242 protein-coding genes, 9 tRNA genes and 3 rRNA genes (2 of these 254 only partly in view) are annotated in these 227,660 nt (G+C 36.0%); 121 read left to right on the forward strand and 133 right to left on the reverse strand.

Annotated features, from left to right (window positions below; translation table 11 throughout):
* Positions 1-250, reverse strand: partial view of a dTMP kinase gene (gene tmk, locus PMN2A_RS00880; RefSeq protein WP_011294129.1) — the 5' end (the start) only. Its footprint begins 386 nt before the window's first position; 250 of the gene's 636 nt are visible here — the first part of the coding sequence; its start codon is at positions 248-250; the stop codon falls past the left edge of the window.
* Complete coding sequence (locus tag PMN2A_RS00885) at positions 247-2,577, reverse strand: heavy metal translocating P-type ATPase (protein ID WP_011294130.1); 2,331 nt, start codon at positions 2,575-2,577, stop codon at positions 247-249. Before PMN2A_RS00885 ends, tmk begins: the two co-directional genes overlap by 4 nt.
* Positions 2,578-2,738: 161 nt before the next feature.
* Between PMN2A_RS00885 and PMN2A_RS00890 the strand changes: the two genes are divergently transcribed.
* Positions 2,739-3,260: a photosystem I assembly protein Ycf3 gene (locus tag PMN2A_RS00890; protein ID WP_011294131.1), complete on the forward strand. Its 522-nt coding sequence runs from the start codon at positions 2,739-2,741 to the stop codon at positions 3,258-3,260.
* A gap of 16 nt (positions 3,261-3,276) precedes the next feature.
* Here the strand turns inward: PMN2A_RS00890 and radA are convergent, their stop codons facing one another.
* Positions 3,277-4,656 carry a DNA repair protein RadA gene (radA, locus tag PMN2A_RS00895; RefSeq protein ID WP_011294132.1) on the reverse strand — a complete coding sequence of 460 codons (1,380 nt, stop codon included), beginning with the start codon at positions 4,654-4,656 and terminating at the stop codon, positions 3,277-3,279.
* A gap of 107 nt (positions 4,657-4,763) precedes the next feature.
* Here radA and rpaB point away from each other — a divergent pair, with 107 nt between their 5' ends.
* Genes rpaB through PMN2A_RS00920 form a run of 5 tightly spaced genes read left to right on the forward strand, consistent with a single transcriptional unit; the run spans position 4,764 to position 9,518 of the window.
* Complete coding sequence (gene rpaB, locus PMN2A_RS00900; protein WP_011294133.1) at positions 4,764-5,510, forward strand: response regulator transcription factor RpaB; 747 nt, start codon at positions 4,764-4,766, stop codon at positions 5,508-5,510.
* A gap of 4 nt (positions 5,511-5,514) precedes the next feature.
* Positions 5,515-6,837: a phosphate acyltransferase PlsX gene (gene plsX / locus PMN2A_RS00905; protein ID WP_011294134.1), complete on the forward strand. Its 1,323-nt coding sequence runs from the start codon at positions 5,515-5,517 to the stop codon at positions 6,835-6,837.
* A 57-nt stretch (positions 6,838-6,894) separates the two neighbouring features.
* On the forward strand, positions 6,895-7,911 hold the full coding sequence (locus PMN2A_RS00910; RefSeq protein ID WP_011294135.1) for a beta-ketoacyl-ACP synthase III: 1,017 nt from the start codon (positions 6,895-6,897) through the stop codon (positions 7,909-7,911).
* Positions 7,912-7,938: 27 nt separating this feature from the next.
* A complete protein-coding gene (gene fabD, locus PMN2A_RS00915; protein ID WP_011294136.1) occupies positions 7,939-8,835 on the forward strand; it encodes an ACP S-malonyltransferase in 897 nt (298 codons plus the stop codon).
* Positions 8,836-8,885: 50 nt separating this feature from the next.
* Entirely contained in the window at positions 8,886-9,518 is a 633-nt protein-coding gene (locus PMN2A_RS00920; protein ID WP_011294137.1) for a lysophospholipid acyltransferase family protein, read from the forward strand.
* 51 nt (positions 9,519-9,569) lie between these two features.
* Here PMN2A_RS00920 and tsaB read toward each other — a convergent pair whose 3' ends face one another.
* Together tsaB and PMN2A_RS00930 are read right to left on the reverse strand one after the other, a co-directional pair.
* On the reverse strand, positions 9,570-10,286 hold the full coding sequence (gene tsaB, locus PMN2A_RS00925; protein WP_049752677.1) for a tRNA (adenosine(37)-N6)-threonylcarbamoyltransferase complex dimerization subunit type 1 TsaB: 717 nt from the start codon (positions 10,284-10,286) through the stop codon (positions 9,570-9,572).
* Entirely contained in the window at positions 10,247-10,498 is a 252-nt protein-coding gene (locus PMN2A_RS00930) for a Ycf34 family protein (RefSeq protein WP_011294139.1), read from the reverse strand. Before PMN2A_RS00930 ends, tsaB begins: the two co-directional genes overlap by 40 nt.
* A 29-nt stretch (positions 10,499-10,527) precedes the next feature.
* Between PMN2A_RS00930 and PMN2A_RS00935 the strand changes: the two genes are divergently transcribed.
* Positions 10,528-11,715 (forward strand): CCA tRNA nucleotidyltransferase, encoded by a 1,188-nt coding sequence (locus PMN2A_RS00935; protein ID WP_011294140.1) that lies wholly within the window; start codon positions 10,528-10,530, stop codon positions 11,713-11,715.
* Between the two features lie 66 nt (positions 11,716-11,781).
* Positions 11,782-12,213 (forward strand): RNA recognition motif domain-containing protein, encoded by a 432-nt coding sequence (locus PMN2A_RS00940; protein WP_011294141.1) that lies wholly within the window; start codon positions 11,782-11,784, stop codon positions 12,211-12,213.
* A gap of 4 nt (positions 12,214-12,217) precedes the next feature.
* Here the strand turns inward: PMN2A_RS00940 and PMN2A_RS00945 are convergent, their stop codons facing one another.
* Positions 12,218-13,156 carry a phytoene synthase gene (locus tag PMN2A_RS00945; protein WP_011294142.1) on the reverse strand — a complete coding sequence of 313 codons (939 nt, stop codon included), beginning with the start codon at positions 13,154-13,156 and terminating at the stop codon, positions 12,218-12,220.
* Between the two features lie 75 nt (positions 13,157-13,231).
* Positions 13,232-14,626: a 15-cis-phytoene desaturase gene (gene pds, locus PMN2A_RS00950; RefSeq protein ID WP_011294143.1), complete on the reverse strand. Its 1,395-nt coding sequence runs from the start codon at positions 14,624-14,626 to the stop codon at positions 13,232-13,234.
* Positions 14,627-14,730: 104 nt separating this feature from the next.
* Here pds and PMN2A_RS00955 point away from each other — a divergent pair, with 104 nt between their 5' ends.
* Positions 14,731-15,078, forward strand: a complete 348-nt coding sequence (locus PMN2A_RS00955) for an NAD(P)H-quinone oxidoreductase subunit M (RefSeq protein WP_011294144.1) — start codon at positions 14,731-14,733, stop codon at positions 15,076-15,078.
* Positions 15,075-15,734: a DUF3172 domain-containing protein gene (locus tag PMN2A_RS00960; RefSeq protein WP_011294145.1), complete on the forward strand. Its 660-nt coding sequence runs from the start codon at positions 15,075-15,077 to the stop codon at positions 15,732-15,734. The genes PMN2A_RS00955 and PMN2A_RS00960 overlap by 4 nt, the downstream gene beginning before the upstream one ends.
* Here PMN2A_RS00960 and PMN2A_RS00965 read toward each other — a convergent pair.
* Complete coding sequence (locus PMN2A_RS00965) at positions 15,731-16,681, reverse strand: LysR family transcriptional regulator (protein WP_011294146.1); 951 nt, start codon at positions 16,679-16,681, stop codon at positions 15,731-15,733. The genes PMN2A_RS00960 and PMN2A_RS00965 overlap by 4 nt on opposite strands.
* 108 nt (positions 16,682-16,789) lie before the next feature.
* Between PMN2A_RS00965 and PMN2A_RS00970 the strand changes: the two genes are divergently transcribed.
* The 5 genes from PMN2A_RS00970 (at position 16,790) to PMN2A_RS00990 (ending at position 23,516) form a co-directional block, all read left to right on the forward strand.
* Positions 16,790-17,536 carry an NnrU family protein gene (locus PMN2A_RS00970; RefSeq protein ID WP_011294147.1) on the forward strand — a complete coding sequence of 249 codons (747 nt, stop codon included), beginning with the start codon at positions 16,790-16,792 and terminating at the stop codon, positions 17,534-17,536.
* A 25-nt stretch (positions 17,537-17,561) separates the two neighbouring features.
* Positions 17,562-19,568, forward strand: a complete 2,007-nt coding sequence (locus tag PMN2A_RS00975) for an NAD(P)H-quinone oxidoreductase subunit 5 (RefSeq protein WP_011294148.1) — start codon at positions 17,562-17,564, stop codon at positions 19,566-19,568.
* 138 nt (positions 19,569-19,706) lie between these two features.
* Positions 19,707-21,323, forward strand: coding sequence for an NAD(P)H-quinone oxidoreductase subunit 4 (locus PMN2A_RS00980; RefSeq protein WP_011294149.1), 1,617 nt, complete (start codon positions 19,707-19,709; stop codon positions 21,321-21,323).
* Positions 21,324-21,387: 64 nt separating this feature from the next.
* Positions 21,388-22,281 (forward strand): segregation/condensation protein A, encoded by an 894-nt coding sequence (locus PMN2A_RS00985; protein WP_011294150.1) that lies wholly within the window; start codon positions 21,388-21,390, stop codon positions 22,279-22,281.
* 56 nt (positions 22,282-22,337) lie between these two features.
* Complete coding sequence (locus PMN2A_RS00990; protein WP_011294151.1) at positions 22,338-23,516, forward strand: nucleotidyltransferase family protein; 1,179 nt, start codon at positions 22,338-22,340, stop codon at positions 23,514-23,516.
* On the opposite strand, the gene PMN2A_RS00995 is transcribed toward PMN2A_RS00990, so the two are convergent.
* Positions 23,509-24,390 (reverse strand): methylenetetrahydrofolate reductase, encoded by an 882-nt coding sequence (locus PMN2A_RS00995; RefSeq protein WP_011294152.1) that lies wholly within the window; start codon positions 24,388-24,390, stop codon positions 23,509-23,511. The two genes, PMN2A_RS00990 and PMN2A_RS00995, sit on opposite strands and share 8 nt — an antisense overlap.
* A gap of 84 nt (positions 24,391-24,474) precedes the next feature.
* Between PMN2A_RS00995 and PMN2A_RS01000 the strand changes: the two genes are divergently transcribed.
* A complete protein-coding gene (locus tag PMN2A_RS01000) occupies positions 24,475-24,750 on the forward strand; it encodes a helix-turn-helix domain-containing protein (RefSeq protein WP_011294153.1) in 276 nt (91 codons plus the stop codon).
* 241 nt (positions 24,751-24,991) lie between these two features.
* Here PMN2A_RS01000 and PMN2A_RS01005 read toward each other — a convergent pair whose 3' ends face one another.
* From PMN2A_RS01005 to PMN2A_RS01040, 8 genes are all read right to left on the reverse strand, one after another.
* Positions 24,992-25,492 carry a CYTH domain-containing protein gene (locus tag PMN2A_RS01005; protein WP_011294155.1) on the reverse strand — a complete coding sequence of 167 codons (501 nt, stop codon included), beginning with the start codon at positions 25,490-25,492 and terminating at the stop codon, positions 24,992-24,994.
* 6 nt (positions 25,493-25,498) lie between these two features.
* Positions 25,499-26,407 carry an NAD(+) kinase gene (locus PMN2A_RS01010; RefSeq protein WP_011294156.1) on the reverse strand — a complete coding sequence of 303 codons (909 nt, stop codon included), beginning with the start codon at positions 26,405-26,407 and terminating at the stop codon, positions 25,499-25,501.
* 9 nt (positions 26,408-26,416) lie between these two features.
* A complete protein-coding gene (nuoK, locus tag PMN2A_RS01015) occupies positions 26,417-26,746 on the reverse strand; it encodes an NADH-quinone oxidoreductase subunit NuoK (RefSeq protein ID WP_011294157.1) in 330 nt (109 codons plus the stop codon).
* Positions 26,747-26,780: 34 nt separating this feature from the next.
* Entirely contained in the window at positions 26,781-27,383 is a 603-nt protein-coding gene (locus PMN2A_RS01020) for an NADH-quinone oxidoreductase subunit J (RefSeq protein ID WP_011294158.1), read from the reverse strand.
* Entirely contained in the window at positions 27,380-28,036 is a 657-nt protein-coding gene (gene ndhI / locus PMN2A_RS01025) for an NAD(P)H-quinone oxidoreductase subunit I (RefSeq protein WP_011294159.1), read from the reverse strand. Before ndhI ends, PMN2A_RS01020 begins: the two co-directional genes overlap by 4 nt.
* A gap of 109 nt (positions 28,037-28,145) precedes the next feature.
* Positions 28,146-29,264 carry an NADH-quinone oxidoreductase subunit NuoH gene (gene nuoH / locus PMN2A_RS01030; protein WP_011294160.1) on the reverse strand — a complete coding sequence of 373 codons (1,119 nt, stop codon included), beginning with the start codon at positions 29,262-29,264 and terminating at the stop codon, positions 28,146-28,148.
* A 73-nt stretch (positions 29,265-29,337) separates the two neighbouring features.
* Positions 29,338-30,465 (reverse strand): citrate synthase, encoded by a 1,128-nt coding sequence (locus tag PMN2A_RS01035; protein ID WP_011294161.1) that lies wholly within the window; start codon positions 30,463-30,465, stop codon positions 29,338-29,340.
* Between the two features lie 135 nt (positions 30,466-30,600).
* Complete coding sequence (locus PMN2A_RS01040) at positions 30,601-32,187, reverse strand: DUF3352 domain-containing protein (protein ID WP_011294162.1); 1,587 nt, start codon at positions 32,185-32,187, stop codon at positions 30,601-30,603.
* Between the two features lie 76 nt (positions 32,188-32,263).
* On the opposite strand from PMN2A_RS01040, the gene PMN2A_RS01045 reads away from it, so the two are divergent.
* Entirely contained in the window at positions 32,264-32,620 is a 357-nt protein-coding gene (locus tag PMN2A_RS01045; RefSeq protein ID WP_011294163.1) for a rhodanese-like domain-containing protein, read from the forward strand.
* A 12-nt stretch (positions 32,621-32,632) separates the two neighbouring features.
* Here PMN2A_RS01045 and trpB read toward each other — a convergent pair whose 3' ends face one another.
* Positions 32,633-33,886 carry a tryptophan synthase subunit beta gene (trpB, locus tag PMN2A_RS01050; protein ID WP_011294164.1) on the reverse strand — a complete coding sequence of 418 codons (1,254 nt, stop codon included), beginning with the start codon at positions 33,884-33,886 and terminating at the stop codon, positions 32,633-32,635.
* Positions 33,887-33,925: 39 nt separating this feature from the next.
* Here trpB and PMN2A_RS01055 point away from each other — a divergent pair, with 39 nt between their 5' ends.
* Positions 33,926-34,249: a translation initiation factor gene (locus PMN2A_RS01055; RefSeq protein WP_011294165.1), complete on the forward strand. Its 324-nt coding sequence runs from the start codon at positions 33,926-33,928 to the stop codon at positions 34,247-34,249.
* Positions 34,250-34,301: 52 nt separating this feature from the next.
* On the forward strand, positions 34,302-34,940 hold the full coding sequence (cysC, locus tag PMN2A_RS01060) for an adenylyl-sulfate kinase (protein WP_011294166.1): 639 nt from the start codon (positions 34,302-34,304) through the stop codon (positions 34,938-34,940).
* A 24-nt stretch (positions 34,941-34,964) separates the two neighbouring features.
* Here the strand turns inward: cysC and purE are convergent, their stop codons facing one another.
* On the reverse strand, positions 34,965-35,501 hold the full coding sequence (gene purE / locus PMN2A_RS01065; RefSeq protein WP_011294167.1) for a 5-(carboxyamino)imidazole ribonucleotide mutase: 537 nt from the start codon (positions 35,499-35,501) through the stop codon (positions 34,965-34,967).
* Between the two features lie 78 nt (positions 35,502-35,579).
* Here purE and PMN2A_RS01070 point away from each other — a divergent pair, with 78 nt between their 5' ends.
* The gene (locus tag PMN2A_RS01070; RefSeq protein WP_011294168.1) at positions 35,580-36,740 is read left to right on the forward strand and encodes an N-acetylglucosamine-6-phosphate deacetylase; all 1,161 of its coding nucleotides are present in this window, start codon (positions 35,580-35,582) and stop codon (positions 36,738-36,740) included.
* Positions 36,741-36,768: 28 nt separating this feature from the next.
* Positions 36,769-37,470 carry a magnesium protoporphyrin IX methyltransferase gene (gene bchM / locus PMN2A_RS01075; RefSeq protein ID WP_011294169.1) on the forward strand — a complete coding sequence of 234 codons (702 nt, stop codon included), beginning with the start codon at positions 36,769-36,771 and terminating at the stop codon, positions 37,468-37,470.
* 31 nt (positions 37,471-37,501) lie between these two features.
* Here the strand turns inward: bchM and PMN2A_RS01080 are convergent, their stop codons facing one another.
* Positions 37,502-38,230 carry a response regulator transcription factor gene (locus PMN2A_RS01080; RefSeq protein WP_011294170.1) on the reverse strand — a complete coding sequence of 243 codons (729 nt, stop codon included), beginning with the start codon at positions 38,228-38,230 and terminating at the stop codon, positions 37,502-37,504.
* Between the two features lie 76 nt (positions 38,231-38,306).
* On the opposite strand from PMN2A_RS01080, the gene PMN2A_RS01085 reads away from it, so the two are divergent.
* Positions 38,307-39,455: a cysteine desulfurase family protein gene (locus PMN2A_RS01085; protein WP_011294171.1), complete on the forward strand. Its 1,149-nt coding sequence runs from the start codon at positions 38,307-38,309 to the stop codon at positions 39,453-39,455.
* A 7-nt stretch (positions 39,456-39,462) separates the two neighbouring features.
* Here the strand turns inward: PMN2A_RS01085 and rsmH are convergent, their stop codons facing one another.
* On the reverse strand, positions 39,463-40,377 hold the full coding sequence (gene rsmH / locus PMN2A_RS01090) for a 16S rRNA (cytosine(1402)-N(4))-methyltransferase RsmH (RefSeq protein ID WP_011294172.1): 915 nt from the start codon (positions 40,375-40,377) through the stop codon (positions 39,463-39,465).
* 41 nt (positions 40,378-40,418) lie between these two features.
* Here rsmH and PMN2A_RS01095 point away from each other — a divergent pair, with 41 nt between their 5' ends.
* Both PMN2A_RS01095 and PMN2A_RS01100 read left to right on the forward strand, forming a co-directional pair.
* Positions 40,419-41,603 carry an NAD(P)H-quinone oxidoreductase subunit H gene (locus PMN2A_RS01095; protein WP_011294173.1) on the forward strand — a complete coding sequence of 395 codons (1,185 nt, stop codon included), beginning with the start codon at positions 40,419-40,421 and terminating at the stop codon, positions 41,601-41,603.
* Between the two features lie 4 nt (positions 41,604-41,607).
* Positions 41,608-42,060: an acyl-CoA thioesterase gene (locus tag PMN2A_RS01100; protein ID WP_041711118.1), complete on the forward strand. Its 453-nt coding sequence runs from the start codon at positions 41,608-41,610 to the stop codon at positions 42,058-42,060.
* On the opposite strand, the gene PMN2A_RS01105 is transcribed toward PMN2A_RS01100, so the two are convergent.
* The 3 genes from PMN2A_RS01105 to menA are packed head-to-tail and all read right to left on the reverse strand — an operon-like array spanning position 42,057 to position 45,204.
* The gene (locus PMN2A_RS01105) at positions 42,057-43,292 is read right to left on the reverse strand and encodes an AMP-binding protein (RefSeq protein ID WP_011294175.1); all 1,236 of its coding nucleotides are present in this window, start codon (positions 43,290-43,292) and stop codon (positions 42,057-42,059) included. The genes PMN2A_RS01100 and PMN2A_RS01105 overlap by 4 nt on opposite strands.
* On the reverse strand, positions 43,289-44,260 hold the full coding sequence (gene menC / locus PMN2A_RS01110) for an o-succinylbenzoate synthase (protein ID WP_011294176.1): 972 nt from the start codon (positions 44,258-44,260) through the stop codon (positions 43,289-43,291). Before menC ends, PMN2A_RS01105 begins: the two co-directional genes overlap by 4 nt.
* Positions 44,261-44,283: 23 nt before the next feature.
* Positions 44,284-45,204, reverse strand: a complete 921-nt coding sequence (gene menA, locus PMN2A_RS01115; protein ID WP_011294177.1) for a 2-carboxy-1,4-naphthoquinone phytyltransferase — start codon at positions 45,202-45,204, stop codon at positions 44,284-44,286.
* 99 nt (positions 45,205-45,303) lie between these two features.
* Here menA and PMN2A_RS01120 point away from each other — a divergent pair, with 99 nt between their 5' ends.
* A complete protein-coding gene (locus PMN2A_RS01120; RefSeq protein WP_011294178.1) occupies positions 45,304-46,704 on the forward strand; it encodes an isochorismate synthase in 1,401 nt (466 codons plus the stop codon).
* On the opposite strand, the gene gshB is transcribed toward PMN2A_RS01120, so the two are convergent.
* Positions 46,682-47,611 (reverse strand): glutathione synthase, encoded by a 930-nt coding sequence (gshB, locus tag PMN2A_RS01125; RefSeq protein ID WP_011294179.1) that lies wholly within the window; start codon positions 47,609-47,611, stop codon positions 46,682-46,684. The genes PMN2A_RS01120 and gshB overlap by 23 nt on opposite strands.
* Positions 47,612-47,614: 3 nt before the next feature.
* Positions 47,615-47,905: a glutaredoxin 3 gene (gene grxC / locus PMN2A_RS01130; RefSeq protein ID WP_011294180.1), complete on the reverse strand. Its 291-nt coding sequence runs from the start codon at positions 47,903-47,905 to the stop codon at positions 47,615-47,617.
* A 58-nt stretch (positions 47,906-47,963) separates the two neighbouring features.
* On the opposite strand from grxC, the gene prfB reads away from it, so the two are divergent.
* The 5 genes from prfB (at position 47,964) to PMN2A_RS01155 (ending at position 50,930) form a co-directional block, all read left to right on the forward strand.
* Positions 47,964-49,074 (forward strand): peptide chain release factor 2 gene (gene prfB, locus PMN2A_RS01135; RefSeq protein WP_194289494.1). Its coding sequence is split into 2 segments (ribosomal slippage): positions 47,964-48,038 and positions 48,040-49,074, totalling 1,110 coding nucleotides; the frame shifts between segments, so codons are not numbered across the junction.
* Between the two features lie 11 nt (positions 49,075-49,085).
* Positions 49,086-49,277, forward strand: coding sequence for a DUF3285 domain-containing protein (locus PMN2A_RS01140; RefSeq protein ID WP_011294182.1), 192 nt, complete (start codon positions 49,086-49,088; stop codon positions 49,275-49,277).
* Between the two features lie 4 nt (positions 49,278-49,281).
* Entirely contained in the window at positions 49,282-49,836 is a 555-nt protein-coding gene (gene ybeY / locus PMN2A_RS01145; RefSeq protein ID WP_011294183.1) for an rRNA maturation RNase YbeY, read from the forward strand.
* 25 nt (positions 49,837-49,861) lie between these two features.
* The gene (locus tag PMN2A_RS01150; protein ID WP_011294184.1) at positions 49,862-50,320 is read left to right on the forward strand and encodes a diacylglycerol kinase family protein; all 459 of its coding nucleotides are present in this window, start codon (positions 49,862-49,864) and stop codon (positions 50,318-50,320) included.
* A 13-nt stretch (positions 50,321-50,333) separates the two neighbouring features.
* On the forward strand, positions 50,334-50,930 hold the full coding sequence (locus tag PMN2A_RS01155; RefSeq protein ID WP_011294185.1) for an anthranilate synthase component II: 597 nt from the start codon (positions 50,334-50,336) through the stop codon (positions 50,928-50,930).
* 39 nt (positions 50,931-50,969) lie between these two features.
* Here PMN2A_RS01155 and PMN2A_RS01160 read toward each other — a convergent pair whose 3' ends face one another.
* The 4 genes from PMN2A_RS01160 to mnmE all read right to left on the reverse strand — a co-directional run bounded on the left by PMN2A_RS01160 (position 50,970) and on the right by mnmE (position 56,533).
* Positions 50,970-52,085, reverse strand: coding sequence for a pyridoxal phosphate-dependent aminotransferase (locus PMN2A_RS01160; RefSeq protein WP_011294186.1), 1,116 nt, complete (start codon positions 52,083-52,085; stop codon positions 50,970-50,972).
* Positions 52,085-53,908 (reverse strand): arginine--tRNA ligase, encoded by a 1,824-nt coding sequence (gene argS, locus PMN2A_RS01165; protein ID WP_011294187.1) that lies wholly within the window; start codon positions 53,906-53,908, stop codon positions 52,085-52,087. The genes PMN2A_RS01160 and argS overlap by 1 nt, the downstream gene beginning before the upstream one ends.
* Positions 53,909-53,975: 67 nt before the next feature.
* Positions 53,976-54,839 (reverse strand): carboxylating nicotinate-nucleotide diphosphorylase, encoded by an 864-nt coding sequence (gene nadC / locus PMN2A_RS01170; protein WP_011294188.1) that lies wholly within the window; start codon positions 54,837-54,839, stop codon positions 53,976-53,978.
* Positions 54,840-55,138: 299 nt separating this feature from the next.
* Complete coding sequence (gene mnmE, locus PMN2A_RS01175; protein WP_011294189.1) at positions 55,139-56,533, reverse strand: tRNA uridine-5-carboxymethylaminomethyl(34) synthesis GTPase MnmE; 1,395 nt, start codon at positions 56,531-56,533, stop codon at positions 55,139-55,141.
* A gap of 70 nt (positions 56,534-56,603) precedes the next feature.
* Between mnmE and PMN2A_RS01180 the strand changes: the two genes are divergently transcribed.
* A complete protein-coding gene (locus PMN2A_RS01180; protein ID WP_011294190.1) occupies positions 56,604-57,059 on the forward strand; it encodes a DUF2062 domain-containing protein in 456 nt (151 codons plus the stop codon).
* Positions 57,060-57,119: 60 nt separating this feature from the next.
* Here the strand turns inward: PMN2A_RS01180 and PMN2A_RS01185 are convergent, their stop codons facing one another.
* Positions 57,120-59,447, reverse strand: coding sequence for a RelA/SpoT family protein (locus PMN2A_RS01185; protein WP_011294191.1), 2,328 nt, complete (start codon positions 59,445-59,447; stop codon positions 57,120-57,122).
* Positions 59,448-59,502: 55 nt separating this feature from the next.
* Between PMN2A_RS01185 and PMN2A_RS01190 the strand changes: the two genes are divergently transcribed.
* Positions 59,503-61,107 carry an ABC transporter ATP-binding protein gene (locus tag PMN2A_RS01190; RefSeq protein ID WP_011294192.1) on the forward strand — a complete coding sequence of 535 codons (1,605 nt, stop codon included), beginning with the start codon at positions 59,503-59,505 and terminating at the stop codon, positions 61,105-61,107.
* Here PMN2A_RS01190 and PMN2A_RS01195 read toward each other — a convergent pair.
* Positions 61,091-62,071 carry an RluA family pseudouridine synthase gene (locus tag PMN2A_RS01195; protein WP_011294193.1) on the reverse strand — a complete coding sequence of 327 codons (981 nt, stop codon included), beginning with the start codon at positions 62,069-62,071 and terminating at the stop codon, positions 61,091-61,093. The genes PMN2A_RS01190 and PMN2A_RS01195 overlap by 17 nt on opposite strands.
* Positions 62,071-62,934: a ribosome biogenesis GTPase YlqF gene (ylqF, locus tag PMN2A_RS01200; protein WP_011294194.1), complete on the reverse strand. Its 864-nt coding sequence runs from the start codon at positions 62,932-62,934 to the stop codon at positions 62,071-62,073. The genes PMN2A_RS01195 and ylqF overlap by 1 nt, the downstream gene beginning before the upstream one ends.
* 482 nt (positions 62,935-63,416) lie before the next feature.
* On the opposite strand from ylqF, the gene PMN2A_RS01205 reads away from it, so the two are divergent.
* Positions 63,417-64,622 (forward strand): phosphoglycerate kinase, encoded by a 1,206-nt coding sequence (locus PMN2A_RS01205; RefSeq protein WP_011294195.1) that lies wholly within the window; start codon positions 63,417-63,419, stop codon positions 64,620-64,622.
* Positions 64,623-64,660: 38 nt separating this feature from the next.
* On the opposite strand, the gene PMN2A_RS01210 is transcribed toward PMN2A_RS01205, so the two are convergent.
* A complete protein-coding gene (locus PMN2A_RS01210; RefSeq protein WP_225866314.1) occupies positions 64,661-65,326 on the reverse strand; it encodes a hypothetical protein in 666 nt (221 codons plus the stop codon).
* Positions 65,327-65,435: 109 nt separating this feature from the next.
* Between PMN2A_RS01210 and murG the strand changes: the two genes are divergently transcribed.
* The gene (gene murG, locus PMN2A_RS01215) at positions 65,436-66,494 is read left to right on the forward strand and encodes an undecaprenyldiphospho-muramoylpentapeptide beta-N-acetylglucosaminyltransferase (RefSeq protein ID WP_011294197.1); all 1,059 of its coding nucleotides are present in this window, start codon (positions 65,436-65,438) and stop codon (positions 66,492-66,494) included.
* On the opposite strand, the gene PMN2A_RS01220 is transcribed toward murG, so the two are convergent.
* From PMN2A_RS01220 to PMN2A_RS01265, 10 genes are all read right to left on the reverse strand, one after another.
* On the reverse strand, positions 66,487-67,569 hold the full coding sequence (locus PMN2A_RS01220; RefSeq protein ID WP_011294198.1) for a pyridoxal phosphate-dependent aminotransferase: 1,083 nt from the start codon (positions 67,567-67,569) through the stop codon (positions 66,487-66,489). The genes murG and PMN2A_RS01220 overlap by 8 nt on opposite strands.
* An 81-nt stretch (positions 67,570-67,650) precedes the next feature.
* Positions 67,651-68,808 carry a quinone-dependent dihydroorotate dehydrogenase gene (locus PMN2A_RS01225; RefSeq protein WP_011294199.1) on the reverse strand — a complete coding sequence of 386 codons (1,158 nt, stop codon included), beginning with the start codon at positions 68,806-68,808 and terminating at the stop codon, positions 67,651-67,653.
* On the reverse strand, positions 68,795-69,280 hold the full coding sequence (locus PMN2A_RS01230) for a ribonuclease H family protein (protein ID WP_011294200.1): 486 nt from the start codon (positions 69,278-69,280) through the stop codon (positions 68,795-68,797). Before PMN2A_RS01230 ends, PMN2A_RS01225 begins: the two co-directional genes overlap by 14 nt.
* A 67-nt stretch (positions 69,281-69,347) precedes the next feature.
* Positions 69,348-69,743: a 50S ribosomal protein L7/L12 gene (gene rplL / locus PMN2A_RS01235; RefSeq protein ID WP_011294201.1), complete on the reverse strand. Its 396-nt coding sequence runs from the start codon at positions 69,741-69,743 to the stop codon at positions 69,348-69,350.
* Between the two features lie 52 nt (positions 69,744-69,795).
* The gene (gene rplJ, locus PMN2A_RS01240; RefSeq protein WP_011294202.1) at positions 69,796-70,323 is read right to left on the reverse strand and encodes a 50S ribosomal protein L10; all 528 of its coding nucleotides are present in this window, start codon (positions 70,321-70,323) and stop codon (positions 69,796-69,798) included.
* Positions 70,324-70,546: 223 nt separating this feature from the next.
* On the reverse strand, positions 70,547-71,254 hold the full coding sequence (gene rplA / locus PMN2A_RS01245; protein WP_011294203.1) for a 50S ribosomal protein L1: 708 nt from the start codon (positions 71,252-71,254) through the stop codon (positions 70,547-70,549).
* Positions 71,255-71,324: 70 nt separating this feature from the next.
* Positions 71,325-71,750: a 50S ribosomal protein L11 gene (rplK, locus tag PMN2A_RS01250; protein WP_011294204.1), complete on the reverse strand. Its 426-nt coding sequence runs from the start codon at positions 71,748-71,750 to the stop codon at positions 71,325-71,327.
* A gap of 103 nt (positions 71,751-71,853) precedes the next feature.
* On the reverse strand, positions 71,854-72,480 hold the full coding sequence (gene nusG / locus PMN2A_RS01255) for a transcription termination/antitermination protein NusG (protein ID WP_430515582.1): 627 nt from the start codon (positions 72,478-72,480) through the stop codon (positions 71,854-71,856).
* An 84-nt stretch (positions 72,481-72,564) separates the two neighbouring features.
* Positions 72,565-72,807, reverse strand: a complete 243-nt coding sequence (gene secE / locus PMN2A_RS01260; RefSeq protein ID WP_011294206.1) for a preprotein translocase subunit SecE — start codon at positions 72,805-72,807, stop codon at positions 72,565-72,567.
* Positions 72,808-72,879: 72 nt separating this feature from the next.
* Entirely contained in the window at positions 72,880-75,675 is a 2,796-nt protein-coding gene (locus tag PMN2A_RS01265; RefSeq protein WP_011294207.1) for an ATP-dependent Clp protease ATP-binding subunit, read from the reverse strand.
* 157 nt (positions 75,676-75,832) lie between these two features.
* On the opposite strand from PMN2A_RS01265, the gene eno reads away from it, so the two are divergent.
* A complete protein-coding gene (gene eno / locus PMN2A_RS01270) occupies positions 75,833-77,134 on the forward strand; it encodes a phosphopyruvate hydratase (protein ID WP_011294208.1) in 1,302 nt (433 codons plus the stop codon).
* Positions 77,135-77,144: 10 nt separating this feature from the next.
* On the opposite strand, the gene PMN2A_RS01275 is transcribed toward eno, so the two are convergent.
* Positions 77,145-78,770 (reverse strand): ABC1 kinase family protein, encoded by a 1,626-nt coding sequence (locus PMN2A_RS01275; protein ID WP_049752686.1) that lies wholly within the window; start codon positions 78,768-78,770, stop codon positions 77,145-77,147.
* Between the two features lie 50 nt (positions 78,771-78,820).
* Positions 78,821-79,132, reverse strand: coding sequence for a hypothetical protein (locus PMN2A_RS01280; RefSeq protein ID WP_011294210.1), 312 nt, complete (start codon positions 79,130-79,132; stop codon positions 78,821-78,823).
* A gap of 267 nt (positions 79,133-79,399) precedes the next feature.
* Between PMN2A_RS01280 and PMN2A_RS01285 the strand changes: the two genes are divergently transcribed.
* Positions 79,400-80,356, forward strand: coding sequence for an NAD(P)/FAD-dependent oxidoreductase (locus PMN2A_RS01285; RefSeq protein WP_011294211.1), 957 nt, complete (start codon positions 79,400-79,402; stop codon positions 80,354-80,356).
* Positions 80,357-80,379: 23 nt separating this feature from the next.
* Here the strand turns inward: PMN2A_RS01285 and PMN2A_RS01290 are convergent, their stop codons facing one another.
* Genes PMN2A_RS01290 through PMN2A_RS01300 form a run of 3 tightly spaced genes read right to left on the reverse strand, consistent with a single transcriptional unit; the run spans position 80,380 to position 83,379 of the window.
* On the reverse strand, positions 80,380-80,661 hold the full coding sequence (locus PMN2A_RS01290; protein WP_011294212.1) for a P-II family nitrogen regulator: 282 nt from the start codon (positions 80,659-80,661) through the stop codon (positions 80,380-80,382).
* Positions 80,662-80,672: 11 nt separating this feature from the next.
* On the reverse strand, positions 80,673-81,665 hold the full coding sequence (locus PMN2A_RS01295) for a sodium-dependent bicarbonate transport family permease (RefSeq protein WP_011294213.1): 993 nt from the start codon (positions 81,663-81,665) through the stop codon (positions 80,673-80,675).
* 46 nt (positions 81,666-81,711) lie between these two features.
* Positions 81,712-83,379, reverse strand: a complete 1,668-nt coding sequence (locus PMN2A_RS01300) for a SulP family inorganic anion transporter (RefSeq protein ID WP_011294214.1) — start codon at positions 83,377-83,379, stop codon at positions 81,712-81,714.
* A 142-nt stretch (positions 83,380-83,521) separates the two neighbouring features.
* Here PMN2A_RS01300 and PMN2A_RS01305 point away from each other — a divergent pair, with 142 nt between their 5' ends.
* The 6 genes from PMN2A_RS01305 to PMN2A_RS01330 all read left to right on the forward strand — a co-directional run bounded on the left by PMN2A_RS01305 (position 83,522) and on the right by PMN2A_RS01330 (position 89,722).
* Positions 83,522-84,457, forward strand: coding sequence for a DnaJ C-terminal domain-containing protein (locus PMN2A_RS01305; protein ID WP_011294215.1), 936 nt, complete (start codon positions 83,522-83,524; stop codon positions 84,455-84,457).
* A gap of 34 nt (positions 84,458-84,491) precedes the next feature.
* Complete coding sequence (gene hemB / locus PMN2A_RS01310; protein WP_011294216.1) at positions 84,492-85,490, forward strand: porphobilinogen synthase; 999 nt, start codon at positions 84,492-84,494, stop codon at positions 85,488-85,490.
* A 48-nt stretch (positions 85,491-85,538) separates the two neighbouring features.
* Positions 85,539-85,943 (forward strand): VOC family protein, encoded by a 405-nt coding sequence (locus PMN2A_RS01315; RefSeq protein ID WP_011294217.1) that lies wholly within the window; start codon positions 85,539-85,541, stop codon positions 85,941-85,943.
* Positions 85,944-85,958: 15 nt separating this feature from the next.
* Positions 85,959-88,373, forward strand: coding sequence for an endonuclease MutS2 (locus PMN2A_RS01320; protein WP_011294218.1), 2,415 nt, complete (start codon positions 85,959-85,961; stop codon positions 88,371-88,373).
* A 99-nt stretch (positions 88,374-88,472) separates the two neighbouring features.
* The gene (gene cgtA, locus PMN2A_RS01325; RefSeq protein WP_011294219.1) at positions 88,473-89,462 is read left to right on the forward strand and encodes an Obg family GTPase CgtA; all 990 of its coding nucleotides are present in this window, start codon (positions 88,473-88,475) and stop codon (positions 89,460-89,462) included.
* Between the two features lie 77 nt (positions 89,463-89,539).
* The gene (locus PMN2A_RS01330) at positions 89,540-89,722 is read left to right on the forward strand and encodes a hypothetical protein (RefSeq protein ID WP_011294220.1); all 183 of its coding nucleotides are present in this window, start codon (positions 89,540-89,542) and stop codon (positions 89,720-89,722) included.
* Positions 89,723-89,791: 69 nt separating this feature from the next.
* Here PMN2A_RS01330 and PMN2A_RS01335 read toward each other — a convergent pair whose 3' ends face one another.
* The 3 genes from PMN2A_RS01335 to PMN2A_RS01345 form a co-directional block, all read right to left on the reverse strand.
* A complete protein-coding gene (locus PMN2A_RS01335; RefSeq protein ID WP_011294221.1) occupies positions 89,792-90,010 on the reverse strand; it encodes a CP12 domain-containing protein in 219 nt (72 codons plus the stop codon).
* A 168-nt stretch (positions 90,011-90,178) separates the two neighbouring features.
* Positions 90,179-90,841, reverse strand: coding sequence for a DUF2301 domain-containing membrane protein (locus PMN2A_RS01340; protein ID WP_011294222.1), 663 nt, complete (start codon positions 90,839-90,841; stop codon positions 90,179-90,181).
* Between the two features lie 9 nt (positions 90,842-90,850).
* On the reverse strand, positions 90,851-91,825 hold the full coding sequence (locus tag PMN2A_RS01345; RefSeq protein WP_011294223.1) for a glutathione S-transferase family protein: 975 nt from the start codon (positions 91,823-91,825) through the stop codon (positions 90,851-90,853).
* Positions 91,826-91,868: 43 nt separating this feature from the next.
* On the opposite strand from PMN2A_RS01345, the gene PMN2A_RS01350 reads away from it, so the two are divergent.
* A complete protein-coding gene (locus PMN2A_RS01350; RefSeq protein WP_011294224.1) occupies positions 91,869-92,786 on the forward strand; it encodes an aspartoacylase in 918 nt (305 codons plus the stop codon).
* Here PMN2A_RS01350 and PMN2A_RS10965 read toward each other — a convergent pair.
* The gene (locus tag PMN2A_RS10965; RefSeq protein ID WP_011295098.1) at positions 92,777-92,911 is read right to left on the reverse strand and encodes a hypothetical protein; all 135 of its coding nucleotides are present in this window, start codon (positions 92,909-92,911) and stop codon (positions 92,777-92,779) included. The genes PMN2A_RS01350 and PMN2A_RS10965 overlap by 10 nt on opposite strands.
* Before the next feature lie 197 nt (positions 92,912-93,108).
* Between PMN2A_RS10965 and psbA the strand changes: the two genes are divergently transcribed.
* Positions 93,109-94,191 carry a photosystem II q(b) protein gene (psbA, locus tag PMN2A_RS01355; protein ID WP_011294225.1) on the forward strand — a complete coding sequence of 361 codons (1,083 nt, stop codon included), beginning with the start codon at positions 93,109-93,111 and terminating at the stop codon, positions 94,189-94,191.
* Between the two features lie 130 nt (positions 94,192-94,321).
* Positions 94,322-95,407 carry a chorismate synthase gene (gene aroC / locus PMN2A_RS01360; protein WP_011294226.1) on the forward strand — a complete coding sequence of 362 codons (1,086 nt, stop codon included), beginning with the start codon at positions 94,322-94,324 and terminating at the stop codon, positions 95,405-95,407.
* A gap of 71 nt (positions 95,408-95,478) precedes the next feature.
* On the opposite strand, the gene PMN2A_RS01365 is transcribed toward aroC, so the two are convergent.
* From PMN2A_RS01365 to coaBC, 5 genes are all read right to left on the reverse strand, one after another.
* Entirely contained in the window at positions 95,479-96,114 is a 636-nt protein-coding gene (locus PMN2A_RS01365) for a bifunctional 4-hydroxy-2-oxoglutarate aldolase/2-dehydro-3-deoxy-phosphogluconate aldolase (RefSeq protein WP_011294227.1), read from the reverse strand.
* Between the two features lie 16 nt (positions 96,115-96,130).
* Positions 96,131-97,978 (reverse strand): ATP-dependent zinc metalloprotease FtsH, encoded by a 1,848-nt coding sequence (gene ftsH / locus PMN2A_RS01370; protein ID WP_011294228.1) that lies wholly within the window; start codon positions 97,976-97,978, stop codon positions 96,131-96,133.
* A 43-nt stretch (positions 97,979-98,021) separates the two neighbouring features.
* Complete coding sequence (gene sat / locus PMN2A_RS01375) at positions 98,022-99,194, reverse strand: sulfate adenylyltransferase (protein ID WP_041711119.1); 1,173 nt, start codon at positions 99,192-99,194, stop codon at positions 98,022-98,024.
* Positions 99,195-99,323: 129 nt separating this feature from the next.
* Positions 99,324-100,127 (reverse strand): photosystem II manganese-stabilizing polypeptide, encoded by an 804-nt coding sequence (locus tag PMN2A_RS01380; RefSeq protein WP_011294230.1) that lies wholly within the window; start codon positions 100,125-100,127, stop codon positions 99,324-99,326.
* A gap of 228 nt (positions 100,128-100,355) precedes the next feature.
* Positions 100,356-101,612: a bifunctional phosphopantothenoylcysteine decarboxylase/phosphopantothenate--cysteine ligase CoaBC gene (coaBC, locus tag PMN2A_RS01385; protein WP_011294231.1), complete on the reverse strand. Its 1,257-nt coding sequence runs from the start codon at positions 101,610-101,612 to the stop codon at positions 100,356-100,358.
* 219 nt (positions 101,613-101,831) lie between these two features.
* Here coaBC and PMN2A_RS01390 point away from each other — a divergent pair, with 219 nt between their 5' ends.
* Positions 101,832-102,161 (forward strand): DUF565 domain-containing protein, encoded by a 330-nt coding sequence (locus PMN2A_RS01390; protein WP_225866315.1) that lies wholly within the window; start codon positions 101,832-101,834, stop codon positions 102,159-102,161.
* Between the two features lie 17 nt (positions 102,162-102,178).
* Here the strand turns inward: PMN2A_RS01390 and PMN2A_RS01395 are convergent, their stop codons facing one another.
* Together PMN2A_RS01395 and PMN2A_RS01400 are read right to left on the reverse strand one after the other, a co-directional pair.
* On the reverse strand, positions 102,179-103,198 hold the full coding sequence (locus PMN2A_RS01395; protein ID WP_011294233.1) for an aspartate carbamoyltransferase catalytic subunit: 1,020 nt from the start codon (positions 103,196-103,198) through the stop codon (positions 102,179-102,181).
* Positions 103,195-103,764 (reverse strand): DNA-3-methyladenine glycosylase, encoded by a 570-nt coding sequence (locus tag PMN2A_RS01400; RefSeq protein ID WP_011294234.1) that lies wholly within the window; start codon positions 103,762-103,764, stop codon positions 103,195-103,197. The genes PMN2A_RS01395 and PMN2A_RS01400 overlap by 4 nt, the downstream gene beginning before the upstream one ends.
* A 255-nt stretch (positions 103,765-104,019) precedes the next feature.
* On the opposite strand from PMN2A_RS01400, the gene gatC reads away from it, so the two are divergent.
* A complete protein-coding gene (gene gatC, locus PMN2A_RS01405) occupies positions 104,020-104,307 on the forward strand; it encodes an Asp-tRNA(Asn)/Glu-tRNA(Gln) amidotransferase subunit GatC (RefSeq protein WP_011294235.1) in 288 nt (95 codons plus the stop codon).
* A 12-nt stretch (positions 104,308-104,319) separates the two neighbouring features.
* On the opposite strand, the gene crtR is transcribed toward gatC, so the two are convergent.
* Positions 104,320-105,351 carry a beta-carotene hydroxylase gene (crtR, locus tag PMN2A_RS01410; RefSeq protein WP_011294236.1) on the reverse strand — a complete coding sequence of 344 codons (1,032 nt, stop codon included), beginning with the start codon at positions 105,349-105,351 and terminating at the stop codon, positions 104,320-104,322.
* Between the two features lie 49 nt (positions 105,352-105,400).
* Positions 105,401-105,483, reverse strand: a tRNA-Leu gene (locus PMN2A_RS01415).
* Positions 105,484-105,686: 203 nt separating this feature from the next.
* On the opposite strand from PMN2A_RS01415, the gene PMN2A_RS01420 reads away from it, so the two are divergent.
* Both PMN2A_RS01420 and ileS read left to right on the forward strand, forming a co-directional pair.
* Positions 105,687-106,205: a hypothetical protein gene (locus PMN2A_RS01420; protein ID WP_011294237.1), complete on the forward strand. Its 519-nt coding sequence runs from the start codon at positions 105,687-105,689 to the stop codon at positions 106,203-106,205.
* Between the two features lie 51 nt (positions 106,206-106,256).
* A complete protein-coding gene (ileS, locus tag PMN2A_RS01425; RefSeq protein WP_011294238.1) occupies positions 106,257-109,160 on the forward strand; it encodes an isoleucine--tRNA ligase in 2,904 nt (967 codons plus the stop codon).
* Between the two features lie 35 nt (positions 109,161-109,195).
* On the opposite strand, the gene PMN2A_RS01430 is transcribed toward ileS, so the two are convergent.
* Complete coding sequence (locus tag PMN2A_RS01430) at positions 109,196-109,807, reverse strand: DUF3177 family protein (RefSeq protein WP_041711121.1); 612 nt, start codon at positions 109,805-109,807, stop codon at positions 109,196-109,198.
* A gap of 269 nt (positions 109,808-110,076) precedes the next feature.
* On the opposite strand from PMN2A_RS01430, the gene trmB reads away from it, so the two are divergent.
* Together trmB and PMN2A_RS01440 are read left to right on the forward strand one after the other, a co-directional pair.
* Complete coding sequence (gene trmB / locus PMN2A_RS01435; RefSeq protein WP_011294240.1) at positions 110,077-110,721, forward strand: tRNA (guanosine(46)-N7)-methyltransferase TrmB; 645 nt, start codon at positions 110,077-110,079, stop codon at positions 110,719-110,721.
* Between the two features lie 203 nt (positions 110,722-110,924).
* Positions 110,925-111,371, forward strand: coding sequence for a thioredoxin domain-containing protein (locus tag PMN2A_RS01440; protein ID WP_225866316.1), 447 nt, complete (start codon positions 110,925-110,927; stop codon positions 111,369-111,371).
* Here PMN2A_RS01440 and thyX read toward each other — a convergent pair.
* From thyX to PMN2A_RS01455, 3 genes are read right to left on the reverse strand one after another with little or no spacing between them, the layout of a single operon-like run.
* A complete protein-coding gene (thyX, locus tag PMN2A_RS01445; RefSeq protein ID WP_011294242.1) occupies positions 111,368-112,006 on the reverse strand; it encodes an FAD-dependent thymidylate synthase in 639 nt (212 codons plus the stop codon). The two genes, PMN2A_RS01440 and thyX, sit on opposite strands and share 4 nt — an antisense overlap.
* Positions 112,007-112,008: 2 nt before the next feature.
* Positions 112,009-112,602: a dCTP deaminase gene (gene dcd, locus PMN2A_RS01450; RefSeq protein ID WP_011294243.1), complete on the reverse strand. Its 594-nt coding sequence runs from the start codon at positions 112,600-112,602 to the stop codon at positions 112,009-112,011.
* On the reverse strand, positions 112,603-113,199 hold the full coding sequence (locus tag PMN2A_RS01455) for a cob(I)yrinic acid a,c-diamide adenosyltransferase (protein ID WP_011294244.1): 597 nt from the start codon (positions 113,197-113,199) through the stop codon (positions 112,603-112,605).
* Positions 113,200-113,513: 314 nt separating this feature from the next.
* Here PMN2A_RS01455 and ntcA point away from each other — a divergent pair, with 314 nt between their 5' ends.
* Genes ntcA through PMN2A_RS01470 form a run of 3 tightly spaced genes read left to right on the forward strand, consistent with a single transcriptional unit; the run spans position 113,514 to position 115,665 of the window.
* Positions 113,514-114,245: a global nitrogen regulator NtcA gene (gene ntcA / locus PMN2A_RS01460; RefSeq protein WP_011294245.1), complete on the forward strand. Its 732-nt coding sequence runs from the start codon at positions 113,514-113,516 to the stop codon at positions 114,243-114,245.
* A 55-nt stretch (positions 114,246-114,300) separates the two neighbouring features.
* On the forward strand, positions 114,301-115,227 hold the full coding sequence (locus tag PMN2A_RS01465) for a DUF3084 domain-containing protein (protein WP_011294246.1): 927 nt from the start codon (positions 114,301-114,303) through the stop codon (positions 115,225-115,227).
* Positions 115,228-115,665, forward strand: coding sequence for a hypothetical protein (locus PMN2A_RS01470; RefSeq protein ID WP_011294247.1), 438 nt, complete (start codon positions 115,228-115,230; stop codon positions 115,663-115,665). It abuts the gene before it with no gap.
* Here the strand turns inward: PMN2A_RS01470 and PMN2A_RS01475 are convergent.
* From PMN2A_RS01475 to psbH, 4 genes are all read right to left on the reverse strand, one after another.
* A complete protein-coding gene (locus PMN2A_RS01475; RefSeq protein ID WP_011294248.1) occupies positions 115,649-115,906 on the reverse strand; it encodes a DUF3146 family protein in 258 nt (85 codons plus the stop codon). The two genes, PMN2A_RS01470 and PMN2A_RS01475, sit on opposite strands and share 17 nt — an antisense overlap.
* A 13-nt stretch (positions 115,907-115,919) precedes the next feature.
* Positions 115,920-116,528, reverse strand: coding sequence for an aminoacyl-tRNA hydrolase (gene pth, locus PMN2A_RS01480; protein WP_011294249.1), 609 nt, complete (start codon positions 116,526-116,528; stop codon positions 115,920-115,922).
* 61 nt (positions 116,529-116,589) lie between these two features.
* Positions 116,590-116,805, reverse strand: a complete 216-nt coding sequence (locus PMN2A_RS01485) for a TatA/E family twin arginine-targeting protein translocase (RefSeq protein ID WP_011294250.1) — start codon at positions 116,803-116,805, stop codon at positions 116,590-116,592.
* Between the two features lie 33 nt (positions 116,806-116,838).
* Positions 116,839-117,036, reverse strand: coding sequence for a photosystem II reaction center phosphoprotein PsbH (gene psbH / locus PMN2A_RS01490; RefSeq protein WP_011294251.1), 198 nt, complete (start codon positions 117,034-117,036; stop codon positions 116,839-116,841).
* Positions 117,037-117,393: 357 nt separating this feature from the next.
* Here psbH and PMN2A_RS10030 point away from each other — a divergent pair, with 357 nt between their 5' ends.
* Positions 117,394-117,522 (forward strand): photosystem II reaction center protein I, encoded by a 129-nt coding sequence (locus PMN2A_RS10030; RefSeq protein WP_011294252.1) that lies wholly within the window; start codon positions 117,394-117,396, stop codon positions 117,520-117,522.
* A 104-nt stretch (positions 117,523-117,626) separates the two neighbouring features.
* Complete coding sequence (locus tag PMN2A_RS01495; RefSeq protein ID WP_225866317.1) at positions 117,627-119,600, forward strand: DUF3769 domain-containing protein; 1,974 nt, start codon at positions 117,627-117,629, stop codon at positions 119,598-119,600.
* On the opposite strand, the gene PMN2A_RS01500 is transcribed toward PMN2A_RS01495, so the two are convergent.
* The 5 genes from PMN2A_RS01500 to PMN2A_RS01520 form a co-directional block, all read right to left on the reverse strand.
* Positions 119,597-120,217, reverse strand: coding sequence for a 3-isopropylmalate dehydratase small subunit (locus PMN2A_RS01500; protein ID WP_011294254.1), 621 nt, complete (start codon positions 120,215-120,217; stop codon positions 119,597-119,599). The two genes, PMN2A_RS01495 and PMN2A_RS01500, sit on opposite strands and share 4 nt — an antisense overlap.
* A 24-nt stretch (positions 120,218-120,241) precedes the next feature.
* Entirely contained in the window at positions 120,242-121,651 is a 1,410-nt protein-coding gene (leuC, locus tag PMN2A_RS01505) for a 3-isopropylmalate dehydratase large subunit (protein WP_011294255.1), read from the reverse strand.
* A 23-nt stretch (positions 121,652-121,674) separates the two neighbouring features.
* Complete coding sequence (locus PMN2A_RS01510) at positions 121,675-122,967, reverse strand: competence/damage-inducible protein A (protein ID WP_011294256.1); 1,293 nt, start codon at positions 122,965-122,967, stop codon at positions 121,675-121,677.
* Positions 122,954-124,189 carry a serine hydroxymethyltransferase gene (gene glyA, locus PMN2A_RS01515; protein WP_011294257.1) on the reverse strand — a complete coding sequence of 412 codons (1,236 nt, stop codon included), beginning with the start codon at positions 124,187-124,189 and terminating at the stop codon, positions 122,954-122,956. Before glyA ends, PMN2A_RS01510 begins: the two co-directional genes overlap by 14 nt.
* Positions 124,190-124,313: 124 nt before the next feature.
* A tRNA-Arg gene (locus tag PMN2A_RS01520) sits at positions 124,314-124,387 on the reverse strand.
* Between the two features lie 181 nt (positions 124,388-124,568).
* Here PMN2A_RS01520 and PMN2A_RS01525 point away from each other — a divergent pair.
* A complete protein-coding gene (locus PMN2A_RS01525; protein WP_011294258.1) occupies positions 124,569-124,865 on the forward strand; it encodes a DUF3181 family protein in 297 nt (98 codons plus the stop codon).
* Positions 124,866-124,905: 40 nt separating this feature from the next.
* A complete protein-coding gene (locus tag PMN2A_RS01530) occupies positions 124,906-125,154 on the forward strand; it encodes a hypothetical protein (RefSeq protein ID WP_011294259.1) in 249 nt (82 codons plus the stop codon).
* Here PMN2A_RS01530 and murJ read toward each other — a convergent pair.
* The gene (gene murJ, locus PMN2A_RS01535; RefSeq protein ID WP_011294260.1) at positions 125,141-126,748 is read right to left on the reverse strand and encodes a murein biosynthesis integral membrane protein MurJ; all 1,608 of its coding nucleotides are present in this window, start codon (positions 126,746-126,748) and stop codon (positions 125,141-125,143) included. The two genes, PMN2A_RS01530 and murJ, sit on opposite strands and share 14 nt — an antisense overlap.
* A 74-nt stretch (positions 126,749-126,822) precedes the next feature.
* Between murJ and sfsA the strand changes: the two genes are divergently transcribed.
* The 4 genes from sfsA (at position 126,823) to PMN2A_RS01555 (ending at position 131,264) form a co-directional block, all read left to right on the forward strand.
* Positions 126,823-127,599: a DNA/RNA nuclease SfsA gene (gene sfsA, locus PMN2A_RS01540; protein WP_011294261.1), complete on the forward strand. Its 777-nt coding sequence runs from the start codon at positions 126,823-126,825 to the stop codon at positions 127,597-127,599.
* Between the two features lie 253 nt (positions 127,600-127,852).
* Positions 127,853-129,343, forward strand: a complete 1,491-nt coding sequence (locus PMN2A_RS01545; RefSeq protein WP_011294262.1) for an ammonium transporter — start codon at positions 127,853-127,855, stop codon at positions 129,341-129,343.
* Positions 129,344-129,462: 119 nt separating this feature from the next.
* Positions 129,463-130,668, forward strand: coding sequence for a 4-hydroxy-3-methylbut-2-enyl diphosphate reductase (locus tag PMN2A_RS01550; RefSeq protein ID WP_011294263.1), 1,206 nt, complete (start codon positions 129,463-129,465; stop codon positions 130,666-130,668).
* 62 nt (positions 130,669-130,730) lie between these two features.
* Positions 130,731-131,264, forward strand: a complete 534-nt coding sequence (locus tag PMN2A_RS01555) for a DoxX family protein (protein WP_011294264.1) — start codon at positions 130,731-130,733, stop codon at positions 131,262-131,264.
* Positions 131,265-131,325: 61 nt separating this feature from the next.
* On the opposite strand, the gene purH is transcribed toward PMN2A_RS01555, so the two are convergent.
* Positions 131,326-132,882 (reverse strand): bifunctional phosphoribosylaminoimidazolecarboxamide formyltransferase/IMP cyclohydrolase, encoded by a 1,557-nt coding sequence (gene purH, locus PMN2A_RS01560; RefSeq protein ID WP_011294265.1) that lies wholly within the window; start codon positions 132,880-132,882, stop codon positions 131,326-131,328.
* 64 nt (positions 132,883-132,946) lie between these two features.
* Between purH and PMN2A_RS01565 the strand changes: the two genes are divergently transcribed.
* The gene (locus tag PMN2A_RS01565) at positions 132,947-133,552 is read left to right on the forward strand and encodes an alpha/beta hydrolase (protein WP_011294266.1); all 606 of its coding nucleotides are present in this window, start codon (positions 132,947-132,949) and stop codon (positions 133,550-133,552) included.
* Here the strand turns inward: PMN2A_RS01565 and PMN2A_RS01570 are convergent.
* Complete coding sequence (locus PMN2A_RS01570) at positions 133,549-133,917, reverse strand: DUF3155 domain-containing protein (RefSeq protein ID WP_011294267.1); 369 nt, start codon at positions 133,915-133,917, stop codon at positions 133,549-133,551. The genes PMN2A_RS01565 and PMN2A_RS01570 overlap by 4 nt on opposite strands.
* 315 nt (positions 133,918-134,232) lie before the next feature.
* Here PMN2A_RS01570 and PMN2A_RS01575 point away from each other — a divergent pair, with 315 nt between their 5' ends.
* Entirely contained in the window at positions 134,233-135,354 is a 1,122-nt protein-coding gene (locus tag PMN2A_RS01575) for a sensor histidine kinase (RefSeq protein ID WP_011294268.1), read from the forward strand.
* Here PMN2A_RS01575 and PMN2A_RS01580 read toward each other — a convergent pair.
* Positions 135,335-136,117, reverse strand: a complete 783-nt coding sequence (locus PMN2A_RS01580) for an adenosylcobinamide-GDP ribazoletransferase (RefSeq protein WP_071813613.1) — start codon at positions 136,115-136,117, stop codon at positions 135,335-135,337. The genes PMN2A_RS01575 and PMN2A_RS01580 overlap by 20 nt on opposite strands.
* A gap of 73 nt (positions 136,118-136,190) precedes the next feature.
* On the opposite strand from PMN2A_RS01580, the gene tgt reads away from it, so the two are divergent.
* Together tgt and PMN2A_RS10035 are read left to right on the forward strand one after the other, a co-directional pair.
* Complete coding sequence (tgt, locus tag PMN2A_RS01585; RefSeq protein WP_011294270.1) at positions 136,191-137,321, forward strand: tRNA guanosine(34) transglycosylase Tgt; 1,131 nt, start codon at positions 136,191-136,193, stop codon at positions 137,319-137,321.
* Positions 137,322-137,355: 34 nt separating this feature from the next.
* Positions 137,356-137,499: a photosystem II reaction center protein K gene (locus PMN2A_RS10035; protein ID WP_011294271.1), complete on the forward strand. Its 144-nt coding sequence runs from the start codon at positions 137,356-137,358 to the stop codon at positions 137,497-137,499.
* Positions 137,500-137,631: 132 nt separating this feature from the next.
* On the opposite strand, the gene PMN2A_RS01595 is transcribed toward PMN2A_RS10035, so the two are convergent.
* From PMN2A_RS01595 to PMN2A_RS01605, 3 genes are all read right to left on the reverse strand, one after another.
* A complete protein-coding gene (locus PMN2A_RS01595) occupies positions 137,632-138,654 on the reverse strand; it encodes a Gfo/Idh/MocA family protein (protein ID WP_011294272.1) in 1,023 nt (340 codons plus the stop codon).
* Between the two features lie 37 nt (positions 138,655-138,691).
* Positions 138,692-139,960: a hemolysin family protein gene (locus PMN2A_RS01600; protein WP_011294273.1), complete on the reverse strand. Its 1,269-nt coding sequence runs from the start codon at positions 139,958-139,960 to the stop codon at positions 138,692-138,694.
* 14 nt (positions 139,961-139,974) lie between these two features.
* Positions 139,975-140,047, reverse strand: a tRNA-Ile gene (locus PMN2A_RS01605).
* Between the two features lie 109 nt (positions 140,048-140,156).
* On the opposite strand from PMN2A_RS01605, the gene pyrE reads away from it, so the two are divergent.
* Positions 140,157-140,738, forward strand: coding sequence for an orotate phosphoribosyltransferase (gene pyrE, locus PMN2A_RS01610; RefSeq protein WP_041711130.1), 582 nt, complete (start codon positions 140,157-140,159; stop codon positions 140,736-140,738).
* Positions 140,735-141,583: a folate-binding protein YgfZ gene (locus PMN2A_RS01615; RefSeq protein ID WP_011294275.1), complete on the forward strand. Its 849-nt coding sequence runs from the start codon at positions 140,735-140,737 to the stop codon at positions 141,581-141,583. The genes pyrE and PMN2A_RS01615 overlap by 4 nt, the downstream gene beginning before the upstream one ends.
* An 18-nt stretch (positions 141,584-141,601) precedes the next feature.
* Here the strand turns inward: PMN2A_RS01615 and PMN2A_RS01620 are convergent, their stop codons facing one another.
* Positions 141,602-143,053: a TM0106 family RecB-like putative nuclease gene (locus PMN2A_RS01620; RefSeq protein WP_011294276.1), complete on the reverse strand. Its 1,452-nt coding sequence runs from the start codon at positions 143,051-143,053 to the stop codon at positions 141,602-141,604.
* A gap of 52 nt (positions 143,054-143,105) precedes the next feature.
* Between PMN2A_RS01620 and PMN2A_RS01625 the strand changes: the two genes are divergently transcribed.
* Both PMN2A_RS01625 and rdgB read left to right on the forward strand, forming a co-directional pair.
* Complete coding sequence (locus tag PMN2A_RS01625; protein ID WP_011294277.1) at positions 143,106-144,566, forward strand: phosphomannomutase; 1,461 nt, start codon at positions 143,106-143,108, stop codon at positions 144,564-144,566.
* Entirely contained in the window at positions 144,559-145,149 is a 591-nt protein-coding gene (gene rdgB / locus PMN2A_RS01630) for an RdgB/HAM1 family non-canonical purine NTP pyrophosphatase (protein WP_011294278.1), read from the forward strand. The genes PMN2A_RS01625 and rdgB overlap by 8 nt, the downstream gene beginning before the upstream one ends.
* A gap of 26 nt (positions 145,150-145,175) precedes the next feature.
* Here rdgB and PMN2A_RS01635 read toward each other — a convergent pair whose 3' ends face one another.
* From PMN2A_RS01635 to fabI, 3 genes are all read right to left on the reverse strand, one after another.
* Positions 145,176-146,669 carry a carotenoid oxygenase family protein gene (locus PMN2A_RS01635; protein ID WP_011294279.1) on the reverse strand — a complete coding sequence of 498 codons (1,494 nt, stop codon included), beginning with the start codon at positions 146,667-146,669 and terminating at the stop codon, positions 145,176-145,178.
* Between the two features lie 88 nt (positions 146,670-146,757).
* Positions 146,758-147,369, reverse strand: a complete 612-nt coding sequence (hisB, locus tag PMN2A_RS01640) for an imidazoleglycerol-phosphate dehydratase HisB (protein WP_011294280.1) — start codon at positions 147,367-147,369, stop codon at positions 146,758-146,760.
* A 31-nt stretch (positions 147,370-147,400) separates the two neighbouring features.
* The gene (fabI, locus tag PMN2A_RS01645; RefSeq protein WP_011294281.1) at positions 147,401-148,183 is read right to left on the reverse strand and encodes an enoyl-ACP reductase FabI; all 783 of its coding nucleotides are present in this window, start codon (positions 148,181-148,183) and stop codon (positions 147,401-147,403) included.
* A gap of 120 nt (positions 148,184-148,303) precedes the next feature.
* Here fabI and PMN2A_RS01650 point away from each other — a divergent pair, with 120 nt between their 5' ends.
* Together PMN2A_RS01650 and PMN2A_RS01655 are read left to right on the forward strand one after the other, a co-directional pair.
* Positions 148,304-148,924, forward strand: a complete 621-nt coding sequence (locus tag PMN2A_RS01650; RefSeq protein ID WP_011294282.1) for a thioredoxin family protein — start codon at positions 148,304-148,306, stop codon at positions 148,922-148,924.
* Positions 148,925-148,975: 51 nt separating this feature from the next.
* A complete protein-coding gene (locus PMN2A_RS01655; RefSeq protein ID WP_011294283.1) occupies positions 148,976-150,145 on the forward strand; it encodes a DegT/DnrJ/EryC1/StrS family aminotransferase in 1,170 nt (389 codons plus the stop codon).
* 1 nt (position 150,146) lies between these two features.
* Here PMN2A_RS01655 and PMN2A_RS01660 read toward each other — a convergent pair whose 3' ends face one another.
* The 3 genes from PMN2A_RS01660 to folK form a co-directional block, all read right to left on the reverse strand.
* Positions 150,147-151,628: a cryptochrome/photolyase family protein gene (locus PMN2A_RS01660; protein WP_011294284.1), complete on the reverse strand. Its 1,482-nt coding sequence runs from the start codon at positions 151,626-151,628 to the stop codon at positions 150,147-150,149.
* Entirely contained in the window at positions 151,625-152,185 is a 561-nt protein-coding gene (locus PMN2A_RS01665; RefSeq protein ID WP_011294285.1) for an NUDIX hydrolase, read from the reverse strand. Before PMN2A_RS01665 ends, PMN2A_RS01660 begins: the two co-directional genes overlap by 4 nt.
* 68 nt (positions 152,186-152,253) lie before the next feature.
* Positions 152,254-152,835 carry a 2-amino-4-hydroxy-6-hydroxymethyldihydropteridine diphosphokinase gene (folK, locus tag PMN2A_RS01670; RefSeq protein WP_011294286.1) on the reverse strand — a complete coding sequence of 194 codons (582 nt, stop codon included), beginning with the start codon at positions 152,833-152,835 and terminating at the stop codon, positions 152,254-152,256.
* A gap of 46 nt (positions 152,836-152,881) precedes the next feature.
* On the opposite strand from folK, the gene bchD reads away from it, so the two are divergent.
* Entirely contained in the window at positions 152,882-155,035 is a 2,154-nt protein-coding gene (gene bchD, locus PMN2A_RS01675) for a magnesium chelatase ATPase subunit D (RefSeq protein WP_011294287.1), read from the forward strand.
* A 9-nt stretch (positions 155,036-155,044) separates the two neighbouring features.
* Here the strand turns inward: bchD and PMN2A_RS01680 are convergent, their stop codons facing one another.
* Both PMN2A_RS01680 and PMN2A_RS01685 read right to left on the reverse strand, forming a co-directional pair.
* Entirely contained in the window at positions 155,045-155,890 is an 846-nt protein-coding gene (locus tag PMN2A_RS01680; protein ID WP_011294288.1) for an MlaD family protein, read from the reverse strand.
* A 4-nt stretch (positions 155,891-155,894) separates the two neighbouring features.
* Positions 155,895-156,680, reverse strand: a complete 786-nt coding sequence (locus tag PMN2A_RS01685) for an ABC transporter ATP-binding protein (protein ID WP_011294289.1) — start codon at positions 156,678-156,680, stop codon at positions 155,895-155,897.
* Between the two features lie 127 nt (positions 156,681-156,807).
* Here PMN2A_RS01685 and yvcK point away from each other — a divergent pair, with 127 nt between their 5' ends.
* Positions 156,808-158,205 (forward strand): uridine diphosphate-N-acetylglucosamine-binding protein YvcK, encoded by a 1,398-nt coding sequence (yvcK, locus tag PMN2A_RS01690; RefSeq protein ID WP_011294290.1) that lies wholly within the window; start codon positions 156,808-156,810, stop codon positions 158,203-158,205.
* Between the two features lies 1 nt (position 158,206).
* Here yvcK and PMN2A_RS01695 read toward each other — a convergent pair whose 3' ends face one another.
* Genes PMN2A_RS01695 through PMN2A_RS01705 form a run of 3 tightly spaced genes read right to left on the reverse strand, consistent with a single transcriptional unit; the run spans position 158,207 to position 159,848 of the window.
* Positions 158,207-158,728 carry an NAD(P)H-quinone oxidoreductase subunit J gene (locus tag PMN2A_RS01695; protein ID WP_011294291.1) on the reverse strand — a complete coding sequence of 174 codons (522 nt, stop codon included), beginning with the start codon at positions 158,726-158,728 and terminating at the stop codon, positions 158,207-158,209.
* Positions 158,729-158,745: 17 nt separating this feature from the next.
* Positions 158,746-159,495 (reverse strand): NADH-quinone oxidoreductase subunit NuoB, encoded by a 750-nt coding sequence (nuoB, locus tag PMN2A_RS01700; protein ID WP_011294292.1) that lies wholly within the window; start codon positions 159,493-159,495, stop codon positions 158,746-158,748.
* Positions 159,486-159,848: an NAD(P)H-quinone oxidoreductase subunit 3 gene (locus tag PMN2A_RS01705; RefSeq protein ID WP_011294293.1), complete on the reverse strand. Its 363-nt coding sequence runs from the start codon at positions 159,846-159,848 to the stop codon at positions 159,486-159,488. Before PMN2A_RS01705 ends, nuoB begins: the two co-directional genes overlap by 10 nt.
* Positions 159,849-160,004: 156 nt before the next feature.
* Between PMN2A_RS01705 and PMN2A_RS01710 the strand changes: the two genes are divergently transcribed.
* The 5 genes from PMN2A_RS01710 (at position 160,005) to PMN2A_RS01725 (ending at position 162,085) form a co-directional block, all read left to right on the forward strand.
* Positions 160,005-160,358 (forward strand): rubredoxin, encoded by a 354-nt coding sequence (locus tag PMN2A_RS01710; protein ID WP_225866334.1) that lies wholly within the window; start codon positions 160,005-160,007, stop codon positions 160,356-160,358.
* On the forward strand, positions 160,355-161,371 hold the full coding sequence (locus tag PMN2A_RS01715; protein ID WP_011294295.1) for a photosynthesis system II assembly factor Ycf48: 1,017 nt from the start codon (positions 160,355-160,357) through the stop codon (positions 161,369-161,371). The genes PMN2A_RS01710 and PMN2A_RS01715 overlap by 4 nt, the downstream gene beginning before the upstream one ends.
* 107 nt (positions 161,372-161,478) lie before the next feature.
* Positions 161,479-161,727: a cytochrome b559 subunit alpha gene (gene psbE, locus PMN2A_RS01720; RefSeq protein ID WP_011294296.1), complete on the forward strand. Its 249-nt coding sequence runs from the start codon at positions 161,479-161,481 to the stop codon at positions 161,725-161,727.
* Positions 161,728-161,756: 29 nt separating this feature from the next.
* Positions 161,757-161,876 (forward strand): photosystem II reaction center protein L, encoded by a 120-nt coding sequence (locus tag PMN2A_RS10040; RefSeq protein WP_011294297.1) that lies wholly within the window; start codon positions 161,757-161,759, stop codon positions 161,874-161,876.
* A gap of 11 nt (positions 161,877-161,887) precedes the next feature.
* Positions 161,888-162,085, forward strand: a complete 198-nt coding sequence (locus PMN2A_RS01725) for a photosystem II reaction center protein J (protein ID WP_011294298.1) — start codon at positions 161,888-161,890, stop codon at positions 162,083-162,085.
* Positions 162,086-162,156: 71 nt separating this feature from the next.
* Here the strand turns inward: PMN2A_RS01725 and mtnP are convergent, their stop codons facing one another.
* Positions 162,157-163,089, reverse strand: a complete 933-nt coding sequence (gene mtnP, locus PMN2A_RS01730) for an S-methyl-5'-thioadenosine phosphorylase (protein WP_049752679.1) — start codon at positions 163,087-163,089, stop codon at positions 162,157-162,159.
* Here mtnP and selD point away from each other — a divergent pair.
* Positions 163,075-165,255 (forward strand): selenide, water dikinase SelD, encoded by a 2,181-nt coding sequence (gene selD / locus PMN2A_RS01735; protein WP_011294300.1) that lies wholly within the window; start codon positions 163,075-163,077, stop codon positions 165,253-165,255. The genes mtnP and selD overlap by 15 nt on opposite strands.
* A gap of 15 nt (positions 165,256-165,270) precedes the next feature.
* On the opposite strand, the gene PMN2A_RS01740 is transcribed toward selD, so the two are convergent.
* From PMN2A_RS01740 to PMN2A_RS01750, 3 genes are all read right to left on the reverse strand, one after another.
* Complete coding sequence (locus PMN2A_RS01740; RefSeq protein WP_011294301.1) at positions 165,271-166,527, reverse strand: CCA tRNA nucleotidyltransferase; 1,257 nt, start codon at positions 166,525-166,527, stop codon at positions 165,271-165,273.
* A gap of 43 nt (positions 166,528-166,570) precedes the next feature.
* The gene (locus tag PMN2A_RS01745) at positions 166,571-168,988 is read right to left on the reverse strand and encodes a UvrD-helicase domain-containing protein (protein WP_011294302.1); all 2,418 of its coding nucleotides are present in this window, start codon (positions 168,986-168,988) and stop codon (positions 166,571-166,573) included.
* An 88-nt stretch (positions 168,989-169,076) separates the two neighbouring features.
* A complete protein-coding gene (locus PMN2A_RS01750; RefSeq protein ID WP_011294303.1) occupies positions 169,077-169,301 on the reverse strand; it encodes a hypothetical protein in 225 nt (74 codons plus the stop codon).
* A gap of 243 nt (positions 169,302-169,544) precedes the next feature.
* On the opposite strand from PMN2A_RS01750, the gene PMN2A_RS01755 reads away from it, so the two are divergent.
* The 3 genes from PMN2A_RS01755 (at position 169,545) to PMN2A_RS01765 (ending at position 171,284) form a co-directional block, all read left to right on the forward strand.
* Complete coding sequence (locus PMN2A_RS01755; protein ID WP_011294304.1) at positions 169,545-170,093, forward strand: bleomycin hydrolase; 549 nt, start codon at positions 169,545-169,547, stop codon at positions 170,091-170,093.
* A 56-nt stretch (positions 170,094-170,149) separates the two neighbouring features.
* Positions 170,150-170,617: a bleomycin hydrolase gene (locus tag PMN2A_RS01760; RefSeq protein WP_011294305.1), complete on the forward strand. Its 468-nt coding sequence runs from the start codon at positions 170,150-170,152 to the stop codon at positions 170,615-170,617.
* A gap of 70 nt (positions 170,618-170,687) precedes the next feature.
* Positions 170,688-171,284, forward strand: coding sequence for a glycosyl transferase (locus tag PMN2A_RS01765; RefSeq protein ID WP_011294306.1), 597 nt, complete (start codon positions 170,688-170,690; stop codon positions 171,282-171,284).
* Between the two features lie 25 nt (positions 171,285-171,309).
* Here the strand turns inward: PMN2A_RS01765 and PMN2A_RS01770 are convergent, their stop codons facing one another.
* Positions 171,310-172,173 carry a HEAT repeat domain-containing protein gene (locus PMN2A_RS01770; protein ID WP_011294307.1) on the reverse strand — a complete coding sequence of 288 codons (864 nt, stop codon included), beginning with the start codon at positions 172,171-172,173 and terminating at the stop codon, positions 171,310-171,312.
* 166 nt (positions 172,174-172,339) lie between these two features.
* Here PMN2A_RS01770 and PMN2A_RS01775 point away from each other — a divergent pair, with 166 nt between their 5' ends.
* Positions 172,340-173,644: a HEAT repeat domain-containing protein gene (locus PMN2A_RS01775; protein WP_011294308.1), complete on the forward strand. Its 1,305-nt coding sequence runs from the start codon at positions 172,340-172,342 to the stop codon at positions 173,642-173,644.
* Between the two features lie 33 nt (positions 173,645-173,677).
* Here PMN2A_RS01775 and PMN2A_RS01780 read toward each other — a convergent pair whose 3' ends face one another.
* The 4 genes from PMN2A_RS01780 to PMN2A_RS01795 all read right to left on the reverse strand — a co-directional run bounded on the left by PMN2A_RS01780 (position 173,678) and on the right by PMN2A_RS01795 (position 176,420).
* Positions 173,678-174,277, reverse strand: coding sequence for a chromophore lyase CpcT/CpeT (locus PMN2A_RS01780; RefSeq protein ID WP_011294309.1), 600 nt, complete (start codon positions 174,275-174,277; stop codon positions 173,678-173,680).
* Positions 174,278-174,291: 14 nt separating this feature from the next.
* On the reverse strand, positions 174,292-174,825 hold the full coding sequence (locus tag PMN2A_RS01785; protein WP_011294310.1) for a phycobiliprotein lyase: 534 nt from the start codon (positions 174,823-174,825) through the stop codon (positions 174,292-174,294).
* Between the two features lie 39 nt (positions 174,826-174,864).
* Positions 174,865-175,656 carry a phycobilisome rod-core linker polypeptide gene (locus PMN2A_RS01790; protein WP_011294311.1) on the reverse strand — a complete coding sequence of 264 codons (792 nt, stop codon included), beginning with the start codon at positions 175,654-175,656 and terminating at the stop codon, positions 174,865-174,867.
* 104 nt (positions 175,657-175,760) lie between these two features.
* A complete protein-coding gene (locus PMN2A_RS01795) occupies positions 175,761-176,420 on the reverse strand; it encodes a TVP38/TMEM64 family protein (protein WP_011294312.1) in 660 nt (219 codons plus the stop codon).
* Between the two features lie 169 nt (positions 176,421-176,589).
* Here PMN2A_RS01795 and PMN2A_RS01800 point away from each other — a divergent pair, with 169 nt between their 5' ends.
* Positions 176,590-177,546 (forward strand): UDP-glucuronic acid decarboxylase family protein, encoded by a 957-nt coding sequence (locus PMN2A_RS01800; RefSeq protein WP_011294313.1) that lies wholly within the window; start codon positions 176,590-176,592, stop codon positions 177,544-177,546.
* Positions 177,547-177,635: 89 nt separating this feature from the next.
* On the forward strand, positions 177,636-178,682 hold the full coding sequence (locus PMN2A_RS01805) for an NAD-dependent epimerase/dehydratase family protein (protein ID WP_011294314.1): 1,047 nt from the start codon (positions 177,636-177,638) through the stop codon (positions 178,680-178,682).
* A gap of 33 nt (positions 178,683-178,715) precedes the next feature.
* On the opposite strand, the gene PMN2A_RS01810 is transcribed toward PMN2A_RS01805, so the two are convergent.
* A complete protein-coding gene (locus PMN2A_RS01810) occupies positions 178,716-178,946 on the reverse strand; it encodes a hypothetical protein (RefSeq protein WP_011294315.1) in 231 nt (76 codons plus the stop codon).
* A 416-nt stretch (positions 178,947-179,362) separates the two neighbouring features.
* Entirely contained in the window at positions 179,363-179,530 is a 168-nt protein-coding gene (locus tag PMN2A_RS01815; RefSeq protein ID WP_011823158.1) for a hypothetical protein, read from the reverse strand.
* 425 nt (positions 179,531-179,955) lie between these two features.
* Between PMN2A_RS01815 and PMN2A_RS10400 the strand changes: the two genes are divergently transcribed.
* Positions 179,956-180,126: a hypothetical protein gene (locus PMN2A_RS10400; RefSeq protein ID WP_187146454.1), complete on the forward strand. Its 171-nt coding sequence runs from the start codon at positions 179,956-179,958 to the stop codon at positions 180,124-180,126.
* 217 nt (positions 180,127-180,343) lie between these two features.
* Complete coding sequence (locus tag PMN2A_RS01820; RefSeq protein WP_011294317.1) at positions 180,344-181,432, forward strand: tetratricopeptide repeat protein; 1,089 nt, start codon at positions 180,344-180,346, stop codon at positions 181,430-181,432.
* On the opposite strand, the gene PMN2A_RS01825 is transcribed toward PMN2A_RS01820, so the two are convergent.
* The 10 genes from PMN2A_RS01825 to psbB form a co-directional block, all read right to left on the reverse strand.
* A complete protein-coding gene (locus PMN2A_RS01825) occupies positions 181,413-182,408 on the reverse strand; it encodes a hypothetical protein (RefSeq protein WP_011294318.1) in 996 nt (331 codons plus the stop codon). The two genes, PMN2A_RS01820 and PMN2A_RS01825, sit on opposite strands and share 20 nt — an antisense overlap.
* A 321-nt stretch (positions 182,409-182,729) precedes the next feature.
* Positions 182,730-182,805: transfer RNA gene (locus tag PMN2A_RS01830), tRNA-Phe, on the reverse strand.
* Positions 182,806-182,949: 144 nt separating this feature from the next.
* A complete protein-coding gene (locus PMN2A_RS01835; protein ID WP_011294319.1) occupies positions 182,950-183,219 on the reverse strand; it encodes a DUF2470 domain-containing protein in 270 nt (89 codons plus the stop codon).
* Positions 183,220-183,316: 97 nt separating this feature from the next.
* A complete protein-coding gene (locus tag PMN2A_RS01840; protein ID WP_011294320.1) occupies positions 183,317-184,552 on the reverse strand; it encodes an FGGY-family carbohydrate kinase in 1,236 nt (411 codons plus the stop codon).
* Between the two features lie 19 nt (positions 184,553-184,571).
* Positions 184,572-185,801: a methionine adenosyltransferase gene (gene metK, locus PMN2A_RS01845; RefSeq protein ID WP_011294321.1), complete on the reverse strand. Its 1,230-nt coding sequence runs from the start codon at positions 185,799-185,801 to the stop codon at positions 184,572-184,574.
* A gap of 23 nt (positions 185,802-185,824) precedes the next feature.
* The gene (locus PMN2A_RS01850) at positions 185,825-186,613 is read right to left on the reverse strand and encodes an HAD family hydrolase (protein ID WP_011294322.1); all 789 of its coding nucleotides are present in this window, start codon (positions 186,611-186,613) and stop codon (positions 185,825-185,827) included.
* 18 nt (positions 186,614-186,631) lie between these two features.
* Positions 186,632-187,741: a 30S ribosomal protein S1 gene (locus tag PMN2A_RS01855; RefSeq protein WP_011294323.1), complete on the reverse strand. Its 1,110-nt coding sequence runs from the start codon at positions 187,739-187,741 to the stop codon at positions 186,632-186,634.
* Positions 187,742-187,844: 103 nt separating this feature from the next.
* A complete protein-coding gene (nrdR, locus tag PMN2A_RS01860) occupies positions 187,845-188,324 on the reverse strand; it encodes a transcriptional regulator NrdR (protein ID WP_011294324.1) in 480 nt (159 codons plus the stop codon).
* A gap of 159 nt (positions 188,325-188,483) precedes the next feature.
* On the reverse strand, positions 188,484-188,579 hold the full coding sequence (locus PMN2A_RS10045; RefSeq protein ID WP_011294325.1) for a photosystem II reaction center protein T: 96 nt from the start codon (positions 188,577-188,579) through the stop codon (positions 188,484-188,486).
* 38 nt (positions 188,580-188,617) lie between these two features.
* The gene (psbB, locus tag PMN2A_RS01865) at positions 188,618-190,141 is read right to left on the reverse strand and encodes a photosystem II chlorophyll-binding protein CP47 (protein ID WP_011294326.1); all 1,524 of its coding nucleotides are present in this window, start codon (positions 190,139-190,141) and stop codon (positions 188,618-188,620) included.
* 480 nt (positions 190,142-190,621) lie between these two features.
* Between psbB and psbM the strand changes: the two genes are divergently transcribed.
* The 4 genes from psbM to PMN2A_RS01885 all read left to right on the forward strand — a co-directional run bounded on the left by psbM (position 190,622) and on the right by PMN2A_RS01885 (position 192,820).
* Complete coding sequence (gene psbM, locus PMN2A_RS01870) at positions 190,622-190,780, forward strand: photosystem II reaction center protein PsbM (RefSeq protein WP_011294327.1); 159 nt, start codon at positions 190,622-190,624, stop codon at positions 190,778-190,780.
* 134 nt (positions 190,781-190,914) lie between these two features.
* On the forward strand, positions 190,915-191,355 hold the full coding sequence (locus PMN2A_RS01875) for an acyl-CoA thioesterase (protein ID WP_011294328.1): 441 nt from the start codon (positions 190,915-190,917) through the stop codon (positions 191,353-191,355).
* A 66-nt stretch (positions 191,356-191,421) separates the two neighbouring features.
* Positions 191,422-192,243: a peptide chain release factor N(5)-glutamine methyltransferase gene (gene prmC, locus PMN2A_RS01880; RefSeq protein ID WP_011294329.1), complete on the forward strand. Its 822-nt coding sequence runs from the start codon at positions 191,422-191,424 to the stop codon at positions 192,241-192,243.
* Entirely contained in the window at positions 192,206-192,820 is a 615-nt protein-coding gene (locus tag PMN2A_RS01885; protein ID WP_225866318.1) for an L-threonylcarbamoyladenylate synthase, read from the forward strand. Before prmC ends, PMN2A_RS01885 begins: the two co-directional genes overlap by 38 nt.
* Positions 192,821-193,010: 190 nt before the next feature.
* Here the strand turns inward: PMN2A_RS01885 and PMN2A_RS01890 are convergent.
* From PMN2A_RS01890 to ctpZ, 6 genes are all read right to left on the reverse strand, one after another.
* A tRNA-Thr gene (locus PMN2A_RS01890) sits at positions 193,011-193,082 on the reverse strand.
* Positions 193,083-193,190: 108 nt separating this feature from the next.
* Complete coding sequence (minE, locus tag PMN2A_RS01895; protein ID WP_011294331.1) at positions 193,191-193,538, reverse strand: cell division topological specificity factor MinE; 348 nt, start codon at positions 193,536-193,538, stop codon at positions 193,191-193,193.
* A 4-nt stretch (positions 193,539-193,542) separates the two neighbouring features.
* Entirely contained in the window at positions 193,543-194,358 is an 816-nt protein-coding gene (gene minD / locus PMN2A_RS01900) for a septum site-determining protein MinD (protein ID WP_011294332.1), read from the reverse strand.
* 163 nt (positions 194,359-194,521) lie between these two features.
* Positions 194,522-195,166, reverse strand: a complete 645-nt coding sequence (minC, locus tag PMN2A_RS01905) for a septum site-determining protein MinC (protein ID WP_011294333.1) — start codon at positions 195,164-195,166, stop codon at positions 194,522-194,524.
* 2 nt (positions 195,167-195,168) lie between these two features.
* Positions 195,169-196,428, reverse strand: coding sequence for an HD domain-containing protein (locus PMN2A_RS01910; RefSeq protein WP_011294334.1), 1,260 nt, complete (start codon positions 196,426-196,428; stop codon positions 195,169-195,171).
* A 3-nt stretch (positions 196,429-196,431) separates the two neighbouring features.
* Complete coding sequence (ctpZ, locus tag PMN2A_RS01915; RefSeq protein ID WP_011294335.1) at positions 196,432-197,742, reverse strand: carboxyl-terminal processing protease CtpZ; 1,311 nt, start codon at positions 197,740-197,742, stop codon at positions 196,432-196,434.
* Positions 197,743-197,811: 69 nt separating this feature from the next.
* On the opposite strand from ctpZ, the gene petB reads away from it, so the two are divergent.
* Complete coding sequence (petB, locus tag PMN2A_RS01920; protein WP_011294336.1) at positions 197,812-198,468, forward strand: cytochrome b6; 657 nt, start codon at positions 197,812-197,814, stop codon at positions 198,466-198,468.
* Between the two features lie 59 nt (positions 198,469-198,527).
* Positions 198,528-199,010, forward strand: a complete 483-nt coding sequence (gene petD / locus PMN2A_RS01925) for a cytochrome b6-f complex subunit IV (protein WP_011294337.1) — start codon at positions 198,528-198,530, stop codon at positions 199,008-199,010.
* Here the strand turns inward: petD and PMN2A_RS01930 are convergent.
* Positions 199,007-200,458: a glycoside hydrolase 100 family protein gene (locus PMN2A_RS01930; protein ID WP_011294338.1), complete on the reverse strand. Its 1,452-nt coding sequence runs from the start codon at positions 200,456-200,458 to the stop codon at positions 199,007-199,009. The two genes, petD and PMN2A_RS01930, sit on opposite strands and share 4 nt — an antisense overlap.
* Before the next feature lie 646 nt (positions 200,459-201,104).
* Between PMN2A_RS01930 and PMN2A_RS01935 the strand changes: the two genes are divergently transcribed.
* From PMN2A_RS01935 to rrf, 5 genes are all read left to right on the forward strand, one after another.
* Positions 201,105-202,589, forward strand: a 16S ribosomal RNA gene (locus PMN2A_RS01935).
* A 167-nt stretch (positions 202,590-202,756) separates the two neighbouring features.
* A tRNA-Ile gene (locus tag PMN2A_RS01940) sits at positions 202,757-202,830 on the forward strand.
* A 9-nt stretch (positions 202,831-202,839) separates the two neighbouring features.
* Positions 202,840-202,912: transfer RNA gene (locus PMN2A_RS01945), tRNA-Ala, on the forward strand.
* Positions 202,913-203,221: 309 nt separating this feature from the next.
* Positions 203,222-206,097: ribosomal RNA gene (locus tag PMN2A_RS01950) — 23S ribosomal RNA — on the forward strand.
* 90 nt (positions 206,098-206,187) lie between these two features.
* Positions 206,188-206,304 (forward strand): 5S ribosomal RNA (gene rrf, locus PMN2A_RS01955).
* The 16S, 23S and 5S rRNA genes sit together here with 2 tRNA genes alongside, the layout of an rRNA operon.
* A 47-nt stretch (positions 206,305-206,351) precedes the next feature.
* On the opposite strand, the gene PMN2A_RS01960 is transcribed toward rrf, so the two are convergent.
* Positions 206,352-207,200 (reverse strand): DNA-formamidopyrimidine glycosylase, encoded by an 849-nt coding sequence (locus PMN2A_RS01960; RefSeq protein WP_011294339.1) that lies wholly within the window; start codon positions 207,198-207,200, stop codon positions 206,352-206,354.
* Positions 207,201-207,214: 14 nt separating this feature from the next.
* Positions 207,215-207,433: a photosystem I reaction center subunit IV gene (locus PMN2A_RS01965; RefSeq protein ID WP_011294340.1), complete on the reverse strand. Its 219-nt coding sequence runs from the start codon at positions 207,431-207,433 to the stop codon at positions 207,215-207,217.
* Positions 207,434-207,635: 202 nt separating this feature from the next.
* On the opposite strand from PMN2A_RS01965, the gene PMN2A_RS01970 reads away from it, so the two are divergent.
* Positions 207,636-208,685: a hypothetical protein gene (locus PMN2A_RS01970; protein WP_011294341.1), complete on the forward strand. Its 1,050-nt coding sequence runs from the start codon at positions 207,636-207,638 to the stop codon at positions 208,683-208,685.
* A gap of 1 nt (position 208,686) precedes the next feature.
* Here the strand turns inward: PMN2A_RS01970 and PMN2A_RS01975 are convergent, their stop codons facing one another.
* Together PMN2A_RS01975 and PMN2A_RS01980 are read right to left on the reverse strand one after the other, a co-directional pair.
* Positions 208,687-209,547, reverse strand: a complete 861-nt coding sequence (locus PMN2A_RS01975) for a lytic transglycosylase (RefSeq protein WP_011294342.1) — start codon at positions 209,545-209,547, stop codon at positions 208,687-208,689.
* A gap of 44 nt (positions 209,548-209,591) precedes the next feature.
* Positions 209,592-210,971 carry an aldehyde dehydrogenase family protein gene (locus tag PMN2A_RS01980; protein WP_011294343.1) on the reverse strand — a complete coding sequence of 460 codons (1,380 nt, stop codon included), beginning with the start codon at positions 210,969-210,971 and terminating at the stop codon, positions 209,592-209,594.
* Positions 210,972-211,205: 234 nt separating this feature from the next.
* On the opposite strand from PMN2A_RS01980, the gene PMN2A_RS01985 reads away from it, so the two are divergent.
* Both PMN2A_RS01985 and PMN2A_RS01990 read left to right on the forward strand, forming a co-directional pair.
* Entirely contained in the window at positions 211,206-211,502 is a 297-nt protein-coding gene (locus PMN2A_RS01985; RefSeq protein WP_225866319.1) for a hypothetical protein, read from the forward strand.
* Positions 211,503-211,580: 78 nt separating this feature from the next.
* A complete protein-coding gene (locus PMN2A_RS01990) occupies positions 211,581-212,330 on the forward strand; it encodes a TVP38/TMEM64 family protein (RefSeq protein ID WP_011294345.1) in 750 nt (249 codons plus the stop codon).
* Between the two features lie 54 nt (positions 212,331-212,384).
* Here the strand turns inward: PMN2A_RS01990 and PMN2A_RS10050 are convergent, their stop codons facing one another.
* Together PMN2A_RS10050 and PMN2A_RS01995 are read right to left on the reverse strand one after the other, a co-directional pair.
* Complete coding sequence (locus PMN2A_RS10050) at positions 212,385-212,486, reverse strand: DUF4278 domain-containing protein (RefSeq protein ID WP_071813615.1); 102 nt, start codon at positions 212,484-212,486, stop codon at positions 212,385-212,387.
* Between the two features lie 360 nt (positions 212,487-212,846).
* Entirely contained in the window at positions 212,847-213,080 is a 234-nt protein-coding gene (locus PMN2A_RS01995; protein ID WP_011295020.1) for a hypothetical protein, read from the reverse strand.
* Positions 213,081-213,856: 776 nt separating this feature from the next.
* Between PMN2A_RS01995 and PMN2A_RS02000 the strand changes: the two genes are divergently transcribed.
* The 3 genes from PMN2A_RS02000 (at position 213,857) to PMN2A_RS02010 (ending at position 215,524) form a co-directional block, all read left to right on the forward strand.
* Entirely contained in the window at positions 213,857-214,042 is a 186-nt protein-coding gene (locus tag PMN2A_RS02000) for a hypothetical protein (RefSeq protein WP_041700523.1), read from the forward strand.
* Between the two features lie 525 nt (positions 214,043-214,567).
* Positions 214,568-214,843: a DUF1651 domain-containing protein gene (locus PMN2A_RS02005; RefSeq protein WP_011294346.1), complete on the forward strand. Its 276-nt coding sequence runs from the start codon at positions 214,568-214,570 to the stop codon at positions 214,841-214,843.
* Positions 214,844-215,074: 231 nt separating this feature from the next.
* The gene (locus PMN2A_RS02010; RefSeq protein ID WP_011294347.1) at positions 215,075-215,524 is read left to right on the forward strand and encodes a DUF3804 family protein; all 450 of its coding nucleotides are present in this window, start codon (positions 215,075-215,077) and stop codon (positions 215,522-215,524) included.
* A gap of 33 nt (positions 215,525-215,557) precedes the next feature.
* Here the strand turns inward: PMN2A_RS02010 and PMN2A_RS02015 are convergent, their stop codons facing one another.
* A complete protein-coding gene (locus PMN2A_RS02015) occupies positions 215,558-215,839 on the reverse strand; it encodes a hypothetical protein (RefSeq protein ID WP_144043254.1) in 282 nt (93 codons plus the stop codon).
* A 271-nt stretch (positions 215,840-216,110) separates the two neighbouring features.
* Between PMN2A_RS02015 and PMN2A_RS02020 the strand changes: the two genes are divergently transcribed.
* From PMN2A_RS02020 to PMN2A_RS02040, 5 genes are read left to right on the forward strand one after another with little or no spacing between them, the layout of a single operon-like run.
* The gene (locus PMN2A_RS02020; protein ID WP_011294349.1) at positions 216,111-216,326 is read left to right on the forward strand and encodes a high light inducible protein; all 216 of its coding nucleotides are present in this window, start codon (positions 216,111-216,113) and stop codon (positions 216,324-216,326) included.
* A gap of 34 nt (positions 216,327-216,360) precedes the next feature.
* Positions 216,361-216,480 carry a high light inducible protein gene (locus PMN2A_RS02025; RefSeq protein ID WP_011294968.1) on the forward strand — a complete coding sequence of 40 codons (120 nt, stop codon included), beginning with the start codon at positions 216,361-216,363 and terminating at the stop codon, positions 216,478-216,480.
* On the forward strand, positions 216,480-216,626 hold the full coding sequence (locus tag PMN2A_RS02030) for a high light inducible protein (RefSeq protein WP_011294350.1): 147 nt from the start codon (positions 216,480-216,482) through the stop codon (positions 216,624-216,626). The genes PMN2A_RS02025 and PMN2A_RS02030 overlap by 1 nt, the downstream gene beginning before the upstream one ends.
* Positions 216,626-216,775: a high light inducible protein gene (locus PMN2A_RS02035; protein ID WP_011293952.1), complete on the forward strand. Its 150-nt coding sequence runs from the start codon at positions 216,626-216,628 to the stop codon at positions 216,773-216,775. Before PMN2A_RS02030 ends, PMN2A_RS02035 begins: the two co-directional genes overlap by 1 nt.
* Positions 216,775-216,900 (forward strand): chlorophyll a/b-binding protein, encoded by a 126-nt coding sequence (locus PMN2A_RS02040; RefSeq protein WP_011294351.1) that lies wholly within the window; start codon positions 216,775-216,777, stop codon positions 216,898-216,900. Before PMN2A_RS02035 ends, PMN2A_RS02040 begins: the two co-directional genes overlap by 1 nt.
* A 594-nt stretch (positions 216,901-217,494) precedes the next feature.
* Here the strand turns inward: PMN2A_RS02040 and PMN2A_RS10405 are convergent.
* Positions 217,495-217,635: a hypothetical protein gene (locus PMN2A_RS10405; protein ID WP_187146455.1), complete on the reverse strand. Its 141-nt coding sequence runs from the start codon at positions 217,633-217,635 to the stop codon at positions 217,495-217,497.
* A 288-nt stretch (positions 217,636-217,923) separates the two neighbouring features.
* Between PMN2A_RS10405 and PMN2A_RS02045 the strand changes: the two genes are divergently transcribed.
* On the forward strand, positions 217,924-219,675 hold the full coding sequence (locus PMN2A_RS02045; RefSeq protein ID WP_011294352.1) for a tetratricopeptide repeat protein: 1,752 nt from the start codon (positions 217,924-217,926) through the stop codon (positions 219,673-219,675).
* The gene (locus tag PMN2A_RS02050; protein WP_011294353.1) at positions 219,668-220,042 is read left to right on the forward strand and encodes a DUF6165 family protein; all 375 of its coding nucleotides are present in this window, start codon (positions 219,668-219,670) and stop codon (positions 220,040-220,042) included. Before PMN2A_RS02045 ends, PMN2A_RS02050 begins: the two co-directional genes overlap by 8 nt.
* Before the next feature lie 23 nt (positions 220,043-220,065).
* Here the strand turns inward: PMN2A_RS02050 and PMN2A_RS02055 are convergent.
* Positions 220,066-220,137: transfer RNA gene (locus PMN2A_RS02055), tRNA-Thr, on the reverse strand.
* Between the two features lie 11 nt (positions 220,138-220,148).
* Positions 220,149-220,230 (reverse strand) — tRNA-Tyr (locus PMN2A_RS02060).
* Between the two features lie 108 nt (positions 220,231-220,338).
* Here PMN2A_RS02060 and aroQ point away from each other — a divergent pair.
* Genes aroQ through cobI form a run of 3 tightly spaced genes read left to right on the forward strand, consistent with a single transcriptional unit; the run spans position 220,339 to position 222,163 of the window.
* Entirely contained in the window at positions 220,339-220,776 is a 438-nt protein-coding gene (aroQ, locus tag PMN2A_RS02065; RefSeq protein ID WP_011294354.1) for a type II 3-dehydroquinate dehydratase, read from the forward strand.
* A 7-nt stretch (positions 220,777-220,783) separates the two neighbouring features.
* On the forward strand, positions 220,784-221,398 hold the full coding sequence (locus PMN2A_RS02070) for a tRNA-(ms[2]io[6]A)-hydroxylase (protein ID WP_011294355.1): 615 nt from the start codon (positions 220,784-220,786) through the stop codon (positions 221,396-221,398).
* Positions 221,399-221,434: 36 nt separating this feature from the next.
* Positions 221,435-222,163, forward strand: a complete 729-nt coding sequence (cobI, locus tag PMN2A_RS02075; protein WP_011294356.1) for a precorrin-2 C(20)-methyltransferase — start codon at positions 221,435-221,437, stop codon at positions 222,161-222,163.
* Positions 222,164-222,169: 6 nt separating this feature from the next.
* Here cobI and dusB read toward each other — a convergent pair whose 3' ends face one another.
* Complete coding sequence (dusB, locus tag PMN2A_RS02080; protein ID WP_011294357.1) at positions 222,170-223,162, reverse strand: tRNA dihydrouridine synthase DusB; 993 nt, start codon at positions 223,160-223,162, stop codon at positions 222,170-222,172.
* Between the two features lie 327 nt (positions 223,163-223,489).
* Between dusB and der the strand changes: the two genes are divergently transcribed.
* From der to proC, 6 genes are all read left to right on the forward strand, one after another.
* A complete protein-coding gene (der, locus tag PMN2A_RS02090) occupies positions 223,490-224,860 on the forward strand; it encodes a ribosome biogenesis GTPase Der (RefSeq protein WP_011294359.1) in 1,371 nt (456 codons plus the stop codon).
* Between the two features lie 9 nt (positions 224,861-224,869).
* Complete coding sequence (locus tag PMN2A_RS02095) at positions 224,870-225,784, forward strand: energy-coupling factor transporter transmembrane component T family protein (RefSeq protein WP_011294360.1); 915 nt, start codon at positions 224,870-224,872, stop codon at positions 225,782-225,784.
* A 15-nt stretch (positions 225,785-225,799) separates the two neighbouring features.
* Positions 225,800-226,066 (forward strand): PipX family protein, encoded by a 267-nt coding sequence (locus PMN2A_RS02100; protein ID WP_011294361.1) that lies wholly within the window; start codon positions 225,800-225,802, stop codon positions 226,064-226,066.
* 11 nt (positions 226,067-226,077) lie between these two features.
* Positions 226,078-226,719 carry a YggS family pyridoxal phosphate-dependent enzyme gene (locus PMN2A_RS02105; RefSeq protein WP_011294362.1) on the forward strand — a complete coding sequence of 214 codons (642 nt, stop codon included), beginning with the start codon at positions 226,078-226,080 and terminating at the stop codon, positions 226,717-226,719.
* A 161-nt stretch (positions 226,720-226,880) separates the two neighbouring features.
* Positions 226,881-227,456 carry a cell division protein SepF gene (locus PMN2A_RS02110; protein ID WP_011294363.1) on the forward strand — a complete coding sequence of 192 codons (576 nt, stop codon included), beginning with the start codon at positions 226,881-226,883 and terminating at the stop codon, positions 227,454-227,456.
* A gap of 17 nt (positions 227,457-227,473) precedes the next feature.
* On the forward strand, positions 227,474-227,660 hold the start of the coding sequence (gene proC / locus PMN2A_RS02115; RefSeq protein WP_041710931.1) for a pyrroline-5-carboxylate reductase. 650 nt of this gene lie beyond the right edge of the window; only the first 187 of its 837 coding nucleotides appear in the window; the start codon lies at positions 227,474-227,476; the stop codon falls past the right edge of the window.

Below are 227,660 nucleotides of genomic sequence, written 5' to 3' on the forward strand. Positions count from 1 at the left end.
TATGTTGTGATCTATCTGCGGCATAAAGCAAAAGCTCAGTAATAGAATCTGGGCTTTTTTCTATGGAAGTATCTAGTAGAAGCGATCTTATTGATTTTCCTAATTTTGTTCCTCCTGGCTCTCTAGTGATGACTAATTTATTGTTTTCAGGTATGAGGTCGGAACTAATAAGCCATTTGGATAATTGATTGATTTGAGTGGTTTTACCCGAGCCATCAATACCCTCAAAAACAATAAACTTTCCTTTCATTTTGACTTCAAAGACAAGGCATTAAGTACAACACTTATAGAGCTCAAAGCCATAAGTAAAGCCGCCAAGGGAGGAGATAGTAATAAGCCAGAAGATGGTAAAAGTAATCCTGCAGCGATTGGTAAAGCAATTAAGTTATATCCAAATGCCCAAGCAAGGTTTTGTTTTATTTTGAGCATTGCTTGCTTTGATAGATTTAATGCATTTGGAAGGGCTTCCAAATTTTCTCCAAGCAGAACAAGATCAGCAGAATCTTGCGCGATTTGAGTTCCAGTTCCTATCGCTACTCCTAAGTCTGCAGCCGCCAGAGCTGGGGCATCATTAATTCCATCACCTATCATCGCGACTAAACCATTATTTTTTAATAAGTTCAATTTATTAAGCTTGTCTGAGGGTAACATTTGCCATGTAACTTGTTTTGAACTAAATCCCAATTTTTCCCCTATAGATAAAACTGCTGAATCTCTATCGCCACTAAATAAACTTAATGAAAAACCTCTTGAGCGTAATTTATTAATTGAAAGGAAAGCATCTTTTCTTATTTGGTCATCAATCAAGAAAAAACCTAATAATTTGTTATCCAGAGCAACTGCGACTATTGATTGAGCTTTTCTTTTTGAAAGCTTGAAATTATTTTCAATCATTGCATTCCATTCAATTCCTTCACTTTTGATCCATTCGGGAGTTCCGACTCTTATAAGTCCTTCTAAGTTATTAATTTTGCCCGCTAAGCCTTTACCTGGATACGTGGTTGAGCTTGACACTTTTTCTAGTTTGATTTCTTTTTTATGTGCTTCTTGAATAATTGCTTGGGCCAGCGGATGCCGACTTTCTTGTTCAATGCTTGCCGCCAATTGGAGCATGAAATTTCTTTCTAACTCATTGTTTTTCCAGCAGCCAACAACTAAAGGCCTTCCAATCGTGAGTGTACCTGTTTTATCAAAAATAATTTGACTTATTTTTGAGGCCATTTCTATGACATCTCCACCCTTGAAAAGCCATCCTCGTTTAGCCGCTTCCCCAGAAGCAACAGTTATTACCGTTGGCGTGGCAAGTCCTAGTGCACATGGACAGGCCACAACTAAAACAGCTATTGATAATTGAAATGAGAGACCAATAGGTGTTTGAGGGGTATTCATTAAATGATCATGCAAGTTATGGCTATGCATGAAACCTGCATTAGATACTTCTAAAACTTCTGGCCATATCCTCGTACCTATTCTCCACCAAAAAAGAAAAGTTATTAAAGCAAGAGTTGTTACCCCATAGCAGAACATACCTGCCACCTTGTCGGCTAATCCCTGAATTGGTGCTTTTCTAGCTTGAGCTTCTTCAACTAAACTTATTATTTTAGCGATTGCGGTTTCAGATCCAATTTTTTGAACTTCTAAAGTAATTGTTGACTCTAAATTTAGGCTGCCAGAGGGTAGCTCGACTCCAGGTGTTGCTTCTAGCGGTAAAGACTCGCCAGTTAAACTAGAGATATCTATTGCCGAATTTCCTTTTATAACTAAGCCATCTACTGGGATTCTATCCCCTGCTAATAATTGGATTTTTTCTCCTGGTTTTAGAGCACCTATTCTAATTTCACGAATTTCGTTATTGTCTAAAATTAGATTGGCTGTTTCTGGTTGTAATTTTGCTAATTCTTTTAATGCTGTGCCAGTGTTGATTCGTGCTCTTTCCTCTAAAAAACGTCCTAATAAAACAAATCCAAGCAGCATGACCGGTTCATTGAAAAAACATGGCCAGCCAACTGTCGGCCAAATTAAAGCAATTATGCTTGCTATGTAAGCACTCATTACACCAAGACTGACTAAGGTATCCATAGTCGGTGTAAGCATGATTGCGGACTTTAGACCCGCGTTTAGGATCGATTTACCTGGTCCTAGCAAAGCAAATGTTGCGAGTGCAGCATGAAAAGGCAATGAACCAATAAGTGGAAAAGATATTTGTTGACCCTCTACTAAATGTCCCAACCCCGAAAGGATTAATAATGAAGTAGCGATTATTAGTTGTCGCCATTTATTCCATAAATTCTGATTTTCGTTTCTTTCTAACTCGGTATTTTTTGTTATTGTTTGATCAGGTCTTTCCGTTGTTGGAAAGCCCTTTGATGTAAGAGTTTGTATTACATCGGAAAAGGGGTAATTAGGCTCTTTAATTTCTACTAAAGCCGTTTTTGTAACTAAATTAACGCTTGCATTGTTTATGTTTGGGTGGTTTTTAAGTATTTTTTCAACTGCCTGTACACAACTTCCGCACCTCATTCCATCTATATCAAGCAGAATTGACTTTTTGCTTTGGGCAATCTTTTTGTTGCTCAAGGGAATATAAATTTTGGATACTTATTCTAAATTTAATAAATAAAAAGCATGTTGCATTTATTTAATGATTTATTAATACATAAAAATTAGTTTCATTATTTGTATACATTTTTTTATTTTCAGGCAGGATAGAATCATAATGCATTGATATTGGTTCAATCGTGCCTAGAAGTCAAAACAAAGACAATTTTCTTGATAAGGCCTTCACGAAGATGGCTGAGGGAATAGTGAAAGTGATGCCAATCGACTCCAAAGAAAAAGAAGCCTATCTTTATTACAGAAAAGGTTTGGCAGCTCAAAATGATGGAGATTACTCAGAGGCTCTGGAGTATTACGAAGAAAGCTTAAAACTTGAGGACAATCAAGTTGATAGAGGAGAGACATTAAAAAATATGGCAATAATTTATATGAGTAATGGAGACGAAGAGAGAGCAATAAATACATATAAAAAAGCTTTAGGACAAAATCCTAAACAGCCATCTTGCTTGAAAAATATGGGATTAATTTATGAAAAAAGAGGAAGAATGGCTCAAAGAAATGGTAATCAAGATGAGTGTGATATTTGGTTCGATCAGGCAGCGGAAGTTTGGAGTAAAGCTGTTCGTTTATACCCAGGAGGATATTTAGATATAGAAAATTGGCTGAAGACTACAGGCAGAGGTAATGTTGATGTTTATTTATAAGTAACTAAAACGCGGATTAATTATTATCTAAAGCATATATTAAAGCTTGATTAATATTAGAAGCTTTTAATATTTTTAATTTTTGATTAGTTTCAAACTCACTTGTGTCTATTCCATCTGGGATAATCAATGTCTTATATCCAAGTCTTATAACTTCATTAATCCGTTGTTGCATTTGTCTGACTAATCTTAATTGACCAGCTAAACCTATCTCTCCTATAAAAACTACACCTTCTTCAAGCTCAATATCTTTCAAGCTCGAAACTATTGCAGCAGCTATTCCTAAATCAGCCCCAGGTTCTTCTACTTCTAATCCCCCAGCTACAGCCAGATAACAGTCATATCTTGAGAGCGAAAGATTCATATTCTTTTCTAGAACTGCCAAGATTTGATGAAGCCTGTTTATCTCAATGCCAGTTGTAGTTCTTCTTGGACTTGCATAACTCGTGGGATTTAAAAGTGCTTGTATATCGATGGCTAATGGTCTTGTTCCCTCACAAGTAACAATTGTTGAAATCCCAGGTGCAGAGGTTTTGCTTAAAAATAATTCACTTGGATTAGGAACCTCCGATAATCCATCTGCTTGCATTTCAAAGACTCCAAGCTCAGAAGTGGCACCAAAGCGATTTTTCACACCTCTTAGTAGTCTGTGAGAAGCGAATCGATCGCCCTCAAAAGTAAGTACTGCATCCACAAGATGCTCAAGAACTTTCGGTCCGGCTAACATTCCATCCTTTGTAACGTGCCCGATGATCAAAAGGGATATGTTTTGTCGTTTAGCAATTTGCTGTAAAGCTGCTGAACATTCTCTAACTTGAGCTACTGAGCCGGGTGAACTTGATAAACTTTGATCATGCAAAGCTTGAATACTATCAATCACTGCAACCTCAGGTTTCAAATGATCAAGCTCTTTTATAACCATCTCTAGATCTGTTTCTGCGAGTAAATGAAGATTTGACTCAGCATCCTCAATTCGATTCCATCTAAGTTTTACTTGTTGAGCAGATTCTTCAGCAGCCACATAAAGGACTGATTTGTGATGAGCCATTTCAGTCGCACTTTGCAAAATAAGAGTGCTTTTCCCAATACCTGGGTCTCCCCCAATTAATACAAGTGATCCAGGCACTAAGCCACCTCCAAGTACCCTGTCTAATTCCTTATATCCACTTGAAATGCGTTCAATAAGTTGGTTTTTTGTTTGGCTTATTAGTTCTGAACGATAGGGAGATTTTTCCTTAGGAGAATTAATCTTTGTGTAAATAGATTTATCTGATTTTTGATTAATTTTTTCTTCTATTATTGAGTTCCATTCTCCACAATTATTGCAGCGACCAAAGAATTGCCTGGTTTGAGCACCGCAACTTTGACAGACATAAATAGAGACAGAACGAGACACTTAGTTGTAAAAAGGAAGTTGGCTGTAGTTGAATAAAGATAGTGATCTTTAAATGTTGGTGAACCTTCGCTTAAGATCTTGTCGCAGCCGCCAAAGCTAAGGAACAAATGACGGCCACAAGTCCCTCAAAGGAAACCATCCTCGTAGCTGATGATGAGGCAAGTATTAGGAGGATCCTAGAAACTCGCCTATCCATGATTGGCTATCAGGTAGTTACTGCTTGTGATGGAAATGAGGCTTTGGATCTTTTCAGGAATTGTGAGCCTGATTTGGTTGTACTCGATGTCATGATGCCTAAATTAGATGGATATGGAGTTTGCCAGGAACTAAGAAAGGAATCAGATGTTCCGATAGTTATGCTGACAGCCTTGGGAGATGTTGCAGATAGAATTACTGGACTTGAGCTAGGTGCTGATGATTATGTTGTTAAACCATTTAGCCCAAAAGAATTAGAAGCTAGAATCAGATGTGTATTAAGAAGGGTAGAGAAAGAACAAATAGCAGGACTTCCTAATTCAGGTGTCATTGCGGTTATGAATTTAAAGATTGATACAAATAAGCGTCAGGTTTATAGAAACGATGAACGAATTCGATTAACAGGTATGGAATTTAGTCTTTTAGAACTGTTGGTTAGTCGTTCAGGAGAACCTTTTAGTCGAGGTGAGATTCTTAAAGAAGTTTGGGGATATACCCCTGAAAGACATGTTGATACGAGAGTAGTGGATGTTCATATTTCTAGACTTAGATCAAAACTTGAGGATGATCCTGCAAATCCAGAACTAATACTTACTGCAAGAGGAACAGGTTATCTTTTTCAAAGAATTGTTGACTCTATGATTCCTGAAGGATCATAAATAAGTGGAAAAAAATCACCTAAATAATAAAACTAATCGCTCTAAAGCAATTAGACGATTGGTGATTTGGTATCGCCGAAACTCAGCTGTAACAAGTCTTGTTGACACTGCAACAAGCTCAGCTACAGCAGCTAGTAATGTCGCAGGAACAGTTGTTTCTAACGCTGGTTCCGTTGTTACTAGTGCTGGATCAATTGCTAGAAGTACTTTAGAGCCATTTGTGTTTGATCCCCTTAGAAGACTCCAAGGTGGAGAAAGTACGGATGAAAAAAATACAATTCAAGATTCTGACAGAATTTGGGTCGCTGTCGATGGAATGGGAGGAGATTATGCACCTGGAGCAATTCTTGATGGGTGTTTAAAATCTTTGTCTCTACTTCCATTGAAAATTAAATTTGTAGGTGAAATTGACAAAATAAAAAAAGCAGCGCTTGAATTTGGCTTAGAAGAATCTTTAGATAAAGCAATAGATGATGGGAATTTCGAATTAATTGCTAGTGGCCTTTCAGTTGGTATGGATGAAGAAGCCACTGCCGTTCGCAAAAAAAAGGATGCGAGCATCAATATCGCAATGAAATTAGTAAAAGATGGAAAAGCTATGGGTGTCTATTCAGCGGGAAATTCTGGTGCAATGATGGCCTCAGGAATTTTTAAGTTGGGACGTCTGAAAGGAATTGATCGTCCAGCAATTGGAGCATTATTCCCAACTAAAGATCCTGGCCAACCAGTATTGGTTTTAGATGTTGGAGCAAATATGGATTGTAAACCAACCTATTTGCATCAATTTGCTCTTCTAGGAAATATTTATTCTCGAGATGTTTTGCAGGTTGATAAGCCAAGAATAGGATTATTAAATATTGGCGAAGAATCCTGTAAGGGTAATGAGCTTTCCCAAGCAACTTACAAACTTTTAAATGAGGAAGAACGTTTTTGTTTTTCTGGAAATTGTGAAGGAAGAGATGTTTTATCGGGTGATTTTGATGTTGTTGTTTGTGATGGATTTACAGGAAACGTGTTGTTGAAATTTTTAGAGTCAGTAGGAAGTGTTCTTTTGGGAGTTTTAAGAGCTGAGTTGCCAAGAGGAAGAAGAGGTAAAGTTGGTTCTGCTTTTTTGAGAAATAATTTAAAACGAATAAAGAAACGTCTAGATCATGCAGAACATGGTGGAGCTTTACTTCTTGGAATTAATGGAATTTGTGTCGTTGGTCACGGAGGAAGTAAAGCTTTATCAGTTTTAAGTGCTTTAAGAGTTGTTCATTCAGCTGCAAGCCATGGAGTAATGGATGATTTAGCAGATTTGAACCAACCAGTTGTCTTAAAGGTCTGATTGGAACTGTCTGTCCTACCATGTGATTGACTTATGAAATGAGGGCTTTTTTTAGATTTGATTAGTAATTCTCAATTGGACTTAGGAATATCCTTTGTTGGGAGCGGAAGTGCTACTCCACAAAAGATAATCAAGAATGATCAACTTGGTCAGAGAGTGGATACTAATGATGAATGGATTCAAACCAGAACAGGTATTGGTCAAAGAAGGGTTATTGGAGAAAATGAGTCTCTGATTGATTTGGCTACTGATGCAGCAGTGAATGCTGTCAAAATGGCTGATTGGGATGTGCAAACTATCGATTTGATAATTCTTGCAACATCTACTCCAGAAGATTTATTTGGCTCGGCGCCTAAAATTCAATCAAATTTGGGAGCTTCAAATGCAGTCGCTTTTGATTTAACTGCAGCTTGTAGTGGCTTTTTATTTGCTTTGGTAACTGCCTCACAATATTTAGCTTCTGGATCTATGAAAAGAGCTTTAGTGATTGGAGCAGACCAATTATCCAAATGGGTGGATTGGGATGATAGAAAGACCTGCGTTTTGTTTGGAGATGGAGCAGGAGCAGTAGCTCTTGAGAGTTCTGGTGATGAAAGTGGATTGATTGGATATGATTTGAAGTCTGATGGAAGCAAAGGAGGTTGCTTAAATCTCTCTCAATCAAATGTTTTTTTAGATTTAGTGCAAGGAGCTAACCATCAAAAAGGGGAATATTTACCAATCAAAATGGAGGGAAAGGAAGTTTATAAATTTGCAGTTAAAGAAGTTCCAATAATTCTTGGGGAAATCTTAGAAAAATGTCAAATCAAGTCAGAGAGTATCGATTGGCTTCTGTTGCACCAAGCTAATCAAAGAATTCTTGATGCTGTGGCTTCGAGATTTTCAATACCATCAGAAAAAGTGCTTTCAAATTTGAAATATTATGGAAATACATCTGCAGCAACGATCCCACTCATGCTTGATGAGGCAGTTAGAGATAAGAGAATCAAATCAGGCGATTTAATAGCTTGTAGTGGTTTTGGTGCTGGCTTGAGTTGGGGAGCAGCTTTGTTTTATTGGCATGGTCCCTATTAAGCTGTTTTACAATTAATCTAGAAAATTATGACTATTGCCTGGGTCTTTCCTGGACAAGGCTCTCAAAAATTAGGTATGGCAAATTCTTTGCAAGACTTGCCTGGTTCTAGAGAAAGATTTGAATTAGCCTCTCAAATTCTTGGAAGAGATCTTTGGAAAATCTGTTCTGGTGAAGTGGCTCCAAATGAAGAAATATATGACTTAAACGATACTAGAAACACTCAACCTGCACTTTTTGTTGTTGAGTCACTATTGGTTGATGATTTAAAAAGACAAGGAAGAGAAACCCACATGATTGCAGGCCATAGTCTCGGAGAAATAGTTGGTCTTTACTCAGCAGATGTTTTAGATGCGAAGACAGCGTTAATACTTTTAAAAAAAAGATCTGAATTGATGGCAGCGGCAGGAGGAGGAGCAATGATTGCAGTAATGGGATTTGATCGAGATGAATTAGATGATTTGATCAGAGAAACTGAGGGTGCATCCATAGCTAATGACAATAGTGAATCTCAAGTTGTTTTATCTGGTTCACCTGAAGCAGTGAGGAAAGTGGCTGATAATTTAAAATGTAAAAGAGCTATTCCTTTAAAAGTTTCTGGTGCTTTTCACTCAATATTTATGACTGAAGCTTCTAAAAGCTTTAACGAAGAACTTGATCAAGTAACTTTTCAAGATTCGCAAGTTCCTGTGCTTAGCAATGTTGATCCAACTCCAACTGTAAATGGTGACATATTGAAAGATCGCCTAAAAAAACAAATGACCACAGGTGTTAGATGGAGAGAGACTATGCAGGTGATGCAAAATAAAGGGATAACAACAATGGTTGAGATTGGACCTGGGAACGTGCTTAGCGGTCTTGCTAAACGATCAATGAAAGGGACAATGACTAGTCAAATATCAAATGCCAGTGATTTGGGTTATTGATTTTGGAACAATTTAGAATTGTTGAAGGAGTTGAACAAATCAATAAAAATATGCCTCGACAAAGTTTTGTTTATGCTTGCGTAAGTTATCTCTTTGTTTTTCCGATTTTTCGTTTTTTGTTTAGAGGTCAAACGAAAGGGATTTCGAATTTACCTAATACAGGTGGGGTTGTCATTGTATCTAATCACGGTTCTCACCTGGACCCTCCGATTTTGGGCCATGCTTTGGGCAGACCAGTAGCTTTTATGGCAAAATCTGAACTTTTCAATGTGCCTCTTTTGTCATTCATAATTTCTGCTTGTGGTGCCTATCCAGTTAAGAGGGGTGCTGGAGATAGAGAAGCACTAAGAAATGCTTCTAATCGATTAGTTGAAGGTTGGGCTACAGGTGTATTTTTGGATGGAACCAGACAAGAAAATGGAAGAGTTAATGATCCTAAAGCAGGCGCTGCTCTATTGGCTGCGAGGACAGGTTCTCCTATTCTTCCTGTGGCAATAGTTAATAGTCACAGAGCTTTTCCAAAAGGATCCCTTCTTCCCCGATTTGTATCTATTCATTTAAGAGTTGGTGAATTAATCCAACCTCCTAAAACACGTAAAAGAGAAGATTTAACATCAACAACTAAAGAAATTCAAATATCTATAAATTCAATGTTGGATCAAGGCCTTATAAAGAATATTTGACCTTAAACTATCTCTGTAGAATATAAAAATATTCGAACTTATTTATATTGATTATTTATTGTCAATTGGTGAAGTTGGGTAGATGGGCAATGTTTTTCTCCAATCAGATGACAAATTTGAATCATGACAATATTGAGAAAAATTGATAAGTGAGATGATATCTTTTTCGATATTATTAGAAGCCTCGATAGAGGGATTCAAAATTTTTTCATTACTTGTTAACTGTGGAGAAATTATTTCATTAAACTCATGGAAATTTGACCCTTTGTGAATTTTAACTAGTTGATACTTGCCAGCGACAATTCCTCTTCGTGGCAAAAGATCTTTTATCCAAAATGAATTCAAGATTTGATTTTTATTAAGATCTTTGTAAAGTCTTGGAGCCATTAAATGAAATGAACTCATGGAATCTAATGAACAATCAATTTGCTGAGCAATTGTTCTAGCCATTGAGATTGTTAGTCTTGTACTGGTAAAACTTCCAGGGCCTTTTGCTACTGAAATGCGGATTATTTGCTTCCAAAACTTTCTAGGCAGCATTGTTTCAATACAACTAAATAATTTGTTCGATAATGATCGCCCAATATTAAATACTTCGCTTCTTATTATTTTTTCTGAATTTTCAGTATCCTTAATGGCAATTCCGAAGGATTGTGAGGAGCTATGTAGTGCTAATAAAAATTTTGATTTTGAGTTATGGAAATTTGTCAACTGATTTATTATTATTGTTATTTTGGAATTTCTTCCCCAGGACGAAGCCTGCTCCATTTCCCTAGATCTTGGTGAAAACTATCGCACCCTCTTACATCCCATTCAATGCCTGTTTCGCTATCTGGCATGTCAATAATATTGATGTGTATTTTGGGGTTTGTGCCTTGAAAATCTGGATTTTTGGAAAGGTGTTTGACTTGGTGATGTTCTTCAACTGTGTAGTAGGTCTTACATCTATCTACCCAAGCACAATCAACACAGATGCACATAACTATTAAAGTAAAATCTAGGTGTCATTTTGATAAGTAAGGACACATTACTATCAAATGATCTTTTTGGAGATTTAAATCCAAGAGATTGGCCCATATCAATATCTGACTTACCTCCTGGCAGTGCCTTGGTCGGCGGTTCAGTCAGAGATGCATTATTGAACAAATTGAGTCAAAAACCTGATTTGGATTTTGTAATACCAACAAATGCCATTAATTTCAGCGAAAACTTATCTAAAAAGATTAATGGCACATTTATAAAGCTTGATGAAAAAAGAGATATTGCTCGACTAGTGATTAATGGTTGGACCCTGGATTTTGCTCGACAAGTTGGAGAAAATCTCCAAGATGATTTACTAAGACGTGATTTTCGAATTAATGCAATTGCTTTAAGGCTTACAGGAAAACCAGAGATTTTTGATCCAACTGGAGGAATTAATGATTTAAAAAGTAAGAAAATAGTTGCAATTAGTGAAAAGAACTTACTTGACGACCCTTTGAGGATTCTTAGGGGGTTTCGATTTATGTGTGAATTAGATTTTGAGTTAGAGAAAAAAACTAAAACGTTTCTCAAAAATAATGTGGATAAATTAAGTAATATTGCACCTGAGAGGATGAAAATGGAGATCTTAAAAATAGTTAATTCAAAATGGAATTCTTCAGTTTGGAAAACATATTTAGAACTTCAATTATTGAACGAATGGAATGATAATAATTTCCCTTATATTGAATTGGAAAGAAAAGATATTTCTACGAAAAATCTAATATTTGGAAGCTTTTTATCGAAACTAATTTTTTTACTTAGTGATGAGGGCTTGTCTCGTTTGACCTTTAGTAAAAATCAAATAAAAAGATGTAAGAACCTTAGATTCTGGGTTCATAAAATTAATAAATTAGATGATCTTTCCGAAGATGAAAGATTTCAACTTCACATTGATTTGGAAGAGGATTTGCCCTCTTTCATCCTTTTTTTGAAAGAAAGGGATTCAAGTCCTTGGTTAAAACGCTGGAAAGACCCCCACGATCCCCTCTTTCACCCCTCTGCGCCTTTTGATGGCCATTTGCTTCAAAAAGCTTTTGGAATCCCTCCTGGTCCGTTCTTAGGCGAACTTATTAGGTATCTTTCCAGGGAAAAAGCTTATGGGAGAATCTCCACAAACAATGAGGCTATGGAGGTCGCTCGTAAATGGACCCTAGAGAATTCCCCCTTTTTGTGATTAACTACACACAAATCAAATTAATCTCGGCCGTATGCCGTCGTCTCCTTATCCCCTTTTTTCTAAATGAGTGTTCGTCTTTACATCGGTAATTTGCCGCAGAATGTCAATGTTAAAGAACTTGAAGCCCTCCTAACATCTATTGGAGAAGGCATCAAATTTAAAGCTGTTTTCGATAGAGATACCAAAGCTTGCAGGGGATTTGGGTTCGCGAATATTAAAGATGAGAATGTTGCAAATGAGCTTATTGAAAAATTAAATGGTCAAGAATTTAATGGTAATAAATTGAGGGTTGAGCGTTCTGAGCGTAAAGATTCAAATTCCGGAAATTCAAGACGAGGAGGGAACGCCAATAATGGAAATAAAGGTTCTAGTCGTAAAGATGTTAAGAAAGTTGTACATAGCGATGCGCCAATGAAAGAAGCTCCAGATCCAAGATGGGCTGGAGAACTATCAAAATTAAAAGATCTTTTAGCTAATCAAAAAACTCCCGCTTAAATATTCAATTAATTAGTGTTCTAAGTTTATATTTTTCATCGTTGATGGTTATTAGATAGGAGATGGGTAGGTTTACAGCTTTTACCCATCCCTTTACATAAGCTCGATTGCTGAAGACGTCATAATCAATTTTTTCAATTGAATTTAATATTCCGCTATATAACCTTAATGATGTCCATATAGGCCACCTTGCATCTATTGATAGCCATTTGATGCCTTCTTCAGATTTCTGGAACCAATCTCTAGCTCTGGCTAATTGAAAAGCCATTAAAGCTTTCCAGTTTTCATTAATTGTTCCTTTGAATAGATCTTCTTCGGAGTAATTAAATTTTTTCAAATCCTCTAATGGCAAATAAATTCGTCCTCTCCCTCTATCTTCTCCAACATCTCTAAGAATATTGGTTAATTGATTCGCGATTCCTAGAGCTATTGCTGCTCGTGAAGTATCAGGAGGTGGCAAATTTGGATTACGGGTATAGGCAGCATCAATACCTATTACGCCTTGCGTCATTAACCCAACAGTTCCAGCGACTCGATAACAGTAAAGTTCAAGTTCTTCAAAGGTTTTATATCTGGTTGTATCTAAATCCATTCTTTGGCCTTCAATCATATCTATGTAAGGCTGAATAGACTGAGGAAATTTTTGAAGAGTATCGGCTAAGACAGCATCAAGATCATCTTGAGTATTACCAGCAAAAATATTTTTTGTTTTGTCTTCCCATTGGTTGAGTCTATCTGATAACTCATTTCGAGATTTTTTTTGAGCTTCAGTGCTGTCCATTAGCTCATCTGTTCTTCGGCACCAAACATAAATAGCCCAGATTGCTCTGCGTTTAGCAGGGGGCAGCAACATAGTACCCAGGTAGAAGGTCTTAGCCCATTGTGCAGTTTCTTTTCTGCAAGCCTCGTAGGCATCCTCTAGATTCAAAGAAGGCTGCGCCAAAATTAGAAGTTTGTAAGTTTTTTAGTTTGCATTAAGCTCTTGAGTTGAAATTTTAAATAAATTCCTGTTGTTACATTAAGACGTAGAAGAACCTATGTCAGTCGAGATTTGGATTTTTTCTGCACATATTTTTCCACTTAGGACTGCACCTTCCATGGAAGCGAGGTATTTTTGCATTGTATAATCACCAGTTAAGAAAAAGTTTCTTATTGGAGTCTTTTGGTCAGGTCTTAAATCTTGGCATCCAGGAACAGCTTTGTAGACTGATTTTGGTGTTTTTATTACTTTATATTTTCTCAATTTAGCTTGATTGTCCCCAGAGAAATGCATGGGAAAAAGTTTCTTCAATTCTTGCATTGTTGCATCAATTATTTCCTCGTCTTTACGACCGATCCAGTCTTTTGCAGGAGCAAAAACTAATTCAAGCATTGAACGATTGGGATCTTCATATTCTTTACAAGTTATGCTCATGTCGGCATAAACACTTAAAAGAGGAGATCTACTGAATAACAGGTGATCAATATTTGTAAGTTTTCGATCGAACCAAAGATGAATATTAATAACTGGGACTCCTTTCAGTCCCTCAAGTTTTCTGAAAATATCTTGAGAGGCCCATTCATTGGGCAAAATTGTTTTGAAAATATCAACGGGCATTGCGCTGACATATGCGTCTGCTTGGATTTCTTTCCCCTGAGGTTCTTTGGCACTACCTATTAAGAAATTTTCAACAGATCCATCTTCTTTTAAATTGATTTTTTTTAGTGGGCTATTTAAAAATACGTCGCCTCCTAAAGTTCTGATGTGATCCACAATTGGTTGACAAAGTCGTTCTGGTGGCGCTCCATCAAGAAATGCCATTTTTGATCCGTTTTTTTCTTGTAAGAAGCGGTTTAATGCAGTTAGCAATACTGTTGAGGAAATTTCATCAGGACCTATAAAATTAAGTGCCTTACTCATGGCTATAAAAACTTCATCATTGACTCTTTCGGGGATATTTTGTTTTTTCAGCCATTCCGTCCAAGAGTACTTATCACAATCCTCTACATAATTTTGGCCACGCAACATAGCTGGTACTAGTCCCAGTCCAAACGAAATTTTTTCTGGCCAGCTAAGCATGTCATTGTTGCTTAAAATCGCTGCCACTCCATTTATTGGAGCAGGAAGATCAGGGAAGTCGAAACGGCTATATGTGCCAGGTTCTTCTGGTTGGTTGAAAATCATGGAATGACTTTTCCATTGAAGACGATCTTCAATATCTAGTTCTTTAAAAAGCTGGAGCATATTTGGATAAGCTCCAAAAAATATATGTAATCCAGTCTCATACCAGTCACCATCATCATCTTTCCAGGCAGCAACTTTTCCGCCAAGTACGTTTCGTGCTTCATAAACAAATGGCGTATGACCAGCATCGGCTAAGTATTTTGCACATGAGAGTCCTGCCAATCCGGCTCCAGCGATTGCTACGCGCATACCTAAATAAAAGAGTATTTAACAACTTTAGTGATTAAGACCACCCAACAAGGGTTTAGGTCGTTAAATTTGCAGTATATATTTCGGTTTGTTGTTTTAAATTCATGAGCAATACTATTCTCAAATGCACAACAAGACATGTAAGAATATTTACTGCAGTTGTAGAAAATAATGATTTAATTTTTGATAATGGGCATCTGACTTTAGATATTGACCCAGATAATGAATTTTCTTGGAGCGATCAATCTATAAAAAAGGTGCAAGATTATTTTCGTGAACTAGTGGATTTTCAAGCCGATAATGAATTAAGTGATTACAGCTTGAGAAAAATAGGATCCCTGCTTGAGGATTTTATTAGAAAGTTGCTTAAAGATGGAGAGCTCAGTTATAACCCAAATAGTAGGGTGATGAACTATTCCATGGGATTACCTCGAACTCAAGAATTATTATGAATCAAGGTCCTTATAATCGAAGGCCATCATCTCGTAGAAGATCAGATTTGGCGAGAAGACAAGAAGGGAACAGATTTAATTCTAGAAAAGATTCAAATGTTAGAGACCAATATGAATCAAGAGGAAGTCGATTTCAATCGTCAGGGCCCTCAGGTGGAGGCGGAGGTGGTATAAAAATAAACTCTAATTCTATTGCCATTTTGGCTGGAGTATTGGTAATTGGCGTTGGTATAGGAAGCCTCATCACAAGCACAACTTCAGGTGGCCAGGGGAATATTGCAAGTCAGCAACAATTGGATATGGCAGTTCCGGATCCCGACTTTTGCAGGCAATACGGTGCAAGCGCCTTTGTGATCGATGTTGAAATGTATACGACCTTAAACCCTTCTACAAGCTTTGTGACACAACCTGCTCTTCAGCCAGGTTGTGTCATTAGAAGAGAAAATTGGACTGTTTTGCAAAAGCAAGGAGCCATAAATAATGAAGATGTTAGAGAATGTAAGCAAAGAATGAATACATTTGCCTATATAGGTTCAATTAGGGACCAGCCAATTGTGCGTTGCGTTTATCAAGCAGATGTTAACGAAAATAAATTTATAATTAGAGGTGCTGAAGAAGATGCTGTTGGTATAAATAAAGAGGCTATACAATTTTAATTTTGAGGATTAAATAGTGGTGAAAATGAACTAGCAAATAGAGGTAATATGTCTCGTGTGAATGCTTCTGCAGCTCTAGATGAATATCTGCCAGGATTGGTGATTACTTTCAGTTCTCTTTTGACTTCTAAATCTGCCACGATTGGTCTGTGAATACTGCCTCCGGATAATTCTCTTTCAATTGATACTACGGGGAGAAAAGCTGCTCCTAGATTTGATTGAACAGCATTTTTTATAGCTTCAAGAGAGTTTAATTCCATTTCTATATGTAACCTCTGTACGTCTAATCCTGAAGAGGACAATAGTTGATCTAGGACTTTTCTTGTGGTTGATTGATTGTCTAAGGTGATAAACCTAAGACTATATAGATCTTCTTTTGTAAGTTCTTTTGACTTTGCTAATGGATGATTAGTAGGTAAAACAAGGGCTAACTCATCTGTTGCAAAAGGAATAACTTCTAATAATTCATTTAATTCTAATGGCAGTTGGCCTCCGATAATAGCTATGTCTATCTGGCCATTAGCAACACTCCATCCTGTTCTTCTAGTGCTATGAATTTGAAGTTGAACAGAAACTTCTGGATACTTTTGTCTGAAAACTCCTATCATCCTTGGCATCAAGTAAGTACCAGTAGTTTGGCTAGCACCAATAATGATGGATCCCCCTTTGAGATTATTTAAATCTTCAACTGCTTTGCAAGTCTCTAGGCATTCTCCTAAAATTTTCTCACAATAATTTAGAAGAAGCTTTCCAGCTTCAGTTAGTTGGGCTTTTCTTCCACCTCTATCAAATATTGCAATATCTAGTTGTTTTTCAAGATTTTGCACTTGCAAACTTACAGCCGGTTGAGTCACAAAGAGACTATCTGCAGCTTTTTTGAAGCTCCCCTCATCAACGATTGCTTTGAGGATTCTTAGTTGATCAAGAGTGAATGGAATCTCGGCCATGGTGGCAGGCCTTCATGGCAGTTATTAAAATAAAATGTAGGGAAAAACAACTCGAACTGTTGATCCGGTATGGATCTAATAATTTATTAAGAGGTTTTTATACGACTAATGACACTTTCAGATACACATGGTTCGAGTTTTGTAATGATATTACTTTTATTTTGTTTTGCAGTTATTCATAGTGGTGGAGCGGCTTTAAGGGTGAAAGCAGAAAGTGTAATTGGAGCAAGAGCATGGAGATTGATTTTTGCTTTTGCAAGTATTCCTTCAGCAGTTATTTTGGTGGGCTATTTTATTGCCCATCGTTACGACGGATTTAGATTTTGGAATTTGCAAGGGGTTAGTGAGCTAATTCCATTGATTTGGATTTTGAGTGCAATTAGTTTTCTTTTCCTATACCCAGCTACATATAACCTTTTAGAAATACCAGCTGTTCTGAAACCTAAAGTTAGAATTTATGCTACTGGGATTATTAGAGTCACTCGCCATCCACAGGCAATAGGTCAAATTATTTGGTGTTTTGCGCATTTACTTTGGATAGGCACAAGTTTTACTCTTGTGACTTGCTTGGGATTGATTGCTCATCATTTATTTGCCATCTGGCATGGTGATAGAAGACTTAGCCTCAAATTCGGACAAGAATTTGAGGATGTGAAGAAAAGAACATCGGTCGTTCCATTTTTAGCTGTGTTGGATGGACGACAAAAATTACAAATAAAAGAATTTCTCAGGCCCTCTCAAATGGGCATTCTCATTGCAGTGTTTTTTTTCTGGTGGTCTCACAAATTTATTTCTGTTGGAGCGCAGAGATTTCTCTCTTTTGATTTAACTGAATTACTAGCAAGAATTGCCTAAACTTATTTCAATATGATTTAGCTGGATGCATTCGGCTGCAGATTTCGCTTGGTTAATTCCACTACTTCCTCTTTGTGGGGCAGTTTTGATTGGTTTAGGATTAATTAGTTTTAATGATCTTTTTAATCGTTCAAGAAAACCCGTTGCAATAACCCTTTTAACTTCCGTAGGTGCCTCTGCATTTATTAGCTATGCAGTTTTGGCTGAGCAACTTTCAGGTAAGCCTCCAGTTGAACACTTGTTTATATGGGCAAGTGCAGGTTCTTTTGAATTACCAATGGGATATGTAATTGATCCTTTAGCGGCAGTAATGCTTGCTCTTGTGACGACAATTGCTTTTTTGGTAATGATTTATTCCCATGGTTATATGGCACACGACCCTGGGTATGTTCGTTTTTTTACATATTTAGCCCTATTTAGCAGTTCTATGCTTGGGCTCATAGTTAGTCCAAATCTGCTTGAGATATACGTTTTTTGGGAATTGGTTGGCATGTGTTCATATTTACTAGTTGGTTTTTGGTACGACAGAGATGGTGCTGCGCATGCAGCTCAAAAGGCTTTTATTGTCAATAGAGTAGGAGACTTTGGCTTATTGCTTGGCATCTTGGGTCTTTTTTGGGCAACTGGAAGTTTTGATTTTCATGGAATTGCTGACGGTCTATCAGAGTCAGTTAGTTCTGGGACGGTGCCAATATGGGCGGCTTTGACTCTTTGTATTCTGGTTTTTATGGGACCAATGGCAAAGTCTGCTCAATTCCCTCTGCATGTTTGGTTGCCTGACGCAATGGAAGGTCCAACTCCCATATCTGCCTTAATTCATGCAGCAACAATGGTTGCAGCAGGAGTTTTTTTAGTAGCAAGGCTTGATCCTTTGTTTAGCCAATTCCCTTTCGTTGGTTTATTCATTGCAATTATTGGAACAGTAACTTGTTTCCTGGGGGCATCGATTGCTTTGACACAAATGGATTTGAAAAAAGGATTGGCTTACAGCACGGTTTCTCAACTTGGATACATGATGCTTGCGATGGGATGTGGCGCACCAGTCGCAGGAATGTTCCACCTTGTTACACACGCTTGTTTTAAGGCAATGTTATTCCTTGGCTCAGGTTCAGTTATTCATGCCATGGAGGAGGTGGTTGGTCATGAACCAATTCTTGCTCAAGATATGCGTTTAATGGGAGGCCTACGTAAAAAAATGCCTATCACAGCAATAACTTTTTTCATTGGTTGTATTGCTATTAGTGGGATCCCTCCTCTAGCAGGTTTTTGGAGTAAAGATGAAATCCTTGGTCAAGCTTTTAATAGTTTTCCAATACTTTGGTTTATTGGTTTTTTAACGGCAGGAATGACAGCTTTCTACATGTTTAGACTTTATTTTCTAACTTTTGAGGGCGAATTTCGAGGCGAAAATCAAGAGATGCAGCTTTCTTTGCTTGCTTTAGCAGGTAAAGAAAAAGATGAAGAACATGAAGAACATGAAGTTGGCAATATTCATGAATCTGCATGGCCTATGACACTTCCTTTGGCAATTCTGGCAATACCTTCTGTCTTGATTGGATTTATAGGAGTTCCTTGGAATAGCATTTTTGCAAACTTGTTAGACCCTCTTGAGGCTCTTGAAGTTGCCGAAAATTTTAGTTGGGGAGAATTTCTTCCACTTGCGACTGCCTCTGTGGCAATCTCATCGACTGGAATAGTATTGGCGGTTTTAACTTATTATTTGAAACGTCTTGATCTTGGCGTTTATTTATCCAAGAAGTACCCTCAAATTAATTCATTTCTTCAGAATAAATGGTACTTAGATGATATAAATGAGAAAATTTTCGTAAAAGGAAGTAGAAAGCTCGCCAGAGAAGTACTAGAAGTAGATGCAAAAGTAGTTGATGGAGTTGTTAATCTGACAGGATTATTAACTCTTGGTAGTGGAGAAGGACTCAAATATTTTGAAACAGGAAGAGCTCAGTTTTATGCATTGATTGTTTTTGGAGGAGTGATTGCTCTGGTCGCACTTTTTGGAGTTGTGGGAGCATAATTTACATAATTTTTTTATGTGTGTGTTTCATCCCCTATCTAGAGGGTGCGAATAATCTCATAATTTCTAAACTCAAAAAGTGGTGATTAATTTCGAGCCTTGGAATTCGCTCTCAATATCAGTTTTAACCTAGGAACAATGCTAATTCCTGAGCCAATTCTAGCCCATTTCCCTTGGTTAAGTTTATCCATATTCTTTCCCATTGTTGGGGCATTAATTGTTCCTTTTATTCCAGATAAAGGAGAAGGGAAAGAAGTTCGATGGTATGCACTAATAATTGCTTTAATTACTTTTCTAATTACTGTTGCTGCTTACTTCAAAGGCTTTGATCCAAGTCAAGAAGGCTTGCAATTGTATGAAAAAGTTAGTTGGCTCCCCGATCTTGGATTGACTTGGTCTGTTGGAGCAGATGGCTTGTCAATGCCATTGATATTGCTTACAAGTTTCATAACTTCTCTTGCAGTTTTGGCAGCATGGCCAGTTAGCTATAAACCAAAATTATTTTTCTTTTTAATTCTTGCTATGGATGGCGGCCAGATAGCTGTCTTTGCAGTTCAAGATATGTTGCTTTTCTTTCTAGCTTGGGAATTGGAGTTATTCCCGGTGTATTTATTCCTGGCAATCTGGGGCGGAAAGAAAAGGCAATATGCGGCGACAAAATTTATTATCTACACAGCAGGCAGCTCGTTATTTATTCTTCTTGCTGGTCTTGCAATGGGTTTCTTTCAAGGTGGAGGAATGCCAGATTTTGGATATACCCATTTAGCTCAGCAAAATTTTGGTAAGGGGTTTCAACTACTTTGTTATTCAGGATTACTAATAGCTTTTGGCGTCAAACTACCTATTGTTCCTCTTCATACTTGGTTGCCAGACGCCCATGGAGAGGCCACTGCTCCCGTGCATATGCTCCTGGCAGGAATACTTTTAAAGATGGGTGGATATGCTCTCCTTAGATTTAATGCACAATTACTGCCTGATGCTCATGCCCAATTTGCACCATTGTTAATTGTTCTGGGCGTAGTCAATATTATTTATGCAGCTTTAACTTCTTTTGCTCAAAGAAATTTAAAAAGGAAAATTGCATACAGCTCAATAAGTCATATGGGTTTTGTTTTGATAGGTATTGGAAGCTTTAGTTCTCTAGGAACTAGTGGTGCGATGTTGCAAATGGTTAGCCACGGTTTAATAGGAGCAAGCTTGTTTTTCCTTGTTGGTGCAACTTACGACAGAACTCACACTCTTCAATTAGATGAGATGGGTGGTATCGGCCAAAACATGAGGATTATGTTTGCTTTATGGACTGCATGCGCTTTTGCTTCTCTTGCTTTACCTGGAATGAGTGGATTTATCTCAGAATTAATGGTCTTTGTTGGGTTTGTAACTGATGAAGTTTATACACTTCCATTTAGAATTGTTGTTGCTTCATTGGCTGCAATAGGAGTCATTTTGACACCTATATATTTATTATCGATGCTTAGAGAAATTTTCTTTGGGAAAGAGAATGCGAAGTTAATATCCAAAGCAAAGTTGGTAGATGCAGAACCTAGAGAGATTTATATTATTGCTTGTTTATTAGTTCCAATTATTGGTATTGGTTTGTATCCCAAAATCATGACTGATACTTACATATCATCAATTGATGGATTGGTTAAAAGAGATTTGTTAGCTGTTGAGAGGATTAGAAGTGATCAAACAACAATTATTAGTAATTCAAATTTATCAATTGGGACTATTGAAGCCCCTCTACTTGATTGAAAATTTTTTCATCTGGCATTACATCCAGAATAGAGATAACTTGCTTTTAGACTCATATTTTTAATTGCCAGTTGATCTTTTAACTCAATCTGCAGATTCTGGCGCTAGACTTGCTATACGCTTATTGCAAGATGCTGCTCAAAGAGGAGATATTGATCCTTGGGATGTAGATGTTATTCCAGTTGTAGATGGTTTTTTGGATCAACTTAAACAGCGTATTGAAATCCCAAAAAAAATTTCACAACATTTCAGCCAAAATGGTGGAAGTTATGAGGTTGATTTAGCTCAGAGTAGTGAGGCATTTTTAGCGGCTTCTGTCTTGGTTGGTCTAAAGGCGGAGGTACTTGAGGCTGAAATGTTCTCTGTTGATATGGAAGTTGAAGAAGATTCAGAATTGGATTTTGGTGAACAGGGTTGGCTAGATGAAAGTTTTCAATTACCTGTTCGACCAGAGAGACATCTTTTCAGAAGGCCCGTTGCACCTCCTCCATTTAGAAGGCCAGTTACTCTTGGAGAATTAATAAATCAGCTTGAGACAATTGCAGAATCTTTGAAAAATGATGATTTGAATAATCGTAGAAATTTACGACAAAAAAAATTAAGCAATAGGGAGGTTATTGCTCAGGTTTCATCTCTTGCTCATAGAGAAAAATTACCCGAAACCACTGCTGCGTTAGCGATTTTTATAAATAAGTGGGAGAAAGCTTTGCACTGGGTTGATTTTGAACTATTAGTTAAGAGTTGGAAAGAAAATTCTGCCTCAAATGATTTGGATACCGATAGGGTAGGAGTTTTTTGGGCTTTATTGTTTTTATGCTCTCAGGGCAAGGTGGAGATTGATCAAAAAGGTTCTTTGTTCTCTCCCATAAGCCTAAAGAGGCTTTTGCAACCAGGAATGGTTGCGCAACTTCCCCTCGCTTCTTTAGACGTGACAGATGTCTCGCCGGCTGCTGCTTAGCTCTTTGTGGAGGCAGCATTCTATGTTGGCCTTGTTGAGATTAGGTTAAACCGCCTATGAAGGCGATGATCCTAGCTGCTGGGAAAGGAACCCGAGTTCAGCCGATCACGCATGTGATTCCAAAGCCAATGATTCCTATCCTTCAGAAACCTGTAATGGAGTTTTTGTTGGAACTCCTTAAGGAGCACGGTTTTACTGAGGTTATGGTCAATGTTTCCCATTTAGCAGAAGAAATAGAAAATTATTTTCGAGATGGACAAAGATTTGGAGTCGAAATTGCATACAGCTTTGAAGGTCGTATTGAAGACGGAGAATTAATTGGTGATGCACTTGGATCAGCGGGTGGTCTGAAAAAAATTCAAGATTTTCAAAAGTTTTTTGATGATACTTTTGTCGTCCTATGTGGAGATGCATTAATTGATTTGGATTTATCTGAAGCAGTAAAACGACATAAAGAAAAAGGTGCTTTGGCTAGTTTGATTACTAAACGTGTCTCAAAAGATCAAGTAAGCAGTTATGGCGTTGTTGTAACTGATGAAGAGGATCGAGTTAAAGCTTTTCAAGAAAAACCTTCTATAGATAATGCGCTAGGCGATACGATTAATACTGGAATTTATTTATTTGAGCCAGAAATTTTTAATTATATTCCATCTGGAAAACCCTTTGATATTGGCTCAGATTTGTTTCCAAAATTAGTAGAGGAAGGAGCACCTTTCTATGCTTTACCAATGGATTTTGAGTGGGTTGATATTGGTAAAGTACCAGATTATTGGAGAGCAATCAGGAATGTACTTAAAGGTGATGTTAGACAGGTTGAAATCCCAGGAAAGCAAGTAAGACCTGGAATCTATACTGGTTTAAATGTTGCAGCTAATTGGGATAAAATAAATGTGAAAGGACCTATATATGTTGGTGGAATGACAAGGATTGAAGATGGTGTAACTATCGTTGGTCCCTCTATGATTGGTCCAAGTTGTTGTATTTGTGAAGGCGCAACAATTGATAATTCAATAATCTTTGATTATTCATTAATTGGGCCAGGAGTTCAACTTGTGGAGAAGTTAGTCTTTGGTAGATATTGTGTTGGTAAAGAAGGAGATCACTTTGATTTACAAGAAGCTGCTTTAGATTGGTTGATAACTGATGCTAGAAGACAGGACTTAGGCGAACCATCACCTCAACAAAAAGCAATGGCTGAATTATTAGGTACTGATCTGATTGGTTCTTCTAATTAATATTTGCTCTATCTAAAATTATCGGTATTTGTTGTTCTGCTTTAACGGCCATAAGGTGAACTCCTTGAGCAATCCCTAGAAAACTTTTTACTTGGTCAGCAGCAATTGATATGCCTTCATCAATAGGGTTGGATGAACTTTCAAGTCTGGAAATAATTGATTCGGGTATGCATGCACCTGGTACTACACGATTGATGAATTGTGCATTTTTAGCAGATTTGAGCAGAAAAACTCCAGCCAAAACAGGAATTTTCATAGGCTCTGTTATTTCCCTGCAAAATCGTTCAAGTACTTTAGGGTCCATAACCATTTGAGTTTGAAGGAAATTTGCACCCGCGGTTTTTTTGAGTTCTATTCTCCTTCTTAAGCTATCAAACCCTCTGCAATTTGGATCAGCCGCAGCTCCAGCAAATAAATTAGTTGGGCCATCAGGTAATAAATCAGACACGGGATCTATTCCTTTGTTAAGTGATGTGACTTGCTTAATAAGCTCTATTGAGTTGAAGTCTTGAACTGATTTGGCTTGAGATTGGTCTCCTACTCGTACGGGATCGCCAGTTAAACAGAGGATATTTGTTATCCCTAAAGCATGTGCTCCTAGTAATTCAGCTTGTAATGCTATTCGATTTCTATCCCTACATGATAATTGTAAGACTGGTTCAAGATTTGCCTCTAAAAGCAGCTTGCATAAGGCTAGGCTACTCATTCTCATTATTGCCCTGCTGCCATCTGTAACATTAAAACCATGTACAAGGTCTTTTAATTTTATGGCTTTTGAAATAGCTGAAGCTGTATTACCTCCTCTAGGAGGCATGATTTCAGCAGTAATAGCTGACAAGCCAGATTCAAGTCGTTTTTGAAGTTTAGATTTCACATGTATTTTTTACTAGATAATTACTATCGGTGATTAAAGGCCCTAATCTAAGTAGTATTAATTAATGAGTTGTGAGTGAGGGGAATGTTTACAGGAGAGATCGCTAATTCGTCCCACATGGGACTCTCAGCTAGGGAAATGGAGATCATTGGATTAGTTGCAGATGGCCTGACTAATCAAGAGATTGCTGAAAAACTGACAATTAGCAAAAGGACTGTAGACAACCATGTCAGCAATATGTTTACTAAAACAGGTTCGAAAAACAGAGTGGCTTTGTTGAACTGGGCAATGGATCATGGAAAAATCTGCCGAGATGGGTTCAATTGTTGTTCATTGCCCGATGATGAAACAGATTCTTAATAGAACTAATTGTTGTCGCCCTCAGTAAGATCTGATAAGGGCATTAGAGAAAATTCAATTGATGAAAACTCAAATAACTTTGCATATGCGATGCAAGCTTCCTTGTCAGAACAAGTGAATCGAAGAATACCTTCTGTGTCGTAAAGACCATACAAGTTATACCTCTTGCAAAGAATGCATAAATCGCTAGAAATTATCTAACGATTATTAAGATAATCTAAAGGACAGGCTGCCTTTTTGTTTAGAGGCTTTTGATTTTTATCCTATCTTTTACTGACAATTCAGAAATTGGTGCTTTTGCAAGAGAAGCATTGCTCAATGATTTGATCCCAGTTATCTCTTTCCCACACCATGATGGGACTTGAATTTCTTCTGATTCAGAATTCAACTCAATTTCAGCAATTTTTAAATACGAATTTGACTCTTCAAAAACATCAACTACCCAATTTTTTTTATTTATTTTTAGCTGATATCGAATTTTAGTAATTTTATATTTTGACAATTGTATTAATTCAATAGCATCTTTTCTAGGAATTGAATATTCAAACTCGTAGTTTGCTAGTCCATTTAAAGAGGACTTTAATGTTATGTATCCTTTATTATTATCGATGATCCTTACTCGAGTAGCCCATTCATCTACACTTGAATTTAAGTAGGCTTGACTAACACTCTCACTTCGTATTACCTGATCTTTCCAATCTTCATTTGCAACTAAGAATCTTCTTTCAATTTCTATACCCATAACTTCTTATTGTTTATTTGGATTGTTAAGGCTACTTGCCCAATGAAGCTTTTGAGTAATTGTCTTATAATAAGAATGATTTTCATCTAAAATTATTATTGAGGTTGAGTGATTAGATTTCTTTATTAAGCATGTGTCTTCAGCTTCAATAAGACATCCACTAGATCCATCTAACCATAACTTTATTTTTTGTTTCATACCTCTTATTGGTTTAATTACTAATTGAGATTCAGGAGGTACAACTATTGGCCTACTGGCCAAGCTCATTGGGCAAATAGCACTTACTATAATTGCATCCAAGGAAGGATGAATAATGGGTCCTCCAGCGGCCATAGAGTAAGCAGTTGACCCTGTTGGAGTAGAAAAGATAAGTCCATCTCCCTTGTATCTATCTACAGCTTCACCATCTATTTCAAGGGCTAGGCTGCAAGTAGGTGCAATCTCATCTGTACAAGATCTTAAATAAAAATCATTTAAGGCAAAAAATGATTTTTTAATTGTGTTTTCATTATTGTTCTTTTCTCTAAAAACAGTTGCTTCAAGCATCATTCTTTTTTGGATATTAAATCTATTATTTGAAACTCTTTCCCAAAAAGTTTCTTGCTTTAAGATCTGACGATCGTGGGTCAAAAAGCCTAAATTCCCTCCAACATTAAAACTTAAGATAGGTATGTTTTTCGGGGATAAATATCTTGCGGCTCTTAAAACTGTTCCATCACCTCCTAGAACAATAGTGATTTCTGGTAAAACCTCAGATTTTAAAAATAATTGATTAATGTTATTAGTTTCATTACTTATTTCGGAAAATAAAACTTTTTTCCCATAACCTTCAATTATTTTTTTACAATTTAAGGTTTCTTTGTATGCAGTATCACTATCTGATCTATATAAGATCCAGATCAGATTTGTTGTCATTAAAAATATCTACCATTTAAGTAGATTAAAACTTTCCATATCAATAGTAACTCTATTTCTATACAAGGAAAGTAGTATTGCTAGTCCAACTGCCGCCTCGGCTGCGGCTACGGTAATAACAAAAATTGAAAATACTTGCCCTCTAATTACTGATCCATCTACATAGGATGAAAAACTCATAAGATTTATATTTACTGCGTTTAACATTAATTCTATGCTCATTAAAACACGAACCGCATTTCGACTATTTATTAATCCCCAAACACCAGTGCAAAAAAGGAATGCAGCAACTATGAGATAAGCCTGAAGAGGGACTGGTCCAATTGAATTTTCTAACATATTTAGTATATAAATGTTATGTATACAATTGATTTCATTTTATACTATTTTCGGAAAGAAGAGGAACTTTCCTATCACTTAAGGACTTTTGATTCTTTATATCATTCATATCAGCTCTTGGAATTGATACATCTCTTCTTGCTAATACGATTGCTCCAATCATAGCCATTAATAATAAAATCGAAGCAAGTTCAAAAGGTAATAAATAATCTGTGAATAGATGTTCACCTATTCTCTCAGTTGCTTCTTCACCAATAGAGGTTGGTCCTGGTAAGTTCCATTTGGTGGTAATGCTAACCCGCAATAATAGGATTAATAATCCACCACAAACCCCACCAGATATCAATTTTCTAGTTCTAAGACCTTTAATTGGTTTTAACTTTTCTTTATTATTAACTAACATAATTGCAAATAATATCAAAACATTTACAGCTCCTACATATACAAGAATTTGAGCTGCAGCGACAAAACTAGCATTTAGCAAAAGATATAAACCTGCTACAGCCATAAATACTCCGCCTAATAAAAATGCTGAGTAAACAATATTTTCTAATAAAACAACTGCCAAACTTCCAGAAACTATGACAGCACTAAGAATTAAAAAGCAAATTAATTCTGTTGAATAAGCGATATTCATTTGTTAGTAGAATTTAATTTATTTGGAACCATATCCGACGAATTATTCTTACCTTCTTCTTCTGATTTATCTGCTTGCAGTTCTTTTATAATCTGACTTGGTAGCTTACCTGCTCTTAGTTGGTTCGCGGGTAATTCATGAGGGTCCATTATGCCCTTTGGCAAATAAGGTAATTCTCTGAGAGGACGAACTGATGGATCTGAAGTTACGCTTGTTGGTAGTCTTCCAAGAGCAACATTATCGTAGTTAAGGCTATGTCTATCAAATGCAGACAGTTCATATTCTTCTGTCATTGATAAGCAATTTGTAGGGCAATATTCAACGCAATTTCCACAAAAAATACATGCACCAAAGTCAATTGAATAATTTCTTAATTCTTTTTTCTTGGTTTCTTTATTCATTACCCAATCAACGACTGGCAGATTGATTGGGCATACCCTTACGCAAACTTCGCATGCAATGCACTTATCAAATTCATAATGAATCCTCCCTCTATAGCGCTCAGAGGGGATTAGTTTTTCGTAAGGGTATTGAACCGTTACAGGCCTTCGACGCATGTGGTCGAATGTAACTCCTAGTCCATCAACTAAATATTTTGCTGCACTAACGGCTTCTTTAGTGTAGTCGGCAACTTTTTCAAGGAAACCAAGCATATTAAATTTGATGCCGGCGGTCTATATCTACAGTAATCATTATACAGTTTTTTTCAATTAAATGTAGGTACTTTTACTTAAAAAAACTAGCTAGTGTGTTGCTTTTCTATTATCCTCCAAATGTCATCGGAAATGCCAATTTAAGTGAAGCAGTTACAAGTAAATTGACCAAAGAAATAGGTAAAAGAAACTTCCAGCCTAAATCAAGTAGTTGATCAATCCGAACTCTTGGAGTAGTCCATCTCAATAAGATTGCTAGAAAAACCAGTAAATAAGCCTTAAGGATTGTCATTACAATTCCAAGAGACGCAGCAATAATTTGAACTAATGGATTATCAATTGAGAGACCTATAAATGATGAAAACCAATCAATTGAGATTGGAAAACCCCATCCTCCCAAGTACAGAACAGAAACAAGTAAAGCAGATAAAACAAGATTGATGTATCCAGCTAAGTAAAACAGAGCAAATTTCATGCCTGAATACTCAGTTTGATAGCCAGCTACAAGCTCTTCTTCTGCCTCTGGCAAATCAAAAGGTAGTCTCTCGCATTCAGCTAATGCACAGATCCAAAAAATAATAAAACCTACAGGTTGTCGCCATATATTCCAACTAAGGAAGCCGGCAGTATTTTGTTGCTCAACTATGTCAACAGTGCTCAATGAATTGCTCATCATAACTATGGCCAAAACTGCTAGCGCTAATGGAATTTCATAACTAATTGATTGAGCGGCAGCTCTCAGCCCACCTAGTAAAGAATATTTATTATTGGAAGAGTAGCCACTCATCAGTAAACCAATTGGTTGAATGCTACTTAGGGCAATCCACAAAAATATTCCTATACCTACATTACTAATTAACAGATTTTGACCAAAGGGAACAATTAGCCAAGATAGAATAACTGGCACTAAAACTAATATTGGACCAACTGTAAAAAGAACACTGTCAGCCCTTGCTGGAATAATGTCTTCTTTTACTAAGAGTTTCAAACCGTCTGCCATTGGCTGAAGAATACCAAGTGCACCTGCATATTCAGGCCCAATTCTTTGTTGAGCTGCTGCAGAAATTTTTCGTTCAAGCCAAACTGTTACTAATACACCAATGACAGCTGATACCAATACTAAAAGCATCGGAAGAGGGATCCATAAAAGGTGTGCTAATTCATGAGATAAACCAAGGTTTTGAACGCCTTGGGTAAAACTCATTTCAAGGTCTATGCCTGAATTCACTTCTTACATATGTTCTATTAACAAGGTTAGTGTAATTTTGAATTAATTTTAAATTCGAAAAATAAATTTCAAATTATCTGCTTTCAAGAGGCTTCCAATTTCTCATTTTTGCTCCTTCATAAATTTGTGATGGTCTGAAAATTCTATTTGCTCCAAGTTGTTCTCTCCAGTGAGCCAACCAACCAGCAACTCTGGAAATAGCAAAAACTGGTGTAAATAAATCTCGAGGAATACCAAGCTTTCGATAAACCAGTCCAGAATAAAAGTCAACATTTGGGAATATACCTTTTGGCCCCAGCTTGGAAATAGCCTCTTCTTCAAGTGCTTTGGCTACTTCATACATTTCATCTTTACCAAATTCCGAGAAAAGTTCCTCTGCGAAGGCTTGTAAAATTGTTGCTCTAGGGTCTTTGACACGATACTCCCTGTGTCCAAAGCCCATGATTTTCCTTTTTTTTGCAATTGCATCATTGAGAAATGAAGAGACTTCATCAGGTCTTCCAATTTCTTCTAGCATTGCTATCACATCTTCATTGGCCCCTCCATGAAGAGGACCGGCTAATGTCCCAACGGCAGAAGCGACGACGGCATAAGGATCAGTCAATGTGCTTGCAGTTACTCTTGCGCTAAACGTACTTGCATTGAGACTGTGCTCGGCATGAAGAATTAAACATCTGTCGAAAACTCTTGCTGCAAGAGGATTTGGCTCCCTCTCGGTGAGCATATAAAGGAAATTGGAAGAGTAAGGCAAATCATCTTGAGGTTGAATTGGATCGTCTCCTTTTCTTATTTGCTCGAAAGCAGCAACCATAGTTGGAATTTTTGCAATCAACCTCACTACTGCGTCGTAGATATATTTTGGATCATCAATTGCTCTTCGAGAATAAAAGAGGCCCAAAGATGCAGCACTTGCTTGAAGAGCATCCATAGGATGCCCAGACTCTGGAAAACACTTGAGCATATCTCTAATTCTAAAGCTCACTCGTCTATGCATTTGAACGTCCTTTTCAAATTTCTCAAGCTCATTTTCAGTGGGAAGTTCTCCCCAGATCAAGAGAAATGCAGTTTCTAAAAAACTACTTTTTTGGGCTAGCTCAGATATTGGATAACCTCTGTAGCTAAGCCTTCCTTCTGTTCCATTTATTTCGCATATCCCTGAGTTGGTTACTGGAACCCCTTCCAAGCCTGGCTTTAGAACCAAATTAGTTGTCTTTTTTTCGTTATCTATGGCTTTAGCTCCTGCAAAACAATTTTCTGTTCAATTGAAAAATTTTCAACTTGAACTTTATTTTATAGAATTAAACTATATTTTTAATATAGCACTTTAAACTTTTTATCAACTTGTTTTTAAGTTGATTTTAACTTTAATGAAGTCTGGATAATTAATTGTAGGTACTGCAATGGCTATATCAATATCCTGAGGAGGATTTAGTGTGTTTCCTAACATAGTTTTCAATAAGATATATGGATAGAAACTATTTAAAATTGCTTTAGTTTTTTCTTTCCCTAAATGAATTTTTAGGACATCATCAAAATCATTAAATTCATTTGTATTCTGTTCATTATCTGAATAATTTTTTAGGTAGTTTGTATTATCAAAATTTGATATAGAAGATAAGTTTTGACTCCAAATGTAAGTCTTGTCATCTTCTTCGACAATTGCCTCAATGTTATCTTTTAGCTCATATGTATTATTTTCATTTGTACTTATTTTTGACCAAATTTCTAGCTTTCTGCTTTTAAAATCTATATTTGAATTCAAAAAATTCTCTTTTTTTAGAATATCATCTATCTCTGTCTTTTTCGTATCAGATTTCCTAGTTAAAATCAACCAGTCTTTATCATTTATCCAAATCAAATTTCCTTGAGAGTTTTCAAGAATTATTTTTAAGAGCTCAGAATAATCTGAGGTTGTTGATTCTTTGATAATAGAGGCTATTAGCTTTTGATATGGATGGAATGAATCTTTCTGAAAATACTGCTTGGGATTGTCAACTAATATATAATTCTCAGGCAATTCAGATTCCTTTTTTATATCAATTAAATTAGAATTAATATCTTTAACTGGCATTTTAGTTTTAACATTGTAAGCTAATATTCCTTCTAAGTTTAATTTATTTTTATCTACATTTACAGAAGATAGTAAATTATCTACCTTATTTATATTCAATAAATCTTCTTCTTGACCAATAAGATTTAAAATCTTTTTTGGAGACATTTCTAATAATAATAATCCGTCTTTAAGATTATCCTTTAATTGAATATTCTTATACATTTTTTTTGTATTTATTATATTGCTATCTAATTTTTCTATTGAAGATTGTATGATATTAGGATTGGATGATATTAAAAGATTATCTTCATCATTTGCAAAGTAGATTGAGTTGTTTGAATTAATTTGTTTTGAAATTATTTCTGTTTTTGAGGTGCTGATTTTATTGCTTTGATTAGTACTCTCATCAACAACTTTTGATCCTAAAATAGATTCTAATTCGTGTTTAATATTTACATCTTCTTTTATTGCTAAAACCATCAACCAATCATTTATAGTTTTTTTGTTTGAATCAAATACTGCAAAGCTCCCATAATCTCCTACCCATTTTGAGATGTCTTTTGCAAAATTAAAGCCAATTAATTGAAAAGAGGAATCTCTAATAAAACTTACTTTTTTGTTTATGGCGTGTTTACTAACTTTATCTTGATAATTTTCGATGTACTTTGGAAGTAAGCCTGGATTCAGTTTCCAGTGGAATACGAGATCAGTATTCTTTGGTATATATTTTGAGGAAACCGGAGCATTGAATGATTCTTCATTGAACTTAGGGATTTGCGTAAGATGCTTATTGCGCCAAATAAATATCCCAGTCAAAATTGATAAAATTACTATTGCAGATATTAAAAAATAAGATTGAAGTGATTTCATTTGTCATTATTTGAGCGTTTGTATCCTTTTTGAGCTTTGATAATAGAAAGTTTAATCTTTACTTAGAATCACAAATATGAACCAGAATATTCCTTTAAATATATCTCCAAAAGAGTTAAATAAAATCTTAGAAGATGATTCTTCTGAAAAACCATTTATTGTAGATGTGAGGGAGGATAATGAAATTGCTATTGCCTCATTTTCATTCTCAGTATTACATCTACCTTTGAGCAAGGCTGCAAACTGGTCAGACAAAATAGTTGAACTGTTGCCGAAGGATCAGCCTGTTGTCGTTATTTGCCATGCGGGTGTGAGAAGTCTGAATTTTGGTATTTGGCTTCTAGAACAAGGAATAGCTAAAAGTGTTTGGAATCTTGTCGGAGGAATAGATGCTTGGAGCACAGATGTCGATCAATCTGTTCCAAGGTATTAATAAGCTGTTATTTTATATTTCTGATCCTAGTTTTTCAGCAACAGTATTCACGTCTTTATCCCCTCTGCCAGAGCAGTTAATGACAATTTCAGAATTATGATTGAGAGTTGGGCAAAGTTTTTCTAGATAGGCAAATGCATGAGCAGTCTCTAGAGCAGGAATAATACCTTCCAATTTACTAACTAATTGCAGCGCTTCTATGGCTTCAGTGTCAGTAACAGCAGCATATTCAGCACGTCCAATTTCTTTTAAGTAACTATGCTCCGGCCCAACCCCTGGATAATCAAGACCTGCGCTAATGGAATGCGCCTCCTCAACTTGCCCATCTTTGTCTTGTAGTAAGAGACTCATCGCGCCGTGGAGAACTCCTATTCTTCCTTCAGTAATTGTCGCTGCATGGCGACCTGTTTCGACTCCATCTCCCGCAGCTTCAACTCCAATCATTCTTACACTTTTGTCTTCAACAAAAGAATGGAAAAGACCCATCGCATTCGATCCCCCACCAACACAAGCAAGAAGAACATCTGGAGACCGCCCAAAAGCTTGTTTACATTGTTGCTTTGTTTCTTCTCCAATAACTGCGTGAAAATCTCTGACCAACATTGGATATGGATGTGGGCCTGCAACTGAACCGAGAATATAATGAGTCGTTTCAACATTAGTAACCCAATCCCGAATAGCTTCGCTGGTTGCATCTTTGAGTGTTGCTGTTCCACTTGTTACTGGCCTCACTGAGGCTCCAAGCAATTGCATTCGGAATACGTTTAAGGCTTGTCTTCTCATATCTTCTTTGCCCATATAGATAATGCACTCCAATCCAAAACGAGCGCAGACTGTCGCAGTTGCAACTCCATGCTGACCAGCTCCAGTTTCAGCAATAATTCTTTTTTTTCCCATCCGAATCGCAAGAAGAGCTTGCCCAAGTGCATTATTTATTTTGTGTGCGCCTGTGTGATTTAAATCTTCTCTTTTAAGCCAAATCCTTGGACCTTTTAATGTATTTTTTCTGTAATGTTCAGTTAGTCTTGTGGCTTCATAAAGAGGAGTTGATCTTCCTACGTATGTTTTTAGTAAATGATTTAGTTCTGAATTGAATGAAGAATCTTTCCATGCTTCTTTAGCAGCTTGCTCTAATTCAATAAGAGCAGGTATTAAAGTTTCAGGAACATATTGCCCCCCATACTTACCAAATCGACCAAGAGTATTTGGCCTTGTTAAAGGAGATAAATCCGAATCTTTAAATTGTGTTGGGAGTGTACCTGTCACCTTAGATTAAGAAAATAATTACCAGCCAAAAAGCAAAAAATGTCCAAAGGCGGCTGGAGTGAGTTTAATGACCCTCTTAAGACAATAGGGAGTAACACTCAAAATAGTGTTACTCCTAAAGGAAAGCGACAAGTTCGTTTAGAAAGAACTCGATCTGGAAAAAAAGGAAAACTTGTTACTGTCATCAAAGGACTTGAATTAGAGCAAGTAGAGGCAAAAAAAATTCTTAAGAATTTAAAAATAGCTTGCGGAACAGGTGGGGCTGTTAAAGGTGATTTTTTAGAGTTACAAGGAGATCAAATATCAAAAGCTCAGAATTTTCTTTTAAAGGAGGGTTTTAGGCCAAAACAAAGTGGAGGTTAACAATAAACTGTGTCGATCAACATGGAGAATAGTAAACAATTAGTCTGCATTCATGGAACAAAACTCTAAAAGTCCTCTATCAAAAGCCACCAATATAGTTTGGCACCAATCTTCAATTGATAGAGAAGCTAGATTTCAGCAAAGAGGACATCGCAGCGCAATACTTTGGTTTACAGGTCTATCTGGTTCTGGAAAAAGCACATTAGCCAATGCAGTAAATGTAGCTCTACACAAAGATGGTTATTCAACTTATGTTTTAGATGGTGACAATATCAGACATGGTTTATGCAAAGACTTGGGATTTTCTGATCTTGATAGGGAAGAAAATATCAGAAGAATTGGCGAAGTCTCTAAACTATTTCTTGACGCTGGAATCATTGTTTTAACTGCATTCGTATCTCCATTTAGAGTCGATCGCGATAATGCAAGATCTTTAGTTGGAGAGAATGATTTTATAGAAATATATTGTTCAGCTGATCTAGGGGTTTGTGAAACAAGAGATACAAAAGGGCTTTATGCCAAGGCAAGAAACGGAGACATCAAAGATTTTACTGGAATCTCAAGTCCTTATGAAGAACCTGAGTCTCCAGAATTGAAAATTGATACTGGAAATCTTGAGATTGATCAATGTGTAGATATAGTTACTAATTTGCTTGTTGAAAGAAAGATTATTTCAAAAATTTCTAAGTAAATTAGTATGTTAATGGAAAAATAATTACATTTTTTCTAGATAAGTTATGGCTCCAATCTCTTTAAGTGTGTGATCTTTTTTAACCACAAGGTCGTGCAGCTCACATCTGTAGGCGTTTAATTTATTTTTTAATTCAGTATTGTTGATGGCTAAAATTTGAGTTGCCAAAAGGCCAGCATTTAGGCCCCCTTCTATGGCAACTGTTGCTACGGGGATGCCTGAGGGCATTTGCAAGATTGAATACATAGAATCTATCCCTGAAAGTGCCTTGCTCTTGACGGGAACGCCTATGACAGGAAGGGTTGTAAGAGATGCGATCATTCCTGGTAGATGAGCAGCCCCGCCAGCCCCAGCAATTATCACTCCAAAACCATTTGATTCTGCCATTTGAGCAAAATCCATCATTTCTTTTGGAGTCCTATGAGCAGACAGAATCCTTACTTCATTAGATATTCCAAATTGATCTAGAATTGCCACCGCAGGCTTAAGAGTTTTAAGATCTGAATCACTACCCATTACTACAGCTACTTGCTTAAATGTATTAGCTTCAGTTAAAGACAATTGTCAATTCTATAAATCTCATTTTTATAATGCCAATTATTTAAGAATTCTGCATTAATTATTTTTAGTTTTTAAGAAATGAGAAAAATTACAAACATTAAAGTACCTCAACCAGAGAAAAGCGAAGATGAAAAGAATTTATTTTCACTAGTTTTAGATGAACATGGAATTATTCTTTCTATTGATAAAACTTGCAAGAGGGAATCAAGTTATGATGAAGATTGGCATGGAGATTGGCTAAGTCCTAGGGCGATTGATCTTCAAATGAATGGAGGTTTAGGGATCTCATTTACAGATTTAAATTTTAATAAAATACCTAAATTATTAACATTGCTTGATCAACTTTGGCTAGATGGAGTTGAAGGAATTTGTCCAACTTTTGTTAGTTGTTCTCTAGATCAATTTCAATTAGGAATGGAGGTCTTAAAGGAAACGAAAAAATATACTTCAACAAATCGATGTCGACTACTTGGCGCCCATATGGAAGGACCTTTTTTATGTGAGACATATTCTGGAGCACATGACACAGGAAGTATTTGTAGACCTAGTATTTCTGCCTTAAATGAGAGAATAAAGGGATTTGAGGACGACATAGCACTAATGACATTGGCTCCAGAATTAAAAGGTTCTTTGGATGTAATTTCTCGTCTAAGAGAATTAAATATCGTTGTCTCACTGGGACATTCTTCAGCTGATTTTGATTCAGCCATAAAAGCTTTTAATAATGGTGTGAGCATGATTACGCATACTTTTAATGCAATGAAAGGTTTACATCATCGAGCTATTGGACCTATAGGAGCGGCTGCAAGAAGAGACGATATTTTCCTAGGATTGATAGGTGATGGTGTTCATGTTCATTCAGATATGATTAGGCTTTTAAAGATACTTGCACCAAAGCAAATTGTTTTAGTTAGCGATGCAATATCAGCTTATGGTTTAGGAGATGGATCGTTTAATTGGGATAAACGCTTGATAACAGTAGAAAATGGTTTATGCAGACTTCCAAATGAAACAATTGCAGGATCCACTTTGCCTTTACTTGACGCATGCAAAAAAATAGCAAATTGGATTAATGATCCCTCTGCTGCTATTTGGATGGCAACACTTGCTCCACGTATGGTATTAAGTCAGAACAAAATGACTGCAAAATCTTTTTTTATTGGAAAAAATATTAAGTCTTTACTTAGATGGAAAATGAATTCTTGTAATCATCAGTTGTCTTGGCAGTTGGCTGCGTAAGATCGTTAAGAGGTAATTATCTGATTAAATGACAACGCAAATTGAGAAAAATGAAAAGGCGGAAGTCACTGAATATTTTAATGGGACTGGGTTTGATAGATGGAATCGAATATATAGCGAAAGTGATGATGTAAATAAAGTGCAAAAAAATATAAGGATAGGTCACCAAAAGACAGTTGATGATGTCATTAGTTGGTTGAAAGAGTATGACAATATCAAGGATAAAAGTTTTTGTGATGCTGGCTGTGGTGTTGGTAGTTTAAGTATTCCATTGGCAAAATTGGGTGCTAAATCAATTCATTTAAGTGATATTTCTGAAGCCATGATAAACGAGACAAAAAGTAGGGCAAAGGAAGAAGGTTTGGACTTCAATAAGCTGAATTTTCGAACATCTGATTTAGAAAATTTAAAAGGTTCATTTAATACAGTTATTTGCTTAGATGTTTTCATTCACTACCCTCAACAGGAGGCTGAGGCAATGGTGAAACATCTATGTGAATTATCTGATGAGAGATTAATTGTTAGCTTTGCACCATATACTCCTTTACTAGCCCTTTTAAAAGGTATTGGTCAGCTATTCCCTGGACCAAGTAAAACTACTAGGGCATATACATTAAGGGAGTCCGGAATTATCGAAGCTGCAAAGCAATCTGGCTTTAAAGTTGTCAAAAGCAAGTTGAATCAAGCTCCTTTTTATTTTTCGAAATTAATAGAATTTGTGAAATCCTAGAGAACTAAAATTTTAATTTTTCAAAAAATATTTAGGTAACTAAATGATTTTCAAGTGCATATCTAACTAGTTCTGTTCTACTGGAAGTACCGGTTTTAATAAATAATCGACTCACATATTTCTCTACATTGCGGATAGAAGTCTCAAGTTGTCTTGCAATTTCTTTGTTCATTAAACCTTCCGCTACTAGTTGCAAAACGCTTGCCTCTCTTGGGGTGAAATTAGGAATCGAATCATCTTTGCGTGAGTGGTTTTTATCCCCATGGCTAAGCATTGATTTTATTTCTGTAATCTGTTTTGCCATTTGGCCAACATCAGCATTAGCAAATCTGGCTGCTTCAGTTAATAGTCGCTCTTGCCGCTGAACTACATTCTTAACTCTTGCAACTAGCTCATCTGGATCAAATGGTTTTGGCATGTAATCGTCTACACCCGCTTGATAACCCTGAGTCCTATCAGCAGTCATACCTTTAGCAGTAAGGAAAATGACAGGTGTACCTCCAAGTCTTTCATCTTCTCTAATTTTTTTTAAAAGCCCATAACCATCACATCTAGGCATCATGACGTCACTGATAATTACATCAGGGATCATTTTTTGAGCTTTTTCCCATCCCTCTTCTCCATCGACAGCGGTTGTAACTTGAAATCCTTCATCTTCAAGATAGGCCTGAACAGCAGTTCTTAAACCGGGTTCGTCATCGACAAGTAATATCCTTGGAGTTTGAGAAACTTCTTGTGTTGATGGATTGGGGTCACTCATAAAATTGGACTTCTAGAGCTTTCAGGGGATATTAACCTTTATTCCTCTCTTATTATTTAGATTAACGAATGAATCAATGGATAATAATCACCTAATTTTTGATTTTCAGTCTTCAACACCATGTTGTACGAAGGTTGTTGAGGAGATGGCTCCTTATTGGAATGAGTTGTGGGGTAATCCCTCTAATACTAATAATCGATCCGGTGTTTTTGCTTCAGCTGCAGTTGAAGTATCTCGTGAAAAAATAGCTTCATATTTGAATATAAATCCGAAAAGATTAATTTTCACGAGTGGGGCAACAGAAGCGAATAATTTGGGTTTAGTTGGACATGCAAGAGCTAAAGCACAACTGATTGGAAAACCCGGACACATAATTACTGTTTCAACTGAACATCATGCAGTCCTTGATCCGCTTAGGCAGCTTCAAAAAGAAGGGTTTCGCTTGACAGAATTGCATCCGAATAAAGAGGGTTTAATCAATATTGAACAACTTTCTGAAGCTTTTGAAAAAGATACTTTTCTGGTTAGCGTCATGGCTGCAAATAATGAGATAGGGGTTTTGCAACCTATTGGTGACATTGGGTCTTTTTGTAAGAGAAAGGGAATCGCTTTTCATTCTGATGCCGCTCAAGCCTTTGGATACTTAGATTTAGACCCCGATAAATTTCGCATTGATTTGATGAGTTTGAGTGCTCACAAAATCTATGGACCTAAAGGTATTGGGGCTTTGGTGATTAGGGAAGGATTCCCTCTTGAACCCTCTCAATATGGAGGAGGTCAGGAGCTTGGATTAAGATCTGGCACGCTTCCTGTCCCGTTAATTGTTGGCTTTGCAAAGGCAGTCGAAATAACAAAAAATGATCAGGATGAGAGGAACAAGAGACTTTTGTTTTTTAGAAACTTATTGTTGAGTGGATTAAAAAAGAATATTTCTGGATTGATAGTTAATGGATCTATTGATCAAAGATTGCCTCATAATCTCAATATCACTTTCCCTGGCGTGAAGGGAAGTCAATTGCATGGTCAATTAAGAAGGTTTATTTTTTGTACTAGTGGTTCAGCTTGTAGTAATGGTGAAGCTTCTCATGTTCTGCAGGAGATAGGGCTCAGCAAAAAAGATGCTGAGGCGTCAATAAGGATGAGTATTGGGAGAAATACTACGGAGAAAGATATCAATAAGGCTATTAATATTATTACGAATATAGTGATTAATCTTAGACAATAATTTAAGCCTAAGTTAAGAATTTCTTTGCAGAAATTCTTAACTTTGCACTTTTACTTCTTGGATTTAATTCTATCTCTTCTGGGCTTGCTCTGATAGGCTTTTTAGATAGTACTTTCAATCTATTGTCTGTCTTAAAGCTCGATTTTACTCTTCTATCTTCTAGTGAATGAAAACTCATTACCATAAATAATCCATTCTCTAGCAACCAGTTTGGAGCTTTTAAAAGTAAACTTTCGAGAGAGCCTAATTCATTATTCACAGCTATTCTTAAAGCCTGAAAAGTTCTTGTTGAGGGATGAATTCGACCATATCTTTGCTTGGGGGGGAAGCAGCCTGCAATTGCATAAGAAAGGTCTTGAGTTCCAGAGTATGGTCCATTTTCAGCTAGATCATTTTTTATTTTTCTTGCAATACGCCTAGATCGTTTTTCTTCGCCTAATTCATATATTAAATCAGCTAGATTTTGCTCAGAGAGAGTTTCAATAAGTTCGGCTGCACTTGAACCCTCTTTGGGATTCATACGCATATCTATTGGACCATTTAAACGAAAGCTAAAACCTCGTGAAGGCTCATCAAGTTGATGACTACTAACTCCAAGATCCGCTAGGACACAAATGGCTTGTTCGTGATGTGAAAAGTCTGCGAAGTTTGTAGAGATTATTTCTATTCTTGTTCCGAATTTAATTAATTTTTTTGATGCTGCTTTTATAGCCATTGGGTCTTGATCCAGCCCAATAATTTTGATTCCAGGGAAATTTTCGAGTATTTGAGCGGAATGTCCCCCGCCTCCAATGGTTGCATCAATAATTAATCCTTTTTTTGTTAATTCACTTGGTAATTCCTTTAATGATCGAATTATTTCTTTCCCCATTACAGGGATATGATTAAAGTTAGAACTTGAACTAATTGGCCCTTCTTTCATAAGTTTTTACTAGTATCTAGACATTGCTTTGGTTGGGCCCAATGACGCAGCTTGAAACGCGTACTGAGCCAATGGTGGTCAACTTTGGGCCACATCATCCATCAATGCATGGGGTATTGCGATTAGTAGTAACCCTTGATGGAGAGGATGTTGTTGATTGTGAACCAGTTATTGGTTACTTGCATCGAGGGATGGAGAAAATTGCTGAGAATAGAACAAACGTTATGTTTGTTCCTTACGTGAGTCGCATGGATTATGCGGCTGGTATGTTTTATGAAGCCATTGTTGTTAATGCCCCTGAGCGTTTAGCAAATATAAAGGTACCCAAGAGAGCAAGTTATATCAGAGCGATAATGCTTGAGTTGAATAGGATCGCTAACCATTTGCTATGGTTAGGTCCATTTTTGGCTGATGTCGGAGCTCAAACTCCTTTCTTTTATATTTTTAGAGAAAGAGAGATGATTTACGATTTATGGGAGGCTGCAACTGGTCAGAGATTGATTAATAATAATTATTTCCGTATTGGTGGCGTTGCATGTGATTTGCCTTGGGGTTGGTTAGAAAAATGCAAAGATTTTTGTGACTGGTTTGGTCCAAAAATTGATGAGTATGAAAAATTGATTACTAATAATCCTATTTTTCGTAGACGTATAGAAGGTTTAGGAGTTATAGGAAAAGAGCAAGCGATTAACTGGAGTCTTTCTGGCCCAATGCTTAGGGCGGCAGGTGTCCCATGGGATTTGAGAAAGGTAGATCATTATGAATGCTATGACGATTTTGAATGGGATATTGCATGGGAGAAAGAGGGTGATTGTTATGCAAGATATAGAGTTCGTATTGAAGAAATGAGACAGTCATTAAAAATATTACGACAAGCTTGTGAGATGATTCCTGGGGGGCCAACAGAAAATCTTGAGGCACAAAGAACAGTTGAGGGAAAAAAAGGTGATTTATCGGGCTTTGATTATCAATATGTAGCCAAGAAAGTTGCACCGACTTTTAAGATTCCTAATGGTGAATTATATACCCGCCTTGAGTCTGGAAAAGGAGAGATAGGAGTATTTATTCAAGGTAATAATGATGTAACCCCTTGGCGGTTTAAAATTAGAGCAGCTGACTCAAATAATTTGCAGATACTTCCTCACATACTGAAGGGAGCCAAGGTCGCTGATATAATGGCAATCTTAGGTTCGATTGATGTGATTATGGGTTCTGTTGATAGATAGGTTTTTGGACAAGCGTAATCCTAGAGAATGGTTATGTTTGAAACGAACAGTTCGTTTTGGTGAAACAGATGCTGCAGGTGTGGTTCACTTTCTTGAATTATTTAGATGGTGTCATGAAACTTGGGAAGAAAGTTTAGAAAAATATGGAATAGCTTTGAAAGATATTTTTCCTACAAACGAAATCAATACAAGCCAACTAGATATAGCTTTACCAGTTGTTCATTGTGAAGCAAATTATTTTCAACCACTTTATGTTGGAGATACTATAAATATTGAACTGGAAACAGAGAAGATAAATGAGTCTTCATTTGTACTTCGATTTAAATTTAAAAAGAATGGAGAGCAAATCGGTTCGACAAATATAAAACATGTATCGATAAATCCAATTACTAGAAAAAAATGTGCATTATCTAAACAAATAAATTTGTGGCTTCATGAATCTAGTTCGAATTTTTAGTTAATAGGTTTATTAAAGGCTATCCAATCTTGCCATTTTTTTATTTCCCATTTTTTATTGATATTTCTTGAAAGTTTTGGACAATCGTACCAGTTCAGTGGTTTTTTGGATGGTTGCCAGTCTTCAATGAGATCATTCAGAAGTGAAATGATTGGATATCTGTTTAGTTCTTTCCCTTTGAATTTTGTTAAGGCAACTAAACGTTGTCCCCATTTCTTGTCACTAACTCCTAGTACAAAAATATCTTTAATTGGGATTTGATTTTTTGAGATTATTTTCATTAATTCCATTTCGATATCTTCTGGAAAAATCGTTTCACCGCCCGAATTTATAGCTGAATCTCTTCTACCTAGGATTTGTATTGCTTTTCTATTGTCTAGAATGATGTATTGCGCTAGATCGCCTGCTTCCCACCATCCATTTGAGTCTTTAATTGATTCGAATTTATTATTCTTCCATTTTGAAGTTGCAATTCTACTGGTTTTAATCTTAAGTGAATTTCTTTTGTTGATTTCTATCTCAACATCTTCGAGAGGGAACCCAACACTATTACTTCCATTTAAAAAGTCTTTAGGACTAAGGCAAGTCACCATTGCTACTGTTTCAGTGGCCCCATAACAAGGAGCTAGATTAATAGACTTTCTGCGTGCTTTTTCAGCAAGGTCTATAGGGATGGAAGCTCCTCCAACCCATATCACAGCAAGGGATTGAAGCCATTTTAAACCATCAGTATTATCTATCAAAGATAATAATTGAGTTGGAACTAGGGATGTAATTAATGGACGTCTATGTTTATTAGTTAATGCTTCACTAAATTGCTTAAGTTGAAGTGGTTTATGCATTATAGAATTTGAAATCCAGTAATACCCAGATCCCCAAGTCTGATGTCTCCACCAAGGCATGAAACCACTTATATGATGCAAAGGTAGTGAATTGAGAATGATGCATTCATTTGGCTTAAGGCCATGATTCTTTAACCACTTTCCGGTTGATAAAGCCGAATTAGTGAGATTTTTAAGTGATTGGAAACAAAGATTTGGCCCTCCAATGCTGCCCCCGCTTGAAATGATTATTCCTTCTCCTTCAGGTAAGGTTGACGATGTGGGGATTTTCGTTTGATCTTTTGGAGTCGCTAGATATACCCAGTTATGCTTTGCAAAATTCTTCAAAATTTCTTTTGAACAGTCCAGGTTTTTTTCAGGAATACATTCTACAACTGCAATTTTGGTCATACGGCTTCCCAGACTAATTTCGGATTGTTGTTGAAGAGTGGGCCTTTTGGGCACCATCCAGGTGCAAGTCCAGGTGCACGAGGATTTCCCCCTTTGACTTGTCTGGCAGCGAGGTGATTAACCCACCTTCTCCCAATACCAGTTTCAAAAGCTGTGCTTATGACTGTTTGACTATCTTCTTGTTCTATTTCTTTTAACAGTAATCTCGGATCACCATCTAATGCAGGGCGACGTATTTGCCAACTTTTCCATGTTTTTCGTAAATATGGAAATTCAACCAAAGATTCATCTAGTGCGATTGGAATTTGAGTGGCCAATGAAAATAAACCTTCAATATCTTTTGATGGGAGTGGCTGTTCAATCCATTCCAAACGAGGTTCGTTTTTGAGTTCGTTAATCCATTCTTGTGCTTTTTGGCGACTCCAACCTCCATTTGGATCAATTCTAAGTTTAAAATTATTTGGTAAAATGTCTAAGATTTTTTGTAATGTTTTTTCTTCCTTAAAGTTATTTTCTAGGTGAGATACTTTCCATTTTATTGTACAAGAACTTTTCTTCTCATTTGATTCATCTACATATTTACGTATTGACTCTAATGGATCAATATCTGTAGGTAAAAGATAAGCTGATTTTGCGTCGTCAAAACCTTCAAGATTTAACTTCCTATGAGTGAGACTTTCTAAATCGGCTAAGCAGGACCCTAATCCGAAAGCAAGTGCGCCTGGCAATTCAAATAAATAATTTTCTATTGAATCTTTTGTAGTTTGTTTCCCAATAAAATCAAGACTTTCTATACTTTTTTCTAATTCCTTTTTCTCAATAGGTGAAACTTCCCCCCATCCGTAATTTCCATTTGAGTCTTTTATTTGCAACAATAAACCTATCTTTTTATGAATAATTCCTTTAGATGTTATTAACTTTCGTGTTAAATCAAATGAAAATGGCTTGATATTAATTATTAATTTCATGGTTTAATAAAATTAATAATTCATTATAAAAAGAAATAGGAAGTAGCAAAACCTATACTTAAACATAAACCATTAATTGTTTGAAAGCGAAGAGCTGAAAACTTACTGTTTTTAATGAGCTCTGGTTTATTGTGATGTCTTTTAATTAATTTGATTAGATCTAATCCTGAAGGAAGGCTTATTAAACACATAAGAGTCGTTATTGGCCATATGCCATTTAGTACTGGTAATAACTCCAATAGAAATATTAGACCAACTAACCACGGTAAAAAATTTGCCGCTCGATTAGTGCCTAAAACAACTAGGGGTGATTTTTTACCAACAGCAGCATCTTGATTGATTTGATGAAAATGCGAACAGAACAAAACCAAAGTAGTCGCCATCGCGGGACCTGCTCCAACAATCAGTGCTGTTCCCCAGGGGATGGCATCAAAATTAGATTTTGGAGAAATAACAATTAGTGCTGCAGCTGTCGCAAGTGGTCCAAATGCAATCCAGCAAAGGGGTTCTCCCAACCCCTTGTATCCCAGTCTAAATGGTGGCCCTTGATATAAATATCCAAGGAAACAACAAATTATGACTAAAAAAAGTACTGTTATTTTACTTTTTAGAGCGAGGATAAATATTATAAATAAACCTAATAAAAGAGAAAAATATGCAACCCGACTTACAGTGGTTTTATTACCAGTTAAAGCTACTACCGAGTGGAATTTGTATTTGTCAACACCAGTTTCATCGTCAAAAAGATCATTGGTAAGGTTTTCCCAAAGCAAGATCAAGATTGAGGCAATTAGAAAACCGATGAATTGTCCCAGCCGAATATTGCCGCTATTTCCTAGCTCCCATCCTGCAGACACAATTACTGGCATTATTGCGACTGAATACAGTGGCCACTTAATTGCGGCTTGCCAAAGATGTTTTCTTTCAGTTGTAGAAGACTTCACAGATAAATTAACCCGCCCTGTTCGTTTCTTGTTGTTTCCCCTAAGACTAGGCAGCAGTTCATGTATTGGTTTATTTATGTCGAAAGGGTCTAATTGTTTATGAATTTAGAACCCGTCTTTAGTGAGCTTTTAGTTAGTTCTCTTCAGAAATGGAGTGAAAGAAAAGTTGATGAATGTATCTTGAGCATTTCTGTTCCTGTAAGTCAAACAGATCCTTTAGCGACATTACCTTTAATTGCTGAAAAACATCAGTTTAGGTTTCTTTGGGATCTCTCTCCCAGATTGTGCCTTTCTGCCGGAGGTCATTGTCAATCTTTGGATTTATCTGGACCAAAGAGGTTTGAAAATGCACAAAGATTTAGTGATGAGATCTTTACTCGATTGATAGATATTTCTCCAAGTCCAGTATTTTCAGCATCAAGGGTTTTATTTTCATTTTCTTTCTTTGATCAAATTAAAAGTAATGAACAATCAATAGATGATAAATTTTCCCTTCAGGCTGTTTTGCCTAAGTGGCAATTAACCGCAAAAGATGGATTAACATGGCTACGTTTAAATTCAGTTGCCCAAAATCCTTCAGATGTTCGTGAAGCTATAGAAAGATTATGGTCAACTCGAGAAAAGATAAATAAATCACCAGTCCGAATTGTTAATGATGAAAATGAAAATTTCTTAGTCGATAATTTTTCTGATGATTGGCAATCTCAATATCGAGATGCGTTGACTAAAGGGATCGAATTAATAAATTCAGGTGATTTGGATAAACTTGTATTGGCTACGAGACAACGTCTCCTCCTAAGAAAACCATTAGATCCACTGCACTTACTTGCTCGTTTAAGAGTTCAGCAAACTAATAGTTGTCGATTTTTATGGCAAAAAAATCATGATGAGTCATTTTTTGGTGCATCGCCTGAGAGATTAATAAGTCTCAATCAAAATCAGTTGTTAATCGATGCTTTAGCTGGTACTGCAAAAAAAGGTGATGATGGGAGAGAATTGCTTGCTTCCTCTAAAGATTTAAGAGAACACCATTTTGTAGTTAATTCTATTGTCGAACAACTTTTTAGAAGAGGTATTAAAGCAAGTTATTCATCTCAACCAAAATTAATGACTCAAGACCATTTAATTCATTTGCATACTCTTATTCAAGCTTCTGTTGAAGAGAAATCTCCTCTTGATTTAGTTGAAGCACTTCATCCAACCCCTGCTGTTGCGGGATTACCTCTGAGTAAATCTTTGAGTTGGTTGAGAGCTTTGGAACCATTTGACCGTAAAACATATGCTTCTCCAATTGGGTGGATAGATAAAAATCAAAATTCAGAATTTAGAGTTGCCATACGTTATGGACAGGTTAGAGCTAATGAACTTAAATTATTTGCTGGCGCTGGTTTAGTAAAAGGTTCAACTGTTGAGGGAGAAATGCAAGAAGTAGCTTTGAAATTTGAAGTTTTAAGAAATCAATTAAACTTAGATAGAGTTAATTGTTCAAATGATCTATAAGGTAATCAATTACTTGATCTGCTAATGGAACATTCATTAGACTTTCTACTTCTCTAATACCAGTTGGACTCGTCACATTAATCTCACTTAGCATTCCTCCGATCACATCTATTCCGACAAAAAAGAGACCTTCCTCTTGTAAAGCAGGCTTTATTTGATTACATATCTCTATCTCTTTAGGAGTTAATTTAGTTGTCTCAGCTTTTCCACCTAAAGCCAAGTTGCTTCTGAAGTCTCCTTCCTTTGGACGTCTATTAATTGCACCTAATGGCTCTCCATTAACCAAAAGGATTCTTTTATCGCCATTGATTACTTCTGGTAGGAATTGTTGCATCATCACTGGCAAATGTTCTTGTGAAGTAACCAGTTCGAGTAATGCTTCTAAGCCTGGAGCATCCTTTGCAATTCGTATGACTCCTTGCCCACCTTTTCCTCCAAGTGGTTTTAACACAACTTCTCCATACTCTTTTGCAAATGTAATTAATTGTTCCACCCTACTTGCAACAAGAGTGGGAGCCATTAAATTACTAAATCTTAAAGCTCCTAACTTTTCATTCCAAGCTCTAAGTGATGCAGGCTTGTTAATTACATTGACACCATCTCTTTCTGCAACTTCTAATAAATGAGTGGCGTATAAAAAAGCCTCGTCAACAGGTGGATCTTTGCGCATCCAAATGCATGAGAAATCTCTTAAAGGAAGGCTTCGAGATGACTGGACATTGATCCATGGTTCACAATTGACCTTGTTAGAAACGACCCATGCATCGTCTCCTCGGGCTTGCAGGTCCGAGGGAGTACAGATCCAAACATCTATGTCGGCTCTTGATGCGGCTTGCATAAGTGCTGCTGATGAATCCTTCTTAGGATTAATATTTTCAATTGGATCTAAAACAAATAGTTGCTTCATGAATCAATTTCTAATTCCAATCAGTTCATTTAATTCGTTATTTCTCTCAAGTTCGTAGAGTTCGTCGCAACCTCCAATACTTTTTCCATTGATAAAAATTTGTGGAACAGTTCTGCGGCCTCCTGCTCTTTCAGACATTTTTGTTCTTGCACCATCGTCTCCATCAATAGAATATTCTGTGAATTGGACTCCTTTTTCATTTAGTAGTGCTTTGGCACGTAAGCAAAACGGGCAAAATCTCCAAGTGTATATTTCCACTGTAGTAATGCCTGAATCTGGAATTGATCTGTTCATTTATAGTTTTTGGGTGGATATGCTGATAGCTTTTAATGTATTGATTCTATTACCTCGTTTGCAAGACCTGACTGATTTTAAAAGAGACCTTTCTTTATTGACTTCTCGCCTGGGTACAGCCCAGGATTGTCTTTGACGAACCTGCATTACTTGCTAGGAAAAGAGATTTAGAGCAAGTTGCATCGCAACCTGAGTTTTGGAACGATCCTCAAAATGCGCAGAAACAGATGCGTCAACTTGATGAGGTTAAAGCAGAGTTAGAAAAATTAATTACATGGAGGGGGGCTATTGAGGACGCTAATCTTTCGGTAGAGCTTTATGAGTTAGATCCGGATGAAGAAATCCTGTCTGAGGCTCACAATGGGCTCGAGCAATTAAAACAAGAACTTGAACGGTGGGAGACGGAGCGCCTCTTAAGTGGCATCTATGACAAGGAGGGTGCAGTTCTATCCATTAATGCTGGTGCTGGTGGAACTGATGCCCAAGATTGGGCTCAAATGCTTCTAAGGATGTATACACGTTGGGCTGAAAATAATGGTATGAAAGTGAGTATTAATGAACTTTCTGAGGGAGAGGAAGCTGGAATAAAAAGTGTCACTATCGAAATTGAAGGTGTTTACGCATATGGTTTTTTACAAAATGAAAAAGGAACTCATCGTTTAGTCAGGATTTCCCCTTTCAATGCAAATGGAAAGCGACAAACTAGTTTCGCTGGAGTTGAAGTTATGCCTAAACTTGATGAAGAGGTTGAACTTGAGATCCCTGAAAAGGATTTAGAAATTACAACAAGTCGCTCAGGTGGAGCAGGTGGACAAAATGTAAATAAAGTTGAGACTGCGGTTCGAATTCTTCATGTGCCTACGGGTATTGCAGTTAGATGTACACAAGAAAGATCTCAGCTTCAAAATAAAGACAAGGCAATGGCACTATTAAAATCAAAATTGATGGTCATAGCAGTAGAGCAAAGGGCTGCAGAGATTGCTGATATTCGGGGGGATATTGTTGAAGCTGCGTGGGGCAATCAAATTAGAAATTATGTTTTTCACCCGTACCAAATGGTAAAAGATTTACGCACTGAACAAGAAACAACGGATGTAGATTCAGTAATGAATGGAAAAATAGATATTTTTATTCAGTCTCTTTTAAGGCAAAATATTGAAGAATCATAAATCAATTAGATATGAATAATAAAATTATTTCTGATGACGTCACCAAGAAAGCAACCCCACCTCCAAGTTTTGTCAAACTTGCGATGAAAAATATGGTTCGGAAAGGTAGTCAAAGCCTTTCTCATTTTGGGTTAACAGCTTTGGGTTTCCTTGGATTTATTCTTTTAGTTGCTGTGCTTGGTAAACCTCATATCCCTCAATAACTTTATGGTAAATTCCTCGACAAGCTCTGATCAATTAGATGTAGATCTTTCTTTTACACCCTTCCCAGTTCAAGATTTGGATGTCTTTGTGAACAGTGACACTTTAGAGTTGATGAAAAATCCAAGTAAATGGATTGAGGAGATAGGGAGCTGGATTAGATTTATACAAGTAAATTCAGCATTGAAGTGTCCGGAAATAGTCCTAAATTCGTCTCAATTTAGCTTGGGGTTGGAATTAACTAATGATAAGAAAATTCTTGATTTGAATCATGCCTGGCTTGGGCAATCAAAAGCTACAGATGTGCTTTCATTTCCCATAATTGATGAGACATTCTTTGGTGTAAGTAATGAATGTATCGAATTGGGTGACATAGTTATCTCAGTCCCGACAGCAATCAGGCAAGCCAAAGATAATAATGCTGATTTATTTAGAGAACTAAGATGGCTTGCCACTCATGGTCTTTTACACCTTTTGGGTTGGGACCATAGCGACGAAGAGAGCCTTCATAAAATGCTTTTGATTCAAGAGCAACTTCTTGAAATTAGAGGTATTCTTTAAAATAAAGAGTTGAAGAGTCACAAATATGGTTCCTGAGATATCGAATGACTCTAAGAGAGAAGTTAGGGACATGTCTAAAACTCTTCAAATAGCCAATAAAAGGTCATCGTGGAAGATAGCTAAAGATCTACCAACTAGCTTTTTATATGCAGCTAAAGGCTTAAAATATGCTTTCTCGACCCAGAGAAATTTTCGGATTCATGTTGGTTTTGCATTGGGTGCATTTGGCTTAAGCTTTTTTTTAGGCCTTAATAAGAGTGATTTGGCAATAATGACCCTTACAGCCACTAGTGTATTAGTAGTTGAATTGCTTAATACAGCGATTGAATCTGTTGTTGATTTGGCCATTGGGAAACGATTCCATCCTCTCGCGCAAATCGCTAAAGATTGTTCAGCTGGGGCAGTTTTAGTAGCTTCAATCAGTTCGGTGCTGATTGCTGTTTTATTATTATTTCCTCCATTACTTAAACAGTTAGGAGTTTAATGGCTTAAAAATTATGTTTTTGGTGATCGACAATTATGATAGTTTCACTTATAACCTCGTTCAATATTTGGGCGAATTATCTTCTCAGCATCCTATTGCATCAGAAGTAAGAGTCGAACGTAATGATGCTCTTACGATTAAAGAGATTAAAGATTTAAACCCTGATGCGATTTTGTTATCTCCTGGCCCAGGAGATCCCAATCAATCTGGAGTTTGTCTGGATATTTTATCTGAGTTATCAATTGAAATACCCACCCTTGGTGTCTGTCTTGGTCATCAAGCTATTACACAAGCGTTCGGAGGGAAAATAATCAGAGCCAAAGAATTAATGCATGGGAAGACCTCTAATGTTTTGCATAGAGGTACTGGAATATTTAAAGACTTGCCTAATCCCTTAGTAGCAACTAGATACCATAGCTTAATTGCCGAGAGAGAGAGTTTTCCAGAATGCTTAGAGGTTATAGCCTGGTTAGAGGATGAAACAATCATGGGAATATCTCATAAAGATTATCCGCACATATACGGTGTACAGTTTCATCCTGAGAGTGTATTAACTGAAGCTGGTCATAAGCTACTTTCTAATTTCCTAGACATAGCAACAGCTACCTAGATTGTCTTAAGTTTTGTAGATGTTATCAATAAATTTGAACTATACTTCATCGACAATCCTGAAGGCTGACCAGAATCTTTTCATTTGGTCAATGGTTCCTATGCTCACTCTGATAGAACCTTTTAAATTTTTTTTCTTATCCATATTTCTAATTAGAATTCCAGATGATTTTAGCTTTTGCTCAACTAGTTGTGGTTTTGATTTTGGCCAAAGTAGAAAATAGTTTCCTCCGTCAATATGATGCTTGACGTGGTGCTTCTCGAATTGATCCTTGATCCAATTACGAGCCTCAAGCACTTCCTGCACATACGAGTCAATATATGATTGATCATTAAGTGCTGCAAAAGCAGCGATCACGGCAAAGCTGTTGACGTCATAAGGACCAGTAACTCTATTAACTATATTAATTACTTTAGAATGACCAATAGCAAATCCAATTCTTAAACTTGCTAAACCAGCAGTTTTAGAAAGCGATCTTAATACAACAAGATTAGGTGTTGTTTGGAAATTTAAAAATGGTAGAACACTATCACCTGTAAACGCCTCGTAAAGTTCATCCACAACAACGAGTGTTTTAGATGAAAGTTTGCTGATTTCTATAATTCTTTCTGGGCTTAACCTTGTTCCAGTGGGGTTATTGGGGTTGCAGATAAGTAAAATTTTCGGATTATTTTGCGTGAGGAATTCGCAAATACTATCAAATGGATATTGAAATCCCTCTCCCTCATAAGGTATTGCTTTGATTTGCATTCCTCGCATTTGTGCGCAAGGAGTATAATATCCAAAAGTAGGCAATGTTGTTAGCATTAGATCATCAAAGTTGCCATATGCGTGAAAAATAGCATTTATTGCTGCATCTACTCCATTAAAAATACCAACTTCAGATGAGTTGATATTCACATTTGAATTTTTTTTGATGAGACTCTCTACTACTTTTTCTTTTAAACCTGAGTATTCAGGATAAGCAGAGATTTCATCTCTGCTTATTTCTCTGAGAGATTTAATTACTAGTGGGCTTGGCCCAATAGTGTTTTCATTAAAGTCTAGTCTTAGTAAATTTCGTCTTCCTTCCAGTGGTGCTGAATATGGCTGTAAATCCTCGATATCTTTCCTGGGGTTTGGTAGATCAATAAATGAACTCTCTATGTTTTCCATTACATTCTCTCCAGAGTGGGGATGCCTAGCAAACTCATCCCCAGTTTAAGTGTATCTGCAGTGATAGAGCATAAAATAAGTCTACTAGCTCTTGAAGGTTCACTTGCTTTTAAAATAGGAACTTGATCATAGAATCTGTTAAACGTCTGACTTAATTCAAATAAATACCCGCATAGACGATTAGGAAGCAGTTCTTTTTCGACTTCAGCGATAATATAATCAAGTTGCAATAGCTTGCGAATTAACTCCCATTCTTGTGATTCATTAAACTGAATATTATGACTTGATACATTTAAATCCCCACCTTTGCGAGATATTCCAGCAATTCGTACTAATGCATAAAGTAAATATGGTGCTGTATTCCCCTGCAAAGAAAGCATCTTATCAAAACTAAATTGGTAATTAGAAATTCTATTTTGACTTAGATCCGCATACTTGATTGAGGCAATCCCGACAGTAGTAGAAACTTTATCTATAAAATTTTCATTTTCGGATCTCCTTTCAGTATTGAGACGATTTTTAAGATCGTTTTTTGCTCGTTGAATTGCTTCATCAAGAAGATCTACTAATCTAATTGTTTCTCCAGAACGAGTTTTTAACTTCTTACCATCTTCTCCTTGAACGAGACCAAAGGGAACATGCTCGATTTGACAATCTGTAGGAATCCAATTTGCAAGCTTTGCAATCTGAAAAACTCCAGAGAAATGTGATGCTTGCCCAGCATCTGTGACATAAATTAAACGGCATGCTCCATCTCCATGCGGAGGAATAGTTAATCTGTATTTAATCGCTGCCAAATCAGTGGTTGCATAATTAAAACCTCCGTCACTTTTTTGAATAATTATTGGTTGAGGTTTACCATTTTTTCCTACTAAGCCATCAAGGAAAATACATTGAGCTCCTTGATCATTTATTAGTAATTTTTTATTTTTTAAATCATTAATAACATCTACTAAGAATTTGTTATAAAAGGATTCACCTCTTTCAGTTAGCTTGATATCAAGTCGATCATAGATCTTTTGAAATTCTTTTCTGGATTGATTGCAGAGTAATTGCCACGCAATCAGACTTTCTTTATCACCTGCTTGTAAATTAACAACCTCACTTCTAGATTTATTTTGAAAGATTTGATCTTCATCAAATCTTTTCTTTGCTTGACGATAGAAATTCACGAGATCGCTTATTTCTACTACATCTTTTGTATGGAGAACCTCTGGTACAACCTCTTTTAGATGAGTAATAAGCATGCCAAATTGTGTACCCCAATCCCCTACATGATTGAGTCGTAAGACTTCATAACCGCGGAATTCAAGAATCCGTGCGAGAGAGTCTCCAATAATTGTTGATCGTAAGTGCCCAACATGCATTTCTTTAGCAATATTTGGACTGGAAAAATCAAGAATTACGCGGTTATTACTTTTTCCCTCTTCAATTTTGTCAGTACTGAATTTTTTTAGAGGCACTCCCAGTCTTTTATCATTTAAACGAACATGGATTTCAGATATAAGTGTTTTTGAATTTATAGATAGGTTTATGAAACCTGGGCCTGCAATTCGTGGTGGATTACACATTCTAACGAAATCATTATCTTTTTGTAGTTGATTCGCTATTTTTTGTGCAATTTCTCGAGGAGGTTGTTTTATTTCTTTAGCCAGTGATAAAGCACAATTTATTTGAAAATCTCCAAATTCAGGCTTGGATGCGGGGACTAAATTAGAACCTGTAAGTATTGAAGAAGTTTTTGAACTTCGATCCTCTTGTGGGAATACTTTGATGAAAGCTCTATTAAGGGCTTCTTCTAATCTGGCAGATATTTCAAGCATGATGTTTATGGTTAGGTAGTTACTTTTAAGATTTTTAGAGGTTGTTAGAAAACTGTTTATTCATTTTTTAGTCAAAGCGCATACTGAAATCTATCCATTTGCTTTTAGTAATTGGCGCACTAGTTGAGATTAGATCAATACCTGTAAAAATATAGTCTGATACATTATTGGGATTGATTCCCGAAACTTCAATAACAATATTTTGGGAGACGTATTTGGACTTACTATTTTTTGAAAGTTGACGTAATTCTGGAACTAATTTCTCTATAGCTTGAATAGACATCTCGTCAAGTAAAACCCCATCAGCACCTGCTTTTACAGCTTCTTTCGCTTGGGAGGGAGTTTCTGCTTCGACTATTATTTTTTTTGTCCATGGAATAGTATTTTTTAAGATTTTGATACTCTCGCTAATCCCTTGCGACCATTCAATATGATTTTCTTTCAACATAGCAGCATCATCTAATCCAAGTCTATGATTAATGCCGCCACCACAATGAAAGGCATATTTTTCGAATACTCTTATTCCTGGAGTTGTTTTACGGGTGTCTGCTAACTTCACCTTGGATCCTGATAGTTTAGTTACCAATAGAGCTGTCGATGTAGCAATACCAGAAAGATGCATGGCCACATTCAGACTTACTCGCTCTCCTGCTACTAAGGAAGAGGAAGACCCTTTTAATTCTAGTAGTCTTTGATTCTTTTCAAACTTCTGACCATCCTCTATGAGAAGTTGAATATCAACTTTAGGATCAATTTTTCTAAATATAAGTTTGACCAGATCTCCACCACAAAAAGTCCCGTCCTCTTTCGCAACCCAATGCGCTGATGCACTTCTGTCGTTGAGGACAAATCTTGTGAGATCTCCGTCGCCGAGATCTTCCTCAATCCATGTGTCTAATATTTTATGTAGCTTGGGTGAGCGAAGATCCACAATACAACTAATACATTTATTACTATACCAATCTTAAAACCATTATAAAAAATATCTTCTTCTATTTTCTAATTTCATCTACTTATCTTTATCTTAAAAATTAAAATAGAAATTTTTAATATTTTTTTGTTTGTGATATGTGCATTATATGCTTTAATTAAATTACTCTCGTCTGTTTAGATCTAGTGGATGTTGTTCATAGTGTGAATATTATGGTGGCGATGTTAATTGGAGGGGTTTGTTATTACTTATATTATATTTTTACAATCGACAATAACTAGTAGATAAAAATTGCTTGATTACTTACCAATACAGAATTTTGAAAATATATTATCAAGTAAACTTTCTGTTAAATCCTCTCCTGTTAGTTCTCCTAAATAATTAATAGCTTGTCTTAAATCTATTGTCCAGAAATCCCATGGTAGCTTTTCGTCAAAGACTTTATTAATGTTTTCTAGGGATTTCATCGTTGATTTTGCTAGATCAAGTTGTCTTTCATTTAGAGCAATATCCAATCCATGCGTTTGAGAAGAACCACATTTTTTTAGTAGGTAATTAATCAGATCGTCTTCTCCATTTCCGGTTTTTGCACTTATAATAACTAGATTTTCTTTTTTTAATATATATTTTGGAACTTTTTCAAAAGATTGATCATTCGTTAAATCAGATTTGTTACCAACAATCAAGAGTGGAATATTTATAGGTAATTGTTTTAGTATTGATTCATCCTCGTTAGTCCATCCACTTGAATAATCAAAGATTAATATAATGAGATCAGCATGAATTAAAGTTTTTTTAGTTCTAGAAATACCAATTTTTTCGATGATGTCTTTGGTGTCTCTTAGACCTGCTGTATCAATAAAAGTTACTGGTATTCCTTCTAAGATAATCTCACTTTCCAAAATATCTCTGGTAGTGCCAGGTAGGTCAGTCACAATGGCTTTTTCTTGTTTGGAAAGCCTATTCATTAAGGAGCTTTTCCCTACATTAGGCTTCCCAGTTAGTGCAACTTTTAATCCAGAACGAACCCAAGATCCTCTTTTAGCATTATCAATTAGTTCGTTAAGATCTTTTTTGATTGCGACAATTTCATTCTTTACATGTTTTTCATCTAAAAGTGGTAGATCTTCTTCAAAATCTATTCTTGCTTCAATTTCCGTTAGTTGCTCTATTAATCGTTTTCTAATTGATTGAATCGTAGTTTGAATATTTCCTTCAATTCCATTAATTGCGAGTTCTGCTGCTTTTCGACTCCTTGCTGACACCAGCTCACTAATTGATTCTGCTTGAGTCAGGCTAAGACGACCATTAAGCACTGCTCGTTGACTAAACTCACCTGGTTCCGCTCTTCGCACGCTGGGGAAAGCTAGTATTCTTTCAAGGATCTTCTGGACTGGAATGATTCCACCATGGCAATGAATTTCTACTACATCTTCACCTGTAAAGCTTCTCGGCCCTTTCATTACGAGAATTAAAACTTCATCAATATATTTTTTTCGATTTTCTTCAGTTACATGACCGTAAAGCACTTTGTGAGTGCTCCAATCCTGAATTCCCGGAACATCAACAATATTCTTACTGGTCTCAATTGCAGAGGAGCCAGATATCCTAATGGCAGCAATACTTCCTTGGCCGGGAGAAACGGCAGTTGCAATTGCAGCAATAGTATCTTCAGTAGGGGAAAACGAATTCATTAATCAATAATCACGCAATCTTCACTAAGATCAAATTTAGTTTTCTTTTTGGACCAAGATTTTTTAAAATATGAAAAAAATCTTTCTAAATCTAATACAAAGAATTCGTAAATTTATCTCTTGGCTCTGGAATCAGGAAGGTTCTCCCTCTCAGAGAGCATTAGGGTTGGGCGTAGGGATATTTAGTGGTTGTTTCCCATTCTTTGGTTTGCAAACCTTGATGGGTGTGTTTTTAGCAAAAATCTTCAAGGGAAATAGTATTTTGGCCGCTGTTGGGACCTGGATTAGCAACCCATTTACTTATGTTCCTCTTTATTATTTTAATTATAGACTAGGCTCTTTAATACTCAATAAAAATAAAAATATAGTAGATATTGGCCATATAACTACTAATGAGTTGTGGTCTCAAGGTTGGGACTTGAGTTCTCGGCTGATAATGGGCTCGATATGTATGGGTCTTTTTGCTGGAATAGTTGGAGGACTTGGTCTATATTTCTTGCTCAAAAAAACTTATCATAAAATGTAAATTTTTATATATTAGATATCACTTTTTAAAAATCTTGGATTATTTAAAAAGTTAATTAAATCATGTTCTAGCAATATCTAAAACATCAACCATTGAACGAATTTGGTTAATAGTGATTTCTAATTGATTAACACTTTCCAGCTCAACTTTCAGATCTATGCATTCAGGCTTTCCGTGTGAAGTCTGAACTCTGGCGTCGATTACATTAATACCTCTATCAGAAAGTCTCATTAATATGTCTTTAAGTACACCTACTCGGTCAATAACTTCAATCCTTAATTGAATAGGAAACTTTTCTTCTTTGATACGTGCATTTGTATTCCACTGGACTGATAGTCTTCTGCTATTAGGTATTGATTCTATATTGACACAATTAGTACGATGTATGGTGATACCATGATTGCCAAGCGCAACTGTTCCAAGTATTGCTTCTCCTGGTAAAGGACTGCAACACCCCCCTATTCGATAGTCAAGTCCCTCTAGTCCAACTATGGGTGAATATTTTGTTTGAGAAACTTTAGATTTGTTTGAAGCTAAATTTGCTTGTGTTCCAATTTGGGTTGCTAGCTCGAGATCACTTAATTCGGTCTCAGGTACTTGATTTAGTATTTTTATTTCTTCTCTGAATCTATTAATTACTTGATGTAAGGTTAAGGCCCCAAACCCAAGCGCAGCTAATAAATCTTCCGTAGACTTTAGATTACATCTCTCCGCAACTTTTGTTATCGCATGGCCTTTGAGTAAATTGTCAATTCCTTTACGACCAAATTCTTGTTCTAATAATTCCTTCCCTCTTGATATTGTTTCTTGACGATGACTTTTTTTATACCATTGCCTAATGCGATTCCTGGCTGTGGGTGTAGCAACATAATTTAACCAATCTAAGCTTGGATGAGAACTCTTATGAGTGAGAATTTCTACAAAATCTCCATTTTCAAGAGGTGTTGACAGCACACATAGACGATCATTAATTCTAGCCCCATTGCAATGATTTCCTACTTCAGAGTGAATGCGATAAGCGAAATCGATTGCTGTTGAACCGTTCCTTAATCCCAAGACATCTCCTTTTGGAGTGAAAACGAATACTTCCTCGTCAAATAAATCTTCTTTGATTGATGCTAGGTAGTCATTATGATCGTTAACACCATCTTCTTGTTGCCATTCAACTAATTGACGCAACCAATTAAATTTTTCTGAATCAGGATTAGCTGGAGATCCTCCTTCCTTATATTTCCAGTGAGCTGCAATTCCAAACTCTGAAACTCTATGCATTTCTGGAGTTCTAATTTGTACTTCAATAGGTCTGTGCCTGCCAATTACAGCTGTATGCAGGGACTGATAGCCATTTGGTTTAGGAAGGCCTATGTAATCCTTGAAGCGTCCGGGTATTGGTCTGAATGTATCATGTACAACAGCAAGAGCTCGATAACATGTCTCGACATCTGAGACAATAATTCTTAGAGCAGCGACATCAAAAATTTCATGAAACTCTTTTTTTTGTCTTTGCATTTTGCTCCAAATGCCATATAAATGCTTTGGTCTACCACTTACTTCACATTGATGAAGTCCTGCGGAGTTCAAGCGATCTTTCAGTAATTGAACAGTTGTATTCAATCTCTCCTCCCTTTCACTACGCTTACTAGCTATCTGTTGTTGAATCTCGCGGAAGGGATCGGGTTCTAAAAGTTTAAATGCTAAGTCTTCTAATTCCCATTTTAAGCGTCCTATTCCTAGGCGGTTAGCGAGTGGAGCATAAATTTCTCTTGTTTCTCTAGCTATTCGAGTTTGCTTTTCTTCTCCTAAGTAACTAATAGTGCGCATATTGTGAAGTCTGTCTGCAAGCTTAACTAGTACAACTCGAATATCGCTAGACATAGCTAGAAACATTTTACGCAGGTTTTCTGCTTGAGCTTCTGTCCGATTGTTAAAATGGATTCCGCCTAATTTAGTAACACCTTCAACTAAATATCTAACTTCACTACCAAAATAACCCTCGAGTTGTTCCGGTGTGATGTCTGTATCTTCGACGACGTCATGTAAAAAACCTGCTGCTATTACACTAGCACTTGCACCAATTTCTCTTAATAAGTCAGCTACAGCAACTGGATGGGTTATGTAGGGCTCACCACTTTTTCTGAATTGGCCTTTATGTAATTGATATGCAAGATCAAAAGCAGCAACTAAAAGTGCTTCAGAATCTCTTGGGCAACTTGCGCCTATTCCCGGTGGGATATTTTCAATGCAATTTTTTAACCATTCTGGCAAAATAATTTCATAATCATCAATATGTTTAATCTGATGAGTTCTAAGTCGTGGCTGGCCATCAAAAAATTGATCACAGACCGTATTTGTCTGGTTTGAATTTTGTGAAGAGGTGACTTTTGGCATAAGCACCGAACCTTAATTTATTTTATTCAAACTCAACATTTCTTGCTACCTTTTTATGAATAATTGCTCAAAAGAAGTTTTAAAGATAAATAAACTTAATGCTATTTATCCAAATAGTACTACTTACGTAATAAACGGATTAAATCTGAAGATGAATCGTGGGGATAGGCTTGCGTTAGTTGGTAGTTCAGGTTGTGGCAAAAGTACTGTTGCTAAGGCCATAATGCAGCTTCTTCCAGATGGAAGTACTTGTTATGGGGAGATTTTTTTAAATGGAAAAAATGTATTAAAATTAGATGAGGATTCTTTGTCAACTATTCGAGGGAAAGAGGTTGGATTGATATTTCAGGATCCAATGTCACGGTTAAATCCATTAATGACTGTTGGTGGTCATATAGTTGATACTTTTAAAGCTCATGATAATTCTGAACCAATTTATAACTTAGTAAAAAAAGCTAAAAGCTTATTAGAGAAAGTTGGAATAGATCCTTTAAGGTTTAATTCTTTTCCACATGAATTTAGTGGAGGAATGCAACAACGCGTAGCCATTGCTTTAGCAATTTGTTTAAGACCTCCTTTGATAATTGCTGATGAACCTACTACTAGCTTAGATACAATAGTTGCTGATCAAATCATGAGTGAATTGAGTTTACTTTGTGATGAGATTGGGACTGCTTTACTATTAATTAGTCATGATTTATCTATGGCATATAAATGGTGTAATAAAATCGCGATACTTGATTGTGGAAAAATAGTAGAATCTGGAAATATTAAGCAGATAATTGGTGATCCTAAAACTAATATTGCGCAAAGATTAGTGAATTCAGGGAGGTTCTTAGAGGGGTCAGAGAGAGAAGTAATTAATAAAAGTACTGTACTATTGAGCGTAAATAGATTACGTTGCTGGCATGATTTAGGCTTTTGGCCCTTCAATTCTTTTTGGTTGAAAGCTGTTAATGAAGTTACCTTTTCTCTGTATGAAGGTGAAACCCTTGGTATCGTAGGCCCATCAGGATGTGGAAAGAGTACTCTCTGTAGAGCGTTGACTGGTTTATTACCTACAAGAGGTGGAAGTGTTCTTTTTCTTGGAAAGAATATTTCAATTATCAATAGGAAATCTTTAAAACAATTACGTAAATATATTCAAATTATTTTTCAAGATCCTTCTGCTTCTTTGAACCCTAAAATGTCAGTAATGGATGCAATTATAGATCCAATTCTTATCCATAAATTGTTAAGTCGATCTCAAGCCAGAGAAAAAGCTCGTAATCTTTTAGACCTAGTCGGTTTAGCGCCCACAGCAATGTATGAACAACGCTTACCTTCTCAACTTTCAGGAGGACAACAGCAAAGAGTAGCTATTGCAAGAGCACTTGCACTTAGTCCCAAAATACTTATCTGTGATGAAAGTGTCAGTATGTTAGATGCAGAAATTCAAGCAGAAGTCTTAGAGTTGCTACGCTCTTTGCAAGAAAAATTGAAACTTTCTATGTTGTTCATAACTCATGATTTATCTGTTGCAGCAGGCTTTTGTCACAGAGTATTAGTGTTAGATAAAGGAAAAATTATCGAAGAAAATGTTGGTAAAAATTTGTTAAATTATCCTCAAAAATACTTAACAAAAAAGATGGTTAAGGCATGTCCTAGACTTCCGGATTAATATTATTTTTAGGTTGTAAAACTTTTAAAAGTCGTTCAAAGTCTTCAGGCAATGGAGCTGTGAATTTCATTTTTTCTAATGTTATTGGGTGTATTAAACCCAATTCAATTGCATGTAATGCTTGGCCACCAAGTTTAATAGGTAATTTTTTACATCTACTATAAGTTTGGTCTCCAATAATGGGATGACCGATGTGTGCGCTATGGACACGAATTTGATGCGTTCTACCTGTATCAAGCTTGAATTTAAGAAGAGAAAAATTTCCTAGATTTTTAATTAATTTCCAATGTGTACAAGCATATCTACCAGATTCCTCATCAACTACAGCATATTTTTTTCTATCTTTTGGATGTCGGCCAATACTCCCGACAATCATGCCTTCATTGTTTTTAATAGCTCCATGAACAACAGCAATATAATTTCTTGAGGCTACTCTCTTTTGTATTTGAATTTGCAGTTTAACTAAGGCTTCTTGAGTCTTTGCTACCACAATGCATCCAGTTGTGTCTTTATCTAAGCGATGAACGATTCCAGGTCTTAATTTACCTCCAATGCCAGGTAAGTCTGGGCAATGATGGATTAATCCATTAACTAATGTTCCTGATTTATTACCTGGTGCAGGATGAACCGCTATTCCTGCTGTTTTGTTAATGACTATTAAATGATCATCTTCATACAAAATATCTAAATCAATTTCTTCTGGCTTTAAGTAAGGAAGAGGCTCAGGTGGTGGAACCCAAAGTTGAATTATGTCACCTGGCCTAACGGGAGTTTTTGCTTTTCCAGTTTTACCATTTACTCTTGCGAACCCCGCTTCAATGAATTTCTGAATATGAGCTCTACTTTGTTCAGCTCGTTGACTTACCAGCCATCTATCAAGCCGCATTGGCAAAGGTTTCTTATATTCGCCCTCAAATAATTCACCTGGGCCCTGCCCAAATCCATGCTTGATTTCTTTATCCATTAGGGGAGTTCAAGAGAGATATTTCCCAGCAAATTTTTGCGAAAATCATCAAGTAATCTTTGAGACATTCTTTGAGTATCTCCGGAAGTGTGACGTTCTGCTGCTGAAAGTAGCCATGAATATTTGTCTTTAATTGTTTCATTGACAAATATTCCATATCTATTTTGAAGACACATTGACTTGATACCCGCTTCTTGGATGTTTTCTAATGTCTCAAGAAGTTTCATGAAGCTAATGGCTACCTGTTCAGTATCGTATGCGGCTTGACCAATATCATCACAAATAGCCAGTTTTAATGCGGCATTTTGATCTTCGAATCTAGGCGGTAGAACGCCAGGAGCATCTAATAGATCAAGATCTTGTCCCAACCTTACCCATCTCAAACTTCTCGTGACGCCTGGTTTTCTTGAGCTAGATACAACCTTTTTTTTAACTAGTCTGTTAATAAGAGCAGATTTTCCTACATTTGGAAAACCAAGAGTTAGAACTCTAATTGCACGATTTTTCATTCCTCGGTCAAGACGTCTTTGATTTAACTCTTGCCCAGCACGAATAGCGGCATGTTTAATTTGGAGAACGCCTGTTCCAGCTTTTGCATCACACCACCATGGTACTTTCCCCTCAGATCTTAATTTTTTATCCCATGCTTGATAGGCTTCGACATTGATCATGTCTTTTCTATTAAGAACTAATATTTGCTTCTTTCCTTTTAACCATTTTTGGAGATATGGATGAGAAGTGGCAAGGGGTATTCTTGCGTCTCGCACTTCGAAAACTAGATCAACTTTACTCAGATTCTCTTTTAATTGTTTTTCTGCTTTAGCAATATGCCCTGGATACCATTGTATTATTTGCTTGTTCACGGAATTTTAAAAATAATTTGGTTGAAATTGATTAATCTAAAAATTGTAAAAGTTGATTTTTGATTTATTTTGGAAGTGTAGTTTTCAAAGTCCTAAGTTCAATTTATCATCTGAAAAGATTAAATAAGTTGATAATAATAATTGAATTATTCATAATATCCCGACGAGACTTAAATTTTATTGATCAATCAAGATTGATAGAATTACAATCATTAATAACATGCCGATGAAAAAAACTTTCTGATATGGCAAGTTCAAAAAAAAATTAGATCTCTAACTTCATATCGAAAGTTTGTTTTTCGCAGTTAGAGTAGGCAGTTTGAGGGGTTATTAATTATTTAAACTATAGATTTTTAATAGTTAGAAACCAGTTTTTAGGTTCTCAAGGGGTTAGGTAGATTTTTTCTATGTCTTAGTAATTACCCAATAGGTGCCTTTAAAGAGCTATGGTCACGCAGTTTACTTTCTGAATCCCATACATTATGTCTAAGCGTTCCCTGTCAAGTCTCGGCGCTGAAGACTTATGCGGCAAACGTGTTTTAGTGAGAGTTGATTTTAATGTCCCATTAGGAGATGAGGGGCTAATAACTGATGACACAAGAATTCGTGCTGCTTTACCAACTATTAATGACCTCTTGGATAAGAGTGCAAGAGTCATTCTTTCTGCTCATTTTGGGAGGCCAAAGGGACAGGTCAATGAAACAATGCGTTTGACTGCTGTTGCTCAAAGACTTAGTGAGTTGCTTGGAAAAACAGTTGTAAAGACTGAAAGTTGCATAGGAGCAGAAGCCAAGTCAAAAGTTGATGCTATGTCTAATGGCGATGTTGTCCTTTTGGAAAATGTTCGATTTATTTCTGGTGAAGAAAAAAACGATACTGAATTTGCAAAAGAATTAGCTTCTCTGGCAGAAGTTTATGTTAATGATGCTTTTGGAGCCGCCCATCGTGCGCATGCTTCAACTGAAGGAGTTACAAAGTTCTTAAGTCCTTGCGTGGCCGGCTATTTAATGGAAAAAGAACTGAAGTACCTTCAAGGAGCTATCGATCAACCTCAAAGTCCCCTAGCAGCGATAGTTGGAGGTTCAAAAGTTAGCAGTAAGATAGGTGTCTTGGAATCTTTAATTGATAAATGCGACAAGATAATTGTTGGTGGAGGGATGATATTTACTTTTTATAAGGCTAGAGGATTATCGGTTGGTAATAGTCTTGTAGAAGAAGATAAGCTAGAATTAGCTAGTGCTTTGGAGAAGAAAGCCCAAGAGAAAGGAGTTGAGTTTCTTTTGCCAACTGATGTTGTGTTGGCTGATAATTTTTCTCCTGATGCAAATAGTAAACTTTCAAAAGTAGATGCTATTAGCGAAGGTTGGATGGGATTGGATATTGGTTCAGAATCAGTTGAACTTTTTCAGAATGCTCTTAAAGATTGCAAAACGGTCATTTGGAATGGACCGATGGGTGTCTTTGAATTTGAGAAATTTGCAAACGGAACAAATGCTATAGCAAATACTTTGGCTGAATTAAGTGCTCAAGGATGTTGCACAATTATTGGAGGTGGAGATTCAGTGGCAGCAGTTGAGAAAGCAGGTTTAGCGAAAAAAATGTCTCATATCTCGACTGGAGGTGGTGCAAGCCTAGAACTTTTGGAAGGGAAAGTTCTTCCTGGAGTTTCTGCTCTAGATGATGCTTGATAATTTAAATATAATTTGCTAATTATTAAAAGTAGGTTTTATAAACCTACTTTTATTTTTTTTGTAAAGGAATAAATCCCTTCTGGATGAGTAATTATTGCTGAAATAGTTTGAGAGCCAGGTTCTGATGGTGCTTGGATATATTTAAATAGACCACCCGATTGATTAGGCTTAATCCCAAAAAGATCATTCGATAGAATCATTTTCTCATTATTTTTAAGTACAATCATTCCACTAGCTGTTAATAAATTATCTAGTGGTCTTTCAATGATTAAATTTATTTCATATCGTTCACCAGTAAGAACTTTATCAGGAGAAATTATTTTTACAATTAAGGGAGATTGTTGACTATTAAGAATTGACTCTTCATCGATAACTTGATAACTTTTGATTTTATTTTTGTAAGTTTCAATTTCAACAGTTTGTTTCGTGTATAAATTATAAGTTTGATTCCCAATTGTTCTGGTAGATTTAATTTTTACATCTAGTAGTGATTTTTTTGGATCATTTCTAGTTATTTTAATTGACCATTTGGAATCTTTGTATTTGTTTCTAAAAGCTAAAGACTGTTTATTAAATTTATAGAATGATTGTTTTGAAAAGAGGTCTTTCACTAAATCATCCTTGCGCTCGTTGAGGATTTGCTCTAATTGATTGCTTAACAACTGATTATTTATATTTTTGCTTAAAGCAGAATTGATCAATAGTGGATATAGAAATAAAAAACCTATTAATTTGGTTGTCAGTGAATGCCTCACGCCTACCTTTTTTACTCAATATAACTTAGCCTAAAAAGATAGGGTTATTTAATTTATGCCTCGCCTTTTAATTGCTGCAAGCGGAACGGGTGGGCACATTTATCCTGCATTATCTTTCGCCGATTCACTTTCAAATTCTTGGGAAATAGTTTGGCTAGGTGTACCACATAGGCTTGAGGTTGAACTAGTTCCAGAAAAATACAATTTAATTAAGTTAAAAGTTGGAGGATTACAAGGAAATAGTTTTAGAAAACTGTTTAATTTATGTAAATTACTCTTTGCGTCTGTTCAAGTCTCTGTCTTATTACGTCAAAAAAAAATTAATGTTATTTTCACCACTGGTGGCTATATATCTGCTCCTAGTATTCTCGGTGCAAAAATGGCTGGCATCCCAGTTTTACTGCATGAATCTAATGCGATTCCTGGCAAAGTAACTAGGCTGTTGGGTAGGTTTTGTGATCATGTAGCTTTAGGAATTCCATCAGCATCTGAGTATTTGCAAAGATGTAGAACAAGCTTTACAGGAACACCTGTAAGGACAGAATTTTTATTAGAAAAGTCTCTGCCAAGTTGGGTCCCTCTGGGAGAGGGCGTATTGATTGTGGTAATGGGAGGTAGTCAAGGAGCAATAAAAATGAATGAGATGGTAAGGAAGATTTTACCTTGCTTGATTGAGAAGGGTTGTAGAGTTGTTCACTTGACTGGTAAAAACGACTGCTTTTATAGAAATCGAGATCAAGAAAAAAATCACCCTAATTTGGTTGTAAGAGACTTCAGTGATGAAATACCTGCCTTGCTTCGAAACGCTGATCTTGCAATTAGCAGGTCAGGCGCTGGTGCGATTTGTGAATTAATGGTAACCAAGACCCCTTCAATTTTAATACCTTTTCCAAGCTCTACCGATCAACATCAAGAGCTTAATGCTGCTTATATGGCCAGATTTGGAGGGGCTATAATAGTTAATCAACATGACCCAGAAAAAAACATATTGAAGAATATTGTGTCGAATTTATTGGATTCTAATTCTCTTAGGGAAATGAAATTAAATATGAATAATCATGATTATTCATATCCTGAAAAAAAGATATTCGAAATAATACATTCTATTAGTTAATATAATCTTTTAGTGTATTAATAATTTGAATATTTTGTTCTCTTTTTAGAAGACTGATTCTGAACCATTTTTCATCTAAGTTTATAAATGATCTACAGTCTCGTAATAAAATTCCTCTTTTTTTTAAATTCTCAAGAAGATTTAATATAGAGCTCTCACTTTTTATTAATTGAAAGTTCGTAGTTGAGGGTAGAGGCTTAATAGTAGAGAAACTTGACAAACTTTGATATAGCCATTTCCCTTCTTTTTCTACCCATCTATGGATCTTATTTAATCTTTTTTTATGCATTTTAGAATCTTTCATGATCATCTTAGTTGCATTGATAGCTAGCGTATTTACAGGCCATGGATCTCTTATCTCTTTCCATTTTAATAATCTATCTGAGTTTGTCACGGCATATCCAACCCTTAATCCAGCAATACCAAGGAATTTAGTTAAACTTCTTATTACTATTAGGTTCTTATATATATTTGTTAAATCTATAATTGATTGACTTTCACCTCCAGGGACAAGAGAAATAAATGCTTCATCGCAAATTACAAGTTTGTAATTTGCTAGTAAATTTTCTATTGAAGAACGACTCCATAATTGACCAGTTGGATTATGTGGATTGGTAATCCACAAGACATTTGCTTTTGGTTCAATTGGGAATGATTGAGGATTGTTATTTGTCCAAGATAAGGGTAAAGGATTATGAACATAAGTAGCATTCCAGCATTTTAAAGCTCTTTGATAATCTCCAAAACCAGGAGAGGGTAAAGAACTTATTCCATTTAAACTTGCATCTCTTGCTGCCCACGTAAATAATTCAGAGGCTCCATTGCCAGGTAAAATCATTGATGGCTCAATATTATGCCATTTTGAAATAGCATTTCTCACTTCAAAATAACTGCTATCGGGATAAGATCTTATAGACCTATTTTTTATACTATTAATAAGATAATTATTTAATTTTTTAGGTAACTTAAAAGGTACTATTGATGCACTTGCATCGATTATATTTTCTGTAGATAGTCCTAATTGTCTTGCTTCCTTTTCAATATTACCTCCATGATTTTCAAAATTTATGTTCATTATATTTGAGACAATCTTAGTCTTAGTTTAAAATATAATCATAAAAATAATCATAAAAATTTATTTAATTCCTTTTGTATTTTACTTCCAGGGTTCTTCGGAACCGATGGCCTCTTTAATATTTCGGAATCCATGTTTTTCCATTTGCTGGATTAATCCATCTAGTATGTCTGGAACTAAATTTGGTCCCTCAAATATCCACCCAGTATAAATCTGAACCAGTGATGCACCAGCTGTAATTCTTTCCCATGCCGCTCTTGCTGAATGAATTCCACCCACACCAATCAGAGGCAAATCATTATCAGTACTTCTTCTTAGTCTCCGAATAACATCTAGTCCTCTTTTTTGTAAGGGTAGACCACTTAATCCACCATTTTCTTGTCCTAGAGTATTGCCAGTTTTGATTTTCAGATTTTTTAAATCAAATCGATCTAAGCTTGTATTGATTGCAATAATTCCATCGATGCCGTTTTCCATCGCAACTCTTGCAATTTCATCAATTGCTTCATTGGAAAGATCTGGGGCAATTTTTACAAGCAAAGGAGGACAATTGGGTAAATCTTTAAGCGTGCTTATTAATTTTTTTATTTGTTTTGTTCCTTGTAATGAACGAAGGCCTGGGGTATTAGGTGAACTAACATTAATTACTGCATAGTCTGATAAAGGAGCCAATAGTTTTAGAGATAAAGAATAGTCTTTATGGGCTTCATCGAGTGGAGTGATTTTTGACTTTCCTAAATTTATTCCTAGGACACAAGGTCTATTCCCTGGTGCAAGGATTTTCTGTTTTTCTATTGTTTTTAAAAAATTCTCTGCTCCTTGGTTATTGAATCCCATTCGATTCAGCGCAGCTTTCTCTTTTGCAATTCTGAAAAGTCTAGGTTTTGGATTGCCTTCTTGGGCATGCCAAGTAATAGTTCCCAATTCGGCGAAACCAAATCCAAAATAATTCCAAAGGCCTGCTCCTACGCCATTCTTGTCAAATCCAGCAGCAAGTCCCACAGGATTTTTAAAGTGAGAGCCAAAAACAATTTGATTTAAGCTTGAATTGTTTCTTTGAAAATCACTTGATGCTTTTAAAAGGATATTAGAAATTAATGGAAAGTTTCTATTTAATGATGCGAATTTAATTGCATTAAGGGCAGAATTAGTAAGTATTTCTGCATCAATACCCTCGTCTTGAGATAGAAGCTGACCGAGGAGAATGTTGTATAAGTCGTTTTTTTTAGTTGTTGGCAAAATCTTTAAGTTGTATTTTCCTACCTTTAGAAAAAGCTACCGCAATTGCATCGACTCTGTCATTATCCTTTTCTCCGCTATGACCTTTGACATATTGAAGTTTGATTTTTGGTAGTTCAGGATGGTCAAGAGCTTTCCACAAATCTTGATTGAGAACTGGTTTGCCAGAGGCAGTTTTCCAGCCTTTCTTTTTCCAATTTGGCATCCATTTGTCCATTCCATCAATTAAATATTTGCTATCAGTTTTAATAGTTAGTGAAGGGGCAAATTTTATGTTTTTTAATTTTTCTAGAATAAATAATGCAGCCTGTAATTCCATGCGATTATTCGTTGTCTCGGGGGAGTTCCCACCGAATTCAATCTCGCTTCCATCCTGGAATCTGATTAATGCTCCCCAGCCACCCGGACCAGGATTACCACTGCATGCACCATCGGTTGCTGCAGCAATCGCTAATTTTTCTTCTTTAGACATAAAAAAACCGGTCTGAATAGACCGGTTTTATATAAGCAGAAAACAGGTGTTTTTCCAGTAACGATATTTATTTTAAAGTTACTTTTCCGCCAACAGCCTCAATTGCTTTCTTTAAAGCCTCAGCATCTTCTTTTGTTGCTCCTTCTTTTATTGTTTTTGGAGCAGCTTCAACTAAGGCTTTTGCTTCGCCAAGGCCTAAACCTGTGGCATTGCGAACTTCTTTAAGGACTTTGATTTTAGATGAAGCTTCAAAGCTTTCTAAAACAACCTCAAATTCAGTTTTTTCTTCAGCAGCATCAGCACCATCGCCACCAGCAGCAGCTCCTGGAGCGGCCATGACAACGCCGGCAGATGCGGCAGCAGATACACCAAAAGCTTCTTCTATTTGCTTAACAAGCTCTGAGGCTTCAAGTAAAGAGAGACTTTTTAATGAATCTAAGATTTCATCGGTTTTTGCAGACATGGTTTAAATCAGCAACTAAGTAAGTAGAAAACAAATTGTTAAAAAAGGAGGCTCAGCTCTCGCCGTTTTCAGAATGTTGTTTAAGAGACCTTGCAAGTCCAGAAGGAACCTCGTTGATACCAATAGCGATTTTGCTTGTTATGGAATTCAATGCACCAGCAATTTGTCCCATAAGTGCTTCCTTGCTAGGAAGTTTTGCAATCGCTTTGATTTCATCTTGAGATAAAAGTTTGCCTTCGAAAAGACCTCCTTTAGTCTCAGACTTTTGAGTTTCCTTTTGAAATGCTTGTACAGCTTTAACAGCACTGCCAACATCTCCTTTGATTAAAACAAAGGCGTTGGTTCCAGTAAGCAATGAATCCAAACCAGTCCAGGAATTTTTTCCTTTTATGGCTTGACGCATCAAGGTGTTTTTAGTGACCTTGCATACACCATCGCTTTGTTGCAATCTTGAGCGCAAGTCAGACATCTCTTTTGTGGATAAGCCCTTGTAATCAAGAACTAATGCCATTTCGGAATTGTCTAATAGATCCTCTATTTTTTTGACGATCTGCTTTTTGCTTTCCAGCGTGCGGCCCATAATAATTGGATCGAATCGGGGGAAGAACTGGACATGCGGCCATATTCCCTTATAGGAATCGAGGCCGCTAACGATTCAATCCAAAAAGATAAATCCTGCGTATACCTCGGCGGGGTTTAAAGATTCTATTAAATCGAAGATTTAATAGATATCAGACCTGCTGTCTTTGGCTGGGCGCATGCCCTTGTGGCTATGCCACTTAGCTAATTTACAACAATAAGGGTCACTTTTCTTTCTGCAAGTCTTGTAATTCGTTTATATCTACTTCTACTGATGGTCCCATTGTAGATGTGATAAAGAAGCTTCTCCAAAATTTACCTTTTGCACCGCTTGGTTTATTTTTTTCTATTGTTGTTTGCAGCGTCTTCAGATTTTCAAGGAGTGCCTCTTCTGAAAAACTTGCTTTACCAAATCGAACGTGAACAATTCCTGCTTTGTCTGCTCTGAATTCAAGTTTTCCTGCTTTAAATTCTTTAATAGCTCCCTCTAAATCGGTCGTAACTGTTCCTGCTTTTGGATTAGGCATAAGCCCTCTAGGGCCAAGCACTCTACCAAGTTTGGCTACTTTAGGCATCATATCTGGAGTTGAAATTAGAAGGTCAAAGTTCATTTCTCCTTTGTTGATTGAATCAACTAAATCTTCCTCTCCAGCCAGATCAGCGCCTGCTTTAGTTGCTTCATTCACTTTCTCACCGCGTGTTACTACCGCTATTCGTATTTTCTGACCGGTTCCACTTGGCAAGGCAACTGTTGTCCTTAGTTGCTGATCAGTATATTTTGGGTCAATACCGAGTCTTATATGAGCTTCAATAGTCTCATCGAACTTTGCATTGGCATTCTCCTTGACTAGTTTTATAGCTTCAATTGGAGAATATGAACGCTCTTCCACTTTGGAAAGTAACGTTGTCATCCTTTTAGAAAAATTTTTCATAATAAATTGGGGTGCATACGACTTTTAGTCTCCCCCTTGTAATAGAAGGTTTGGTGATTTTACGATTTAATTAGTCCTTTATGGAAACACCCATATTTTTGGCAGTTCCTTCAATAACTTTCATCGCTGATTCGATGCTGCTGCAATTGAGATCAGGAAGTTTTGTTTTAGCAATTTCCTCAAGTTGACTTGTACTAATCGAGCCAGCAGATCCTTTCGCTGACTCTCCTGAACCTTTTGCAATTCCTGCTGCTTTAGTTATCAAAACAGAAGCAGGAGGGGTTTTTGTTATGAAACTAAAACTTCTATCTTCGAAAACTGATATTTCTACAGGAATAACAAAGCCAGCTTTGTCTTGGGTGCGCGAATTGTATTCCTTACAAAATGCCATTATGTTTACCCCGTGTTGACCAAGCGCAGGCCCAACGGGAGGAGCAGGGTTGGCTTTGCCAGCCTGTAAGGCCAACTTGATCAGGGCTACTACTTTCTTTGCCATCGGCTGAAAATTGAACTAATGCGGAAAACCTGAAATTAATCAGATTAAATTATCTATTAAACTTAACTCCTAGACTGACCAGACAGCAAAAGGAAATTAAAAATCAATTTTGCTTAGTTATTTGAGAAAATTCAAGCTCAACTGGAGTTTCTCTACCAAAAATCGATAAGAGAGCCTTAAGTTTGTTTCGTTCTCCTGAAACTTCAATAACTTCTCCTTGGAAGTCTTTAAAAGGACCTGCAGTTACAACAATCTGATCACCTTCCTCTACATCCAATTTGACAACAGTTTTCTTTTCAGCTGCTCGTTTGAAAATCCTATTAACTTCTTGCCTGCTGAGAGGGCGAGGTTTTATGTGTCCGCGTGCTTTACCAGTAGCTCTGCGGTCCTCTGCACCAACAAAATTAATTACATTAGGTGTACTTCTTACAGCCATCATTGTGTCTTCATCTAAAACCATACGAACTAGCACATATCCAGGGAAAACTTTTTCTTCTGTAGTCTGCCTACTACCATCTTTTTTTAACTTAACTGCTGGTGTTTGAGGGATTTCTATCTCTATTATTCTGTCACTGACACCAAGAGTTATGGCTCTTTGCTCAAGTGTCGCTTTTACCTTCTTTTCGCAACTTGAGGCAACCTGAATAGCGTACCAACGTGCAATATTTGTCTTGATTGACTGGTTTGCAAAAGATGATTGATCATCCTCGCTTGCTTCTGATCTATCAATTATTTTTGAATCTTTAGCAGGGGTGGTTTCAATCTCTGACACTGGAAAAAATTGTGAGTGGTTTAAAAATTTAGGTTAGTCAACTCAGCGAAATATCTGAGTAGAGGCCCATCCATAAAAACGGCTTACAGCTGCGATTGATACTGCTGATAAAGTGACCATTAAAATCACGGCAACAGATTCGCTAAAAAGTTGTTGGCGTGAAGGCCATACAACAAGTTTCATTTCATCAATTGTAGAGGATAAAAAACTCTTTTTTAAGGCAGTCTTTTCCTTTTTTGTAGGAATTACCTTTTCTTGATCCTCTTTAGAGGTTGGACTTGTCACTTTGGGAAGACTAAAAGGAGGGTACTTTTAAAAAGAATGGCTATAAACCTAGACTAACTTATGTTTGAGAGATTAGTTATCTATTAAAAAAAGAAGTTTTTCTGAATCATCATCTTTAGTCTCAACCCTTATTGATTTTGCACCTTGAAAAGCCTCTTCTAAAATTTGTGTGGCCAGTGGGTTTTCTAATCTTCTTCTAATCACTCTTCTGAGCGGTCTAGCCCCGTATTCAGGTTCATAGCCTTCTTCAGCAAGAATTTTAATAGTATTTTCGTCAACATAAAGGTCTAAACCTTGGTGCTTTAGAAGCTTCTTCAATTCATCAAGTTGAAGTCGAACTATTTGCTCTAAGCTGTCAGGTTTAAGTGGGTTGAATTTTATTACTTCATCAATGCGGTTCAAAAATTCAGGTCGAAAATGTTTTGTTAGAGCTTCGTTGATTTTTTGATCTAATTCTTGTAAAAGAATATTTTTATTTGAATTTTCGCTTTGAAGTTGAAGTGAATTATTTAAGATTGCTTTGCTAGCAAGATTGCTTGTCATAACAATAACTGTATTTCTAAAATCTACTGTTCGACCTTGAGAATCGGTGAGTCTTCCATCATCTAATACCTGTAACAGGATATTGAAAACTTCTTGATGAGCTTTTTCAATCTCATCAAGAAGCAAAACTGCATAGGGTCTTTTTCTAATTGCCTCTGTTAATTGACCACCTTCTTCGTAACCCACGTATCCAGGCGGTGCACCTAAGAGTCTTGAAACAGCATTCCTCTCCATATATTCACTCATATCAAGTCTCAACAAAGCGTCCTCTTCATCAAACAAAGAACTTGCTAGTGATTTAGCAAGTTCAGTTTTTCCAACACCTGTAGGGCCTAGAAAAAGAAAGGATCCAATGGGCCTTTTTATGTCCTGCATCCCAGCTCTAGCTCTGCGAATTGCGGCTGAGACTGCTTGAACAGCATTTAATTGGCCAATAACTTTTTTTCCTAAGTCTTGTTCTAACTTTAAAAGTTTCTGTCTTTCACCCGATACAACCTTTCTAACAGGAATTCCTGTCCATCTTGAGACAACATCAGCGATGTCTTCTGGGTTGACTTTGTCTTTTAGTAAGGAATTACCATACTCATTATCTTCTCGAATAGAAACTTCTATTTCTTCTATTCTTTCTTGTAATTGGTAGAGTTGGTCGTATTTAAGTCTTTCTACTTCTTCCATATCACCAGAGATTTCCACTTCTCTTATTAAATTTTTTAATTCTTTCAAGCTTATTTTTAGTTCTTGTAATTCAGCTGATTTATCAATCTGATCTTGCCATTTTTGTTTAATCTCAGCCAACTCAAAGAGTAGCAATTCTTTCTTTTCTTGAAGATTATTTATAGTCTCTAAAGTTGTATCTTTATCTGCATTTATTATTGATGACTCTAAATGATTAACCTGAGATTCTTTCTCTTCTATGATTTTTGGTTTTAATGCAGATTCTATTCTTACTTGAGCTGAAGCCTCGTCGATTAAGTCAATAGCTTTATCTGGTAGGCATCTATCACTTATATATCTATAGGCTAAACGATTTGCTGTAATTAGTGCTTCATCGGTAATAATTACGCCATGATGAACCTCGTAATTTTCTTTAAGTCCTTTTAAGATTTCCAAGCTTAAATCTAAGCTGGGTTCTTTAATTGATACTTGCTGAAATCGTCTATTTAGAGCGAGGTCTTTTTCTATCGTACGTCTATAATTGTCTGGAGTAGTTGCACCAATGCATCTTAAGTCTCCGCTTGCTAATAATGGTTTTAATAGACTACCAGCATCAGTATTTGATCTGTCTTTGCTTACAATTGTGTGTAATTCATCTATGAATAGGATTACCCCTTTTTCGCTATTGTTGATTTCACTTAATAATGATCTAAAGCGTTCTTCAAATTGTCCTCGAAATTTAGCTCCAGCAATTAATGCACCGATATCAAGTGAAATTAGCCTTAGACCTTGAAGAGATTCAGGAAGTTCGTTATCTACAATTTTTTGAGCTAATAATTCTGCAATTGCTGTTTTCCCAACACCAGGAGCACCAATTAGTACTGGATTGTTTTTACCTCTTCTAGATAAAACTTTTGTAATAGCTTTTATTTCAGACTCTCTGCCAATCACAGGGTCTAATGTTCCGTTTTCAGCTTCAGTTGTAAGATCTTTGCAGTATAAATCTAAGGCACTTGGTGCCTCATTAAGGTTTAAAGGTTCTTGCTTTGATGTGATTTCTTCTTTAGAGAGAGGAGGAAGTGGCTCGGGTTTTGGATCTTTTGCAGTGGTTTCGGTAGGCATAAAAGACTGTGAATCTTTCTGTGGTCGATTTGTTATTGGTTTGTCTTGATTTCTTTTTGATTGTTTAAATGATTTCGGTGCTGGTAGTCGTCTCAATTCCGCTTCGAGAATTTCACTCGGTAGACCTGCTTGATACAAAAGATCTTCTCCTAAGCGATTATCTCTTCCAATTGCGATGAGGATATGAGATATTTCTATTTGATTAGATCCCCATCGAGAGCGAAAATCATCAGCGACTTCAAGAAGAATTTCTAAGTCTTCTCCAATAAATAAATCTGGTTGGTTGTTTATTGGTAGTTCAGCGATAAAGTTTTCTAAGATTTCATTTAATTCTTTATGGTTTATGGGTAAGGAATTTGTATATTTTTGATATTTTTTATTTCTAAAAAGCACTTCAATAAGATGCTCAACATCTAAGTTCTTATGTCTCCATCTTCTGGCTGATTGTTCAGCTATTAATAAAAGACTCCAAGCTTCATCGCTAAACGAATCTGGTTCTGTAGTGAGACTTCCATTCATTTTTGATGACTTTTGATTCAAAGTGGTCATTTGCCTACTGAATTTTGGTTGAGAACTTTTTATCTATATGTGTATTCTCTTTTAAGACAAATTTGATCGATTAGGTCTTGGAAAGCAAGCTAGATTAGCAATTAAGGAACATATAGGAATAATGTAGTTCATAAGATCTAAAAATCATCTTAAATTCGTGGCTGACTCTCTAGAACTTGTAATTGATACCATTATGGCCCGAGAAGTGTTGGACTCACGTGGTAATCCAACAGTTGAGGCTGAAGTGCTTTTAGAAGGTGGAGCAATAGGACGTTCAATTGTCCCTAGTGGCGCAAGCACTGGAGCTCATGAGGCTCATGAATTAAGAGATGGTGGTAAGCGTTATCTGGGTAAAGGAGTCCTCCAGGCCGTTAATCACATAGAAGAAAATATTGCTCCCGCGCTATGCGGTCTGTCCTCTTTAGATCAAGCCACAGTTGATTCTGTAATGAAACAACTTGATGATACGGACAACAAATCAAATCTTGGAGCCAATTCAATTCTTGCTGTCAGTATGGCTACTGCAAGAGCCGCAGCAAATGGATTGGGATTACCTCTGTATAGGTACTTAGGAGGGCCAATGTCATCATTATTGCCAGTTCCATTGATGAATGTCATTAATGGAGGTGAACATGCAGCAAATAATTTAGATTTTCAAGAATTTATGTTGGTTCCTCATGGAGCTGAAAGCTTCAGAGAAGCATTGAGAATGGGAGCTGAGGTCTTTCATACGCTTAAAGATTTATTGAGTCAGAAAGGTTTATCAACTGCTGTTGGTGATGAAGGTGGATTCGCTCCAAATCTTGAGAGTAATAAAGCAGCAGGCGATCTATTAATGCAAGCAATTGAACAGGCCGGATTTAAACCAGGAGAGCAAGTATCTCTAGCTTTAGATGTTGCGAGCACGGAGTTTTATGCGGAGGGACAATATTGTTATGGTGGAAATTCTTATTCCAGCGAGCAAATGGTTGAGGAATTGGCTGGATTAGTTAATGCATTTCCAATTGTTTCTATTGAAGATGGATTAGCCGAAGATGATTGGGATGGTTGGAGATTGCTTACGAAAAAGCTCGGCAAAAATGTGCAATTAGTTGGAGATGATTTATTTGTTACCAACACACTTCGTTTGCAAAGAGGGATTGATGAAAATATTGCAAATTCAATATTAATTAAGGTGAATCAAATAGGTTCTCTGACTGAAACACTTGAAGCTATAGAGCTTGCATCAAGATCAAGTTATACAACTGTTATTAGTCATAGAAGTGGAGAAACTGAAGATACAACTATTGCTGATTTATCAGTAGCAACTAAATCTGGTCAAATCAAAACAGGTTCATTGAGTCGGAGTGAAAGAGTCGCGAAATATAATCAATTACTTCGTATTGAGGATGAGTTAGGCAGTCAAGCAACTTATGCTGGACTTGTTGGATTGGGACCAAGAGGAAGCTTGAAAGGGTGATTTAAATAAATTAGCGAGAGCCTCGTCTTCCTTGAAAATTATCAAGTCTATTTTCGTTTCTCATTTTGAATTGTAATGTGATCCAATTTAGAGCTATTGGAAACCCTGGAATTAATGGTATGAAAAATAAATATGGTTTGCTATTTGAGGCTAATAAAGCTGACGATATTGCAAGTGAGCCAAGCAGAACGGAATTGCCTAGTGTTTGTTGAGCGTTAATCATTCTTCTGAGTTGTCTGTCTGATTCACCCATTCGTACTTGAAGTTGCAAGTCGCCTTGTTCAAGTCTTTCTAGATTTTCATCTAAGCGTTTTGGCAACCCAACAGCTTTACTGCCAATTTCAGTAACTTGTCTTCCTAATTCATTAAATAGATCATTAGAGTCTGTATTCTTTGAAGTCATGAGAGGGAGAAGGAAGGGTTTTGCTATTGCTATTAAATTAAATTCTGGGTCTAAATATCTTCCAACACCTTCAAAAGTAGATAATGCTCTAAAAACAAAAATCAACTCAATTGGTATTCTAAATGGTTTCCCATAAGCCAGTTCGGATATATCCCCAGAGAGCTTTTCTATGATTTGAGAATCAAAAGGAGGAGTTAGGGCTTCGTTTAACATTATTCTTATTAATCTTCTAACTGGACCTATTTCAATATCGTCTTCTATTAGTCCAGCAATTTGAAGTTCTTTGACCAGTCCACTAACGTCTCTCAGCGCTGCCGCTTTTATCATTGAATTGAGCCTGCCTCTAATACGCTCAGAGACAAAACCCATCATCCCAAAATCATAGTAAATGAGAGAACCACTCTTAGAAACAGCTAAGTTACCAGGATGAGGATCAGCGTGAAAAAAACCGTAATTAACTAATTGCTTTAAATAACTTGTAGCTCCAATCTTTGCGATTGAAGAAGTATCAATATCATTACTTTTTAGAGATTGAATGTCATTGATCTTAATTCCTGGTAAATACTCTAAGCATAAAACTTTACTGGTGCTTAAATCCCAAAATACACTTGGTATTAAAATATCTGAATCATCTATAAATTGTTGTTTAAATCTTGCAGCATATTGAGCTTCAATTCGAAAATCTAGCTCTCTGAGTAATACTCTCCTAGACTCCTTTGCAATACCTATCCAGTCATTACCTCTACTTAAAGACTTTATTCTTTGCACTACTTTTGCAACTTGATTCATCACATCTAAGTCAAGCCTGAAGAACTTTTCTATATCTGGTCTTTGTACTTTAAAAATGATATTTTTGTCATTATTTAATCTAGCCTTATGAACTTGAGCAAGTGATGCTGAGCCAATTGGATTTTTATCAATACTTATGATTTTATTGTATGAGTTTCCAAGTTGTTTCTTTAAAATTTCATCGACTTTTTCAAATGCAAAAGGTGGAACTCTGTCTTGTAGAGAGGTAAGCTCATTTACCCACGAAGATGGAATAACATCAGCTCTAGCAGATAAAAGTTGGCCTAATTTTATAAATGCTGATCCTAAATTAATTAATTCTTTTGTAATCCATTTTGCTCTTGAAGTAGTTCTTTTCTCTCTTTTTTTAGTGGTGTACCCTTTTAAATAAGTCCATTTTTTAGAATCAAACCATAAATAGAAAAGTAAACCTAATAATATCATCCAAATCCTGAAGGCTCTAACAAGTCTTTGAAGTTGACTAGCTAAAAATATCAATTTTTCCCCTCAATATCTTTATTAATATCGATAACCTTTGATCTGAGATTATCTATTTGAATTTGAATTGAATCTTCTTTACTTAATTGTTCCTCAGAAGTTTTTTCTTTTGATTTATTAGTCTTTTTTTCTAGACGTTCAGATTCTTCAATAATCTCTTCTTTAAAGCTATCCCATTCATTTTGGAGCTTTTGAGGCAATTCTTCAGCAATTTCAGTAAATTCTTGAGCAGAATTTATAAGTTTCTCTGTTATTCGAGCTGATATTCGGTTTATAGCTGCTTTAAGCAGTATCTCTGAGTCGCTCAAGAATCTAGATAATCAGCTTATACTGTAGGAGATTTCGGTTTCTTTGTGTCTTCGGATTGAAACTAGGTATAGGCAGATTTGCTCTTAATCAATTAAATCTATTTAGAAGATTAGTTGTTATTGTTCATCTTAAAGAATTTTCATTAGAGTTGGACAAGCTAACATTTGATTTGATTTGGGAAAAAAGTTTAATCTATTAACCCAAGTGATCTCAACACATTACTTTCTCTTCTTGAAAGAGAGCAAAACCTACTAAGAGAATTTCCATTGGAAACCATTGAAACTGATGTTGTCATAGTTGGTGGTGGGCCTGCTGGATGCAGTTGTGCGCTTTACACCTCCCGAGCAGATTTAAGAACAGTAATCCTCGATAAAAACCCTGATGTAGGGGCGTTAGCAATAACCCATCAAATTGCGAATTATCCAGGGGTTTCCAGTGAAATGAGTGGAGAGGCCTTGTTGAAATTGATGAGAGATCAGGCTACCCAATACGGGGCTGATTATCGAAGAGCTCAAGTTTTTGGAATTGATTCTAGTGGTGATTGGAAAACTATCTACACACCAGAAGGAACCTTTAAAGCAAAAGCACTTGTCGTTGCAAGTGGTGCAATGGGAAGGCCAGCATCATTTAAAGGTGAGGCTGAATTTCTTGGTAGAGGAGTTAGCTATTGCGCGACTTGTGATGGGGCTTTTTATAGAGATCGTGAAGTTGCCGTTGTTGGTATTAATAAAGAAGCAATCGAAGAAGCAAATGTTCTTACAAAATTTGCTTCCAAAGTTCATTGGATAACATCTAATGATCCAAAACCAGATGACCATCATGCGCAAGACCTCTTATCAAAACCAAATGTCAACCATTGGAGTAAGACTAGGTTGATGCAGATTGAAGGTAATGATGGTGGTGTAACAGGCATTAAGGTTAAAAATCGTTCAATTGATACCCATCAAAATTTAGCTCTTGAAGGAGTTTTTGTTTATATGAGCGGGTCAAAGCCTATTACAGACTTTCTTGGTGAACAGGTTGCTTTTAAGGAGGATGGCGGGGTTTTGGTCGATGACTTTATGTCGACAACAGTTGAAGGAGTGTGGGCGATTGGCGACATCAGAAATACCCCTTTTAAGCAAGCTGTTGTAGCAGCATCGGATGGATGTATAGCTGCTATGGCTATAGATAGATACTTAAATAGTAGAAAATCTATTCGTGTCGACTGGGTTCATGCTTGATGTGAAAAATTGAGAATTATTTTTTAAAGAGGAGTTGCTTCTGAAACATAAGCAACTCCTCCGTAGTAACTCAAAACAGATTTTATATTTTCTCTTATTTTATCAATTACCTCTTGCTCACAAAAAATAATTACATGTGCATTGGATCCAAATCCAGTAAATTCCATATCTTCTGTGACAATTCTTTCTGGGCCTCTTCCAGTTGCATGTTTCATAACCGTATAGCCAGGCACTTCAGCCTTTTCTAATGCTGATAAAACATCATCTAGTTCTCTTTCGCTAAAAATTAAGTCAAGTCTTTTCATGTTTTTGAATATTAAATTTGAGGAATCATTGTGTTTACTAAGCTCATATAAACAGGTATCCCAAATATTATGTTAAATGGAAAGGTTAACCCAAGAGTAGTTGAAATGTAATAACTGGGCCTGGCTTCAGGCACTGTCATTCTCATTGCTGTTGGTACAGCGAGATACGAAGCACTTGCACATAGAACAACAAATAAGAGTGCATTGCCTGAATCTAAATTTAGGAATTTTGCTACTACTGAACCTAATACTGCATTAATTATTGGCATCAGTATCGAAAACATAATGAGAAAAGCACCGGTTTTATTTAAACGAGCGAGTCGTTGAGCTGCCACAATTCCCATATCTAATAAAAAGAAACACTCAGCCCCATAAAAAAGTTCTCCAGTAAATGGTTCCATCTTTTTAATGTCAGTGGGATCAACAGCTGATGTCAAAAAACCAATTAAAAGGCTTCCTAGTAATAAATAAACTGAACCATTAAGCATTGACTCATGAAGAATTGAGCCCCATTTCATTTTTCTTTTGATGGGCCTATTTTTTGTTGCTCCAAACTTGACTAATAGAAGACCAATTATTATTGCTGGAGACTCCATAAGTGCTAAAGCTGCAACCATAAAACCATCAAAGGGTATATTTTGACTTTCTAAAAAGCTTTCAGCAGTTATAAAAGTAACGGCACTTATTGACCCATATGCTGCAGATATTGCTGCTGCATTAAAAACATCAAATTTTAATCTCAGTATTACAAAGCAAATAAGAGGGATTAAAAGAGACATTAATATTGCAGCCACCACAGTAGGAAGAACTGGATAAGTAAAGCCACTTTTCTGAAGTTCAATCCCTCCTTTGAAGCCTATTGCAAGTAAAAGATATAAAGAAAATAATTTTGGTAGGGGAGCTGGAATCTCAAAATCAGACTTTAATGCGTATGCAATTGCACCCAAAAAGAAAAAAAGTATTGGTGGACTTAAAGCATTTTGGATGAAAAGGTTTTGGCCCATATCTGTTAGTTCTTAAAGTAAGCAAATTGGATGAAAATATTGATTATTAACCATTCAAGCTGTCAATTGCAGCTACAAGCGCTTCCTTTCTAGTACCAATTACATCAACTCCAAATTTAGCAAGTCTGTCCTTTACTCTTCCTGTTGCGCCAGCAACATATGCTTTCCTTGAGTTGCTTAGAGCTTCCTGAACCATATCTTCTATTGCGAGAGTTGCCGTGACTCCAAGTCTAGGAACATCAGTGATATCAAGAATTAGAACTTTATAGTTTCTTACAAGCATCATTCTTTCAGTAATTCCTTTTGCTGCTCCAAAACTAAGTGGGCCTTTTAATCTGAATAGCATTACTTCTCCCGCACAACGATCTAAAAGTGCTTTCTCATCTGAGGGGAGTTGTGCATTTGCAGCATTGTTATTTGATGATGAATCGAATGGGTTGTCAGCTTCCATTCCTTCTAATTGTGTCTCTGTAATTGAATCGATTGTGAGCATATTGGCTATGAATACTCCTACTAGTACAGCCCATATCAAGTCCCAGAAAACTGTCATAAAGAGGACTCCATACATCACACTTGCTGTTTTAAGCGAAAGTTTATGAGCTCTTAAAAGAAATCCCCAATCAATAATGTCTAAGCCAACTTTTATTAAAATTCCTGCTAGAAGAGCTGTAGGAATTTGAGCGGCTAGAGGACCAGCACCAACAAGAACAAATAGCAATACAACTGAATGAACCATCCCTGAGATTGGAGTGGAACCTCCAGATTTGACATTTATGACTGTTCTCATGGTTGCCCCAGCACCTGGTAAACCTGTAAAAATTCCAGCTACTGCATTACCAATACCTTGTCCAATGAGTTCTCTATCAGAATTGTGCCTAGTTTGAGAAATATTGTCTGCGACAAGAGATGTAAGAAGAGAGTCAATAGCCCCAAGAACAGCAAGGACTAGTCCAGCTTTAAGAATAATTGGGAAGAAATTGCCAAGACTTGGATCTGGGAGACTTAAAGAAAGACCACCCTCAGGTATTGCACCTATCCTGTCTAGGGAACTATCGCCAAAAAGAAGTATTGATAAAGGAGTAACTATTAATAATGCTAAAAGAGGAGACGGGACCCATTGACTTATTTTACGGGGGGTCAGAAACACTATGGCAAGTGTCATTGTTGCAACTGCTATTGCAGCTCCATTTGGCTCGAAATTATTAAATAAAGTTGATAGAGACTCTAATACTCCTCCTCGAGTTGATATTCCAAGTAAAGGACCTATTTGAAGAGTAATTATGATTACTCCAATTCCAGACATAAAGCCTGAAACAACTGAGTATGGAACAAGTGTTATGTATTTACCAAGCCTTAGTAGGCCAAATAAAATCTGAAATAATCCTCCAATGACTACCGCAGCCATTACTAGAGGAAGAATTTCGCCAGCAGATAAATCCCTAGGTACTCCTACAGCCGCCAAGCTCGCCACCACTCCAGCAACGGTTACACTCATCGGCCCAGTCGGACCACTTACCTGAGCAGGCGTTCCTCCAAATAAAGCAGCGAGGAAGCCAACTACGACTGCCCCGTAAAGACCATAAATAGCGCCCCCAGGACCAAGAGCAGCATTACCAAACGCTAAAGCTAGTGGTAATGCCACAACTGCAGCTGTTAAGCCGCCTAAAACATCACCTCTAATATTTTTCAGGTGAAAGCCATTAATTAACGCCAATCGACTCTCCTTACTTGATTTGACTTGAGTAAGCCTATCTCTTCAAGGTTCAATTACGTTCAGCATTCTCAATTTTTACATACTAGATTTAGACAAAATTAGAAAAAGATTGACTCTTAGCACTTGAAAAAGCTTTATTTTCATGGAATTAAACGGTTTTAAGGATTATTTCAAAATTCTTGGCATTAGCAGAAATGCTACCGATCAAGAAATTAAAAGTGCATTCAGAAAACTTGCTAGACAATTTCATCCTGATTTACATCCACATGATCAGAAGGCTGAGTCGGAATTCAAAGAAATCAATGAAGCTTACGAGATTCTTTCTGATGAGGCTAAAAAAAAGTCTTATGAACAATATTTAAGTTATTGGTTAAAAAAAAGAGCTGGAAAATATAGAGATTTTTCCACAGAAAATAATGAAAACCAATTTGATGAATATCTAAACTTTGATGATTTTTTGAGTGATTTAATTGGAAGATTTAGTGAGGTTAGTCAAGATATTTACTCAAATATATCTTCAAATAAGAATGCACAATCACTAAATCTTGATGCAGAATTTAATTTGCAGATTAGTTTTTTAGAAGCTTTGAATGGAGCAAAAAAAAATCTTTTGGTGAATGATGAACGTATAGAGGTAACAATCCCACAAGGAATTGAAACAGGATCAAAAATACGTATTAAAAATAAGGGCAACATACAGTCTGGAAAAGGGAAAAGAGGAGATTTATTGATTGAGGTCAGTGTTAAATCTCATCCGATTTGGAAAGTAAAAGGTTTAGATGTTTATGCAGATTTACCTCTTTCTTTAGATGAATTTGCTTTGGGAGCAAATATTATGGTTGTCTCTCCTCAAGGTGACACATATCTATCAATACCTTCTGGAAGTTTACCCGAGCAAAAATTGAGATTACAAGGCCAAGGATTACATAACTTAGATACCCAAGGAGATTTGTTTTTTACTCTAAAACTAAAGTTACCTGAAAATTGGTCAGCTGATGAGCTGAGACTTCTTGAAAAGCTTAGATCTGTTCGAATAGATGAACCTCGATCAAGCTGGTTCGAGAAGGCTAGGACTTAAAGGAAGTAAAATGTAGTTATCTTGATTGGTCCATATGGATCTTACTTATCGGCCCCGTCGTCTTCGCAGAACAAACTCTTTAAGAGAGATGGTTCGAGAGAACACTGTCTCTGCTTCTGACTTTATCTACCCTCTTTTTGTTCATGAAGGGTCAGATACTCAAGAAATAGCCGCGATGCCAGGTACAAGTCGCTGGCCCATAGATGGATTGATTGATGAAGTTAAGCGTGCTTGGAATCTAGGTATTAGATGTGTCGTTATTTTCCCAAAAGTTCCTGACGAGCAAAAAACAGAAGATGGAGCTGAATGCTTTAATGAAAAAGGTTTAATACCAAGGACTATTGAAAGATTGAAAAAAGAGATACCGGAAATGTGTGTTATGACTGATGTTGCTTTAGATCCTTATTCTTGTGATGGTCATGATGGAATAGTTAGTGATGACGGGATAATTTTGAATGATGCAACTGTTAATTATTTGTGTAAACAAGCTGTTGTTCAGGCACGAGCTGGAGCAGATTTAATTGGCCCAAGTGACATGATGGATGGAAGAGTTGGAGCAATAAGAGAAGCCTTAGATGATGAAGGTTTTGAACATGTAGGAATAATTAGTTATACGGCAAAATATTCATCTGCATATTATGGACCGTTTAGAGAAGCTTTAGATTCTGCTCCTAGATCAATATCTAATAAGCCTATTCCGAAAAATAAAAACACCTATCAGATGGATCCAGCTAATGCTAGGGAAGCAATAACTGAAGCTCAGCTTGACGAACAAGAAGGATCAGACATTCTCATGGTTAAACCAGGTTTGGCTTACTTAGATATTATTTACCGTTTAAGAGAAGAATCAGAACTACCTATCGCTGCGTATAACGTAAGTGGGGAGTACTCGATGGTCAAAGCTGCTGCTCAAAGAGGCTGGATAGATGAAAGAGAAATTGTTTTGGAAACCTTATTGAGTTTTAAAAGAGCAGGAGCAAATCTGATCCTTACATATCACGCATGTGATGCCGCAGGATGGTTAAAAGAATAATAAAGTTGATTAAGAAAATTACTAAAATTTGACCTTCAATCAAAAGTAATGCAAAAAAAACAGTCTGAATTAAATATTGAAAGTGTTCATCGACTCGGTCATGTTGCTATAAGAGTTGAGGATGTCAACAGAGCTAAAAGCTTTTATATGGCCTTGGGAATGAAGCTCATATGGGATGATACTGATTGGTGTTACTTAGAGGCGGGGGATAGTAAAGATGGTTTAGCTTTACTTGGCCCTAGCTATAAAGCTGCTGGTCCTCATTTCGCATTTCATTTCACTAATAAAGATGAGATCAAGAGAATTCATGACTCTCTAAAAAAACAAGGGATCAAGGTTGGTGCTTTGCATGATCATCGAGATGGGACTTCTTCTTTTTATTTAAAAGATACAGAAGGTAATTGGTTAGAAATGCTTTATCACCCATCAACAGGAATACCAACAAATCAATAGACTTTAGCTAGACGAATGGGATTAACAAAAAATCATGATGATTCTAAAAAGACACAAATAATATCAGAGTCTTTGGATTTGCTTGAATGGCCAACTGTTTGTAGCCATTTGTCTACATTCGCTCTTACTCAACAAGGTCGTAAAAAATGTGAAAGCTTTGATTTGCCACGAAATCTATCTTTAAGCCAAGAGCTATTGTCCCAAACATTAGAAATTGGGTCATTAGATAGTTCTCTTAATGAAGGAATATCTTTTGATGGTGTTCATGATTTGGAAAATATACTTTTGATATGCTCCAAAGGAGGTATTGCTATTGGTGAGGATTTATTAAAAGTAGCTGATACTTTAAGAGCTGCTAGAAAATTACGAAAACTAATATTTGATCAAGTGATACGTCCACGACTTTCTGAATTACTCAAAGATGTTGCAACTTTACCAGATTTGCAAAAACTCCTCGAATTTGGGCTTGATGAAGGTGGGCGAATTGCAGATCGTGCTAGCCCAAAGCTTTCTGAATTACGACGTTATAGAAATTCCGTACGTCTTCAAAGAAAAGATATTCTTCAAGATATCATCCGGAAATATGGTGGATTACTTCAAGATAATATTATTTCAGAGAGGTATGGACGACCTGTTTTAGCTTTTAAGGCTGGGACTTCTGATCAAATCAAAGGAATGGTTCATGATAGTTCGGCCTCTGGGAACACGATATATGTCGAGCCCCAAGTTGTCATATCAATAGGAAATCGTTTAGCTAAGATAGATTCTGAAATCTCAGATGAAGAGAGGAGACTTTTAGCTGATTGGAGTAAAGAGGTTGGTCTTAATGCAATTGTAATAGCTCATTTAGTAGAGATCCTTTTGCAAATTGAGTTTGCATTGTCTCGAGCACGTTATTCTAAATGGCTTAATGGGGTCCCTGCAATTCTAGATCAAGAAGAACATTCACCCTTTGAGATCAAAGATTTTCGTCATCCTTTATTAGTATGGAATGACTTCTATGAGAAAAAGAATACAGTAGTTCCAACTAGTTTTGATGTCGCCCCTGATTTAAAAGTTGTTGCGATTACAGGCCCTAATACTGGAGGGAAAACAGTTGCTTTGAAAAGTATTGGTTTAGCAGTTTTAATGGCAAAAGCGGGGTTGCTTTTGCCATGTACAGGCTCACCAAGATTACCATGGTGTAAAAATGTTTTCGCTGATATTGGTGATGAGCAATCTTTACAGCAAAATTTGTCTACATTTAGCGGACATATTCTTCGTATAAGTCGAATACTCGACGCTATAGATGTGTTCCCTGGTACGACTCTCGTTCTTTTAGATGAAGTTGGAGCTGGAACTGATCCAACTGAAGGCACAGCATTGGCCATGGCACTCCTACAGGTAATGGCTAATAGAGCAAGATTAACTATCGCGACTACTCATTTTGGACAATTAAAAGCGCTCAAATATAGTGATTCAAGATTTGAAAATGCTTCAGTTTCTTTTGATAGTGAAACTATACAACCAACTTTTCATTTGCAATGGGGAATTCCTGGTCGAAGTAATGCAATTGAAATTTCAAAGAGACTTGGTCTCGATGAGCAAGTAATTATAAGTGCTCAAAAATTTATCAATCCTGAAAGGGTTGATAATGTTAATCAAGTTATTCAAGGCTTAGAAAAACAACGCGAGCGTCAGCAATCAGCAGCTGAAGATGCTGCTGCATTATTGGCTAAAACCGAATTACTACATGAGGAATTACTTAATAGTTGGCAGAAACAACGTCAACAATCGGAAGAGTTTAATGAACAAGGAAGGTTTAAATTGGAGTCATCAATTCGTGAAGGTCAAAAAGAAGTTAGACATTTAATTAAACGCTTGCGCGATCAAAACGCTAGTGGTGAGACAGCAAGAATTGCCGGTCAACGATTACGGCAAATAGAAAAGGGATATCGAAACGACAAGCGAATTAACCACACACAGAGTTGGACACCAAAGATTGGGGAAAAAGTTAGATTGTCTTCTATTGGTAAAGCAGGTGAAATAATTTCTTTTTCAGATGATGGAATGCAATTAACAGTGCTATGCGGCGTATTTCGAAGCAAAGTCAATTTAACCGAAGTTGAAAGTCTTGATGGTCAAAAGGTCGAAATAAACCAAAGTGTGCAAGTAAAAACTTCGCAGGTAAGAAAGAATTTATCTTTAGTAAGAACTAAAAAAAACACCTTAGATGTAAGAGGGTTACGCGTTCATGAAGCCGAGGGGGTAATTGAAGAAAAATTGAGAAATTGTTCCGGAGCTTTATGGGTTATTCATGGAATTGGTTCTGGAAAACTGAAAAAAGGTTTGAGGAAATGGTTTGATTCACTTCCATATATTGAAAAAGTAGCCGATGCTGAACCTCATGATGGCGGCCCTGGATGTAGCGTTGTGTGGATGGTTGATTGAAATTGAGGTGAAATTTATAAACAGTGTTTTCAGTTCTTTAATTTAGCAAGGATGAATGTAAGAATTATTATTTAGTTAATTGATTAAAGATATTTCTAAATGCAATTTATTGATCAGGCTATTATTGATGTCAAAGCAGGTTCGGGTGGTGATGGGATCTCTGCTTTTAGAAGAGAAAAGTATGTTCCCGCAGGTGGCCCTGCGGGTGGAGATGGAGGACAAGGAGGAAATGTTGTTTTAGAGGCTGATGATAATTTGCAAACTCTGTTGGATTTCAAATTTCAGAAATTAATTTCTGCGGAGAATGGCCAACGCGGTGGTCCCAATAAATGCACTGGAGCATCAGGAAAAGACACTGTACTTAAAGTTCCATGCGGAACAGAGGTAAGGCATCTCTCTACAAATATTATTCTTGGTGATTTAACTAATAAAGGCCAACAACTTATTGTCGCGTTTGGTGGGAAAGGAGGTTTCGGGAACGCTCGCTATTTATCAAATAGCAATAGAGCTCCAGAAAAATTTACTGAAGGGAAAGTAGGTGAAGAATGGTCATTGCAATTGGAATTAAAACTTCTAGCAGAAGTAGGAATTATTGGTTTGCCCAATGCAGGTAAAAGTACTTTGATTTCTGTACTCTCCTCTGCAAGACCAAAGATTGCTGATTATCCATTTACAACTTTAATTCCAAATCTCGGAGTAGTAAGAAGACCCTCAGGAGATGGAACAGTTTTTGCGGATATTCCTGGTTTGATTTCTGGAGCCTCAAAAGGTATTGGATTAGGGCATGATTTTCTTCGGCATATTGAACGAACAAAGGTTTTGCTTCATTTAATTGACTCAGCATCAACGGACCCGATAAATGATTTCAAAACCATTAATGAGGAATTAACGTCTTACGGTCATGGTTTGATTTCTAGGCCTAGAATTTTTGTTCTGAATAAAAAAGAACTATTAAATGAGAATGAAATTAAAAAACTTCTAAATAAAATTGAGAAAATGACTATGAAAAAGGTACATATAATCTCTGCAGTAACGAAATTTGGTCTGGATGATTTGTTGAGTTCTATTTGGAACGAACTTGGATATTAATTAATTGTTATGAGTGAATCATACCTACTTGTCTTACAGTTGTTTCTTGGTCATAACTAAAGAGAGTTATTAAAATTATGGATTTTTACAGTTGTTTTGATGGACAAGGAGAAATTATTGCTCGCTGCCAGACAGATCAAGATATTAATGTTCTGAAGAAAATGGGTAGACCAATCGCTGAAGTACGTCACATGAAAAATGAGGAGGCAGTTGTTTGCTCTTTAACTGGAAGTCCTTCAGATTTTAATATGGATTATTAATAGGATCTAATAGACCAAAAAAGGGAGGCTATAGCCTCCCTTTTTTGGTCTATTAATTGTTTTTAAATATTAATCGTCGTATACCAAGCACTCAGGTTCGTCAGGGTTGGCGTCGCAGAAGAGTTCCAGAGCATTTGGGTCATGCTTGTCTTCAGGATGATGCTCTTTATATTCCTTGAGAGAATTAAGTTCATCTTCTAAATGATGGAGCTTGGAATCATTACCCTGAGCTTTTGCTTCTTGGATCTCGGATTCATCCTTTTTAATATGCTCGTCAATAGTTTTCATAGCGTCTTTTAGGAGCAGGATCGTTTGACTAACACATTAATTATGACGGAGGAATATTGCACGTGGATTGTAAATTTGGTTGGATTTCCTCACCATTCCCTGACTTAAGACCTACAAAAATTATCTTTGTGTGGGTTTTCTCTTTGAATTGACAATTGGTTGATTTATTCAAATATCTGATACTTTTAGCTTTCTTTGGCTTTCTAAATAATCAAAAACGCTTTTATCTCCTATATCAGCTTCTGCTGGAAGGTTGAATTTCCTTATTCCCATTGATAGCAATAGCAATGACGACACAACTAGTGTTGCAAAAGTAAAACTTTCATTGGCTAATTCAGTTAAATATCCAATTAAAGCTATTGGAATAAAAATCGTTATCCCTATTGCTTCAATTCTTCTGAAACAAAAAAACTCTTTGAAACCGATCCCAGTTAAAGAAGCAAAAAGTGGACCGACAAGTAATATCGATTTTGGATTTTCTCTGAGACCATATATTAAATTTGTTACTCCAAAATGATATAAAAGTATCAACAATCCAATACAACCAAGTACCCAGAAAATTGTTAGTGTTTGATGTAAAGGTCTTAAATATATATGTATCCACTTAAGACTTAAACCTATACTTATTGCCATGCATAATAGCCAAATCCATATTTGATTAGATCCATTGAAAAACCATTGAGCTATTCCTATTGAAAAGAATAATCCGCAGAAAAGAATTGACAATCGGTAAAATAAAACTTCTTTTTTATCATTAGAAGTAACTATGAAGTCTCCATAGACTCCTTTAATAGGATTTGAGGATGTAAAGTAAGAATTTTCTTCTTTCATAGTTGATAATTAATTGTTGATAGTTGTTGTAATATCATCTCCTTTAGGAATAATACTACTTGGATTTAAAGGAAATAAAGCTCCAAAATAATCTTTTCTCCAAGCATCAACATCACATGTTTTTTTAATATTGTACATATTGAAAATCTTTTTTCTCCATTTAATTATATGTGGGAAAGATTCAATTGGTTTATTACTACATTTAAATAGTGGGTAATAGATTGCTTCCCATCTAATAAGAGTAGGGAAAAGTCTTATATCAGCAATTGAAAGATTCTTTCCACAAAGCCAAGGACCATTTGATTTAAGATGTTCTTCTATAATATTTAGAGCTGAGAACAAGTTGTTAGAAGCTTTTTCATAAGCTTTTTGATTTCTAGCAAATCCACATTTATAAACTCCATTATTAACATTTTCTTGAATTAAATTCTGCCAGTTAATTATTTCTTTTTTATATTTGCTTGGGTTAAGGTCTATTTCTTGATCGTATATAGGCCAGTTATTTAATATTTCGACAAGCTCAGCACTTTCATTGTTTATAAGTCTTAATTTTGATTCCGGTTCCTTACCAGGATCGAAAAGCATTGGTACTGTTGCTCTCCTTGATTGATAATTTCCGCATTTTTGATAAAGCTCTTGAAGGGTTTTGCACCCTTTTATTGGTGGATCTAATCTCCATCTTCCTCCCTCTTCGTCTACTTGAGCAATGTGAAGATTGATCGATTTCTTTAATCCTTTTATCTCGTGAATTATCCATGCTCTATGCGCCCAAGGACAACTTCTTCCAATAATTAAACCTGGCATTTGATTTGACGCTCTATTCTTTAAATCCTCCTTGGTCGGGATTTGAATTTGTTGTTGAATATTTATTGGCCTCTTGTAGTTTCCATTGGAATCTGATGGCGCAAGACCATTCATTAATATTTTCCATTCAAAACTCCATATGTCTCTCGCAGCTTTTACAAATATTGGTGGTATAGCCATGAATTTCTTTTAAGATTATTTTTATCTATGGGTTTATTGCTTAATGAAGCAGCTACAAGTACTGCTAGTGGCTGGTACGCATGGTAATGAAATAAATGGCATTTGGCTTTTTGATGAATGGAAAAAATCATCGTTTTTAATAAATACTCACGGGATTAAAACCTTTAAGGTAATTGGAAACCCTGAGGCTAAAAAGGCTGGGAAAAGATATATTCATCATGATTTGAATCGTAGTTTCAAAGAAGAATCATTCATCAAAATCAACCCTTTAAATTGTGAGAGAACTAGAGCAAGTGAGTTAGTAAATCTTTACGGTGAAGCTGGAGAAAACCCTTGTCAAATAGCATTAGATTTTCATACAACTACTGCCTCCATGGGGAGTTGCATAGTTGTTTATGGGAGAAGAGATGCAGATTTGGCTTTGGCTTCTTTGATTCAAAATCAATTAGGTTTACCGGTATATCTCCACGAATCTGATCAAAAGCAAACAGGTTTTTTAGTTGAATCTTGGCCTTGTGGACTTGTCGTAGAAATTGGCCCCATTGGACAAGGCCTATTGAATTCGAGAATTATTTCGCAAACAAAATTGATTCTCGAGACTTTGATGGAACAAATTCATGAGGTTAAGAACTTAAATCTATTTTTTCCTAATAAGTTAATAATTCACAGACATATTAAAAGTATCGATTTCCCAAGAGATGAAGAGGGCAATATTGATGGATATGTGCATTCTTTAAGGCAATCAAAGGATTGGCAAGAATTAAAGAAAAATGATGAATTGTTTTGTAAGTTGAATGGTGAAATAATTAGGTTTGAGGAAGATGAACCCTATATTCCTGTATTTATAAATGAAGCAGCGTATGTGGAAAAAAATATCGCTATGAGTTTTACCAAAAGAGAATTATGGAATTTCAAAAAAGAATGGAAACAAGCACTTATTGATCTAATACATCAGAAGTGAGTTCTCTCGCTCCAATAAATAATTGCCCCTTGAGCTTCCAATTCATATTTTCTGTGACGAGCATCACTTAGAGGAACTCTTTCTTCAAGCCTATGCCCATTAATTAGCCACTTGATTAGAACCAATTCGCGACCTCAAAGCCAAATATGAAGAGAATCTTAAGACTCTCTTGGCGCGTAAAGAGCTCAAACTACTGATTCTCTTCATAAATTGTCCTACATTTTACTCACAGAAGGGTGCATTCTCCTTTATTATCACGTCTGGCAGTCTAATTAGCTGCTCTTATTTATTCGTCCCTTTAGGGACTTACACATTCGTCCTCATGACCACCATTCAGCAGCAGCGTTCTTCGTTGCTCAAAGGTTGGCCACAATTCTGCGAGTGGGTTACTTCCACCAACAACCGTATCTATGTCGGTTGGTTCGGTGTTTTGATGATCCCTTGCCTTCTTGCGGCAACAACTTGTTTCATCGTTGCATTTATCGCTGCTCCTCCAGTTGATATCGACGGTATCCGTGAGCCAGTAGCTGGTTCATTCATGTATGGAAACAACATCATTTCTGGTGCTGTTGTTCCTTCAAGTAACGCTATCGGCCTTCACTTCTACCCAATCTGGGAAGCAGCAACTCTTGATGAGTGGCTATATAACGGTGGCCCTTACCAGCTTGTAATCTTCCACTTCCTTATCGGTATCTCTGCATACATGGGACGTCAGTGGGAGCTTTCATACCGTTTAGGTATGCGCCCATGGATCTGTGTTGCTTACTCAGCTCCTGTATCAGCAGCTTTCGCTGTATTCCTTGTTTACCCATTCGGTCAGGGTTCATTCTCTGATGGTATGCCTCTAGGAATTTCTGGAACATTCAACTTCATGTTCGTTTTCCAGGCTGAGCACAACATCTTGATGCACCCATTCCATATGGCTGGTGTAGCAGGTATGTTCGGTGGTGCTTTGTTCTCTGCAATGCATGGTTCTTTGGTTACTTCATCACTTATCCGTGAGACCACAGGACTTGATTCACAGAACTACGGTTACAAGTTTGGACAAGAAGAAGAGACATACAACATCGTTGCAGCTCATGGCTACTTCGGTCGTTTGATCTTCCAATATGCAAGCTTCAACAACAGCCGTAGCCTTCACTTCTTCTTGGCTTCATGGCCAGTGATTTGTGTTTGGTTGACATCTATGGGCATCTGCACCATGGCGTTCAACTTGAACGGTTTCAACTTCAACCAGTCTGTAGTTGATACTTCAGGCAAGGTTGTACCAACCTGGGGTGACGTACTTAACCGTGCAAACCTTGGTATGGAAGTAATGCACGAGCGTAATGCTCACAACTTCCCACTTGACCTAGCAGCTGCTGAGTCTACTTCTGTAGCTCTTGTTGCACCTGCAATCGGTTAAGTCTTTAACTTGATTTTCTTAAAGCCCTCTTTTTGAGGGCTTTTTTTTTGACCTTTTTTTGTTCTATGCATTACTTGAGTGGTTTATTTTTTAGCAAGTATTGATTAACATTTTGTAGATAGGTTTATTTATGGGAAGTAGTTTCGGAAAACTTTTTACTATCAGCTCCTTTGGCGAATCTCACGGAGGTGGTGTTGGTGTAATTATTGATGGATGTCCTCCAAGGTTGGAGCTCGACATTAACGAGATACAAAATGATCTCAATCGAAGGAGGCCAGGACAAAGCAAAATAACTACTCCAAGAAACGAAAGTGATGAAGTTGAAATTCTTAGTGGTCTTTTAGGTAATAAAACCTTAGGAACACCAATTGCCATGGTTGTAAGAAATAAAGATCATCGGCCTAAGGATTATTCTGAAATTAAAAAAACTTTTAGGCCATCTCATGCTGATGCTACATATCAGAAAAAATACGGAATTCAGGCTTCAAGTGGCGGAGGGCGTGCATCAGCAAGAGAAACAATAGGTAGAGTTGCCGCGGGTTCTGTTGCAAAGCAACTTCTAAATAAGTCTGCTAAAACGGAAATACTCGCTTGGGTAAAGAGAATTCATGATATTGAGGCTGAGATTCATCCGAGTGAAGTTACTTTTGATGAGATTGAGAAAAATATTGTTCGATGTCCAAATCAGTCAGCTGCAGATTTAATGATTCAGAGAGTGGAGGCTTTTGGTAAAGAAGGAGACTCATGTGGTGGAGTAATAGAATGTGTTGTTCGGAATCCGCCAATAGGGATTGGTATGCCTGTTTTTGATAAGTTAGAAGCTGATTTAGCAAAGGCATTAATGTCTTTGCCTGCCACTAAAGGTTTTGAGGTGGGATCTGGTTTCGGAGGTACTTATTTGAAAGGCAGCGAACATAATGATCCTTTTTTGCCATCCGATTCCAATCAATTGAAAACTGCCACTAACAATTCAGGCGGAATTCAAGGAGGTATCAGTAATGGTGAGGATATAGTCCTGAGAGTAGGTTTTAAACCAACAGCAACTATTAGGAAAAGTCAAAAGACAATTGATGAGGATGGTAATGCAATAACTCTCAAGGCGACAGGAAGACATGATCCTTGTGTTTTGCCGAGGGCAGTTCCAATGGTTGAAGCAATGGTTGCGCTAGTTTTAGCTGATCATTTACTAAGGCAAAGAGGCCAATGTCCTGACTAATTCTCAAATAAATGATTATTTAAGATACAATGCTAGCCAAGGAATATATTGTTGATTTTTAGAATAGATTATCAGTAATCCTTTAGCCATATCTCTAGATCTTTATCAGGTGTTTGATTTCGCAATTCTCTTCCTATCACCAAAGCATCATATCCACTTTGTAGGAATTTTTTTAAATGCTTACTTTTAATTCCACCTGCACCAATAAAAAAAATATCCTTTTTTTTAAAGTCTTTTAATTCATTTATAAAGTTAATTCCTAATTTTGATGCTGGAAATATTTTTACAATTTTATATCCTAGATCGATTGCCTCTTTGAAATTTTCAATATTTGATATCCCTGGAATAACTAATTGATTGTATTCAATGGCTTGTATATGAATTTCTTTATTAAAGAATTGACTCATCGAATAATTAACATCTAATGAGAGAAGTGATTCTAAAGATTGCCTTGAAGAAATTGATGCAACACCAATATTAATTGATTTGAATCTTTTTTTTATTTCTAATATTAAATTTACCCATTCTGGATTGGAATCCCACCCTATTTCAATATTTTTTATACCGAAATTAGACAATTTCTCAATTTTAGAAAGTAAATTTTCCTTTTTTTTTGAGAGATTAAAAAAATTATGTTCAAGTCTAATTACAACTATAAGCGGCTGTATCCTAAGAGTTTTTTTTAAATAGTTTTGCTTAGCTTCCAAGAATTATATTTTTCAACTAAGCATATTCAGCAACTTTAACTTCATGGCGAATTAACAAATCCTGGAACTCTAGAGAATCAACTGTCTCAGTTTCCATAAGCATTGCTGTTAACTCCTCAAGTACTTGACGATTGTCGTTTAAAGCCTTTTTAGCTCTTTCGTATGCAATCTCAACAAGAACTGAAACTTCTGAATCAATTGTTGCTGCTGTATCTTCAGAAAAATCTCTTTCTGCAGAGATGTCTCTACCAAGGAACATCCCACCCTGCGAACGTCCTAAAGCTACTGGTCCCAACTTGTCACTCATACCAAATTTGGTAATCATTTGCCGTGCAACTGAAGCTACTTGCTTTAGATCATTTGATGCTCCTGTGGTTACTTCGTCTTCTCCATAAATGATTTCCTCTGCAACTCTTCCTCCAAGAGCAACAGCCATTTGATTTTGTAGGTAAGACCTTGAATAAAGTCCAGATTCCATTCTTTCTTCACTTGGCGTGAAAAAAGTTAATCCTCCAGCTCCACCTCTTGGAATGATTGAGATCTTTTGCACAGGGTCATAATCAGGCATCACAGCACCAACTACTGCATGGCCAGCTTCATGATAAGCAACTAATTTTTTACGTTTTTCACTAATCACTGAGTCTTTCTTCTCAGGACCTACCATTATTCTCTCGATTGCATCACTGACCTCATCGTTACTGACTTCTGTTAATTCTCTTCTGGCAGCCAATATGGCAGCTTCATTTAATAGATTTGCTAAATCTGCCCCAGTAAATCCAGGGGTCCTTCTCGCTACTTGATCAAGGTCAACTGCCTTTGAAAGTGTTTTACTTTTTGCATGAACATTCAGTATTTGCAATCTCCCTGAGTAATCAGGTCTGTCAACAGTTACTTGCCTGTCAAATCTTCCTGGTCTCATGAGTGCTGAGTCGAGCACATCAGGTCTATTTGTAGCTGCAACAATAATTATTCCTGAGTTTCCCTCAAATCCATCCATTTCAGTTAGCAGTTGATTTAGCGTTTGCTCTCTTTCATCATTACCTCCTCCAAGTCCTGCGCCACGCTGACGACCAACAGCATCTATTTCATCAATAAAAACTATACAAGGAGCATTCTTTTTAGCTTGTTCAAAAAGGTCTCTGACTCTGCTCGCACCAACGCCAACAAACATCTCTACAAACTCAGATCCAGATATGGAAAAGAATGGAACTGAAGCTTCACCTGCAACTGCCTTTGCAAGCAAAGTTTTACCTGTCCCTGGAGGTCCAACCAATAAAACACCTTTAGGAATTTTTGCTCCTACAGCTGTGAAGCGATCAGGATTTTTTAAGAAATCAACTACTTCAGTAAGTTCAAGCTTTGCACCTTCAATTCCAGCAACATCTCCAAAAGTAACTTTTGTTTCAGGCTCCATTTGAAGTCTTGCTTTACTCTTCCCAAAATTCATTGCTGGGTTTCCACCACCACCAGAACCTGCTCTTCTAAATAGAAAAAATAGACCTCCTAATAAAAGAATTGGAAAAATTAAGCTAGTAGCAGCTTGCTGTAAAGGATTCGCTTGAGTAGTTGGTTGTACGGCAATATCGACGTCATTATCAGTAAGTAATTGGAGTAATTGTTGATCAGGAGCCAAATTGACTAAAGCCCTGTTCCCATCACTTTCAACAATTTGAGCAGTTCCTTTATCTGGAGAAATAAGAACCCTGCTTATTTGCTTCTCTTGAACAGCTTCTATGAAGTCACTGTATCTGAGTGTTCTAGATGACTTTGTCGGGCTTGGCTTATCGAAAAAAGCACTTCCAACAAAAATCACAACTACAACAATTAGGACATAAAGACCAATGTTTCTCCAGCGTTTGTTCAATGTTCTTTTATATCTACAAAGAGTTTAATAGGAATAGGTCCAACTATGCGGCTCTTAGTACATCAACGACGCTTTTAAATGCAAACCATTCAGGAATTTCTTCTCCACTTCTGAGCATTTTTCTGAATTGAGTGCCACTCAATTTTTTTATGTGTAATCCTTTTTCTTTAGCATAATCGGCGGTTACATAGCCTTCCTCCTCTGTAAATACAAGATTTAGAGATGGAACTGTTTGCATTTCTAATTCTTGGCAGCACTCGTTTGCAAAATTTTGAGCATCATATGGACCATAAAAATCTTCACCATCTAGAGAGGACTTACAGCCGGCCATATCTCTTCCGATAATAAAATGAGTACATCCATAATTCCTTCTGATAATCATGTGCTGCAAAGCCTCTCTTGGCCCAGCCATATGCATCGAATAAGGAAGGTATGACCACCTAATTTTTGGATTATTGACTTCAGAGGCAAGTTTTTCATAGGTTTGAAATCTTACTGATCCAGGGATGTCATCTTCTTGAGTTGGTCCACAAGTTGGGTGAACAAGAACAACTCCATTTTTACTGACATTATTGGCTTCTAAGGCTCTTGTAAAAAGCTCATAATGGGCTCTATGAATTGGATTTCTGCACTGGAATGCGACTACATCTTCTCCAGAAGGAAGGTTCTCTCTTACTTGAGCAGGAGTTTGGCAAGTAAAAACTCTTTTAGGTAATTCTAAACCTTTTATTGAGCCTCCTAAATAATATTTTTTCCTCTCCATAGATATCATTCTTACTGCAGGATGCTCCAAAGAAGTTGTTCCATAGCAAAATTTGGCTTCAATAACTTTGTCAGGAGTCCATTTTTCTTGTATTTCTAAAATTGCTAGTTCTTGATCTTTGTAATTGAGTAGAACTGAATCTCCTGGATTTATATCTTCTCTATCTGTATCCATCACAATCGGCAAACCAAAAAGCAAACCTGATTCAAGTCGATTTTGTTTAACGACTGAGTTGTAATTTTTCTCATTCATGAACCCATTTAAAGGAGAAAAAGCACCTATCAAAAGAAGTTCAATATCACAAGCATTTCTATCAGAACAATTTAAAGTTTTAAAAGAATTTTTTTTTAACTCTTTTGCTTCTTGATCAGAAGCCATTAGGTTTATAAGTTCTCCACCATAAGGTTTGATTAAACCTGCGAGATTTTTATTAGAACTTTGCTTGCTAGTCATTTTCTCTTTAAGTAACCGGGAAATTCTCCCAGATAGGGGGCCCATATTTAAGAAATTGTTTTCATTAAATTCAACCAAAAAAAAAAGAGGGTTTTAACCCTCTTTTTTATTGATTAAGATGATTATTTTTTAGGCTTTGCGACCATAGAAGATACCTTTGATTTTGATATCAACAGGATCTTTTGATCCAAGGTCATTGTCTGAAGGTTGGATAGCAACAAATTGGCCACCAAATTCATTAGTGTCTGCATCAACACTATCGACAGTAAGTGTTATTTCACCTTTACCGCCAAGATCATCTTTAACATTTTCTCTGGCAAGATCCTCATCATCACCACCACGAGCAATGAGAGCTTGAGCATATTCAACACCGGTTGATTTAGCGCGACTCTTTGGATCAAGAAAGTCTGCAGATCTATAGCTTGGAGTTGTTGTTGGACCTGAAAATTCAGCTCCTGGCTCAATTGATTTTCCTTTTTTGGATTCAGCAACCATCTCTTTAACAGAGAATGCAAAAGGAAATTCCTCTCCATTTGGAGCTAGAACTGTAATTAGAGAGAAGTCAATACCACCTTTTTCAGTGAATTTCCCTCCGGAAAGATCTCCATAAACTTCATCAAGACTTGTATTGAAGCGAGGACTGATGATTTTTGCAATTGCAAAATCAGATTTATTTCGCTTGTTACCTGGAAGTTTTACTGAAACTTCTGTTGGCTGAAGGCATAAGCTTTTAAATTGACCATCAGCATTAATAGAACCCGATGAACCCGCTGGTAAAACAGTGCAAGCATCAGCTTGGCCAGTATTAACAACATTGCCAAAACGAGCATTACCTTGCTCGCGCCCTTTTAAAGCTGCAGATGCGCTTGATGGGAGAGTTGTAAAGGTGAGACAAAAAGCCAGCATCAAAGCCAGCAGAGGACGAAATCGCATGAGAGGGCTAGATGACTGCGGTCGAAACCGCCCAATTAATTCAGTTGGGATATTACAGGTCTCAAATACTTCTTTTCACAAGCATCTGACAGCTCTATACAACCCGTAGCTTTTGCTTTGATGGATTTAACACATCGATTTCATTCAAAACCCTTTTACAGCAGTCTTTTTTGGCGTTTAGACTCTGATTTTAGAAAAAAACAAATTCGAAAAATATCAATAAATTTTCTATTTTAAATTTCTAATTTCATCTAAAAGTTGATGGGATATTGCAAGTTTTGTTGAAAAAGATAAGTTTTTGACCATTTTTTTTGGACCTAACAAAAAACCACTGTTGAAGTTTTCATCAAATCCTTGCCCGGCTCTATCAATGGGATTGGCCATGAGAAGGTCACAACCTTTTGAAACCCTTTTCTTCTCTCCCTTTTCAATGATTTCATTATCACTGCCTGTCTCAGCAGCAAAACCAAGGAAAATTTGATTTTCTAATTTTTTTTTCGTTTGATTTTTGATTAGGTCTGATGTCATTTCTAAGTCATCGAAAACGGACTTTAAAAAAAATTCTTTAGAGATTTTTTTTTCACTGGGACTATTATTTTTGAAATCTGATACTGCTGCAGCCATAACGATGACCTGAGCAGATGGTTGTAAATCATCAATTTTTGCTCCCATTTCATTTGAACTTCTAACTGGATAAGTATTCAGTCCCTCAAGCAGATCTTGTTGAACGCTTACCGGGCCATGAACTAAATCGACCTCTGCACCTCTTAACTTTGCTGCTTGAGCTATCAAAACCCCCATCTTTCCACTGCTTCGATTGGTTAATTGTCTTGCGGCATCAAGAGCTTCGACAGTGGGACCAGCCGATATGAGAAACCTTATGTCCTTTAAATCTTTAGTGAGAAATTTATTTTCTGCATGGAAAATAAATGCACTTTCAGATGCCATTTCAATAATATCTAAATTGACCATTTTCCCATTACCAACTCTGTCGCAAGCTAAAAGTCCTGCACTAGGTTCGAGAGTAATAACTTGGTCAATAGTTTTAACGTAATTCCAATTCTTTTTTACTGATTGATTTTCCCACATCGAAGTATTCATGGCAGCAGCCATAACTATTTGAGATTGACTAGCTAAAAGAATGCTGGCTAAAAGTCCATCAGCACTTCCACTAGTAAATTTGGATAAGGATGTGGCGCTCAATGGTGCAACAATAATTAGTTCTGCCCACTCAGCCAAAGCAATGTGCAATGGCTTGGTTTGAGAGTCAGCCCATTGATCTTTATCTTGGTAACATTTATTTCTGCTTAAAGTAGACAAAGATAAGGGACTAACTAAATTAGTGGCGCTTTGCGTTATGACGCACTTGACCTCTGCACCAGCTTTAATTAGGCGGCTAACTAAAATAGGAGCTTTAACAGCTGCAATACTCCCCGTAACAGCAACTAATATTTTTTTTCCAGATAAAGAAGTCGAATTAATCATGATATTTTGATTTTATATCAAATAGACCTTGAAAGATATTTTTCAAATTTAAAATAAGCTGCATTTTTCGTATTAAAGGAAATTTGATTTTTTATATCTTTGATAAAAATAATTTATTTTTGCTTTATTAGATCTTTCATTTATTATATTTTTGTTAGAGAGTTAACTAATGAAAAAATCCTGAGGCAATTTTTTAACTTTTCTCTTATGACTCTAAGAATGCAGAAAACATTTTTATATAAATCATCTACAAAAATTGTTGATAGGTTAGCAAACTGGGCTGCAAATCCTTGGAGAAGATATTCATTGTTAGCAATAATTTTTTTAATAGGCTTTTTAGCAGGTAGTTCTCTAGGTATGATTAATGGTGTACTAGCGTTGATGGATCCTGTTGGAGCATTTATTGCTTTAATATTTTTGGAGTTACTAATTCAAGCTAGATTTGTATTTCTGAAGTCTAATAAACCAATAATACTAGTTAGGATCTTTGATATGTTCAGAATAGGATTAGCGTATGGACTTTTTTCAGAAGGTTTGAAACTATTATAAATCTATTCTAAATATAATTAATCTTTTTTATTTAACCCTAGTAAATACAACAAAGCCATTCTTGTTGGAATACCATTTTCTACTTGTTTACTTATAAGATTGATTGAATTATCTTCAACTAATCGATTACTTATTTCTACTCCTCTATTTACTGGTCCAGGATGAAGAACAGGAACTTTCTTTTCACACCATTTTAAACTTTCATGGGTTATCCCATATTGTACATAATAACTATCAAGATCAGTAAGCATATTTTGCTTCATTCTCTCTTTCTGTAATCGAAGTGTCATAACTGCATCACTATTTTTTAATGCGTCTTTTAGCGATCTTTTTATGAAAACAGAACCTCTCTTATTAATGGGATCAAAATTTTGCCCTAGCGGAGGATTCTGAACAAAATCAATGAATTCCTCTGGAAGAAGGCTTGGAGGTCCACATAGTGTTACCTCTGCTCCACATGCAGTTAGAGCCCAAAGGTTTGATCTGGCAACTCTAGAATGAAGGATATCTCCAACTATTGTAATTTTTTTATTTAAAAGACTATTAGTTGATGGTTCATTTGGATTAAAAAAAGTAGCAAGTGTAAATAGATCCAAAAGACCTTGACTTGGATGGCTATGAAATCCATCACCTGCATTGAGAATTGATGTATTGATGTTATTTATGTCAACGTAATTAGCTAACTCTGCGGGTACATTTGTTGACTCATGCCTAATTACTAAGATATCAGCCCCCATTGAGATGTATGTGAGAATAGTGTCTAAAGGAGTCTCTCCTTTGTTTAGAGAACTTGAAGATACAGAAAAATTTTGAACATCTGCAGATAGTCTCTTTGCTGCAAGTTCAAAGCTAGTTCTTGTCCTTGTACTGGGCTCGAAAAATAAATTGGCGATTAATCTTCCATGAAGAGCGGGAAGTTTTCTAGAACTTGATTTATGGACATCTTTAAATCTTGTTGTTAATTCTAAAACTGTTTTGTAATCCTCTAAAGAAAACGTAGATAAATCAAGAACGTGATTATGTTTCCAATTATTCATAATTCCTCAAATGTTGATGGTTCCCAACACTTATTTTTTGGAGGAATTCGATCACCTCTAACCCTTTTGCTAACACTTCTACTACTTTTAAGGTACCAACGCCAAGGTATATCTTTGGCTTGCGAAATGCCAATCCTTGTGGTCTGAACAATATTTCCCATTCTTGTTAAATTTTCTCCCTCTGATAACCAGAAATCATTTGCAGGTGACAAGTGTAAATTGTCAAAATTCTTATTTAATCCAAATCTTTTTGCCAATAATCCAGGCCCAGAGGCAATTCTCTCGTGTTCTCCTTTTATTGCTATCGATCTAAGAAGTACACCATTTGCCCAGTTTTTCTTACCAGTAACAATATTTACACAACTATTAATGCCATATGAAAGGTATATGTAAAAGTTACCCGGTTCACCAAAAAGGGTTTTGTTTCTTTGAGTTCTCCCTGAGAAGCCATGGCATGAAGCTTCTTCTTGAGAATAAGCCTCAGTTTCAACAATTACGCCGGCAAGATAGCTGTTTTTTGATAAGCGCTTAATTAAAAAACAGCCAATTAAGCTAGGTGCGACCATATGAGATGGCCTTGAAAAGAATTCTTTTGTAAGAAGTGAGATGTGTTTACTATGTCTTTTTTGTCCATAGTACTTACTAAATAATAGATTTCTCTATCTTGCTGATTAATCTTCCAACACTTAAAATTTCTTAAAAGGCATTCAAATGACAAAATGGTATACGAACTTATTTGCTTAAACGAAAGCACTAAGATCTTTTTGTAATAAGTCGTCCATTTCATTATCTAAAGATCTTGAAAATTTTCTAACATAACCATGACTAAAATTTCTTCATCTGATGTACGTAAGGTTGCACAGTTAGCTCGTTTAGAACTTCCAGAAGATCAAATAGAAACCTATACAGAGCAACTCGAAGAAATACTTTCTTATGTTGATCAACTGCAAGAAATAGATACTAAAAATATTCCTCCAACTACTAGAGCTGTAGAGGTGGTTAATGCAATGAGGGATGATTTAGTTGAAGTTAATTGCTCAAGAGAAGATCTTCTTAATCAAGCACCTCATAGGGAAGGTGATTTTTTTAGAGTTCCTAAAATACTTTAAATTCAGGAATTATCATTTACTTTCTGTTCTGATTCTAGTTTTATGAATTAATTTTATATATTTTCTCCTCCAATTGTTTTTCGGTAATATTCTTGCTATTGGTCTCATTTTACTTCTTCTTTCTTTATGGCTTCTGATTCCAAGTAAAACATCATAAAGAAAATTTAGACTATCTTTCTGAGTTTCAAAAATCCCCATTCTTTGAGGCGAACCTTTTTGATCTAAAAGTGGTTTTGTGGCTTCGTAAGCTGGTTTATATTCAAACCATGGAATAGAGGGCCATAAATGATGAACTAAATGATAATTTTGTCCCATTATTAGTAAGTTCATTAATTTACTTGGATAGACTCTTGCATTTTTCCATCTATTTCTAGACTGAAAAGGTCTATGAGGTAGATAATCAAAAAATATTCCTAAAGTGACTCCAACCATTAATGCTGGTCCGAACCATAAATTATAAATAACATTCATGAAATTGTATTTAATTCCGGCAATGACTATGCAAATAAATATTCCTCTTTCAATTCCCCATTGCATTAGTTCAAACTTTCTCCAAAGTTTTCGCTCAAAGAAAAAATATTCATGATAGAAAAATCTTGGAGCAATTAACCAAATAGGGCCAAAGGTGCTAACTATGTGATCTGGATCGTTTTTTGGGTCGTTAACGTATTTGTGATGCTCTAGATGAACTCTTGTGAAAACTGGGAAACTAAAACCTAGTAATATCGCTGACCCATGTCCCATAAATTGATTGATCCATTTATTTGGGTGGGCAGCATTGTGGCAGGCGTCATGAATAACAGTGCCTTCCATATGTAGAGCTAAAAAAGCTAATGCAACTAAAATTGGTAACGGCCAGTTCCCCTGATACCACTGCCAAACACTAACTATTGCAAGAAAATATCCACCAAAGAAAAGACCTAAAGTTACGTTTAAAGGCTTTGGCGGATCAAGATATTCTTGGATCTCATTTTGCCAGTCGCGTAATGACTTCAGTTTTTTCGTTGCCTTGTTTTTGTCAGACCTCGATAAGCACTGGGTCATTGCTTGATGTGATTGAAATTAATTGAGCTTATATAGCTTAATTAAAAAATGCCCACCGGGAGACTTGAACTCCCACGACATAAAGCCACTGGTACCTAAAACCAGCGCGTCTACCAATTCCGCCAGGTGGGCCAAAGGTTTTCACCGATTGTATATTGATTCTAGCAGCTCGTTGATGGCTATTTAAAGACTATTTTTGATTCGTGATCGTAAAAAGATTAATGTAATTTTTATATTTGTATACGAGACATTTGAAATTCTGGTTTTATGAAGCATGATTTTTAGTTGTTCAATAAGCCTTTATCACTACAAAACAAACTCATATTGAGAAAAATATGGTTATTTCTATTTCTGGCTACTTGTTTCTTTTTGTTGGGCTTTTGATATTGGCTTTACCTTTAATGCTTATGGAATTAAGTAGGCCAAGAGATTGGTTGATGGGCGGACTTTTTTTATTTTTAGGATTATTTCTGTTAGTGGAGAATGATCTTTTGAGAGGCTCAATAAATTTACTTGTTATTTCTATGGCAATTTTGTATGGAAAAATGATTTTAGAAATTATCCAAACTAGGTGGAATCAATTAAGCTCTGAAGAAAAAAAGCGAGTTGGATCTTTTCAGAGGTGGTTTGAATCTTTTAGACAGCTCGGTCAAAGTTTTGCTTTACTTGGAGCTGGCTTTTTTAATTTTTTTAAAGGCTTCACTACTAAATCTGAAAAACCGTTAAAAGAAAAAAAATGGGTTCATCCAGAATTGAAAGAAGAAGTCAAGAAGAAAGTAGTTGAAAGATCTACTTCAACTGATTCCAATAAGATCGGAAATCAAGAATTCGCTGAAAATGAAGAAACTTCTTGATAAGGTTAAAAGACCTCAGGGAACCATTATGACTGATGAATATTTTTCAAAGTGAATAACATCAAAAAAGATTCTCAAAAGGATCGTCCCACTTACAAAGACACTCTCAACCTTTTGCAGACTAATTTTGGAATGAGGGCAAATGCAACTCTAAGAGAACCTGAGTTGCAAGCTTTTTGGAGAGAAAAAAATATAGATTTTGAATTAGGCTTAAATAATTCTGGAGAGACTTTTACTTTGCATGATGGCCCGCCATATGCAAATGGAACGCTTCATATGGGGCATGCTCTCAACAAAGTATTGAAGGACATAATCAATAAATTTCAAACAATGAAAGGGAAAAAAGTTTGTTATGTCCCTGGATGGGATTGCCATGGATTGCCTATTGAATTGAAAGTTCTTCAAGCTATGGATAAAAGTCAACGAGCTGAATTAACACCTATTAAGTTGAGAAAAAAAGCTGCTGCTTATGCAAAAAAGCAAGTTTCCCAACAAATGGATGGTTTTAAAAGATGGGGCGTATGGGGTGACTGGGATCAACCATATTTAAGTTTAGACAAAAAGTTTGAAGCCTCTCAAATCAAGTTGTTTGGTGAAATGGTCTTCAAAGGATATATATATCGAGGCCTAAAACCAGTTCATTGGAGTCCAAGTTCTCAAACAGCTCTGGCCGAGGCGGAACTAGAATATCCAACCGGTCATACTAGCAAAAGTATTTATGTAGGATTTAAAGTTAATCAAATACCAAAAAGATTAACTCAAGAAATTTCTAAGCAAGCTCCAGATCTAATTAATTCTGAAGGGAAATTAAAAGAATTAAAACTTGTCATTTGGACTACTACTCCTTGGACAATTCCTGCAAATGAGGCCATTTCTGTTAACCAAAAATTAGAATATGTAATTGCACAAAGTTCTGATCGTTCATTGATAATTATTGCTAACGATCTTCTGCAAGAAGTATCTAAGAGTGTAGGAATTAATTATGAAAAAAGAGTATTAATCAAAGGATCAATCTTAGATGGAATTATATATAAACATCCTTTATTTGATAAAATAAGTCCTGTTGTTTTAGGAGGAGATTATATTACAACTGAATCAGGAACTGGATTAGTACATACTGCTCCAGGTCATGGTGTTGATGATTTTAATACTGCTAAAAAATATAATTTATCAATTTCTTGCCCAGTTGATGAAAAAGGTTTTCTAACGAAAGAAGCAGGAAAATTTGAAGGTCTAAATGTATTGAAAGATGCTAATAGTGTCATAATAAGTGATCTCATTAATGCTGGATCTTTGCTTAAAGAAATTCCATATGAGCACAGGTATCCTTATGATTGGAGAACTAAAAAACCAACTATTTTTAGAGCTACAGAACAATGGTTTGCTTCCGTTGAAGGATTTAGAGATAAAGCCCTTTCTGCCATAGAAGATGTTATTTGGCTTCCTGAATCGGGAAAAAATAGAATTAATTCCATGGTTAGAGAAAGAGGAGATTGGTGTATCTCCCGACAAAGGACCTGGGGAGTTCCAATACCAGTATTTTATGAAAAGAATGGACAAGAAATCTTGCTCAATAAAGAAACTATTTCTCATATAGCTGATTTATTTTCTGTTCATGGAGCAGATATTTGGTGGGAATATGAAGTATCTGAGCTATTACCTCCTTCTTATTTAAATCAGGCAGATCGATGGCAAAAAGGTACCGATACTATGGATGTTTGGTTTGACTCCGGCTCTAGTTGGTCTTCAGTTATTTCTAAGAAAGAAAATTTAAATTATCCAGCAGATTTATATTTGGAGGGATCTGATCAACATCGGGGTTGGTTCCAGTCCTCTTTATTAACTTCGGTAGCAGTGAATGAACATGCACCTTTTAAAAAGGTCCTTACACATGGTTTTGCATTAGATGAGAATGGTAGGAAAATGAGTAAATCCTTAGGAAACATTATTGATCCTTTAGTTATAATTAATGGTGGTTCAAATAAGAAATTAGATCCTGCGTATGGAGCTGATGTTTTGAGGTTATGGGTTAGTTCTGTTGATTACTCTGCAGATGTTCCTATTGGATCAAACATACTAAAGCAAATTTCTGATGTTTATCGTAAGGTTCGAAATACTTCTAGGTATCTATTAGGTAACCTCTATGATTTTGATTATAAAATTGATTCCATTGATATTGCTAACCTACCATTGTTAGATAAATGGATGTTGAATAGAACAGCTGAAGTAATCGATGAAATATCAGATGCATACAATAATTTTGAATTTTCGAAATTTTTCCAAACAATTCAAAACTTTTGTGTTGTTGATCTATCTAATTTTTACTTAGATATTGCAAAAGATAGGTTGTATGTGAGTTCTAAATCTGACTTTAGACGAAGAAGTTGTCAGACAGTTTTATCCTTGGTAATTGAAAAAATATCTGGATTAATTGCACCTGTTTTATGTCATATGGCAGAAGATATTTGGCAGAATATTCCATATGACTTAGAGGAAGCCTCAGTATTTCAAAGAGGATGGCCTAATGTACCTAAATCATGGAAAAATAGTAGTTTTAATTGTCATGTGACTGAACTACGTAAACTCAGAGCAGTTATTAATCGTATGTTGGAGAGTTGTAGAAATAATCAAGCGTTAGGTTCTTCTTTGGAAGCATCAGTAAGGGTAGATATATCTGATGAAAAAGTTAAAGCTGCTATTGAATGGTTAGCTGAAAGCGAATCTAATAATGTTGATGTATTAAGAGATTGGTTCCTGGTTTCATCTTTGCAAATTGGTGGTGAGCCATGGGCTGAGGTTTTAGTTAGTGAGGACAATGATTATGCTTCAGTCGAGATTGCAAAAGCAAGGGGATTTAAGTGTGAAAGATGTTGGCATTATGAAATAGAAATGAGTAAGAATCCTCAACACACAAATATTTGCAAAAGGTGCGAAAAAGTAGTCTTAGCTATTTAAATAGTAATTAACTTTTAATATTAAAGTTATTGTTTTTAAAATTTACCGGCGAAACGGCCATTCTTTGGTAATTTAATGATCAACCATTGAAGTAACCCTATTAGATATAAAATTAGGGATAAATATGCGAAAAATTTAGCAAATCCTGTACTCCAATTACCGTCTAACACAAATTTTATTAGTGTTTTTGTTGTCATGAATGAATTAAATGGAATTTCTCTCCAATTATCACAATAGTTCTCATTAATTGAATTCAAACATCTCCAACTAAATATATGAAGTCCAGTATTTAGTAAAGACCAAAAAGTTAAAGTCCATCGCCAAATTCTTGTAGTTAAAGCAATTGGTTTGTAATCAGGCATTTCATCAATTTCTTCATTGAGATCAGACCAAAACCAAATAGAACTGACAATAAGTATTGGTGCAATGAATGAAATCGATTGACCTAATTGGCTCTCAACACTAAGAAATATAAGGTTTATCGCATAAATACTAGAAACTTTCCAGTAAATTGATAAAAGTCTATCAATGGAGCTCGAATTTGATCTTTTTGCCCAAATCAATAGAAATAATGGGAGACCGAATGCGAAGGTGGCCGCAATTCGATATGAGAGCCAAACTAGAATTTGGAATTGAGGTTCAGTCAAAAAAAATCTCATTCATATGTATTATCAACCTTAAGGTTATCTTTTTATGATTATTTTTAATTATTAAAGTTTTTTCTCTATATTTTCCAAACTTTTAGATTATTTATCCAATTCCTCCCTTGATTAATGATTATCTCACTATAAAAACAAAATAGTTGAAAGACTCTAATCAAGAATTTATAAATTGGTTTGTCTTCATATCATCTTCTGAAAAATTTAATTGACTTGCTAATATAATAATCTGATTTATTTATTTCAGGTTTCATTTTGTGAGACAGCATGTAAATCCTTTAAGTCAATTTTTTCAGTTACCATTATCTCTTCCTAGTAAGAATATTCTTTTTGAGAAATCTCACTATCCAATTCATTTAGATATTGGATCTGCAAAAGGTGAATTTCTGATTGAATTAGCAACAAAATGCCCTGACTGGAATTTTGTTGGGCTTGAGATAAGAGAACCTCTTGTTAGTTTATGTGAAAAGAAAAGAAGAAAATTAGAATTGACTAATTTAAAGTTTCTATTTTGTAATGTTAATGTCAGTCTAGATGAATGGTTATCTGACTTAGATTTTGGTCAATTAAAAAGAGTTTCAATTCAATTCCCAGATCCTTGGTTTAAAAGAAAACACTTTAAAAGAAGGGTCCTAAAAACTAATATTCTTAATTCAATTGCTAAAGCTATGAGTAAGAATGGCGAAATATTTATTCAAAGCGATATATTTGAACTTATTGAATATATGACTAATACGATTGATGAAAATAGATATTTTACTAGAAAAAATGTAGGAGATCTGAGGTCAATTAATAAAAATCCTTATAATGTAATGACAGATAGAGAAATATTGTCTCTTAAGAAAAATTTGCTAATTTATAGAGTAATGTATATTAGAAATAGTCTATTATTCACTAATTAATCAAATTTATAATTAAAGTATATGATATGTTTTAATCTAAAGTTTATGTATATAATCATTATTATAAAGTGTGAACTCAGATGATTGATAAATCCAATTCAGATACAGTCATTGGATCCCGTCAAAAAATTTTTTTAGTTATACTAAGCTTTTTTTTAGTTGTTTCACTATTCTTTTTTCGAACTGGGTTTAAAGCTAATGAAATGCTTAATCAATTGGCTAAGAACTCCTTGGAACCAGAGATAGCTTTGTCAAATGGAAAACCTACAGTGTTTGAATTTTATGCGGATTGGTGTGAAGCTTGCAAGGAGATGGCTCCTGACATGGTTAATGCTGAAAAACTGAATTCAAATAAGATAGATATAGTTTTGCTTAATGTTGATAATTCAAGGTGGTTTGATTTGATTGATAAATATGATGTAAATGGCATTCCTAAATTAACTTTTTTTGACGATCAAGGTGAATTTAAGGGCTTTTCATTGGGAGTTAGAAAATATAGTGAACTTAATGAAATCTTTCTTGCTTTAATTAATAATTCTGAATTACCCTCTTTCACAAAATTATCAAATTCAAGTAATTTAATTTCTAAAAATAATTTAAAAGTGCTAAATAATAGTATTAAATCAGAAGGCCCAAGGGATCATAGCTAGAATAGCCAATTCAAAGCAGATGAAACTACTGGATATTCTTTTGAAAAAATATTTTTACATTCTTGTGCAATCTCCATATGCTCTTTTTGCGTGCCATGACCAGTTCTAAGATTTATGTAATGAATCCAGGAACGACATGATCCTGTCATGTAAATTCTGGTTGGGGTAGCAAGTGGAAGTACAAATCTTGCACATTCTTTGGCGATTCCAGCTTCTAACATCTCTTCATAAAGCTCTTTATTTTGAACAAACTGATGTTTAATTTTTTTGTTGAAAGTATTAATAATTTCTTTTGGCAAGTCTGATATAGAATTTTGTCTATTTTTATTATCTTGTCTTCTTAATTCTGGTATGGGAATTTCTCCTAATTGCATGCTATCTGCATAGCGCTGTGAGAATTCTTGAAAGGTAAATGATCGATGTCTTAAAATTTGTGCAGCAATTCCTCGAGTAGTTTCTATTTGCAAAGTCATATAAGCTTGCTCAAATACGCTCCAATGTTCGTTCTTAATGCAATACCCAATTAATTTCGTAAAGTCATCATTATCTTGATTCTTTGGATTGCTAACCCTGGCAATATATGCCATGCTTTTTTCAGCGTTTGGCGTAGAGGTTATTAATTGAACACTACTCATATTTAAACCTTTGCTAAAGTTACTTTTTCTTGTTGATATTGATATTTACCTTTCCTATCACTGTAAGTTGTTTCACAAGGATCTCCTTCAAAGAAGAGTAATTGACAAATTCCTTCGTCAGCATAAATCCTGCAATCTGCTCCAGAGCTATTACTGAATTCCAGTGTTAGATGACCTTCCCAGCTTGCTTCAGCAGGAGTTGTATTTACGATTATTCCTAGACGGGCGTAGGTGCTTTTCCCAAGGCAAATAACTGTAATATTTGGCGGTACTTTCATTTTTTCTAATGCAACTCCAAGGCCATAAGAGTGTGCAGGTAAAATAAAATATTTACCGTCCTCGTCTTCTTTTAAATCTGTAGGTTCTAAATTTGCAGGATTAAACTTTTTAGGATTCATTACTGTTCCAGGGACATGCCTAAAAATCAAAAACTCTTTAGAGGAGAGACGCAAATCATATCCATATGATGAGCAACCAAAGCTTAAAACAGGAGATTTTTCGGATTCCGGCTCAAGATGTCTTATTAGCTTTTCTTGAAAAGGTTCAAGCATTCCTAGTGAAGCCTGTTCAGCAATCCAAAGATCGTTTTTTAACATTTAATTGCAGCGTAATTCAGTGATTTGATCAGCCATTTCAATTACTTTAGGAGGTATTGATGGTCCTGTAAGAATAATATCTGTGGATGATGGTCGATTATTTATCATAAAAATTAAATCATTTTCTTCAATAAAACCAAGACTAATAGCTATTCCTATTTCATCGAGAACGATTTTATCTATTTTTTTTTCGATTAAACGTGATTTACAAAATTCCCAGAGTTCTTTGATCGCTTTTTCTTCATATTTTCTTTTTAAAGATAAATGTTCTTCCAATATTTTTTCTTGCAAGCACGTTTCAATAGCTGGTCTTAACCACTCAAGTCGCCCGCAAAGATTGATAGCTCCATTTGGTCCTTGGTTAACTCCACCTCTCAAAAATTGAGCTATTAAAACTTGGCTTCCCAATCCTGCAGATCTAATTGCCTCACTAAGAACAACGGAAAAACTACCTCTAAAAGTAGAAGTGTGGATTTGAACTTGACCTTGTGTTGCAACTAGTTGTAAAGGCTTTCTAATGTGGGTAGGCCTTAGAGAAGCCTCTTTTGACGGCGATGAACCCCTCTGTTGAGCATTAATGCTAACTCGTGCATTCATCTTGATTTTTATCAGAATGTCTTAAAACTAATCTAGCGGCATAAAATTTCTAATCAACCAATTCAACACTATCTGTGGTGTATGGAGTCAAAATAGTTGGTTTTCAAAACTATCAAGGCTCAAAAAGTGATTAAAGAAAAACATGGAAAAGTAGTTTTAAATACTTTTTGAATTACGTCGCAATTTCATGAGCGTAAAAAGATAGAATTTTTAGAAAGAACAGCCTTGATTATTGACTTAGCTTCAAAAAAGTCGCCATGGCTACATATCGTTTTTTCTTGACTTATTAATGTTCTTTGAACAATCAATTAAATATGGTCACTTCGTATCGTGGCTTTACTCGTTTCAACCAACCCAAAAATAGCCAGATGGTTGGTAGCTCCTCAACTCCATTGCCGCCAAATAAAACTCTCTTAGATGTAATTAAATCTTTGGAGGGAGTTTCTACTGAAACTGTAGATAGATCAAAAACTATTTTTTTTCCTGGTGATCCTGCTGAAAGGGTTTATTTGATAAGACGTGGTGCAGTGCGATTGAGCAGAGTCTATGAAACGGGTGAAGAAATTACTGTTGCTTTATTGAGAGAAAATAGTCTGTTTGGAGTTTTATCTTTATTGACAGGTCATAGATCAGATCGTTTTTATCACGCTGTTGCCTTTACACGTGTGGAACTCGTTTCTGCTCCAGCCACATCATTAAGGAATGCAATTGAGCAAGATGCCTCTGTTGGTTTGCTCCTTTTACAAGGTTTATCAAGTCGAGTACTTCAAACTGAAACAATGATTGAAACTTTAACTCATAGAGATATGTCTTCTCGTCTCGCAAGTTTTTTACTTGTTTTATGTAGAGACTTTGGTGTGCCTGGGGAAAAAGGAGTCACAATTGACTTAAGACTCTCTCATCAAGCTATTGCTGAAGCAATAGGTTCAACCAGAGTTACTATTACACGACTACTTGGTGAGTTGAAAAGTTCCTCATTATTGGCAATAGATAGGAAGAAAATAACCATATTCGATCCAATAGCGTTAGCAAAAAGATTTAATTGAAGGCCATTACATACTAAGGTTTAGGAGGTTTGATTAATTCTGCTTCTTTCTCTCTGTGACTGCTTGGCTTAAAATTCTTTTAGTATTAATCCTAGGTGGAATACTTTCTACTCTAGGAGATCGATTAGGTACTAGAGTAGGCAAAGCACGTTTAAGTATTTTTAAATTAAGACCAAAAAGTACAGCTGTATTAATAACTGTTTTTACTGGAAGTATTATTAGTGCTATTTCATTTGCAACAATGGTTGTATTTGATAGAGATTTAAGGGTTGGATTATTTCAGTTAGAGGATATTCGAGAAAAAATTATAGAGAGTGAAAAAGAATTAAAGAAATTAGAAAAAAATTTGTATGCTTTAAGGAGTGGAAATGTTGTAATAAGTAGTGGTCAAACTCTAGTAACTAAGACTATTAAATTAAATAAAACTAATGATATTAAAAAAATTATCGAAAGTATATTACAGCAAGCAAATTTTTATGCTTTTAATTTAGTTAAAACAAATCAATCTGAATATCGAAGAATATTATTAGTTCGTAAAGATGATATTGAGAAACTTGAAAATAAAATAGCTGATAATAGAAGTTGGGTCGTAAGGATTAAATCAGCAGGAAATATACTTAGAGGTGAAAATTATGTTTATGCATTTCCTGAAGTCACATTAAATAAAATGATTACAAAGAAAGGTGAAGTTATTGCCATAGAAAATTTATCTTTATCAAAATCTGATTCTGAATCTATTAGCAAAAAGATTAATCTTTTAATGGCTTCAACTTTGGCTGAGGTTAGGCGACGAGGATCATTAAGTTCTGAGTTAAAAATTAATGCTAATCAGATTAATAATTTAGGAAAATATCTAGTTAGTATAAAAAAGGGAGAGTTCCAAATTATTGCTAGAGCTCTTGAAGATAGTCAAAGTGCAGAAAAAGTCTCAGTATCATTAGAATTAAAATCTTTAGAAAAATCTATATCAAACAAGAGTTAAATGAGTCTTTATATATCTATAGATCCTGGAATGAAAAAATGCGGCTTATTATTGGCTGATATGCAATCCGGAGAAGTTATTGAAGCAGGTGTCGCTTCATTAAATAAATTTTCTGATTTAGTTTCTCAATGGAATGAAGATCACGAGATTACTAAGATAATAATTGGGAATGGCACTAATTGTAAGTATATAGAGAATAAATTAAAACGAAATAATTCTTTCAATATAAATTATGTCAATGAAAGAGGATCAACTTTAAGAGCTCGTTTTAGATATTGGGAAATTTGGCCTCCAAATTACTTTATTCGTTGGCTTCCAAAAGAAATTCTTTTTCCTCCTGCAAACCTTGATGCAATTGTCGCGTTGATTTTATTGGAAGATTTTTTAAAATATAGATTAATTTGGCCAAGTAAAGTAAATATTAAAACTTGGCCCTAACTGTAAAAATGTAATCTCCACCAGACTCAAGTTTATAATCAGCCTTTACTAAATAGCGCTCTAGTGCATCTTTTATAAGCGCTCTACCTAGTGGCGGTTCGATAAGAAGTTGTCCTTGGTTAAAAGCCCAAGTAAAACTCCATTCAAAATTTCCTGCACGGACAATCCCTTCTACTTTTTTTTGATTAAAGCATTGCTTATGAATTTGAAGATATGCAATAGTTGAGGGCTTGTTATACATTTTCCTAAAATTATTAATTGTCAGGTTTGTAAGAATTTAGTCGAGTAGATATCTTTTCCCAATTATTAGATGTGATTGATTCAATACAACTAATTATTTCCTGAATGATGAAATTTAATATTATGAATTCTTCTTTTGAAAATCTACCTAAAACGTGAGAAACAGTTTTAGATTTTCTCTCTTGTTGGTCGTTACTTGGTGCTCCTATCCCAATCTTTAATCGCTTAAACTCAGCAGTACCAAGATGGTTGATAATGCTTTTTAATCCATTATGACCTCCTGAACTCCCTTTAGAGCGGACTCTTATTTTCCCTAGGGGGAGATCCATGTCATCTACTAGGACGATTAATTGATTATTTTGAAAATCAAACCAATCCTTTGCTGATCTTACTGATTTTCCACTTTCATTCATGTATGTGTTGGGCATTAAAAGCCTTGTTTTTTCGATGCCTGACCCGTATTCACAAGTTCTACCAAAAAGTTTTTTGCTTTCACGAAAGCTACAATTATTTTTTCTTGCGATTTCTTCTAGCACCATAAATCCAACATTATGACGAGTTTTTTCGTACTCAGTCCCAGGATTGCCTAAGCCTACTAATAATTTTAATTCATCAGACAACATACCAATCAAACACAATTGTTGTTGATTTTAATAGTTAAATATTTAATTAGTTTTGGGGAAATTAATTTTCTTTGTCAGCAATGTTTTCATTTGCAGACTCTTCTTCGGTCATGGCATTTTTGATTTCACGCTCAAATTCCGTAGAGGCACTTTGAAGACCCTTTAGGGTTTTCCCAATAGTTCGCCCAAGTTCGGGAAGTCGTTTTGGACCAAAAATAACAAGTGCTAAACCAGCAATAACTGCTATTTCTGGCAAACCAACCCCAAAAATATTCATGGGCGAATCTCAACTGCTCAAAATTTAACCAATTTAGCCGTTCCAGTCGACGGAAAAACCCTGTAGAAGAAGTGATTGGTTATAAATTTGGAGCATGATCACTAGAAAAACTAGTAGTAAAACTCCTATAAAGGCCATTACGGGTACTGCTCCCCAACCTGGAACAACTTTTCCTTGTCCAGAATTACCAATGGATTTAAGCAAAGATCCAAGTGCTGTTTTTTGTCCCATGTCGTTTCTCTAAGCTCAGATTTGTATGAGTCAAGATATTGTATGAGAACTTGTCCAAAAGAAGAAGAGACTGTAGAAACTTGTGATGGAATGAACCAAAAAAACTTTTATATTTGATAAAAGTGGGCTCCAACTAAGCTGAAAAACTAGCAAAATCATAAAAAGAAATAAATTAATGACTTTTGGAATTGGTATGTGAAAAAAAATTGACCTTTCTATGCCTTTACTTGCTTTTAATAGCTTTCCCAAGGGATGAAAATTTTATTCATTTCCAAAAGTCTGTAACACCTTTGTTTTTTTCATTGGAGTTATTGACTTCATAGGATAGGTTTAACCTCTATTTAGTGGATCAGATTCATGCTTGCTCTCAAGATTTCCGTCTATACGGTCGTCTTTTTCTTTGTCGGGATCTTTTTGTTTGGTTTCTTGGCAAGTGATCCAACAAGGACACCTAATAGAAAGGATTTGGAAAGTCCTCAGGACTAAAAATGACACGCTAATTACTGGACTAAACAAGCTCCTGTAATTGCTTTATTAGGTATTATCTTTTCGTCGGCTTAAATAATTTGGCGGCGAAGAAAAAATATCTATTGGCTTTAAACCTTGGACTTCTGGGGTTTGGCCTATTGTTGTCTTTATTTGAGACTTCTAAAGGAAAGGAGCATTTTCTCGGAAAATCATTTAATCCTAAACACTACATTTTTTCTGTTGGTAATTTAGAAGAAAATGATAAAAGATTATCCTCAAGAAAATTAGAACAGAATGAAGTTACATCTTTAACTCTTAAAATATTTGCTGATAAGCAATATGATTATGATCAAAATATTTATCTAGCAGAGGGGAATGTCAAGGCTCTAATAAATGGAGGAATCTTAAGATCTGACTTGTTAAGTTATAATAAATCAACCGGTATCTTGTCCGCTGAGGGTAATATTAGATTCAGAAAGGGAGGGCAATATTTTAGAGCTAAAGAATTCAAGTTTAATTTATTAAAGAAAGAAGGTAGTATTAAAGATGCATATGGGATATTAGATTTAAAAAATGTAGTAAATGATTTGAAAATTGATGCTATTTCAAATCAGGCTAAAGCTCTAAAGAGCACTAATGATAAAGAAATAAATACTTACGATGATGGAATAGAATTTTCTTTTGGAAATATTAAATTACCAGATAATAAAATCACAAGATCTAATAAATCTATTGGTTTAATTAATAACTGGAGATTTAAATCTAATTCAATCAGTATTGAGGAAAATGGCTGGAAATCCAACAGGATTGTTTTTACTAATGATCCATTAGATCCTAATCAAATTTCTTTTGAGGGGATAGATGTTATCGCAGAAGAAGAAGAAGATGGTAGATTACTTATTACTAGTTCTAAAACTAATTTAATTCTTGAGAACAGATCAAAAATTTTTATAGGAAAAAGAATATTTGGAGAAAAGAAGAAAAAGAGAAGTAAATTTCAATTGATATTAGATGGTAAAGATCGTGACGGATTAGTCTTAGTAAGAAATAGTAATGCTACGAATATTACTGATAATATAAAACTTGAACTTCAACCTCAGTTTTTAATTAATAGAGCTATTTTAGGTAAAACTAATAGTTATAAAAATAGCAAAGATAAAAATATTAACCTTTCTGATTTATTTGGTTTAAATATAAATCTGAATGCAAATAATTCCAATTGGAGTTTCGATAGTTTAAATGATTTAAGTACATTGAATACCTCCAGATTATTCAATGGATTAAGGCATTCAAGCTCTTTTAGGATACCTGTTTTAGAAGAATCAACTTTCAATATTTTTACTGCTTATAGATCGAGAGCTTGGAATGGAACAATTGGTGAGACTGAGATTAAATCTGCATTTGGAGGCTTTATCGAAAAGTCGCAGTATTTTACGACTGGCAGTTTAAAGAATAACTTAAATATTCGGATAGGAACAGGCAGATATGAAGCAGAAAAATTTGAAAATAGTGAAATGATTAGCCTTTGGCGCTCTAGTATCTTTTCTTCTTTAGATAGTGAATATCAAATATGGAAAAGTAATAAAAAAAATCTTTATAAAAATTATTTAACACCTTTATCCCCTGTTTTAATTGACTCTGAATTAGTCTTAAAAACTAATATTGTTTCAGCTTATTTTAACTATTTGAATGACAGTGATCAAGGCTTTCTTAAACTTACTATTGGTCCTGAAATTAGACTTGGTAATTTAGAGAGAGATTATTTTGATTATACAAAACTTTCGGTTATGCCAGGTGTGAAAATTAAATCTGGAAATAGTCCATTTAAGTTTGATAACGCAATAGATTTGAAAACAATAAATATAAGTTTAATGCAACAAATATATGGACCTTTAATGCTTGATATTATTTCTAATTTAAATATTGATAGTAGTTCCAAAAACTATGGAGAATATTACGATACAAAGTTAGGGCTCTTATGGCATAAAAGAGCATACGAATGTGGAATTTACTATCATCCTAATAATGAAGCAGGAGGCTTATTTTTTCGTATAAATGGATTTAAATTTGCTAATTCTACTAAAGCAGTATTTTAGATCTGTTGTTTAAAATTATTCAGATAAGGTAAGTTATTAAATGTTTTATTTATTTTTTCTTCTTCATCTAGTAATTGAGATGTAGCATCCCATTTCCCTGAATAAAGCATATTGTGTGGTCCTTCATCAAGAATAAGTTTGACAGTTTCTTTTTGATTAGAAATGGATAGGTTTTTAAGATTGCAATCCCAGATTTGGTTGTTATTTTTTTCAACTAGGTTTTGCAAGTTAACTATTTCTTCTTTTGAGGCTGTTAGGCAAGGTATCCCGAGAGCAAGGCAATTCCCAAAGAAGATTTCAGCAAAGCTTTCCCCAATAATTAATCTTATCCCCCATCTCATCAGAGCCTGAGGTGCATGCTCTCGACTTGAACCACAGCCAAAATTGTCATTGACAACAAGAATATTTGCCCCTTTATTTTGATCAAGATCAAATGGGTGATTACCCTTTAGTTCTTTTCTATCATCCGCAAAGACTTGTTCTCCTAAAGCTGAAAAACTTACACATTTGAGAAATCTCGCAGGAATTATTCTGTCTGTATCAATATCATCGCCTTTCATTGTAAAACTGCGGCCTTGTATTGATTTGATTTCACCTTTTGGGAACTTTTGATTCATCTTTCAATAAGTTTATTTTTAGGTTTACTCTTTCAGGAACTTTCTTACATCTGTAACCTTCCCATTTATTGCAGCAGCAGCAACCATAGCGGGGCTCATTAACAAGGTTCTCCCATTTGCAGAGCCTTGTCTTCCTTTGAAATTTCTATTACTTGAACTAGCGCTTATTTGTCTGCCTTCTAGTTTATCTGGGTTCATGGCGAGACACATTGAACAACCTGGTTCTCGCCATTCAAAACCTGCTTTAAGAAATATTTTATCTAATCCTTTTTCTTTTGCCTCCTTGGCGACCTTTTGAGAACCAGGAACGACAAATGCTCTAATCCCATCAGCGACTGTATTACCTTTAACAATTTTAGATGCCTCTTCGAGATCACTTAATCTTCCATTGGTACAGCTCCCAATAAAGCAAACATCAATTGATTGTCCCTCTATGGGTTCGTCTGGTTTTAGATTCATGTATTTACAAGCGTCTTTAGCGATTTGTTGCTCATTTTTGGGAAGAAACTCAGGGTTTGGAATTGTTTCTTTGATTGAAATTCCTTGCCCAGGAGTTATACCCCAAGTAACAGTGGGTTCGATTGATGATCCATCTAATTGAATCTCATCATCGAATGTTGCTTTTGAATCACTAGCTAAACTTTTCCACCAAGAAATAGCCTTATCCCATTCTTGACCTTTGGGCGCGTGTTCTTTCCCTTTTATATATTTGAAAGTGGTTTCATCTGGGTTGATATAACCGCATCTTGCACCACCTTCAATAGCCATATTGCATATGGTCATTCGTCCCTCCATTGAGAGTTTTTCTATTGCAGGCCCAGCAAATTCATATGCAAATCCCACACCTCCTTTAACTCCAAGATGACGAATGATATGAAGAATTAGGTCTTTTGCATAGACTCCCTTTTGCAATTCACCCTCTACCCATATTCTTCTTACTTTTAATTTATTCATTGCCAAGCTTTGACTGGCTAAAACATCTCGCACTTGACTGGTTCCAATACCAAAGGCAATTGCTCCAAATGCTCCATGGGTTGAGGTATGTGAATCTCCGCAAGCTACTGTCATTCCAGGCTGGGTTAATCCTAATTCTGGAGCCATAACATGAACTACTCCTTGCGAATTACTTCCAATTCCGTGAAATTTTATCCCATGAGTTTTGCAGTTTTTTTCTAAAGTAGCCAACATTTCCTCTGCAAGAGGATCACTAAAAGGACGTTGCTGGTTTGAGGTCGGAACTATATGGTCAACTGTTGCGACAGTAAGATTGGGAAACTTTACTCCAAGTTTTTTTTCATTCAGTGCAGAGAAAGCCTGAGGACTTGTGACTTCGTGAATTAAATGAAGACCAATAAAAAGTTGAGTCGATCCTCCAGGTAATTCTTTTACCTGATGGAAGTTCCAAACTTTGTCGTAGAGGGTTCTAGAACTCAACTTTCAAATCCAATGATGAGGACTTAATTTGCCATGATTATAGATAAACGTAATCTATCAAGAGCATTTAAAACGCTTAATTTTTGAATATCTTCTCTTGTCTTATTAGATCCAAAATTTTCTTCCCATGTAATAAGGGTTTTTGGACCCTTAATACAAAAATTGACTAGACCAACTGGCTTTGATTTGCTTCCTCCGGTGGGTCCTGCAATTCCACTGACAGAGATAGCCCAGTTAACTTTGAATTTTATTTGGACGCCTCTCGCCATTGATTCGACAACTTGCTTTGAGACTGCACCATGGGTATTAATTATTTCCTCAGGAACCCCTAGTAATCTCTGTTTAATTGAATTGTTATATGCGATGACGCCTCCATGGAAAATTTGTGAAGATCCAGGGATTTTTGTAAGTTTAGAACCTATTCCGCCTCCAGTACATGATTCTGCAACAGCAATAGTTTCTTTTCTTTTCAGTAATAATTTAAATACAATTTCTTCAAGAGTTTCATTGTCTAGACCAAAGCATTTTAATCCAGTGATTTGAGTTAATTCTTTTTTAATAGGTTCTATCAATCTATTGGTTTTTTCCGAACTCTTTCCCCTGGCTGTGATTCTTACCTTTACTGAGCCAGTGCTTGCATAAGTTGCAACAGTTGGATTTTTTGATATAAGTAAATGTTGGATTTTGTCTGCAAGCAATGATTCAGTTATACCCGCAAAATGTAAAACTTTGCTAGAGATAACTTCTTTTGATAAATTATTACTAATTAATAATTTTGATGCTTCTTTAGCCCACATTTCTTTTAATTCGCTCGGGACTCCAGGGAAAGTAAGTATTGTAAAATTTTCCTTTGGGCTCCAAAAAATACCAGGGGCTGTGCCTGAGTAATTGTTTATGATTTTAGCCCCTTTTGGGACTAATGATTGCTTCTTTTGGCTTTCGGATAATTTACTAACTTTATCTTTTGACTTGTTTCTCAAGTCAATCAATATATCATTTCTTTGTTCTAGAGGTGTTTTAAAAGTATCAGCAATCACCTTCGTTTTTATATCATCTGGAGTTGGTCCAAGCCCACCAGTTGTTATTAGAATTTCAGATCTATTAGATGCTTCAAGTATTGCTTCTTCTAATCTGGCAGGGTTATCTCCAATAACGGTTTGTCTGAAATGTGGTATTCCTAAAATTGCTAATTGCGCTGCAATCCATTGAGAATTTGTATTTACAATATTTCCTAGAAGTATTTCACTTCCAATGCATAAAATCTCTGCTCCAAATTTATTTTTTTTGTTAATAGTAATTTCTTTAGATGTTTTCACTATATAAAGGAAACTTATTGCAAAGTTCAGATACTTTATTGATTGACTTTTCCTTTATATCTTCATCATTAGGGTTAAGTAGTCTATCTGCAATGACATTACCAACATCTCCAAAGGCTTGTTCATTAAAACCTCTAGTCGTAAGGGCTGCTGAACCTAGCCTTAGCCCACTAGTAACAAATGGGGACTCTGGGTCAAAAGGTACAGTGTTTTTGTTCGCGGTTATTTTAATATCACTTACTAATTGATCAGCAACTTTACCTGTCATACCAATGCTTCTAAGGTCAAGAAGAACTATATGATTGTCAGTTCCTTTGCTTACAATTGAAATTCCTCTTTTTTGAAGTTGATTAGAAAGAACTTTTGCATTTGAGATTACTTTTTGGCTATAGATCTTGAATTCGGGTGCAGAAGCTTCTTTGAATGCAACAGCCTTGGCTGCGATTACATGTTCTAAAGGACCTCCTTGGGTGCCAGGAAATACTGCTTTATCAAGCTTTTTTCCTATCTCCTTATCTTTTGAGAGGATTAGTCCACCCCTTGGCCCTCTAAGAGTTTTGTGAGTAGTTGTTGTAACTACATCACAATATGGGATTGGACTTGGGTGAAGTCCACTTGCCACTAAACCAGCAATATGAGCAATATCAGCTAATAAATAAGCATTTACCTCATCAGCTATTGATCTGAAAGCTTTGAAGTCAATTTTTCGTGGATAGGCAGAGAATCCACAGATAATTAATTTAGGTTGATTTTCAATTGCTTTTTTTCTTATTGCATCCATATCGAGCATTTCAGTCTTTTTATCAACTTCGTAATGGCAAGTTTTAAACCATTTGCCGCTTACATTTACAGGTGAACCATGCGTGAGGTGTCCTCCATGAGATAAGTCCATTCCCATGATTGTGTCCCCTGGCTTTAGAAGGCTAAGGAAAACTGCAAAGTTAGCTTGAGCTCCGCTGTGTGGTTGGACGTTTGCCCAGTTGGCACCAAAAAGGTTTTTTGCTCTATCTATTGCTAGTTGCTCAACTCCGTCTACATACTCACATCCTCCGTAATAACGTTTGTTAGGGAGACCTTCAGCATATTTATTTGTTAGGACTGATCCTTGGGCTTCCATTACGGCCTTAGAAGCAAAATTCTCGCTTGCGATAAGCTCTAAATGAGTTTCTTGTCTTGATAATTCATTGTTTATTAATTTCGCAATACTTGGATCACATTTCATCAAAGAAGATTCAATAGTCACTTTATTCTTTTATTTATGATGTGATAGTAAGCATATGTTTAGTCCAATGAGAGAAAACTTTCTCTTATTTTCAGTTTATATATGGATTTACAAATTTTTTAAACGCGCCTGGAGAGATTCGAACTCCCGACCCTCTGATCCGTAGTCAGATGCTCTAATCCGCTGAGCTACAGGCGCATGAAAAAACAATATCAGATTGTCTCCCAAAGAATAGAAAAATATGTTTGTATCTATGCCTTAAAAATTCATTGAAATAACATCGAGAAACTTAAAAAGTTGTTATTCCATTAATTTTTTTTATTTTAAGAAAGGAACCAATCTCTGCCTAAGGTCATTAACAATAGAAAAAACTAGGTTTATGTCCACTTCTATCGATTCATCGCAAATTAATGAGCTTGCGATGTCAATAGCTGACAGATTATTTATTCAAGTTGGAAATTGGAACCTTTATCTAGGTGATGCGGGCCTTGCAAAGGACTTAGCTATTGAATGTCAGGCTAACTTTGATCAAGGTGCAAATGTTGCAGCTAGAAAAGGTCTTGAAGGAATTCAAGTGAAACTTGGCGGAGGTATCACGCGATTGCCGTTATCAAAATTAATTCCACCAAATCAATTCTTTGACCTTGAGGAGATTTTAGAACCCTATTGCAGATAAGATTTGATCAATTGCTTCTTTTTTCTTGCTAATCATTCAAGTGACTAATGCCAGAGAGGTTGTAAGGCAGCGAATTGGTCGATTAGGAGAGAGACTTATAGGGAAAGTTGCTGATGCTGATGCACAGGTTGAAAAGGAACTAATGAAAGAGATGGAAATAGCTTTTCAAGAGTTTGGTATCGAAGCAAGAATTCTCTCAGTAAGTGGAGTAAAAACTGATGAAATGAATTGTTTGGAGATTCCACTTAAAGTTAGATCAGAAAAAGATGTTTTTCTTAAAGACGAATAAACTTCTCCTTTAAAAACTTATTTAAATTATCAATCTCATCAATTTTAAGAATAATTGCTAGACAATAAAAGATAATCAGACTAATTCCAGATGAAATTATTAATTTCAATAATAAATTGATAAAACTATAGGGTAAAAATATTATTTTAAAAATAAAAAATGAGCAAATACCAGAAATTAAACCAATTAGAATAATTCGTAGATTCTGAGCTAATAGATTAGGTAAATCTAGTTTATCTAATTTATGGTTTAATTTAAATAGTAAAAGTGTACAAGCGAAGAAGTTAACAAATGTAGTTGAAAAGACTAATCCATTTACTCCTAAGTTTAGCGGTGATAGCTCCCCCCATGGACTTGAACCTCCTATGAAAAACCAGTCAAAAAATAAATTTAGTAATATTGCTATGATTGATATTCTAAATGGTGTTTTTGCATCCTCTATACCATAAAAAACTCTCACCAATAGATCTCTACATAGATAAAAAGGCATTCCTATTCCATATGCAATTAATAGTTGACTTACTACATCAACCGCATTTTGATTGAATGAACCTCTACCATAGATTAATATAACTATTGGAGTAGAAAGTGAAATAAATATCGACCCTAAAAACACCATAGAAGTCGAAGAAAGAATTAATCCCTGATGAATTTTTTTGATCAATTTTAAATGATTTTCTCGAGCTCTTAAACTTACAAAAACCGGTAATAATGGAATTAAAATAGTATTTGATACTATTCCAAGAGGTGCTTGAACTAAAAAGTTTGCGTAACTTAAGGCAGCTGCAGCACCTACTATTTTTGATGCAAAGAATAAATCAGTAAAAACATTAATTTGTATCATCCCTGAAGAAAGTGATGCAGGGGCAATCATGCTCAAGGCCCTTTTTATTTCTGAATATTTTGTTTGTATTGAAAAACTTATCGCAAATATTCCTTTTTTAATTAGGAACGGTATTTGAATTAAATATTGAGATAGGGCACCTATAAATGTTGCCTTTGCTAAAATAATTCCTCCTCTCATATTCAGTGTATCTAGATCAGTCGTATTTCCTTTATTTATCCAAAAGTTTGATATTGAAATTATGATTATTAGACTTGAAATTAATGGAGATATAGAGGGAATGAAAAATTCTTTTTTAGCATTTAGTGATCCAAATCCAAGACCTATTAATCCAGATAGAAAGATTATTGGAGACATTATTTTTAATTGATAGGATGCTATTTCTTTTATTTCAGGGGTTAAACTCGGTCCAACTAAATTAATCAAAAAATCAGATGAAAAGAAAATAAATAAACTTATAATTAATAGTATTATAGATAAAATATTATTGATTGAACTTATAAATAATCTACTCTCAACTTTATTTTTATCTGCCAATAGTGTAACCATTGAGTTATGTAATGGACCATTAATACCCCCTAACAGGACTAAGAAAAAACCAGGTATAATATAAGCATAATTATATGCATCATATGCAGCATTAATTCCAAAAGCACCAGCAATAACTAATTGCCTAGCCAACCCTCCAAATTTGCTCAATAAAGTTCCTAAACTTACGAAGAAAGCAATTTCTTTGATTGATTTCGACATGTTAAATTTGAAAAAAGAGAGCTTTCATTTCCTAAAACATTTTGTAGTTCTTGTTTTACTTGGATGTTAATTAAGTGATTGAAATTGGTGAAACCATTATTAAGTTTCCTCCTCTTAAAGAGGGAATATTGATTAAGAGATATAAGAGGTTTTTGGCCGATATTGAGTTGGATGATGGAGAGGTTGTTACAGCGCATTGTGCAAATACAGGACCAATGAAAGGGGTTTTGTGGCCTGGGCGGAGAGTCAGACTCAAGTATTCTCCTTCACCTAAACGTAAATTAGATTGGTCTTGGGAGCAAGCTGAGGTTCCTAGTCACAATGAGAACAAGAAATGCTGGGTTGGTATTAATACATCTTTGCCTAATAAGTTGATTAAACATTTAATTGAAGCAAATTGTTTAGAGAGGCAATTTGGTCAAATTTCAAGCATTAAGCCTGAAGTTGTTTATGGTTTAGAAAGAAAAAGTAGAATTGATCTATTGCTTTATCCAAGCATTCAGAATGAAGATAGTAGAAAGATTTTTGTCGAGGTTAAAAATACAACTTGGTGTGAAGATTCTTTAGCATTGTTCCCAGATACAGTAACGACTAGAGGTCAAAAACATTTAAAAGAATTAATGAGTGTTTATCCAGATTCTCGAGCAGTGCTAATTCCTTGTATTAGTAGAAGCGATATAGAACTTTTTGCACCTGGTGAAATAGCAGATCCTGAGTATGGGAGGTTGTTTAGAGAGGCATTAACTAAGGGTGTTGAAGTGATTCCATGCGCATTTGGTTTCTTTATAGATCACATCACTTGGGAAGGTATTAGACCTTTTCAGAAGTCGAGAGAAAATAAACAATTTTAACATAAATCACAGGTGTATATAGTTTAGCTATTTTAACTAGTCCTTGCTTTTGATTGGACTATTTCAACTCTGTGTAGGATTTGTAAATTCAATTAATTGAGTTGATAAATGTGTAAATAAGAACATATTTTCAAGACCAAACTCTTTTTTGTATCAACACTTACATCTTGTAAGTATATGTTGCATACATATTTAATATTGTATAAATTTTGGATTAACTATCCATTTCTTTTTCTCGAAGTAAGCATCATTTATGACCACTGCTTTGCAATCGCCTCCAAGGCGAACTACTTCTCGTCTCCAAGACGCAAGTCTTTTGAACGGGCCAATGCTTCTTCTAAGAAGTATTAAAGGTTTTAGAAGAAGTCAGTCTTGGGCATGGCTAGCCTCTATCCCATTGGCTCTTCTGGGATTAGGTGTTTTCACTTTCTCTGCTAGAGCTGAGGTTGCTCTCTCAGATTTAACAGGACCACAAGCCGCTTCTTTCTTGGCTGACAACCTTTGGTTATTTATAGCCACAATCCTCGTTATTTTTATGAACGCGGGATTCGCAATGGTTGAAGCTGGTATGTGCCGTCAAAAAAATGCGGTCAACATTTTAGCTAAAAATTTATTTGTTTTTGCTCTTGCTGTTACTGCCTACTGGGTAATTGGTTATTCATTAATGTATGGCGGTTCAGTTATTGATGGATGGCTTTATTTCCAAGGCTTATTCGTTGATCCTGACCCTTCAGGTGCACTTGAGTGTGCAGCCGCAGGAGATACAGGTTGTCTTGTCCCAGCAGTTGATTTCCTTTTCCAATCTGCTTTTGCTGGTACTGCTGCAACGATCGTTTCAGGATTGGTTGCTGAGAGAGTCAAATTCGGTGAATTTGTTGTTTTCTCTATAGTTTTGACTGCTTTTATCTATCCAATTGCAGGAAGTTGGCAATGGAACGGTGGTTGGCTTGCTGAACTTGGTTTTATTGATTTCGCAGGTTCATCTATTGTCCACTCTGTTGGAGGTTGGGCAGGTCTTGTTGGAGCAATGCTTCTTGGACCTCGTATTGGCAAATTTGTTGATGGCAAAGCTCAAGCGATGCCTGGACACAATATGGCTATTGCAACTTTAGGAGCACTAATCCTTTGGATTGGTTGGTATGGATTCAACCCTGGCTCAGAATTAGCTATGGATCAATATGTTGCTTACGTTGCAGTTACAACAACTTTGGCAGCAGCTGGTGGCGCAATCGCCGCTACAGTCCTATCTACCATTACTTCTGGTAAGCCTGATCTAACCATGATCATCAATGGCATTCTTGCTGGATTAGTAAGTATCACTGCTGGTTGTGGCAATATGACTTTTGCTGGATCTTGGCTTGCTGGTGCTGTAGGTGGATTAATCGTCGTAGTTGCAGTAGCTGCTCTGGATTCTGCAGGCATTGATGATCCAGTTGGTGCATTCTCAGTTCACGGTGTTTGTGGAGTTTGGGGAACTGTTGTTATCGGCCTTTGGGGCGTTGATGGCATGGATCCTGGAGCTGCAGGAATTGGTCTTCTCAATGGAGGAGGAATTAACCAATTCTTCATTCAAGCATTGGGTGCAGCTGCTTATGGCATATGGACTGTTGTGACATGCTGGATTGCTTGGCAAATTATTGGTGGCTTCTTCGGAGGTATCAGAGTTAGCGAAGCAGAAGAGACACAGGGACTTGATATTGGCGAGCATGGAATGGAGGCTTATCCTGACTTTGCTTCTAGCTAGTTAACTTGTTTAATTGTCTTACATTAAATCTAAAAAAGCCCAGAATATATCTGGGCTTTTTTATTGTGGTTTAATAGTGATGAGATTCCTATCAATTTGTTTTTTACTATTTAATTGAAATGGATACTCAAGCCTTTAAGCAAACTCTTCATAAATCGGATCGTTACAACCGAAGAGGATTTGGTTCAGCAAATAAGCGAGCCCAAGCACTTGCAGAGGCTTATCAAAGTGGTTTAATTGGATCTATTAGAGAAAATGGAAATCTTTTAGAGCACGGGAGATTAAAAGTTAAACTTGCAGAAGCTTTTGGATTTTGTTGGGGAGTAGAAAGATCAGTAGCAATGGCTTACGAGACTAGGAAGCATTATCCAAATGAAAGAATTTGGATCACTAATGAAATCATTCATAACCCCTCTGTGAATGATCATTTGAGGAAAATGAATGTTCTTTTTATTTCTGAGGAAAAAGGGGTTAAAGATTTTTCTGTAGTAAAAGATGGAGATGTAGTAATTCTTCCTGCATTTGGAGCAACGGTTCAAGATATGAAGCTCTTACACGATAGAGGTTGTCATATTATTGATACCACTTGCCCATGGGTTTCAAAAGTTTGGCATACTGTCGAAAAGCATAAAAAACATACATTCACATCAATTATTCATGGCAAATATAAACACGAAGAAACTCTAGCGACTAGTTCTTTTGCAGGGACTTACCTAGTCCTATTTGACCTTGAAGAGGCGAATTATGTTTCTGATTATATTTTAGGCAAAGGAAATAGAGAAGATTTCTTAAAGCGTTTTTCAAAAGCCTCTTCAGCAGGGTTCGATCCCGATAAGGATTTGCAAAAAGTTGGAGTTGCTAATCAGACCACAATGTTAAAAAGCGAAACTGAGGAAATAGGACGATTGTTTGAGAAAACAATGTTGCAAAGATTTGGACCTGCTCAATTGAATGAACATTTTCTAGCTATTAATACCATTTGTGATGCTACTGAAGAAAGACAAGGAGCAATGTTTTCGCTAGTTGATGAACCTCTTGATCTTATGGTTGTAATTGGTGGATTCAATTCTTCTAACACAACTCATCTTCAAGAAATCGCAATCAGCAGGGGGATTCGTTCATTTCATATTGATACTCCAGAGAGAATTGGAGAAGAGACGAATACCATTACTCATATGCCTCTAGAGGGAGGTGAATTGTTAACTGAGGAAAATTTTCTTCAAAACGGAAATATTAGTGTAGGTATTACTTCGGGTGCTTCAACTCCTGACCGTGTAGTCGAAGATGTTATTCACAAGCTAATGAAAATAGGCGAAAATTTTTGATAAGAAAAAAACGCAATTTTGCTCCAATCTCTCGTAGGATAGTTAATAGTTTTTAGTGGAAGATGACTCAAGCAAACAAATCTAATCTTAAAGATCCTGATTCACAAAAAGTTGAAGTGGTTGTTCAAAGCCCTGAAGGTGAAGTGAATATTTTTGGTGAACTGTCAATCTTTGTACTGAGAGTTAGTTTTAGTTTGTTCATGGTTCATCACGGTCTGGAAAAATTGAGTGATCCAGGAGGATTCGCCGAATTTGTGGTAGGCAAATACTTCAGCTTTCTTCCTGGTGATCCTGTGATTTGGACTTATTTGGCGGCAGTAACTCAAATAGTTTGTCCAATTGGACTGGCAACCGGAGTATTGGCAAGATTATCCTCTTTGGGTCTACTCTCAACTATGGTTTTTGCTTTGTATTTCCATTTCATAGATACTGGTTTAGAGGGATTCCCTTTTGCTGTAGTCGAAAATCACAATTATATTTTTGAATTATCCGCTATTTATGCAGCAATATCATTTTATTTCTTGTGTGCAGGTCCTGGTAGATTATCACTTTTAAGGAAATCCAATAAAATAACTTATTATCCAAAAGGATCATAATTAAGTATAAATTTAAAGTAAGAAATAATATATTTAAGAAATCCAACTCTTTGAGTTTGACTCAATGTAAAAAGTGCCTTTTACCAGTAAGAATCATTTTTATTCCTAATTCATTGCAGGCTTTAATAGAATCTTCGTCTCTAATGCTTCCACCAGGCTGAATAATTGAACTAATACCATAATCAGAAGCCATCTTTACAGTATCGTCGAATGGGAAAAAACCATCACTAGCCAAAACAGCACCTTTTGATTTTGTACCAGCAGCTTCTAATGCAAGTTTTGCTGAACCTACCCTATTCATTTGGCCAGCTCCAATCCCTAGACTCTGCTGATTGGATGCAACAGCTATTGCGTTTGATCGTATATGTTTTACAATTTTCCAAGCAAAAGATAAGTCATTCATTTCTTCATCTGTTGGGATTAGTTCAGTAACACTTTTCCATTTTTTTTGATCAATACTTGGTTCGTCTAAATCTTGAATTAATAAACCACCAAGTATGCTTCTTATGTGATTTTTATCTGCTTTTTGGACAGACTCAGCTTTTAATTCTAAGAGCCTAAGATTTTTCTTTTTTGAAAGTATTTCTTTTGCAGTTTCATCAAAATATGGAGCTACAACACATTCAATAAATATATTTTCAATTTCTTTTGCTGCAGCTTCATCAACGGGGCAATTGATAGCAATAATACCCCCAAAAGCACTTACTCTATCGCCATCTAATGCTCTTTTAAGAGCTGAAGATGGAGAATCTCCAATAGCTACTCCACAAGGATTTGTATGCTTAATTACTACCGCTGCTTTTTGATATGAAGGGTTACTAATATTATTTTTATACCCAAATTCACGAAGAGTAGATAAAGCAGCCTCCAGATCTAGAAGATTATTTGTACTTAATTCTTTGCCTTGTAATTGATTAGCTCCACTCCATCCTTTTTCAGGCTCTCCATACCATGAAGCTTTTTGATGAGGATTTTCTCCATACCTAAGTTCTTGCTTTAATGGCAAGCTTTGCAACCAAGAAACCTTTTTTGAGGAGCTTTGGTTGGCAATCCAATTACTTATTGTTAGGTCATACGTCGCGGTATGCTCAAAAGCTTGTTGCGAATATTTTTTTCGTAATTCAGTAGTGATCTTTTTTGATTTATAGGCATCAATTAAGTTTGAGTATTGACTTGGATCAGTAACTACAAGAACATCTTGATGGTTTTTTGCTGCTGCTCGGATCATTGTTGGACCACCAATATCAATATTTTCGATAGCTTCCTCCCATGAAACATTCTCTTTGGAAATTGTTTTTACAAATGGATATAAGTTAACAACCACCAAGTCTATTGGATTGATATTTTGTTTATCTAAATCATCTAAATGAGATTGTTTATCTCGTCTGGCTAATATCCCTCCATGAATTTTTGGGTTTAGAGTTTTTACTCTTCCTCCAAGAATCTCTGGGAATCCTGTGTAATCTGCGACTCTTGTAACAGGAAGATTTTCACTCTCAATTAACTTTGCAGTCCCGCCACTTGAAATGATTTTGAAGCCCAGATCATTAACTAATGCTTTCGCAAGTGGAATTAAGCCAGTTTTGTCTGAGACACTTAGCAGAGCTATCGGTGACATTTTTATTTTTTGAAATCGATTCTTTTCGATAACCTACGCATCAAAGAAGCATATTGCATTCAAGATGACTGAACTCATCTCCTTAAATTCTGAATCCGCAACAAATAGATTGGTTTTACTTCATGGTTGGGGGGCAGATGCCCATGATTTAATGCCTATTGGAAAATTATTAACTGATGGATTAAAAGATCCTTTTGAAATAATTTCTCTCTCTGCTCCTCAGCCTCATCCAAGTGGATCAGGTAGGCAATGGTACCCTTTATACCCTCACGAGTGGGAGCAGGTCCCAAATGCAGTATTAGATCTTGAAAAACGCTTAAATAATCTTTGCACTAAACAAATTCCTTTAGAAAAGACAGTGTTATTGGGCTTTTCTCAAGGAGGTGCAATGGCTTTAGATCTTGCAACAAGAATTAAATTTCAGGGAGTTTTTGCACTTAGCTCTTATCCACATCCAGATTGGGAACCTATGAAAAATATGTCACCTATTTTTCTTTGCCATGGGGAAATGGACGATGTGGTTCCCAAAGCTGCTTCTAATAAAAGCCTTGATATGTTGTTAAAAAATGGAATTAAAGCAGAATTATATTTTTTTGATGGAGGCCATGAAATTAATAATGATCTAATTCATTATTGCCGTGGAAAAATTGAACAACAATTTTTAAGTTAAACAAAAGCGTATTCGTACTCTTCGATTTCTTCCCAGTCATCTGCTGTAAGTTCTAAACCAGCAAAGATTTTGTCTTCACCTAGAAATTCAACAATTACTCTTAAAGAAGGGAACAGAAAATGATTTTCTTCAGCATATTGAGCACTGAACAAACCTTTCTCCCCCCAAAAAAATCGATCAGTTGTGTGTTCATTACGACGTACATTTAATATCGCTGGAGCATAGAGCCCCTCTTCTGCAATAAATCTTCTGGCTGCTGTTACTGGCTTGTGCTGACCTGTACCTAGATGGAAAATAGGTACATGAGACATAACACGCTGTCCTGCAAGTCTTCTTCTGCTAATTCTTTTGCGCTTCTTAGACATGAAAAAACTACCTTTATTTGTTGGGAGAGAGTTAGAGGTTTTTCTTTTTTATTAGCTCTAGACTAAGCAAGAGTTTTTAAGAAAAATAAGTTGAAACTGAGGAGAAAAGTTTGTCTCAAATAATTAAAAAGTTGACTACAGAGGTTACCCATCAATCTCTGCAACAGCCTCAAAGTCACTTAAAGTGCTCACTTTTTGATTAAATTTGAGATAGCCTCCTAGTTAAGTAATCTAAATTCTTTATTAACATCTTAATACTTTTTTCAATTTTTTCAAGTTTTTGAATATTTCGTTTCCCCTGTCTAAAATTGCAGAATGACTTCAACGCAGTATTCAGAACGGTTTTTGAATTTTGTTCAACAACAGTTGATGAGCTTTCAAGCTGATCAGGAGCTCGAGCATGTTGTTGTTTATGTAGCTAGATCTGGAGAAAGTGGATCCCCTACTTTGGAAGTAGTAGGCCAGTGGCCGAAGTCAGAGAAATTTTTACAGCCAGTAGAAACTGATACTGCCCTTCGCACACCATCTTCTAATAGAAGATGGTACCCATTGCAGGAGGGGTCAATATTGTTAGGCGTTATACGCGCGGAGAGATTCGCTACTGAAGAAGAATGGCGTGAGTCTCTTGATCAACGCCTGCAATCAATGTCAATTTTGATGGCTAACTCTCTCGCTTCTGAACTTGATAGAAAAAGGTTATTAGATCAATTAGATGATCAAAAGGAGCAGATATCATTAATGGTTCATCAGCTCAGAAATCCACTAGCTGCTCTTGGTACCTATGCAAAACTTCTTTTGAGGAAAATAGGTCCTGAAAGTGAAAATGAAAACCTTGTAAAAGGTCTGATGAACGAACAAGCACAAGTTAATAAATATCTTTCTGCGCTCGATCAACTTAGTCAGGTAAAACTACCTCAAGCTGATGATGGATCAAACAGATTGCTCTTGCCTCCACTTTTGCCAAGTGAGACTTACATCAGTGTAAAAAGCTTAATCGAGCCATTGATTGAGAGAGCTAAGGCTAGAGCTAATTTGCAAGGCAGGAACTGGTATGGGCCTTCAAAATGGCCATTATGGATGGAAGCAAAATCAATTTCAGAAGGAGTTATTGCTGAAATAGTTGCAAATCTTTTGGAGAACGCATTTCGGTATAGCCCTCCTAAAGCCTCTATTGGTATTGAAGTAATCGAAGAGGGGATATGTATTTGGGATGAGGGCACCCCAATAAAGGAGGAAGAAAGAGAAAAGATTTTTCAGAAGGGTTTTAGGGGAGAAAGTGGTTCAAAAATGTCTGGAAGTGGGATAGGTCTTGCTCTTGCTAGAGATTTGGCTAGACAACTAGGTGGAGATTTGCAGTTATTAGTTGATCCAAGCAAATTTAAAAACTCTTTGCCTGAATCAGGGAATGCTTTCGTTTTTAATTTGGAACCAAAATGATACTTAATAGTAATAAATTAGTAGTTTCCGTTATCACTAAACCTGCTCCATAACTATCACCATTATGTCCTCCTAGCAATTTATTTATAAAGTGTGGGATTAATATTGAAGTTGTTAATCCTGAGAAAATGCAATATACCAATAATAAAGTATTAGATAAATTTAAGTTGGTTGTAGATAAAAAAAATATTATGCCAATACAAATTATTATTAATGAAGGTCTTATTTCTTGGGAGATGCCTCTCCAGTATTTTTGATGAATGGAACCAAACTCTTTATTGAGAATATATTCATAATTTTCAATAGCAAATATTTGGGAGAATCGTCCCCAGAAGGCGGCTATTGGAAAAGCAAAAGGAGCATAAAAACCAAGTTTGATAATTGCGGCTATTTGAAGGACTAAAATAATTACTAAACTTTGCACACCTATAGCTCCAACTCGGCTGTCTTTCATGGCCTCAATTTGCTTTGATGGCCCTGCACCAATCCCATCAGCCGTATCCATTAACCCGTCAATATGAAGTCCACCAGTTATGCAGATGCTAATTGCAATAGATATCAAGGCGATAGAAGTATGAGGCCAATCAAAGTAGTTAAATACAAGCCAAAAAAAAGATTGTGAAAAGCCGATTAAAAGTCCTATTAAAGGAGCAAAGCGAGCAATTCTTTTGAACCTAGGTTTAAGTAATGGCCATTGAGGCAGAATTGTGTAGAAGACCCATGCACCTGCAAGGTCACCTAGCCAGTTTTTAAAAATCAGAATTACAGCCTCAACTGTTCCTTAACTCTCAAATTAGTTATATAACTAATTTAAGTTATGGAATATTTAAGAATAATTGAAAAAGCCCTTATTCGATTTCCAAATAAAAAGTAGATGCAAAACGACATTAGCTCGTGTCTGTTCTTTTAAAACTCCAAATGGAATTGTAAATACTCCAAAATTCATGCCTGTTGGGACTTTAGGAACAGTCAAAGGAGTTACATCTCAGCAACTTGAGAAAACAGGGGCTGAAATGATTCTTGCAAATACTTTTCATCTTCATCTTCAACCAGGAGAAAAAATAGTTCAAGATGCAGGAGGACTACATAAATTTATGAGTTGGAATAAACCAATTCTTACTGACTCAGGAGGCTTTCAAGTATTTAGTTTGGCAAAATTAAATAAAATAGATGATGAAGGAGTCTCGTTTCAAAGTCCAAGAGATGGTAAACATATTTATTTGACTCCTGAAAAAGCTATTGAAATTCAAATGGCTTTAGGGTCAGATGTGGCAATGGCTTTTGATCAATGCCCCCCTTACCCAGCAAGCGAATCAGACGTTGAGGAGGCTTGCAAGAGAACCCATCATTGGTTGGAGAGATGTTTGAATGCTCATAAGAAAAATGATCAAGCAGTTTTTGGAATAGTTCAAGGTGGTTGCTTCCCTCATTTAAGGGAATTAAGTGCAAAAATTGTCTCAGGATTCGGTTTACCAGGAATTGCTATTGGAGGAGTAAGCGTAGGTGAACCCATAAATCAAATGCACAAAATCGTACGAGAAACCTGCCCTTTATTACCTCAAGATCGACCTAGATACTTAATGGGAATTGGAACCTTAAGAGAAATGGCCATTGCAGTAGCAAATGGAGTTGACATGTTCGATTGTGTAATTCCTACGCGGCTGGGAAGGCATGGAAGCGCATTAGTTAATGGAGAAACATGGAATCTAAGGAATTCACGTTTTAAAGACGATTACAGCTCATTAGACCCAACATGTACTTGTGAAGCTTGTACGGGATATTCAAGAGCATATATTCATCATTTAATTCGCAATAAAGAATTACTAGGTCTTACACTTTTGAGTATCCATAACCTTACGCATTTGATCCGTTTTACAGGTGCTATGAGGCAAGCAATTACTGAAGGTTGTTTTTCAGAGGATTTCGCTCCGTGGCAGAGTGACTCTAAAGCGCGTCATACGTGGTAGCGTGCGTGCTTGATACGTCCATTATTTCTTAGGGATGGCACTGATTAATTTCGACTTGCTTGCTGAACTTCCACTTGCATACCAAGCTTTTGCACCAACAGTGGATGTACTTCCGCTAATACCTCTTTTCTTTTTTCTGCTTGTTTTTGTTTGGCAAGCGGCAGTTGGCTTTCGTTAAAAGCGAAGTTTTTCTGCTGGATTTTTAAAAAATTAACTAATCGATTAGATATTCTTAACAAAATAAAATTTTTGTTCGAAGTAAGACATCGGGCAAATATTTTATTTTTTTGAGTTAATTAATCAGGCTTATCTAGATCCCTTTGCTTAGCAAAATGTCTTCACTTGATGTTGATACTGCCTTTTCAATTAAATCAGCCAGATGAAGTGCTCTAGAAGCTTGAAGCCCGTCTACAGCTGGCTTCTCTTCCCCTCTGACGCATTGTAGAAAATGCTCCAGTTCTGCATACAACGGCTCAATTGATGTTGTACTCACTTCTTCAATAAAACCATCGTTTCTATAAAGTAATTCTCCATGATCAGCTGAATACCATTCATGAGCCTTTCTATGAATGTGAATATTGTGATTTAGGAAATCTGTTTCAATAAGACTTTCTTTGCAATGAGCGCTCAAACTTCTGATTTTTTTGTGACTCATTTTGCTTGCAGTCAGACTTGCAACCACTCCGTTTTGAAAACCCAGTGTTGCGTTAACGTAATCCATAGGTCCATCTCCACTGCATCCTCCAACGGCAGCAAGTCTTATTACTTTTGAATTTGCAAGTTCAATAACTAAATCAATATCGTGAATCATTAAGTCTAAAACGACCGACACATCATTAGCTCTCTCTGGATGAGGACTGTGCCTTCTTGCTTCAAGAACTACAACTTCTTCATTAGCAACTACTTTTGTCAATTCTCTAAATGCTGGATTAAATCTTTCTATATGACCAACTTGTAATAATTTTTTTGCATTGTTGGAAGCATTGATCAAAGATGATGCCTCTTCTTTATTTGCTGCTATTGGTTTTTCAATTAAAACATGTTTACCAGCCTTTAGACATTCTAGACCAACTTCATGGTGAAATAACGTAGGTACAGCAATACATACAGCTTCTACTTGATGTAATAAATCCTTGTAGTTTCCAAACCAATTACAATTAAATTGCTCCATAGCCAACTTTCCTCGTTCTTCGTCTAAATCCGCAACTCCAATTAGCTCAGCATCTTTGAGAAGACTAAGTACTCTCGCATGATGCCACCCCATATTCCCAATTCCTATTACCCCAACTTTTACAGGAATAATATTTTCTTTGATCTTGGAAATTGTTTTCATGTTTACTTTCTTATTAATTAATAGTCTGTTTTATAAATTACTTAGGAAGGATTATTTTTACTTTGTTTATTCTTGGACCTTTCATGGAGATAATTTCAAATACAATTTCATTATGAATGAACGTTTCTCCTGAGCTGGGAATTTCTTGGAGTTTTTCTAAAACAAATCCAGCAAGAGTGTAATGATCATCAGCTTCTGGCAATTTTAAGTTAAGCTCTCTATTTAGTTCTATTACTTCTATCTCACCAGAAGTAAGCCATATTTTTTTTAAGTCATCAAGAGATCTTAGCTCAGATTCTTTATTATCGAATTGAATCTCGTCACCAACAATTTCACCTGTTAAGTCTGCTGATGTTATTAATCCTTCAGTTCCTCCATATTCATCAACGACCAAAAGTAGTGGATTCCCATTTTTTATTAGGGGTAGCAATTCGGCCAAAGTAGAAGTTTCTAAAACACGAACAACTGGCTTTATATAAGGCTCCAAAGAGGAGTTAGCTTGCATTTTTCCTTTAGCTATTGGATCAGCAAGTTGCCTTAAATCTAAAACTCCAAGAACATTATCAAGTGAATCATCAATTACTAAGTATCTGGCATGACGAGTTTTATGAACTTCTTCCATCATTTGAGTGAAGGAAACTTCTCTTGGAAGAGTAACCATTCCTGACCTAGGAACCATTACCTCTCTGACTTGTGTATCTCTTAAAGCAAAAACACCTTCAAGTATGTTTCTTTCATCAGGTTTTAATCCAGTTACGCCACCAGTTTCAATTAATTTTTCTAATTCCCCTGCAGAGAATGCAGCTGTAGTAAGACTTTCTGATTGAGTATTAAGTCCAAATAATCTAAGAATTAATAAAGCAAGTCCTTCAAGCAAAGAAAGGAATGGAGACATCCATTTTATCGCTGCTTCAATTAGAGGCGATAATTTCAGGGCAGAAGTCTCTGGTTGATTAAGAACAAGTGCTTTTGGGAGCAGACCAGATATCAGAGTAGCTAAAAGTACAACAGTAATAAAAAGACCTAGATCTAACAAATAGTTAATTGAAGCATTATTTCCCCACCATTGACTTGCGAAATTTTTGCAGATCCAACCAATTGAAATTAATGAAATAGTTATTCCTAACTCAGCTATTAAAAGGGTTCTTCTCAGCCTTTTCTGCAGACGAATTATGGAATTGGAACCAGGTAGTCCATCTTCTACAAGTCTTTGAACCTTAGTTGAACGAAGTCGCAATATGGCAAATTGACCTGCATTGAAAAATGCTGGTATTACAAGCAATATACAAAGAAGTAATAAACTCATTAATAATTTTTCTATGGGGGTGGCGAGGATCGAACTCGCCTAAGGCGAATTATGAGTTCGCTGCATTCACCAGATTGCTACACCCCCAAAAAAGGAGAACTAAAACTTTTTTTGATAATAGTGAATTAGTTTGCCTAAAGTAAATATATATCTAATCCCACCAAGATGTTTAATAATTAAACTTGCATATAAAGATATGAATCCATTGAATCCTTCATCAGATGGAATAAAAGAAAATCTTTTAACTTTATTAGCTCAAAAAGCTTATAGGTTTGGCGATTTTTCTTTGGCTTCCGGAAAAAAAAGTTCTCATTACGTCAATTGCAAGCCAGTCTCTCTCTCAGGTCCAGGTCTCTTGTCAATAAGTTCATTATTCCTAAAACAAATTAATGAAAGTGATAGTGGCGTAGCTGGCTTAACTTTAGGTGCTGACCCACTTGTTAGTGGCGTTGTAATTTTGGCAGCTCAATCAGGTATTGATTTAAACGGTTTAATAGTTAGGAAGGAAGCGAAAGGCCATGGGACTGGAGCGTGGTTAGAAGGACCTTTACCTCCAAAGGGTTCTGTGATTACTGTCTTAGAGGATGTTGTTACGACTGGTGGCTCTTCTTTAAAAGCAGTTGAACAACTTAGAAATCAAGGGTATTTAGTTAAACAAGTACTAGCAATAGTTGACAGAGAAGAAGGAGGCCTAGATGCAATGTCTAAAGCTGATTTAGAGTTAAATAGTCTTTTCTTTTTAAAAGAGATTGTTGAAAGAGCTAATAGTTTGCAATGACAGAATCCCAAGCATTGATTTGGGATGAAACATTCCCTTCATTACTTCTCAAAGGTCAGGGGACTACTTCTTTTTTACATGGTCAAACAACCGCAGACGTTTTTGCTCAGAAAGAACTAGATAGAATATTCATGTGTTGTTGGCTATCAACTAAAGGAGCTTTAAAAGCTGTATTGGAAATTCGACTTTCAGATGATATGGCTGAAATAGTTATAATTTGCGGTGAAATTAACTCTATAAGAGATGGATTTGAATCAGTGATATTTCCAGCCGACAAAGTTAAGTTAGAAGTTATAGATCCAATTAGAAGAAGACAAGAAATAAATAATAATAGTTCATGGAAGGATTCAGATTTTAGTTGGATTGATGATAATACTTTCAGCATAGATGGAATAACTAAATACAAAAAAGCTACTAAAGAAGAATTGGAAGGATGGAAAATAAGACAAGGAATACCTAGCTTTGATAAAGAGATGAATGGAGAAACTAATCCTTACGAGCTAGGATTAGCAGATACTATAAATCTAGACAAAGGCTGTTATCTAGGTCAAGAGGCAATGGCGAAGTTTTTTAGATCTAAATCTCTAAAATATCAACTTCGTTATTGGGAAGCTTATGGGGAAAATGATAATTTTCAAATTGGTAAAAAGTTTTTTAATACTAATAAAAATGAAGGGTATAAAAAAAATGTAGGAGTTGTGACTTCTTCAATTAGGGTTGATGATAATTTTTTTAATGGACTGGCTTTAATTAAGAAAACTTTTCTTGATCATGATTTTTGTTTTTCTGAAAATGGTGACTCCATAACTATTAAAAAACCAATCTCTTTTACTAATCCTTTTTAATTTATTGCGATATACTTACTAGTGATCTATTAACCACTTTGCGATCATTAAGGTGGCTATACAATCATCACGATTATATTCAAAAATTGAATTTAAATTTCTGGAATACATTTTATTTATTTTACGTGATTTTTTCCATTGTCTCCACCATAAGAGAGCTCTAGCTCCATCTGCATTTGATTGTTTCCATTCAAATCCTATCCATTCTGCGATTGATTTAAGACCATAATTTCTTACGGGAAGACACCAGTATTCTCTAATTAATAAATGTATATCAATAAATCTGTTTTTTAATTCTTCAATTTCATGAGGATTAGCTCCTTGTCGTATTCCTAGCTTTAGCAAAGATATTGGTTCTGTTTCCCCATAATGGATAATGGGATAGTCTTGATTAATACTTAATTTTTTAGTTATTCTTTTCCATAGGAAACTTTCAGTGTTTTTTTCAATATTAAGTAATGGTGAGTATTTAGTTTTTTCTAAACTTATTTCATTTTTTATATTTTTTGGTAATCGAATAAATCCATGTAAAAAGTCATGTCTAATATCTGGATCAGATTCAATATCATAAATATATAAACCTTTTGCTTTCTTTAGATTATTTAGTTCTATTTCTGGATTTAGTTTGATTGCCCTATTCGTTGATTGAGATTGAGATTGTAAAATAATTTGTTTGGAAATATCACTATGTTGTGTCCCAAATATTTCAAGCTTTTCCTGTAATTTATAATGCTTGATCTTTGCTAGCTCCTCTATATTATTTATGCCAATTTTGTTTAATAAAACTTCTCTTTTTGCTCCAATCCCGCTAACTTCACTTAAGCTTCCTTCTTTAATTGCTACAGCATCACATTCTTTTCTCCATGAACATATTGTGCATTTTTTTCTATTAGAAGTTATGGGTGGAGGAGTTCTTGATTCAATATCTTTTTCTAGATGTAATAATGAACCTATTAAATCTGTGTTTATATTATCGCTTAATTTTATCTTTTCGACTTTGATAACTTCATTTTCTTTGTGTAATATTAATCCTTTCTTTACTTGAAATTTTTGTAAATTATTTATTAATAAACCAGTCAATGCAAGTGTTAATTTATGCTCTCTTGTTATTTTTTTACCTTGCCTAGCTAATATAGGTTGATATGCAAAATTCCCCCAAATACTCTCTCCAGATGTCTTCCTTAGTATTGGTAAATTTGCTTTGATAAGTCTATTTTTTATTAGAGGATATTTAATTCTGACTCCATAAGCAATATTTTTCCCCTCTTCACATGCTCGAATTCCTATACCATAACTTTTTTGTGAGAGATTATGAAAGCAGTCGATTTGATGATTTAATTGAAGTGTGCTGTGGGCCGTCCACAACTTTTTTTGTTTATCACCATAAATATCAAGCCACGCTTTTCTTCTGCATCTAATCCAACTCCTTAAAAGGTGATCGTTAATTGGTTTGGATTTATTACATTTCATACTTAGAGAATAATCCGCATTTCTTTAAGAACAAAGTTTCTCCAATATAAAGATGAAAAAGAAAAAGTTGAATCTCACTAAGGAGAAAATTTCTTTCGGAACAGATGGATGGAGGGGGATCTTAGGCGTTGAGTTCACCTTGGAAAGATTACTTAAAGTTGCAGCAGCAGCAGCTCAAGAGCTTGCTTATGTCAAAGAGAAAAAAAATAATAAAATAATCATTGGTTATGACCGTCGATTCCTAGCAGAGGAGATGGCTGAGGCGGTCGCATCTGCAGTTAGAGGAGTTGATTTAGTCCCTTTGTTGGCTTCTTCCGCGCTGCCAACTCCCTCTTGTAGCTGGGGGATAGTTGAAGAAAATGCACTTGGTGCACTAGTGATTACAGCAAGTCATAACCCATGCGAATGGTTGGGTTTGAAAATTAAAGGTCCTTTTGGAGGCTCAGTTGATAGCTCTTTTACCGATTCCGTTCAAAAAAGATTAGATGCTGGGGGGATATCAATTCCAATCGAAGGCGTAACCGAGAGAGTTGATTTTCGAAAACAACATCTTTTGGGGATTAGTCAGAAATTTGACATGCATTTGATTTCTGATGGCTTGAGGAAATTAGGTGTGAAAATTTTTGTTGATCCAATGCATGGATCTGCTGCGGGCTGCATGTCTGAATTATTTGGAGTTGATAGTGAAGATCTTATTTATGAAATAAGAACTGAAATAGACCCATGCTTTGGTGGTAATCCTCCAGAACCTCTGAAGGCTTACCTATCGCAATTAATACAAGAAGTTCAGGATGAATCCCAGGCAGGGGAATTGTCTATGGGCCTAGTTTTTGATGGAGATGGAGATCGAATTGCGGCAATAGATGAAAAAGGTAGATATTGCAATACACAGTTATTAATGCCTGTCTTGATAGATCATTTGGCAAGAGTTAGAAATATGCCAGGTTGCGTTGTAAAAACTGTGAGTGGATCGGATTTGATGAGATTGGTTGCTGAGGATCTAGGGAGAGAAGTGCTCGAAAAGCCAGTTGGGTTTAAATATATTGCTGAAGAAATGCTTTCAAGAGAAGTTCTTATTGGAGGAGAGGAGTCAGGGGGAGTTGGGTTTGGACATCACTTGCCAGAACGTGATGCTTTGTTTACCGCTTTGCTTTTGATGGAGTCAATAGTTGCTGATGGTAAATGTTTAGGTGAGAAAATAGATTCTCTTCATGCTCGTTTTGGTAAGAGTCATTTCGAACGTATTGATTTAACTCTCAAAGACATGGAGATGAGAAGGTCTTTGGAAGATTTTTTGAAACAGAAAACCCCATCTTCAATTGGTCATAAATCAGTTTTAGAGGTTATTTCAACTGATGGAATAAAACTCATACTTGATAAAAGTCATTGGCTGATGTTCCGTTTCTCTGGAACAGAGCCTCTTTTAAGAATTTATTGTGAAGCGCCATCCAGTGCAGAAGTTACTTCAACTTTGTATTATGCAAAGCAACTTATAGATAATAGTTTTGGATAATGTCCCTCTTGTAATTGCTAGTGGCAATAAGGGTAAAATTGGAGAATTTAAAAAACTTTTAGACGATTTTCCCATTGATTTATTGACTCAACCTGTTGGTTTTGAGATTGAGGAAACAGGAAGTACATTTATGGAAAATGCAAGAATCAAGGCCATTGCTGTGAGTCAAGCAACAGGTAATTTGTCTCTTGCTGACGACTCTGGATTAAGTGTTGAGGCTCTTGGGGGGGCTCCAGGCATTTATTCTTCTAGGTATGCAAGTTCAGACAAGCAAAGAATTGAAAAACTATTAGCCGAGTTAAAACCTTTTTCAAATAGAAAAGCTAAATTTGAATGTGCATTATGTATTGCTAGTGGAGAAAAAGTGTTGATAGAAGTTTCAGGCTTTTGCGAAGGTCTAATAACTTTTTTCCCGAAAGGGCAAAATGGGTTTGGTTATGATCCGATTTTTGAAGTTTCTGGATTAGGTGAGACTTATGCAGAAATGGACCACGAAAAAAAGAAGCATATTGGTCACAGGGGTAATGCATTCAAATTGCTCATACCAAAATTAAAACAACTATTGGGTTCAATGAAAAAGTAGTTTTTGATTTCTTGAAAACTTTTTTTTTAATTTTCAACCCAGCTTCCGTGTAATCCATGTGGGATTGATATTGGAACTTCAAGAATAGCTTTTTCAGTCAGATCTTTAGAATCAAGAATTATTAAATCAGTTCCCGATCTAATACTATTCCAAACCAATGCAACAACCCATCCATTGTCTTCTTCAGACTTTGATTCTTGAGATGGAATAAATATAGGTTCACTTACAAAACCTCTTGGAGCCGCACTCCAACTTATCTCTTTATTATTAGATAAATCGATTTTTTTTATGGCTTGAAGTGGCCCATTCCCCTCTTTTTCTTCTGCAGTTGCCATCCAACTAAAGCGGGCCTTTAATCCTTCAAAATGAGGATTAACCATTGCAAATTCACAACATTGATTGCTTATTGTTGAGCAGGTAAATGTATTTTCTATGGGATTGATTTCACTTCTTTTCAAAATTCCTTCTGGTAAAAGATCAAAATCAATTTCTCTAAAATTATCTTCGGGTCCAATGCTCGGAAAATCATCATAAAAAATACTTTCAATATTGATTTTTTCATTATCTTCCCATGCATTTAGATGATGAAAAACAAAACCCTTTGGAGCATTAACTGATTTTGGAGGTTGACCAGCAAACTTGCCAGAGTCCCTTGGAATTAATAAAAATTTTGGAGTTCCATCACTTTTAGAGGCTAAACATTGTGCGGCTCCTTTTTGTCCAAGAAGAAAAGGGAGAGGATTAAAACTAATAGCATTTTGCAGAAATATTGCCCAGTTTGGAGTTATGGCAAAATCATGCAAGAAGGCAAATCCATTAAAAGAATCTTTTCTATCACTTAAAAGAGAACCAATATTTTCTCCCTCTGTGGAAAATTCCATCAATCTTATTGTGCTTTTAGGACCTGTAGATACCCCAAAAGTGACCATTCTTTGACTTTGATGATGGCCAGGGTCAAATCGTGGATGAGCACTAAATGCTTCACCTTTTTTTAAAACTCCTTTTAAATTTGATAAACCTTTGGTCTCAAGGGTATTTGGATTAAGTGAATATGGACTAGACGCTTCCCATAAAGCTAGTAGATCATCTCCAAGTTTTATTACGTGTGTATTGGCAATATTTTTTAGCCTTACATCAAAAGCATTAGCTAACACTCCTCCTTCTTTTTGAGTTCCAAATACACCTCTATATAGAAATTTTTGGGATTTTTCTTCTTCTGTCCATTCCTTTGTGCGAACAAAACGATTCGTCAGGTTTATTTTTCCATTGTCAAATTTGAAGGCAGCAATCATGCCATCTCCATCAAATGGATGATGGACCCATCTTCCCCCTCTTTCTAATCTACCTGGGCCGTTTCGATAAAAGGTACCAGAAATTTGTTCAGGAATAGATCCTTTTACAAGCTTGAGTTGAACGTTATCTAATTCTTTTTCAACATTGCAATATGCACTGGACCAATCTTCTTTGTTGAAGATTGTTTGCTTTGGTGATGTTTCTCTTTTTAAATAACTAACTGCCATTATTTTTCTTGAATTGAAACTTGATTTTCGCTTAAAAGTCTGACTTTTGCGAGTTCAAGCTCAAATGATTTATTTAAATATGGAGTTTTTATTGACCAGCCTGTTCAAGAACTCCTTTACTGCTTGGAATTTGACTTGATCTTCTAGGGTCAATTTCAGTAGCCATCCTAAGGGCTCTTGCAAACGATTTGAAAGTAGCCTCAATTATGTGGTGAGTATTATTTCCTGCCAGTTGTCTGATGTGGAGAGTTAAACCACCATTACTCACAACAGCACCAAAAAATTCTTTAACTAACTCCGTATCATAAGTGCCCACTTTTTGAGAAGGAATATCTAAACTAAAACTTAAATGTGGTCGACCGGAGCAATCAACCACAACCTGAATAAGAGCCTCATCAAGCGGAGCTAAAAAATGACCAAAACGTTTGATTCCAACTCGATCACCTAATGCTTTTGACAAAGCTTGTCCAATAGCAATTCCAACATCCTCATTGGTGTGATGATCGTCTATGTGAGTATCTCCATTTGCTCTTACTTCAATATCAAATAATCCATGACTAGATAATTGTTGGATCATATGGTCTAGAAAACCAATCCCCGTATTTGCACTGCATTTTCCAGAACCATCAAGATCAATTTTCACAAAAACGTCAGTTTCCTTAGTTTCCCGTCTAATCTCTCCTTCTCTAGTTTTTTCCATATTTAATTGGCAATTTTAAGTTGGCTTGAAATTACATTCCATTGATGCAATAACCTGCATCAACATAAACAGTTTGTCCTGATATACCACTTGAAAGATCGCTAAGCAAGAAAGCTGCGGTATTGCCTACCTCGATTTGAGTAACGGTTCTCCTAAGGGGAGCTTTTTCTTCGACATTATGAATCATGTCCAGAATTCCTCCAATCGCTGAGCTTGCGAGAGTTCTTATTGGTCCAGCACTGATAGCATTAACTCGAACCTGATTCTCAGGACCAAGTTCTTCCGAAAGATATCTAACCGATGCCTCCAAAGCTGCTTTAGCAACCCCCATTACGTTGTAATTGGGAATTGCTCTTTCTGCTCCTAAATAAGTCAAGGTGACTACGCCAGCACCTTTACTGAAAAGAGGTTTTGCATATTTACATAGTGGGGCTAGTGAGTAAGCGCTGATTTCTAGGGCTCTTGAGAATCCCTCTGAAGAAGTTGCACTGTAATTGCCTACTAATTCTTCTTTACCTGCAAAGGCTAGACAGTGAACTAATCCATCAAGCTGACCCCATTGATTTTTAATGGCTTCAAAAACTTCTTCAATTTGAGAAGAATTTTGAACATTAAGTGGTAAGAACAAGCTTGGATTTAAAGGAGAAGTAAGTTCTTTTACTTTCGTTTCAAATCTACCTTTTTCATCGGGCAAGTATGTAATTCCTAATTCAGCTCCAGCTGCTTTTAACTGTTGTGCAATGCCCCAGGCAATTGATCTATTGTTTGCTATTCCTGTAACAAGGATTTTTTTGCCACTAAGATCGAGAAGCATCTTTCGGACTCATTTGGTTAGTATTTCTAATTGTCCCTTATTTAGGGCTAAGACTCATAGTTAAATGAATATATAGTTAAAAGTTCTGTAATCCATTAACCCCAAAAAACTATAAGAATCATGGTTCGAACAGCCTCAACAATGCTTCCATTAGGAACTCAATTACCTAATTTTGAGTTAGGTGTGGTTTCAGGCGTGAACTCTGCTCCAGATGATCCTTTAAAAGGCCTTAGTCATATTAGAAGTGTTGACCTAACAAAAAGACCATTGTTTTTGATGGTTATATGTGCTCATTGTCCATTTGTTAAACATGTAGAAAGTGGAATCACAAACCTATTCAATTCTTTTGGTAATGATATTCAATTTTTGGCTATTTCTAGCAATAGCTTGATAACCCATCCTCAAGATGCACCAGAATTCTTAGCCTCTCAAGCTAATAAACTGGGATGGAAGTTCCCATACCTATTTGATTCTGATCAAAAATTAGCAAAAGCGCTTAGAGCCGCATGTACTCCCGATTTTTATGTTTTTTGGCCTTCTCCAGATGGAAACTTAACATTGAGATATAGGGGACAAATGGACGGAAGTCGCCCCGGCAATGAAACTCCTGTATCTGGTGATGATATTCGTCTAGTATTCAAATCCTTATTAAAGGGAGAAGTTATTTCAGCTAATCAAAAACCTTCTATTGGTTGCAACATAAAATGGCATCCAGGTATGGAGCCTGAGTGGTTTGGATGAATTAATGAGAGTCTTTTAATTGTTCATCGTTACAACTTAATTTAAATAGTTATGCAAATACCTCCTTTTAGTCTTGAAGCTCAAATTTCTGAAATTGGAGACGAGATTGAAGAAGCTTTAATTAAGGTTTTTAGAAGCGGAAAATATATTGGAGGAGAGGAAGTAGCTTCGTTCGAAAAAGCTTTTGCCTTAGCAACAGAAACTTCTTACTCAGTTAGTTGTAATAGTGGAACAGATGCATTAATTCTTGCTTTAAGAGCACTAAATATTGGACAAGGTGATGAGGTGATCACCTCATCATTTAGTTTTTTTGCTACTGCAGAAGCAATCACCAGTGTTGGAGCTAGGCCGGTTTTTGTAGATATTGATTCTAAAAACTATCTTATGGATCTGGATTTAATAGAAAAAGCAATAACTCCCAGAACAAAAGCTATTTTGCCTGTGCATTTGTTTGGTCATCCACTAGATATGGATAAAATAATGGCAATTGCTGAATCCAATAATCTTAAGGTTGTAGAAGATTGTGCTCAAGCAGCTGGGGCGTATTGGCGAGGTAAACCTGTTGGAAGTTATGGGGATATAGGTTGTTTTAGTTTTTTCCCTACTAAAAACTTAGGTGCAGCAGGAGATGGAGGAGCTATAACTACTAATGATTTTGATCTAGCAAAAACAATTAGGGAACTAGCTATTCATGGGATGCCAAAGAGATATTTTCATACAAATATTGGATATAATAGTCGACTTGATTCATTACAAGCTGCAATATTAAATGTTAAGTTAATCCGATTAAATAAATGGATTGAGCAAAGAAAAGAAATAGCTATTAATTACATGAATCAGTTATCAGCTATAGATTCAATTGAATTACCATCTAATACTTTTGTTAATAATTCTGGTCATTCTTGGAATCAATTTGTAATCAGAATAATGGACAATTCTTTTATTAAAAATATAAAATCTAACTCAGATGATGTTTTTGATAATCTAAATAGAGATCTATTTAAAACTGAACTTCATAGGCTTGGTGTAAATACAATAATTTATTACCCAATACCCATACATCTTCAACCTGCATATAAAAATTTAGAGTATAAAGAAGGATCTCTTCCTGTTACTGAAAAAGTATGTAGTCAGGTTATTAGTTTACCTATTTTCCCAGAGTTAAAATCTATTCAGCAATCATATGTCATTGATAAAATAAAAGAACTATTTAAAAAATAAGCTATTTAATATTCGAATATAATTCTTTGAAGATTGATGTTTGATTTTTGTGGCTTATTATTGGTTTTGGATAGCTATTTCTCTCCGCAGAACTTATTTCACCTGAAAGTAAATTAGGCGTTGAAATATGTGATAGCTCAGGAATCCATTTTCGGATATATTCACCATCTTCGTCAAATTTAGAAGCTTGTCTAAAAGGATTAAATATTCTCATGGGTTTTGGATCCATCCCACTGCTAGCACTCCATTGCCAACCCCCGTTGTTTGCTGCCAAGTCACCATCAACTAAGCTTTTCATGAAGAAAAGTTCTCCCAATCTCCAATCAATTAAAAGGTCTTTTACTAGAAAAGAGGCAACAATCATTCTGCAACGATTATGCATCCATCCAGAACACTTAAGTTGTCTCATTGCAGCATCAATTATTGGGATACCAGTCAATCCATCTCCCCATGCTTCAAACCAATCAGGTCTATTTTGCCATGGAAAATCTAACCATTTCTCCCTGTATGGACCTTTCTCAAGCTCTGGAAAATTAATGAGAGCATTTTGATAAAACTCTCTCCAAGCAAGTTCCTTTATCCATGTATCAATAGAATTTATTTTATATTCATCATCCGTCGCGTTTTTTGATACTTGAGCCCCATTCCATACTACTCTGCAACTTATGGTACCTAAACTTAAAGCAGCACTTAGATGAGAAGTATTCTCTAAAGATGGAATATCTCTTGCTTTATTGTATGAATTTATAACTCCTGAATGTATAAAAGAGTTTAATTGTTTTATTGATTCTGATTCTCCCGGCTTGCAAGGACATAGATTTGTTTTGTTGAATCTATTTAAAGAAAGTAATTCATAAATAGATTTGCTTTTGTTTGTAATACAGTAGTTTAAATCAGAGTTTTTAATTGATGATAATTCTCTTTCATTAAGACCTGTAAGTTGTTTAGCTGTTTCTGAGGTTTGTATTAAATTATTCTCTGATGATTTGGTTATATTGATTAAATCAATCCATTTGCGATAAAAGGGTCCATATACCTTGTATGGTTCATCATTGTTTGTTTTGATATTACTTGGGTTAACAATTAATTGATCTAAAAATGTATAAACTTTCCTTTTTTCTTTTGAAAGTTTTTCTGCAATTTGTTTGTCTCTATTGATTTCATAAGGTTCAATATTTTCGTTCCAGTAAATACATTCAGCATGAACTAACTCAGCTAATTTAGATATTAATTCAATAGGATCTCCATTTAATATTAATAAACGACTTCCTCTAATCTCCCAATTCTTTTGTAGTTCTATAAGACTTTCACCTAAAAACCAGTTTTTTGCTTCAGATGTAGTTCTATTTAGATCTAAGAGTTTGGGATCTAAAACATATACTCCGATAAGGCTTTTTGAATTTTTTGATGCTTCGAATAGGCCGATATTATCTCCAAATCTTAAATCTCTCCTATGCCAAAATATTGATTGAAATTTTGTCATCTTATATTCAAGAGTTGGCATGCTCTGAACCATGCTGTAATAGTTTTCCCATCAAGTGACTCTTCCCCACTTGCAATGATTTCATTTAATTTTCTTGGGGAAATTTTTAATACTTCAATATCTTCATCTGCATCGCCCTCAGGTTTTTTTTCAAGTTTTGTTAGATCCCTTGCAAGAAAAATATGAATTGTTTCGTCAGAATATCCTGGGCAAGGAAGCATTTCTCCCAGTTTGTCCCATCTTTTTGCAGAGTAACCACTTTCTTCTTGAACTTCTCTTTTGATTGATTCAAGGGGGCTTTCGCCTAATTCTAATGTTCCAGCAGGAAACTCAAGAATTCTTCTCGAGCAAGCAAATCTGTATTGACGAAGAATAACGACTTCTCCAGAATCTGTTATTGGTACGGCTAATGCAGCCCCAGGATGACGAATGATCCCAAATTCGCCCTCCATTGAATTAGGTAAAAGAAATTTATTAATTTCAAAACGAATTTTTTTTGCATCAAGACAAGCTTTTGTCTCAATAATTTTTGAGGGTTCAGGTCCTGGAATTGACATGCTTTTTTTTCTATCCTTATAGGATGGCTGATTTTTTTAGAAAAGGTTGGTGATTTTTGTTACGAGTTTTATTCAGGCCAAATATTTTGAGAACTGATTCGTTTCGTTTTACCTTGGGTTTTTGATAAAACTTCTGCAAGGGGAATTAAAACAAAGTTTCTTTCACTAAATCTTGGATGAGGCAAAATCAAAGTGTCAGTATTTATTTGTAGTCCGCCCCAAGAAATGAAGTCAATATCCAAAGATCTTGGCCCCCAAATAATCTCTATATTTTCTCTTTCCCTTCCTGCAATCTTTTCTAATTCTAAAAATTTTTTCATCAAACATTTAGCTGCTTTTTCATTTGGGGTTACTGAGGCAAAACCCTCTCCCTCCACAACAAGTACGGTATTAATGAATTTTGGTTGGTCAATTGGCCCCCCTAAAGGATCAGTCTCAAATAGAGGAGCCCATTGAAAAGATAAAGACTTATCAAAATTTTGAGAGTCTATTTTTGGATGATTTAAAGCAATATTCCACTCGATTATGCTTTTTTCTATATGCGGCCTCATGGCAGCGATTGTCCTTATGGGATCTCCTAGAATGCCAGGGATATTTGCGCCTATTGAGATGACGAGTTTCAATTCCGGTTTTTGTTTTGCATAAGTCATGCGAATATTAAAAGACTTTTAAAAATTTGCTTGTTGATCCAACCCTATGGTTTCCAGTGGATTGAACAATAACAATATGTCTTCGACTTCAAAAGACATTGCTGTAAAGGATAGAGCCAATCTTGCTTTCCCTTTGGCTGCAATTACAGGCCATGGAACTTTAAAGCTTGCTTTAATGCTCGCCGCAGTTGATCCTGGTTTGGGAGGAGTAATAATTGCGGGTGGTCGCGGGACTGGGAAATCTGTTTTAGCTAGAGGCTTACATGCCCTTCTCCCGCCGATTGAAATAATTGATTTAGACGAATTAGCCAATACTGAGGATGGAGATGATTCATTTATTTATCCGGCAGGTAGAAATTTAGATCCTTCTTTTTCAGGCGAATGGGATGATTTAACTAAAAAACTTTTCACAAAAAAGATAGGGAGTTATGAAAATACTGATGACTTAGAAAATATCCCTACAAAAGTTGTTTCTGCGCCCTTTATTCAGGTTCCTTTAGGAGTAACGGAGGATAGGCTTGTTGGTGCAGTTGATGTCGCTGCTTCATTATCAAGCGGAACTCCAGTATTTCAGCCAGGCTTACTAGCTGAGGCTCACAGAGGAGTTTTGTACATAGACGAATTGAATTTATTGGATGACGGCATTGTCAATCTACTTTTGGCTTCAGTAGGTGCAGGTGAAAATAGAGTTGAACGAGAAGGATTGAGCCTAAGTCACCCTTGCCGTCCTCTTTTGATTGCTACTTACAATCCTGAAGAGGGGGGATTAAGGGACCACCTCTTGGACAGATTTGCAATTGTTTTATCTGCAGATCAATTAATTACAAACGAACAAAGAGTTGAAATAACTCAATCTGCCATTTCTCATGGTCAATCAAGTGAAGCTTTTTCTAAGAAATGGTCTGAAGACACAGAATCTCTATCAACACAATTGCTTTTGGCAAGGCAATGGCTTCCAGATGTTCAAATCAGTGAGGATCAAATTGAATACTTAGTTGTGGAAGCTATACGTGGAGGTGTAGAAGGACACAGATCAGAGCTTTATTCAGTAAGGGTTGCAAAGGCTCATGCTGCCTTGTGTGGAAGGGATTCAGTGGACGCAGAAGATTTAAAAGCGGCAGTAAGACTTGTCATCGCTCCCAGGGCCATGCAAATGCCGTCAGAAGAGGAGATGGAGCCTCCGGCCCCTGAAGATCAGCAGCCACCACCACCGCCTCCTGAAGACTCTGATGACAATAATGATCAAGAGGAAGATCAAGAAGAAGATCAGGAAGAGGAGCAAGATGAAGAGTCATCTCCTCCAATCCCAGAGGAATTTATGCTTGATCCAGAAGCATGTGCCGTAGATCCTGATTTGTTGTTGTTTTCATCTACTAAATCAAAGAGTGGAAATAGCGGAAGTCGATCAGCTGTCTTAAGTGATAACAGAGGTCGATACGTGAAACCAATTATTCCTAGAGGACCTGTTAGAAGGATTGCCGTTGATGCAACCTTAAGAGCTGCAGCTCCTTATCAGAAAGCAAGAAGGGAAAGAGAACCTAATAGGAAAGTTATTGTTGAGGAAGGCGATCTACGCGCAAAATTACTGCAGCGTAAAGCTGGGGCATTGGTAATTTTCTTGGTTGATGCAAGTGGATCAATGGCGCTCAATAGAATGCAAAGTGCAAAGGGAGCTGTTATTCGGTTGCTAACCGAAGCTTATGAAAACAGAGATGAAGTTTCTCTTATACCTTTCAGAGGGGATCAAGCAGAAGTTTTACTCCCTCCAACCAGATCAATCACCGCTGCGAAAAGGAGACTTGAGGCAATGCCATGTGGTGGTGGCTCTCCACTAGCTCATGGGTTAACTCAGGCTGCAAGAGTTGGAGCAAATGCCTTAGCCACAGGAGATCTCGGACAGGTTGTAGTAGTGGCAATTACGGATGGGCGTGGAAACGTTCCATTAAGCACTTCACTAGGTCAACCAATTCTTGAGGGAGAGACACCACCCGACTTGAAGCAAGAAGTTCTTGATGTCGCTTCGCGTTATCGTGCTCTTGGTATTAAATTGCTTGTAATTGATACAGAAAGAAAGTTTATTGCTAGTGGAATGGGTAAAGACTTGGCTGACGCATCCGGAGGTAAATATGTTCAATTACCTAAGGCAAGTGATAAGGCTATTGCTTCAATTGCAATGGATGCGATTAACAGCGTTACCTGAAACTTGTTTTTAAGGATATATATCATCAAATAATTTACTTAAACCAATGGTTACCTTTTTTAGAGCATTTATAAGTTCTTTGTCTTCCATAATATTTCCCATATCTGAGCTCATTTGATCAATTTTCTTTGTTAGAGAGCTAGATGTTGAGGCAAGTTCCTGAATATCTTTTAAAGTCTCAGGATTGTCTAGGCTTTCAAGAATATTATTTAAATGAAAAGAAGCTTTTGTTAGTTCAGAAATTATAGGCTTTGCTCTTATAAGTTCTGATTTAGATAACAAGACAAGTTCATCAAGATTAGCTTGAGTTCGATCAAATTGTTGAATAGATTCAGATACTTTATTTACTATTGCTTGTTTATCAGCTTCATCAATAATTCCATTTATACCCTCTGTCAAGCTTGATATGCTAACCATTTCAACACCTTTAATTTTATCTCCACTACATAAGATTCTTTTTTGAGGACAATCTTTATTGACTGTAATTAGTTCATTTTTATTTAATGATTTGCCTAGTGATATTAAAGATAATTGAGCATCTCCTCCAAGCATAGAACTTGTGACGATTTTGGCAATTACAGGTTTTGGTAGAATTAGATTATCGTTATTTATTTTTATTTTAGTTTCAACTGTGTTTGGTGTGAAACTAATATTTTGAACAGATCCAACAATGATTCCCCGATAAGTAACTGGAGACATCTTGGCAAGACCACTTGCATCTTTAAAGCTTGCAGATATTTCCCATGTTTTTGAGCCTAAACGAAAATCTCTTAACCAGAGCATTGCTCCTGAAAAGATAACTAACCCACCTAATAGTGAAAAGCCAACAAAAGCATCTCGTAAACTTCTTCGCATAAATTTATGAGTCCTCAGGTTGCATTGGTCCTTGAAGATTGCCTGTGCGAAATTGTTTTACATAGGCATTTTCACTTTGTTTAAATTGATCTATGGATCCATCCCATTGAAACTTGCCACCGTAAAGCAAAAGAACTCTATTAGCTGTTCTTTCAATTGTACTTGAAACGTGACTAACTACAATTGAACATCCTTCCGCAGCCTCAGTTGTTTTAATAATTAGATCTTCAATACGAGTACAAGCTATTGGATCTAAACCAGCAGTTGGTTCGTCATATAAAAGAAGCGGAATAGAGCCTTTTCCTTTCTTGGAGTCACTGATTAATGCACGAGCAAAACTTACTCTTTTTTGCATCCCTCCACTCAGTTGATTTGGAAATTTGTCCGCAACATCATATAAACCCACTTTCTGTAAGCAATTTATGACTTTTTTATTGATAATTTCCTCGGGTAAAACTTTCTGTTTTTCAAGCAAAAAACCTACATTTTCCTTAACAGTTAATGATGCTAATAATGCTGGATTTTGAAAAACTAATCTCACATCAGGAGGACTATTTTGATCAAGCCTTAAATAATTTTGATCAATACCTGATATTTTAAGGCTTCCTTCAGAAGGTAAGAGCAAACCAGCGAGTAAGCGAAGTATTGTTGACTTGCCCGAGCCTGATGGACCAACAATTGCCAATCTCTCTCCAGCCATCATGGCTAGATTGACTGAATCGAGGACTTTGTTTGACCCCAGTTCAACACTGAGATCTTTCATCAACATTACTTGAGTGTTTTTTGGCACACTCTCTCCTAATGTTTGTTTACCTGTCTCATTTTGTATGAGATCTGTGAAATGGGAAGTTTAATTAGAGTTTATATGAATTAATTATTTAGGTCTATTTGTTGAAATTTTCTCAAACTCGAATCCATTGAACAAAAGAAGAAAAAGAAAATTAAGAAGAGCCACCTTGCGTAAAAGCCTTCTCGCTAGCTTGTCTTTTCATCTTTACTCTCGCTTCAAAAGAGCTATTAGATGGCTGTTGCCTGGATTAGTAGTCAAAAGGTGGATGATGACATCTGGATTGGGCTTGTTAATTGCTTTGATTGGAGCCTCTATTTGGGCTGACTTGCGTCCAATTTATTGGGTAGTTGAAATACTTTTTTGGTTTTTAGGATTTATAACTACTTTTTTACCTAGAACCATTTCTGGACCCATAGTCTTTTTGATAGGAATTTCTCTTTTAATTTGGGGTCAAGGGAGAAGTTTTGAATCTATTAGGCAGGCTTTAGGTCCAAAAAAAGATACTTTTTTGGTTGATGCTTTAAGAGCTAAGCAAAAATTAAATAGAGGTCCAAATATTGTTGCTATTGGAGGAGGAACAGGTTTATCTTCATTATTAAAAGGCTTAAAAAGATATAGCAGCCGAATCACGGCAATAGTGACTGTTGCTGATGATGGAGGAAGTAGTGGAGTTCTTAGGAGAGAACTGGGTGTTCAGCCTCCAGGAGATATAAGGAATTGTTTAGCAGCTTTAGCAACAGAAGAACCCCTTATTAAAGGACTTTTTCAATATCGCTTTCCCTCAGGTAGTGGACTTGAGGGACATAGTTTTGGGAATCTTTTCCTATCTGCCTTGACTGCGATAACTGGAAGCTTAGAGACCGCAATTACTGCTTCAAGTCGTGTTCTTGCAGTTCAGGGTCAAGTTGTACCAGCAACTAATGTAGATGTTCGTTTGTGGGCGGAACTCGAAAATGGTGACCGAATAGATGGAGAGTCAGCCATAGGAAAAGCCCCTTTGCCAATAGTCAGAATCGGCTGTTACCCATCGCGACCCCCAGCTTTGCCAAGAGCTCTAGAAGCTATAAGAAATGCTGAAATTATTTTGATAGGTCCAGGAAGTTTATACACTTCAATTCTTCCAAACCTGCTTGTCCCTGAAATAGTCGAGGCGATTGAGAAGAGCAAAGCTCCTAAACTATATGTATGTAATTTGATGACTCAACCTGGAGAAACTGATGGACTTGACGTAACTGGTCATGTAAGGGCCATAGAAGCGCAATTGGCATCAAGAGGAATTTCTAGGAAAATATTTAGTTCAATACTTGCTCAAGATGAATTAAAACCATCCCCATTGGTTGATTACTACAAATCAAAAGGGGCTGAACCCGTCAAATGCAACAAGATTGATCTTTTATCTAGAGGATATAATGTTTATTTAGCTTCTCTTCAGGGTTCAAAGGTCACTCCAACTTTGAGGCACGACCCAAGAAGTCTCGCTTTAGCAATAATGAGGTTTTACAGAAGATACAAAAAAGGTAAATAAATTAGTATGCATCTTGCATTTCATAAAAATCAGGCTGCACATAGTCTTTTCTGAGAGGCCATCCTTTCCAGTCTTCAGGCATTAAAAGTCTTTTGGGATGAGGATGACCTTGGAAGTTAACACCATACATATCGAATGTTTCTCTTTCTTGCCAATCAGCTCCTCTGAAAAGACTATATAAACTTGGAACAGTTAGGTCCCCATTGCGATCTAGGAATACTTTTAATCTTACTTCGCGAGGAGAAATATCTTCTTTTAATTCATTCATTTCTATTAGATTATAAAAACAAACTATATTTAAACCAGGACCTTCGTCATAGCCACCTTGGCATTGCAGATAATTAAATCCATCATTTTTTAACGCTTCAACTATTGTTAAGAGATTGTTTGGGGAGATTTTTATAACTTCAATTCCTAAGTGGTCTTCTTTGAGAGGAATGTTTTCAAATCCATTGTTAGAGAGCCAATCGCTTATTGGACCTGAGATTTTTTCTTCAACTACAATTTCCGAATCGTTTGTCATTTTTTTATAAGAGAAGCTTAATTACTTGAAAGTTCTTCAGATATTTTTTGAACCTCTTTTAAAGATTGATCAAACTCTTCAGATAGTGAAGGATTTAAAGCAATTAATTGAGTTTTTGCCTTTAGGTATTGTCCATTTACTTTTGACTCGACTCGCTTCATTTTATGAGGGATAGTTAAATAACGATGAGTTTGGGTAATTTTTGATCTTTCTGAGATTGATTCGTTTGCAACTTTTTTTCTTAATTTAATGACAGCATCAAATATTGCTTCAGGTCTTGGAGGACATCCAGGAAGGTAAAGATCAACAGGTATTAACTTATCAACACCTCTGACTGCCGTGGTGGAGTCTGCGCTGAACATTCCACCAGTAATAGTGCAAGCTCCCATAGCTATTACGTATTTGGGATCTGGCATTTGCTCATAAAGCCTTACAAGAGCAGGTGCCATTTTCATTGTGACGGTGCCTGCCACTATTAGTAGATCTGCTTGTCTAGGAGAACTCCTAGGTACTAATCCAAATCTGTCAAAATCAAATCTAGATCCAATTAGAGCTGCAAATTCAATAAAACAACAAGCAGTTCCATAAAGAAGAGGCCAAAGACTACTTAGTCTTGCCCAGTTATGAAGATCTTCAAGGCTAGTGAGGATTATGTTTTCGCTTAAATCATTCGTTACTGTCGGCGTCCCAACTGGACCGCAGGAAGCTTCTCTAAGATTTCTTACAGCTTCAGAAGAGGGAGATTTTTTCAAGGGATTCAACTCCATTCAAGGGCACCTTTTCTCCATGCGTATGCTAATGCCACAACTAGTATTGTGATAAAAACAAGAGCTTCTATAAATGCTAATAACCCAAGTTTGTGAAATGCAACTGCCCATGGGTAAAGGAATACTGTCTCCACATCAAATATAACGAAAACAAGAGCAAACATGTAGTAACGAATATTAAATTGAATCCATGCCCCTCCAATGGGCTCCATACCAGATTCATATGTAAGCTGTCTTTCTCCTGCCTTGCTTTTTGGAGCTATTAACTTATTTGTTGTGAGAGCAAGAATTGGAACTGCTCCAGAAATAAGAAGAAATCCTAAAAAATACTCATAACCCTGAAGGGAAAACATGAATGAATTACTGATTTCATTATCAGTCTGACAGTCATTTTCTAGATTAGTGCCATAGAGTTGTTATGTGTGAAAGTGAAAACTGTGAGTGAAGACAAAAAAACAGAATCAAATCCTTTGGGAGATTTGAATCTTGATGCACAACAAAATCAAGTTATTTCATTTGAACCAAAAAACTCAAACGAGGAATTTGATCCAAAAGGAAATCGCTTCGAATGTATGAGCTGTGGTTTTATTTATGATCCTGATGAGGGTATAAAAAAGCTAAATATTGAACCAGGAACAGCATTCCTAGACATAGATAGAGAGAAGTTTAGATGTCCAGTCTGTCGAGTAGGATTTGGTGGATACAAGGATATTGGCCCTAAATCAAAGCCTAGTGGATTTGAAGAAAACCTTACTTATGGCTTTGGATTTAATAAACTTCCTTCAGGCCAGAAAAACGTTCTTATTTTTGGAAGTCTGGCTTTAGCCGCTGCCTGTTTTCTCTCTCTTTATTCTTTGAAATGAAACGTCTGTTTTCAAATGTCATTAATTTGACCCTTGTCTTAATAGTTGGAGTAGCTCTTAGTGGTTGTACTGTTAGCAATGCTTCCATAGGCTCATCAAGTCCTTGGTCACTAGTTGACCTAGATACTGAAGCAAATCCACTAGATGTTGACTTTGTAGATGACAAAAATGGGTTCTTAGTAGGGACAAACAGATTAATTCTTGAGACAAATGATGGAGGAATAACTTGGAAAGAAAGAAATTTAGACATACCAAGCGAAGGTAATTTTCGTTTAATAAGCGTTGATTTCAAAGGCCAAGAAGGTTGGATTGCAGGTCAACCAGGATTGATTCTTCATACCACTGATGGAGGAAAAAATTGGACTCGTCTTGATTTGGGAAATAAGTTACCTGGAGATCCGTATTTGATAACAACAATTGATACTGATATTGCTGAGTTAGCAACTACTGCCGGGGCAATTTATAAAACTACCGATGCTGGTACCAATTGGGAAGCAATCGTTGTTGATACTTCTGGCTCTGGAGGCATAAGAGAATTAAGACGTACAAATAACGGTGGATATATAAGTGTTAGTAGCCTTGGTAACTTCTTCTCAGTCCTAAGACCTGGAGAAGAGATATGGAGCCCTCATCAAAGAGCAAGTAGTAAGAGAGTTCAAAGTGTTGGTGAACAGCCAAATGGTGATTTATGGATGCTTTCTAGAGGAGCTGAAATCAGATTTAATGCAGATCCTGATGATATCGATTCATGGTCAAAGCCCATTATCCCAATAGTTAATGGGTATAACTATCAAGATCTTGTTTGGGATCCATCTAAGTCGATTTGGGCCGCTGGAGGAAATGGAACTTTATTAGTGAGCAATGATGAGGGAAAAACTTGGGAAAAAGACCCTGTTGGTGAATCTGTTCCAACAAATTTCATAAGAATTCTATTTCTGGACGATTTAAACAGTGAGAGTCCTAAGGGATTTGTATTTGGAGAAAGGGGCAATTTACTGCGGTGGCAGGGTTGAAATCATAAATTTTTGATGATTTCCATGACTCTGTGTAACCACCTTGCAACACAGACCGTTTCTTTTGGTTTCGCTTGATAAGATCACTGAGCTGATTAAGTGAGGCTATGGCTGCCGGCTCTACCGGGGAACGCCCGTTTTTTGAGATCATTACTAGTGTCCGCTATTGGATTATCCATGCGGTAGCACTTCCTGCGATCTTCGTGGCAGGATTCTTATTTGTGTCTTCTGGGCTTGCCTACGACGCTTTTGGAACTCCTAGACCAGATACGTATTTTCAGGCTGGAGAAAGCAAAGCTCCTGTTGTTGTTCAGCGCTTTGATTCCAAGGCGGAACTTGACACGCGTCTGAAATAAACAAATTTCATCTGATTGCTTTATTATCCATGCAAGTCAATCCAAATCCAAATAAAGTTCCGGTTGAATTAAACCGAACTAGTCTTTATCTTGGACTCTTACTTGTTTTTGTAATGGGAATTCTTTTTTCCAGTTACTTCTTTAACTAAATCTCTTTATCATGAGCAAATTAAAAGGACCTGATGGACGAGCAGGAGATCGTCTGCCAAATGGTATGCCTGCAGTCTCCTGGGAAAGAAGGTGGACAGAGGGAGCACTACCTTTGTGGTTAGTCGCTACTGCAGGTGGAACAGCTGTTATTTTTGTTCTTGGTATTTTCTTTTACGGTTCTTACACTGGTATTGGTAACGCTGGTTAGTTTTAACTAGAAAAATACTATTTTTTTGAAATAACTTAAAACCAACTGACTTTTATTGTTAGTTGGTTTTTTTAATGCCAATATTTATCCGTAAATAATTTGATCTTGCTTTTAGTCTTTTCTGGAACATGCTCTTCTGGGGTGACTAAGGCATCTTTTAATGCACTGTGAAAAGAGCTTGGCGGCCTTAATGATGAGACTCTTTTAGCAACAGCAGAAATTATTGATTTTGCAAAATTTGCATTTTCCTGGAGATTTTCAATGACCATTTCTACAGATACATTTTCGCAATTTTGATTCCAGCAATCATAATCAGTAACCATTGAGAGGCTGGAATATGCGATTTCGGCTTCTTTTGCCAATCTAGCTTCAGTATGGTTTGTCATACCTATTATTGAGCATCCCCAATCTCTATATAAGTTTGATTCTGCTCTTGTTGAAAAGGCTGGTCCCTCCATAGCAAGATATGTTCCTCCAATATGCATTTTTTTGTCTTTTGTTAAAAGTTTTTCTATTTCTTTCGAAAGTATTTGAGAAAGAATGTCGCAAAATGGATTTGCCATGCTTATGTGCGCTACAACTCCATTGTTGAAAAAAGTCAATGGCCTTTGATGAGTGCGATCAATAAATTGATCAGGAATAACAATGTCGCAAGGTTTGATATTTTCTTTTAATGATCCCACCGCTGATGCGGATATCAACCATCTAACATTTAGAGAGCGCATAGCCCAGATATTTGCTTTGTATGGAATTTCACTTGGATTTAAAGTATGTTTCTCTCCGTGGCGAGCAAGAAAAACAATCTCAATTCCAAATAGATTGCCTATTAGTAACTTATTAGATGGTTTCCCATAGGGAGTGTCTAAGCTTAACTCGACTATGTCTTTAAGATTTTCTATCCTATATAGTCCGCTTCCGCCAATAATTCCTAATCTTGCTTGTTTGAAATCGTAGGCATCTGATTGTGTTCCCGAAATATTCAAAAAATCATGTTCAGTGATCATCTAGTTTTAGCTGGTGGTGGTCATACTCATGCCCTTGTGTTGCTCCAGTGGGCAATGAATCCAAAATTGAAGCCTGCTGGAATGATTACTTTAGTTAATAAAGCAAGTACAACTGTTTATTCTGGAATGTTTCCAGGTGTCATAGCAGGTAAATACAAGATAGATGAAATACTAATTGATTTGAGGAAACTTGCTTTAAAAGCAGGAGTTTCATTTGTGATGGCAGAAATTGAGGGGATCAATCTTAAGGAAAAAAAGTTACTTTTAGAAGGACGGCCAGAAATTGAATATTCTCTATTATCCCTAAATATAGGAACAAAAACTAATATAAATTCTAAACTTTTTAATAGAGGTGATAAAGATTTAGCTGTTCCAATTAAACCTTTTTCTGAATCCTATAAATTTATTGTCGATCAAGATATCCACAAGAATGATTCTTCTGCAAAACCATTTGTAATTATTGGTGGTGGATTTGCTGGAATAGAAATAGCTTTTTCTTTAAGAAAAAGATGGCCAAAAAGGCCTATTTTATTAAAAGTCAAATCAGGAAGAAATATAAATAAAAACCTGCTAAGAAATTTAAAGGCCTTAGATATTGAAATCACACAAAAGCAACCATCTATTTTATATCCAAAATTAATATGTACCGGTAATAAATCATTTAATTGGTTAAAGGATAGTGGTTTACCTATAGATGAGAATGGGAGAGTTCTAACTAAAAAAACTCTTCAAGTCCTTAACTATCCAGAGTTATTTGCTGTAGGAGATTGTGGTGTCATTAAGGATTATCCTCGACCTTCTTCTGGAGTATGGGCAGTTCGTGCAGCAAAATCACTTGCAAATAATTTAGAGTTTATAACTAAGGGTTTAAAACTAGAGGAATGGAAACCTCAAAGAAAAGCAATACAACTGTTGGATATCAACATTAGAAAAAAGAAATCTAAAGCTTTTATTTCCTGGGGTGAAGTTATTATTGGTCCTTTTGATTTTTTATCAAGTTTAAAAGAATTAATTGATAAACAATTTATCTCTAAATTTGATCTAGTTAAAGATATAAATTCAGATATGTCTTCTGAAGAAGACATGATTAAATGTAGAGGATGTGCGGCTAAATTAGCTTTTACTCCATTAAGTTCAGCATTAAAAAAAGTAGATTTAATAGAATCTTCAAAAGATGATTCTATAAATATAGGGATATTAAATTCTGATAAAACTTTGATACAAAGTGTAGATGGATTCCCTTCTTTAATTAGTGATCCTTGGTTAAATGGAAGACTTTTGGCGTTTCATTCCTGTTCTGATATTTGGGCATGCGGAGGATCTGTGATCTCTGCACAGTCTCTTATTAATTTACCATCCATATCTAATAATTTACAGCAAGAATTGTTATATCAAGTTTTGGAAGGTATTAATTCTGCTTTAACTATCCAAGGTGCAAATCTTATAGGTGGACATACATTAGAATCAAGAAAAATATCTGAAGAGCCTTTTTCCCTAGGAATAGAAAGCTCATTAACTGTAAATGGGGTTATTGATGATAAAAAATATTTTTGGCCTAAGGGAGGAATGAGAAATGGAGATGAAATTTTAATTAGTCGTTCTTTGGGAACTGGAATTATTTTTTCTGCATTTATGAATGGTCAAGTAAAACCTTATATACTTGATAATGTCTTAAAAGAAATGAATAAAAGTCAGCATGAGATTGTTAATTATATTAATCAATTAACAAATCTAAATCCACGCTCAAAAATTGTTAATGCATGTACTGATATAACTGGATTTGGTTTGCTAGGTCATTTGTCAGAAATGTTGGAATCTACAAATAGTGATCAATTAAAGATGAATTCAGAACCATTTAAAGTCAATCTTGAACTGGATAAAATACCATTATATGATGGTGTGAAAGAACTTTTAGATAAAGGCTTTGAAAGCACTTTGGCCCCTGCAAATCAAATTTTCCTAAAAAATATTGATGGAGATAAAAACTTAAGGTTTGAGCTCACATCTAATGATTCTTGCTCTAATAGATCCTTTTATAATGCCATGCTGAAAATCTTAGTAGACCCACAAACTTGTGGCCCTTTGGTTGTTTGTTGTTCATCGATTTATTCAGAAAAACTTATACAGCAAGGACCTTGGATTAAAATAGGTTTTATTTCCAAATAAATACTTATTAAATTTTTAAAAAGCAATATTTTCATCAATTAATTTCATTCTTTGCCGTTTTATTTCTATTCCTATTTCTGGTCCAGGTTCCCAACCTTTAGCTATTAAATCATCTCCTTTTATTGGAGACTCTATATTCTTCCAATTAAATAGCCAAGATTTCAAATATTCTTTTAGTGGGTTATTTCTACATATTTCAAGCATGAAAGAAGATTCATTAGCATTGATTTTCTCAAGGTTTATTGTCCACTTTGATGGTGACCAATTTTTATATAAATGATTAGCTGTTATATTTTTTAGATATTTATTTAATCTACAAGCTCCTTCTATTATTTCTTTTTGCTGTTGATTTAAGTGTAATCTATTAGCTAGATAAATAGGGCTTTTAGATTCATAAACAAATGCTGTTAGGGGTTCAATATTAGACTTCTTTGCAATGAAAATTTTTTCAATAAGTCGTTTATCATTTTGTAATTTCGAATCTACTATTTTTAGCCCTCCACAGACTTGTAGATTTTTTAATGCATTCTTCCAATATTTGTCTTCTAAAAGCAATTCTAGTTCCATTTTTAATCTTATTGATAATGCTGAAGGTGCTAAATCAGTATTATCTCCAATATGCCAATTCCAAGGCCAAAGATTTATTGTATCTTTTATTTGTTTTAAGGCTTGATTTGATAGATCAAAATCTAACTTGGCAGAATAGCGAGAAGCTCTAATAACTCTAGTTGGGTCATCTAAAACACTTGATTTATGCAAAAAGTCCATTTTCATATTTTCAATTGCATCTGATCCTGAAAATAAATCGATTAGTCTATTATCTTTCAGTTCAATTGCCATTGCATTTATATTAAAATCTCTTCTTATTAGATCTTTTTTGATTGTTGATAACTCGACTATTGGGTTTTCTCCAGGTATTGGATACGTTTCTTTACGAGCAGATGCAATATCAACTTTTATGCCATTAATTATTACTTCTGAGGTTTTGTAATTTCTGTTATCTCGGATGACTTTTACTCTTTCTGCTCCAAGAACTTTTTGCAATTCTTTTATATAGGTTGAGGTCTCACCTTCAATAATTAAATCTAGATCATTGAAGATAATTTCATAATTTTGATTTTTAGATTTTTTTATTAAGTCTCTTACAACTCCTCCAACTATTGCAATAGAAGTTATATTGACTGAGCAAGCTGCTTCTAAAATAATAGTTAGAATTCCTCTCGGTAATTCTTTTATCTCTTTTTCAATTGTAGATTTATCAAATAATTCCATGAGAAATATGGTTTTAGCTAGTTAACATTTTTCAGATTAAATCTTACTCATCTATCAATTTCAATGGAGCTAGTCTTGGGTCTAATATTTTTGGCCCCATTCCTGAGAATTTTATAGCCAGTGAGATTTTTTCTCCTGAACCAAAAACATGTGTGATTATCCCTTCTCCAAATGAAGAATGTTCAACTCTATCGTTAACTGACCATCTCTTCCCTGGGGAAGGACCAGAATATGTTTTTCTTACTGCATTTTCAGCTTCACTAGGAAAGGACTTTTTATTACTTTGGCGATCAATTCTAGTTAGTCTGTCTAGATTTTTTTCTCTTCTTAATGTAGCCCCACCAGATAATGGGATATCGCCTTTAACAAGTTCTTCTGGTATTTCGGAGAGGAATATAGATGCGATAGCTGGTTCTCTCATCCCTCCCCACATTCTTCTCTCAGATGCATGAAAGAGAAATAGTTTTTCTTTCGCTCTAGTAAGTCCTACGTAACAAAGTCGCCTTTCTTCCTCAAGTGAAGATGGATCATCAAGCGATCTATAGCTTGGGAATAAGCCTTGCTCCATTCCCACAAGACAAACAACAGGAAATTCCAAACCTTTACTGCTGTGAAGAGTCATTAATGTGACTCGATTTGACGCAGTGTCTTTATTATCTGCATCGCTTGATAGAGCAGCAGTTGATAAAAAACCTTCTAAATTTGCATCTTCGCTTTCTTCCTGATATTGCAACGCGGCATTAACTAATTCTTGAAGATTGCGTCTTCTTTCTTCAGCCTCATCTGTTCCTGTTGCAATTAATTCACTTAAATAGCCACTTTTTTCTAAAACTAATTGAACCAACTCGGCGGGGCTTGAAGAGAGAAGATGACTTTGTAATTCATTAATAAGCTCACTAAAAATTAAAAGACCTTTGGCTGATCTTCCTGCGAGAGATCTGACAGCTTCGGGGTCATTTACAACTTCCCAAAGAGGAATTTTTAATTGACTAGCAGCATCACTCAATCTTTGAACTGTTGTTTTGCCAATCCCTCTTTTAGGAACGTTTAAAACTCTCAGAAGACTGACACTGTCAGATGGATTAATTAAAAGTCTTAAATAAGCTAGTAGATCTTTAATTTCTCTTCGATCATAAAAACGTAATCCTCCAACCACAATGTATGGAATACTCCAGCGGACCAATGAGTCCTCAATTGCTCTTGATTGCGCATTGGTTCTATAAAGAATAGCCATATCTCCCCAATTTAATTCTGGATTCGAGGCATCTAAAATTCTTAGCCTATGAATAACTGCTTCTGCCTCTGCTATCTCATCGTCACACCTTGTTAATCTAATAGGCTCACCTTCTCCTCTAGTTGCTCTAAGAACTTTATCTATTCTTTCTTTATTGTTGGAGATTAGTGAATTTGCTGCTTCGAGGATGGTAGAGGTAGATCGATAATTTTCTTCTAGTTTTACAAGAGTTGAATCATATTTATTGTCTAGGCTTTTCTTTCCAAAGTCCTCTTGAAATCCCATTAGTATCCTAAAGTCCGCAGCTCTAAAGCTGTAAATACTTTGATCTGCATCGCCAACAACAAAAACGGATCGATTATTCCAATCTTGAAAAGAAGATGGATCTTTACCATTGGTCACCAACTGTTTAATTAATTCGTATTGTGTCCAATTAGTATCTTGATATTCATCAACTAAAACATGTTTGAAGCGACTGTGCCAATAAGTCCTTATTTTTTCATTTTGTTGTAGTAATTGAACAGGTATTAATAGAAGATCATCAAAATCTAATGCATTATTAGCAGCTAAAGCTTTTCTATAAAGTCTATAAGTTTCAGCAACTAATTTTCCTCTTTGACCTTCTTGATTATTTGATAAATCATCAGGAAGTAAGCATTGATTTTTGGCATTACTGATTGCCCATCGTACTTTTTTTGGTTCAAATCTTTTTGGATCTAATTGTAGATCTTGTGTAACTATTTCTTTGATAAGACTTTGGGCATCTGTTTCGTCATATATTGAAAACTGTTTAGTCCATGTCAATCCTTCAGGGTCTTTGAATTTATCGATGTCAAAGCGTAATAATCTCGAAAACAAAGCGTGAAAAGTACCTATCCATAATTCACGACTGATTTCACGATGTATACGATTACGAATTTCTCTTTGTTCTGCTACTTGTAAGGCAGTCCAAGGCTTCCCGTGGGTAAGACTTGATAACCTTTTTGCTAAAAGCAATTCAAGTCTATCTTTCATCTCTCTTGCAGCTTTATTGGTAAAAGTAACTGCAAGAATAGAACTAGGATCAACTTTGTATTCAGTAATTAAATGCGCAATACGATGAGTAAGAGCTCTTGTTTTTCCGCTTCCTGCTCCTGCTACAACTAATAATGGACCATGAAAATGATCAACTGCATGTGACTGCGCCTCGTTTAATCCATTTAGAAATATACTGTTTGATTGTTTCATTTTATAGACTTTAAATACATTTAATTGAATTTAGTTTTGCAACATTCATGGGGTACATTTTTATATTATTTAAGCAGCAAAAATAAAATCATAAAAGCAGATTTGATGTTGCATTTTCTTTTTGTTTATATAGCTTAGAAAGTATTATTTTTATTTTATTAAGTTCTTGATGAGAGTTGATAATTGATTCGATTTTTCTTTGAGGCATTTTGAGCTTTTGTGAAATAGTTACAACCTCTTTTTCTAAACGATTTTTGTATTCGCTTAGTTCTTTAATTGACTCTTCAAGTTCTTCTTCAGTTGGACTTTTCATTTTTTTGTTTAACAATAGCTCAAATTAGTGATATCCCACTTTGCTTATAAGCTTTTTGAGATAACTCTATGGTTAGTTTTTCTTGGAAATTTTTCTTACAGTTAAGAAGCATTGCGTTCTTAGGTCTCTTTCAATCAAATTTGACTGTAAGTCTTAAGTTGAATAAGTAATGAAGTAATGAAGTAATGACTATTAAGTCTTTACTTGAACTCTTTTACTTATTAGAAGGTAGGTATTTAAAAGATGCTTGATGCGTTTTCTAGAACAGTTGTAAGTGCTGATGCCAAGGGCGCCGCAATTGGGAGTGAGGATCTTGCAGATTTAAGAAAGTACGTGGCAGATGCAAATAAAAGAATTGATGCAACTCTTGCCATAACTCAAAATGTCTCTTGCATTGCTGCAGATGCTGTGGCGGGAATGGTTTGTGAAAATACTGGGCTTACTCAACCAGGAGGGCATTGCTATCCCACTCGTAGAATGGCAGCTTGTTTAAGGGATGGAGAAATTATTTTGAGATATGTAAGCTACGCGCTTCTTGCAGGGGATCCCTCTGTTCTTGAAGATAGATGCCTCAATGGTTTAAAAGAAACATATCTTGCTCTTGGCGTCCCAACCTCTAATGCTATTAGAGCCGTTGAAATAATGAAGATTGCCACAGTCGCAATTATGACCGAGACAAATACAGGAAGAAAAATGTTTAAAGGGATTAATTCTGGATCAGGAGCACAATGTCAAGACATCGCCTCTGAGGCGGCATCTTATTTTGATCTTGTAATAGAAGCTTTGAGGTAAATATTAAACTCTAATTGCTCCACTACATCACGCAAACCATTTCTTATTAAGCCACTATGAAATCTGCAGTTACAACCGTTGTTAGCGCAGCTGATGCAGCAGGAAGATTTCCCAGCATGAGTGATTTTGAGTCTGTGAAAGGATCTTTTGATAGGGCAAAAGCTCGTCTAGAGGCTGCAGAAAAACTTGCTTCTTGTCTTGATAAATTTACCAATCTTGCCGTTGATGCTGTTTATCAAAATGGTTCATATGAGCAGGCTAATAAAGATAAGTGCGTGAGAGATATTCATCATTACTTGCGTCTTATTAATTATTGCTTAGTAACTGGTGGCACTGGTCCTTTAGATGAATGGGGAATATCAGGTATGAGAGAAATTATTCGTATCCAACTATTACCAACAGCTGCTTATATTGAAGCATTTATTTTTATTCGAGATGAAATTAAAATCAATGATGTTATGGGTCAGCAAGCCGAAACGGAATTCAAAGGATTATTGGATTATTTAATAAACGCACTTGCATAAAAATAATTTAATTTAATTTAATTTATTTAAAATATTTTTTCGTAATGTTGAATAATTATTTGAACTTTTAATGATTAATTCTTTAGATTTAAATAAATATATAGAACTTTATCAAGATTTTTTGCATCCAAATCCAAATATTAATTCTCAAGCATTTTTGATTTTAAAAAAAGAATTTGAGGTTAAGTTTATGAATAATCTTTTAGCTAATCTCAAGGAAGAAGATTTATTTATAAGAAGAAAATCAATATTAGCTTTGGGACGATTTGGAGAAAAAGCCTTAAAGTCAATCGTTCAATTGTATATGGATACTAACAATAAAACTGTTAAAGTTAGCTGTCTTAAAACAATTATCAAAGTTGTAGTTAATTTTAATTTAGAAGAATTAACTCAGGATGAGATGTTAGTAGTTGATTTAGCTCTTAAAGATAGTTCTCCTGAAATGATCTTGACTGTTATTTCTCTTTTGAGGCAATTAGGGAGAACTGGTAGAAATATTTTGATGAAAACTTGTAGAGATAAAGACTTATTAAGAGCGAAAGCTTCTATCAGCGCACTTTTGGAAATGAAAGATCATACTATTGATGATTTATTTGAGGATTTATTAAATGATAAATCTATTGATCAAATGATAAAGGAAGATATTTTGAGAGACAAAATTATTTAATATTACAGATTCTTTATTAAGTCTTTTAGTTGTTGATTTTTTTTATAGCTAATTTAATAATTGCGATAACATTTTTATCTTGCTCAATTTTAAGAAGGTCCCTGAGTGGATTTATAGCTTCATTAATATTAAGTTGGATTAATGACAATATGGAAGATTTTCGAATATCTGGATTTTTGTGTTTTAATTTTAATATTAAGGTAGGAATTAAAGATTCTATTCTATACAATTTACCAACTAATTTAATAGCTTCAATCTGAACATTTTCAGCAGTATCATTAATAGCCCTTTCTACTATTTGAATTGCTTCCTGATCTTGGGACTGTCTAATGTGTTCTTCAAGTGCTGAAATTGCAGCTGATTTTACATTGGTGTTTTTTGATTTAGCTGCTTTTTTTATTGCATTAGAGGCTTTAGCTCCAATAAATTCTAAACACCATGCTGCAAGACCATATTGCATTTCTGTATATTCTTGATTCTCCAAGACAATGATTAGATGATTAACAGCAGCCTCTCCAAAAATTGCAATTGCACCAGCTGCTGAAAATTGCACTACAGAATCTGAATCACTGGTAAGTGCTTTTATTAAATGAGGTAAAGCTGATGGATCGTTAACTAACTTTAAAGTCTTAGCTGCCGCTCTTCTCTGTATTACGTTTTTACTATTCAGAAGAGCTTTGATTAACTCAGGTAAAGCTGCCGAACCAACCTCGGCTAGTGCTATTGCATAATTTCTTCTTACCAAACCATTTTCATCACTAAGTCCTTTGATTAATAGCTTGATGTCTTTTTGACTTGATTTTTTCTTACTCACTATGTTTTGTTTATCCCCCTCGGCCTTTTCACTTTCTTCTTCAGTAGTTATTTCACTGTTCAAGTAATTATCCACTTTGTCTTATCTCCTTGAAAGCTTATTATATAATCTAGATTAAATTATTCACTATAATTTTATTACATGTATTTTCATAAATAATATCCTTTTACATTCGGTATAAATTTTATGCTGAATATAATGCTCTCAGCTTATCTAATAAATAAATATCCTTATATTTAAAGTGCAATCTAATCCATTTAATAATCTACCGAAAATCAATAAAATAGACGCTATCAATATTCTTAGAAGACCAATTTCTGAGGTTAAGCTTTTAGCAGATTATTATAAGGCTGTATTCCACTTAGCAAATTTTCCTTGTGAAGAATCAGAAGTGGCCCTTCTTGACTTTATTAAACATGACTGTGAAAAACTTGAATATAAGATAGCTAAAAGGAAAGCAATTGAGGTACTCGCTAATTTCGGTTGTAAAAAAGCCATCCAAACTATTGCGGAGTTTCTAGAAAATGATGATGATTATCTTGTTGAGACAGTTATTTGGTCATTAGCTAAACTTAAATGTAATGATATTGATATCATTAACAAGATTTGTTCAAAATTATATAAGCAATTTAATAATAAAAGAGTAGTAATACAAACATTAACTCATTTAGGAGTTAGAAAAGAAATAGATATGATTAGATCATTATCAAGAGATAAACAAACCTCCAATGGAGTTAAAGGAGCCTCTTTTGCGGCATTAATAAAACTTGCTGGTGAGGAGGATAAGCTGACTGATCTGAAAAAGTTTTTGAGACTATCAAATCAAAACGATAGACATTGTGCAGTTCAAGATATTATAAATGCTGGTCATTTATCTGTTTTACCTGATTTAATTAAGGCGCCACTTTCTCCATCATTTAAATTACAGGCAATAGATTCTCTTTGGATTAATGAAGTAGTATTATGTGAAAATATAAATCTACTTAATTGTATAGACTCAGTAGTTTTTGATGATCCAAGGAATATAGATACTTTAGAAGTTAATAATTTTAATAAAGACTTGAGTTTTCTTATTGAGCAACTTTTTCATACAGATTTTAATAGATGTTATCATTCAATCAAAGAACTACTAAAATTCCCTTTAGATAAAGTTTTATATTATCTAAATAATAATTGGGATAGAGCCAAATCAGATTATGGAGCTATATATTTCTTTATTAATGTATATAAACTACTATTAGATCAGCAATTATATGATGATCTTCTTTTAGATAAAGTAGGTTTTTTACTATCCAATAATTGGCCTGATTATATGAAATTTAAATCTTCAGCAATACAAATATTGGGTTGCTTAAATGAAAACAAATTCTATAATAATATGATTTATTTTTCAGATGAGAGTCATACACCTTATTGGAAAAATAGATATACTGCTTTGCTTGTATTACAAAATAAGCAAATTAATATTAAAAATAAATTCGCTAAATTATTTTTGAATGATAGTCATAGATTTGTGAGATTCAAAGCAAAAGAAATTAGTACTTAGTTTATTTCTCTTTGGTGAAGATAATGAGAATTTTTATTTCCAATACTCGTTAATGAAACAATCAAAATTAACTATTTTTTTAAATATTAATGGCCCAAACTCTGATCCCCAAACTTTTTTATCAGTTTCTATTGCATATCCAGAATCTTCTGAAATAAGAATGTTTTTGTTCACTGTTACTTTACTTTTAACATAAGTCTTATCACTCCCATATTCTATGTAGCATTTACAACCTGATTCGATAGTCCCTAAAAAATTTCCTGGTTTTTTTTCTTTAAAATACATAGAACACCCAGGCTTTTTATATAACTTATATTTAGATATGTTGTCTAAAAGAGATATATCTAGTGCACCACCAGTGAATCTTTCTTTGTCTTCAATCTTATAGTTACTAAAAATAAAAATTTCTTCTTTTTGGGATAACTTATTTATAGACTGCCTATAAGGATTCCATATGTCGTGTTGATATCTCTGCTCAGAGTAAAACGCAAAACAGTTATAAGTTTTAAAAAATAATGGCCTAATATGTATTTGAATATGTGCAAATTTTTTTGGATTATTTAAAGCTTGTTCCTTATTACTAAATACGCCCGAAACTATCTTTGCAAATTCTATGGTAGGGTTTTTTTTCATCTTTTATATATTATTTAATTTTTTAAAGAACGAATCTCAGATGCATAAGATGTTTGAAGGATTGCTAATGAATCTAGTGATCTTGTAACCGAAGATCTACTCCTTAAATTGTTTGAGATAAACCATATTCTTTCCTCTGTAGAAATATGACTGTATTCTGAATAAATAATTAAAGTTCCATCAACAAGAATTTTATATAATGACACTACTTGAATTGCTTCAGTATATCCAACGCTCCTAACTATTTTTCCTTCTGTTTTAGAAACTTCTATCGGAACGAGTATACTTTCGCCAGAAGAGTTTCCGTTTTGATTCTCCTCACCCCATTCACTTTTTGCTTCCCAACTAATTAGGAATGCTCTGTTTACTGCTTTAGTAGTTATTAAATTATCTTTTAAAAATTTAATAACTCGTGCGTCGTTAGGTTTAGAAGGTGATATTTTTATTTTACTTCTTATTTCTTCAAATTCTTGAAATGCTAGAGAATGTCCGCTTCTCATTGAATTCCATTCCCCAACGCTTTTTAAGAAAAATTCTTTAATATTCATCTACTTTAATTGGATTGCTATTAATTTATTTTTAGAAGATTAAATAATTTTACAAATATCACTTGTCGCAAAAGCTTTTGTTAAGTATGAAGTTTCTAGGAAACTTTTTGTTTTAAAACCAGTTGGAGAATTCCATGATCTCATGTAGGGAACAATATCTTCGCCAAAAATATTATTATATTCATTAGAATCTATTAGAAAATCAATATGCTCTTCAAAACCTAGGTTATTTATAATATTTGAACTTTGAGTTACTTCGCCTTTACTTTTGATGGGCCTACCAAGAATATGCTTGTATATTAACTTGATAGATTTATATTGGCTAATACCATCAAAGTAGAAATTTCTATAAATAGTTGATTTACAAATTTTCCTTGTAAATTCTCTTACTGTAAGATCACCATTCCTTAGCTTCCTTTCAATATCAATTGGACGCTCCGATTGCATTAATGATAAGTTTCCAAAGATGTGTTTATATAATGCATTGATTGCTACAAGTAATGCATCATCATCATTAGGAACAAATTCATTGATTTGAAGCATATTTATTCCAGCACTTTCCTTATTTAGTATTTTGTATTTATAACTTTCAATCTTATCCCTTCTGTAACTGCTCATAACATTGTTATGAATTAAGTTTTCGAGTTGCTTAGGTTTGGTTTTAGATGTGACTGTGAATTTTTCTTTTTCTCCTGGCATTGATGCTCCTCTTATATGTAATCCATACATTGTTTTTTTACTTCCAGATACTCTACTTTTGTTAAACTTAACTGGATCCTTATTAATAGCTTCTGCTCCTATTTTAAGCGCTTTAAAAGGGATACTTGACATATCAATACTTAATACTAATTTAGTTTAACAATATGAAGAGAATAAATATAAATTTTTTATTTTTAGTTATCTATATTATTTAATTTCTTAATAATTTTTTGAAATCATTGGCTTTTTTTCTGCGTTTCGGAGACTTTATTTTTATTAAATCCAGTGATGGTTGCTAGTGCAAACATTCCAAGTAAGGCACCTCCCAACATTAGTCCAGCGCCCTGACTGACGCCTGCTCCAACAGCAACAATAATTGAATCACTTATTAATAAACTGATTATTAGAGCGGGCGTGAAAAGCCTCCATCGTGTTCCCCCTATCCCTAGCGCATAGCTTAAAAAGTCAAAAAGTCCAGTCATTAGTAGTCCAGTCATTAGAAAGAAATTGCCTTCTAGTTGATTTTGGTTAAAACTTTCAATTCTTTTCATGGCTTTTATTCCAACTAATTTCCGAACAGGAGCTCGGCCGAAATTTCTGGCTATAAAAAATGCTATCTGGCAAAAAATTAGGTCAGATATAAAAATAGTTAGATAACCTGTTTTGAAACCAAGTAATGATCCGGCTAAAAGTGAGTAAACTGAGCTAGGTAATGCTGGAAGGATTACGCTAATTCCTCGAAGTATCAGAATTCCCAGAGGTGCCCAAATGCCCATTTCTTTCACGGCACTTCTTAATGGTTCAATTCCATACGTCTGAATTAAGAAGACAAGTAAAATGAAAGCACCTACAAAAAATGCAATAGTTAGGTACTTTTGTAATTTTTCTTTTTTCAAATTGAACTCCTAGATATAGAGGATAAGCTCTTAAAAGAATTCTATTTAAATTATCCTATTTAAAATGTGTTTGATTTAGTTAATCCACAAAGATTTACGTGACATAAAATTAATCAATTTTGTAATTTTTGGCACGATACTAAAATAAAATTTTAAAGCTTAAAATTTTATGCCCTCATCTCCTGTAAAAAACTTGGTTACTGGAGGGGCTGGCTTCGTTGGTTCTCATTTGATTGATCGTTTAATGAAATCTGGAGAAAAAGTTATCTGTTTGGATAATTTTTTTACTGGGAGTAAAGAAAATATTGAACACTGGATTGGACATCCATCTTTTGAGCTTATAGATCATGATGTTATAGAGCCAATCAAGCTTGATGTGGATAGGATTTGGCATTTAGCTTGTCCAGCTTCTCCAATTCATTATCAATTTAACCCTATTAAAACAGCTAAAACGAGTTTTTTGGGGACTTATAATATGCTTGGATTAGCTAGGAAAGTTGGAGCTCGAATATTATTAGCAAGTACTAGTGAAGTTTATGGAAATCCCGAAATTCATCCTCAGCCTGAAAAATATAACGGCAATGTAAATCCTGTAGGAATTCGTAGTTGCTACGATGAGGGTAAACGTGTTGCGGAATCATTGTGTTATGACTATATGAGAATGCATGGTTTAGAAATAAGAATTGCTAGAATATTTAATACCTATGGTCCTAGAATGTTATTAAATGATGGAAGACTTATTAGCAACTTATTAGTTCAATCAATACATGGAAATGACTTGACTATTTATGGCAATGGTAAGCAAACCAGAAGCTTTTGTTTTGTTGATGACTTAATAGATGGTTTAACTTTATTCATGAATTCTTTAAATGTAGGACCTATGAATTTAGGCAATCCTGAAGAATTATCTATTCTTCAAATAACTAACTTAATAAGAAATATCTCAATTGAAAAAGTAAATCTGAAATTTTTAAAAGCGCTAGATGATGATCCTTTAAGAAGAAAGCCTGATATTTATCTTGCAAAAAAAGAATTAAATTGGGAGCCTAAAATAATGTTTAAAGAAGGATTAGCAATTACAAGAGAGTATTTTGAAAAGAAATTAATCTTTGAAAAAAGTAAATAAGTAATTAACTATTTTAAATTAAAAAGTTAATGAATAAGATGCTATGATGATATTTAAATTTAATATTTTTTGTAAATTATAATAATCCCATGAATTCAAAGGCAAGTAATGAGACGATTCTTGTAACAGGAGCCGCAGGTTTTATTGGCGCGGCTTTAGTAAAAGCTCTGCTTAACTTGAATTTTAAAGTTATAGGTATTGATAACTTAAATGACTATTATTCTACGTCCTTAAAGAGATCCAGATTAACTGAAATTGAAAAAGTTTCCACGGTAAATGGAGAATGGTTTTTTTATGAGATTCCTATAGAAGATAATAAAGTATTGCAAGACATAATTAATAGATACAATCCACAAGTTTTTGTTCATCTTGCCGCACAAGCGGGTGTTCGTTATTCAATAACCAACCCTGCTGCATATATACAAAGTAATTTGGTAGGTTTTGCAAATGTATTGGAAGGATGTAGGCAGAATCAAATACCTCATTTGATTTATGCATCTAGCAGTTCTGTTTATGGTGGCAATAAAAATCTTCCTTTCTATGAAGAACAAGCCGTAAATCATCCAGTTAGTTTGTATGCAGCCACTAAGAAATCTAATGAATTAATGGCCCATACCTATAGCCACTTATATGATTTACCAACAACTGGACTACGATTCTTTACCGTTTATGGCCCATGGGGAAGACCCGATATGGCTCCAATGATTTTTGCGAGATCAATTTTAAATAATGAGCCAATCCAAGTATTTAATTACGGTAAAATGCAAAGGGATTTTACTTACATCGATGATGTAGTAGAGGGGATAATTCGTTGTTGCTTCAAGAAAGCAAGTATTGATGATGACTTTAATCCTCTTGTTCCTAACCCTTCAACTTCATCAGCACCTTATAGGATTTTTAATATAGGTAATTCACGTCCAACTCAACTCACATATTTTATAGAGTTATTAGAGAAGAATTTGGGAAAGAAAGCTATAAAGAATTTTCAACCTATGCAGCCGGGAGATGTAGTTTCTACTGCTGCAAGAATGGACTTGCTTAATTCGTGGGTAGATTACAAACCCATAACATCCATAGAAAATGGTATTAAATTGTTCTCTGAATGGTACTTAGACTATTTTAAAAATACTTTTTGAACACTGGTTTTGATTTTTCTGTTTATTTAAAACTTAGGCTAGTCCTAATAATTTAATTCTGAAGCGAGCAACATTTTTTGATTGGATTGGATTTGAAATTAGAAAAGGATGATTTTTAATCTTCTCAAAAGCTATTTCAATCTTTTCATCTATTTTTATATCTTTATTATTTCCTAGATCACAATCTTTCCAAGCTGCATCAAATGCCATTGCAAAACTATCAGCATTATTATATAAATTTTCACTAGATGTTTCTAAATTCATATGAATAGAATCAAATGTTTAAATCATTTTAACTCCTTAATGGGATATTAAAAATGACTAAGTCTTTGTAATATAGTTAATCATTATTAATTTTGCTCGATAAAGCCTATCGCTGTATAACTTATCCTTAATATGCTAACTAATGCGTTTGGAGATAAATGATAGTAAAACCAACATAAATTATTATTATTGTTTAAAATAAATTTGATTACCAGCTTTTTATTTTGCCAGATATTAACGATTTTTTAGTCTTACTTATTATTATCTTCATTTTAATTGTCAACTTCTTTAGAAGAAGTTGACAATTAAAATCATCAAATCTTTTAACGTTTAAAAATAAGATGAGTTATTATTTAAAAATTATCAGCTTTAGTGAAAAGATTTATATATTTAACTTGTAGTATTTTTAAATAAAACTACGAGTCTCTAAGAGTGGTTCCAAGTCTCAAAGCTAAAACCCCTGCAAAAATAACCATTAAAAATGATATACCAGCAAGATCAGGTGAATTTATACCTAGACCTGATGAGAAATCTACTTTGGAAAGATCAAATGTACTTTGAACTCCGATTAAAAGGTTCATCATCTCTAAACTACTAATTTCTTTTATGCTAACTCAAGATTGAAATGATCTTTTATTTTTTGAGCTTCTAGTATCAACTCTTATGCAGCTTTGTAATAATTAGGATTGGTCTGCTTATTAACTGACGACTTAAATGCCTTTAAGTTCTAAAGAATGGTTGAGTAGATTAAAAATCAAAAATTATTGCCAACTCTTTTCTAGGCATTAAAAAGCAACTTGTTGGAGGTGCTTTTTAATATTCAAATGTACATATTTGAATGATGTCAGGACCCAGCTTTTAACTTGGTAGTTTCAAAGCAAAATCCTTAAAAAGTAACTATCGGGTGTTTTTGCTATTAAAAAAGCACCTATTAGGTGCTTAATAAATGGTGCCAGGACCCAGATTTGAACTGGGGACAACTTAAAAAAATACTAAAAAAACACTATTTATGCCTGTGAAGACAGGACAAATTTCTAGATATGGTGCCTTCTCAAAAACTTCCATACCACTTCCATACCAGTACAATTCTTTGGGAGTTGTTTTTCTTTTTTATTTAAGAATCATTGGTATGGAAGTTCTGGGGATTTACTCACCTCAGCAGTTCCAGAAGAGTAAATAAGTTGTTAGTAGTCATTGATGGGTCCTTTGAGAAAAAGACTTACGAAAGAAAATCTTTCAAGTAGAAGCAAGCAATCAAATCATTAGCGTTGGAGTTTATACAGAAGAGTTCAGGTCAAAAGATCTTTAAGCAACTTCAGGACACCAATCAATTTCAAGTATCCGCTGTTCTTTAGTAGTAAAATTGCAAGACCAAAAGAGATAAAAGGTAAGAGAAGGTGGATAGTTCTAGTCAAGAAAGAGAAGGAAAGAAAAAAATTATTGAAATAAAAACATTTGCAGTTCCATTTGCTTTAGGAGAAAAGCAAGAAAATCTTACTATTAAAACAAATACCCCCTCCAAACCTTCTAAAGAACAAATAATCAATCAAGCAATTCAATTTCATCTAAAAGGAAATATTCAAGAAGCAGCAAAATATTATCAACTGTTTGTAGAGCAAGGTTTCAAAGATCACATAGTTTTTTCTAATTATGGAGTGGTTTTAAAAAATCTAGCTCAGACACAAGACGCAGAATTGTCATATCGCAAAGCGATTGAAATTAAACCTGATTACGCAGATGCTCATTACAATTTGGGAAACTTATTGAAAGAACTAGGCAAATTACAAGACGCAGAATTGTCATATCGCAAAGCGATTGAAATTAAACCTGATTACGCAGATGCTCATTACAATCTTGGAATCATATTGAATGATCTTGGTAAATCACAAGAAGCAGAATTGTCATATCGCAAAGCAATTAAAATTAAACCTGATTACGCAGAAGCGCATTACAACCTGGGAATCATATTGAATGATCTTGGTAAAAGTGACCAAGCAGAATTGTCATACCGCAGAGCAATTGAAATCAAATCTGATTACGCAGATGCTCATTACAATTTGGGAAACTTATTGAATGATCTTGGTAAATCACAAGAAGCAGAATTGTCATATCGCAAAGCAATTAAAATTAAACCTGATTACGCAGAAGCGCATTACAACCTGGGAATCATATTGAATGATCTTGGTAAAAGTGACCAAGCAGAATTGTCATACCGCAGAGCAATTGAAATCAAATCTGATTACGCAGATGCGCATTTAAATCTGGGAAACATATTGAGAGATCTTGGTGAATTACAAGATGCAGAATTATCAACTCGCAAAGCAATTGAAATCAAACCTGATAACACAGATGCGCATTTAAATCTGGGAAACATATTGAGAGATCTTGGCAAATTAAAAGACGCAAGATTATGTTCAGAAAAGATTATGTCTTTAAGGTCCTGGTCACTTGCTGGTTCATACAGTTTTAATTATGAGATGATATAAGATTGATCTCATAATGCATAAGTTTGGTTAAGATCTTTGAGACTTCGTTGTCTATTAATTTAGACTCATTTATAACTTTATTTCTAATTGAAATATTTAACTGGAATATTTTCAATAAAAAATCTTGAGGGATATTGATATGATCAATCTTCCTAAGAATCTCATCAAAATATTCATACGGTAATCTCGGATGATTAACATCAGCGATCGGTAAACCCTCTAAAATGATTTTTTTACCAGATCTTTCTATTTTCATAGAATCATCGTTAATACTCATCCCCTTGCAGACAATATGAATTCCAAGATCTTCAATATTTATTGACAAAGGAATTGAAAAAATTATGCTTTCTTCAGAAAAAAAACCTTGATAAAAAAAACGACTTAATGGACTAATTCTGCTATATGAATGTCTTAACTCACCATTTACAGCAGGATAATTAGGAGTGCTTATTCCATCCTTATTAGTAATAAAAGGAAAAGATCTTACTTTATGATTTACAAGTTCCACTATGGGAACGACAACACTACTATTTTTAAACTTAAATACTCTAGCATTCAAAAATTGCTTTTTAATAACATTATTCCATGTCCCTTTATGCCTTTCGTCTATATCAACTAAAGCATATTTTTTAATTAATTCTTTTAAATTTGAATTAAATAAACTTAATCCCCTCTCAAATAATTCTGTTGTTTCTTTGCCGCCAGATCCCCATGAAAAGTTATCTTGGTAAAAATTAAAAAAATTTCTAATTTCCTGATTATATTCCTTATCTTTTTTAATTCTTAATTTATTATCTTCTAAATAAATATCGTCTTTTTTGATCATTAACTTTGATGGAGTAAAAATTCTCGCTCTCAGACTTGGATTAACAGAAAAAATACCTCTTCCATATTCACCTTCCTTTTGAAATACATTATCTGCTACTCCGCCAAGTCTACGAAATTCAGAAAGTAAAAAATTCCAATTGTCGTCCATAAGAGATATCAATGCTACATGACTTATGTCTTCTCTTTAATCTAGTTGAACACCAAGATTTAGAAAACTGGGTAAAGTTTGAAGCAAAACATCCAAACACCTTCGCTGGGATGTATCAGTTCTGGATTTCTAAAATGAATACCTGATTATTCATAGAACATCATGGCAGTAATAATTCATTGATCTGATAGGGAAACTTCCATACCACTTCCATACCGTTTTTATAGATACTCAATTTGTGCCTTAACGAACTTAAAACCCTGAAAACGCAACTATATTTTGTTTTGGGTATTAAAAAAGCACCTATAAGGTGCTCATTAATGGTGCCAGGACCCAGATTTGAACTGGGGACACGGCGATTTTCAGTCGCCTGCTCTACCAACTGAGCTATCCCGGCTTTAAACCCTAATAATCTACCAATTCGTAAGTACCTTATTGAAAAATAAATTGAAATCGCCTTATTTTTCTTTTGTCTAATTTCAAAGGTAATTTGAAAATCATGAAAATGCTAGCTTTCCAATGATTTTGTTGGAAGCAAATTTCATAACTTAGGAATAGCTTTGATCATCCTAACCAATGTTTTATGTGCATCTGAACAGTCTTGAAGAATATGATCGAATTTTATTTCTAATGTCTCGTCATCAATTTTAAGCTGAACAGCTTCTGGGGATAGGCTTATCATTTTTGCTGATTTAAAAGTTTTAATTTTTCCATAATATTTTGCATATGCATTGACAGCATCCTCATGGTCTTTGTTCATATGATTACATATTCTTGTACTTGACTCTTGGGTGATTGGCTCGGAGTTCATAAAATTTTTTTGTTAGTGATTTTAGAAACTTATTAATAAGATAGATAGATTTAAAGAAATTCAGATTAAAAATTTTATAAAGAATTTAATCCTTTATTCATAATAATCCCTGCAAAGCAATACTTGCTACTCCAGCAGCGGGGGGGGTGTTGCATATTTTTATTGGTATGCCAATTTCTCTTTCTCTTATTTTTTTCCAAGTAATATTTTTTGCACCTCCTCCAATAGTAATTATTTGCCGAGGTAAATCAGCTCCTAATTCATTAAGTTTTTGCCAGCCTCTTGCTTCTATTTTCGCTAACCCTTCAAATAATGCATGAAGATAAAGAGAATCACTGACTGGTCTTGGATCAAGTTTAGGTTGTAAATTTGGGTCATCTATTGGAAATCTTTCTCCTTGACTTGACAATGGAAGAAGGTTTAATCCTGATGATTTATTAGGATTTATTTGTTTGCTTAATTCTGCAATATATTCAAGATTAAAGAAGTCTAGTAGTATCGAAGCCCCTGTATTAGATGCTCCACCAGATAGCCAATTCCCTAACAATTTATGATTTGAAATACCTTTTCCCTCCAAGGGGTTATTTACAAATTTTTTAATTACTATTGTGCTACCAAGGATTGTTATCCCATCATTTTTATTAGGGAAAGTAGCTAAAACCCCAGCATTAGAATCTGTAGTTCCTGCTATGACTTTAAGATTTTTTGGTAAACTTAATTCATCTGCTTTTTTAGTACATACATTTCCCATTATTTGACCTGAAGGAATTATTTTCGGAAGACATTTTAACCATTTTAAATTTTGAAAATTTTCTGGCCATGAACTATTTGATATTTCCCAACCCATCCTAATATTGTTACCTTCTTCCCCATACTCCCAATTATTTATAAGCCATCCACTAATCCAATCTGCTTGGTGCCTTAAGATTATTTCATTACCATATAAGGCTAGAAGTTTTAGTGCTCTTCCAACACTTCCACTTACGCTTGATCCTGCACATTCTTTAGTAAATAGATTTCTTATCTCGTATGAATATTCCGAAAATGGTAAGAAATAAGGTAGGGCTTTCCCTAGAGGAACTCCATCTCTATTGCACGCTAGAAGTGTTCCAGAGGTTCCAGCTACTGAACAAGAAACCAACTTTTCTTTGAGATCTCTTGGAATTTGTTGTATTAGAGTTTTGAGGCTATTTATCCAGTCTCCAGATATTTCTAGACCTTTAGAGTATTTTGTTGATGATGTGAATAGTATTTTTTTTTTAACATTAATGATTGCAATCCTTACGCCTGATGTACCAAGATCTATACCAAGTACAAGAGAATTGTTTAACATTTTTTTTATTAAATTCTTTTTATTTGAGCAAACTTAGTTCTTTTGCTTTTTGAGATACGTCCTCCCATGGGAGAAGAATATCCGTTCTGCCAAAATGACCATAGGCCGCGGTATCTCTATAAAAACGTCCACCTCTAATACTTGGTAGGTTTTGAAGATCGAATGCTTTAATAATTGCGCCTGGTCTTAGATCGAATTGATCTTGTACAAGTTGTGTTAGTTCAGAGTCTGAAACCTTTCCTGTCCCAAATGAATCCACAAGTATCGATATAGGTTTTGCGACTCCGATTGCATAACTTAATTGAACTTCAACTTTTTTTGCAAGATTTGCTGCAACTAATGCCTTCGCAACAAATCTTGCTGCATAAGCTGCAGATCTATCAACCTTAGTAGGGTCTTTCCCTGAAAAAGCGCCTCCACCATGTCGAGCATATCCACCATAGGTATCAACAATTATTTTTCTTCCAGTTAGACCTGCGTCGCCTTGGGGTCCCCCAATAACAAATTTCCCTGTGGGATTAACAAGGAAGCGAGTTGATCCTTTAGCAGGTTTCAGAGGCAGGTCTTCGGTAGCAGGCTCAACAACAAATTTCCATAGGTCTTTAGCAATTCTCTTTTGAATTTCCTCTTCAAGAGTTATTCCATCTACTTCGGATTTATGCTGAGTAGAAATCAGTATTGTGTCTATGGAGCATGGTACTCCGTTTTCGTATGAGACACTTACTTGGGTTTTGCCATCAGGTAAAAGATAATCGATTAATTGTTGATGCCTAACTAATGCCAGCCTTCGTGCTAATCGATGAGCGAGACTTATTGGCAATGGCATAAGTTCAGGAGTCTCGTCGCAAGCAAATCCAAACATAATCCCCTGATCACCAGCCCCTACTTGATCGAGCGGATCTGTTGAATGGTCTTCAGCTTCATTTACACCTTGAGCTATATCTGAAGACTGTTGGTCAAGTGCGACTAGAACGGCGCAACTATTAGCATCGAATCCGCCATCACTTGCACTTCTATATCCAATGTTTTTGATAACTTCTCTGACAAGCTTATTAAAATCCACCTCTGCTTTTGAAGTTATTTCTCCAGTTATTAAACATAAGCCAGTATTAACAACTGCTTCACATGCGACTCTGCTGGTTGGATCTTCACTGAGGCATGCATCTAAAACTGCGTCACTCACTTGATCACAGATTTTGTCTGGATGCCCTTCAGTGACAGATTCAGATGTGAAAACGTATCTACTCATTTAAAATATTAATATTCAATATTTTAATAGCTTGAATGAATTTTTAATTCATTTAATTTTTCTATAAGAAATTTCTTTTCAGTCAGAACTGGGGGGGTTTGCCAGCCACCATTAAAACCAACTACTATTGTTATGCCAGCTTCTTTGGCCATTCTTAAATCAGTATCTGCATCTGAAATAAGAGCACAATCTGACGGGTTAAAGTTCATTTTTTTGCAAAGTTCTATAACTGCTTCTGGATTGGGTTTAGAAGGTTTATTTTCAGCACTCCAATGATAATCAAATATACCTTCCAATTTATTTCTGCAAATAAATTCTTCAATCCCTACTTGTGTATCATTTGTCATTAATGCAATAGATACTCCTTCTTTTTTTAGAGAAACCAATAGATCTAAAGCTCCTGAAATTAGATTTCTATGCTTCTGCGCATTACCTTTTTGATTAAAAAGGTAAATATCTACTTCATCGAAGATTTCTTTACCTATTGAAAGTGATTGAAACCAATCGAAACCAAATAAAGTAAAGATTGTCGCAGTTGATATAATGTTTTGCTCTCTAGAAGCTATAGCTAAACTTGCATTAGCTGAAAGATAATTTTTCTTTAATCCATAAACAGAAATAAGCAATTTTTTTAATAACCAAATTTTAATATTGTTTAGTTTTAATTTTTTAAGTTTATCTTCAAAAAAATTTATCCTAGTTTTAGCCAGTTCTAATAAGCACTCCTCACTATTTGATAAGGTCCCATCCTTATCAAATATTACTGCCTTAATAAAACCAACAGAGCTATTTTTTATTAATAGTTCTGCCATTTCAATAAATGTAAATAATCAAATAGTCATTACTGCAATAGGATCTTCTCCTTCTTCTGCTTGCTCAAGAAGCATTTGTTTGTATCTCGCTGCCATCTCTTCAGCCTTATCAAAAACTTTTTGAGGGTCAGTCAGCATGTCTCCAGGTTCTGGTTCAAGCGCCTTCGTCGATAGAGAAATTCTTCCTCTTTCAGCGTCTAGATCAATAATCATGACCTTCATTTGATCATTGACATTTAATACGGAGTGAGGAGTTTCAATATGCTCATGGCTTATTTCAGAGATGTGAAGAAGTCCACTTACGCCACCAATGTCTATAAATGCACCATAAGGTTTAATTCCTCTGACTGCTCCTACAACAACTTCTCCAACTTCAAGGCGATTCATTTTTCTCTCGACTAAAGCCCTGCGATGACTTAAAACAAGCCTATTCCTTTCTTCATCAACTTCTAAGAATTTCAATGGCAAGAAATCAGCAACTAGTTCTTCTTTCGCCTTTCTAGTGCTTATGTGTGATCCAGGAATAAATCCTCTGAGCCCTTCAACTCGAACAAGTGCACCGCCTCTATTTGTAGCAAAAACCTCGGAATAAATTGTTGCATCTTCTTTTTGTAATTGTCTAACTCTTTCCCAAGCTCGTTGATATTCAATTCTCCTGATAGATAAGGATAATTGGCCATCCTCATTTTCCTCAGTCATTATAAAAAATTCTCTAATTTCTGAGGGCTGTAAAACATCACTCAGACCCTCGACTCTATTTATTGAGACTTCTTGCATAGGCATAAAAGCAGCTGTTTTCGCTCCGATGTCAATCATTGCTCCTTTCGATTCAAGAGCAAAAACTGTTCCATTGACGATGTCACCAGGTTTAAAATTGTAGTCGTATTTACTTAGTAAAGATGCAAATTCATCAAGTGTGAAACCTGCAGTTTCAAGATCACTCTTATTAATTCTGCTTGAAGAGTCATCAGCAGCAGGAATGTTTTTTGGAATATCGTCTTCTTTTAATTCAGTAATTGAATTTTCTTCAAACTCTGCAATTGTGGCATTTGAAACAGTTTCTTCAGGTATAGATGTCTCTTTTTCAGGATTTTTTTCTTCAATTTTGCTTGCTGGATTTTCAGACATGCTTGAATGGCGGTCTGCCTTTTTAGAACAGTGCGATAGGAATACAAAATGGCCCGCCGACCAAATTGAGATTAAATTCTACTTTATTGATAGGTCTTTCTAGTTAAATAACTGATGCCAATTGTTCTTTTTTTATTGGTTTTAGTGCTTCAAGGGTTTTCATGAAATCATTAATTCCATTAAACTGTCTATAAACAGATGCAAATCTGATATAAGCAACTTCATTAATATCTTTTAAATGTGTAAGAACCATTTCTCCAATTTCAATTGATTTGATCTCTTTACAAACTCCTTGATGGAGTTCTAGCTCTATTTCGTCAACAATAAATTCAATTTTAGATCCATGTATAAGTGTTTTTTCACAGGCTCTGTTTAGGCCATTAATTATTTTACTTCGATTAAATAATTCTTTTGCTCCGCTTCTTTTTAAAACATTAATTGGTGTTGTTTCTACTCTTTCATAAGTAGTAAATCGGAAGTCGCAATTTAAGCACTCCCTTCTTCTTCTTACGCTTCTTCCAGAATCAGCCGAACGAGATTCAAGAACTCGACTGTCTGTATTTTGACAAGATGGGCACTGCATGCAGCCCTTTTTAACGATTTAACTAACTTTAAACATTTATTTGGCTTCTGAGAAGGGGTAGATTAAATAAAACTACTTTTAGACTTAAAATATTTTTTTAATTTCAAGTAAATAACAATAAAAAAAGCCCTGAATTTTCAGGGCTTTTTTTATTGTTATTTACTTGTCGTATTTCGGAGGATCACGAAATGCGACAGCAAAGAAGAGCGTTACAAGTGCCAAAGTAAGTATTAGCACGTAGGAGAAAGCTTCCATCTAAGTTCTCGGTATAAAGGGGGATAAAGAATCCTGATTTAGGCTCGACCAGGAACTCGGCGGGTAGATTCGTCTCCAAGTTTTTTGAAGAGACCAAACTCAACCTGATCCCCAAGCTCTGGATCGATACCTGAGAATCTGTCGCCAAATAGAGTCCTAGCGGCGTGCCACCAGTGCCCGAAGAGGAATAGTAAGCCAAAACACAAGTGAGCATAAGTGAACCAGGCTCTTGGAGAGCTTCTGAATACACCATCTGACTTGTATCTATCTCTGTCAAACTTGAAGGCCTCTCCAAGCTGAGATTTTCTAGCTAGACGTTTAACTATTACTGGATCAGTAAATGTTTGTCCATTTAATTCACCACCATAAACAGTAGCTGTGACTCCAGTTTGTTCAATGGAGTACTTAGCTTCGGCTCGACGGAAAGGAATGTCAGCTTTGACATTCCCATCCTTGTCTTCAAGAATGACAGGGAAGTTCTCAAAGAAATTTGGAATTCTTCTTACTTCTAAGTCATTGCCATCGCTATCAGTAAATGAGATGTGACCTTGCCATCCACTCGGAACTCCATCTCCATTAACCATTGCACCAACTCTAAATAGTCCTCCTTTGGCGGGACTATTACCTACATAGTCGTAGAAAGCAAGTTGCTCAGGAATAGATGCATAAGCCTCAGCTTTCGATGCACCATCATTCATAGATTCTTGCACTCTGCGGTTGATTTCAGTTTTGAAATAACCAGAATCCCATTGATATCTAGTAGGACCAAATAATTCCACTGGAGTTGTTGCTGATCCATACCACATTGTTCCAGCAACTACGAAGGATACAAAAAGAACAGCTGCCAAAGCACTTGCTAGAACGCCTTCAAGACTTCCTAGCTTTAGAGCCCTGTAGAGCCTTTCTCCAGGTCTATTGGTGATATGGAATATTCCACCAATTATTCCTAAAAGTCCTGCCCCAACATGATTGGCGACAATTCCTCCAGCATTGAATGGATTAAATCCTTCTGCACCCCAGACTGGAGCAACTTTTTCTACATGCCCAGTTAATCCATATGGATCAGAAACCCATATGCCTACTGATGAACAATGAAATGCACCAAAGCCAAAGCATGTAAGGCCTGCTAAGAAAAGATGAATTCCAAATATTCTTGGAAGATCTAAAGCTGGCTCTCCAGTGCGGGAATCTTCCCACAATTCAAGGTCCCAATATGTCCAGTGCCATACGGCAGCAAGCATCAGGAGACCACTGAAAACTATATGAGCTGCAGCAACACCTTCGAAGCTCCAGAAACCGGGGTCAACTCCGGTTGCTCCAGTTATATCCCATCCGTTCCAGCTGCCTGTAATTCCTAGGCGGGCCATAAAGGGCATGACATACATGCCTTGGCGCCACATTGGATTAAGTACTGGATCAGAAGGATCAAAAATGGCCAATTCATATAAGGCCATTGAGCCGGCCCAGCCGGCTAACAAAGCAGTATGCATGAGGTGCACGGCCAAGAGACGGCCGGGGTCGTTGATAACGACTGTGTGCACCCGATACCAGGGCAATCCCATGGGTCAGGTTCGTATAACGAAGCTGCTTAATGCAGCAAGACTCGCATGATCGTAAATGGTATTGCTTGAGTTAATGCACAGGATGTAGAGACCTGAAATGACTTTTGACACTATTGAGTCAAATCTAGCTGGTTTTGAGGGGCTGAAAATTGAGAATAGACAGTCGCAGACTAGAAAAAATTAAAAAAAAAAGAAAAAGAAGAATTTTTCGAATTTCAATTGATTTTGTAATTTTAAGACGTTTTCTTACCAAATTAATTTTAAAAAATTAAAAATCCGAGCTTAAATCAACATGAAATCGATAGTTTGAAAATTATTTTTCTTGGCTTTTCAAATCTAAAATAATTGACAAACTTTTTAAAATTATAATTTTTCGGCAAATTACAAAATCTCAGTCTCTTTGATTTAAAACCCAGTTTTTCTGCTGAAGGGATATATAGTTTATTTCAGTAAAATTTGTTCTGAGTAAAAACCTCGGTTATGGAAACCACTAGTTTTGGCTTTGCCGCAAGTCTTTTATTTGTTGGAGTACCAACTATTTTTCTTATCGGTTTATTTGTTTCTACCAGTGATGGTGAGAAATCAAGCTTTTATTCTGATACCAGCAAGGGTAGATTGAGCCCTGAGCCTAAAAAGTGATTTAGGACTTTTCTAATCAAAGATCTCAAGTTTTTGCTCGAGGTCAATATCACTACTGAGGTTTTACCGTAAAGGTATTGCTTCAAAGTTTTAATATCAAATTAAACGACTAAGATAATTGGTTCTTATTGAGGATGAGTTCAAAAAATAATAGATGGATATTAACAAAAACAGTTCTTCCCCAGCACACTGACCATGCAGGGGTAATGTGGCATGGCTCTTATTTAAACTTTTTAGAAGAGGGGAGAATTGATGCTTTGGATAAAATTGGACATTCGTATACAAAACTATCTGAAAAGGGTTTCGAAATTCCAGTCGTTTCAATTCAACTTAGATATAAAATATCTTTTATTCATGGTGAAAAGATTCTTTTAGCGAGTCAATTTAAGCTGGAAAATAAAATACGACTTACTTGTAAAACTTTATTCTTAAAATCAAATGGTGATATTGGCGCTGAGGCAATAATAGGACTTGTTGTTGTAAGAAAAACAAATGAATCTATAAAGTTAGTAAGAGAATTACCAGTACAAATTAAAAATATATTATTAATGCTAGAAGAGGGACCAAAACTTTAAGGAATTGAAGAATCTATTATGTTTAAATCCATTCCAGGTGACGCTTTTCTTAAATGGAGAAAAAAAATGATATTGATAGGCGGTAGGAAAGTTGATTTTGATTGGCTTTTGGATATGGTCGCTGGAGTCTCTTGGGCTAAATTGCAAAGCATTATTTTGAATCCTGAGAAGTTTATTTCCTTAGATATCTCAACTGATGAATTAGAAGTTATTTGGAAATCTCATTTAAAAGATCAAACCCCACTTCAGTATTTGATCTCTAAGTGCCCTTGGAGAGATGTTGAGTTAGAGGTTTCAGCAGAGGCTCTTATCCCTAGGCAAGAAACAGAATTTTTGATTGATATTGCTTTGAAAAAAATTATTAATTTTGATTCTGGAAGATGGGCTGATCTTGGTACAGGCTCTGGAGCTATTGCAGTATCTTTAGCTAAATCTCTTCCTAATTGGAATGGATACGCAACTGATATTAGTAATGAAGCATTAGAACTAGCAAAAAGAAATTTAAAAGCTATTGTGCCAAATGCGAATGTGAGATTTTCTTTGGGTGATTGGTGGGAACCTTTGAAAAGATGGAGGGGAAGATTTGATTTGGTTTTAAGTAATCCTCCTTATATACCCTCCTATTTAGTTGAAGAGTTAGAACCAGTTGTTAAAAACCATGAGCCAATTATTGCTTTGGATGGTGGAGAGGATGGAATGAATGCTTCTAGAAAAATCATCCTTGGAGCATTAAATGGACTTGCCAAAGGAGGTTGGTTGATTCTTGAACATCATTATGATCAAAGTGAAAAGATAACTAGTTTTATGAAGAATATTGGAATGGAAGAAGTTTCTTTTGAAAAAGATTTAAGTGGAATCAAGCGCTATGCAATTTGTCGCAGAAAATGAAATGATCACTCAGCAATTTGGAATCTTTGACTTGGCTTTAAAGTTGAAAAAGGGATCTTTAGCTTTATTTCCTACTGATACTTTGCCAGCACTGTGTTCATACCCAAAATACTCAAAAAAAATTTGGACTATTAAGAAAAGGCCTTCAAGTAAGCCACTTATCCTGATGGGAGGTTGCTCGGATGATTTGTTTGAATTTGTTCATCCTTGTGCTTTGGAAGAAAGCTTGCAATTGGCAAAAATCTATTGGCCTGGAGCATTAACAATGGTTTTGCCAACAATAGGCAATTTTTCTAAATATTTGAATGCTAATTCAAATGCTGTTGGTTTCAGAGTCCCCGCACTAAGAATTGCAAGAGATTTGCTTATGCAAACTGGTCCTCTTGCAACTACAAGTGCAAACATTTCTGGAGAAACACCTGTCAAAGATGCGATGGAAGCTTCGATTCAATTCCCGGAGATTCCAATACTGGCTCCTATCCCTTGGCCAAGTTCTTCTGGCATGGCAAGCACAGTTGTTGAATGGAAAAATGGCAAGTGGAATTTGTTAAGGCCTGGTTCAGTCGTTTTGAAATAAAAGTAACGAATGATTTATCTTTTATTAATAGTTTTGATAGTGCAATCAATTTTTTGGTGGCTTTTTAGACTCCCCATAATGAGTTTTGATTGGATTTTTCAATTAAAATTTTTCAACCTGTTTATTGCAGCTTTTTTGATTTGGATAATCTCCGGTAAATCTAAATAGTTCCTTCAGTTCTTTTTTTAAATGCCGGCTAACAGATTTGAACTGATGACCTTCGCTTTACAAAAGCGCTGCTCTACCGCTGAGCTAAGCCGGCAATCTTTTTATCCTACCTAAAAAAGTAATCTAAAAGTTAATCCATTTAAGAAATTTGTGGAAATACTTTTTAATCTCATCCAACAAATCAATGCCATTTTGAAATTGATTAAGAGTTTTGATCTTTGCCTTCAGTTTCTGGAGAATCTACTTCTGACTGATTCTTAGGCTCTTTAAGTTGGATTTGCCCAGTCATAGTTCTTTTTATTGGTAGGTTTGCAACTAATGCGGTCATGCGATCCTCTGTCTCAAGACTTACTGCTCCTTCATCCACATCTATCTCTACATACTTTGCGACCACCTCAAGTATTTCTTTTCTCATTTGATCTAAAAGTTCTGTACTGAGATCTGATCGATCATGAGCCAGAACAAGTTGCAACCGCTCTCTCGCGGTACTAGCGCTAGCAGGCTGTCTACGTAGTAACTTGTTGATAATGTCTCTAAGTGTCATTGCCATTGCTTTAGAAAATTTTTGTTTGCATTAGTCTTCTAAATTTCGCACCAAATCCAGAAATCTCCTCTGCTGGATCAATAAGTGGAATATCTTCTCCTTGTAATCTCTTTGCAATATTTAGATAACATTTAGCTGCTGGGGAATTAACGCTATTTAAAGTTAGTGGCTCACCTCGGTTTGTACTTACAATTACTTGTTCATCCTCTAGCACAAGGCCAAGTAAAGGTAAGGCTAAAATATCAGTCACATCATCGATAGAAAGCATTTCTTGGTTGGCCATCATCTTTGGCCTAACTCGATTAAGAACTAATTGGACTGGTTTAATGGAATTTGTGTTCAGTAGACCAATTACTCTGTCTGCATCTCTTACTGCTGATACCTCAGGGTTGGTAACTACAATTGCTTCTTGAGAGGCTGCCATAGCATTTTTAAATCCATCCTCAACTCCTGCAGGGCAGTCAATTAAAACGTAATTGAACTGTTCTTTTAACATATCTACTATGCACTTCATATCATCGGGTTTTAACCAATCAAGCATTCTTGGATTCCCCGCAGGAAGTAAAGATAGATTGGATTCTTGCTTGTGCTTCACTAAGGCCTGATCAAGTCTGCATTCCTCCTCTAGAACTTCTTGAGCCGTATATACAATTCGATTTTCAAGACCTAATAGTAAATCCAAATTTCTCAGACCAAAGTCTGCGTCTAAAACAGCAGTGGTTAACCCCTGCCTTGCTAATGAAATGCCAAGATTAGCTGTCAGGGTTGTCTTGCCAACCCCACCCTTTCCTGAGCAAATAAGAATGACACGTGTATCTGTCGCCACTGACCTCCTTGGATTCGACAAACTTTAGTTCGATTTTGATGAAGAAAAAAGCTTTATTGTTAGATCGGTTGCATTGGGTTTGCTTTTGAAGACATCTTTAAGCATTTATGAAGTAATTTTTTCTTGCTTTTTGTCCAAAACCATACTGGTTTTTGTTTTCTAATTATGTGGTCTCCAGTGGGGAAATTATAATTTCTTCAGAATCGATTCTTGCTTGTTCTGCAAGACCAAATTGAGGCTTCTCCTTAGGACCTCTAGCAACTTTATTAGCGATTCTTAGTTGAACAGGGCTAAGTTGAAGTGCGGATATTTTTGCTTTAGAGTTTCCTTTGTTGCCTGCATGAGCAATCCCAAGTAATCTTCCCCAAATAATTATATTTCCCTCTGCGCTAACATTTGCCCCTGGATTAACATCTCCAAGGATTAACAAATCCCCAGGACTTTCAATATATTCTCCTGACCTGACAGTTCCTTGATGAAAGTGAGTTTTTAAAAAAGTTGGATTTCTCTTGTTTATCTCTGAGGTATTTTTTGAAGAACTTTCAATAAATTGAGATTTATAACCTAGTGATTGAGAGCTTACAATCGTCTTTGGAGATGATGAGCAAAAACAAATAATCTTACAATTATATTGATTCGCAATTTCAATGATTTCTGATATCTCTTTACATGAAAGATCGATATTTTCAGCATCTATTTCTAAATTATTTGACTTAAGTGTATTTAATTTATTTTTTAAATCTATTTTCCAATTAGGATAGTTTCTACCCTCTATATTGATTATTATTTTTTGACTTTTTGAATTCATTTCTAATTGTGTTTCATTTTTAGGTTCTCAATTTCTATTTTTAATTCAATTTCTATTTCTTTTGGATAAATCAACCATGAAGATTGATTAGGCTGAATTAATCTATCAACTAATGGTGAAACTCTCTCTAGAGCTTGTAACTTATCTCCGTCCCATAAACGAAGTCCATGTTTATAAGGATGGTAACTTTTCACTACTTGTTCTCTTAATCCACAGGATATATCTGGCTCAAGGTAATATTTTTCAGATAGTTTTCTAGCTTTTGCTAGAGATTCTAGTCTCGTCTCTAAAGTAAAGGAGGATATATTTAGTGCTTTTAATAAATTTCTATGTATAAAGCGCTTACAGAGATTAGATAGATTGTTGGAACTACAATCTTGCCATTTATGGATATGATATCCAGTTACTGTGTCATCATTAGATAAAAAACTTTCTAGGCTCATTTTTTCATGATTCCAAAGCCATTCAGACATGCTTTTATCTGCCCATAAGCTTTGTGGCCCAATTTTTCTTGCTGTTTTTATAATTTGCTCTAATAACCAATTACAAACTTCATTTAATCGATGATTGTACACGCTTCTATACATTAGATTCCTTATAACTAAATAATGCTCAACTGCCATTAATCCTTTTGGGTGTATTGCTAAATCTCCATCAGGTGAAATTGTCATTGCTGAAATTATCCGGTCTATATCTAACTGACCATATCTTGCCCCAGTTGTATAACTATCTCTCATTAAATAATCAAGTCGATCACAGTCTAGCTGACTACTAATTAACGAAATTATTGATTTTTTTTCAGCTTTTCCCGATTGAATTAAATCTGAAATTGCTTTTGCATTTCCTTTCCCATATTTATTAAGTATCGTAGTTATTTCTTTACATGAATTTATTAATTTAGCGGTCCAATATTCATGTTTTATCTTGAAAATTTCCTCACTTGTGTGACTGAGTGGTCCATGACCTAGATCATGTAAAAGCGCAGCACCATAAATAATGAATTTATGCTCTTTTAATCCAGAATCAATACTTAATAAATGATTGATCGCTCTTCTTGCCAGATGAAATACACCAAGAGAATGAGTGAACCTGCTTGATTCTGCACCATGAAATGTCAAGTAAGCAGGACCTAACTGTTTGATTCTTCGTAACCTTTGAAATGGGGAGGAATCTATTAATTCCATCACCATTTTTTCCTCTGGAATCGAACTATTTAATGTAATGGATTGATGAAGAGGGTCGTAATAAGTTCGTGACGACATGACTTATTCAATTTCTTGGCTTATTAATTGTTCTTCTTTCACTAAAGTCTCTTTTGATAATTTTTCTGAGACTTCTTCTTTGTCCAAGGTGGCTTGCATTATCAGCTCTGCATCTAAAAGCCATCTATCTTCATCAGAGCCTGGATTAAGTGGCTCTGGCATTTCCAAGAGGCGATCAGGATCAATTCCTAGATTTTGTATGTCTCTTCCACTAGGAGTTAGATAACTAGCAACTGTTACAGCTAAACCACTGCCATCACTAAGATTGGTCAAAGATTGTATGAGGCCTTTCCCAAAAGTTTTATTACCTATGAGTTCAGATCTTTTATTATCCTGAAGAGCACCAGCAAGAATTTCACTAGCACTTGCTGTCCCCTCATTTACAAGAGTAACCATTGGCCCATCATAAATAGTTTCTAGTCCAGAACTGATGGGATCATTTATGGAATCTCTTTTTTTTGTTTCAACAATCGGCATATCGCTGAGGAAATCGTCAGCAACTGCGAGTCCAGAACTTACAAGACCTCCAGAATTATTTCTTAGGTCCAAAATTAGTCCATCTATGTCTTTCCCAGAAAGTTCTTCCAATGCTTCCTTGACTTGCTCAGGGACTCCCTCACTAAATTGTGTAATTCTTAAATAACCAAATGTATGTGATTCGTTCCTTATTCTCTTAGTTCTAACTGGTCTTAAATCAACACTTCTTCTTTCTAAAGAAATTTCTTTTATTTCATTGTCAGGTTGCTCTAATTCAACGATTACTTGTGTTCCAGTTTGGCCTCTCAATTTTGCGGCTGTTGCTTCTAGACCTAGTTGTTTTGGGGATTGCCCGTTGACTTTTTTTATAATCGTTCCACTTGTAATTCCTGCATCCGATGCTGGAGAGCCTTCAAGAGGAGATATTACGACTATGTCTCCATCTTCTTTTCTCGCTCCTAATTGAAGTCCAACTCCATTGATTTCACTACCTATGTTACTTTTCTTCATCGCCTCGTAATCAACTGGTCTTAATAAGCGCGTATATGGATCTCCAAGAGGAAGAAGCATTGCTTCAATAGCTGAATAGGCTTGTTGAGAATTGTTTATTGGCTTTTCAAGAGCTTTTTGACGAAGTTTTTTCCATTGAATTTCATCAAATTTCTTAGGATCTAAATAACCCGCATTTACTTGATTCCATGCCTCAATAACAAGCAATTGTCCATCATTTAGGGCAAAAGCGGGCTGAGTAAAGACTTGAAATAAAATCCCAAAGCTAATTAATACTGCAAAAAGTCTTTGCAGTGGCTTAGTTAAAGATTTAACAGATGAGAGCATTGGATTGATCTTTTGCGGCGACCAAGGGGCACATCGAGTAAGATATTTGAAAGTACAGTGAATAAGTGGATGGCGAACTCTTCACCGGTTTATGACTGGTTCCAGGAACGTCTTGAGATACAGGACATAGCTGATGATGTCACTTCAAAATACGTTCCTCCACATGTCAACATTTTCTATTGTCTTGGTGGCATAACACTGGTTTGTTTTTTGATTCAATTCGCGACTGGATTCGCGATGACCTTTTACTACAAACCTACAGTAACTGAAGCTTATAGCTCTGTTAGTTATCTGATGACAGATGTGAGTTTTGGTTGGTTGATTAGATCAGTCCACAGATGGAGTGCCTCAATGATGGTACTCATGCTTATTTTGCATGTTTTTCGCGTTTATTTGACTGGTGGATTTAAAAGACCTAGAGAATTGACATGGATAACTGGAGTGGTTATGGCAGTAATCACAGTTGCTTTTGGAGTTACAGGATATTCATTGCCTTGGGATCAAGTTGGTTATTGGGCAGTTAAAATTGTCTCTGGAGTCCCAGCAGCTATCCCAGTTATTGGAGACTTTATGGTCGAACTTCTTAGAGGTGGTGAGAGCGTTGGACAGTCAACTTTGACAAGGTTTTATAGTCTTCACACTTTTGTGATGCCATGGCTGTTAGCAGTTTTTATGTTGATGCATTTTCTAATGATTAGAAAACAAGGAATCTCCGGTCCCTTATAATTAAAAAAAGATTTATCTAAACAACCCTTACCTTAATTCTTTTAAACCTTTCTTAAACCATGTCTACTCTTAAGAAACCTGATTTAACCGATACAAAATTAAGAGCAAAACTTGCTAAAGGTATGGGACACAATTATTACGGAGAACCAGCATGGCCTAATGACCTATTATATATCTTCCCAGTGGTTATTCTTGGGACTATTGCTTGTGTTGTCGGTTTAGCAGTTTTAGATCCTGCATTCCTTGGAGATAAAGCAAATCCTTTTGCAACTCCATTAGAGATTCTCCCTGAATGGTATTTATATCCTGTTTTTCAGATTTTAAGAGTTGTACCTAATAAGTTACTTGGAATTGCTCTGCAGACTTTGATACCATTAGGATTAATGATTCTTCCTTTTATTGAAAACATAAATAAATTTGCTAATCCTTTTAGAAGACCAGTTGCAATGTCATTATTTTTATTTGGAACTGTTTTGACAATGTATTTAGGTATAGGAGCCTGCCTACCAATTGATAAATCTCTTACTTTAGGTTTGTTTTAGAATTCTTCCTCTAAGTCCAGCATCAATACATCATCAGGCTCAGCTCTTAACAAATGATGCATTAATAAAAATCCAACAATAGTCCATGTTTGATAAGTCCTAGATTGTTGTCCTACCCAAGTACCAGTTGGCCCATCAAAATATTCTGCCCATTTTTGTCTTGGGAGTTGGTTCAATTGACTCCAATAACATTCTTCAATAAGAGCCCGCATTTGTCCCATGAGTAAAACATCAGCTTTTGGATATCGTTTTTCATGAAGCAATATAGAAGCACCAAAAAACCATAAAAGACTAGGCCAATGTCCCCCATTGTGGTAGCTCCATGGCCAGTTTTTTGGGTCTGAACCTGTTTTGTTTTGCCATTCTTCGATATCCATTGGAGGATGGCATATCCTCATTGGCATTTGTGCCATGAGGTGTTCACGGTTATGTAGAACCAGACGAAACAATGCTCTCTGTTGAGGTGCTGTCAATACTCCAAACATGCATGCTAATGAATTCCCCAAGCTGTAAAAACGAAAATCTGGTCTACCAGTTCTTATATTTCCAATAAGGTATCCACCTCTATTTTCAAGCCAATCCTGAAGCCATGAAGGGACTACTTGGGGTTGGACATTGAATTCATTTTGATGTTGATCTTCACCGTATTGTTCTGTAGGCCTTCTTCTAAGAACTTGCATCGTTTTACTTGTAACCCAATAATGCTTCAAAAGAAATTGGCGAAGATCATGCACCCACTGACGTGTTAAAACAAGCCTCTGATCGAGCAATCGACTTTTTTGATGTTTTCTGCTTAGTTCCATTAGTTGTATGCAGCTTTTTAAAGATGCATGCAACAAAACTTCTACCTCAAGAGGAGCTCCCCAAACATCCATGGGTCGATCGATCATAAATGAACAATCTGGCACGAATAAAACTGGATTTCCCTCGAAAGTTGGATGCAAAACTAAATCAAGAAGAAGTTGCACACCTCTTTGCACTTGTTGACTCGTCCCAAAACTTTGATCACCACTTTTTCTCACATACAGCCAACAAAGGATTGGCCACCACAAGCTTGCATCAGCAGAGGTAATTCTTCCAATAGACCTCTGACCATAATCTGCTATTAATTTCCCTTTTTCTTCAACAAAACTTGTTGGGAAAACCCCTCGAGTTTGATAAGTGGTACTTTGCAAATCGAGACTTACTGTCAAAAATTTTTTGACTATGTCATATCTTTTTTGAGTTAAGAGATAGATCATTACAGGGACGTTATCCCTTAAAAAGATTTCTCCGTAATTAAGAGCATCATTTTTTGTTGGATGCTCTAAGGCCGCGACACTGCCTGCAATATCTCCAGAAATTTGAATCAGAGTTTTTTCAAAATGTTCTTTAGCTCTTGCAACAACTTTGTCTTCATTCGAGTTGGGGCGTACCCTTTGGTTCTGTTGGCTAAAACGTGCGGGCATTAAGATAATCTGTTGCCATCGCTAAAAGCTAGTTATGGCTTACTCATTTGATATTGATAGTAAGAGGTAAAACATTTCATTTGCAACTTTGTTGCAAGTAAGTACTTCGAGGGTCTAGAATATTCTTCTGCGCAAAAGTTATTCTGGAGCGTACTCAGTTAGCGAAAATTACGAAAGTTTTTTTAGTTAAGTGGGAGTTTTACAACATTTGAAGACTAAACCCTTCCGTGCTGTAAGCTGAAAAACGGTCGAAAGATCGAAAATGTTCTTGGCTTTTTAAGTCAAAAACATTGCACCTAGACAACTTAAAAGTTTAGGAACTGACGCTTTTATCGCGTCTGATTCATTTTTGAATCGGATGTATTGCGATAAAGGTGTGAGGTCCCGTCAAAAAGAAATTAGTTGCATGATTTTGTCACTATTTCGAATTGGAGTTTCACGGCTCTTTTTTGATATATGGTGTTACAGACTCAGAGCAACGACGGATCTGAGATCCGGGAAAGTCACGAAGATAAAACTTAGTGCACTCTTTAGAACCCTTATTAAAACCAAGGTGGCAACAATCACAATCAGTACGCCAGTGCTGAATTAAGTGGGAGAAGCAAATCAGACTGAGTAGAAATTATTTTTACAATAGGGCCTGACTACAACGGAGAGTTTGATCCTGGCTCAGGATGAACGCTGGCGGCGTGCTTAACACATGCAAGTCGAACGAACCTTCGGGTTAGTGGCGGACGGGTGAGTAACGCGTGGGAATCTGCCCTCAGGAGGGGGATAACGGTTGGAAACGACCGCTAATACCCCATATGCCGAGAGGTGAAATGAATTTCGCCTGAGGATGAGCCCGCGTCTGATTAGCTTGTTGGTGAGGTAATGGCTCACCAAGGCATCGATCAGTAGCTGGTCTGAGAGGATGATCAGCCACACTGGGACTGAGACACGGCCCAGACTCCTACGGGAGGCAGCAGTGGGGAATTTTCCGCAATGGGCGAAAGCCTGACGGAGCAACGCCGCGTGAGGGACGAAGGCCTCTGGGCTGTAAACCTCTTTTCTCAAGGAAGAAGATATGACGGTACTTGAGGAATAAGCCACGGCTAATTCCGTGCCAGCAGCCGCGGTAATACGGGAGTGGCAAGCTTTATCCGGAATTATTGGGCGTAAAGCGTCCGCAGGCGGCCTTCCAAGTCTGCTGTTAAAGCGTGGAGCTTAACTCCATCATGGCAGTGGAAACTGATTGGCTTGAGTATGGTAGGGGCAGAGGGAATTCCCGGTGTAGCGGTGAAATGCGTAGATATCGGGAAGAACACCAGTGGCGAAGGCGCTCTGCTGGGCCATTACTGACGCTCATGGACGAAAGCCAGGGGAGCGAAAGGGATTAGATACCCCTGTAGTCCTGGCCGTAAACGATGAACACTAGGTGTCGGGGGAATCGACCCCTTCGGTGTCGTAGCTAACGCGTTAAGTGTTCCGCCTGGGGAGTACGCACGCAAGTGTGAAACTCAAAGGAATTGACGGGGGCCCGCACAAGCGGTGGAGTATGTGGTTTAATTCGATGCAACGCGAAGAACCTTACCAGGGCTTGACATCCTGCGAACCTTTAAGAAATTAGAGGGTGCCTTCGGGAACGCAGTGACAGGTGGTGCATGGCTGTCGTCAGCTCGTGTCGTGAGATGTTGGGTTAAGTCCCGCAACGAGCGCAACCCACGTTTTTAGTTGCCAGCATTCAGTTGGGCACTCTAGAAAGACCGCCGGTGATAAACCGGAGGAAGGTGTGGATGACGTCAAGTCATCATGCCCCTTACGTCCTGGGCTACACACGTACTACAATGCTACGGACAAAGGGCAGCAAACTCGCGAGAGCTAGCAAATCCCATAAACCGTGGCTCAGTTCAGATCGTAGGCTGCAACTCGCCTACGTGAAGTAGGAATCGCTAGTAATCGCAGGTCAGCATACTGCGGTGAATACGTTCCCGGGCCTTGTACACACCGCCCGTCACACCATGGAAGTTGGCCACGCCCGAAGTCGTTACTTTAACCCTTGTGGAGAAGGACGCCGAAGGTGGGGCTGATGACTGGGGTGAAGTCGTAACAAGGTAGCCGTACCGGAAGGTGCGGCTGGATCACCTCCTAACAGGGAGACAATAAATTGATTGTGATGTCTAAGTCATTTATTCTTAGGCCACAATCCTGTCACCTTAAGGTCGATCGGTACCTCAGGTTTTTGAATTAGTTTTATAATTAATTCTTTGATTTCAGTTCCTAAACTTGTCTAGGTCACACCCAACAAAGGTTTCTCCTGGGCCATTAGCTCAGGTGGTTAGAGCGCACCCCTGATAAGGGTGAGGTCCCTGGTTCAAGTCCAGGATGGCCCATTCGTTGTTGGGGGTATAGCTCAGTTGGTAGAGCGCCTGCTTTGCAAGCAGGATGTCAGCGGTTCGAGTCCGCTTACCTCCACTGAAAACTATCCTGATAACTAAATTTCGGAGAAAAATTTGTAGAAGTGGCTTAGAATTGTCTGTCTGAAAAGAACCTAGCTTCTTGTCATCTTTTTATAGTTGATAACATGCTGGGCTCGCATGGATTAATTCCATGAGAAATCAGTAGAACCTTGAAAACTGCATAGATTAGAAAGAATAAAGCATCTCATGGATGCATAATTCTGATTTTTTTAATTTAGCCTCAAAACTAAATTACTTAGATCTAGAATTCATGTTTAATTCTTGAGTAAAAGCCGAGCACAATTGATTTTGTGATTGTATTTAAGGTCAAGCTACAAAGGGCTCATGGCGGATACCTTGGCACACAGAGGCGATGAAGGACGTGGTTACCTGCGATATGTCTCGGGGAGCTGGATACACGCTTTGATCCGGGAATTTCCGAATGGGGCAACCCTTAGAACGGCCAGCTGAATATATAGGCTGGCACGAGCCAACCCAGCGAACTGAAACATCTTAGTAGCTGGAGGAAAGGAAAGTAAATAACGACTCCCTAAGTAGCGGCGAGCGAACGGGGACTAGCCCAAACCGATAGTTTCGACTATCGGGGTTGTGGGACAGAAACGTGGACTAACAAACCTAGAAGAAGCGCTTGAATGGCGCGCCACAGAGGGTGAAAGCCCCGTAATCGAAAGGAGAGTTAGCCTATCTGTATCCCGAGTAGCACGGAGCACGTGGAATTCCGTGTGAATCTACGAGGACCACCTCGTAAGGCTAAGTACTCCTGTGTGACCGATAGTGAAACAGTACCGTGAGGGAAAGGTGAAAAGAACCCCGGGAGGGGAGTGAAATAGAACATGAAACCATGAGCCTACAAGCAATGGGAGCCCGACTTATCGGGTGACCGTGTGCCTGTTGAAGAATGAGCCGGCGACTTATATGCACTGGCGGGTTAAACCGAGAATGGTGGAGCCATAGCGAAAGCGAGTCTGAATAGGGCGTTTTGTCAGTGTTTATAGACCCGAACCCTGGTGATCTAACCATGGCCAGGATGAAGCTTGGGTGATACCAAGTGGAGGTCCCAACCGACTGACGTTGAAAAGTCACCGGATGAGCTGTGGTTAGGGGTGAAATGCCAATCGAACCAGGAGCTAGCTGGTTCTCCCCGAAATACGTTGAGGCGTAGCGTCTAGTGCTCCAGCAGGGGGGTAAAGCGACCATTTCGGTGCGGGCTGCGAGAGCGGTACCAAATCGTGATGAACTCTGAATACCCTGTGTGTAACTAGGCAGTCAGACTGTGGGGGATAAGCTCCATAGTCGAAAGGGAAACAGCCCAGACCGCCAGCTAAGGTCCCAAAATCAACACTAAGTGATAAAGGAGGTGGGATTGCCCAGACAACCAGGAGGTTTGCTTAGAAGCAGCCATCCTCAAAGGAGTGCGTAATAGCCCACTGGTCGAGCGATCCTGCGCCGAAAATGAACGGGGCTAAGTGTTGTACCGAAGCTGCGGATTTATTTATAAATGGTAGGGGAGCGTTCTATGTGGGGTGAAGCGTTAGCGTAAGCGGGCGTGGACTGCATAGAAGTGAGAATGTCGGCTTGAGTAGCGAAAACATGGGTGAGAATCCCATGCCCCGAAACCCTAAGGGTTCCTCCGGCAGGCTCGTCCGCGGAGGGTTAGTCTGGTCCTAAGGTCAGGCCGAAAGGCGTAGTCGATGGATAACAGGTCAATATTCCTGTACCAGTTATGTTTTGGGAAGGGGGACGGAGAAGGCTAGCCAATCCAGATGTTGGTTACTGGTTCAAGCGTTCAAGGCTTTGAGGAACGGAGAAAACGTTCTGAGCTGAGGCGTGAGTACGAGCTGCTACGGCAGCGAAGTTGGTGACGTCATGCTTCCAAGAAAATCCCTATACCCGCTAAGGCATAATTGCCAGTACCCGAAACCGACACAGGTGGGGTGGTAGAGAATACCGAGGGGCGCGAGATAACTCTCTCTAAGGAACTCGGCAAAATGGTCCCGTAACTTCGGGAGAAGGGATGCCAGCGCAAGCTGGTCGCAGTGAAGAGGCCCAGGCGACTGTTTACCAAAAACACAGGTCTCCGCTAAGTCGCAAGACGATGTATGGGGGCTGACACCTGCCCAGTGCCGGAAGGTTAAGGAAGCTGGTTAGCGTAAGCGAAGCTAGTGACTGAAGCCCCGGTGAACGGCGGCCGTAACTATAACGGTCCTAAGGTAGCGAAATTCCTTGTCGGGTAAGTTCCGACCCGCACGAAAGGTGTAACGATCTGGGCGCTGTCTCGGAGAGAGGCTCGGCGAAATAGAATTGTCTGTGAAGATGCGGACTACATACACCAGGACAGAAAGACCCTATGAAGCTTTACTGCAGGTTGGTATTGCTCTCGGGCTCTGAATGCGCAGGATAGGTGGGAGACTTTGAAGTGGTGCTTTTGGGTGCTACTGAGTCAATGGTGAGATACCACTCTTTCAGAGCTAGAGATCTAACATTTACCCGTTATCCGGGAAATGGACAGTATCTGCTGGGCAGTTTGACTGGGGCGGTCGCCTCCTAAAAGGTAACGGAGGCGCACAAAGGTTTCCTCAGGCTGGTTGGAAATCAGTCGTCGAGTGCAAAAGCAGAAGGAAGCTTGACTGTGAGACCTACAAGTCGAACAGGGACGAAAGTCGGTTTTAGTGATCCGACGGTTCTCAGTGGAAGGGCCGTCGCTCAACGGATAAAAGTTACTCTAGGGATAACAGGCTGATCTCCCCCAAGAGTTCACATCGACGGGGAGGTTTGGCACCTCGATGTCGGCTCATCGCAACCTGGGGCTGAAGTCGGTCCCAAGGGTTGGGCTGTTCGCCCATTAAAGCGGTACGCGAGCTGGGTTCAGAACGTCGTGAGACAGTTCGGTCCATATCCGGTGTATGCGCAGGAATATTGAGAGGATTTCTCCCTAGTACGAGAGGACCGGGAGGAACGCACCTCTGGTGTACCAGTTATCGTGCCAACGGTAAACGCTGGGTAGCCATGTGCGGAGTGGATAACCGCTGAAAGCATCTAAGTGGGAAGCCCACCTCAAGATGAGTATTCCCATGGTTTAAACCAGTAAGATCACGGGAAGAACACCCGTTGATAGGCTCTACGTGGAAGTCTGGTAACAGATGCAGCGGAGGAGTACTAATAGATCGAGGGCTTGACCTTCTTTTGCTTTTACTCAATTTATTGCTTTATTCTTTTTGTTTATTTTTTAATAATTTCTATGCAGTCTTCAGGGTTCATAAATAACACTATCCTGGTGTTCATGGCGATGTGGAACCACTCCGATCCATCTCGAACTCGGTTGTGAAACGCATCAGCGGCGACGATATTTGGGGGGTAGCCCCCTGAGAAAATAGCTCAATGCCAGGTAAAATATTATAAAGAAGGGTCTCTAGGGGCCCTTCTTTTATGGAAAATTATTTTTGGCAATTAGGACACCAGTGTGTGCTCCTTCCACAGATCTTTTCTCGCAATATCTTTTCTCCACATTTTTTACAATTTTTACCGCTTCGTCTATATACCCAAGCTTGTCCGCCATAATTTCCATTAATTCCCTCTAAATCTCTAAAGTCACTAAAAGTTGTGCCTCCCTCTCCAATACTTATATTTAAAATTTTGACCAGACTATTGCAAAGCCTTTTTAATTCAGTACTTTTTAAATTTCTACTTTCTTTTTTTGGATTAATCCCTGCATCAAATAATGTTTCATCTGCATAGATATTTCCAACTCCAGCAACAGTTTCTTGATCTAATAAAGCAGATTTAATTGAGCGAGTTTTTTTCTTCAAATATTCTTCTAAATAATGACTATTAAAATCATCACTAAATGGCTCTGGGCCTAATCTTTTAATTCCAGATACTATCTCCGGAATTGATCTTGACGAGGGCACGTGCCACATTTGCCCAAAATTCCTAATATCTATAAAACGGAGTTCTCTCCCTCTCTCATCAAAAAATCTCACTCTCGTATGCTTGCATGCTAAAACTTCTTTCTCAAGTAATTTAAATTGGCCTGTCATTCTTAAGTGAACAACTAAAAAACCTTTGCTAAATTTTTCTTTTGTAAGCAGGGATCCTATTAAATATTTACCTCTTCTTTCCCAACTACCCAAATAACTATTTTTAACACTAACTATGAAACTTTTTGATCCCCCATTACTTGCTATTGATCGCTCTTTTAATACTTCTATTCTTTCAATATAAAAATCATTTAAAAGTTTCTCAAGTCCTTTTCTAACTGTCTCAACTTCAGGTAATTCTGGCAAAAGTATTAATACTGCTAACTTGCTGCAGCTTCTAATTCTTTTACTGAAAATTGACTGGTATTGGCTCCACCATCAACACCGCTAAAAGCTTTGAAATCACATTTATCGAATTTGACAGTTACTGGGTATCTCATTAATGGAGATTTATCTATAGAGACTATTTCTCCAATTTGATTGAACCAGTATGATTCTTGGCGCAAGATGCGAACCTTATCTTTTCTTGCAAAGCTCATCTGACTTACCTAAAAGACTTTAATATCATTATTATCTATCAGAACAGGAGATATTTGTAGATGTGTCACAGACTGTCGCTGGCATTTTAAAAAATTAGATCTTTTTTAAAAGATTTTTTACTTAAAGACATAAATAATTCATATTGATTCCTGGGCAAATTTTCAATTAGCTTTGAAATGTTAATCCTTTAAAGATTTTTTTGTGATACCACAGCCATCGTTAGACCCATCTTCTCTTAGCTTTGATTTGCCTGACCCTGATCAAGATGACCTAAGTAATATTGATTTCATAAAGAGATTAGAGAATGCATGGTCAATATGTGAGCAGTTTGATTTGCAAACAGAAATTTGGCGAGGAAGAATCTTACGTGTTGTAAGAGATAGAGAAAAGAGAGGCGGGGATGGCAGAGGTACAGGTTTTTTGCAGTGGCTTAGGGAGATGGATATTAGTAAAAGCAAAGCCTATTCCCTTATCCAACTAGCTGATTCCTCTGATAATCTCGTGGTTGATGGAATTCTTGAAGAAGCGAGTGTAAATAATTTTTCTAAAAGAGCTTTTATAGAAACAGCCCAAGCTGAGCCTGAGATTCAACATATGATTTCTGAGGCTGCTAATGAAGGGAGGGACATAACAAGAAGACAAGTAAAGAGTTTAACTGATCAATTCATGGCCGCAACCAGCACTCTTTTGCCTGATGAAATTAGAGAAAAAACACAATCAAATTTATTGCCAGCCAAGTTTGTGGCGCCACTAGTAAGAGAATTATCCAAGTTGACGCCTATTCAGCAGGAAGAAATCTGCGAAACTTTAAGAGAAAATCCTGAAATTGAGTCAGTAAAAGATATGACGAATACTGCTAAATGGATGGGCAAGTCTTTAGATGCATCTTTAGCATTGAGGGCTTTTCAAAATAAGAATTTAAATTTAGATAAAGCTACTCAAGAAGCTCTCAGGTTGGATTCCTTAGGATTACTTTCAGATGCTTTTGGACAAGCAAAAACTATAGAGAGTTCTATTTTGAAGTTTCATTCTGCTTGGAAAAGATTAGAAGGCTTGCAAGAGAGACTATGGGTCGAGTCGGGTAGTAGCACTCCATATTTAAGAGAGCTTTTAGACACCCTTCAAACGCTCACTGGTTCAACAATAAGAGTTTCTCTTGGAGAACTTTCAGGAGGAAAAAGATTGAGATTACAACTTGTTGAGGAAGACTCTGAAAGATTGGAACCTCCCTCTCTTGAAATAAATAAATAATTTAAAAATTAAAATCCTGATCACAAAAATCGTTAATTAATTTAAATTCAAAATCAGTTTCAGGGAAATACCAACTTGTCCAGTAAGAATTAATTAATGTATTGTTTAAAACTCTCTTTTTGCAGCTAAGAGCTAAATAGAAAGTTTTATTTTTCTTTGTTTTTGATTGAGCAATATAGTTGCCATCAAAATATGTCCAATCTGACCAATTGATCATTAATGATCCATATTTTATCCATTTTAAAGGTTTATCTTTTCTTAATCTTAATTTAATATTAGGCTTGATTTTTATAGGATCAGTTAATTTATTTAAAGTCTTAAGTTGCTCTATAGGTATTTTGTGCAGATATGCGATGGTTGAAAGATCTTCTGTCTTAGTGGTTTTATGATAAAAAACTTTTTTACTTGCTACTTTAATATTTTCAATATTAATTTCTTTCTTATATTTAGCTCCTTTTGGTAATAAGATAATCTGATTAAGTTTAAGATAAGAATCTTTTCTTAGATTATTCACGGAAATAATATCATTTAGACTTACGTTGTAATCTCTTGAAATCTTGTAAAGAGTATCTCCTTCTATCACTTTATAAGTTAGGTGTTCATTCTTTTTGTGTTTATCAATTCCTGTATGAGGTATAATTATAACTTCACCTTCTATTATTTTTGTAGCATCATTGAGATTGTTTTTATACATTAGTTCTTTTAAAGTAACTCCATATTGCTTGGATATTTTGAAAAGGGTGTCCCCACTTTTTGCGACAATTTTTGTTTCTGAACTAACTTTTAAAGGAAATATTGATAAGAGAAATATAATGCTATTTATATAAAATAAACCGATAGGTGTTTTTATATTTTTGATCATCTCTAGGCTAATTGATTATCTATTTTATAGATATTAAATTTACTTTAACCTATTAATTTATTAAGTAAAGACAAATCTAACTTATAAGGAGGGTATCTGAAGTTTAGATCTAACCAAAAAGGTCTTTTTAGGACTGATTTGTAATGAGTAAAGTTATCAAAACCTGCTTTGCCGTGGTATTTCCCCATGCCACTTGTTCCGACGCCTCCAAAAGGCAGTTCAGGTATCCCTGCCTGTAGAACAACATCATTGAAACAAACACCTCCTGAAGAGGTCATAGAGAGTACTTTACCTTGTTCTTTCTCACCTCCTCCAAAAAGATATAAAGCAAGGGGTTTAGGCAATAACTTGAAATCTGAAATAGCTTGGTCGAGATTTTTAATACTTAAAATAGGCAGCAATGGGCCAAAAAGTTCTTCCTTCATAAGAGGATCATTTCTATTGTCAATTTTGATCAATGTAGGGCTAATTCTTTTCTCTTTTTCATTGCTATCTCCTCCATAGATTATCTGGTTATTCTTTTTAGCTTGTGTTAGTAAATTATTAAGTCTATTAAATTGCTTTTCATTGATAATGCTCCCCAGATGTTTTGAATCTAAAGGCGTATTTCCGTAGAAATCATTGATCGAATTTATTAAATTAGAAATTAATGAATCAAAAAGTTTATCCTCAACCAGTAAATGATCCGGAGCAATACATGTTTGACCAGCGTTTAGACTTTTTCCCCATATAACTCTCTTTGAAGTTACTTCTAGATTTGCACCATCGATAACAACAGCTGGGCTTTTGCCACCAAGTTCTAAAGTTACTGGAGTGAGGTTTTTTGAGGCGGCTTCCATTACTTTTTTCCCTATATTTTCTCCACCTGTAAAAAAGACGTGATCAAATTGTCGAGTCATTAAATCAGCAGCAATATTTCCATCTCCTTCAAAAACTTGCACGATCTCTGGTGGGAAATATTTTTCTATAAGTTTTTTTATCAGATTTGAAACGTTAGGAGCATGCTCTGATGGCTTTAAAACAGCAGTGTTTCCAGCGGCTAATGCTCCTACTAGTGGTTGAAGGGTAAGCGAAAAAGGATAATTCCATGGCCCAATTATCAAAATGCAGCCCAACGGATCCGGCTGGACCAATGCTTGAGCTGGTTTAAGAGAGACAGGCACATTGATTTGCCTCGTCTTCATCCAATTAGATAAACTTTTCTGCGCCAGTTTTATTTCTTGCTTTACTGCAATAATCTCGAAGAACGCTTCTGTAGCTGGCTTCCCTAAATCTTGACTTAAGGCTTTTAATATTTCTTGCTGATGATTTTCTAATAAAGTTGATAAGGATTTAAGCTGTGCCCTTCTCCATTTCTCATTTCTTGTTTTGCCTGATAGAACTAGATCTTGTAATTGATGAAGTACGAAATTTTCTAATGACATTGCTCATTACGATTTTCAATCCTTCTAACAAAATAAATCATAAGTTGAGGCTAAGGTCAGAGAAGATATTCCTATAAGTATTTTGACTTAGTCTTTGACTTCCGTATTATGAACAGCTGCAGTGTTTTTTCTTGATTCTTGATAATATAAATTATGAAAACTTCAAAGATAAATGGATATTCACAGTAAACAAGAAGAGAAAGATTTTTGAGTATTATTTACGAGTTACTTTTTTTGTATATCGGGCCTAAGATAGCAATCCTTACAAGTGAAAGATTGATTAATCATTTGTTAGTAGTCATTATATTCTCTTTGGCTTTTATAGGTGTTGCCGAGGTGATGTACTGGTTATATAAAAAAGAATATCTCAGAGCGAAAGCTAAATATCTAAGAGAATTAATAGATCAAAAAAATGATTTGAGTAGTTTAAATGAGCCTTTCTATGCATGTGTATATGAGAAATGGAACTCCGGAGAAATGCCTTTAACAGAAGCTAATACAATGTGCAGTCTAAAGTTTGAACATAATTAGCAAGTCTTCTAGAGATTGTTAATAATTTTATTGCTGTAAATTTAAGATAGAATTATATTCTATTATGAAAAATATTTTATGACTAACAAGTTTATTATTAGTAAATATTTTAGTTATGTAATAATAATTTTCTTCGTTGTTATTTTAAGTATTACTTTTATTCACTTGGATGTTAATATTATTGCTGATTTCTTTTATGATATTGTTAGCAGTTTAAATACGAATAACTTTTTCAGCTTAATATTAATTTTCTTATTATTTATATTAAGATCCACTAGTATCATAATACCAGTTTTACCTGGAACAATATTTTCCGCTGCTGCTGGGTTTCAGTTTGGCTTTACGCAGGGGTTAGTTATTATATTTTTTGCAGATTTTTTCTCTTGTTCAATATCATTTTTATTGGCTAGAAAATTAGGAAGAAAATTTATTACTAGATTACTTGGTTCAAGACAAATGAGAAGAGTTGAAAGCATTAGTCAAGATTATCTAGAAAATAATTATTTCCTTATGACAGCTCTTTTGATGTCAGGGTTCTTTGATTTTGTTTGCTATGCCATAGGACTGACAAAAATAACATGGAAAAGGTTTATGCCTGCTTTAATTTTTAGCATAATAATCTCAGATTCACCCTTTGTCGCCAGCGGTGTTGCCGCAAGAAAAATCAAGGATATTGGATTAAAAAATTTTTTACAAAAAATATTAAATGGAGAATTAGATACGATTTCTGGAAATTATCTTTTTCTATTCATAACATCGTTTTTAATAATATTTAGTTTGGCAATGATAAATATATATTTACAAAAAAGACCTAATATTATTAAGTAATTTATTGGTTAAAAAAAGCCCCTTCAGGGGCTTTTTTTGATTTGGTTATAGCTGCTAGCTTTGGTAAGACTTACCTCTATAGGTAAGTTGTACATGCTGCTTTTCTACAGCTGCTTTTTGCTGATTGTACTTAAGACCTCTGTAGGTTAAAGACATTTTTTTTCTCCGAAATATGCTCAAGTCCCCGTTCCTTGGCCTGAGTCAAACTGCGGCTCATCATTTGATGAGTTGAACGTTTTTTGTAGTTTTCGCTACACAATAATCATAAGCCTATTATCCTTTCCTCGGTGTTCAGCTTGTTACATAAAGCTTATTGTCCTTGCTGAAGTGAACTTTCTAAATTCTTATGATCTGTGACAGTTGAAAAACTTTACTGCTTGTTGCTTTCATTGGTATTAATCAACTTAATATTTATATGTGAGGAGTTGAGATCCTCCGCAGTGGAAACAAGGAAACACTTGCGACTGATCTCACAAAAAACCGCCTTGTTCAGAACGGGCGGTTTTTTTGTGCCTATTAATGCTCGTATCCAATATTGTTTTCAGGATTAGTAATAAAGAGAATCATTTGAAAGACTAGGTTTGAAGGTAATGAAATTTTTTTAAGAAGCAAAAGAGTTATGCCCTGCGTCACATTGAACTTCTCCTTCTTCTTAATCATGTCTTTTCTCCCAAAATTTATACATGTTGGAGAATTGTTTGCTCCTTTCAACAATAAAGGCATAAGAAGAATTTGCCTCCTTTTGGTCATTAGGAATTTCTTCTGATGCAGACCCTTTGTGGATTTGATTAGAAAGTCAAAAGCAGAACAACTCCTCATACAATTCGTTCTGCAAATGAAGAGAGGGACTCAAGGTCGCTGATGCAGTAGGGTCCCTTTCTTAATGCAATTAAAATGAGTTAAATCAATCTCATTTGTAGTGAGTATCTCCTGAATAAGATTGAGTTCCTATCTCTGATGGTGGATTATTGCCGAAGTCATCAACTAAGGCATCTGCTTCACTAGTGAAAAGTTTAGAAAACCATTGTCTAGCTCAATGATTGCAGTCCAACCTTTGTCTCTTTTTCTAGTCATAGAGATACCTCGTAGGAAGTAAGAGAGTGTTTGTTTGCCCCCTTCGAGTCCATCAGCCTTGGCATTGAACTAATTTACTAGTGTTCTCATTTTTACTCCTCTTAAGTGGACATCGATAGGGCTGAGGCCACCAAAGTATTTCTACGTTTTGGTTGGCTTCGTAGATCTTTTTTGGTAAGTGTAGATGTAAATCAAGATTCATAGCACTCTTGAAGATATAAAAAGGCAGATCTGTTAATGACACTAGGGAGAAATCTCACACCTCCTCATGTGAACAGAGAAAACTTTTTGTTCGGTCTCTGCAACGGTCCGAACAACCCCAACCTCTGATTCATTTCAGGAGTTTTTCTTTATGAGGCCAATGAGAGTTAATACTTTAGGGCTTTTATCCTATAGATATTTTCAATTAAGAGGAGTAGATATAAATCAAAGCACTATTAGGAGGTTAAACCATGACATGCGGCAATCCTTTTAAACATGCAATCGAAGACGTAAAGGAAACATTCTCGAAATCTTGTGGGGTTCCTATCCAGGGGAACGATTGGTGTGGTCTGGTTTCTAATTATGAAACTGATTTTGATGAGGTCGATTACGAGAATGAGTGTTTGCAGTTTGGTATCTGCTCAATGGACTACTAAAAAATCCAACTAACAGGAGGTCTAATTATGCCAGCAACCCGTAGTTTCAGATCTAATGGATCGAATCCCCTTTCATCAGTCTTTCTTTGGTTTTCTGTTCTTTTGATCTCGCTTGGAATGCTTCCACACTTAATTCCTTATTACTTTCAGTTGAAATATTGAGGTCACAAGAATGATTCTCGATCTTCTCAAACTAATCCTCAGAAAGCACAAAGATTATTGGATCGTTGGTTAAACAGGAGTTTTTTCTCATGTTCACCTGATCTGAATTTGTTAGAAATGAATTAGGAGTTCTAGCACTTCCGATCCAGTAGATGGTTGCTTAGTCAGGGTGGAAAGTTCAGATGGATAGAAAAGTGCTGAACTCAAAAGGGGCGACCAAAATCTCGCCCCTTCTTTAATGGGAAAAACCAGTCGCTTGACTAACCAATACTAATTAGTATATTTGTATTAGTCGAATCCCCGTCGCAAAAGGCAAAGAAACCACCTGCTCGCTGGTGGTTTCTTTTTTCTTTAATTAGGAGAATGAACCAACCAGTAAGAGAAGTATTGCCAACTCCAGCAGGATGGTTGGTCGCACCTGCCAGAGACTTTTGTTTGTTTTTTATTCGTGACCCTAAATCTGTCATGGTTGCACCGACTGTCTTAACTCAACTTTGGTATTGCACCGAACAAGGTATCCCAATCCAATTGAAAAATACAAGAAGACTGGACTATGAATCTGCACATGAAACTTGGAATGAACTGCTATCTAATGATTGGGAATTAGTTGAACATCAGATTAATGATGCAGCTGCCTAGCGGGAACATTGACCTAGGAATATCGCGACTAGGTGCAAGAATATCTACCTATTACTTGACCCTGCTATTTAATTTCGATACCTTCGCAGCTTGACATCTTTGATTGACACTAATCGAATATATATCCGATGAGACGACTTGCTAAATTTTTTTAAGGGAGTACTAGATCTGTTGAAAGTCTATTTTTTAGTGCTTTTTATCCACTCGTAAATTCACTTCCTATTTGTTCAAATGCCTCAAATTACACATCCTGATTCACTGAGTTGCTCCGATCATATACATTTTAGAAAATTGTCTTCTGATTCACAGCAGCTAGAAGCTCTTATACAAAGTTTTGCAGACAGGTCTCAAAACAAAACATTTTTACTAGCCAACACCACAAATGATTTCTTGGCTATCAGACCAAGTTGTAACCCAATAATCGCGAAGGGTCTTGCAGGAATGTATGACAGTGATGATTTGGTTATTGAACTTTCCGAATTAGTCAAGATTCATCGGCTTGAGGCTGATTCTGATTGGGGCTTTACTGCATTTACCTTGAAAGAGGTGTTTAGCTACAAAGGTGACCTGAATAATGATTTATCTATTTATTCATTGATTTTCAAGAAAATTGATGGCATATGGAAGATTGTATGGATGCAAAGATCACAAGGAACTACGGATATTTCAACGTGGGACTAACTGATACAACAGCTTCTGAAAGTGATATGGCTTTTATTTCTTGAATTTTAGAAGCTGTTTAATAACGGCTTTAACACTAAAAATCCATCTACCAGCTCGTGAAGAAGAAGTGAGGGATTTAGTTAAAAGTTCTATTTGTTCTTGTCTCTCTTTGTATTTAATTTCCAGTTCGGTTTTTGCAATAGCAAGGCTTTGAGTTTGAATTGGGCAATCATTTTCTTTATCCCAGTTATCGATATTTGCTTCTAATTCATATATGTCCATAGTTCTGTACTTACTGATAAGTGTTTGTAAATTATCAGGTTCGAAACTCATGAAAAGTGACTTATTTGGCCTAGATTTGATTATCGAAATATAGCCTCTAAACAAAATATCAATGGTGGGTAAACTCACTCGTGTTCGGGCTATTTATACTTATTAGAGTCATCAATAGATCTAATCATTGAATAAATATCTCTCCAATCAGTTGCTGTCATTAGTGTTTAAGACTTATTTTTATTGATTATTAGAAGAAGCCGTACCCGACCGTATCTTTGCGCTACAAAGTTAATACTTTACATTTGTTCACATCAACGCAATTCCAGTAATGACAACTTCTTCCAACGCAGCTTCTTCTCAGGTAATCACTGAGTACGGCAAGCAAAACATCTTTGGCCGTGAAACACAGCCACAGCTTGTAGAGGACTACACCAGCTATCCAGAAGAAGCTGAGAAGACAAATGGCCGTTGGGCAATGATCGGGATGGTCAGCCTTTTGGTTTCATACTTCACAACAGGTCAAATCATTCCTGGAATTTTCTAAACCAATAACTACTAATAAGTAACTATTAAAAACAATGCAACCATCTAACAAAACAATCCTAGAAAGAAGCATCGGCAGACCAGCCATGATGGCATTCGTTCTTCTAACAGGTATCTACCTAACAACCGGTCAACTTATCCCAGGTGTTGTTTAATGAAAAACCAAACGACTGAAACTCCAAGAGTAGAAGAAGGCAAAGTCATTGCAGAAAGACTCAATGGCCTAGCTGCATCCATTGGCTGTTTAGCCCTTGTTGGTGCATATCTAACAACAGGTCAAATTATCCCAGGTGTTGTTTAATGACTACTCAAAACAACAACAACAGAAGAAACATTGATCCTGAAAAGGTAACTGCAGAAAGACTTAACGGCTATGCAGCATTGTTTGGATGCATTGCTCTAGTTGGTGCTTATGCAACAACAGGTCAAATCATTCCAGGTTTCGTGTGATGAACAAAGAAACTAACTACTGGAAAACAGCCGAGCAAATGAATGGCCGCCTTGCGATGATGGGCTTCTTTGCGGCTGTGATTAACTACGGATTAACAGGCTGGATCATCCCAGGAATTGTGTAGTCCTACCTTTCAAATCAAATAAAAAAAAGGCCTCTTCTATGTCATTACGGAAGGGGCATTTTTTTTGCTTTTAATTTTACTGAATGATCGTGTTTATATAACATGCCCTTTTTGGAACACCAATTTTTGACAATATTTAAGAGATTATTTTTGTTGTTGCCATCTTGACCTCGGGTGTATCAGAATAGTTATACAGAACAACTCCTCACACATAGTTCTGTGCCGAAAGAGCATCCAATTGGGTGCTTTTTTAGTGCCTGTGCCAATCAATAAACCCTCCTATTAGGGGTTTATTCCTAAGCCTGTTCAGATAAATTCATTTTGTGAGGAGTTGAGATCCTCCGTAGTGGAAACAAGGAAACACTTACGCCTGATCTCACGAAGAACCCGCCCTAGCAGAACTGGGCGGTTTTTTTGTGCCTTTCTTAAAGTGGTCTAATGATATTTCCACCCCCACAAGTTGTTTTTGGCCTTTTGCTTTTAAGCATTGCAGCGACTTTGATTTTTAATGTCAGATACAACCCCTTCGTAAACAGTGAAGATGATATCTAATACAGCAATACATTCGCCTTAAAAAAAGATACCTTTTGGGTCCTATTGATTGCGATTAAATCTCTTTGATGTCCCTCCGACGATGCCCTCGTCGGGACCACCACTCACAACACCTGATAGTGCCTGACAAGAGTTGGTAACTGGAAAGTCGATATTTTTAGAAAATGTCCAACTTATGTACAACTTTTTTAGAAAAAATTAAGGGGTGGCATTAAAAAAAAAGATTAGACATTAGTAGGTCATATGAAATTAATGATTGGACATTTATTTGTATGCCGTTTTTTTGGATTAAAGGACATAACCAAATTGGATGACCTCAATCAAGTAGTTGATTGGCAAAATAGTTCGTTTTATCAAGCAACTAATCAATCATCTAGCGTTATTAGTTAAGTATCAATAATCTCAGGAAGAGGTCAAACTGGCACTTGTAGTATTAGTAGAATTACTTCATACACAAGTTCTTAGAAAATAATGGAATCCAGTGATAAAGATCAAGGGAAAAAGAATATACCTAAAATCCAAACATTTACTGTTCCATTTGCTTTAGGTGAAATCCAAGAAAATATAACTATTACTACTAATACTCCCGCTAAACCATCTAAACCATCTAAACCATCTAAACCATCTAAACCATCTAAACCATCTAAAGAACAAATAATTAATCAAGCAATTCAGTTTCATCTACGAGGTAATATTCCAGAAGCAATAAAATATTATGAATATTTAATACAGCAAGGTTTCAAGAACCACAATGTTTTTTCTAATTATGGACTCATATTGAAAGATCTAGGAAAATTAAAAGAAGCAGAAATATCAACACGCAAAGCAATTGAACTCAATCCCAATTACGCAATAGCATTTTCAAATCTGGGAACGATATTGAAAGATCTTGGAAACTTACAAGAAGCAGAAGTATCCACTCGTAAAGCAATTGAACTCAATACTAATTACGCAGAGGCATATTTAAATCTGGGAACGATATTGAAAGATCTTGGAAACTTAAAAGAAGCAGAAATATCAACACGCAAAGCAATTGAACTCAATCCCAATTCCGCAATGGCATTTTCAAATCTGGGAACCATATTTATAGATCTTGGAAACTTACAAGAAGCAGAAGTATCCACTCGTAAAGCAATTGAACTCGATCCCAATTACGCAGAGGCATATTCAAATCTAGGAAATATATTGAAAGATCTTGGCAACTTACAAGAAGCTGAATTATCACTCCGCAAAGCAATTGAAATCAATCCTGATTTCGCAGAGGCATATTCCAATCTTTCATTATTAGAACTTCTAAAAGGAAATTATGAATCTGGTTTAGAAAACTATGAGTTTAGATCTCAAACCAAAAAACCTGCTATTACTCACGCAAATATAAAACTAAAAAAAATCAATAATGAAAAATTAGACAAAGGAAACAAACTTTTAGTTGTTAGCGAACAAGGTTTAGGCGATACGCTTCAATATATGCGATACATACCTTACCTACGAAAAAAAGATTTTGATATTTCTTTTTGTGCTCAAACAAAACTACATTCATTGATCCAATCATCATGTATTGATCTAAATCCATTAACTCCAGAACAAGCAAGCTTAGTGTCAGAAGGTGAATGGGTTCCATTATTATCTTTACCTAAATATTTAAAAGTAAGGCCAGAAAATCCAATCGTTTCTGAGCCATATATTTCATCAAATGATGAATTAAATAAAAAGTGGAAAGACATTCTATCTAAAGAGAAAAGACCCATCATTGGTATTAATTGGCAAGGAAGTCCAGAAATAGAAAAAAGCGTTTATCAAGGACGTTCAATTCCTTTAGACATATTCTCAATCCTTCTTAAAGAAAATGATATAACAATGCTTTCTTTACAAAAAGGATTTGGTTCAGAACAATTAAATGATTGTTCATTTAAAAATGAGTTTGTTGAATGCCAACCACAAATTGATGCGACTTGGGATTTTCTTGAAAATGCTGCCATTATTGAAAACTGTGATTTGATTATTACTTGTGATACTTCAATTGCTCACTTAGCTGGAGGAATGGGAAAGAAAGTTTGGTTACTGCTAAAAGATATTCCTTTTTGGACTTGGGGACTTGAAAGGGAGAATACATTTTGGTATCCATCGATGAAATTATTTCGACAAAAAGAGCGACATAATTGGCAAGAGGTTATGGATAGAGTATCAATCGCAATTACAAAAGAAATGAAAAAAAATGACTAAAAAATTGAAATCCTTATCTTCTATTCTCGCTCCAGTCTCTTTAGGAGAATTAATCGATAAAATCACGATTCTAGAAATCAAACAAATACATATGACTGGAATAAAATTAAAAAATGTAGATAAAGAACTAAAACTACTAAGAAAAATACTTCAAGATGAAAATTTGGAAATTGATATCGATTTAATTAATAATCTCAAAGAAGTAAACAATAACCTTTGGGAAATAGAAGATAAAATAAGGATAAAAGAGAGCAATCAAAAATTTGACAAAGAATTTATTCAAATCGCTAGATCAGTTTACAAAGAAAATGATAAGAGAGCTTCTATAAAAAAAAGACCCCATTCAGGGGTCTTTGACTCTACTTAGGTGCTCTTGGTAGAGGGTCTGAGTGCCCTCGTCGGGACTTGAACCCGAGACCTCTCCCTTACCAAGGGAGTGCTCTACCGCTGAGCTACAAGGGCTTGTGGAAAGATGGGCCGGGTTGGATTTGAACCAACGTAGGCGTAGCCAGCGGATTTACAGTCCGCCCCCATTAACCACTCGGGCACCGACCCGTTCCACTTGATGAGATTAACAGTAAATGGTGCCACTTTTCTCGAATTTGTTGGTCCTTTGTGTTCTGAATCGATACGATCATGAAAGATGTTTAACTTATAAGGACTATGGATCTTTTACTTATTAATGGTCCAAATTTAAATCTTGTTGGGAAAAGGGAACCATCCATATATGGATCCCAAACTTTAGAAGACATTCAAGCAGAATTATTGACTTTAGCTAGTGAACTTGATGCAAAGCTCAAATTCTTTCAGAGTAATTCAGAGGGCGAGATGATTGATTGCATTCAAAAAAGTGTTGGCTCCATTGACGGAATATTGATTAATGCAGGCGCATATACACATACCTCTATTGCTCTTAGAGATGCTTTATTAGGAGTTGCTATTCCTTACGTTGAAGTACATTTAAGTAATATCTATTCCAGGGAAGAATTTCGCCATAAATCATTCCTTTCAGATAAAGCATTGGGTTTGGTTTGTGGCTTTGGAGCGAATAGTTATCAACTTGCTTTAGAGGGGATAGTTTCTTATTTAAAGCGAGTCTGAGAAGTTTATGAATAATTCAAAATCTCAAGTTGCAGGGCCATCAAAGATTCGCTGGCTAATAAATAAAACTTCTGAAGATTGGATAGATCTTGCAATTTCTAACCCGATGGAAATTCTTTTGGATCATGCACATTGTGAAAGGAAGGCTGCTGGAGTGGCTCTACAACTTATGTTTCGTTATGTCAGTGAACCTGGGCTTTCAGAGGTACTGAGCCCATTAGCGCGAGAGGAACTTGAACATTTTGAGAGAGTTTTATCTATTTTAAATGCTCGTGGACAAAAACTTCAAAAATTAGCCTCACCTCCCTATGGATTGACTCTGGCAAAAAATATTTGCAAAGATGAACCATTGCGAATGTTGGATAGCTTTCTTGTCGCCGGACTTATTGAGGCAAGGAGTCATGAAAGAATGAAATTGTTGTCTATACATTCCCCTGATGTAGAACTTCGTGATTTATACGCCGACTTACTCAAAAGCGAGGCTAGGCATTTTGGAATTTATTGGAAGTTGGCAGATGAACGCTTTGAAAGAAATCTTCTTACCTCTAGGCTAGAAGAATTAGCTAAGGTTGAATCTGATGCTTTATTGGAAATGCATCATCAGCCAAGGATGCATAGTTAATTATCTCTTTTAAGTAGACAGAAGTTATCCAATCAAATGAAAGTTTTGACTATTGCTGGCGTAGGACCAGGTGATCCTTCTTTGTTAACTTTGGCAGCAGTTGAGGCCATTCGAGAATCAACAGTTGTTTCTTATCCAGTCTCTACTAGAGGAGGAGATAGTCTTGCTGAAAAAATTGCTTCAAAATGGATAACCAAAGATAAAAAAAAATTACCTTTATACTTTCCCATGGTTGACGATCAGAACACTTTAAAAAGTGCATGGCGAGTTGCCGGGAATGATTTAATGAAGATGGTTGACAAAGGTGAAAGAGTTGTTTTTCTTGCTCAAGGAGATATCTCGCTTTTCTCGACAGGTTCTTATCTTTCAAAGGAGTTAGAAAAATATCATCCAGAGTGCGTTGTTAAATTAATTCCAGGTGTGACATCTTTTTCTGCCGCCGCTGCGAAAAGTAAATTACCACTTGCTTTTCAAGAGGAAGAATTACTTGTCTTACCTGTCCCAGACTCATATGACGAGCTGAAGTCTATTTTGTCTGATGCAGCGTCAAAGAAAAGGGTAGTTGTTTTGCTCAAGCTTGGTAAAAAATGGGAATGGGTCAAACTTTTGCTTGAAGAACTTGATCTAATAAAAATTTCTATATTTGCAGAAAGAATAGGATTTTCAGATCAACAAATACTTAGGGCATCTGATCTGCCCTCAGGGACTAGGCCATATTTTTCTTTACTGTTGATTCGACAAAGTTGGCCTTTGACAATGCCCTAAAACTTTTTAGTTGAATTTAAGCAGTTCGTCTTCCAGTAGTTTAATTGCGTCGTTTGGAGTGCGTGCTCTAACTAATTTATGGCGAAGATTAGACGCACCTTCAAAACCTCTACAAGTCCAATTCATATGTTTCCTAGCAATCAAAAGCCCATGATTTCCTTTCTTTGAAACAAGTAATTTTAGGTGCTCTAAAGATAAACTCACTTTCATCTTTGCGTCAGGTGGTTTAAAAGTTGTTTGGTTCTTAATTTCTTCATCAATTTGTCCAACTAGCCATGGGGCTCCCATACTTGCCCTTCCTATCATCACCCCATCGGCATTCGTGATCTTTAGGCACTCAATAGCATCTCGAGAGTTTTTAATATCACCATTAGCGATGACAGGTATATCTAATGACTTTTTGATTTTTGCAATAGCTTTCCAGTTTGCATGGCCAGAAAATCCTTGCCTTCTTGTTCGCCCATGAACAGTTATGAGTTGAGCCCCAGCCTCCTGTAGACCTAAAGCAAAAGATACTGGATCACTTGTGGTTTCACACCACCCCAATCTTATTTTGACTGTTACTGGAATAGATATGGCTTTTGAAACCTTTTTGACGATTAATTGTGCAAGTTCTGGTTCTTTCAATAGAGCACTTCCGCCTCCTTTCCTGGCAATTTTTTTTACTGGGCAACCCATATTGATATCTATAAGAAATGCACCAGATGATTCGGCTTTGATGGCAGCATCTACCATTGAATCTGGCCTATGGTCAAAAAGTTGAACACCAATTGGACCACTTTCTTCTGAAAGCTCAATTACTTTCTCTTCACCATGACCTAATTCAAGACTTTTAGCATTTACCATTTCGGTGAAAAGTAAAGCTTTTGGAGACCATCTACGAACAAAGTTCCTGAATATTTGATCGCTTACTCCTGCAAGTGGGGACTGAATAACCAGACACTCTAGAGATCTAGGTGTCCCATTGCCTGACAAACAAATCGGAGAAAACTCTTTCATCTTTAGAGGGAAATTTGATTTATTTCAGTCATTACAAAAAGAGAAAGTTTTATCTGTTTCGCTGATTTCTGAAAATAAGCAAAAAATATTTATTGATGCTTTTAAGGAAATTGGAACTTGAAGAAACGCTAACAAAACGAGAAGTATTGCTATTAAAGATGGTTTGGTTGTTGATGAATCCCTATTTTTTTTGGTCAATCTTTTTAGGGAAGTTTGATTTCTAAATTTCATTTTGGAATCGAACTCTTTGCTCATACTTGTAGTATGAAGAATTAATCTTAATTTTGACCTATAAAGGGTCAATAATCTTATGAAAGGTAGAGAAATTTGGCGCTACCAGTAGTCGCAATAATTGGACGCCCAAATGTTGGGAAATCTACATTGGTGAATCGCTTATGTCAGAGCAGAGAAGCCATTGTTCATGATGAGCCGGGGGTAACGAGAGATCGAACTTATCAAGATGGATTCTGGAGGGATAGAGATTTTAAAGTTGTAGATACTGGAGGGCTAGTCTTTGATGACGATAGTGAGTTCCTCCCTGAAATTAGAGAGCAAGCTAATCTTGCGCTTGAGGAAGCCGTAGTTGCATTAGTAATTGTTGATGGCCAGGAGGGAATTACTACCGCTGATGAATCAATTGCTGAATTTTTAAGGTCTCGTTCCGGCAAAACCCTCGTGGTGGTTAATAAATGTGAATCTCCCGAACAAGGTTTAGCAATGGCAGCTCAATTTTGGAAGCTTGGTCTTGGTGAGCCCTATCCAATCTCTGCCATACATGGAGTAGGTACAGGCGATCTGCTTGATCAGGTGGTTAATTTGTTTCCCTCTAAAGATTTAGATGAAGTTAGTGATTCTCCTGTTCAATTGGCAATTATTGGGAGACCAAATGTAGGTAAGTCAAGTCTTCTTAATTCTATTTGTGGAGAGACAAGGGCAATTGTTAGCTCTATTAGGGGTACAACTCGAGATACGATTGATACTCGAATTACTCATCAGGGTAAGGAATGGAAATTAGTTGATACGGCGGGAATACGTAGACGTAGAAGTGTTAATTATGGCCCAGAATTTTTTGGTATTAATCGCAGTTTTAAGGCAATAGAAAGAAGTGATGTCTGTGTGTTGGTTATAGATGCTTTGGATGGCGTTACAGAACAAGATCAAAGGCTTGCAGGTAGAATTGAGCAGGAAGGAAGAGCTTGTTTGATAGTCATTAATAAATGGGATGCTGTAGAAAAAGATAGTCACACAATGTCTGCAATGGAAAAAGACATTCGTTCAAAATTATATTTTCTCGATTGGGCCCAGATGATCTTTACATCAGCAGTTACGGGTCAAAGAGTAGAGGGTATTTTTGCATTAGCTACTTTGGCCGTTGATCAGAGTAGAAGAAGGGTAACTACTTCAGTTGTTAATGAGGTGCTGACTGAGGCCTTAAAATGGAGAAGTCCACCTACAACCAGAGGGGGAAAACAAGGGCGTCTTTATTACGGTACTCAAGTAGCTATTAATCCTCCCAGTTTTACTCTGTTCGTGAATGAACCTAAATTGTTTGGGGAAACTTATCGAAGATATATTGAGAGACAAATTAGAGAGGGTCTTGGTTTTGAAGGGACTCCTATAAAATTATTTTGGAGAGGGAAGCAGCAACGCGATGTCGAAAAAGATATGGCACGCCAACAGAAAGGGGTCCGAAATTAGTAATTATTTATGGATTGGCTAAAAAAGATTCCAATTGGTCAATATGTCTCTGGCAAATCTAGCTGGCTTCGTGGTATTGATCCTCGAATTAAACTCTCTTGGATCTTGTTGTTTTTGCTGACTCCGATTTTAGCTAATTCTCTTTGGAGGATTTCAATAGCTTTTGTTCTTTTATTGATTACATTTCTTAGTTTCCTCCCTCCACGTATTTGGTGGCGATCTCTAGTATTTTTATTGGCTTTCTCTTTGGTTATTGGATCCTTATCGATTGTTTTACCTGCTAGTCAATCATCCTTTGCATTACCTATAAGAGCATCTGATGAAATACCAGGAGCAATTATTTTGACTCGATCATGGGAGATTTTTAGATTGGGGCCTATTGACTTCGGGGGAATTTCATTAGGACCATTAATTATCGATCGCCGCTCGGCTGAATTAGGTATTAAAACTTCAACCTTGATTTTTACTGTTATTCACAGTGTGAATTTGATATTAATTACAACACCTCCTGAAGACCTTGTATGGGCAATAAGGTGGTTTTTTGCACCTTTGACTCTATTGGGATTTCCTTTAGAAAAACTATCTTTTCAACTGCTTTTGGCTTTACGATTTTTACCTTTAGTTCAAGAGGAACTCCAAAACCTCTTTCGCTCAATTGGTGTGAGGGCAATTGATTTTAAAAAATTGGGACTTAAAAGTTCATTGGGGTTATTTGTGACTTTAGGGGAAAGACTATTGTCAAATATTTTGCTTAGAGCAGAACAGGGGGCTGATTCATTAATGTCAAGGCAGGGGCTTTGGCTATCTTCAGAGCAATTAAGACCAAACATAGTTATTAATCCTAAATATTTGTGGATTAACATAAGTTCGATTTTTTTGCTTTTGATAGCCATTAGCTTACGTTGTCTGTATGGTACGTCTTAATTAAAAAAATCAGGTTTGAACGCTGAGCGCTATCTAAATCATCCAACTTTTGGAATGCTATATCTAGTGTCACCAGCAAGTAATGGTAGAGACGTATATGCAACTTTATATGCACAGAAAATATTTTTTTTAGTTACTTTGCAACCACGGGGAGCAACCTTTGAAGTTATCCCATATATGGACGCTCGACATTATTCGGAAATGCATATGGCTAAATGTAGAAGAGAAAAATCCTCCGATATGGATGTTTGGCAAGAACTATTTAATCAAACTTTTATGTAACTCTATTTGACTTGATTTTGACTGGTTCTAATGAATTTAAGAAAATTAAAGACTCTATACCCCTTGGGGTAAATTTACTTGCTGTAAGCAAGGGGCATAAGCATGACTCGATACGTAAACTTTCTGGTTATGGTCAGTTGGATTTTGGAGAAAGTCGTTTGCAAGAGGCCATCCTAAAAAAGATCGATCTAAGTGATTTAACGCAACTCAGATGGCATTTTGTTGGAACATTGCAGAAAAATAAAGTTAGAAGAGTTATTAAAGAATTTGACTTTATTCATTCGGTTGATTCATTGCCTTTGCTTGAACGTATTTCTAGAATTTCACAAGAAGAGCAAAAATCTCCGAATATATTTTTACAAGTTAAATTTATAGAGGACCCCAACAAGGGTGGATTTTTAAAAGAAGAACTTTTGAAAAGTTGGTCTAATATTATTTCTTTGAAGAATATTAATTTGATTGGATTAATGACAATACCGCCAATAGTTCTTAATGCATATCAAAGAAAAGATTTATTTTGTGAATGTAGAAATTTTGCAAATCATTTGGGATTAAAGGATTGCTCAATGGGAATGAGCAACGATTGGCAAGAAGCTATTCAAGGTGGTGCTACTTGGATTCGATTGGGATCTCTTTTGTTTGGTAAACGTTAGAATTAGATAAATAGTCGAAGATATGAAAAAACTAATAAAAAAGCTTGCCCCTTAAGTTAAGGAACGTTATTTAAGTATATGGTTCATCCTTCATGTTGTTGAAGATGTATCCTTTGTTGGCTTATCCAACTTTTAACAAATCATCCCGAGAGGATTAACTGGTGTCGCTTATTTCCCGTCTTCGTGCTGTCGTCGCTGGCGATGACTTTTTAGATAGTGATTTTGATGAGCTCGATTACGAAACAAGTGATGACTTTGAGAATTTCAATAGAGGTAAGAAAGAGGGAAGTACAGAAATGGCAACTATCTCTCAGGCCAATCCTTTTGATGGAAGGAGTGGTTTCCCTCCCTCAAACGTTATTGGAATGCCTGGTATCTCAACAAATGATTCTGAAGTTAGTTTGATGGAACCTCGGAGCTTTGATGAAATGCCAAGAGTGATACAAGCCTTGAGGGAGCGTAAAACAGTTATCTTAAATCTCACAATGATGGAGCCTGATCAGGCTCAAAGAGCAGTTGATTTTGTCGCAGGCGGAACGTTTGCTATTGATGGACATCAAGAAAGAGTCGGAGAAAGCATTTTTCTTTTTGCACCTTCTTGCGTAACAGTAACTAATTCATTTCAAGAGGAAGCCTCCCCTTCAAATATGAGTAATAAAGGTAATGATTTGATTTCCAAGGAAACCTCTCCTGCGCCAGAGCCTGCTTGGGGTGAGACAGTCGCTACTGCTCTTTGAATAAATGATTAAATAGATTGGAAATTTCTATTGGGATAATTGGCCTTGGCAGTATGGCTAAGGCTATTGTTTCACCTCTTTTGGAGAGAGGTGAATACAATCCTCAACAAGTTTTAGGAATTGTTGGTAGGAGCTCAAGTATTGCATCTGCATTGAATGATCTTCCAAAGGAAGTAAAAGTCGTATCAAGCAAAGATTCTTTGT

It is taken from the genome of Prochlorococcus marinus str. NATL2A (assembly GCF_000012465.1).
Classification (GTDB): domain Bacteria; phylum Cyanobacteriota; class Cyanobacteriia; order PCC-6307; family Cyanobiaceae; genus Prochlorococcus_B; species Prochlorococcus_B marinus_B.

Excerpts from the sequence above, each read along its gene's own strand:
- hemB (WP_011294216.1), top strand. The coding sequence starts at position 84,492 with ATGGATCTTACTTATCGGCCCCGTCGTCTTCGCAGAACAAACTCTTTA.
- rplA (WP_011294203.1), bottom strand. The coding sequence starts at position 71,254 with ATGAAAAATTTTTCTAAAAGGATGACAACGTTACTTTCCAAAGTGGAA.
- PMN2A_RS01715 (WP_011294295.1), top strand. The coding sequence starts at position 160,355 with ATGAAACGTCTGTTTTCAAATGTCATTAATTTGACCCTTGTCTTAATA.
- PMN2A_RS02040 (WP_011294351.1), top strand. The coding sequence starts at position 216,775 with ATGAACAAAGAAACTAACTACTGGAAAACAGCCGAGCAAATGAATGGC.
- PMN2A_RS01760 (WP_011294305.1), top strand. The coding sequence starts at position 170,150 with ATGAAATCTGCAGTTACAACCGTTGTTAGCGCAGCTGATGCAGCAGGA.
- PMN2A_RS01705 (WP_011294293.1), bottom strand. The coding sequence starts at position 159,848 with ATGTTTTCCCTTCAGGGTTATGAGTATTTTTTAGGATTTCTTCTTATT.
- rplK (WP_011294204.1), bottom strand. The coding sequence starts at position 71,750 with ATGGCAAAGAAAGTAGTAGCCCTGATCAAGTTGGCCTTACAGGCTGGC.
- PMN2A_RS02005 (WP_011294346.1), top strand. The coding sequence starts at position 214,568 with ATGAACCAACCAGTAAGAGAAGTATTGCCAACTCCAGCAGGATGGTTG.
- PMN2A_RS01650 (WP_011294282.1), top strand. The coding sequence starts at position 148,304 with ATGGTTCGAACAGCCTCAACAATGCTTCCATTAGGAACTCAATTACCT.
- PMN2A_RS01750 (WP_011294303.1), bottom strand. The coding sequence starts at position 169,301 with ATGAAAAGTCCAACTGAAGAAGAACTTGAAGAGTCAATTAAAGAACTA.
- PMN2A_RS02010 (WP_011294347.1), top strand. The coding sequence starts at position 215,075 with ATGCCTCAAATTACACATCCTGATTCACTGAGTTGCTCCGATCATATA.
- PMN2A_RS01140 (WP_011294182.1), top strand. The coding sequence starts at position 49,086 with ATGAATAATAAAATTATTTCTGATGACGTCACCAAGAAAGCAACCCCA.
- metK (WP_011294321.1), bottom strand. The coding sequence starts at position 185,801 with ATGAGTAGATACGTTTTCACATCTGAATCTGTCACTGAAGGGCATCCA.
- PMN2A_RS01390 (WP_225866315.1), top strand. The coding sequence starts at position 101,832 with ATGCAGAAAACATTTTTATATAAATCATCTACAAAAATTGTTGATAGG.
- psbA (WP_011294225.1), top strand. The coding sequence starts at position 93,109 with ATGACCACCATTCAGCAGCAGCGTTCTTCGTTGCTCAAAGGTTGGCCA.
- PMN2A_RS01635 (WP_011294279.1), bottom strand. The coding sequence starts at position 146,669 with ATGGCAGTTAGTTATTTAAAAAGAGAAACATCACCAAAGCAAACAATC.
- gshB (WP_011294179.1), bottom strand. The coding sequence starts at position 47,611 with ATGAAGCAACTATTTGTTTTAGATCCAATTGAAAATATTAATCCTAAG.
- fabI (WP_011294281.1), bottom strand. The coding sequence starts at position 148,183 with ATGCTTCTCGATCTTAGTGGCAAAAAAATCCTTGTTACAGGAATAGCA.
- murG (WP_011294197.1), top strand. The coding sequence starts at position 65,436 with ATGCCTCGCCTTTTAATTGCTGCAAGCGGAACGGGTGGGCACATTTAT.
- PMN2A_RS01615 (WP_011294275.1), top strand. The coding sequence starts at position 140,735 with ATGACAGAATCCCAAGCATTGATTTGGGATGAAACATTCCCTTCATTA.
- PMN2A_RS01085 (WP_011294171.1), top strand. The coding sequence starts at position 38,307 with ATGGATAATAATCACCTAATTTTTGATTTTCAGTCTTCAACACCATGT.
- PMN2A_RS01010 (WP_011294156.1), bottom strand. The coding sequence starts at position 26,407 with ATGACAACAAATCTGATCTGGATCTTATATAGATCAGATAGTGATACT.
- PMN2A_RS01020 (WP_011294158.1), bottom strand. The coding sequence starts at position 27,383 with ATGAATATCGCTTATTCAACAGAATTAATTTGCTTTTTAATTCTTAGT.
- minC (WP_011294333.1), bottom strand. The coding sequence starts at position 195,166 with ATGAATTCAAAAAGTCAAAAAATAATAATCAATATAGAGGGTAGAAAC.
- PMN2A_RS01395 (WP_011294233.1), bottom strand. The coding sequence starts at position 103,198 with ATGAATAATTGGAAACATAATCACGTTCTTGATTTATCTACGTTTTCT.
- PMN2A_RS01555 (WP_011294264.1), top strand. The coding sequence starts at position 130,731 with ATGACTCAAGCAAACAAATCTAATCTTAAAGATCCTGATTCACAAAAA.
- PMN2A_RS00955 (WP_011294144.1), top strand. The coding sequence starts at position 14,731 with ATGAGCAATACTATTCTCAAATGCACAACAAGACATGTAAGAATATTT.
- PMN2A_RS01545 (WP_011294262.1), top strand. The coding sequence starts at position 127,853 with ATGACCACTGCTTTGCAATCGCCTCCAAGGCGAACTACTTCTCGTCTC.
- murJ (WP_011294260.1), bottom strand. The coding sequence starts at position 126,748 with ATGTCGAAATCAATCAAAGAAATTGCTTTCTTCGTAAGTTTAGGAACT.
- selD (WP_011294300.1), top strand. The coding sequence starts at position 163,075 with ATGTTCAGTGATCATCTAGTTTTAGCTGGTGGTGGTCATACTCATGCC.
- cysC (WP_011294166.1), top strand. The coding sequence starts at position 34,302 with ATGGAACAAAACTCTAAAAGTCCTCTATCAAAAGCCACCAATATAGTT.
- PMN2A_RS01995 (WP_011295020.1), bottom strand. The coding sequence starts at position 213,080 with ATGACCAAAAGGAGGCAAATTCTTCTTATGCCTTTATTGTTGAAAGGA.
- PMN2A_RS10030 (WP_011294252.1), top strand. The coding sequence starts at position 117,394 with ATGCTTGCTCTCAAGATTTCCGTCTATACGGTCGTCTTTTTCTTTGTC.
- coaBC (WP_011294231.1), bottom strand. The coding sequence starts at position 101,612 with ATGATTAATTCGACTTCTTTATCTGGAAAAAAAATATTAGTTGCTGTT.
- PMN2A_RS01740 (WP_011294301.1), bottom strand. The coding sequence starts at position 166,527 with ATGGAATTATTTGATAAATCTACAATTGAAAAAGAGATAAAAGAATTA.
- PMN2A_RS00920 (WP_011294137.1), top strand. The coding sequence starts at position 8,886 with ATGCCTCGACAAAGTTTTGTTTATGCTTGCGTAAGTTATCTCTTTGTT.
- minE (WP_011294331.1), bottom strand. The coding sequence starts at position 193,538 with ATGGCAATGACACTTAGAGACATTATCAACAAGTTACTACGTAGACAG.
- PMN2A_RS01980 (WP_011294343.1), bottom strand. The coding sequence starts at position 210,971 with ATGTCATTAGAAAATTTCGTACTTCATCAATTACAAGATCTAGTTCTA.
- PMN2A_RS01785 (WP_011294310.1), bottom strand. The coding sequence starts at position 174,825 with ATGAATATTAAAGAATTTTTCTTAAAAAGCGTTGGGGAATGGAATTCA.
- PMN2A_RS01005 (WP_011294155.1), bottom strand. The coding sequence starts at position 25,492 with ATGGGTATAGAAATTGAAAGAAGATTCTTAGTTGCAAATGAAGATTGG.
- rplL (WP_011294201.1), bottom strand. The coding sequence starts at position 69,743 with ATGTCTGCAAAAACCGATGAAATCTTAGATTCATTAAAAAGTCTCTCT.
- grxC (WP_011294180.1), bottom strand. The coding sequence starts at position 47,905 with ATGAACAGATCAATTCCAGATTCAGGCATTACTACAGTGGAAATATAC.
- PMN2A_RS01840 (WP_011294320.1), bottom strand. The coding sequence starts at position 184,552 with ATGTTAAACAATTCTCTTGTACTTGGTATAGATCTTGGTACATCAGGC.
- PMN2A_RS01345 (WP_011294223.1), bottom strand. The coding sequence starts at position 91,825 with ATGGCTATACCACCAATATTTGTAAAAGCTGCGAGAGACATATGGAGT.
- PMN2A_RS00970 (WP_011294147.1), top strand. The coding sequence starts at position 16,790 with ATGACACTTTCAGATACACATGGTTCGAGTTTTGTAATGATATTACTT.
- PMN2A_RS01825 (WP_011294318.1), bottom strand. The coding sequence starts at position 182,408 with ATGGACGACAATTGGAATTTTTTACTTTCTGAATTTCGTAGACTTGGC.
- PMN2A_RS01220 (WP_011294198.1), bottom strand. The coding sequence starts at position 67,569 with ATGAACATAAATTTTGAAAATCATGGAGGTAATATTGAAAAGGAAGCA.
- ybeY (WP_011294183.1), top strand. The coding sequence starts at position 49,282 with ATGGTAAATTCCTCGACAAGCTCTGATCAATTAGATGTAGATCTTTCT.
- PMN2A_RS01295 (WP_011294213.1), bottom strand. The coding sequence starts at position 81,665 with ATGGGCCAAAACCTTTTCATCCAAAATGCTTTAAGTCCACCAATACTT.
- PMN2A_RS02070 (WP_011294355.1), top strand. The coding sequence starts at position 220,784 with ATGAATAATTCAAAATCTCAAGTTGCAGGGCCATCAAAGATTCGCTGG.
- PMN2A_RS02095 (WP_011294360.1), top strand. The coding sequence starts at position 224,870 with ATGGATTGGCTAAAAAAGATTCCAATTGGTCAATATGTCTCTGGCAAA.
- PMN2A_RS10040 (WP_011294297.1), top strand. The coding sequence starts at position 161,757 with ATGCAAGTCAATCCAAATCCAAATAAAGTTCCGGTTGAATTAAACCGA.
- PMN2A_RS01625 (WP_011294277.1), top strand. The coding sequence starts at position 143,106 with ATGAAAAAGAAAAAGTTGAATCTCACTAAGGAGAAAATTTCTTTCGGA.
- folK (WP_011294286.1), bottom strand. The coding sequence starts at position 152,835 with ATGACTTATGCAAAACAAAAACCGGAATTGAAACTCGTCATCTCAATA.
- PMN2A_RS01105 (WP_011294175.1), bottom strand. The coding sequence starts at position 43,292 with ATGACCAAAATTGCAGTTGTAGAATGTATTCCTGAAAAAAACCTGGAC.
- PMN2A_RS01620 (WP_011294276.1), bottom strand. The coding sequence starts at position 143,053 with ATGAAATGTAATAAATCCAAACCAATTAACGATCACCTTTTAAGGAGT.
- PMN2A_RS01330 (WP_011294220.1), top strand. The coding sequence starts at position 89,540 with ATGGATTTTTACAGTTGTTTTGATGGACAAGGAGAAATTATTGCTCGC.
- PMN2A_RS01875 (WP_011294328.1), top strand. The coding sequence starts at position 190,915 with ATGAGTTCAAAAAATAATAGATGGATATTAACAAAAACAGTTCTTCCC.
- PMN2A_RS02015 (WP_144043254.1), bottom strand. The coding sequence starts at position 215,839 with ATGAGTTTCGAACCTGATAATTTACAAACACTTATCAGTAAGTACAGA.
- PMN2A_RS00990 (WP_011294151.1), top strand. The coding sequence starts at position 22,338 with ATGAAGGCGATGATCCTAGCTGCTGGGAAAGGAACCCGAGTTCAGCCG.
- PMN2A_RS01000 (WP_011294153.1), top strand. The coding sequence starts at position 24,475 with ATGTTTACAGGAGAGATCGCTAATTCGTCCCACATGGGACTCTCAGCT.
- PMN2A_RS01400 (WP_011294234.1), bottom strand. The coding sequence starts at position 103,764 with ATGGTCGCACCTAGCTTAATTGGCTGTTTTTTAATTAAGCGCTTATCA.
- PMN2A_RS01290 (WP_011294212.1), bottom strand. The coding sequence starts at position 80,661 with ATGAAAAGACTTGACTTAATTTTTAGCGAAAGAGAACTAGATGATGTT.
- bchD (WP_011294287.1), top strand. The coding sequence starts at position 152,882 with ATGGTTTCCAGTGGATTGAACAATAACAATATGTCTTCGACTTCAAAA.
- ndhI (WP_011294159.1), bottom strand. The coding sequence starts at position 28,036 with ATGCTTGGTTTCCTTGAAAAAGTTGCCGACTACACTAAAGAAGCCGTT.
- PMN2A_RS01745 (WP_011294302.1), bottom strand. The coding sequence starts at position 168,988 with ATGAAACAATCAAACAGTATATTTCTAAATGGATTAAACGAGGCGCAG.
- PMN2A_RS01160 (WP_011294186.1), bottom strand. The coding sequence starts at position 52,085 with ATGGAAAACATAGAGAGTTCATTTATTGATCTACCAAACCCCAGGAAA.
- pds (WP_011294143.1), bottom strand. The coding sequence starts at position 14,626 with ATGCGCGTAGCAATCGCTGGAGCCGGATTGGCAGGACTCTCATGTGCA.
- nuoB (WP_011294292.1), bottom strand. The coding sequence starts at position 159,495 with ATGGAGTTGAATCCCTTGAAAAAATCTCCCTCTTCTGAAGCTGTAAGA.
- PMN2A_RS00940 (WP_011294141.1), top strand. The coding sequence starts at position 11,782 with ATGAGTGTTCGTCTTTACATCGGTAATTTGCCGCAGAATGTCAATGTT.
- PMN2A_RS10400 (WP_187146454.1), top strand. The coding sequence starts at position 179,956 with ATGCCTGTGAAGACAGGACAAATTTCTAGATATGGTGCCTTCTCAAAA.
- PMN2A_RS01265 (WP_011294207.1), bottom strand. The coding sequence starts at position 75,675 with ATGACCACTTTGAATCAAAAGTCATCAAAAATGAATGGAAGTCTCACT.
- petB (WP_011294336.1), top strand. The coding sequence starts at position 197,812 with ATGGCGAACTCTTCACCGGTTTATGACTGGTTCCAGGAACGTCTTGAG.
- PMN2A_RS01680 (WP_011294288.1), bottom strand. The coding sequence starts at position 155,890 with ATGCGAAGAAGTTTACGAGATGCTTTTGTTGGCTTTTCACTATTAGGT.
- PMN2A_RS00975 (WP_011294148.1), top strand. The coding sequence starts at position 17,562 with ATGCATTCGGCTGCAGATTTCGCTTGGTTAATTCCACTACTTCCTCTT.
- nuoK (WP_011294157.1), bottom strand. The coding sequence starts at position 26,746 with ATGTTAGAAAATTCAATTGGACCAGTCCCTCTTCAGGCTTATCTCATA.
- PMN2A_RS02000 (WP_041700523.1), top strand. The coding sequence starts at position 213,857 with ATGACATGCGGCAATCCTTTTAAACATGCAATCGAAGACGTAAAGGAA.
- sat (WP_041711119.1), bottom strand. The coding sequence starts at position 99,194 with ATGACTAGCAAGCAAAGTTCTAATAAAAATCTCGCAGGTTTAATCAAA.
- PMN2A_RS00965 (WP_011294146.1), bottom strand. The coding sequence starts at position 16,681 with ATGGCCGAGATTCCATTCACTCTTGATCAACTAAGAATCCTCAAAGCA.
- PMN2A_RS01800 (WP_011294313.1), top strand. The coding sequence starts at position 176,590 with ATGCCCTCATCTCCTGTAAAAAACTTGGTTACTGGAGGGGCTGGCTTC.
- purH (WP_011294265.1), bottom strand. The coding sequence starts at position 132,882 with ATGTCACCGATAGCTCTGCTAAGTGTCTCAGACAAAACTGGCTTAATT.
- glyA (WP_011294257.1), bottom strand. The coding sequence starts at position 124,189 with ATGAAATGTGATCCAAGTATTGCGAAATTAATAAACAATGAATTATCA.
- rplJ (WP_011294202.1), bottom strand. The coding sequence starts at position 70,323 with ATGGGCCGCACGCTGGAAAGCAAAAAGCAGATCGTCAAAAAAATAGAG.
- PMN2A_RS01570 (WP_011294267.1), bottom strand. The coding sequence starts at position 133,917 with ATGTCTAAGAAGCGCAAAAGAATTAGCAGAAGAAGACTTGCAGGACAG.
- PMN2A_RS01340 (WP_011294222.1), bottom strand. The coding sequence starts at position 90,841 with ATGAAAGAAGAAAATTCTTACTTTACATCCTCAAATCCTATTAAAGGA.
- gatC (WP_011294235.1), top strand. The coding sequence starts at position 104,020 with ATGACTAAAATTTCTTCATCTGATGTACGTAAGGTTGCACAGTTAGCT.
- aroQ (WP_011294354.1), top strand. The coding sequence starts at position 220,339 with ATGGATCTTTTACTTATTAATGGTCCAAATTTAAATCTTGTTGGGAAA.
- PMN2A_RS01190 (WP_011294192.1), top strand. The coding sequence starts at position 59,503 with ATGAATAATTGCTCAAAAGAAGTTTTAAAGATAAATAAACTTAATGCT.
- PMN2A_RS01455 (WP_011294244.1), bottom strand. The coding sequence starts at position 113,199 with ATGAATGCACGAGTTAGCATTAATGCTCAACAGAGGGGTTCATCGCCG.
- PMN2A_RS01230 (WP_011294200.1), bottom strand. The coding sequence starts at position 69,280 with ATGTCTAAAGAAGAAAAATTAGCGATTGCTGCAGCAACCGATGGTGCA.
- PMN2A_RS01815 (WP_011823158.1), bottom strand. The coding sequence starts at position 179,530 with ATGATGAACCTTTTAATCGGAGTTCAAAGTACATTTGATCTTTCCAAA.
- PMN2A_RS01810 (WP_011294315.1), bottom strand. The coding sequence starts at position 178,946 with ATGAATTTAGAAACATCTAGTGAAAATTTATATAATAATGCTGATAGT.
- PMN2A_RS02035 (WP_011293952.1), top strand. The coding sequence starts at position 216,626 with ATGACTACTCAAAACAACAACAACAGAAGAAACATTGATCCTGAAAAG.
- psbB (WP_011294326.1), bottom strand. The coding sequence starts at position 190,141 with ATGGGATTGCCCTGGTATCGGGTGCACACAGTCGTTATCAACGACCCC.
- PMN2A_RS01380 (WP_011294230.1), bottom strand. The coding sequence starts at position 100,127 with ATGCGATTTCGTCCTCTGCTGGCTTTGATGCTGGCTTTTTGTCTCACC.
- mtnP (WP_049752679.1), bottom strand. The coding sequence starts at position 163,089 with ATGATCACTGAACATGATTTTTTGAATATTTCGGGAACACAATCAGAT.
- PMN2A_RS01910 (WP_011294334.1), bottom strand. The coding sequence starts at position 196,428 with ATGTCGTCACGAACTTATTACGACCCTCTTCATCAATCCATTACATTA.
- PMN2A_RS01475 (WP_011294248.1), bottom strand. The coding sequence starts at position 115,906 with ATGTATAACAAGCCCTCAACTATTGCATATCTTCAAATTCATAAGCAA.
- PMN2A_RS01120 (WP_011294178.1), top strand. The coding sequence starts at position 45,304 with ATGAATTTAGAACCCGTCTTTAGTGAGCTTTTAGTTAGTTCTCTTCAG.
- PMN2A_RS01525 (WP_011294258.1), top strand. The coding sequence starts at position 124,569 with ATGTCCACTTCTATCGATTCATCGCAAATTAATGAGCTTGCGATGTCA.
- psbE (WP_011294296.1), top strand. The coding sequence starts at position 161,479 with ATGGCTGCCGGCTCTACCGGGGAACGCCCGTTTTTTGAGATCATTACT.
- PMN2A_RS01095 (WP_011294173.1), top strand. The coding sequence starts at position 40,419 with ATGACGCAGCTTGAAACGCGTACTGAGCCAATGGTGGTCAACTTTGGG.
- PMN2A_RS01725 (WP_011294298.1), top strand. The coding sequence starts at position 161,888 with ATGAGCAAATTAAAAGGACCTGATGGACGAGCAGGAGATCGTCTGCCA.
- menC (WP_011294176.1), bottom strand. The coding sequence starts at position 44,260 with ATGAAATTAATAATTAATATCAAGCCATTTTCATTTGATTTAACACGA.
- PMN2A_RS01155 (WP_011294185.1), top strand. The coding sequence starts at position 50,334 with ATGTTTTTGGTGATCGACAATTATGATAGTTTCACTTATAACCTCGTT.
- ntcA (WP_011294245.1), top strand. The coding sequence starts at position 113,514 with ATGGTCACTTCGTATCGTGGCTTTACTCGTTTCAACCAACCCAAAAAT.
- PMN2A_RS01550 (WP_011294263.1), top strand. The coding sequence starts at position 129,463 with ATGGATACTCAAGCCTTTAAGCAAACTCTTCATAAATCGGATCGTTAC.
- PMN2A_RS01180 (WP_011294190.1), top strand. The coding sequence starts at position 56,604 with ATGAAAAAAATCTTTCTAAATCTAATACAAAGAATTCGTAAATTTATC.
- cobI (WP_011294356.1), top strand. The coding sequence starts at position 221,435 with ATGAAAGTTTTGACTATTGCTGGCGTAGGACCAGGTGATCCTTCTTTG.
- hisB (WP_011294280.1), bottom strand. The coding sequence starts at position 147,369 with ATGGAAAAAACTAGAGAAGGAGAGATTAGACGGGAAACTAAGGAAACT.
- PMN2A_RS01420 (WP_011294237.1), top strand. The coding sequence starts at position 105,687 with ATGGTTATTTCTATTTCTGGCTACTTGTTTCTTTTTGTTGGGCTTTTG.
- aroC (WP_011294226.1), top strand. The coding sequence starts at position 94,322 with ATGGGAAGTAGTTTCGGAAAACTTTTTACTATCAGCTCCTTTGGCGAA.
- PMN2A_RS01655 (WP_011294283.1), top strand. The coding sequence starts at position 148,976 with ATGCAAATACCTCCTTTTAGTCTTGAAGCTCAAATTTCTGAAATTGGA.
- PMN2A_RS01470 (WP_011294247.1), top strand. The coding sequence starts at position 115,228 with ATGAGTCTTTATATATCTATAGATCCTGGAATGAAAAAATGCGGCTTA.
- PMN2A_RS01195 (WP_011294193.1), bottom strand. The coding sequence starts at position 62,071 with ATGGATAAAGAAATCAAGCATGGATTTGGGCAGGGCCCAGGTGAATTA.
- PMN2A_RS01790 (WP_011294311.1), bottom strand. The coding sequence starts at position 175,656 with ATGTCAAGTATCCCTTTTAAAGCGCTTAAAATAGGAGCAGAAGCTATT.
- PMN2A_RS10050 (WP_071813615.1), bottom strand. The coding sequence starts at position 212,486 with ATGTCTTTAACCTACAGAGGTCTTAAGTACAATCAGCAAAAAGCAGCT.
- pth (WP_011294249.1), bottom strand. The coding sequence starts at position 116,528 with ATGTTGTCTGATGAATTAAAATTATTAGTAGGCTTAGGCAATCCTGGG.
- PMN2A_RS01695 (WP_011294291.1), bottom strand. The coding sequence starts at position 158,728 with ATGACAAACGATTCGGAAATTGTAGTTGAAGAAAAAATCTCAGGTCCA.
- PMN2A_RS01350 (WP_011294224.1), top strand. The coding sequence starts at position 91,869 with ATGAAGCAGCTACAAGTACTGCTAGTGGCTGGTACGCATGGTAATGAA.
- PMN2A_RS01080 (WP_011294170.1), bottom strand. The coding sequence starts at position 38,230 with ATGAGTGACCCCAATCCATCAACACAAGAAGTTTCTCAAACTCCAAGG.
- dusB (WP_011294357.1), bottom strand. The coding sequence starts at position 223,162 with ATGAAAGAGTTTTCTCCGATTTGTTTGTCAGGCAATGGGACACCTAGA.
- PMN2A_RS01045 (WP_011294163.1), top strand. The coding sequence starts at position 32,264 with ATGAACCAGAATATTCCTTTAAATATATCTCCAAAAGAGTTAAATAAA.
- prmC (WP_011294329.1), top strand. The coding sequence starts at position 191,422 with ATGATATTGATAGGCGGTAGGAAAGTTGATTTTGATTGGCTTTTGGAT.
- PMN2A_RS01315 (WP_011294217.1), top strand. The coding sequence starts at position 85,539 with ATGCAAAAAAAACAGTCTGAATTAAATATTGAAAGTGTTCATCGACTC.
- mnmE (WP_011294189.1), bottom strand. The coding sequence starts at position 56,533 with ATGAATTCGTTTTCCCCTACTGAAGATACTATTGCTGCAATTGCAACT.
- PMN2A_RS01990 (WP_011294345.1), top strand. The coding sequence starts at position 211,581 with ATGACTAACAAGTTTATTATTAGTAAATATTTTAGTTATGTAATAATA.
- crtR (WP_011294236.1), bottom strand. The coding sequence starts at position 105,351 with ATGACCCAGTGCTTATCGAGGTCTGACAAAAACAAGGCAACGAAAAAA.
- PMN2A_RS01835 (WP_011294319.1), bottom strand. The coding sequence starts at position 183,219 with ATGAACTCCGAGCCAATCACCCAAGAGTCAAGTACAAGAATATGTAAT.
- PMN2A_RS01565 (WP_011294266.1), top strand. The coding sequence starts at position 132,947 with ATGACTGAACTCATCTCCTTAAATTCTGAATCCGCAACAAATAGATTG.
- nrdR (WP_011294324.1), bottom strand. The coding sequence starts at position 188,324 with ATGCAGTGCCCATCTTGTCAAAATACAGACAGTCGAGTTCTTGAATCT.
- pyrE (WP_041711130.1), top strand. The coding sequence starts at position 140,157 with ATGAATCCATTGAATCCTTCATCAGATGGAATAAAAGAAAATCTTTTA.
- PMN2A_RS01440 (WP_225866316.1), top strand. The coding sequence starts at position 110,925 with ATGCTTAATCAATTGGCTAAGAACTCCTTGGAACCAGAGATAGCTTTG.
- PMN2A_RS01070 (WP_011294168.1), top strand. The coding sequence starts at position 35,580 with ATGAGAAAAATTACAAACATTAAAGTACCTCAACCAGAGAAAAGCGAA.
- bchM (WP_011294169.1), top strand. The coding sequence starts at position 36,769 with ATGACAACGCAAATTGAGAAAAATGAAAAGGCGGAAGTCACTGAATAT.
- PMN2A_RS10035 (WP_011294271.1), top strand. The coding sequence starts at position 137,356 with ATGGCACTGATTAATTTCGACTTGCTTGCTGAACTTCCACTTGCATAC.
- PMN2A_RS01055 (WP_011294165.1), top strand. The coding sequence starts at position 33,926 with ATGTCCAAAGGCGGCTGGAGTGAGTTTAATGACCCTCTTAAGACAATA.
- PMN2A_RS00930 (WP_011294139.1), bottom strand. The coding sequence starts at position 10,498 with ATGTGCATCTGTGTTGATTGTGCTTGGGTAGATAGATGTAAGACCTAC.
- petD (WP_011294337.1), top strand. The coding sequence starts at position 198,528 with ATGTCTACTCTTAAGAAACCTGATTTAACCGATACAAAATTAAGAGCA.
- PMN2A_RS01500 (WP_011294254.1), bottom strand. The coding sequence starts at position 120,217 with ATGAATCAAAAGTTCCCAAAAGGTGAAATCAAATCAATACAAGGCCGC.
- psbM (WP_011294327.1), top strand. The coding sequence starts at position 190,622 with ATGGAAACCACTAGTTTTGGCTTTGCCGCAAGTCTTTTATTTGTTGGA.
- thyX (WP_011294242.1), bottom strand. The coding sequence starts at position 112,006 with ATGAGTAGTGTTCAATTAATAACCTCTACGCCAAACGCTGAAAAAAGC.
- PMN2A_RS02050 (WP_011294353.1), top strand. The coding sequence starts at position 219,668 with ATGACTAAAAAATTGAAATCCTTATCTTCTATTCTCGCTCCAGTCTCT.
- PMN2A_RS01150 (WP_011294184.1), top strand. The coding sequence starts at position 49,862 with ATGGTTCCTGAGATATCGAATGACTCTAAGAGAGAAGTTAGGGACATG.
- PMN2A_RS01805 (WP_011294314.1), top strand. The coding sequence starts at position 177,636 with ATGAATTCAAAGGCAAGTAATGAGACGATTCTTGTAACAGGAGCCGCA.
- PMN2A_RS10045 (WP_011294325.1), bottom strand. The coding sequence starts at position 188,579 with ATGGAAGCTTTCTCCTACGTGCTAATACTTACTTTGGCACTTGTAACG.
- argS (WP_011294187.1), bottom strand. The coding sequence starts at position 53,908 with ATGCTTGAAATATCTGCCAGATTAGAAGAAGCCCTTAATAGAGCTTTC.
- psbH (WP_011294251.1), bottom strand. The coding sequence starts at position 117,036 with ATGGGACAAAAAACAGCACTTGGATCTTTGCTTAAATCCATTGGTAAT.
- PMN2A_RS02045 (WP_011294352.1), top strand. The coding sequence starts at position 217,924 with ATGGAATCCAGTGATAAAGATCAAGGGAAAAAGAATATACCTAAAATC.
- PMN2A_RS01595 (WP_011294272.1), bottom strand. The coding sequence starts at position 138,654 with ATGAAAACAATTTCCAAGATCAAAGAAAATATTATTCCTGTAAAAGTT.
- PMN2A_RS02025 (WP_011294968.1), top strand. The coding sequence starts at position 216,361 with ATGCAACCATCTAACAAAACAATCCTAGAAAGAAGCATCGGCAGACCA.
- PMN2A_RS01965 (WP_011294340.1), bottom strand. The coding sequence starts at position 207,433 with ATGAGCTTTGCAAGAAAAGATAAGGTTCGCATCTTGCGCCAAGAATCA.
- PMN2A_RS01975 (WP_011294342.1), bottom strand. The coding sequence starts at position 209,547 with ATGATCAAAAATATAAAAACACCTATCGGTTTATTTTATATAAATAGC.
- rpaB (WP_011294133.1), top strand. The coding sequence starts at position 4,764 with ATGACGGCCACAAGTCCCTCAAAGGAAACCATCCTCGTAGCTGATGAT.
- PMN2A_RS01040 (WP_011294162.1), bottom strand. The coding sequence starts at position 32,187 with ATGAAATCACTTCAATCTTATTTTTTAATATCTGCAATAGTAATTTTA.
- PMN2A_RS01780 (WP_011294309.1), bottom strand. The coding sequence starts at position 174,277 with ATGAAAAAAAACCCTACCATAGAATTTGCAAAGATAGTTTCGGGCGTA.
- tsaB (WP_049752677.1), bottom strand. The coding sequence starts at position 10,286 with ATGGAGCAGGCTTCGTCCTGGGGAAGAAATTCCAAAATAACAATAATA.
- PMN2A_RS01850 (WP_011294322.1), bottom strand. The coding sequence starts at position 186,613 with ATGGCAGAACTATTAATAAAAAATAGCTCTGTTGGTTTTATTAAGGCA.
- PMN2A_RS01205 (WP_011294195.1), top strand. The coding sequence starts at position 63,417 with ATGTCTAAGCGTTCCCTGTCAAGTCTCGGCGCTGAAGACTTATGCGGC.
- PMN2A_RS01275 (WP_049752686.1), bottom strand. The coding sequence starts at position 78,770 with ATGATATTATTAGGTTTACTTTTCTATTTATGGTTTGATTCTAAAAAA.
- cgtA (WP_011294219.1), top strand. The coding sequence starts at position 88,473 with ATGCAATTTATTGATCAGGCTATTATTGATGTCAAAGCAGGTTCGGGT.
- PMN2A_RS00980 (WP_011294149.1), top strand. The coding sequence starts at position 19,707 with ATGCTAATTCCTGAGCCAATTCTAGCCCATTTCCCTTGGTTAAGTTTA.
- PMN2A_RS01575 (WP_011294268.1), top strand. The coding sequence starts at position 134,233 with ATGACTTCAACGCAGTATTCAGAACGGTTTTTGAATTTTGTTCAACAA.
- PMN2A_RS01660 (WP_011294284.1), bottom strand. The coding sequence starts at position 151,628 with ATGACAAAATTTCAATCAATATTTTGGCATAGGAGAGATTTAAGATTT.
- PMN2A_RS01855 (WP_011294323.1), bottom strand. The coding sequence starts at position 187,741 with ATGTCTGAAAATCCAGCAAGCAAAATTGAAGAAAAAAATCCTGAAAAA.
- rsmH (WP_011294172.1), bottom strand. The coding sequence starts at position 40,377 with ATGAAAGAAGGGCCAATTAGTTCAAGTTCTAACTTTAATCATATCCCT.
- PMN2A_RS01485 (WP_011294250.1), bottom strand. The coding sequence starts at position 116,805 with ATGAATATTTTTGGGGTTGGTTTGCCAGAAATAGCAGTTATTGCTGGT.
- PMN2A_RS01335 (WP_011294221.1), bottom strand. The coding sequence starts at position 90,010 with ATGAAAACTATTGACGAGCATATTAAAAAGGATGAATCCGAGATCCAA.
- PMN2A_RS01185 (WP_011294191.1), bottom strand. The coding sequence starts at position 59,447 with ATGCCAAAAGTCACCTCTTCACAAAATTCAAACCAGACAAATACGGTC.
- PMN2A_RS01765 (WP_011294306.1), top strand. The coding sequence starts at position 170,688 with ATGATTAATTCTTTAGATTTAAATAAATATATAGAACTTTATCAAGAT.
- ctpZ (WP_011294335.1), bottom strand. The coding sequence starts at position 197,742 with ATGCTCTCATCTGTTAAATCTTTAACTAAGCCACTGCAAAGACTTTTT.
- fabD (WP_011294136.1), top strand. The coding sequence starts at position 7,939 with ATGACTATTGCCTGGGTCTTTCCTGGACAAGGCTCTCAAAAATTAGGT.
- PMN2A_RS01320 (WP_011294218.1), top strand. The coding sequence starts at position 85,959 with ATGGGATTAACAAAAAATCATGATGATTCTAAAAAGACACAAATAATA.
- PMN2A_RS02030 (WP_011294350.1), top strand. The coding sequence starts at position 216,480 with ATGAAAAACCAAACGACTGAAACTCCAAGAGTAGAAGAAGGCAAAGTC.
- PMN2A_RS01665 (WP_011294285.1), bottom strand. The coding sequence starts at position 152,185 with ATGTCAATTCCAGGACCTGAACCCTCAAAAATTATTGAGACAAAAGCT.
- PMN2A_RS01930 (WP_011294338.1), bottom strand. The coding sequence starts at position 200,458 with ATGCCCGCACGTTTTAGCCAACAGAACCAAAGGGTACGCCCCAACTCG.
- PMN2A_RS01600 (WP_011294273.1), bottom strand. The coding sequence starts at position 139,960 with ATGAGTTTATTACTTCTTTGTATATTGCTTGTAATACCAGCATTTTTC.
- PMN2A_RS02020 (WP_011294349.1), top strand. The coding sequence starts at position 216,111 with ATGACAACTTCTTCCAACGCAGCTTCTTCTCAGGTAATCACTGAGTAC.
- PMN2A_RS01305 (WP_011294215.1), top strand. The coding sequence starts at position 83,522 with ATGGAATTAAACGGTTTTAAGGATTATTTCAAAATTCTTGGCATTAGC.
- PMN2A_RS00960 (WP_011294145.1), top strand. The coding sequence starts at position 15,075 with ATGAATCAAGGTCCTTATAATCGAAGGCCATCATCTCGTAGAAGATCA.
- dcd (WP_011294243.1), bottom strand. The coding sequence starts at position 112,602 with ATGTTAAAAAACGATCTTTGGATTGCTGAACAGGCTTCACTAGGAATG.
- PMN2A_RS01755 (WP_011294304.1), top strand. The coding sequence starts at position 169,545 with ATGCTTGATGCGTTTTCTAGAACAGTTGTAAGTGCTGATGCCAAGGGC.